Source organism: Bradyrhizobium sp. CCGUVB14 (assembly GCF_024199935.1).
Lineage (GTDB): Bacteria > Pseudomonadota > Alphaproteobacteria > Rhizobiales > Xanthobacteraceae > Bradyrhizobium.
Window position 1 is genome coordinate 9,362,630 of record NZ_JANADS010000001.1, and the last position, 222,894, is coordinate 9,585,523.

215 protein-coding genes, 1 tRNA gene and 1 riboswitch (2 of these 217 only partly in view) are annotated in these 222,894 nt (G+C 64.9%); of the genes, 96 read left to right on the top strand and 120 right to left on the bottom strand.

The features are described from left to right. The 4 genes from NLM32_RS43820 to NLM32_RS43835 all read left to right on the top strand — a co-directional run. A protein-coding gene (locus NLM32_RS43820) for an ABC transporter substrate-binding protein (protein ID WP_254134834.1) crosses the window boundary here: on the top strand, positions 1 to 734 show its end. 817 nt of this gene lie to the left of the window's left edge; 734 of the gene's 1,551 nt are visible here — the last part of the coding sequence; the start codon falls outside the window, past its left edge; it ends in the stop codon at positions 732 to 734. 185 nt (positions 735 to 919) lie between these two features. Next, complete coding sequence (locus NLM32_RS43825; RefSeq protein WP_254134835.1) at positions 920 to 1,891, top strand: ABC transporter permease; 972 nt, start codon at positions 920 to 922, stop codon at positions 1,889 to 1,891. After that, a complete protein-coding gene (locus NLM32_RS43830; RefSeq protein WP_254134836.1) occupies positions 1,888 to 2,727 on the top strand; it encodes an ABC transporter permease in 840 nt (279 codons plus the stop codon). The genes NLM32_RS43825 and NLM32_RS43830 overlap by 4 nt, the downstream gene beginning before the upstream one ends. 2 nt (positions 2,728 to 2,729) lie before the next feature. Next, the gene (locus NLM32_RS43835) at positions 2,730 to 4,349 is read left to right on the top strand and encodes an ABC transporter ATP-binding protein (protein ID WP_254134837.1); all 1,620 of its coding nucleotides are present in this window, start codon (positions 2,730 to 2,732) and stop codon (positions 4,347 to 4,349) included. A 15-nt stretch (positions 4,350 to 4,364) separates the two neighbouring features. Here the strand turns inward: NLM32_RS43835 and NLM32_RS46480 are convergent, their stop codons facing one another. Next, on the bottom strand, positions 4,365 to 4,634 hold the full coding sequence (locus NLM32_RS46480) for a hypothetical protein (protein WP_254134838.1): 270 nt from the start codon (positions 4,632 to 4,634) through the stop codon (positions 4,365 to 4,367). Between the two features lie 336 nt (positions 4,635 to 4,970). Here NLM32_RS46480 and NLM32_RS43845 point away from each other — a divergent pair, with 336 nt between their 5' ends. The 4 genes from NLM32_RS43845 (at position 4,971) to NLM32_RS43860 (ending at position 6,962) form a co-directional block, all read left to right on the top strand. Next, positions 4,971 to 5,135 (top strand): hypothetical protein, encoded by a 165-nt coding sequence (locus tag NLM32_RS43845; protein ID WP_254134839.1) that lies wholly within the window; start codon positions 4,971 to 4,973, stop codon positions 5,133 to 5,135. Beyond that, complete coding sequence (locus tag NLM32_RS43850) at positions 5,132 to 5,341, top strand: hypothetical protein (RefSeq protein ID WP_212327671.1); 210 nt, start codon at positions 5,132 to 5,134, stop codon at positions 5,339 to 5,341. The genes NLM32_RS43845 and NLM32_RS43850 overlap by 4 nt, the downstream gene beginning before the upstream one ends. 104 nt (positions 5,342 to 5,445) lie before the next feature. Then, positions 5,446 to 6,381: an AEC family transporter gene (locus NLM32_RS43855; protein ID WP_254134840.1), complete on the top strand. Its 936-nt coding sequence runs from the start codon at positions 5,446 to 5,448 to the stop codon at positions 6,379 to 6,381. A gap of 74 nt (positions 6,382 to 6,455) precedes the next feature. Beyond that, positions 6,456 to 6,962 carry a PaaI family thioesterase gene (locus NLM32_RS43860; protein ID WP_254134841.1) on the top strand — a complete coding sequence of 169 codons (507 nt, stop codon included), beginning with the start codon at positions 6,456 to 6,458 and terminating at the stop codon, positions 6,960 to 6,962. A gap of 24 nt (positions 6,963 to 6,986) precedes the next feature. Here NLM32_RS43860 and NLM32_RS43865 read toward each other — a convergent pair whose 3' ends face one another. Both NLM32_RS43865 and NLM32_RS43870 read right to left on the bottom strand, forming a co-directional pair. Then, positions 6,987 to 7,274, bottom strand: coding sequence for a hypothetical protein (locus tag NLM32_RS43865; protein ID WP_254134842.1), 288 nt, complete (start codon positions 7,272 to 7,274; stop codon positions 6,987 to 6,989). Between the two features lie 126 nt (positions 7,275 to 7,400). Beyond that, positions 7,401 to 7,742: a hypothetical protein gene (locus tag NLM32_RS43870; RefSeq protein WP_254134843.1), complete on the bottom strand. Its 342-nt coding sequence runs from the start codon at positions 7,740 to 7,742 to the stop codon at positions 7,401 to 7,403. A 121-nt stretch (positions 7,743 to 7,863) separates the two neighbouring features. On the opposite strand from NLM32_RS43870, the gene NLM32_RS43875 reads away from it, so the two are divergent. From NLM32_RS43875 to NLM32_RS43900, 6 genes are all read left to right on the top strand, one after another. Then, the gene (locus tag NLM32_RS43875) at positions 7,864 to 8,184 is read left to right on the top strand and encodes a hypothetical protein (RefSeq protein ID WP_254134844.1); all 321 of its coding nucleotides are present in this window, start codon (positions 7,864 to 7,866) and stop codon (positions 8,182 to 8,184) included. Positions 8,185 to 8,407: 223 nt separating this feature from the next. After that, a complete protein-coding gene (locus NLM32_RS43880) occupies positions 8,408 to 9,130 on the top strand; it encodes an outer membrane protein (RefSeq protein WP_254134845.1) in 723 nt (240 codons plus the stop codon). Between the two features lie 166 nt (positions 9,131 to 9,296). Further along, positions 9,297 to 11,438 (top strand): methyl-accepting chemotaxis protein, encoded by a 2,142-nt coding sequence (locus NLM32_RS43885; protein WP_254134846.1) that lies wholly within the window; start codon positions 9,297 to 9,299, stop codon positions 11,436 to 11,438. Between the two features lie 136 nt (positions 11,439 to 11,574). Further along, positions 11,575 to 12,636, top strand: coding sequence for an MBL fold metallo-hydrolase (locus NLM32_RS43890; protein WP_254134847.1), 1,062 nt, complete (start codon positions 11,575 to 11,577; stop codon positions 12,634 to 12,636). A gap of 215 nt (positions 12,637 to 12,851) precedes the next feature. Continuing rightward, complete coding sequence (gene hemA, locus NLM32_RS43895; RefSeq protein ID WP_254134848.1) at positions 12,852 to 14,081, top strand: 5-aminolevulinate synthase; 1,230 nt, start codon at positions 12,852 to 12,854, stop codon at positions 14,079 to 14,081. 315 nt (positions 14,082 to 14,396) lie between these two features. Next, a complete protein-coding gene (locus NLM32_RS43900) occupies positions 14,397 to 17,906 on the top strand; it encodes a PAS domain-containing hybrid sensor histidine kinase/response regulator (RefSeq protein ID WP_254134849.1) in 3,510 nt (1,169 codons plus the stop codon). A 13-nt stretch (positions 17,907 to 17,919) separates the two neighbouring features. Here the strand turns inward: NLM32_RS43900 and NLM32_RS43905 are convergent, their stop codons facing one another. The 4 genes from NLM32_RS43905 to NLM32_RS43920 all read right to left on the bottom strand — a co-directional run bounded on the left by NLM32_RS43905 (position 17,920) and on the right by NLM32_RS43920 (position 20,860). Next, positions 17,920 to 18,744 carry an SDR family NAD(P)-dependent oxidoreductase gene (locus NLM32_RS43905; protein ID WP_254135556.1) on the bottom strand — a complete coding sequence of 275 codons (825 nt, stop codon included), beginning with the start codon at positions 18,742 to 18,744 and terminating at the stop codon, positions 17,920 to 17,922. A gap of 9 nt (positions 18,745 to 18,753) precedes the next feature. Continuing rightward, positions 18,754 to 19,308, bottom strand: coding sequence for a cytochrome P460 family protein (locus NLM32_RS43910; RefSeq protein ID WP_254134850.1), 555 nt, complete (start codon positions 19,306 to 19,308; stop codon positions 18,754 to 18,756). Positions 19,309 to 19,381: 73 nt separating this feature from the next. After that, the gene (locus NLM32_RS43915) at positions 19,382 to 20,407 is read right to left on the bottom strand and encodes an alpha/beta fold hydrolase (protein WP_254134851.1); all 1,026 of its coding nucleotides are present in this window, start codon (positions 20,405 to 20,407) and stop codon (positions 19,382 to 19,384) included. Positions 20,408 to 20,440: 33 nt separating this feature from the next. Beyond that, complete coding sequence (locus tag NLM32_RS43920) at positions 20,441 to 20,860, bottom strand: organic hydroperoxide resistance protein (protein ID WP_254134852.1); 420 nt, start codon at positions 20,858 to 20,860, stop codon at positions 20,441 to 20,443. Between the two features lie 198 nt (positions 20,861 to 21,058). Here NLM32_RS43920 and NLM32_RS43925 point away from each other — a divergent pair, with 198 nt between their 5' ends. Continuing rightward, positions 21,059 to 23,902 carry a winged helix-turn-helix domain-containing protein gene (locus tag NLM32_RS43925; RefSeq protein WP_254134853.1) on the top strand — a complete coding sequence of 948 codons (2,844 nt, stop codon included), beginning with the start codon at positions 21,059 to 21,061 and terminating at the stop codon, positions 23,900 to 23,902. A gap of 354 nt (positions 23,903 to 24,256) precedes the next feature. Here the strand turns inward: NLM32_RS43925 and NLM32_RS43930 are convergent, their stop codons facing one another. After that, complete coding sequence (locus NLM32_RS43930; RefSeq protein ID WP_254134854.1) at positions 24,257 to 24,928, bottom strand: response regulator transcription factor; 672 nt, start codon at positions 24,926 to 24,928, stop codon at positions 24,257 to 24,259. Positions 24,929 to 25,273: 345 nt separating this feature from the next. Here NLM32_RS43930 and NLM32_RS43935 point away from each other — a divergent pair, with 345 nt between their 5' ends. After that, on the top strand, positions 25,274 to 26,938 hold the full coding sequence (locus tag NLM32_RS43935; protein WP_375143663.1) for an MFS transporter: 1,665 nt from the start codon (positions 25,274 to 25,276) through the stop codon (positions 26,936 to 26,938). Between the two features lie 71 nt (positions 26,939 to 27,009). Here NLM32_RS43935 and NLM32_RS43940 read toward each other — a convergent pair whose 3' ends face one another. Together NLM32_RS43940 and NLM32_RS43945 are read right to left on the bottom strand one after the other, a co-directional pair. After that, complete coding sequence (locus NLM32_RS43940; RefSeq protein WP_254134856.1) at positions 27,010 to 27,483, bottom strand: secondary thiamine-phosphate synthase enzyme YjbQ; 474 nt, start codon at positions 27,481 to 27,483, stop codon at positions 27,010 to 27,012. Between the two features lie 49 nt (positions 27,484 to 27,532). Continuing rightward, positions 27,533 to 28,051 (bottom strand): hypothetical protein, encoded by a 519-nt coding sequence (locus tag NLM32_RS43945; protein ID WP_254134857.1) that lies wholly within the window; start codon positions 28,049 to 28,051, stop codon positions 27,533 to 27,535. Positions 28,052 to 28,434: 383 nt separating this feature from the next. Here NLM32_RS43945 and NLM32_RS43950 point away from each other — a divergent pair, with 383 nt between their 5' ends. From NLM32_RS43950 to NLM32_RS43970, 5 genes are all read left to right on the top strand, one after another. Continuing rightward, a complete protein-coding gene (locus NLM32_RS43950) occupies positions 28,435 to 28,809 on the top strand; it encodes an AtpZ/AtpI family protein (protein WP_254134858.1) in 375 nt (124 codons plus the stop codon). Positions 28,810 to 28,921: 112 nt separating this feature from the next. Then, on the top strand, positions 28,922 to 29,671 hold the full coding sequence (locus tag NLM32_RS43955) for a F0F1 ATP synthase subunit A (RefSeq protein WP_254134859.1): 750 nt from the start codon (positions 28,922 to 28,924) through the stop codon (positions 29,669 to 29,671). A gap of 53 nt (positions 29,672 to 29,724) precedes the next feature. Continuing rightward, positions 29,725 to 29,952, top strand: coding sequence for a F0F1 ATP synthase subunit C (locus NLM32_RS43960; protein WP_018643436.1), 228 nt, complete (start codon positions 29,725 to 29,727; stop codon positions 29,950 to 29,952). 60 nt (positions 29,953 to 30,012) lie between these two features. Beyond that, positions 30,013 to 30,579 carry a F0F1 ATP synthase subunit B gene (locus NLM32_RS43965; RefSeq protein WP_254134860.1) on the top strand — a complete coding sequence of 189 codons (567 nt, stop codon included), beginning with the start codon at positions 30,013 to 30,015 and terminating at the stop codon, positions 30,577 to 30,579. 5 nt (positions 30,580 to 30,584) lie between these two features. Continuing rightward, positions 30,585 to 31,070, top strand: coding sequence for an ATP F0F1 synthase subunit B (locus tag NLM32_RS43970; protein ID WP_254134861.1), 486 nt, complete (start codon positions 30,585 to 30,587; stop codon positions 31,068 to 31,070). 236 nt (positions 31,071 to 31,306) lie between these two features. Here the strand turns inward: NLM32_RS43970 and NLM32_RS43975 are convergent, their stop codons facing one another. The 5 genes from NLM32_RS43975 to NLM32_RS43995 form a co-directional block, all read right to left on the bottom strand. After that, positions 31,307 to 31,954 carry a hypothetical protein gene (locus tag NLM32_RS43975; protein ID WP_254134862.1) on the bottom strand — a complete coding sequence of 216 codons (648 nt, stop codon included), beginning with the start codon at positions 31,952 to 31,954 and terminating at the stop codon, positions 31,307 to 31,309. Positions 31,955 to 32,070: 116 nt separating this feature from the next. Beyond that, positions 32,071 to 32,658 (bottom strand): GNAT family N-acetyltransferase, encoded by a 588-nt coding sequence (locus NLM32_RS43980; protein ID WP_018316343.1) that lies wholly within the window; start codon positions 32,656 to 32,658, stop codon positions 32,071 to 32,073. A 37-nt stretch (positions 32,659 to 32,695) separates the two neighbouring features. Continuing rightward, the gene (locus tag NLM32_RS43985; RefSeq protein WP_234682064.1) at positions 32,696 to 33,985 is read right to left on the bottom strand and encodes a pitrilysin family protein; all 1,290 of its coding nucleotides are present in this window, start codon (positions 33,983 to 33,985) and stop codon (positions 32,696 to 32,698) included. Then, the gene (thrC, locus tag NLM32_RS43990) at positions 33,982 to 35,400 is read right to left on the bottom strand and encodes a threonine synthase (RefSeq protein WP_254134863.1); all 1,419 of its coding nucleotides are present in this window, start codon (positions 35,398 to 35,400) and stop codon (positions 33,982 to 33,984) included. The genes NLM32_RS43985 and thrC overlap by 4 nt, the downstream gene beginning before the upstream one ends. Before the next feature lie 526 nt (positions 35,401 to 35,926). After that, positions 35,927 to 36,571: a response regulator transcription factor gene (locus NLM32_RS43995; RefSeq protein WP_254134864.1), complete on the bottom strand. Its 645-nt coding sequence runs from the start codon at positions 36,569 to 36,571 to the stop codon at positions 35,927 to 35,929. A gap of 86 nt (positions 36,572 to 36,657) precedes the next feature. On the opposite strand from NLM32_RS43995, the gene NLM32_RS44000 reads away from it, so the two are divergent. Then, a complete protein-coding gene (locus tag NLM32_RS44000) occupies positions 36,658 to 37,989 on the top strand; it encodes a histidine kinase (protein WP_254134865.1) in 1,332 nt (443 codons plus the stop codon). On the opposite strand, the gene NLM32_RS44005 is transcribed toward NLM32_RS44000, so the two are convergent. The 9 genes from NLM32_RS44005 to coxB all read right to left on the bottom strand — a co-directional run bounded on the left by NLM32_RS44005 (position 37,986) and on the right by coxB (position 45,076). Continuing rightward, the gene (locus NLM32_RS44005; protein ID WP_254134866.1) at positions 37,986 to 38,351 is read right to left on the bottom strand and encodes a nuclear transport factor 2 family protein; all 366 of its coding nucleotides are present in this window, start codon (positions 38,349 to 38,351) and stop codon (positions 37,986 to 37,988) included. The genes NLM32_RS44000 and NLM32_RS44005 overlap by 4 nt on opposite strands. A 107-nt stretch (positions 38,352 to 38,458) precedes the next feature. Then, on the bottom strand, positions 38,459 to 39,223 hold the full coding sequence (locus tag NLM32_RS44010; protein WP_254134867.1) for an SURF1 family protein: 765 nt from the start codon (positions 39,221 to 39,223) through the stop codon (positions 38,459 to 38,461). Then, positions 39,220 to 39,621 (bottom strand): DUF983 domain-containing protein, encoded by a 402-nt coding sequence (locus tag NLM32_RS44015; protein WP_254134868.1) that lies wholly within the window; start codon positions 39,619 to 39,621, stop codon positions 39,220 to 39,222. The genes NLM32_RS44010 and NLM32_RS44015 overlap by 4 nt, the downstream gene beginning before the upstream one ends. A gap of 96 nt (positions 39,622 to 39,717) precedes the next feature. After that, on the bottom strand, positions 39,718 to 40,614 hold the full coding sequence (locus tag NLM32_RS44020) for a cytochrome c oxidase subunit 3 (RefSeq protein ID WP_254134869.1): 897 nt from the start codon (positions 40,612 to 40,614) through the stop codon (positions 39,718 to 39,720). 63 nt (positions 40,615 to 40,677) lie between these two features. After that, the gene (locus tag NLM32_RS44025; protein ID WP_254134870.1) at positions 40,678 to 41,334 is read right to left on the bottom strand and encodes a cytochrome c oxidase assembly protein; all 657 of its coding nucleotides are present in this window, start codon (positions 41,332 to 41,334) and stop codon (positions 40,678 to 40,680) included. Between the two features lie 5 nt (positions 41,335 to 41,339). Beyond that, positions 41,340 to 41,516 (bottom strand): CoxF protein, encoded by a 177-nt coding sequence (locus tag NLM32_RS44030; RefSeq protein WP_254134871.1) that lies wholly within the window; start codon positions 41,514 to 41,516, stop codon positions 41,340 to 41,342. Then, a complete protein-coding gene (locus tag NLM32_RS44035) occupies positions 41,513 to 42,457 on the bottom strand; it encodes a heme o synthase (RefSeq protein WP_254134872.1) in 945 nt (314 codons plus the stop codon). The genes NLM32_RS44030 and NLM32_RS44035 overlap by 4 nt, the downstream gene beginning before the upstream one ends. Before the next feature lie 60 nt (positions 42,458 to 42,517). Further along, positions 42,518 to 44,134, bottom strand: a complete 1,617-nt coding sequence (ctaD, locus tag NLM32_RS44040; protein ID WP_254134873.1) for a cytochrome c oxidase subunit I — start codon at positions 44,132 to 44,134, stop codon at positions 42,518 to 42,520. 87 nt (positions 44,135 to 44,221) lie between these two features. Then, a complete protein-coding gene (gene coxB, locus NLM32_RS44045; protein ID WP_254134874.1) occupies positions 44,222 to 45,076 on the bottom strand; it encodes a cytochrome c oxidase subunit II in 855 nt (284 codons plus the stop codon). Positions 45,077 to 45,515: 439 nt separating this feature from the next. Between coxB and NLM32_RS44050 the strand changes: the two genes are divergently transcribed. Then, the gene (locus tag NLM32_RS44050; protein ID WP_254134875.1) at positions 45,516 to 46,049 is read left to right on the top strand and encodes an invasion associated locus B family protein; all 534 of its coding nucleotides are present in this window, start codon (positions 45,516 to 45,518) and stop codon (positions 46,047 to 46,049) included. A gap of 7 nt (positions 46,050 to 46,056) precedes the next feature. Here the strand turns inward: NLM32_RS44050 and NLM32_RS44055 are convergent, their stop codons facing one another. Further along, positions 46,057 to 46,344: a hypothetical protein gene (locus tag NLM32_RS44055; RefSeq protein ID WP_254134876.1), complete on the bottom strand. Its 288-nt coding sequence runs from the start codon at positions 46,342 to 46,344 to the stop codon at positions 46,057 to 46,059. Between the two features lie 172 nt (positions 46,345 to 46,516). Between NLM32_RS44055 and tldD the strand changes: the two genes are divergently transcribed. The 4 genes from tldD to NLM32_RS44075 are packed head-to-tail and all read left to right on the top strand — an operon-like array spanning position 46,517 to position 49,649. Then, positions 46,517 to 47,944 (top strand): metalloprotease TldD, encoded by a 1,428-nt coding sequence (gene tldD / locus NLM32_RS44060; RefSeq protein ID WP_254134877.1) that lies wholly within the window; start codon positions 46,517 to 46,519, stop codon positions 47,942 to 47,944. Continuing rightward, positions 47,941 to 48,717, top strand: a complete 777-nt coding sequence (gene lepB, locus NLM32_RS44065) for a signal peptidase I (protein WP_254134878.1) — start codon at positions 47,941 to 47,943, stop codon at positions 48,715 to 48,717. The genes tldD and lepB overlap by 4 nt, the downstream gene beginning before the upstream one ends. 9 nt (positions 48,718 to 48,726) lie before the next feature. Continuing rightward, positions 48,727 to 49,074 carry an MmcQ/YjbR family DNA-binding protein gene (locus tag NLM32_RS44070; RefSeq protein WP_254134879.1) on the top strand — a complete coding sequence of 116 codons (348 nt, stop codon included), beginning with the start codon at positions 48,727 to 48,729 and terminating at the stop codon, positions 49,072 to 49,074. An 8-nt stretch (positions 49,075 to 49,082) separates the two neighbouring features. Beyond that, positions 49,083 to 49,649 carry a nucleotidyltransferase family protein gene (locus NLM32_RS44075; protein WP_254135557.1) on the top strand — a complete coding sequence of 189 codons (567 nt, stop codon included), beginning with the start codon at positions 49,083 to 49,085 and terminating at the stop codon, positions 49,647 to 49,649. 157 nt (positions 49,650 to 49,806) lie between these two features. Here NLM32_RS44075 and NLM32_RS44080 read toward each other — a convergent pair whose 3' ends face one another. The 3 genes from NLM32_RS44080 to NLM32_RS44090 form a co-directional block, all read right to left on the bottom strand. Further along, positions 49,807 to 50,382, bottom strand: a complete 576-nt coding sequence (locus tag NLM32_RS44080) for a PAN domain-containing protein (RefSeq protein WP_254134880.1) — start codon at positions 50,380 to 50,382, stop codon at positions 49,807 to 49,809. A 134-nt stretch (positions 50,383 to 50,516) separates the two neighbouring features. After that, the gene (locus NLM32_RS44085) at positions 50,517 to 51,887 is read right to left on the bottom strand and encodes a glutamate--cysteine ligase (protein ID WP_254134881.1); all 1,371 of its coding nucleotides are present in this window, start codon (positions 51,885 to 51,887) and stop codon (positions 50,517 to 50,519) included. Positions 51,888 to 51,988: 101 nt separating this feature from the next. Beyond that, complete coding sequence (locus NLM32_RS44090; protein WP_188105718.1) at positions 51,989 to 52,486, bottom strand: MarR family winged helix-turn-helix transcriptional regulator; 498 nt, start codon at positions 52,484 to 52,486, stop codon at positions 51,989 to 51,991. A 126-nt stretch (positions 52,487 to 52,612) separates the two neighbouring features. Between NLM32_RS44090 and gstA the strand changes: the two genes are divergently transcribed. Both gstA and NLM32_RS44100 read left to right on the top strand, forming a co-directional pair. Next, on the top strand, positions 52,613 to 53,227 hold the full coding sequence (gene gstA, locus NLM32_RS44095) for a glutathione transferase GstA (RefSeq protein WP_254134882.1): 615 nt from the start codon (positions 52,613 to 52,615) through the stop codon (positions 53,225 to 53,227). 228 nt (positions 53,228 to 53,455) lie between these two features. Beyond that, the gene (locus NLM32_RS44100; RefSeq protein ID WP_254134883.1) at positions 53,456 to 53,764 is read left to right on the top strand and encodes a hypothetical protein; all 309 of its coding nucleotides are present in this window, start codon (positions 53,456 to 53,458) and stop codon (positions 53,762 to 53,764) included. 451 nt (positions 53,765 to 54,215) lie between these two features. Here NLM32_RS44100 and NLM32_RS44105 read toward each other — a convergent pair whose 3' ends face one another. From NLM32_RS44105 to NLM32_RS44120, 4 genes are read right to left on the bottom strand one after another with little or no spacing between them, the layout of a single operon-like run. Next, positions 54,216 to 56,429, bottom strand: a complete 2,214-nt coding sequence (locus NLM32_RS44105; protein ID WP_254134884.1) for an FAD-dependent oxidoreductase — start codon at positions 56,427 to 56,429, stop codon at positions 54,216 to 54,218. A gap of 20 nt (positions 56,430 to 56,449) precedes the next feature. Continuing rightward, on the bottom strand, positions 56,450 to 57,658 hold the full coding sequence (locus tag NLM32_RS44110; protein ID WP_254134885.1) for an acetyl-CoA C-acetyltransferase: 1,209 nt from the start codon (positions 57,656 to 57,658) through the stop codon (positions 56,450 to 56,452). Between the two features lie 48 nt (positions 57,659 to 57,706). Continuing rightward, positions 57,707 to 59,497, bottom strand: a complete 1,791-nt coding sequence (locus NLM32_RS44115; RefSeq protein ID WP_254134886.1) for an acyl-CoA dehydrogenase C-terminal domain-containing protein — start codon at positions 59,495 to 59,497, stop codon at positions 57,707 to 57,709. A 33-nt stretch (positions 59,498 to 59,530) separates the two neighbouring features. After that, positions 59,531 to 59,917, bottom strand: coding sequence for a nuclear transport factor 2 family protein (locus tag NLM32_RS44120; protein WP_254134887.1), 387 nt, complete (start codon positions 59,915 to 59,917; stop codon positions 59,531 to 59,533). A 174-nt stretch (positions 59,918 to 60,091) separates the two neighbouring features. Between NLM32_RS44120 and NLM32_RS44125 the strand changes: the two genes are divergently transcribed. Beyond that, on the top strand, positions 60,092 to 60,694 hold the full coding sequence (locus NLM32_RS44125) for a PadR family transcriptional regulator (RefSeq protein ID WP_254134888.1): 603 nt from the start codon (positions 60,092 to 60,094) through the stop codon (positions 60,692 to 60,694). A 5-nt stretch (positions 60,695 to 60,699) separates the two neighbouring features. On the opposite strand, the gene NLM32_RS44130 is transcribed toward NLM32_RS44125, so the two are convergent. After that, entirely contained in the window at positions 60,700 to 60,876 is a 177-nt protein-coding gene (locus NLM32_RS44130; RefSeq protein ID WP_254134889.1) for a DUF2934 domain-containing protein, read from the bottom strand. 276 nt (positions 60,877 to 61,152) lie between these two features. Here NLM32_RS44130 and NLM32_RS44135 point away from each other — a divergent pair, with 276 nt between their 5' ends. The 3 genes from NLM32_RS44135 (at position 61,153) to NLM32_RS44145 (ending at position 66,676) form a co-directional block, all read left to right on the top strand. Beyond that, positions 61,153 to 64,647: a hypothetical protein gene (locus NLM32_RS44135; protein ID WP_254134890.1), complete on the top strand. Its 3,495-nt coding sequence runs from the start codon at positions 61,153 to 61,155 to the stop codon at positions 64,645 to 64,647. Positions 64,648 to 64,991: 344 nt separating this feature from the next. Beyond that, positions 64,992 to 65,909 (top strand): sulfite exporter TauE/SafE family protein, encoded by a 918-nt coding sequence (locus NLM32_RS44140; protein WP_254134891.1) that lies wholly within the window; start codon positions 64,992 to 64,994, stop codon positions 65,907 to 65,909. Next, positions 65,906 to 66,676, top strand: coding sequence for a TIGR02186 family protein (locus tag NLM32_RS44145; RefSeq protein ID WP_254134892.1), 771 nt, complete (start codon positions 65,906 to 65,908; stop codon positions 66,674 to 66,676). The genes NLM32_RS44140 and NLM32_RS44145 overlap by 4 nt, the downstream gene beginning before the upstream one ends. A gap of 172 nt (positions 66,677 to 66,848) precedes the next feature. Here the strand turns inward: NLM32_RS44145 and NLM32_RS44150 are convergent, their stop codons facing one another. Next, positions 66,849 to 67,622 carry an MBL fold metallo-hydrolase gene (locus NLM32_RS44150; RefSeq protein ID WP_254134893.1) on the bottom strand — a complete coding sequence of 258 codons (774 nt, stop codon included), beginning with the start codon at positions 67,620 to 67,622 and terminating at the stop codon, positions 66,849 to 66,851. 14 nt (positions 67,623 to 67,636) lie between these two features. Further along, on the bottom strand, positions 67,637 to 68,545 hold the full coding sequence (locus NLM32_RS44155) for a DMT family transporter (protein WP_254134894.1): 909 nt from the start codon (positions 68,543 to 68,545) through the stop codon (positions 67,637 to 67,639). 95 nt (positions 68,546 to 68,640) lie between these two features. On the opposite strand from NLM32_RS44155, the gene NLM32_RS44160 reads away from it, so the two are divergent. Then, positions 68,641 to 69,501, top strand: a complete 861-nt coding sequence (locus NLM32_RS44160; protein ID WP_254134895.1) for a LysR family transcriptional regulator — start codon at positions 68,641 to 68,643, stop codon at positions 69,499 to 69,501. 233 nt (positions 69,502 to 69,734) lie between these two features. Here the strand turns inward: NLM32_RS44160 and pdeM are convergent, their stop codons facing one another. The 4 genes from pdeM to NLM32_RS44180 all read right to left on the bottom strand — a co-directional run bounded on the left by pdeM (position 69,735) and on the right by NLM32_RS44180 (position 75,357). After that, on the bottom strand, positions 69,735 to 70,406 hold the full coding sequence (gene pdeM / locus NLM32_RS44165; protein ID WP_254134896.1) for a ligase-associated DNA damage response endonuclease PdeM: 672 nt from the start codon (positions 70,404 to 70,406) through the stop codon (positions 69,735 to 69,737). Positions 70,407 to 70,458: 52 nt separating this feature from the next. Beyond that, a complete protein-coding gene (locus tag NLM32_RS44170; RefSeq protein WP_254134897.1) occupies positions 70,459 to 73,032 on the bottom strand; it encodes a ligase-associated DNA damage response DEXH box helicase in 2,574 nt (857 codons plus the stop codon). A 51-nt stretch (positions 73,033 to 73,083) separates the two neighbouring features. Further along, a complete protein-coding gene (locus NLM32_RS44175) occupies positions 73,084 to 74,313 on the bottom strand; it encodes an ABC transporter substrate-binding protein (protein WP_254134898.1) in 1,230 nt (409 codons plus the stop codon). Positions 74,314 to 74,430: 117 nt separating this feature from the next. Further along, positions 74,431 to 75,357, bottom strand: coding sequence for a class I SAM-dependent methyltransferase (locus NLM32_RS44180; protein ID WP_254134899.1), 927 nt, complete (start codon positions 75,355 to 75,357; stop codon positions 74,431 to 74,433). A gap of 52 nt (positions 75,358 to 75,409) precedes the next feature. Here NLM32_RS44180 and NLM32_RS44185 point away from each other — a divergent pair, with 52 nt between their 5' ends. The 4 genes from NLM32_RS44185 (at position 75,410) to NLM32_RS44200 (ending at position 80,194) form a co-directional block, all read left to right on the top strand. Beyond that, on the top strand, positions 75,410 to 76,447 hold the full coding sequence (locus tag NLM32_RS44185) for a ligase-associated DNA damage response exonuclease (protein WP_254134900.1): 1,038 nt from the start codon (positions 75,410 to 75,412) through the stop codon (positions 76,445 to 76,447). Then, positions 76,444 to 78,312 (top strand): ATP-dependent DNA ligase, encoded by a 1,869-nt coding sequence (locus NLM32_RS44190; protein ID WP_254134901.1) that lies wholly within the window; start codon positions 76,444 to 76,446, stop codon positions 78,310 to 78,312. Before NLM32_RS44185 ends, NLM32_RS44190 begins: the two co-directional genes overlap by 4 nt. Positions 78,313 to 78,480: 168 nt before the next feature. Further along, complete coding sequence (locus tag NLM32_RS44195; RefSeq protein WP_254134902.1) at positions 78,481 to 78,783, top strand: DUF6460 domain-containing protein; 303 nt, start codon at positions 78,481 to 78,483, stop codon at positions 78,781 to 78,783. A gap of 85 nt (positions 78,784 to 78,868) precedes the next feature. Next, positions 78,869 to 80,194 carry an MATE family efflux transporter gene (locus NLM32_RS44200; RefSeq protein WP_254134903.1) on the top strand — a complete coding sequence of 442 codons (1,326 nt, stop codon included), beginning with the start codon at positions 78,869 to 78,871 and terminating at the stop codon, positions 80,192 to 80,194. Between the two features lie 224 nt (positions 80,195 to 80,418). Here NLM32_RS44200 and NLM32_RS44205 read toward each other — a convergent pair whose 3' ends face one another. Continuing rightward, complete coding sequence (locus NLM32_RS44205; RefSeq protein WP_254134904.1) at positions 80,419 to 81,516, bottom strand: quinone-dependent dihydroorotate dehydrogenase; 1,098 nt, start codon at positions 81,514 to 81,516, stop codon at positions 80,419 to 80,421. Then, positions 81,513 to 81,857: a DUF952 domain-containing protein gene (locus tag NLM32_RS44210; protein WP_254134905.1), complete on the bottom strand. Its 345-nt coding sequence runs from the start codon at positions 81,855 to 81,857 to the stop codon at positions 81,513 to 81,515. The genes NLM32_RS44205 and NLM32_RS44210 overlap by 4 nt, the downstream gene beginning before the upstream one ends. A 213-nt stretch (positions 81,858 to 82,070) precedes the next feature. Here NLM32_RS44210 and NLM32_RS44215 point away from each other — a divergent pair, with 213 nt between their 5' ends. After that, entirely contained in the window at positions 82,071 to 82,724 is a 654-nt protein-coding gene (locus NLM32_RS44215) for a helix-turn-helix transcriptional regulator (protein WP_254134906.1), read from the top strand. A gap of 187 nt (positions 82,725 to 82,911) precedes the next feature. On the opposite strand, the gene NLM32_RS44220 is transcribed toward NLM32_RS44215, so the two are convergent. The 5 genes from NLM32_RS44220 to NLM32_RS44240 all read right to left on the bottom strand — a co-directional run bounded on the left by NLM32_RS44220 (position 82,912) and on the right by NLM32_RS44240 (position 87,261). Next, positions 82,912 to 84,555 (bottom strand): lysine--tRNA ligase, encoded by a 1,644-nt coding sequence (locus NLM32_RS44220; RefSeq protein WP_254134907.1) that lies wholly within the window; start codon positions 84,553 to 84,555, stop codon positions 82,912 to 82,914. Positions 84,556 to 84,781: 226 nt separating this feature from the next. Next, complete coding sequence (locus NLM32_RS44225; RefSeq protein ID WP_254135558.1) at positions 84,782 to 85,729, bottom strand: transporter substrate-binding domain-containing protein; 948 nt, start codon at positions 85,727 to 85,729, stop codon at positions 84,782 to 84,784. Positions 85,730 to 85,821: 92 nt separating this feature from the next. Further along, entirely contained in the window at positions 85,822 to 86,412 is a 591-nt protein-coding gene (locus tag NLM32_RS44230) for an SCO family protein (RefSeq protein WP_254134908.1), read from the bottom strand. Between the two features lie 24 nt (positions 86,413 to 86,436). Continuing rightward, complete coding sequence (locus NLM32_RS44235) at positions 86,437 to 86,631, bottom strand: hypothetical protein (protein WP_254134909.1); 195 nt, start codon at positions 86,629 to 86,631, stop codon at positions 86,437 to 86,439. Positions 86,632 to 86,739: 108 nt separating this feature from the next. After that, a complete protein-coding gene (locus NLM32_RS44240) occupies positions 86,740 to 87,261 on the bottom strand; it encodes a hypothetical protein (RefSeq protein WP_254134910.1) in 522 nt (173 codons plus the stop codon). A gap of 251 nt (positions 87,262 to 87,512) precedes the next feature. Here NLM32_RS44240 and NLM32_RS44245 point away from each other — a divergent pair, with 251 nt between their 5' ends. The 4 genes from NLM32_RS44245 to NLM32_RS44260 all read left to right on the top strand — a co-directional run bounded on the left by NLM32_RS44245 (position 87,513) and on the right by NLM32_RS44260 (position 91,093). Further along, complete coding sequence (locus tag NLM32_RS44245) at positions 87,513 to 89,183, top strand: FAD-binding dehydrogenase (protein ID WP_254134911.1); 1,671 nt, start codon at positions 87,513 to 87,515, stop codon at positions 89,181 to 89,183. Positions 89,184 to 89,186: 3 nt separating this feature from the next. Continuing rightward, positions 89,187 to 90,104 carry a PHB depolymerase family esterase gene (locus NLM32_RS44250; RefSeq protein WP_254134912.1) on the top strand — a complete coding sequence of 306 codons (918 nt, stop codon included), beginning with the start codon at positions 89,187 to 89,189 and terminating at the stop codon, positions 90,102 to 90,104. 117 nt (positions 90,105 to 90,221) lie between these two features. After that, complete coding sequence (locus NLM32_RS44255) at positions 90,222 to 90,572, top strand: RidA family protein (protein ID WP_148774597.1); 351 nt, start codon at positions 90,222 to 90,224, stop codon at positions 90,570 to 90,572. Positions 90,573 to 90,727: 155 nt separating this feature from the next. Continuing rightward, positions 90,728 to 91,093, top strand: a complete 366-nt coding sequence (locus NLM32_RS44260; protein WP_254134913.1) for a nuclear transport factor 2 family protein — start codon at positions 90,728 to 90,730, stop codon at positions 91,091 to 91,093. A 194-nt stretch (positions 91,094 to 91,287) separates the two neighbouring features. On the opposite strand, the gene NLM32_RS44265 is transcribed toward NLM32_RS44260, so the two are convergent. The 14 genes from NLM32_RS44265 to NLM32_RS44330 all read right to left on the bottom strand — a co-directional run bounded on the left by NLM32_RS44265 (position 91,288) and on the right by NLM32_RS44330 (position 105,770). Further along, a complete protein-coding gene (locus NLM32_RS44265) occupies positions 91,288 to 92,130 on the bottom strand; it encodes an amidohydrolase (protein ID WP_254134914.1) in 843 nt (280 codons plus the stop codon). Positions 92,131 to 92,133: 3 nt separating this feature from the next. Continuing rightward, entirely contained in the window at positions 92,134 to 93,114 is a 981-nt protein-coding gene (locus NLM32_RS44270; protein ID WP_254134915.1) for an aldo/keto reductase, read from the bottom strand. Positions 93,115 to 93,211: 97 nt separating this feature from the next. Further along, on the bottom strand, positions 93,212 to 94,144 hold the full coding sequence (locus NLM32_RS44275; RefSeq protein ID WP_254134916.1) for a sugar-binding protein: 933 nt from the start codon (positions 94,142 to 94,144) through the stop codon (positions 93,212 to 93,214). A 93-nt stretch (positions 94,145 to 94,237) separates the two neighbouring features. Next, positions 94,238 to 95,308 (bottom strand): ABC transporter permease, encoded by a 1,071-nt coding sequence (locus NLM32_RS44280; protein ID WP_254134917.1) that lies wholly within the window; start codon positions 95,306 to 95,308, stop codon positions 94,238 to 94,240. Then, entirely contained in the window at positions 95,308 to 96,066 is a 759-nt protein-coding gene (locus NLM32_RS44285; RefSeq protein WP_254134918.1) for an ATP-binding cassette domain-containing protein, read from the bottom strand. Before NLM32_RS44285 ends, NLM32_RS44280 begins: the two co-directional genes overlap by 1 nt. Positions 96,067 to 96,074: 8 nt before the next feature. Then, positions 96,075 to 97,397, bottom strand: a complete 1,323-nt coding sequence (gene xylA, locus NLM32_RS44290) for a xylose isomerase (RefSeq protein ID WP_254134919.1) — start codon at positions 97,395 to 97,397, stop codon at positions 96,075 to 96,077. Then, a complete protein-coding gene (xylB, locus tag NLM32_RS44295; protein ID WP_254134920.1) occupies positions 97,398 to 98,852 on the bottom strand; it encodes a xylulokinase in 1,455 nt (484 codons plus the stop codon). Between the two features lie 145 nt (positions 98,853 to 98,997). Beyond that, positions 98,998 to 100,056: a LacI family DNA-binding transcriptional regulator gene (locus NLM32_RS44300; protein ID WP_254134921.1), complete on the bottom strand. Its 1,059-nt coding sequence runs from the start codon at positions 100,054 to 100,056 to the stop codon at positions 98,998 to 99,000. Positions 100,057 to 100,148: 92 nt separating this feature from the next. Beyond that, on the bottom strand, positions 100,149 to 100,610 hold the full coding sequence (locus tag NLM32_RS44305; protein WP_254135559.1) for a GNAT family N-acetyltransferase: 462 nt from the start codon (positions 100,608 to 100,610) through the stop codon (positions 100,149 to 100,151). A 2-nt stretch (positions 100,611 to 100,612) separates the two neighbouring features. Further along, a complete protein-coding gene (locus tag NLM32_RS44310; protein ID WP_254134922.1) occupies positions 100,613 to 101,125 on the bottom strand; it encodes a GNAT family N-acetyltransferase in 513 nt (170 codons plus the stop codon). Further along, positions 101,125 to 101,706, bottom strand: a complete 582-nt coding sequence (locus NLM32_RS44315; protein ID WP_254134923.1) for a helix-turn-helix domain-containing protein — start codon at positions 101,704 to 101,706, stop codon at positions 101,125 to 101,127. The genes NLM32_RS44310 and NLM32_RS44315 overlap by 1 nt, the downstream gene beginning before the upstream one ends. A 155-nt stretch (positions 101,707 to 101,861) precedes the next feature. After that, the gene (locus NLM32_RS44320) at positions 101,862 to 105,047 is read right to left on the bottom strand and encodes a VCBS domain-containing protein (protein WP_254134924.1); all 3,186 of its coding nucleotides are present in this window, start codon (positions 105,045 to 105,047) and stop codon (positions 101,862 to 101,864) included. A gap of 186 nt (positions 105,048 to 105,233) precedes the next feature. Beyond that, positions 105,234 to 105,659: a ribose 5-phosphate isomerase B gene (rpiB, locus tag NLM32_RS44325; RefSeq protein ID WP_254134925.1), complete on the bottom strand. Its 426-nt coding sequence runs from the start codon at positions 105,657 to 105,659 to the stop codon at positions 105,234 to 105,236. Positions 105,660 to 105,696: 37 nt separating this feature from the next. Beyond that, a tRNA-Gly gene (locus NLM32_RS44330) sits at positions 105,697 to 105,770 on the bottom strand. 176 nt (positions 105,771 to 105,946) lie between these two features. On the opposite strand from NLM32_RS44330, the gene NLM32_RS44335 reads away from it, so the two are divergent. From NLM32_RS44335 to NLM32_RS44360, 6 genes are all read left to right on the top strand, one after another. Continuing rightward, on the top strand, positions 105,947 to 106,525 hold the full coding sequence (locus NLM32_RS44335; protein ID WP_254134926.1) for a methylated-DNA--[protein]-cysteine S-methyltransferase: 579 nt from the start codon (positions 105,947 to 105,949) through the stop codon (positions 106,523 to 106,525). Between the two features lie 9 nt (positions 106,526 to 106,534). Then, positions 106,535 to 107,374 (top strand): helix-turn-helix transcriptional regulator, encoded by an 840-nt coding sequence (locus NLM32_RS44340; RefSeq protein WP_254134927.1) that lies wholly within the window; start codon positions 106,535 to 106,537, stop codon positions 107,372 to 107,374. 22 nt (positions 107,375 to 107,396) lie between these two features. After that, positions 107,397 to 107,756 (top strand): hypothetical protein, encoded by a 360-nt coding sequence (locus tag NLM32_RS44345; RefSeq protein WP_254134928.1) that lies wholly within the window; start codon positions 107,397 to 107,399, stop codon positions 107,754 to 107,756. Positions 107,757 to 107,892: 136 nt separating this feature from the next. Next, positions 107,893 to 108,252, top strand: coding sequence for a VOC family protein (locus tag NLM32_RS44350; RefSeq protein WP_254134929.1), 360 nt, complete (start codon positions 107,893 to 107,895; stop codon positions 108,250 to 108,252). Positions 108,253 to 108,409: 157 nt separating this feature from the next. Next, the gene (locus NLM32_RS44355) at positions 108,410 to 108,811 is read left to right on the top strand and encodes an SRPBCC family protein (RefSeq protein WP_254134930.1); all 402 of its coding nucleotides are present in this window, start codon (positions 108,410 to 108,412) and stop codon (positions 108,809 to 108,811) included. A 100-nt stretch (positions 108,812 to 108,911) separates the two neighbouring features. Next, positions 108,912 to 109,418 (top strand): hypothetical protein, encoded by a 507-nt coding sequence (locus tag NLM32_RS44360; protein ID WP_254134931.1) that lies wholly within the window; start codon positions 108,912 to 108,914, stop codon positions 109,416 to 109,418. A gap of 89 nt (positions 109,419 to 109,507) precedes the next feature. On the opposite strand, the gene NLM32_RS44365 is transcribed toward NLM32_RS44360, so the two are convergent. The 3 genes from NLM32_RS44365 to NLM32_RS44375 all read right to left on the bottom strand — a co-directional run bounded on the left by NLM32_RS44365 (position 109,508) and on the right by NLM32_RS44375 (position 113,657). Further along, positions 109,508 to 110,950 carry an MATE family efflux transporter gene (locus tag NLM32_RS44365; RefSeq protein WP_254134932.1) on the bottom strand — a complete coding sequence of 481 codons (1,443 nt, stop codon included), beginning with the start codon at positions 110,948 to 110,950 and terminating at the stop codon, positions 109,508 to 109,510. Between the two features lie 337 nt (positions 110,951 to 111,287). Further along, the gene (locus tag NLM32_RS44370; RefSeq protein WP_254134933.1) at positions 111,288 to 112,337 is read right to left on the bottom strand and encodes a hypothetical protein; all 1,050 of its coding nucleotides are present in this window, start codon (positions 112,335 to 112,337) and stop codon (positions 111,288 to 111,290) included. Positions 112,338 to 112,520: 183 nt separating this feature from the next. Beyond that, positions 112,521 to 113,657: a 2'-deoxycytidine 5'-triphosphate deaminase gene (locus NLM32_RS44375; protein WP_375143619.1), complete on the bottom strand. Its 1,137-nt coding sequence runs from the start codon at positions 113,655 to 113,657 to the stop codon at positions 112,521 to 112,523. 80 nt (positions 113,658 to 113,737) lie between these two features. Next, a riboswitch (SAM riboswitch) is annotated at positions 113,738 to 113,817 on the top strand. A 74-nt stretch (positions 113,818 to 113,891) separates the two neighbouring features. On the opposite strand from NLM32_RS44375, the gene NLM32_RS44380 reads away from it, so the two are divergent. Then, the gene (locus NLM32_RS44380; protein ID WP_254134935.1) at positions 113,892 to 115,079 is read left to right on the top strand and encodes an O-succinylhomoserine sulfhydrylase; all 1,188 of its coding nucleotides are present in this window, start codon (positions 113,892 to 113,894) and stop codon (positions 115,077 to 115,079) included. Positions 115,080 to 115,228: 149 nt separating this feature from the next. On the opposite strand, the gene NLM32_RS44385 is transcribed toward NLM32_RS44380, so the two are convergent. From NLM32_RS44385 to NLM32_RS44395, 3 genes are read right to left on the bottom strand one after another with little or no spacing between them, the layout of a single operon-like run. Then, positions 115,229 to 116,227, bottom strand: coding sequence for an SGNH/GDSL hydrolase family protein (locus tag NLM32_RS44385; RefSeq protein ID WP_254134936.1), 999 nt, complete (start codon positions 116,225 to 116,227; stop codon positions 115,229 to 115,231). A 12-nt stretch (positions 116,228 to 116,239) separates the two neighbouring features. Further along, positions 116,240 to 117,010 (bottom strand): SGNH/GDSL hydrolase family protein, encoded by a 771-nt coding sequence (locus NLM32_RS44390; protein ID WP_254134937.1) that lies wholly within the window; start codon positions 117,008 to 117,010, stop codon positions 116,240 to 116,242. After that, a complete protein-coding gene (locus tag NLM32_RS44395) occupies positions 117,010 to 118,266 on the bottom strand; it encodes an OpgC domain-containing protein (protein ID WP_254134938.1) in 1,257 nt (418 codons plus the stop codon). Before NLM32_RS44395 ends, NLM32_RS44390 begins: the two co-directional genes overlap by 1 nt. A gap of 180 nt (positions 118,267 to 118,446) precedes the next feature. Between NLM32_RS44395 and apaG the strand changes: the two genes are divergently transcribed. Beyond that, positions 118,447 to 118,839 carry a Co2+/Mg2+ efflux protein ApaG gene (apaG, locus tag NLM32_RS44400; RefSeq protein ID WP_212302907.1) on the top strand — a complete coding sequence of 131 codons (393 nt, stop codon included), beginning with the start codon at positions 118,447 to 118,449 and terminating at the stop codon, positions 118,837 to 118,839. Positions 118,840 to 118,954: 115 nt separating this feature from the next. Here apaG and NLM32_RS44405 read toward each other — a convergent pair whose 3' ends face one another. The 3 genes from NLM32_RS44405 to NLM32_RS44415 all read right to left on the bottom strand — a co-directional run bounded on the left by NLM32_RS44405 (position 118,955) and on the right by NLM32_RS44415 (position 122,378). Next, positions 118,955 to 119,962, bottom strand: coding sequence for an Hsp33 family molecular chaperone (locus NLM32_RS44405; protein WP_254134940.1), 1,008 nt, complete (start codon positions 119,960 to 119,962; stop codon positions 118,955 to 118,957). A gap of 290 nt (positions 119,963 to 120,252) precedes the next feature. Then, entirely contained in the window at positions 120,253 to 121,176 is a 924-nt protein-coding gene (gene argF, locus NLM32_RS44410; RefSeq protein ID WP_254134941.1) for an ornithine carbamoyltransferase, read from the bottom strand. Next, positions 121,176 to 122,378 (bottom strand): aspartate aminotransferase family protein, encoded by a 1,203-nt coding sequence (locus tag NLM32_RS44415; RefSeq protein ID WP_254134942.1) that lies wholly within the window; start codon positions 122,376 to 122,378, stop codon positions 121,176 to 121,178. The genes argF and NLM32_RS44415 overlap by 1 nt, the downstream gene beginning before the upstream one ends. A gap of 453 nt (positions 122,379 to 122,831) precedes the next feature. On the opposite strand from NLM32_RS44415, the gene NLM32_RS44420 reads away from it, so the two are divergent. After that, on the top strand, positions 122,832 to 123,344 hold the full coding sequence (locus tag NLM32_RS44420; RefSeq protein ID WP_018644522.1) for a GcrA family cell cycle regulator: 513 nt from the start codon (positions 122,832 to 122,834) through the stop codon (positions 123,342 to 123,344). 102 nt (positions 123,345 to 123,446) lie between these two features. On the opposite strand, the gene phoB is transcribed toward NLM32_RS44420, so the two are convergent. The 12 genes from phoB to NLM32_RS44480 all read right to left on the bottom strand — a co-directional run bounded on the left by phoB (position 123,447) and on the right by NLM32_RS44480 (position 135,169). Further along, entirely contained in the window at positions 123,447 to 124,154 is a 708-nt protein-coding gene (gene phoB / locus NLM32_RS44425; protein ID WP_254134943.1) for a phosphate regulon transcriptional regulator PhoB, read from the bottom strand. A gap of 22 nt (positions 124,155 to 124,176) precedes the next feature. Further along, the gene (gene phoU, locus NLM32_RS44430) at positions 124,177 to 124,893 is read right to left on the bottom strand and encodes a phosphate signaling complex protein PhoU (RefSeq protein ID WP_200296825.1); all 717 of its coding nucleotides are present in this window, start codon (positions 124,891 to 124,893) and stop codon (positions 124,177 to 124,179) included. 11 nt (positions 124,894 to 124,904) lie between these two features. After that, positions 124,905 to 125,726 carry a phosphate ABC transporter ATP-binding protein PstB gene (gene pstB, locus NLM32_RS44435; RefSeq protein ID WP_254134944.1) on the bottom strand — a complete coding sequence of 274 codons (822 nt, stop codon included), beginning with the start codon at positions 125,724 to 125,726 and terminating at the stop codon, positions 124,905 to 124,907. Beyond that, positions 125,723 to 126,568: a phosphate ABC transporter permease PstA gene (gene pstA / locus NLM32_RS44440; RefSeq protein WP_254134945.1), complete on the bottom strand. Its 846-nt coding sequence runs from the start codon at positions 126,566 to 126,568 to the stop codon at positions 125,723 to 125,725. Before pstA ends, pstB begins: the two co-directional genes overlap by 4 nt. Position 126,569: 1 nt before the next feature. Then, positions 126,570 to 127,559, bottom strand: coding sequence for a phosphate ABC transporter permease subunit PstC (gene pstC / locus NLM32_RS44445; protein WP_254135560.1), 990 nt, complete (start codon positions 127,557 to 127,559; stop codon positions 126,570 to 126,572). A 177-nt stretch (positions 127,560 to 127,736) separates the two neighbouring features. Beyond that, complete coding sequence (gene pstS, locus NLM32_RS44450) at positions 127,737 to 128,750, bottom strand: phosphate ABC transporter substrate-binding protein PstS (RefSeq protein ID WP_234682148.1); 1,014 nt, start codon at positions 128,748 to 128,750, stop codon at positions 127,737 to 127,739. Between the two features lie 150 nt (positions 128,751 to 128,900). Next, a complete protein-coding gene (locus tag NLM32_RS44455; RefSeq protein WP_254134946.1) occupies positions 128,901 to 130,193 on the bottom strand; it encodes an ATP-binding protein in 1,293 nt (430 codons plus the stop codon). A 35-nt stretch (positions 130,194 to 130,228) separates the two neighbouring features. Continuing rightward, positions 130,229 to 131,284 carry a lysylphosphatidylglycerol synthase domain-containing protein gene (locus NLM32_RS44460; RefSeq protein WP_254134947.1) on the bottom strand — a complete coding sequence of 352 codons (1,056 nt, stop codon included), beginning with the start codon at positions 131,282 to 131,284 and terminating at the stop codon, positions 130,229 to 130,231. 544 nt (positions 131,285 to 131,828) lie between these two features. Further along, positions 131,829 to 132,761 carry a haloalkane dehalogenase gene (locus tag NLM32_RS44465; RefSeq protein WP_254134948.1) on the bottom strand — a complete coding sequence of 311 codons (933 nt, stop codon included), beginning with the start codon at positions 132,759 to 132,761 and terminating at the stop codon, positions 131,829 to 131,831. Beyond that, positions 132,758 to 133,351 (bottom strand): TetR/AcrR family transcriptional regulator, encoded by a 594-nt coding sequence (locus NLM32_RS44470; RefSeq protein ID WP_254134949.1) that lies wholly within the window; start codon positions 133,349 to 133,351, stop codon positions 132,758 to 132,760. Before NLM32_RS44470 ends, NLM32_RS44465 begins: the two co-directional genes overlap by 4 nt. A 124-nt stretch (positions 133,352 to 133,475) precedes the next feature. Then, positions 133,476 to 133,772, bottom strand: a complete 297-nt coding sequence (locus NLM32_RS44475) for a hypothetical protein (protein WP_254135561.1) — start codon at positions 133,770 to 133,772, stop codon at positions 133,476 to 133,478. Positions 133,773 to 133,774: 2 nt separating this feature from the next. Beyond that, positions 133,775 to 135,169 (bottom strand): OmpA family protein, encoded by a 1,395-nt coding sequence (locus NLM32_RS44480; RefSeq protein ID WP_254134950.1) that lies wholly within the window; start codon positions 135,167 to 135,169, stop codon positions 133,775 to 133,777. Positions 135,170 to 135,335: 166 nt separating this feature from the next. Between NLM32_RS44480 and NLM32_RS44485 the strand changes: the two genes are divergently transcribed. Both NLM32_RS44485 and NLM32_RS44490 read left to right on the top strand, forming a co-directional pair. Next, positions 135,336 to 136,394: a polysaccharide deacetylase family protein gene (locus NLM32_RS44485; RefSeq protein ID WP_254134951.1), complete on the top strand. Its 1,059-nt coding sequence runs from the start codon at positions 135,336 to 135,338 to the stop codon at positions 136,392 to 136,394. A gap of 238 nt (positions 136,395 to 136,632) precedes the next feature. Further along, positions 136,633 to 137,433: an SDR family oxidoreductase gene (locus tag NLM32_RS44490; RefSeq protein ID WP_254134952.1), complete on the top strand. Its 801-nt coding sequence runs from the start codon at positions 136,633 to 136,635 to the stop codon at positions 137,431 to 137,433. A gap of 180 nt (positions 137,434 to 137,613) precedes the next feature. Here NLM32_RS44490 and boxB read toward each other — a convergent pair whose 3' ends face one another. From boxB to NLM32_RS44515, 5 genes are all read right to left on the bottom strand, one after another. Then, complete coding sequence (boxB, locus tag NLM32_RS44495) at positions 137,614 to 139,065, bottom strand: benzoyl-CoA 2,3-epoxidase subunit BoxB (protein ID WP_254134953.1); 1,452 nt, start codon at positions 139,063 to 139,065, stop codon at positions 137,614 to 137,616. Between the two features lie 151 nt (positions 139,066 to 139,216). After that, the gene (gene boxC, locus NLM32_RS44500; RefSeq protein WP_254134954.1) at positions 139,217 to 140,905 is read right to left on the bottom strand and encodes a 2,3-epoxybenzoyl-CoA dihydrolase; all 1,689 of its coding nucleotides are present in this window, start codon (positions 140,903 to 140,905) and stop codon (positions 139,217 to 139,219) included. Positions 140,906 to 141,004: 99 nt separating this feature from the next. Beyond that, the gene (locus NLM32_RS44505) at positions 141,005 to 141,541 is read right to left on the bottom strand and encodes a DUF309 domain-containing protein (protein WP_254134955.1); all 537 of its coding nucleotides are present in this window, start codon (positions 141,539 to 141,541) and stop codon (positions 141,005 to 141,007) included. Between the two features lie 18 nt (positions 141,542 to 141,559). After that, entirely contained in the window at positions 141,560 to 142,378 is an 819-nt protein-coding gene (locus NLM32_RS44510; RefSeq protein ID WP_254134956.1) for an alpha/beta fold hydrolase, read from the bottom strand. A gap of 216 nt (positions 142,379 to 142,594) precedes the next feature. Next, positions 142,595 to 144,136, bottom strand: a complete 1,542-nt coding sequence (locus NLM32_RS44515; RefSeq protein ID WP_254134957.1) for a benzoate-CoA ligase family protein — start codon at positions 144,134 to 144,136, stop codon at positions 142,595 to 142,597. A gap of 122 nt (positions 144,137 to 144,258) precedes the next feature. Between NLM32_RS44515 and NLM32_RS44520 the strand changes: the two genes are divergently transcribed. Both NLM32_RS44520 and NLM32_RS44525 read left to right on the top strand, forming a co-directional pair. Then, positions 144,259 to 145,167 (top strand): helix-turn-helix transcriptional regulator, encoded by a 909-nt coding sequence (locus NLM32_RS44520; protein WP_200471348.1) that lies wholly within the window; start codon positions 144,259 to 144,261, stop codon positions 145,165 to 145,167. A gap of 231 nt (positions 145,168 to 145,398) precedes the next feature. Beyond that, positions 145,399 to 145,794, top strand: coding sequence for a group II truncated hemoglobin (locus NLM32_RS44525; protein WP_254134958.1), 396 nt, complete (start codon positions 145,399 to 145,401; stop codon positions 145,792 to 145,794). Here NLM32_RS44525 and NLM32_RS44530 read toward each other — a convergent pair. Further along, positions 145,791 to 146,570, bottom strand: a complete 780-nt coding sequence (locus NLM32_RS44530) for a B12-binding domain-containing protein (protein ID WP_254134959.1) — start codon at positions 146,568 to 146,570, stop codon at positions 145,791 to 145,793. The two genes, NLM32_RS44525 and NLM32_RS44530, sit on opposite strands and share 4 nt — an antisense overlap. Before the next feature lie 162 nt (positions 146,571 to 146,732). On the opposite strand from NLM32_RS44530, the gene NLM32_RS44535 reads away from it, so the two are divergent. Beyond that, positions 146,733 to 147,413: a transglutaminase family protein gene (locus tag NLM32_RS44535; protein WP_254134960.1), complete on the top strand. Its 681-nt coding sequence runs from the start codon at positions 146,733 to 146,735 to the stop codon at positions 147,411 to 147,413. A 2-nt stretch (positions 147,414 to 147,415) separates the two neighbouring features. Here the strand turns inward: NLM32_RS44535 and NLM32_RS44540 are convergent, their stop codons facing one another. From NLM32_RS44540 to NLM32_RS44555, 4 genes are all read right to left on the bottom strand, one after another. Then, complete coding sequence (locus tag NLM32_RS44540; protein WP_254134961.1) at positions 147,416 to 147,670, bottom strand: hypothetical protein; 255 nt, start codon at positions 147,668 to 147,670, stop codon at positions 147,416 to 147,418. Continuing rightward, the gene (ybaL, locus tag NLM32_RS44545; protein WP_254134962.1) at positions 147,621 to 149,357 is read right to left on the bottom strand and encodes a YbaL family putative K(+) efflux transporter; all 1,737 of its coding nucleotides are present in this window, start codon (positions 149,355 to 149,357) and stop codon (positions 147,621 to 147,623) included. Before ybaL ends, NLM32_RS44540 begins: the two co-directional genes overlap by 50 nt. A gap of 87 nt (positions 149,358 to 149,444) precedes the next feature. Beyond that, the gene (locus tag NLM32_RS44550) at positions 149,445 to 149,777 is read right to left on the bottom strand and encodes a PRC-barrel domain-containing protein (protein WP_254134963.1); all 333 of its coding nucleotides are present in this window, start codon (positions 149,775 to 149,777) and stop codon (positions 149,445 to 149,447) included. 130 nt (positions 149,778 to 149,907) lie between these two features. After that, entirely contained in the window at positions 149,908 to 150,693 is a 786-nt protein-coding gene (locus NLM32_RS44555; protein ID WP_254134964.1) for an IclR family transcriptional regulator C-terminal domain-containing protein, read from the bottom strand. Between the two features lie 116 nt (positions 150,694 to 150,809). Here NLM32_RS44555 and NLM32_RS44560 point away from each other — a divergent pair, with 116 nt between their 5' ends. Further along, positions 150,810 to 152,168, top strand: coding sequence for an aromatic ring-hydroxylating dioxygenase subunit alpha (locus tag NLM32_RS44560; RefSeq protein ID WP_254134965.1), 1,359 nt, complete (start codon positions 150,810 to 150,812; stop codon positions 152,166 to 152,168). 128 nt (positions 152,169 to 152,296) lie between these two features. Continuing rightward, a complete protein-coding gene (locus NLM32_RS44565) occupies positions 152,297 to 153,733 on the top strand; it encodes a glutamine synthetase family protein (protein ID WP_254134966.1) in 1,437 nt (478 codons plus the stop codon). 8 nt (positions 153,734 to 153,741) lie between these two features. On the opposite strand, the gene NLM32_RS44570 is transcribed toward NLM32_RS44565, so the two are convergent. Beyond that, positions 153,742 to 155,187, bottom strand: coding sequence for an MFS transporter (locus tag NLM32_RS44570; RefSeq protein ID WP_254134967.1), 1,446 nt, complete (start codon positions 155,185 to 155,187; stop codon positions 153,742 to 153,744). A gap of 3 nt (positions 155,188 to 155,190) precedes the next feature. Then, the gene (locus NLM32_RS44575) at positions 155,191 to 155,679 is read right to left on the bottom strand and encodes a MarR family winged helix-turn-helix transcriptional regulator (RefSeq protein WP_254134968.1); all 489 of its coding nucleotides are present in this window, start codon (positions 155,677 to 155,679) and stop codon (positions 155,191 to 155,193) included. Between the two features lie 373 nt (positions 155,680 to 156,052). Here NLM32_RS44575 and NLM32_RS44580 point away from each other — a divergent pair, with 373 nt between their 5' ends. Then, a complete protein-coding gene (locus NLM32_RS44580) occupies positions 156,053 to 156,421 on the top strand; it encodes a hypothetical protein (protein WP_254134969.1) in 369 nt (122 codons plus the stop codon). A gap of 64 nt (positions 156,422 to 156,485) precedes the next feature. On the opposite strand, the gene NLM32_RS44585 is transcribed toward NLM32_RS44580, so the two are convergent. The 7 genes from NLM32_RS44585 to NLM32_RS44615 all read right to left on the bottom strand — a co-directional run bounded on the left by NLM32_RS44585 (position 156,486) and on the right by NLM32_RS44615 (position 161,842). After that, positions 156,486 to 157,199 carry an ABC transporter ATP-binding protein gene (locus NLM32_RS44585; protein ID WP_254134970.1) on the bottom strand — a complete coding sequence of 238 codons (714 nt, stop codon included), beginning with the start codon at positions 157,197 to 157,199 and terminating at the stop codon, positions 156,486 to 156,488. Beyond that, positions 157,192 to 157,959: an ABC transporter ATP-binding protein gene (locus tag NLM32_RS44590; protein ID WP_254134971.1), complete on the bottom strand. Its 768-nt coding sequence runs from the start codon at positions 157,957 to 157,959 to the stop codon at positions 157,192 to 157,194. Before NLM32_RS44590 ends, NLM32_RS44585 begins: the two co-directional genes overlap by 8 nt. Beyond that, on the bottom strand, positions 157,952 to 158,896 hold the full coding sequence (locus NLM32_RS44595; protein WP_254134972.1) for a branched-chain amino acid ABC transporter permease: 945 nt from the start codon (positions 158,894 to 158,896) through the stop codon (positions 157,952 to 157,954). The genes NLM32_RS44590 and NLM32_RS44595 overlap by 8 nt, the downstream gene beginning before the upstream one ends. Positions 158,897 to 158,909: 13 nt before the next feature. Further along, positions 158,910 to 159,827 carry a branched-chain amino acid ABC transporter permease gene (locus tag NLM32_RS44600; protein ID WP_254134973.1) on the bottom strand — a complete coding sequence of 306 codons (918 nt, stop codon included), beginning with the start codon at positions 159,825 to 159,827 and terminating at the stop codon, positions 158,910 to 158,912. A 321-nt stretch (positions 159,828 to 160,148) separates the two neighbouring features. Further along, complete coding sequence (locus tag NLM32_RS44605) at positions 160,149 to 160,367, bottom strand: hypothetical protein (protein ID WP_283047035.1); 219 nt, start codon at positions 160,365 to 160,367, stop codon at positions 160,149 to 160,151. Between the two features lies 1 nt (position 160,368). Continuing rightward, positions 160,369 to 161,028 (bottom strand): acyl-homoserine-lactone synthase, encoded by a 660-nt coding sequence (locus NLM32_RS44610; protein ID WP_254134975.1) that lies wholly within the window; start codon positions 161,026 to 161,028, stop codon positions 160,369 to 160,371. A gap of 85 nt (positions 161,029 to 161,113) precedes the next feature. Continuing rightward, positions 161,114 to 161,842 carry a LuxR family transcriptional regulator gene (locus NLM32_RS44615; protein ID WP_254134976.1) on the bottom strand — a complete coding sequence of 243 codons (729 nt, stop codon included), beginning with the start codon at positions 161,840 to 161,842 and terminating at the stop codon, positions 161,114 to 161,116. A 167-nt stretch (positions 161,843 to 162,009) separates the two neighbouring features. Between NLM32_RS44615 and NLM32_RS44620 the strand changes: the two genes are divergently transcribed. The 10 genes from NLM32_RS44620 (at position 162,010) to NLM32_RS44665 (ending at position 172,036) form a co-directional block, all read left to right on the top strand. Next, positions 162,010 to 162,186 carry a hypothetical protein gene (locus NLM32_RS44620; RefSeq protein WP_254134977.1) on the top strand — a complete coding sequence of 59 codons (177 nt, stop codon included), beginning with the start codon at positions 162,010 to 162,012 and terminating at the stop codon, positions 162,184 to 162,186. Positions 162,187 to 162,388: 202 nt separating this feature from the next. After that, the gene (locus tag NLM32_RS44625; protein ID WP_254134978.1) at positions 162,389 to 163,327 is read left to right on the top strand and encodes a LysR family transcriptional regulator; all 939 of its coding nucleotides are present in this window, start codon (positions 162,389 to 162,391) and stop codon (positions 163,325 to 163,327) included. A gap of 144 nt (positions 163,328 to 163,471) precedes the next feature. Continuing rightward, a complete protein-coding gene (locus NLM32_RS44630; RefSeq protein ID WP_254134979.1) occupies positions 163,472 to 164,350 on the top strand; it encodes a shikimate dehydrogenase in 879 nt (292 codons plus the stop codon). A gap of 55 nt (positions 164,351 to 164,405) precedes the next feature. Beyond that, positions 164,406 to 165,536, top strand: coding sequence for an ABC transporter substrate-binding protein (locus NLM32_RS44635; protein ID WP_254134980.1), 1,131 nt, complete (start codon positions 164,406 to 164,408; stop codon positions 165,534 to 165,536). A gap of 216 nt (positions 165,537 to 165,752) precedes the next feature. After that, positions 165,753 to 166,628 (top strand): branched-chain amino acid ABC transporter permease, encoded by an 876-nt coding sequence (locus tag NLM32_RS44640; protein WP_254134981.1) that lies wholly within the window; start codon positions 165,753 to 165,755, stop codon positions 166,626 to 166,628. Continuing rightward, positions 166,625 to 167,623 (top strand): branched-chain amino acid ABC transporter permease, encoded by a 999-nt coding sequence (locus NLM32_RS44645; protein WP_254134982.1) that lies wholly within the window; start codon positions 166,625 to 166,627, stop codon positions 167,621 to 167,623. The genes NLM32_RS44640 and NLM32_RS44645 overlap by 4 nt, the downstream gene beginning before the upstream one ends. Beyond that, entirely contained in the window at positions 167,620 to 168,363 is a 744-nt protein-coding gene (locus NLM32_RS44650; RefSeq protein WP_254134983.1) for an ABC transporter ATP-binding protein, read from the top strand. Before NLM32_RS44645 ends, NLM32_RS44650 begins: the two co-directional genes overlap by 4 nt. Positions 168,364 to 168,375: 12 nt before the next feature. Continuing rightward, the gene (locus NLM32_RS44655; RefSeq protein ID WP_254134984.1) at positions 168,376 to 169,113 is read left to right on the top strand and encodes an ABC transporter ATP-binding protein; all 738 of its coding nucleotides are present in this window, start codon (positions 168,376 to 168,378) and stop codon (positions 169,111 to 169,113) included. Next, positions 169,110 to 170,168, top strand: a complete 1,059-nt coding sequence (locus NLM32_RS44660) for a Gfo/Idh/MocA family protein (RefSeq protein ID WP_254134985.1) — start codon at positions 169,110 to 169,112, stop codon at positions 170,166 to 170,168. Before NLM32_RS44655 ends, NLM32_RS44660 begins: the two co-directional genes overlap by 4 nt. Beyond that, on the top strand, positions 170,165 to 172,036 hold the full coding sequence (locus NLM32_RS44665; RefSeq protein WP_254134986.1) for a bifunctional sugar phosphate isomerase/epimerase/4-hydroxyphenylpyruvate dioxygenase family protein: 1,872 nt from the start codon (positions 170,165 to 170,167) through the stop codon (positions 172,034 to 172,036). The genes NLM32_RS44660 and NLM32_RS44665 overlap by 4 nt, the downstream gene beginning before the upstream one ends. A gap of 42 nt (positions 172,037 to 172,078) precedes the next feature. Here NLM32_RS44665 and NLM32_RS44670 read toward each other — a convergent pair whose 3' ends face one another. Next, positions 172,079 to 173,251: an ABC transporter substrate-binding protein gene (locus NLM32_RS44670; RefSeq protein WP_254134987.1), complete on the bottom strand. Its 1,173-nt coding sequence runs from the start codon at positions 173,249 to 173,251 to the stop codon at positions 172,079 to 172,081. Between the two features lie 297 nt (positions 173,252 to 173,548). Between NLM32_RS44670 and NLM32_RS44675 the strand changes: the two genes are divergently transcribed. Further along, the gene (locus NLM32_RS44675) at positions 173,549 to 174,811 is read left to right on the top strand and encodes an NAD(P)/FAD-dependent oxidoreductase (RefSeq protein WP_254134988.1); all 1,263 of its coding nucleotides are present in this window, start codon (positions 173,549 to 173,551) and stop codon (positions 174,809 to 174,811) included. Between the two features lie 54 nt (positions 174,812 to 174,865). Here NLM32_RS44675 and NLM32_RS44680 read toward each other — a convergent pair whose 3' ends face one another. Next, complete coding sequence (locus NLM32_RS44680; RefSeq protein WP_254134989.1) at positions 174,866 to 176,077, bottom strand: ABC transporter substrate-binding protein; 1,212 nt, start codon at positions 176,075 to 176,077, stop codon at positions 174,866 to 174,868. Positions 176,078 to 176,114: 37 nt separating this feature from the next. After that, on the bottom strand, positions 176,115 to 177,323 hold the full coding sequence (locus tag NLM32_RS44685; protein WP_254134990.1) for a cytochrome P450: 1,209 nt from the start codon (positions 177,321 to 177,323) through the stop codon (positions 176,115 to 176,117). An 83-nt stretch (positions 177,324 to 177,406) separates the two neighbouring features. Between NLM32_RS44685 and NLM32_RS44690 the strand changes: the two genes are divergently transcribed. After that, on the top strand, positions 177,407 to 177,910 hold the full coding sequence (locus NLM32_RS44690; RefSeq protein WP_254134991.1) for a MarR family winged helix-turn-helix transcriptional regulator: 504 nt from the start codon (positions 177,407 to 177,409) through the stop codon (positions 177,908 to 177,910). 385 nt (positions 177,911 to 178,295) lie between these two features. On the opposite strand, the gene NLM32_RS44695 is transcribed toward NLM32_RS44690, so the two are convergent. After that, positions 178,296 to 180,146 carry a feruloyl-CoA synthase gene (locus NLM32_RS44695; protein WP_254134992.1) on the bottom strand — a complete coding sequence of 617 codons (1,851 nt, stop codon included), beginning with the start codon at positions 180,144 to 180,146 and terminating at the stop codon, positions 178,296 to 178,298. A gap of 148 nt (positions 180,147 to 180,294) precedes the next feature. Here NLM32_RS44695 and NLM32_RS44700 point away from each other — a divergent pair, with 148 nt between their 5' ends. Together NLM32_RS44700 and atzF are read left to right on the top strand one after the other, a co-directional pair. After that, on the top strand, positions 180,295 to 180,789 hold the full coding sequence (locus NLM32_RS44700; protein ID WP_254134993.1) for a MarR family winged helix-turn-helix transcriptional regulator: 495 nt from the start codon (positions 180,295 to 180,297) through the stop codon (positions 180,787 to 180,789). Between the two features lie 194 nt (positions 180,790 to 180,983). After that, positions 180,984 to 182,789 (top strand): allophanate hydrolase, encoded by a 1,806-nt coding sequence (atzF, locus tag NLM32_RS44705; RefSeq protein WP_254134994.1) that lies wholly within the window; start codon positions 180,984 to 180,986, stop codon positions 182,787 to 182,789. A gap of 142 nt (positions 182,790 to 182,931) precedes the next feature. On the opposite strand, the gene NLM32_RS44710 is transcribed toward atzF, so the two are convergent. The 9 genes from NLM32_RS44710 to NLM32_RS44750 form a co-directional block, all read right to left on the bottom strand. Beyond that, a complete protein-coding gene (locus NLM32_RS44710) occupies positions 182,932 to 183,654 on the bottom strand; it encodes a GntR family transcriptional regulator (RefSeq protein WP_254134995.1) in 723 nt (240 codons plus the stop codon). Between the two features lie 4 nt (positions 183,655 to 183,658). Further along, complete coding sequence (hpxZ, locus tag NLM32_RS44715) at positions 183,659 to 184,051, bottom strand: oxalurate catabolism protein HpxZ (RefSeq protein WP_254134996.1); 393 nt, start codon at positions 184,049 to 184,051, stop codon at positions 183,659 to 183,661. Between the two features lie 12 nt (positions 184,052 to 184,063). Further along, the gene (locus tag NLM32_RS44720; protein WP_254134997.1) at positions 184,064 to 185,458 is read right to left on the bottom strand and encodes an AtzE family amidohydrolase; all 1,395 of its coding nucleotides are present in this window, start codon (positions 185,456 to 185,458) and stop codon (positions 184,064 to 184,066) included. Between the two features lie 7 nt (positions 185,459 to 185,465). Continuing rightward, a complete protein-coding gene (locus tag NLM32_RS44725) occupies positions 185,466 to 185,645 on the bottom strand; it encodes a DUF4089 domain-containing protein (protein ID WP_018316853.1) in 180 nt (59 codons plus the stop codon). A gap of 30 nt (positions 185,646 to 185,675) precedes the next feature. Beyond that, a complete protein-coding gene (locus NLM32_RS44730; RefSeq protein WP_254134998.1) occupies positions 185,676 to 187,391 on the bottom strand; it encodes an ABC transporter ATP-binding protein in 1,716 nt (571 codons plus the stop codon). Positions 187,392 to 187,488: 97 nt separating this feature from the next. Next, positions 187,489 to 188,388, bottom strand: coding sequence for an ABC transporter permease (locus tag NLM32_RS44735; RefSeq protein WP_254134999.1), 900 nt, complete (start codon positions 188,386 to 188,388; stop codon positions 187,489 to 187,491). A 3-nt stretch (positions 188,389 to 188,391) separates the two neighbouring features. After that, the gene (locus tag NLM32_RS44740) at positions 188,392 to 189,405 is read right to left on the bottom strand and encodes an ABC transporter permease (RefSeq protein ID WP_254135000.1); all 1,014 of its coding nucleotides are present in this window, start codon (positions 189,403 to 189,405) and stop codon (positions 188,392 to 188,394) included. A gap of 231 nt (positions 189,406 to 189,636) precedes the next feature. Beyond that, positions 189,637 to 191,259 carry an ABC transporter substrate-binding protein gene (locus tag NLM32_RS44745; RefSeq protein WP_254135001.1) on the bottom strand — a complete coding sequence of 541 codons (1,623 nt, stop codon included), beginning with the start codon at positions 191,257 to 191,259 and terminating at the stop codon, positions 189,637 to 189,639. 222 nt (positions 191,260 to 191,481) lie between these two features. After that, the gene (locus tag NLM32_RS44750) at positions 191,482 to 192,888 is read right to left on the bottom strand and encodes a caspase family protein (RefSeq protein WP_254135002.1); all 1,407 of its coding nucleotides are present in this window, start codon (positions 192,886 to 192,888) and stop codon (positions 191,482 to 191,484) included. A 347-nt stretch (positions 192,889 to 193,235) separates the two neighbouring features. Between NLM32_RS44750 and NLM32_RS44755 the strand changes: the two genes are divergently transcribed. Beyond that, the gene (locus NLM32_RS44755) at positions 193,236 to 193,784 is read left to right on the top strand and encodes a hypothetical protein (protein ID WP_254135003.1); all 549 of its coding nucleotides are present in this window, start codon (positions 193,236 to 193,238) and stop codon (positions 193,782 to 193,784) included. Between the two features lie 13 nt (positions 193,785 to 193,797). Beyond that, entirely contained in the window at positions 193,798 to 194,259 is a 462-nt protein-coding gene (locus tag NLM32_RS44760) for a hypothetical protein (RefSeq protein ID WP_254135004.1), read from the top strand. A gap of 170 nt (positions 194,260 to 194,429) precedes the next feature. Here NLM32_RS44760 and NLM32_RS44765 read toward each other — a convergent pair whose 3' ends face one another. Continuing rightward, positions 194,430 to 195,371, bottom strand: a complete 942-nt coding sequence (locus NLM32_RS44765; protein ID WP_254135005.1) for a phosphotransferase — start codon at positions 195,369 to 195,371, stop codon at positions 194,430 to 194,432. Between the two features lie 166 nt (positions 195,372 to 195,537). After that, positions 195,538 to 196,863: a sn-glycerol-3-phosphate ABC transporter substrate-binding protein UgpB gene (ugpB, locus tag NLM32_RS44770; protein ID WP_254135006.1), complete on the bottom strand. Its 1,326-nt coding sequence runs from the start codon at positions 196,861 to 196,863 to the stop codon at positions 195,538 to 195,540. A gap of 202 nt (positions 196,864 to 197,065) precedes the next feature. Between ugpB and NLM32_RS44775 the strand changes: the two genes are divergently transcribed. From NLM32_RS44775 to NLM32_RS44820, 10 genes are all read left to right on the top strand, one after another. Next, complete coding sequence (locus tag NLM32_RS44775) at positions 197,066 to 198,061, top strand: TRAP transporter substrate-binding protein (RefSeq protein ID WP_254135007.1); 996 nt, start codon at positions 197,066 to 197,068, stop codon at positions 198,059 to 198,061. A gap of 6 nt (positions 198,062 to 198,067) precedes the next feature. Then, a complete protein-coding gene (locus NLM32_RS44780) occupies positions 198,068 to 200,146 on the top strand; it encodes an ATP-binding protein (RefSeq protein WP_254135008.1) in 2,079 nt (692 codons plus the stop codon). Next, a complete protein-coding gene (locus NLM32_RS44785; protein WP_254135009.1) occupies positions 200,116 to 201,861 on the top strand; it encodes a DUF3369 domain-containing protein in 1,746 nt (581 codons plus the stop codon). The genes NLM32_RS44780 and NLM32_RS44785 overlap by 31 nt, the downstream gene beginning before the upstream one ends. A gap of 25 nt (positions 201,862 to 201,886) precedes the next feature. After that, positions 201,887 to 202,624, top strand: a complete 738-nt coding sequence (locus NLM32_RS44790) for a response regulator (protein ID WP_254135010.1) — start codon at positions 201,887 to 201,889, stop codon at positions 202,622 to 202,624. 326 nt (positions 202,625 to 202,950) lie between these two features. Next, positions 202,951 to 203,562, top strand: a complete 612-nt coding sequence (locus NLM32_RS44795; RefSeq protein WP_254135011.1) for a sigma-70 family RNA polymerase sigma factor — start codon at positions 202,951 to 202,953, stop codon at positions 203,560 to 203,562. Between the two features lie 497 nt (positions 203,563 to 204,059). After that, on the top strand, positions 204,060 to 204,758 hold the full coding sequence (locus tag NLM32_RS44800) for a cytochrome c biogenesis CcdA family protein (RefSeq protein WP_254135012.1): 699 nt from the start codon (positions 204,060 to 204,062) through the stop codon (positions 204,756 to 204,758). 30 nt (positions 204,759 to 204,788) lie between these two features. Continuing rightward, positions 204,789 to 205,355 carry a thioredoxin family protein gene (locus NLM32_RS44805; protein WP_254135013.1) on the top strand — a complete coding sequence of 189 codons (567 nt, stop codon included), beginning with the start codon at positions 204,789 to 204,791 and terminating at the stop codon, positions 205,353 to 205,355. Between the two features lie 80 nt (positions 205,356 to 205,435). Beyond that, positions 205,436 to 206,431, top strand: a complete 996-nt coding sequence (locus tag NLM32_RS44810; RefSeq protein ID WP_254135014.1) for a hypothetical protein — start codon at positions 205,436 to 205,438, stop codon at positions 206,429 to 206,431. Positions 206,432 to 206,608: 177 nt separating this feature from the next. Next, a complete protein-coding gene (locus NLM32_RS44815) occupies positions 206,609 to 207,202 on the top strand; it encodes a L,D-transpeptidase (RefSeq protein ID WP_254135015.1) in 594 nt (197 codons plus the stop codon). 86 nt (positions 207,203 to 207,288) lie between these two features. Then, the gene (locus tag NLM32_RS44820) at positions 207,289 to 208,326 is read left to right on the top strand and encodes an amino acid ABC transporter substrate-binding protein (protein ID WP_254135562.1); all 1,038 of its coding nucleotides are present in this window, start codon (positions 207,289 to 207,291) and stop codon (positions 208,324 to 208,326) included. A gap of 186 nt (positions 208,327 to 208,512) precedes the next feature. Here the strand turns inward: NLM32_RS44820 and NLM32_RS44825 are convergent, their stop codons facing one another. Continuing rightward, on the bottom strand, positions 208,513 to 209,652 hold the full coding sequence (locus tag NLM32_RS44825) for an acyl-CoA dehydrogenase family protein (RefSeq protein WP_254135563.1): 1,140 nt from the start codon (positions 209,650 to 209,652) through the stop codon (positions 208,513 to 208,515). A 147-nt stretch (positions 209,653 to 209,799) separates the two neighbouring features. Next, entirely contained in the window at positions 209,800 to 210,999 is a 1,200-nt protein-coding gene (locus NLM32_RS44830; RefSeq protein WP_254135016.1) for an acyl-CoA dehydrogenase family protein, read from the bottom strand. A gap of 132 nt (positions 211,000 to 211,131) precedes the next feature. Here NLM32_RS44830 and NLM32_RS44835 point away from each other — a divergent pair, with 132 nt between their 5' ends. Continuing rightward, positions 211,132 to 211,677, top strand: coding sequence for a carboxymuconolactone decarboxylase family protein (locus NLM32_RS44835; protein ID WP_254135017.1), 546 nt, complete (start codon positions 211,132 to 211,134; stop codon positions 211,675 to 211,677). A gap of 91 nt (positions 211,678 to 211,768) precedes the next feature. Continuing rightward, on the top strand, positions 211,769 to 212,263 hold the full coding sequence (locus NLM32_RS44840; protein WP_254135018.1) for a VOC family protein: 495 nt from the start codon (positions 211,769 to 211,771) through the stop codon (positions 212,261 to 212,263). Positions 212,264 to 212,355: 92 nt separating this feature from the next. On the opposite strand, the gene NLM32_RS44845 is transcribed toward NLM32_RS44840, so the two are convergent. Beyond that, entirely contained in the window at positions 212,356 to 213,594 is a 1,239-nt protein-coding gene (locus NLM32_RS44845; protein ID WP_254135019.1) for an MFS transporter, read from the bottom strand. Positions 213,595 to 213,777: 183 nt separating this feature from the next. Next, positions 213,778 to 215,025, bottom strand: coding sequence for an MFS transporter (locus NLM32_RS44850; protein ID WP_254135020.1), 1,248 nt, complete (start codon positions 215,023 to 215,025; stop codon positions 213,778 to 213,780). Positions 215,026 to 215,212: 187 nt separating this feature from the next. Between NLM32_RS44850 and NLM32_RS44855 the strand changes: the two genes are divergently transcribed. Next, positions 215,213 to 217,288, top strand: coding sequence for a prolyl oligopeptidase family protein (locus tag NLM32_RS44855; RefSeq protein ID WP_254135021.1), 2,076 nt, complete (start codon positions 215,213 to 215,215; stop codon positions 217,286 to 217,288). Between the two features lie 241 nt (positions 217,289 to 217,529). Here the strand turns inward: NLM32_RS44855 and NLM32_RS44860 are convergent, their stop codons facing one another. Continuing rightward, positions 217,530 to 218,204, bottom strand: coding sequence for a DUF938 domain-containing protein (locus NLM32_RS44860; RefSeq protein WP_254135022.1), 675 nt, complete (start codon positions 218,202 to 218,204; stop codon positions 217,530 to 217,532). 225 nt (positions 218,205 to 218,429) lie between these two features. Between NLM32_RS44860 and soxX the strand changes: the two genes are divergently transcribed. The 7 genes in view from soxX to NLM32_RS44895 are tightly spaced (at most 54 nt apart) and all read left to right on the top strand, a layout consistent with a single transcriptional unit that may run on beyond the window. Continuing rightward, positions 218,430 to 218,786 (top strand): sulfur oxidation c-type cytochrome SoxX, encoded by a 357-nt coding sequence (gene soxX / locus NLM32_RS44865; RefSeq protein ID WP_254135023.1) that lies wholly within the window; start codon positions 218,430 to 218,432, stop codon positions 218,784 to 218,786. Between the two features lie 51 nt (positions 218,787 to 218,837). Beyond that, positions 218,838 to 219,323 carry a thiosulfate oxidation carrier protein SoxY gene (gene soxY / locus NLM32_RS44870; RefSeq protein ID WP_254135024.1) on the top strand — a complete coding sequence of 162 codons (486 nt, stop codon included), beginning with the start codon at positions 218,838 to 218,840 and terminating at the stop codon, positions 219,321 to 219,323. A 19-nt stretch (positions 219,324 to 219,342) separates the two neighbouring features. Then, positions 219,343 to 219,654 carry a thiosulfate oxidation carrier complex protein SoxZ gene (gene soxZ / locus NLM32_RS44875; RefSeq protein ID WP_254135025.1) on the top strand — a complete coding sequence of 104 codons (312 nt, stop codon included), beginning with the start codon at positions 219,343 to 219,345 and terminating at the stop codon, positions 219,652 to 219,654. Continuing rightward, positions 219,654 to 220,517 carry a sulfur oxidation c-type cytochrome SoxA gene (gene soxA, locus NLM32_RS44880; RefSeq protein ID WP_254135026.1) on the top strand — a complete coding sequence of 288 codons (864 nt, stop codon included), beginning with the start codon at positions 219,654 to 219,656 and terminating at the stop codon, positions 220,515 to 220,517. Before soxZ ends, soxA begins: the two co-directional genes overlap by 1 nt. Further along, positions 220,514 to 220,819, top strand: coding sequence for a hypothetical protein (locus NLM32_RS44885; protein WP_254135027.1), 306 nt, complete (start codon positions 220,514 to 220,516; stop codon positions 220,817 to 220,819). Before soxA ends, NLM32_RS44885 begins: the two co-directional genes overlap by 4 nt. 54 nt (positions 220,820 to 220,873) lie before the next feature. Next, positions 220,874 to 222,619, top strand: a complete 1,746-nt coding sequence (gene soxB, locus NLM32_RS44890) for a thiosulfohydrolase SoxB (RefSeq protein ID WP_254135028.1) — start codon at positions 220,874 to 220,876, stop codon at positions 222,617 to 222,619. A 5-nt stretch (positions 222,620 to 222,624) separates the two neighbouring features. Next, a protein-coding gene (locus NLM32_RS44895) for a hypothetical protein (RefSeq protein ID WP_375143620.1) crosses the window boundary here: on the top strand, positions 222,625 to 222,894 show its 5' portion. The gene runs 186 nt beyond the window's last position; the window shows 270 of its 456 coding nt (coding positions 1-270); its start codon is at positions 222,625 to 222,627; its stop codon lies off the right edge, out of view.

Here is a 222,894-nt window from a genome sequence, read left to right on the forward strand (position 1 = left end):
CACTGGCCTGGCTGTGGTTGAACAACCGCCAGGGCCCGCTCGCCGACAAGCGCGTGCGGCAGGCGATCATGTACGCGATCGACCGCGATTTCGCCAAGGACGTGATCTGGAACGGGCTCGGCAAGGTCGCGACCGGCCCGTCCGCCTCGACCATCAAATACTACACCGACGACGTGCCGAAATACGCTTACGACCCGGCCAAGGCCAAGGCACTGCTGAAGGACGCCGGCTACAAGGGCGAGAAGATCCGCATCCTGCCGCTCGCCTATGGCGAGACCTGGCAGCGCTGGGGTGAAGCGGTGAAGCAGAACCTCATGGACGTCGGCATGAACATCGAGACGATCTCGACCGACGTTGCCGGCGGCAACCAGAAGATCGGCGACTGGGATTACGACATCGCCTTCACCTATCTCTACCAGTACGGCGATCCCGCCCTCGGCGTCGGCCGCAACTACGTCTCCAGCGCGATCGCCAAGGGCCAGGTGTTCAACAATGTCGAGGGCTACTCCAATCCCGAGATCGACAAGCTGTTCGCCGATGGCGCGGTGGCAACGCCCGACTCCAAGCGCAAGGAGATCTACGAGAAGGCGCAGAAGATCCTGGTCGAGGACGTGCCGGTGGCCTGGATGCTCGAGCTGCAATTCCCGACCATCATGCGCTGCAAGGTCAAGAACCTGATCACCACCGGGATCGGCGTCAATGACGGCTTCAAGGACGCATGGCTCGACAAGTGAGGGCGGTGCCCACCTCTCCCGGAGGGAGAGGTCGGATCGCATCGTCAGATGCGATCTGGGTGAGGGGTTGCGCTCTCTCATGGGACCTTAGCCCCCTCACCCGCGCCTGCGGCGCGACCTCTCCCCGTTGGGGAGAGGTGTTACCCGCGGCACGACTATTTCAACCAACTAGCTTACGAACCTAGATGCTCTCCTTCGTCGCTCAGCGTGTCGTGAAGGGCGTGATCGTCCTGCTCGCGATCGTCGTCCTCAATTTCTTCCTGATCCGGCTCGCACCCGGCGATCCCGCCGTCGTGATGGCGGGCGAGGCCGGCGCCAGCGACCAGGTCTTCGTCCAGCAGCTTCGGGAAAAGTTCGGCCTCGACAAGCCGCTGCCGGAGCAGCTCCTCATCTACGTCAAGGGCATCGCGACCCTCGACCTCGGCTTCTCCTTCCGCCAGCAGGCGCCGGTGTCGAAGCTGATCCTCGAGCGACTGCCGGCAACGCTGCTATTAACGCTGACCGCGTTTGCGATCTCGCTCGCGCTCGGTGTCCTGTTCGGCACCTTCGCCGCGCGCTTCGCCGGGACCTTCCTCGATACCGCCATCACCATCTTCGCGCTGATCTTCTACGCCATGCCGATCTTCTGGGTGGCGCTGATGGGCATCCTGCTGTTCTCGGTCACGGTGGATTGGCTGCCGAGCTTCGGTTACGAGACGGTCGGCGCCAATTTCACCGGCTTTGCCCATGTGGTCGACGTCGCAAAGCACCTGATCATGCCGGCGATGACGCTCGGCCTGTTCTTCATGGCGACCTACACCCGCATGACGCGCGCCTCGATGCTGGAGGTGAAGCGGCTCGACTTCGTCAAGACCGCACGCGCCAAGGGCCTGTCCGACAGCGTGATCCAGCGCCGCCACGTGCTGCGCAACGCGCTGCTGCCCGTCGTGACGCTCGCCGGCGTCCATGCCGGCACGCTGATCGGCGGCGCCGTCATCACCGAGACCGTGTTCGCCTGGCCCGGCATCGGCCGGCTGATGTACGACGCGCTGCTGCAGCGCGACTACAATCTGCTGCTCGGCGTCTTCGTGACCTGCTCGGTCATGGTGCTGATCTTCAACCTCATCACCGACCTCGTCTATCGCCTGGTCGACCCACGCATCGAATTCGCCGCATGAAACAGTTCTGGAAATCGATGCTGAAGAGCCCGAGCGGCGTCATCGGGCTCGTCATCCTCCTGCTTGCCATCTCGGTTGCGGTGTTCGGGCCGTTGCTGTTCCCGAACTCGCCCTGGCGCATGGTGCAGCGGCCGTTCCTGCCGCCGTTCACGCTCTCGACCGTGCCGCTCGGCACCGACGCACTCGGCCGCGACGTGTTCGCCGGCATGATTTTTGGCGCACGCGTGTCACTATTGGTCGGCCTCGTGTCCACCCTCGTCGCGCTGGTGGTCGGCGTTCCCATTGGCGCCATGGCCGGCTATTTCGGCGGCAAGGTCGACGATGTGCTGATGCGCTTCACCGAGTTCTTCCAGACCATTCCGAGTTTTGCGCTCGCGATCGTGCTGGTCGCGATCCTGCAGCCGTCGATCTATTCGATCGTGGCCTCGATCGCCGTGGTGAGTTGGCCGCCGGTCGCGCGCCTCGTCCGCGGCGAGGTGCTGTCGCTGCGAACGCGCGAATATGTCCAGGCCGCCGTGGTCACCGGACAGAGCAACACCTGGATCATCCTGCGCGAGATCCTGCCGAACGCACTGTCCCCGGTGATCGTGCTGGCCTCGCTGATGGTGGCGACCGCGATCCTGCTGGAATCCTCGTTGTCCTTCCTCGGCCTCGGCGATCCCAATCTGATCTCCTGGGGCTACATGGTCGGCGCCGGCCGCACCGTGATCCGCCAGGCCTGGTGGATCACCGTGTTTCCGGGCGTCGCGATTCTGATCTCGGTGCTCGGGCTGAACCTGATCGGCGAAGGCCTCAACGACGCGCTCAATCCGCGCCTGTCGCGGGAAGGACGCTGACGATGACCGCTCCGCCCGCCGTCTCCATCAAGAACTTGCGGATCGCGCTGCCCAAGGGCGCCGAGCGCCCCTTTGCCGTCGACGGCGTGTCGCTCGACCTTCGGCCCGGCAAGATCGTCTGCGTCGTCGGCGAATCCGGCTCCGGCAAGTCCATGTGCGCGCATGCGCTGATGGGTCTGCTGCCCGACACGGTGTCTGTCGCCTCCGGCGAGATCCAGTTCGAAGGCCGCGACCTGCTCAAGCTCGACGACGATGGATGGCGCGACCTGCGCGGCCGCCGGCTCGCGATGATCTTCCAGGAGCCGATGACGGCGCTCAATCCCCTGATGCGGATCGGCGACCAGATGGCCGAGATGTTCGAGGCCCACGGCCTGCTGACGCCCAGGGAACGGCGCGCAAAGGCGCTGTCGCTGGCGCGCGAGGTCGGCCTGCCCGACCCCGAACGCATCGTGCGCGCCTATCCGCACCAGCTCTCCGGCGGCCAGCGCCAGCGCGCCATGATCGCGATGGCGCTCGCGCTCGAGCCGGCCGTGCTGGTCGCCGACGAGCCGACAACCGCGCTCGACGTCACCACACAGGCGCAGATCCTGAAGCTGATCCGCAACCTCCAGCGCAATCGCAACATGGCGGTGATGTTCATCACCCATGATTTTGGTGTCGTCGCCGACATCGCCGATCAGGTCGTGGTGCTGCGCCACGGCAGGGTCGTGGAGGAAGGCCCTGCCGCGACCGTCTTCAACGAGCCGCAGCACGATTACACCAAGGCGCTGCTCGCCGCCGTGCCGTCGATGCACCCGCCGGCGCGCGCGCCGCTGGACGATCAGGCCAGAGCGGTCGAGGTGATCGGGCTGGACAAGACCTACGTCACATCCGGCGGCTGGTTTCGCGAGGACCGTCGCGTCGATGCCGCGCGCGCGGTCAATTTCAACATCCTCAAAGGCGAGACGCTCGGCCTCGTCGGCGAATCCGGCTCCGGCAAATCGTCGGTGGCGCGCCTCGTCATGCGGCTGATCGAGGCCGATCGCGGCACGGTGCGGATCGGCGATACGGATCTCACGCAGCTCGCGGGCAAGGCGCTGCGCGCCGAGCGCCATCGCATCCAGATGATTTTTCAGGATCCATTCGCCTCGCTCAATCCGCGCCGCAAGATCGGCCACATCATCGCCGACGGCCCGATCGCGGCTGGCACCGAACCAAAAGTGGCATTCGATCGCGCGCGCGATCTCCTCAAGCTGGTCGGATTGGACGCCGGCGCGCTCGAGCGCTATCCGCATGAATTCTCCGGCGGCCAGCGCCAGCGCATCGGCATTGCGCGCGCGCTTGCGCTCGAGCCCGAAATCATTGTCGCTGACGAAGCCGTGTCTGCGCTCGATGTCTCCGTGCAGGCGCAGGTGCTGCGGCTGCTCGAAGATCTCAAGGCGCGGCTCGGCCTTTCGATGCTGTTCATCACCCACGACCTGCGCGTGGCCGCCAAGATCTGCGACCGCATCGCGGTGATGCAGCGCGGCGCCATCGTCGAGCTGAAGCCGACCGCGCAGCTCTTTGCCGCGCCGGAGCATCCCTATACACGCGAGTTGCTCGCGGCCGTGCCGGGACAGAAGGAACGTGCGCCGGCGGCGTGAGGCGACAGATCGGGACTATCGCCTCGCCGGAGGGTTCGTGTTGTTCCAGGTGGGGACCGAGTTCGTCACGCCGACAGACGGCTGGGTCGACGTTCCGATCGATGGCGCGGTGACCGTCCCGACAGTTTGTCCCGAACTTCCATAGGTGCCTTGATTTGCCGGCACGCCCGGGCTCAAGCGCGTGCTGCTTTGTGCCCCCGCCGACGTTTGGGCGCTTGCGGCGAGCGGCACAGCCGCCAATCCGAGGGTAACAAGTGTGGCGATGGCGCGTCTTGTTCTTGCCATGACTGATCCTTTCGAGCGCGGTCACTCAGTCGCGCCAGCCGTTCGTCAGGTCGAACCGCTCGTGCACTGAACGACCTTTACAACTCCACGCGCGCGCAAATGTGCCGCGGCACGTCGGCGCGCGGGACTCATCCTGCATCACGATGCTGCGAAACGGCCTCCCATCAGCTCGACGCGCCGCTGCGGTATTCCCTTCCGCTCGGGAACGGAATTGTCACGGGCTTTTTATCCCTTGTGAACGCCTGCACGGCTGCAACGACGAAGCCGGCACACCATATCGGCATGGAATGATTTCCATCATCTGATGGTGGATCGAGGATCCATTTGGAGGCCGCCATGGGCGAGGTTATTCAGTTTGTCTCGAAATCAGAACGCGAGCGCATTCGCCTGATTCAGGAGGCGCGCGCGATTTACGACAGCATTTTCCCGCCGGCCGATCCAAGCGGCGAGCAGTCGAGCGGAGCCAATGTGCGCCAGAGCGACAGAGGCAACCTCGCATGATCAAGATCATCGCCGTGCTCTGCAGCCTCGCCTCTCCTTCGAATTGCCACGAGCAGCTCGTCACCAGCTCCGACTTTGCACAGGTCTCGGTGCAGTCATGCCTGATGGGCGCGCCGCAGCTCGCCGAATGGATGAACCAGCATCCGGCAGAGCGCCTGGCGGCTTGGCGCTGCGTGATCGGTCAGCAGAACGGCCGCGGAATTTAGCGGCACCAGGCCGCCCGTTCGGGGCGGCGCGGTCCGGTTGAGCCGTGACGAGCAGGCGTCGCCAAGCTAGAGTGGCGATGCTGCTTGGCAAAGGGGGACACCGGATGGAGGTCGCCAGCCTCGTTCTTCCCGTCTTCGCGATCATCGTCACCGGCTGGTTCGCCGGCGAGTTCGGCTATCTGTCCCGTTCACTCGCCGACGCGCTGGTGCATTTCGCCTACAACGTCGCGATGCCGGCGCTGCTGATCGTCACGATCGCGCAGGAGCCGGCTCGCAATCTGCTGGAATGGCGTTTCCTGCTCGCGTTCGGCGGCGGCTCGCTCATCTGCTTCGCATTGGTCTTCCTGGCGGTTCGCGCTGGCGGAAAGCACGATCTCGCCAGCAGCACGATCCACGGCATGGCGGCGGCGATGACCAATACCGGCTTCGTGGCGCTGCCGATCCTGCATGCGATCTACGGCCAGCCCGCCGTCTTGCCGGCTGCCGTCGCGACGGTGTTCGTTGCTGCCGTGATGTTTCCGATCACGGTCATCCTGCTCGAAAGGGATGCGCGCGGACCTGCGCAGTCCGCGGGGCTAGTGAAGCAGATCCTGCTCAATCCGATGGTCCTGTCGACGCTCATTGGTCTCGTCTGGGCGATCACGGGCCTGCCGATTCCCGCAGCCGTCGCGGCCTATCTGAACATCATCGCCGCGGCACTCACGCCTTGCGCGCTGTTTGCCATCGGCCTCGGCCTGTCGGTCGAAGGCCTGAGGTCGAACCTCGGGGCATCTTTTGCGCTCGCGGCCGTGAAGCTGGTGTTGATGCCGCTGCTCGTCTACGGACTTTGCGTGATCATCGGCCTCAATCCGCTCTACACCGTCGCCGCCGTCATCTGCGCGGCCGTGCCGACGGCGAAAACCGTCTACGTGCTGTCGCATGAACACAAGGTCGAAGAAAAACTGGTCGCAGCCACGGTCTCGGTGACGACAATGTTGTCGGTCGCGACCCTGCTGGTTGCGCTGTATCTGCTCTCCGGCCTCGCGACCGTCACGCACTGAACGGGGCTTTTGACTCGTCCAATCCCCTCATCATATGATCTTTGTCATCTCATAGAGCTTTCTGGGGGCTAGTGATGGTCGACGGCAGTTCCAGCAAGCAGGCAACCGAATTCGGCGTCGTGCCCCTTGAGGTGATGGCGTCGATGCCGGGGCTCGATTTCGTCCGCGCGATCTTCGCACGGCAATTGCCGGAGCCGCCGATCATGCAGACGGTCGAGCCGTTCGACTGCACGGCCGAGGCGGGCGTTGTGGTGATCCACAGCGTGCCGGGCCTGCGGCATTACAATCCGATCGGCTCGGTTCATGGCGGCTATGCCGCGATCCTGCTGGATTCCGCGATGGGCCTGGCGGTGCAGAGCACGCTGCCGGCGGGCACCGGCTACACCACGCTGGAATTCAAGATCTCGTTCGTGCGCGGCATGAGCGAAGCGAGCGGCACCGTCCGCACCGAAGGCCGCGTGCTCAACGCCGGCCGCCGCGTCGCCACCGCCGAAGCGCGCATCACCGATGCGAAGGGCCGGCTGGTCGCGCATGCGACGACGACGTGCCTGGTGTTTCCGATCGGCGGCGCGGAAGGCTGACGCGCGCAACGACCGCCTCGCACCTCACTTCGGATTGGTATTGCTCCAGGTCGGAACGGCGTTGGTCACGCCGACCGATGGCCAATTGTAGGTTCCGATCGAGGGCGCCGTCACCGTCCCGACAGACTGACCGGAGGTCCCGTAATACGTCCTCGGCTGCACCGCGGTCGCTCCGGCGCCGCCATAGCTCGGCGCCATCACGCTCGTGGTGGTATGTCGGCTCGACCTGTGCTTCTTCGCTTCCGCCGCGAACGGCGTGGCAAGCAGTCCGGTCGTGACGAGTGCGGCAATGACGAGCCTGGTCGTTGTCATGACTGATCCCTTCATGCGCTGCGGGCTTGTTAAGCCATGTGTTCATTCATTGAAGAATTCCCAGAGGCTTCCGTTCATAACTCCGTGTGCGCGGAGACATGCCGGAGGCGCCATGTCGCCACACGATCAGCGCCGCTTGGGCCGGCACGCCGCCCGGCCGTGGCGCTCCTTCACGGTCGCGACGGAATGCATCAGCTCCTTGAAGGCGATAATCGCCTTGTCTTGTCCAAGCGCATGTCCAGGGTGCGCCTCCAGATGCTCAATGACCGCGAGCAGCGCATCCGCGACCTGGCCGATCTGCTTGCCGTAGCTCGCGACATCGGACAGCACGTCCTTCTCGACCTCGGGCGCCGAGGATTGCCCGACAGTGATGTTGACGAGACCGAACTGGCCGCCGGTAGGGCTGAAGAACGACGGGTAGATGGACTGAACGACATCTCCCGACAGGGGCAGCTTGAACACGGGCATAGGACATCCCTCGTTGACGCTGGACCGGCGCGGAGACACTAGCACAATCACGGCTGCCTTCGGATGGACCCGAATCAGCGCTAGTGCATTGGCTTCAGCCACTCTCCCGAATGCGATCAACATGACCGGCCCCGAACTGAAGCAACTCCGCGCCGACCTCTCCGACGCCATCGAACGCAAGCTCACCGCCGCCGACATGGCGAAACTGTGCGCCTTGCCGGAGAAGGGCGGCGCCGACACGATCCGGCGCTGGGAAGTGAGCGGGCCGACGCCGGCCGCGACCAAGGTGCTCCGCGTGCTCGCGATGGCGAGCGAGCGCTATCCGATCCTGGAGAAGTTCGACATCTTCGATCGCCACGACGTGCGCGTGGAAGATCGGCCGGCGAAGCGCGCGGCCTTCCGCGCGCAGATGCGCGATGAGGTGCTGCGGCGTCTTGGTTAACGAGACGCGCGCGGAGGTTACCGCAACTCGCGCGAATTAAGCCTTCCTTCACCACTTCTTAAGCCGGCATTAATCACGAAAATCATTTAGCGCCCAATAAGTTAGGTTGGGCGCCGCTGTGCCATGCATGTGACAGCATTTTCGTCAAAAGGAAGCTATCTGCAAAACCAACGCGGCGCGGACAGCGCGCCTGCTGGGGACCTGAGTGTTGGAGTTCAAGACGATGAAGAAGATTCTGTTTGCGACCGTTGCGCTGCTCGCATTGAGCGCGGCTGCGCCGGCCCTCGGTGCCGATCTCGGCGCCCGCCCCTATTACAACAAGGCGCCGGCCTATGCTGCGCCGATCTACAACTGGACCGGCTTCTATATCGGCGCGCATCTCGGCGGCGCGTTCTCGAGCGACAACAATTTCAACGGCCTCTCCACCGGCAACAACGGCAACGGCCGTTTCCTCGGTGGTCTGCAGGCTGGCGCAGACTGGCAGTTCAACCCGAACTTCGTGGTCGGTGCTGAAGCCCAGTACTCCTGGCTCTCCGGCAGCGTCGGCGCGGTGTTCCCGGGCGGCGTGGCCTACACCAACGACCAGCGCGGCCTCGGTTCGATCACCGGTCGCGTCGGCTACACCTGGGGCCCCGGCCTGCTCTACGTGAAGGGCGGCTACGCCTATTCCGACAACAACGAGAAGGTGACGGTGGGCGGCGTGCCGACCGGCTTCATCATCTCCGGCGATCACCGCAACGGCTACACCGTCGGCGCCGGCCTCGAATACATGTTCGCGCCGAACTGGTCGGCCAAGGCCGAGTACCAGTACTACAATTTCGGCGACGCGCATTTCACCGCGGGTCCGCTGGTCGGCACCGGCAACTTCACCACCGACGACCACACCTTCAAGGCGGGCGTCAACTATCGCTTCAACTGGGCGAGCCCGATGGTCGCGCGCTACTGATCGCGCCTGACACGATCCTTTCGCATCAAGGGCCGGCAGCACTGCCGGCCCTTTCTTTTTCGCTCTGCGGAACTAGCCAACCAATTGTGCAACTTGCGATTTTTTAACCCGCACCAAGGATACTCCGCGGCGAAAATATAAGAGTAAGGGCGTGGGGGAATTTTCGATGGCGATCCGTCTCAGCGTTGGCCGTTTCAAACCTCGTTTCAAAATGCCGAAATGGGGCCTGCGCGGCAGCCTGTTTGCGGCATTCGCCGTGATCGCGGGCATGGGCCTGCTGATCGCAGCGGGCGCCGGCTTCGTGTTCAACCATCTCGGCTCGACCATGATGGATCTCAGCGGCCGCGACATCCCGCGCCTCTCCGCCAGCCTTCAACTCGCCTCGCAGAGCGCGACACTGGCAGCGCAAGGACCCGGCCTGCTCGCCTCGCCCTCCGACGAGGCGCTGGCCGAGCGCACCAAGAAGGTTCAGGAAATCCAGCAACAGGCCATGGCCAAGGTCGGCGAGATCATCGAGCTCGGCGCCGACAAGCAAGTCGCCAGCGCGCTCGGCGAAACCGTCAAGAGCATCGATGAAGCCACCAAGAGCCTGGTGTCGGCGGCGAAGGAGCGCCTCGACACGATTGCGCTACATGACAAGCAATACGACGCGCTGCGGAAGGCGCAGCTCGCCTTCGTCGGCGCAGCCAACCCCGCAATGCTGGATACCCAGACGCGGCTGAGCGCAATCCTGGCATCGACGAACGTGTCGGCAGACGATGCCATGGAGGCCGTCCGCTCCGTTGGTCAGATCAGCACGGTGCTTGCCAACGGAAATCTGATGGCCGCTGACATGATGGCCGCGTTGTCCGCGAACTCCAGCGACACGCTGGAGACGATCGAGCACGAATTCAAGGCGGTCCGCGACCGCGTCAAGTGGAACCTGGAGGACCTGCCCGACAATCCCGCAACCACTGCGGTGAAGGTCGCAATGCAGAAACTGCAGACGTTCGGCGAAGGCAAGACGGGCGTGTTCAAGCTCCGTCAGAAGGAGCTCGACTCCATCGACTACGGCCAGACCATCCTGGACGAGACCCGCAAGCTCAATGTCGGCCTCGGCATCAGCGTGCAGGCGCTCGTCGACGGCGTGCAGAAGGAGACCAATGCGTCGACCTTCCAGGCGCGCCAGGAGATCTCGCTCGCCACGACCGCAATGCTGGCGCTCGGCGGGCTCACTCTGATCGGCTCGGCGCTGTTCGTCTGGCTCTATGTCGGCCGCAACATCCTGCGCCGCATCCGTGAGCTCCAGCGCGCCATGCAGCTGCTCTCGGCCGGCGACCTCGACACCGAGATCGTCCGTTCCCGGCAGAACGACGAGATCGGCGCGATGAAGGAAGCGCTGACGGTGTTCCGCGACAGCATGATCGAAGCCCGGGCGCTTGCGAGCGATCAGGACAAGGATCGTGTCGTCAAGGCGGAGCGTGCCGCACATATGGAGGCGAAGATCGCGGAGTTCGAGGGCACGGTGCGCAGCGCGCTCGACAATCTCGCGCAATCGGCCAATTCGATGCAGACGACGGCGCAAAGCATGTCGACCACCGCGGATCAGTCCAACGCGCTGGTGAACGCGGTCGCTTCCGCCGCCGAGGAAACCTCGGTCAACGTGCAGACGGTATCGTCGGGCACCGAGCAGCTGTCCTCCTCGATCGAGGAGATCAGCAAGCAGGTCGTCACCTCGGCCGCGATCGCCAAGAAGGCGGTGGATGAGGCCGGCGCCACCGACACCACGGTGCAGAGCCTTGCCGACAGTGCGAGCCGCATCAGCGTCGTGGTCGACCTGATCCAGACGATTGCGTCGCAGACCAATCTGCTCGCGCTCAACGCCACCATCGAGGCGGCGCGCGCGGGCGAGGCCGGCCGCGGCTTTGCGGTGGTTGCCTCCGAGGTGAAGAGCCTCGCCAGCCAGACCGCGAAGGCGACGGAGGAGATCCGCACCCAGATCGCCAGCATGCAGCAGGTCACGACCTCGGCTGTCGGCGCGATCCAGGGCATCGGCCGGATCATCGGCGAGATCAACGACGTCACCACGACCATCGCGGCTGCGGTCGAGGAACAGGGTGCAGCGACCCGCGAGATCGCCCGCAACATCCAGCATGCGGCCGGCGGCACCAGCGAGGTCTCCAGCAATATCGTCGGCGTCTCCACGGCTTCGGCCGAGGCCGGCGCCGCAGCAACCGAGGTGCTGAGCGCATCGGACGCCCTCCGCCGCGAAGCCGATATGCTGCGCGGAGAGATCGACGCGTTCCTCAACAACATGCGGGCGGCGTAAGGACGCCGCCCCGTGGCCCGGATTTCGCTGCGCTCTATCCGGGCTACGGAATACGGCCGGTATGACGGCCATGCGACGGCCGCTGCGCGTTCTTTTTCGGCTGGCGCGGCGCCCCCGGCGGGTTTAAGCCGGTAGCATGAACGCAAAAACCGACATCGTGCAGTCTTCCGCCGAGGCCCTCCGCTATCCCTGGGACCAGCATCCCGGCCCCGAAGAGGTCGTGGAGGTCAGGCCCGGCGTGTTGTGGGCGCGGCTGAAGCTGCCGTTCCGCCTCAACCATGTGAACATCTATCTGCTCGCCGACGGCGACGGCTATGCGATGATCGATGCCGGCTTCGGCAATGAGGAGACGATCGAGGCCTGGACGAAACTGTTCGAAGGCCCGCTGAAGGGCGTCAACATCACGCGCCTCATCGTCACCCACTCGCACCCCGATCATGTCGGCCTTGCCGGGTGGATCGTCGAGCGGTTCAACTGTCCGCTGGTGATGTCGCAGGTCGAATATCTGCAATCGGTCTATCATCAGAACCGCGGCACCGAAGAGCGGCGCGAGGCGCAGCGGCTGTTCTTCCGCCGCCATGGCATGGACGAGTCGCTCACCGAAAAACTGCTCGGCCGCGGCCAGGATTATCTCAAGCGCGTCTCGGTGCTGCCGCCGTCCTACCGCCGCATCTCGCATGGCGACGAGGTCGTGATCGGCACGCGCCGCTTCAAGGTGATCACCGGCGGAGGGCATGCGCTCGACCAGGTGATGCTGTATTGCGCCGACGACAAGCTGTTTCTGTCCGCCGACCAGGTGCTGAGCAAGATCTCGCCGAACGTCAGCGTCTGGGCCGTGGAGCCCGACCAGAACTCGCTCGGCGAATATCTGGCGTCGCTCGCAAGCCTCACCACCACCCTGCCCTATGATTTGCTGGTGCTGCCCGGCCACGGCGTACCGTTCTACGGACTGAAGACCCGCATCAAGCAGCTCGCCGACCACCACGAGGAGCGCTGCCGCCTGATCGCGGAAGCCTGCCGCGAGGTGCCGCAGACCTCGCGCGCCCTGGTGCCTGTGGTCTTCAACAAGCACGTGCTGGACGAGCACCAGATGGGCTTTGCCGCCGGCGAGCTCGTCGCCCACGTCAACTACATGATCGTCGAGGGCCGGCTGACGGCCGAGACCAAGGACGGCGTGCTCCAGTTCCGGACGACGTGACAGCAAGTGCCGGTTAACACCGGCATTTCGGCGAATGGTGCAGAGCAGCATCAAGGCTCGCGCGGACTTGATCGGGATCAAGTTTCAAATCGCACGATAGGGCATTTTGCCCAAATGCCCCTCACGCCCAAATGTGGGATAGCGCATAGACACTAGAGCTGGAAAAGCTCTAAGTAGATGCGCCCTTTTGGTCAGTTCCGTCTCAGGTTGCACCGATGGATTACGCTCAATTCTTCAATTCCGCCCTCGATCGCCTCCATACCGAGCGCCGCTATCGCGTGTTCGCCGACCTGGAACGCACGGCCGGCCGGTTCCCGCATGCGGTCTGGCACTCGCCGAAGGGCAAGCGCGACGTCGTGATCTGGTGTTCCAACGATTACCTCGGCATGGGCCAGCACCCGAAGGTGGTCGGCGCCATGGTCGAGACCGCAACCCGCGTCGGCACCGGGGCAGGCGGCACCCGCAACATCGCCGGCACGCATCATCCGCTGGTGCAACTCGAGGCCGAGCTCGCCGACCTCCACGGCAAGGAAGCGGCGCTTCTGTTCACCTCGGGCTATGTCTCGAACCAGACCGGCATCGCCACCATCGCAAAGCTCATTCCGAACTGCCTGATCCTGTCGGACGAGCTCAACCACAATTCGATGATCGAGGGCATCCGGCAGTCCGGCTGCGAGCGGCAAGTGTTCCGCCACAACGATCTCGCCGATCTCGAAGCGCTGCTGAAGGCTGCCGGTCCGAACCGGCCGAAGCTGATCGCCTGCGAGAGCCTCTACTCCATGGACGGCGATGTCGCCCCGCTCGCCAAGATCTGCGATCTCGCCGAGAAGTATGGCGCGATGACCTATGTCGACGAAGTCCACGCGGTCGGCATGTACGGCCCGCGCGGCGGCGGCATTGCCGAGCGTGACGGCGTCATGCATCGCATCGACATTCTCGAAGGCACGCTGGCCAAGGCGTTCGGCTGCCTCGGCGGCTACATCGCCGGCAACGGCCATATCATCGACGCCGTGCGCTCCTATGCGCCGGGCTTCATCTTCACCACGGCGCTGCCGCCGGCGATCTGCTCGGCCGCGACCGCCGCGATCAAGCACCTGAAGTCGTCGAGCTGGGAGCGCGAGCGCCACCAGGACCGCGCCGCCCGCGTCAAGGCGATCCTCAACGCCGCCGGCCTGCCGGTGATGTCGAACGACACCCACATCGTGCCGCTGTTCGTCGGCAATCCCGAGAAGTGCAAGCAGGCCTCGGACATGCTGCTCGAGGATCACGGCATCTACATCCAGCCGATCAACTATCCGACCGTCGCCAAGGGCACCGAGCGCCTGCGCATCACGCCCTCGCCCTATCACGACGACGGCCTGATCGATCAGCTCGCCGAAGCCCTGCTGCAAGTGTGGGACCGCCTCGGCCTGCCGCTGCGCGAAAAGTCGCTGGCGGCGGAGTAGGCGTTTCTTCCACCCTCCCCTGGAGGGGGAGGGTCGCTATGCATGTAGCGAAGCGGAATGCGTAGCGGGGTGGGGTGACAGTCCCTCCGCATGCCACGCCGCCCATGTTGAGAGATCACCCCACCCCGCTCGCGCTTTCGCGCGATCGACCCTCCCCCTCCAGGGGAGGGTAAGCGACAGCACCGCCCCCTTAACGACAACCCCAGTTCCCGCCCGCCTGGGGCATTTCGCTGTCGCCTCGCCCCGCCCAACGCGCTAGATTTACTGGGAAAATGTGATCTGGCGCTACCGCGCCTTGGGAGAAGCACGCTCGCCATGCTGCACGACTGGGGCGTGATCGCTGCCGCCTTCGGCTACATCGGGTTCCTGTTCCTGGTGGCGAGCCATGGCGACCGCCGCTCGCAGGCCAAGGCCGGCCGCGCGTCCGGGCTGATCTACCCGCTGTCGCTGGCGATCTACTGCACGTCCTGGACCTTCTTCGGCTCGGTCGGCTTCGCCACCCGCACCTCGACCGACTTCCTCGCGATCTATGTCGGCCCGATCCTGATGATCGGCCTCGGCGCCGGCGTGCTCCGCCGCGTGATCCAGCTTGCGAAAGCGCACAACATCACCTCGATTGCCGACTTCATCGGCGCACGCTACGGCAAGAGCCAGGCCGTGGCGGCAACGGTGGCGCTGATCGCGATCATCGGTTCGGTTCCCTACATCGCGCTCCAGCTCAAGGCGGTCGCCTCCTCGCTGGAAGTCATCCTGAGCGAGGACCAGGCGTTCTCCCACATCCCGATCCTCGGCGACATGGCGCTGATGGTGACACTGGCGATGGCGGCCTTCGCGGTGCTGTTCGGCACGCGACAGACCGACGCCACCGAGCATCAGCACGGCCTGATGCTCGCGGTCGCGACCGAATCCATCGTCAAGCTGGTCGCCTTCCTCACCGCCGGCATCTTCGTCACTTTCTGGATGTTCTCGCCGCACGAATTGATCGAGCGCGCGATGAAGACGCCGGAGGCGGTGCGTGCCATCGATTATTCGCCGTCGATCGGTAACTTCCTCACCATGACGCTGCTGTCGCTGTGCGCGGTCATGCTGCTGCCGCGCCAGTTCCATGTCAGCGTGGTGGAGAATTCCTCGGACGCGGAGGTCAGCCGCGCGCGCTGGCTGTTCCCGCTCTATCTCGTCGCCATCAATGTCTTCGTGATCCCGATCGCGCTCGCCGGCCTTGTCAGTTTCCCGTTCGGCGCGGTCGACCCCGACATGTACGTGCTGGCATTGCCGATGGAGGGCGGGGCGGGGCTGCTCAGCGTTGCCGTCTTCGTCGGCGGCCTGTCGGCTGCCACCGCGATGGTGATCGTCGAGTGCGTCGCGCTCTCCATCATGGTCTCCAACGACCTCGTGGTGCCGCTGGTGCTGCAACGACGGCCCGAGGGACGCGCCGGCAGCTCCGATTTCGGCGACTTCCTGCTGCGGTCGCGGCGGCTCGCGATCTTCGCCATCATGGTGATGGCCTATTTCTACTACCGCGCGCTCGGCAACACCCAGCTCGCGGCGATCGGCCTGCTGTCCTTTGCCGCCATCGCGCAGCTCGCGCCCGCCTTCTTCGGCGGCCTGTTGTGGCGGCGCGCCACCGCGCGCGGCGCCATCGGCGGCATGATGGTCGGCTTCGCCGTATGGCTCTACACGCTGTTCATCCCGAGCTTCATGGATTCCTCGACCGCCGGCATCCTGCTGCTCCAGCACGGCCCGTTCGGCATCGAGGCGCTGCGGCCGCAGGCGCTGTTCGGCGCCGATCTGCCACCGCTGATGCATGGCGTGGTCTGGTCGCTCTCGCTCAACGTCCTCACTTACGTGCTGCTGTCGCTGGCACGGCGGCCCTCGTCCATCGAGCTGGTGCAGGCCGATCTGTTCGTGCCCAACACGCTCGCGCCCATCGCCCCGAATTTCCGCCGCTGGCGCACCACCATCACGGTGCAGGACATCCAGACCACGGTCGCGCAATATCTCGGGCCCGATCGTGCCCGGCATTCGTTCGAGGCGTTCTCGGCACGGCGCAATATGCGGCTGGAATCCGGAGCGCCCGCCGATTTCGAGCTGCTGCAGCACGCCGAGCACCTGATCGCCTCGTCGATCGGAGCTGCGTCCTCCCGCCTCGTGATGTCGCTGCTGCTGCGCAAGCGGACCGTGTCCGCAAAGGCCGCGCTGAAGCTGCTCGACGATTCCCATGCGGCGCTGCATTTCAACCGCGAGATCCTCCAGACCGCGCTCAATCATGTGCGCCAGGGCATCGCGGTGTTCGACGCCGATCTGCAGCTGATCTGCTCCAACCGGCAGTTCGGCGATCTGCTCAACGTGCCCCCGCATTTCATCCAGTTCGGCACGCCGCTCCGCGAGATCCTGGAGTTCATGGGCGTCAGCGATCCCGCCGATCAGGCCGACCGCGAGGCGATGATCGAGCAGCGGCTCGTGGCCTACACCACCGACAGCGAGCCCTATCTCGAACGCCTGCCGGAACGGCACATGGTGATCGAGGTGCTCACCAACCGCATGCCCGGCGGCGGCTTCGTCATCACCTTCACCGACGTCACGCCGACCTTCGAAGCGGCGGAAGCGCTGGAGCGCGCCAACGCGACGCTGGAGAAGCGCGTGCGCGACCGTACCGAAGAGCTGACCCGCCTGAACTCCGAGCTGGCGCTCGCCAAGAGCAGCGCTGAGGATGCCAGCATCTCCAAGACGCGCTTCCTCGCGGCCGCCAGCCACGACATTCTCCAGCCCCTGAACGCAGCCCGGCTCTATGTCACGAGCCTGGTCGAGCGCCAGCACAATGGCGAGGAGACCCGGCTGGTCGAGAACATCGACGAATCGCTGCAAGCCATCGAGGAAATCCTCGGCGCGTTGCTCGACATCTCCAGGCTCGATGCCGGCGCGATGACCACCTCGATCTCGAGCTTCAAGATGGCCGATCTGATGCGCTCGCTGGAGATCGAGTTCGCGCCGATCGCGCGCGCCAAGGGCCTCGACCTCGCCTTCGTGCCCTGCTCGCTGCCGGTCGAGTCGGACCGGCTGCTGCTGCGGCGGCTGCTGCAGAACCTGATCTCGAACGCGATCAAATACACCCCGCGCGGGCGCGTGCTGGTCGGCTGCCGCCGCCAAGGCCCCTCGCTCAGGATCTGCGTCTACGACACCGGCGTCGGCATCCCCGCGGTCAAGCGCGGCGAGATCTTCAAGGAGTTCCACCGCCTCGAGCAGGGCGCGCGGATCGCGCGCGGACTGGGGCTGGGACTGTCGATCGTCGAACGGCTGGCGCGCGTGCTCAAGCATGACATCGCCATCGACGCCAATGCCGGCGGAGGCTCGTTGTTCTCCGTGACGGTCCCGACGGCGAAGGCCGTGACCCTCACCGCGGCGGTGACCAGCGCAACACCGCTGGCGCGCACATCGATCTCCGGCGCGCTGATCGTCTGCATCGAGAACGACGCCGCGATCCTCGACGGCATGCGGACGCTGTTGATGGCCTGGGACGCCGAGGTGATCGCTGTCGCCGATCCCGAAGGCGCGATATCCGCGATCGAGGCCGCCGGTCGACGCGTCACCGGCCTGCTGGTCGACTATCACCTCGACCGCGGCAACGGCATTGCCGCGATCCGCGAGATCCGCCGCCGCTTCGGCGACACCATCCCTGCGATCCTGATCACCGCCGATCGCAGCCCCGCCGTGCAGATGGCCGCGCGCGACGAGAACATCGCGGTGCTGAACAAGCCGGTGAAACCGGCCTCGCTGCGCGCCCTGCTCGGGCAATGGCGGACGCAGCAGATGGTCGCGGCGGAATAGCACGCGCAGCCGTTCAGTAATCCGTCGAGACGCTGAGCCCGCGCCATCGTTCCAGCTCGTCGAGGCGTTGCCGATCCGTCGCCGCGATGGCGTTCACGGCGTCGCTGCCGAGCGCGATCCGCAGAGGCGGATGATCCATGCCAGCAAGCTGCAGCACAGCGGCAGCAGCCTTGGCGGGATCGCCGGGTTGGCGGCCATCGTATTCGCGTTGCATCCTGACGGCGGCGCCAACGACGGCGTCGTACTCCGCGCGCCCTTCGTCCGTGTCATGTGCCGTTTGGGCAAAGCCGGTCCGGAAGCCGCCGGGCTCGACGATCGTCACATGCACGCCGATCAGCGCCATCTCGCGCGCCAGCGATTCCGAGAAGCCCTCGATTCCCCATTTCGCAGCCGAATAGGCCGCACGGGCCGGCGCACCGATCCGGCCGCCGACCGAGGAGAATTGCACGATATGTCCGCGGCGCTGCCGGCGCAGCACCGGGATCGCCGCTTTCGTGACGATGATGGTGCCGATCAGATTGGCTTCGATCTGCTGACGGAATGACTCCAGGCTCGTGTCCTCGACCGATCCGAGCTCGCCGTAGCCGGCGTTGTTCACCACCACGTCGATGCCGCCGAAGGCCTCGACGGCAAGCGCGATCGCGGCTTGCGCGGCCGCCTCATCGGTGACGTCGAGCGTTGCGAGCCGCAGCCGTTCACCAAAGCGTCCGCGCAGGGGCTCGAGCGGGCCGATGCCGCGGGCGGTCGCAACCACCTGATCCCCGGCCGTAAGCGCGGCTTCCGCGATCGCACGCCCGATCCCGCGCGAGCTGCCGCTGATGAACCATGTCTTCACGATGAGACCTCCTTAGGGCGCGAGCCGCGTGAAGACGTAGTCATGGCCCTTGGCCCGTGCTTCGTGGCACGCGAAACAGGTGCGATGTTGCGCTTCGTCCACCGGCTTGCCGTTGATGAAGCGGCCAAAGCCCCAGCCGCCGGTCGCGGCATATTTCTTGGAGTCCTTGACCATGACCTGGACCGTGGTGGCGGCGCCCGGAATGGTCGCGGATGCGAAGTCGGGGGACTGCGTGCGCTTCCAGGCACGCTTCACCAGGATGGTGCCATCGGGAAACGGCAGCTTGCCACCCTGATAGGCATCGATCGCGGTCTGGTTGCCGACGACGGCACGCAGCTCATTCAGCGGCGCCGCTTCCTCGGCCGGCGCGATCAGCTCCCACTGCTTGTAGCCCGAAGGAATCGTGACGCCGAAGATCGGCGACGCAGCTTCCGTCGCAGGGCCTTCCGCCAGCGCGATCGAGACCAGATAGGGCACGCAGGTCAGGAGAACGACGAGCAGCAGCACGGCCAGCGTGATGACCATGGCATAGGAGGATTTTTTCGTTTTGGATTCGATGGACGGCATGTCTTTTCTTCAAGCTGGGATCGCGGCATCGCCTCGGTCCGGCGCAGGCCGGACCGAGGTCTTGAACGAGCGCTCAGGCGCCGCCGTCGGCATCGATGACGGCCTTGGCAAAGGCTTGCGGCGCTTCCTGCGGCAGATTGTGGCCGATGCCGCCGGTGATCAGGCGGTAATCGTAGCGGCCGGAGAATCTCTTGGCGTAGGCGCTGGGATCGGGATGCGGTGCGCCGTTGGCGTCGCCCTCCATCGTGATGGTCGGCACATCGATGACCGGTGTTGCCGCGAGCTTCTTTTCGATCTCCTCGTACTTCGCCTCGCCCTTGGCGAGCCCGAGCCGCCAGCGATAATTGTGGATCGTGATCGCGACGTGATCCTTGTTCTCGAACGCCTTCGCGCTGCGATCGAAGGTGGCGTCGTCGAACTTCCACTGCGGCGAGGCCAGCTTCCAGATCAGCTTCGCGAAGTCATGCGTGTACTTCTCGTAGCCGGCGCGGCCGCGCTCGGTGGCGAAATAGAACTGGTACCACCATTGCAGCTCGGCGGCCGGCGGCAGCGGCGCGTTGCCCGCGGCCTGGCTGGAAATCAGGTAGCCGCTGACCGACACCAGCGCGCGGCAGCGCTCCGGCCACAGTGCCGCAATGATATCGGCGGTCCGCGCGCCCCAGTCGAAGCCGGCAACGACCGCCTTCTTGATGTTGAGCGCATCCATCAGCGCGATGATGTCGACGGCCAGCGCGGCCGGCTCGCCATTGCGCAGCGTCTCGCTGGAGAGGAAGTGGGTCGAGCCGTAGCCACGCAGATAGGGGATGATGACGCGATAACCGGCCTGCGCCAGGATCGGCGCGACATCGACGAAGCTGTGAATATCGTAGGGCCAGCCGTGGAGCAGGATCGCCACCGGACCGGTCGCGGGGCCGGCTTCGGCGTAACCGATGTTGAGCACACCGGCATTGATCTGCTTGATCGCGCCGAATGAGGCATTGGAGGATCGCGGCGTCTCGGTCTCGGCGCGCGCGAGGTCGATCACGCCGAGACCGACGGCAACGGTCCCGGCGGCCACACCGAGGAACTGGCGGCGGTGCTGGTCGATAATCTGTGTCATGGTCGTGATCCTTGTTGATGGTCGTCGGAATTGTCAGATCAGATCGACTGTCACGTCGATGTTGCCGCGAACGGCTTTGGAATAGGGACAGGTCTGGTGCGCCTCATCGATCAGATCGCGCGCGACATCGCGATCGAGGCCGGGCAGGCTGACGCCAAGGCGCGCTCTGAGTGCGTAAGCGCCTTCGTCGAGGACGAGATCGATTTCCGCATCGATCGCGCTTTTGCTTGGAAGCACGATTTTCCGCTTGCGCGCTGCGATCTCCATCGCACCCTCGAAGCAAGCAGACCAGCCGGCGGCGAACAATTGCTCGGGGTTGGTGCCGATGCCGGCGCTGCCTGGCGGCGACAGCCGCACATCAAGACGGCCGTCAGAGCTGCGGGACATGCCGTCCTGACGCCCGCCGGCGGTGCGGGTCCGCGCCGTGTAGAGCAGTTTTTCCGTTTGGCTCATGATGAAGCCTCCTCGTCGTTACGCAACTGACTATCAGCGTGTTACGCGGGGCGCCCGTTTGGAGTTGTGAGATGTTGTGAGGCTGGCCGGGAACCCGATGGCGAGGCCTGCAAACGCGGCCTGATGCCGCTGCAAGGGTGGCCTTGCCGGATCGCTGCGCGCTCGTTATCCGGTTCTGCAAATGAGCAAGATTTCGTGATGACCGCGCCGATCGGGCCTGCCGCAACAACATTGTCGTTCGGGCCATTCATCGTGACGCTGCATGAGCGGCTGGTGACGCGCGACGGCGTCGCGCTGCCGATGGGCGCCAAGAGTTTCGATACGCTGATCGCGCTGATGTCGCGGCCGAACGAGGTCGTCAGCAAATGGGACCTGATGGGCCTGGTCTGGCCCGGGATGGCGGTCGAGGAAACCAATCTGCGATTCCATATCGCGGCACTCCGGAAGGCGCTCGGCGACGGCAAGGACGGCGCCCGCTACATCACGACGCTGTCGGGCCGCGGCTACTGCTTCGTGGCGCCGATCTCGCAAATCGGCGCTCGGGCTGAGCCGCGCCTGGCGCCGCGCGCGGAATTGCCGCCCGTAAAACTACCTAACCGATTGCAGCGCATGGTCGGACGCGCCGACGCGGTCGCCGCCGTATCGGACAAGCTGATCACCTCCCGCTTCGTCACGATCGTCGGCCCCGGTGGCGTCGGCAAGACCGCTGTTGCAGTCGCGATCGCGCACGACCTGCTCGCAACATTCGCCGACGCTGCACACTTCGTTGATCTTGCCGCACTCAGCGATCCCGATCTGGTGATCACCTCGCTGCTGCTGATGCTCGGACTGCCGGCCCAGGCCGACGATCCGATGCCGGCCTTGCTCGCGCATCTGCGCGACAAGCGCATGTTGCTGGTGCTGGACAATTGCGAGCATGTGATTGCGGCGGCAGCACCGCTCGCAGCCGAGATCTTTCAAGCCGCGCCGCAGGTCCATGTCCTCGCCACCAGCCGAGAGGCGCTGCGCGTCGAGGGCGAGCAGGTCTACCGGCTGGCGCCGCTTGGCGTGCCGCCCGATGAGTCCGGACTGACGGCCGCGATCGCCAGGACCTACCCCGCGCTCGAACTCTTCCTCGAACGCGCAAAAGCCGGCGGCGCCCAGATCGTGCTCGACGATGCCAATGCCGCCATTGCCGCTCGAATCTGCCGCAAGCTCGACGGCATGGCGCTCGCGATCGAGCTCGCAGCCGGCCGGGTCGAAGCCTATGGCCTGGAGCAGACGGCGACGCTGCTTGACGAGCGCCTCAACCTGCTCTGGCAGGGGCAGCGCACCGCGCCGCCGCGGCAGAAGACGCTGCAGGCCACGCTGGACTGGAGCTACGAACTGCTGTCCGAGCTGGAACGCCTGGTGCTGCGCAGGCTCGCGGTCTTCGCCGGGCATTTCACCATCGACGCCGCGCTCGAGGTCGTGCCTGACGAGCAGGTCGACCGCTCGCGTCTGTTCGACGCCATCGACAGCCTGGTCGCCAAATCGATGGTCGCGCCGCGGCCGATCGGCGCCATGATGCGCTACCGCCTGCTCGACACGACGCGCGCCTATCTGCTTGCGATCGAGAGCGGCGACGGAGCCGCCCTCGCGGCCCGCCACGCCGCCTATTACAGGCGATGGCTGCAACAGGCCGGCACCAAATGGGCGACGGTACCAAGCGCCGATGAGCGCGCCATCCATTTCTCGGCACTTCACAACGTGCGTGCCGCGCTCGACTGGTGCTTTGGCGCCGCCGGCGATGTCGGCATCGGCATTGCGCTCGCCGCGGCTGCAGCGCCCATTTTCCTCGCGATGTCCCTGCTGACCGAATGCCGGCGCTGGTCCGAGCGGGCGCTGGTGGCGATCGATTCCGCCTCGCGCGGCAGCGCAGACGAGATGCATCTGCAGGCCGCGCTCGGATTGACCCTGATGTTCACGCGCGGCGGCAGCGAAGCCGCGCGCAACGCCCTGACCCGGGCCCTTGCCATCGCGGAAACGCTCGGCGATGCGCCAAATCAGCTGCAGTTGCTCGGCCGCATGCACATCTTCCACGAGCGCATCGGTCAGTTCGAGGCTGCGCTCGACTTTGCGCGACAGAGCCTCGTCGTCGCCGAAGCACTGGGCGATCCTGCGTCGCTTGCGCTTGCGCAGTCCCTGCTCGGCGTCTCGCTGCATCTGGACGGCGCGCATCGCGACGCGCTGAAGATGCTGGAGGCGGCCTGGCGCGGGCCCGGCACGGAGCGGATCAGCACGGTCTATGGCTTTGACCATCGCAACCGGGCCGGCATCTCGCTGGCGCGCGAGCTGTGGTTGCAAGGCCACCCCGAGCAGGCACGGCAGCTGGCGCAACAGACCGTTGCCGAGGCCGCACAGATGGATCATCCGATCACGCTCTGCATCGCGCTGATCTGGGCGGTCTCGATCGACCTCTGGACCGGTGACCTCACCGCTGCGGACGAGAACATCGACCGCTTCATCGCTCACGCCTATTCGCGCTCGATGGGACCCTATCTCGCGGCCGGCCGAGGCGTCAAAGGCGAGCTCGCGATCCGGCGCGACGACGCAGAGTGCGGTGTCGCGACGATCGAGCGCTGCCTGCAGGAACTCCACGAGTCCGGCTACGAGCTGCTCACCACGACGTTCAACATCGCGCTGGTGCAGGGGCATCTCGCGCTCGGACAAATCGAGAGAAGCGCGCATCTGGTCGACGATGCGATCCGTCTGGTCGAACGGAGCGGAGATCATCTGTACATGCCCGAGCTGCTGCGCATGAAGGGCAAGGTCCTGCTCTCGCGGCCACAGCCGAACATCGAGGAAGCGGAGGACCTTCTCCAGCAGTCGCTGGAACAGAGCCGCCGCGCTGGCGCGAAAGCCTGGGAGCTGCGCGCGGCGATTGATCTCGCAACGCTCATCGGCGAGCGCGGGCGGCGCGAGGACGCGAAACTGTTGCTTCAATCCGCGCTCGAAGGATACGTCGCGGGCTCCGCGACGGCGGACATCCGAGTAGCCAACGAGATTTTGGAGAGCCTGTAGGTCTCTTGTGTCCCGGACGCGCCGCAGCGTGAAACGCTGCTGCGCAGAGCCGGGACCCAGGAAGCCGCCAACTGAGGCGCCCTTACTTTTTGGGTAGTAGCCCCAAGACGAACCATTGAGCCGGGAAGAGGGGGAAGAATAGCGCTCCGCAGAGGAACCAAACGCGTCTCGACCGGCCTCTCTCTTCCGCGAAATTGGCCGTTACGCGCCCGCACCAAATCATCAAGGCGACAACAACCAAAGCGAACGCTATCGAACCGAGCATCGCGGGCTCCTGCGGATGGGTTCTCCCAGAGGATATAGGATTTACTTCCCCGCCAGCCAGGGACATTCGCGAACTAAAGAGTAAGCGCCCTACCCCGTCGGCGTGCCCTGCCTCCACTGGCCGCCGGCGATCTTGGCGGCGGCGATCACGGCCTGGGTCCGGCTCTCGACGCCGAGCTTCTGCAGGATGGCCGAGACGTGCGCCTTGATGGTCGCCTCGGAGACGCCGAGCTCGTAGGCGATCTGCTTGTTGAGCAGTCCTTCGGACAGCATCATCAGCACCCGCACCTGCTGCGGCGTCAGCGTCACCAGGCGATCGCGCAGCTTTGTCATGTCGGGATCGGAAGCGGCCGACAGGTCGGTGTCGGCGGGAACCCAGACGTCGCCCTCCATGACCTTGAGGATGGCGTCGCGCAGCGTCTCGACGCCGAACCGCTTCGGGATGAAGCCGGAGGCGCCGAAATCGAGCGAGCGCCGGATCGTGGCACTGTCGTCGGAGGCCGAGACGATCACCACCGGGATCGCCGGATATTGTGCGCGCAGATAGATCAGGCCGGAGAAGCCGGAGATGCCCGGCATCGAGAGGTCGAGCAGGACCAGGTCGACGTCGGAGGTCTGTTCCAGCAGTTTGGTCAGATCCTCGAACGACCCGGCCTCGTCGATCTTCGCCGTCGAGAGGACGCCTGCCACCGCCTGCCGCAGCGCATCGCGGAACAGCGGATGGTCATCGGCAATGACGAGATGGGTGGAGGGAGCGCTCATCGATCTCATGCTGTCGTTCACGTCAGCGCCAGTAGTCCGGACCGGCGCAATGGTCAATTCTTCCCCGGCCGGCCGTGGCATGCAAGGGCACATTATTCCTTTGCGGGAAAGGGGTTAATCCGCAGGCGGTCTCTCGCGGCGCGGCACTATATGTCAGCACCGTCAGTTGCGTGTCAGTGCGCAAGGCCGAAAGTCGTATTGGGCCGGGTTTCACGCCGATGTTACCTTGGGGGCAAGACCCAGGTTGATCCGGCATGCCCGGACAGCCGGGACGCGAGGAAACGAATTTCGGGGAGCGCATTCACGATGTCCACACTAGCTGCAACGTCGGCACGGTCGACCGGCATGACGAAGGACGAGAGGTTCGTCATCCTCGCTTCGTCCCTCGGCACCGTCTTCGAGTGGTACGACTTCTATCTCTACGGATCGCTGGCCGGCATCATCGGCACGCAGTTCTTCACCATCGCCGGCGCCGACGGCAAGCCGATGTTCGACCAGGCCACGCGTGACATCTTCGCGCTGCTGGCCTTTGCGGCAGGCTTCCTGGTGCGCCCGTTCGGCGCGATCGTGTTCGGCCGCGTCGGCGACATCGTCGGCCGCAAATACACCTTCCTCGTCACCATCCTGATCATGGGTCTGTCGACCTTCATCGTCGGCCTGCTGCCGGGTGCCGCCCAGATCGGCATCGCGGCTCCGATCATCCTGATCGGCCTGCGCCTGCTGCAGGGCCTCGCCCTCGGCGGTGAATATGGCGGTGCGGCAACCTACGTCGCCGAGCACGCCCCGCAGGGCAAGCGCGGCTACTACACCTCCTTCATCCAGACCACCGCGACGCTCGGCCTGTTCCTGTCGCTGCTGGTGATCCTGTTCACCCGCTCGGCGACCGGCGAAGCTGCCTTTGCCGGTGCGCCCGGCGCCTATTGGGGCGGCTGGCGCATTCCGTTCCTGGTGTCGGTTGCGTTGCTCGGCATCTCGGTCTGGATCCGTCTGCGCCTGAACGAATCGCCGGTGTTCCAGCGCATGAAGGACGAGGGCAAGGGCTCCAAGGCGCCGCTGACCGAGGCCTTCGCCACCTGGAGCAACGCCAAGATCGTGATCCTGGCACTGTTCGGTCTGACCATGGGCCAGGCGGTGATCTGGTACACGGGCCAGTTCTACGCGCTGTTCTTCCTGCAATCGATCCTGAAGGTCGACGGTTACACCGCCAACCTGCTGATCGCCTGGTCGCTGCTGCTCGGCACCGGCTTCTTCCTGGTGTTCGGCGCGCTGTCCGACCGGATCGGCCGCAAGCCGATCATCCTGGCAGGCTGCCTGATCGGCGCACTGACTTTGTTCCCGATCTTCAAGATGATCTCCTCCAACGCCAACCCGGCGCTGGAAAAGGCCTATGAAACGGTCAAGGTGCAGGTGGTGGCGGATCCCGCAAGCTGCGGCGATCTGTTCAACCCGGTCGGCACCCGCGTCTTCACGGCGCCTTGCGACACGGCACGCGCCTTCCTCGCCCAGTCGTCGGTGAAGTACTCCACCGTTCCGGGACCGGCCGGCGCGGTGAAGATCACGGTCAACGACAAGGAAGTGCCCTACACCGATGCCAAGACGTCGAACCCCGCGATCACCGCGGCGGTACAGGCGGCGGGCTATCCGAAGGTAGGGGACGCGGGCATCATCAAGATGGCGCACCCCTTCGACATCTTCCGTCCGCAGGTATCGGCCGTCATCGGGCTGCTGTTCATCCTCGTGATCTACGTCACCATGGTGTACGGCCCGATCGCGGCCATGCTGGTCGAACTGTTCCCGACCCGCATCCGCTACACCTCGATGTCGCTGCCCTACCATATCGGCAACGGCTGGTTCGGCGGCCTGCTGCCGGCGACCGCCTTCGCGATCACCGCCTCGACCGGCGATATCTACTCCGGCCTGTGGTACCCGGTCGGCTTCGCGTTGATCACGGCCGTGGTCGGCTTCCTCTTCGTCCCCGAAACGAAGGACGTCGACATCACCAAGATGTAAGTCGCTACGCAGACACTGACAAAACAACCGGCCGCGGAGCGATCCGCGGCCGGTTTGCTTTTCCGGCAGCGCTACTTGTTGCTGCCGATGAACTGCAGCACGATTTCGCGCCGGTGCGGACGTGCGCGATGCTCGACCAGATAGATTCCCTGCCAGGTGCCGAGCGCGAGCCTGCCGCCCAGCACCGGCACGTGCAGCGATGTCTGCGTCAGCATCGTCTTAATGTGTGCGGGCATGTCGTCGGGCCCTTCGGTATCATGTGTCCACGGCACGTTTTCCGGCGCCAGCCGTGACAGCGCGGTGGTGAGATCGACGAGCACGGAAGGGTCGGCGTTCTCCTGAATCGTCAGCGACGCCGAGGTGTGCCGGATGAACAGCGTCAACGCGCCCTCGCCTGCGCGGGCCTCGTTGATGAACTTCGCCACCTCGCTGGTGAAATCTGTGAAGCCGCGACCGGGCGTCTGCACGGTGAGCAGCGAGGATACGATCGTGGTGGCCTGCACGGTCGATGGCGCCGAGCGTGTGACGGATTTGGCGGATGTCATCAAACGTCTCTCAACTCGAAAGCTGTCGTAGGGTGGGCATGTGGATAGATCAAATCTTCCCCGACACGTCCCTCTGCACGCGGTTGGCCATGTCGATCAGCCGGCGCCACGCCTTTTCCAGGAACGACATCGCCCGATCGAGATCCTGGTCGCTGGGCAGCGGGATCTCGAGCTTGCGATCCCCCTCCGCGACCTTGGGCTCGCCTTTCTTCAAGGAATCCGATTTCGGCAAGGCCTCGTCGATCTTGCCGGAGACGGTCGGACCGGCGGCGACCTGCGCCTTCAGCTTCTCCACCTCGGCCTGGAGGCGGCCGATCTCGGCATCGAGCGCGGAGCGCTCGTCAGGCACGGCGTAGCAGGCCCAGCCGGCGCCATTCTTGGTGCAGGTCGAGACCGTGCCGGTGCGGGTGTCGAGCCGCAAGACGCCCTCGGGAATCGGGGTCATGCTGTAGCGGCCGTTTTCCCCGTCGGGTGCCGATTGCGCGGCAACCAGGCCGCCACTGACCGTCATCACGGCAACGATCGCCGCAGCACACCATGATGTTGTGGATGATTTCGCCGGTCTCATCGCGCTCTCCGCCACGCCGCGCAGGTGGCACATCCCGAAATTCTACACCCCGGCGGGCGACGGCGCACCGCCCGCGCGTTCGAATCCGCCGCCAAAACCGCATCCGCGGAATCAACGATGGTGGCGCCTCCTTTGATCCCGAAGCCACGGCGAAATGTCGGTCCCGTCGGCAGATCGTGCGGAGAGCTGCTGCGGTGCGGCGTCACGCTGTGTGCAGCGCTGGCGCAAAAGCCAATATCATCAATCAAATCAGATACATAAACGAACACGACGCGATCGTGACTTGGCTTGACTTGATTATGAGCGGTCAGTATGGTCCGCGCGGCTTTTGAGGGTGGCGGGCGTAATTTCCATTCAACCGCGGCGTTTCTGGTCTTCGTGGCATGGCTCAAGACACGGGACACGGCGAGAATGGAGATCGCGATAGATCGCCCGAGGAAGCTGCGCTTTCCGAACGGCTCGGAAGTCTTGATAAGCGGTTGTCGGAATTTCGCGACCGCAAGATCAAGACCGAGCAACCCGCAGGTGACGGTGGAGACGGAGCGGCCAGAGCCTCGGCGATGGCGCTTGGTTTTCGGTTATCCTCCGAGTTGGTCGCCGGTGTCGCTGTCGGAGCGGGGATTGGCTGGGGGTTCGACCGCTTGCTGTCGACGTCGCCTTTCGGATTTATCGTGTTCCTGCTGCTGGGCTTCGTGGCCGGCGTGGTGAATGTGGTGAGATCGGCGGGCGCGGGTCAGAACAGGCGCGGTGGTTCTTAGGGCCGATCCGAACAGGAGAGGAATTTTCGCACCGGCTCCGCCGGTGCGGGCCGGCCCGGCCGGCAGACCGAGACACGCCGGCTAGCCCGGCAGACCAAGAGATGCCGCGCCGATGAAAATCGATCCGATCCACCAGTTCAACATCGAGCCTCTCTTCACGATCGGCCATATCGGCAATCATACGATCGCCTTCACCAATTCATCGCTCTACATGCTGGTGGCCGTCGCCATCATCTCGATCCTGATGCTTGCCAGCGGCACGCAGCTGGTTCCCGGGCGCCTCCAGTCGGTCGCCGAGATTTCCTACGAATTCGTCGCCTCGACCATCCGTTCGACGGCCGGCGCGGAAGGCATGAAGTTCTTCCCGCTGATCTTCTCGCTGTTCATGTTCATCTGCGTCTCGAACCTGGTCGGCGTCATCCCCTACACCTTCACGATCTCAAGCCACCTGATCGTTACCGTAGGACTCGCGCTGCTGGTCTTCTTCACCGTTCTGATCTACGGCGTCGCCAAGAACGGCCTGAAATTCTTCTCGATTTTCGTTCCGCATGGCGTCCCCGGCTACATCCTGCCGCTGGTCATGTTCATCGAAGTCCTGTCGTTCTTCCTGCGCCCGGTCTCGCACAGCATTCGTCTGTTCGCCAACATGCTGGCCGGCCACATCGCGCTGAAGGTGTTCGCGGGCTTCGTCGCCATGCTGGGCTTCTCCCTCGGCGCCCTCGGCTGGGTCGGCGGCGTGCTGCCGCTGGCGCTCACGATCGCGCTTTACGCCCTCGAGATCCTGGTCGCGTTCCTGCAAGCCTATGTGTTTGCGATCCTGACCTGCATCTATCTCAACGACGCCATTCATCCGGGACACTGAGCGGTCCGGGGAATTTCCACCCACAACCCAATCTTTCTTCCAAGGAGTCTAAAATGGATCCGGCAGCAGCAAAACTTATCGGCGCGGGCATCGCGTGCATCGGCATGGGCGGTGCGGGCGTCGGCGTGGGCGTGATCTTCGGCAACTACCTCGCCGCAGCCGTTCGCAACCCGTCGGCCGCTCAGGGCCAGTTCGGCAACCTGATCTTCGGCTTCGCCGTGACCGAAGCGCTCGGCATCTTCTCGCTGCTGATCGCGCTGCTTCTGCTGTTCGTTTTCTAAGAACGACTTCTTTCGCGCCGCTTCATCCGAAGCGGCGCGTGACAGCAACAGGAGTACTCCATGGCCGAGAGTCATGGCGGGGCAAAAGAACCGGCGGCGGGCGCCCACACCGAAGCCGATGGCGGTCATCACGGCGGCGGCTTTCCGCCGTTCGAGAGCAGCACTTTTGCTTCACAGCTGGTGTCGCTCGCGATCTTCTTCGTCCTGCTTTACGTGATCGTGTCCAAGCTCGCTCTGCCGAAGGTCGGCGGCGCGATCGAAGCGCGTCAGAACAAGATCGAGGGTGACCTCGCCGAAGCGCAGAAGCTGAAGGATCAGTCCGAGGCGGCGCTGAAGGCCTATGAAGGCGAGCTCGCTTCGGCGCGTTCGCGGGCACAGGCGATCGGCAACGAATCCCGCGACAAGGCGAATGCGCAGGCGGACGCCGAGCGCAAGGCCCTGGAAGAGCAGCTGGCGGCCAAGCTCGCCGAGGCGGAGAAGACCATCGCCTCGACCCGCGCGACCGCCATGAGCAACGTCCGCGGCATCGCGGCCGATGCGGCAGGCACCATCGTCCAGCAGCTCACCGGCGTTGTTCCGGATGCGGCCTCGGTCAGTGCTGCCGTTGACGCGTCCTTGAAGGGTTAGTCGAGATGTTCTTCGATCCTGAAACCTGGGTCGCCGTCGCCTTCGTGATCCTGATGGTCGTGTTCGGCTATCTCGGGGTCTTCAAGTCGGCGATGACCGCGCTCGACCACCGCGCCGAGCGCATCAAGGCCGAGCTCGACGACGCGACGCGCCTCAAGCAGGAAGCCGCCAAGGTGCTCGCCGACTACAAGGCGCGCAGTGCCTCGGCCGAGCGCGAGGCCGCCGACATCATCGCCAACGCCAAGTCCGAAGCCGAGCGCATCGCGACCGAGGCCAAGGCGAAGATGGAAGACTTCGTCGCCCGCCGCACCAAGACCGCGGAGAGCAAGATTGCGCTCGCCGAGGCGCAGGCGCTGGCCGATGTTCGCGCCGCAGCCGCGGAAGCCGCCGTCCAGGCCGCCTCCACGATCCTGTCGCAGTCGGTCAAGGGCCAGGTCGCCGACGATCTGCTCGCCAAGGGCATCACCGAGGTTCGCCAGAAGCTGAACTGAGGGCAGACGCCTCACCCATCAAAAAGCCGGCGCGATGAGCGCCGGCTTTTTTGTTGGTGCGAGACCTCGACCACAACACAGGTGTCATGCCCCGCGAAGGCGGGGCATCCAGTACGCCGCGGCCTCCCGGTGAACGACTGACGTCTCTGGAATACTGGATCACTCGCCCCAGTGCGCAATTGCGCACAAGGCGGGTGATGACAGCGGAAATTGCGGCGACAGCTGAGCGTGTGGCCCTACTTCTTCTTCCGCGCCTTCGGCTCGGGCGTCAGCGCCTGCGGGTCGAAGCCGACATAGAAGATGTAGTTGTCGGCGACTGCGGCTGACGGCACCGGGTAGGACAGGTCCTCGGCAATGAACGTAAACGGCACGCTGCCGCCTTCCGACATCGCGACCGTGGTCCGGTAGGCTTTCGAGGCGATCACCTTCTCGCCGACGCCGCCCAGCACCACGGCGACGCGCAGCGGAACCTCGACCGTGTTCGGCGCGCCGGCTGGGCCGGCGATGACGCGGCCCTGGATGCCGATGCGCGCGGTGATCTCGCCGCCGTTGCGGACGCATTCGCGCGCCATCTTGGTGATCGAGGCCTGGAAGCGCACGTCGTTGCCGACGGCCGGCTTGCCTGTCGCCCCGACCCCATAGGTGGAGGCTCCGGCGCGCACCGTGACCTGCGGGCAATCGATGTCGTCATCGGCCGCCGGCTGGCCCGGCGCCGGCGCCGGCTTGGCCGCATCGTCGGATTGGCCACCGAACAGATTCTTGAAGCGGTCGGTCAGAGACTGTGCCGCGACCGGCGAGACGGATGCGAACGACACCGACAGCGCCAGTGCGATCACCGGACCCCGCCGCAGCGCATTCCGCAATGAGCGAAGCTCGTTCATCAACGCCTGTACTCCATGACAACATTCCGGCCGATCGCCGGTGTGATGCGGTTTATATCGCCAAAATCGGCGATCCCAAGGCAGGAAAAAAGGCAGGAAAAGCTGACTTTGGCGCGCGTTCAGCCGCGAAAATCCTCGTGCAGCAGGCCGAACAGCAGATGGTCCTGCCAGACCCCGTTGATGCAGAGATAGCGGCGCGCAAGGCCCTCGCGGGAGAAGCCGCACTTCTCCAGCACCCGGATCGACGGCGCATTGGTGGGGATGCAGGCGGCCTCGACCCGATGCAGATTGAGCTCGCCGAACAGCGTCGGCAGCAGCACCCGCAGCGCCGCGGTCATGTAGCCGCGATGGGCGTGGGGCTGGCCGACCCAATAGCCGATGGTGCCGGCCTGGACGATGCCGCGCCGCACATTGGCGAGCGTGATGCCGCCGACCATGGCGCCGTCGAGCTCGCGGAAGATCAGGAAGGGGTAGGAGCGGTCCGCGGCGATATCCTCGGAATAGCGGCGCAGGCGGCGGCGAAAGCCGGACCGGGTCAAATCGTCCGACGGCCAGATCGGCTCCCACGGGGTCAGGTAATCGCGGCTGGTCTCGCGCAGATGCGCCCACTGCAGGAAATCCGACATCTGCGGCGCGCGCAGCAACAATCCGTTGCCGCGGGGGGCGAGAGCAGCAGGTCCACTGGATGGCAGGCGAAACAGGGCCATGGTGATGCTTCCCGGGACGGCGCGGTTCGCGCGGCTCCTAATGCAGCCGCGCCTTGGCCCGCGCCTTCGTCAATCCTTCCGCAAAAGACACCGCCGTGTCCAGACCCCTGCCGCTGCCCAATGCAACCACCGCAGGGCGGCTGCGCGAAAGCAGTGCACGCGCCGCATCGCGGGTCGATTCGACGCTGACCGCGTCGATCCGGGCCACCAGCTCCTGCACCGTCTGCGGCCGGCCATAGGCCAGCACGTGCCGGGCCAGCTGCTCGGCGCGCGAAGAGCAGCTCTCCAGCGCCATCAGCAGGCCCGCTTTCATCTGAGCCTTGGCCCGCGCAATCTCGGCTTCGGTCAGGGTCTCGACCGAATCGTTCATGATGTCGACCACGACCTCCATCATCTCCGGCGCGTCGGCGGGATCGGTGCCGGTGTAGAGGCCGAAGAAGCCAGTGTCGGTATAGGGCGCGTGAAACGAGTAGATCGAATAGCAGAGGCCGCGCTTCTCGCGGACTTCCTGGAACAGCCGCGACGACATTCCGCCGCCGAGGATGTTAGTGAAGACCTGGAGCGAGAACAGCGACAAATCGGTCTGCGGCACGCCTTCCAGCGCCAGCGTCAGGTGCGCCTGCTCCAGCTCGCGATGCACGACCTTGGCGCCGCCCTTGCCGAACTGAGCCGCCTGCGGCTTCGGCCCGGGCGTCGCGTCAAAACTCGCAAAGCGCTTCTCGACCTCGGCGACGACCTGCTTGTGATCGACCGCACCTGCCGCCGCGACCACCATGTCGGGCCCGCGGTAATGCGTCGAGAGATAATCGCGCAGCGAGTCGCGGTTGAAGGCGCGCAGGGTCTTGGCGGTGCCGAGCAGCGAGCGGCCCATCGGCTGGTCGGGATAGCAGAGCTCGTTGAGATGCTCGAACACGACGTCGTCGGGCGTGTCCTGGGCCGCGCCGATCTCCTGCACGATAACGTTCTTCTCGCGCTCGAGCTCGTCGGGCTCGAAGGCGGGATTGGCCAGGATGTCGGCGAGCACGTCGAGCGCCAGCGGCACGTCGGCCTTCATCACCCGGGCATAATAGGACGTCGTCTCGGTCGAGGTGCCGGCATTGAGGTCGCCGCCGACCGCCTCAATCTCCTCGACGATCTCGCGCGAGGAGCGCCCCGTGGTGCCCTTGAACGCCATGTGCTCGAGCAGGTGCGAGATGCCATGCTCGTTCGGCTTCTCGTCGCGGCCGCCGACGCCGGCCCAGACGCCGAGCGCGGCGGTCTCGAGATGCGGCATGTTGTCGGTGACGACGGTCAGGCCGGACGCAAGCTTGGAGATCTCGACGCTCATCCGGCAACTCCCTGTTTTGCGGCACGGCTGACCGACAGCACGAACCGCTCGACCTCGGCCTGATCGTTCTTCATCACCTTCATATGTTCGGATTTGGTCATGAGACCGTCGAGCCAGGCCGGCAGTTGCGGCCGCTGGCCGCAGGCCGCATCCACGGCATCAGGGAATTTGGCGGGATGGGCGGTCGAGAGCACGATGTTGGGCACGGTCGTATCGGTGGTGTCGCGATCGGCGACGGCGAGCGCCACGGCCGTATGGGGATCGACGAGCTCGCCGGCCTCGCGCCAGGCGGCACGGATCGCAGCCGCCGTTTCGGTCTCGTCGGCACGGCCGGCGTCGAATTCCTCGCGGATCGCGGCCAGCGTCGCATCCGGCAGCACGAAGCGGCCCGACTGTTTCAGCGAGTCCATCAGCCGGCGCACGCTCGCCGCGTCGCGCTTGCTCGCTTCGAACAGCAGGCGCTCGAAATTCGAGGAGATCTGGATGTCCATCGAGGGCGAGGCGGTCGCGTGCACCTCGCGCACCTCGTAGATGCCGGTCTTGAGCGTGCGGGCGAGGATGTCGTTGACGTTGGCTGCGATGCGCAGGGTGCGCACGGGAAGGCCCATGCGCTTGGCAACGTAGCCTGCAAAAATATCGCCAAAATTTCCGGTCGGCACGATGAAGTCCACCGCGCGCGCCGGTGCGCCGGCGGCGACCGCGGAGGTGAAATAATAGACCACCTGCGCGACGATGCGGGCCCAGTTGATGGAATTGACACCGGACAGCGAGGTCGCATCGCGGAAGCGATGGTTGTTGAACATCCCCTTCACGAGTGCCTGGCAATCGTCGAAATTGCCCTCGATGGCGAGCGCGTGGACGTTGGCCGCGCCGGTCGTCGTCATCATCCGCTGCTGCACCTCGGAGATGCGCTTGTGCGGGAACAGCACGATGAGGTCGACATTCTCGAGCCCCGCGAAGGCCTCGACCGCGGCACCTCCGGTATCGCCGGAGGTCGCGACCACGATGGTGGTGCGCTGGCCACGCTTGGCAAGCACATGGTCCATCAGCCGCGAGATCAGCTGCATCGCCACGTCCTTGAAGGCGAGCGTCGGACCGTGGAACAGCTCCAGCACGAATTGATGCGGCGACATCTGGCGCAGCGGCACCACGGCCGGATGACGGAAGGTGGCGTAGGCCTCGTTCGCCATGCGGCCGAGCTCGGCATCCGAAATCTCGCCGCCGACGAAGGGACGGATAACGTCGACCGCGACCTCCCAATAGGGGCGGCCAAAGAAGCCGGCGATGGTCTCGACGGAGAGCTGCGGCCAGGTCACCGGCACATACAGGCCGCCGTCGCGGGCGAGCCCGGTCAGCATCACGTCGCAGAAGCCAAGCTCAGGGGCCTCGCCCCGGGTCGAGATATAACGAGTCAAACTGCCCTCCAAAGGCCGGCCCGACCTGAATTCGGGCCTTAAGCCTTTGATTTCACGATGTTCCTAGTTCACAGCCAGAGGCTTTGCGGCACCATAGAGTGTTTTCCGGGGCCGCACCATGCCCAACGAAAAAGGGCTGCGGCAATGCCGCAGCCCTTCTCTTGGAAGGTCTGTCGTTGTGTGTGCAGACCCGGTTTCCGTGCCGGGGCGTCGGCCCCAAAAATCGTTCCCGCGAGCTTTCGTCGCCTGTCACGAAATCGTCAAGCACAAAAACGGCGCGCAACGCCAAAAGTTCCTGTTTTTCCCGATGCGCCGCGTCGAGACCGACGACCAGACGGCCCGGCGCCCGACCCGACTGCCATTTCTTCCCGATAGAGGTTTCAGATAAGGAACGAACGCCTCACCGGCCCATTGTGTCGGCGGATGGTATCCACCGTCGTCCACGCATTGCCCGGATGCGCGGCGGTGCCGATCCGTCGACTGAGCCGGCTGCATCCTGGAGCAGCCGGCCCAGTCCCTGACGGCGTCAGGTCATCCCGATTTCGACCGCGATCCGGATCAGGTCGGAGTGGTTCTTGGCCCCCAGCTTCTGCTTGAGCAGGGACGTGGTGTTGGCAACGGTCTTGTACGAGATGCCGAGCGCCTCGGCGACCTCGACGATCTTGTTGCCGCGCCCGAGCAGGCGGAGAATTTCGAGCTCCCGCGGCGTCATCTGCGAGGCCGGATTGGCCTTGATCGCAGCGCCCGAGAAGGTCACGGCCTCCGCGAGCTGCGGCGAAATGTAGTTATCGCCCGCAACCACCTTGCGTACGGCCTTGAGCAGGATTCTGGGATCGTCGCCCTTGGAGACATAGCCCTGCGCCCCGAGCTCCACAGCACGCACCACGAAGGCCGGATCATCGTTCATGCTGAACATGATGATCTTGGCGTCCGGATCGTCCTTGCGGATCCGGCGCATCAGCTCGAAGCCCGAGACGTCAGGCAGGCTGATGTCGATCACGGTCACGTCGGGCCGCTTGCTGACATAGGCGCGATGGCCCGATTTCGCGTCGGTCGCCTCGTCGATCCGGATCGAATGGTCGGATGCGAAAAGGGTGCGGCAACCGGACAGCACCACGGGATGGTCGTCGACGATCAGGACCCTGGTCGCCAGCTTGGCGGTATCTTGCATCGCACGCTCTCTTGTTATCTCACTCATAAACCGGCGGGAACAAATGGAAAGAGAAAATCCCGCCGATGCGCGTTAGAATTGACCTAATGTGGCAACGACTCTCGTTCAGGACCCAGCTGTTTCTTCCGCTCGGCGTGATGTTCATCGCGGCTCTGCTGATGGGCGGCATTCTCCTGCACGTTTTCACAACCGGCCAGCTCGCCGAAGAGAACGAACCGGCACAGCGATCAACCCGGGCGGTCGCCGAGGCCCTGAACAGCGCCCTGCGGTCGTCCGAGAACCCGCGCAGGACCCTCGACGATTTTGTCGGGAGGCTCGACGCGTCGTCTGACATCCAATTCCATTCCGCGGAGGCTGGTTCTCCCCCGTTTGCGCCGAGGCCCCTGCAGGGCCCGCATAGCCCGCCGGGATGGTTCGTCGATCTCCTCGCCGTCCCCGACCTGCATATCGCATTTCCCGTTACCATCGGCAGCCAGCGCGTCGGCGACATCGTGTTCTCGCCCGATCTGTCGGCCGCGCTGTTTGAGACATGGGCCGGCTTTCTCGCACTCGCCGGCGTCCTCGTCGTACTGGCCGGACTGACCGCAGTCATCGCCTACGTGCTCGCAGGCTCGGCACTGCGTCCGCTGCAAGATCTCGGTGCGGGCCTCACCCGCATCCGGCGCGGTGATTATGCGACGCCGATCCCGGTGGTCGGACCGCCTGAAATCCGGCAGAGCTGCAAGGAAGCCAACGCGCTGGCAGCGACACTCGCGCAATTGAGCCAGGACAATCGCGAGCTGCTCCACCGGATGGTGTCGCTGCAGGACGATGAGCGCCGCGATCTCGCGCGCGAGCTGCACGACGAGCTTGGCCCGCTGCTGTTCAGCATCCGTGCCGGCACGATCGCGCTGAGCGAGGCGTCGCCGCAGACGGGAAATCTCGGCAACTCCATGCAGGAGGTGATGCGATCCGTCGAGGCGCTGCAGCACACCAACCGCCGCATCCTGGACCGGCTGCGGCCGCTCTACATCGAGGAATTGGGACTCGAGGCCAGCGTGCAGACGCTGCTCAACAATTTCCGCAGACAGGCGCCCCATATCGGCCTGACGGCTGCGCTCGATCCTGGTCTGAACGGGATTGACGGGCCGCTGGCCCAGACCGTCTATCGCCTGATCCAGGAGGCGTTGACCAACGTGCTGCGCCATGCCGCTGCACGCAATGCCCATGTGCAGGCGAGTATCGCCGGCGAGGCGCTCGCCATCGATATCTCTGACGACGGCGCCGGCTTTCCCGCCGATAATGTCTTCGGCCGAGGTCTCACCGGCATGCATGAGCGCGTGCGCGCGCTCAGCGGATCGCTGTCACTGCTGCGCGCGGACGATCGAACCTATGTGCGCTGCCGCCTTCCGCTCGCGGGCGTCCCGATTTCCGCCTAGCACGCACCGCAATGATGCGGACCCTGCTGCGCCGGTTCGCACAGCGTGCTGTGGATCTTGCCTTCCGCACTGAAGCGAAACGAGGCGCGGATGCGCAGCGCGCCCGCGACGGAGTATTCGAGATCGACGCCGTTCTGCGCGGGATGGATCTCTTCGAGGCCGAAGCCCGCCGACGAGAACGCGTTGAGCTTCGGACCCCAATAGGTCTCGAGCTCGCGCCGGCCGCGGTAAAGCTGCATGCCGTTGCACGTGCATTCGACCTCACCATCGTCGGCATAGAGGTCGAGCAGCGTCGCGAGGTCGCCCTTGCGGCAGGCATCTACCCAATCGACAACAAGTCCCATCTGATCGAAATCGCGCACGCCAGCAATCCTGTTTGCCGCGGAATATCCAGAGGCGGCTTAAGGTCACCCTCGTGAATATGCGCTGAATAATAAAGTCCGGGCGATACCGGGTTCCCTCCGGGAACCTACGGATTCGCTGCGCTCTTTCGTCGTCCCCGCACCCACGCCGCGAATGCGATCAGCACCGCGCCCGCAAGCGCGAACCAGGTGATCGCGTATTGCAGATGGTCGTCTTTCAGATTCACGTCGAGTGGCCCCGGGCGTGGAATGTTGTTCTCGGGCGCAGGCTGCTCGAGGTCGACGTAGAACGGCGCGGTCGTCCCCCAGCCGAGCGCGCTTGCGATCGCCAGATGATCGCGCACGAACCACAGCCGCTTCTCGCGGTTTTCCGCCGGCGTGAGCCATCCCGGCGCTTCGGGAAATCGCAGATAGCCGGTGAGCACGACCGGCGTGCCGGTGACGAGCTTCTTCACCGCGCGATCCTCGACACTGCGCTCCTGCATCGTGTTCTCAACGAAGCCCGCATCGATCACGACGATCTCGCCGCTCGGCAGCCGCGCCGGCAGGAAGGCCCAGGTGCCGGGGCCGGAGGCATCCTTGCGCACGGCGGAGCCGGACGAATAGACCATCGCATCCGGCGCGGCCGCATAGGTTGCGGTGAAAGTGACACGACGGAATTCATCGCGCGCGGGATTCAGCGCGGCCCATTGTGCCGGCGGCGGCAGCGCGATCGGTGCTGCCGCGAGGCGCTCGGTGAGTGCGGCGATCAGTTCGTGCTTGGCGGTACGGCGCTGCAATTGCCAGACACCGAGCGCGACAAAGGCCGCGGTGAGCAGAAGCGTGAACAGCATGAAGCCGGCCACGCCCGGCTTGCGCGCAAGCTCGCTCATTTCGCGCGGTCGATCAGCCGGCCAGGTGCTGCCTTGTGGTGGAATTGCAGCGCGATCAACAGCGATTTCATGGAGCGCAATGGCAGCAGCGTGGTTGCGAGGATCAGCGGAAACCACAACACCGCGTGCAGCCAGAACGGCGGCTGATATTTGACCTCGACGACGAGCGCACAGCCGACCACGATCGCGCCGGCCAGCATGATGATGAAGATCGCCGGTCCGTCGCCGGCGTCGATGAAGGCGTAGTCGAGGCCGCAACGGTTGCAGGACGGCGCGAGCGTCAGGAAGCCCGCATAGAGCTTGCCCTCACCGCAACGCGGGCATTTGCACGCGAGCCCGCGCAGTGCGCTTTGCAGGACGGTGGGCTGGGACTCGGGAGTGCCGGCAGGTTCGCTCATGACGCGCAAGCCTATCACAGTTTCAGTTTGGCCTCGGCCACTGGAAAGCAAAAGGGCGGCCCTGCGGCCGCCCTTTCCGGATCGATTCGCGGCGGCTTAGTGCGCGCCGTGGGCCATGGCCTCGGCGCCGTGTCCCCAGACATAGATGCACAGGAACAGGAACAGCCACACCACGTCGACGAAGTGCCAGTACCAGGCGGCGAACTCGAAGCCGAGATGCTGCGTCGGCGTGAAATGGCCGGCATAGGCGCGGAGCAGGCAGACCAGCAGGAAGATGGTGCCGACCAGCACGTGGAAACCGTGGAAGCCGGTCGCCATGAAGAAGGTCGCGCCGTAGACGTTGCCGCCGAACGAGAACGCGGCGTGGCTGTACTCATAGGCCTGCACGCAGGTGAAGGCCGCGCCCAGGAGGACGGTGAGGATCAGGCCGTACTTCAGGCCCTGGCGATCGTTCTCGAGCAGCGCGTGGTGCGCCCAGGTGACCGTGGTGCCGGAGGTGAGCAGGATCAGCGTGTTCAGCAGCGGCAGATGCCAGGGATCGAAGGTCTCGATGCCATGCGGCGGCCAGGTGCCGGGCACGGTGCACGCACCAGCCGCAGTGCCGAGGCCGCAGCCGAACACGGCGTCGCGGGTGGCGTGGACGGCGTCGGCCGGGAACAGCGCGGCGTTGAAATAGGCCCAGAACCAGGCAACGAAGAACATCACCTCGGAGGCGATGAACAGGATCATTCCGTAGCGATGGCTGATCTGGACAACCCGGGTGTGGTCGCCCTTGTACTGGGCTTCCTTGATCACGTCGCCCCACCAGCTCGCCATGGTGTAGAGCACGCCGACGGTGCCGATACCGAAGATGATCGGCGCGGCCGAGACCATGTGGTGCATCCAGGTGATCGCGCCGACCGCCATGATGAAGGCCGAGATCGAGCCGACCGCCGGCCACGGAGAGGGATCGACCAGATGGTAGTCGTGATGCTTGCCTTGCGCGGTAGCCATTGCGGTCTGTCTCCTCAATCCCGTGCCTGTCCGGCACTTATCCCCTTATTCCAACCCTGAGCGTCAACCCGGCGGCTGGAGATTTCCCTTGCGTTTGTCGTCGTCACCGGATGCAAGCGGCTTCACCACCGGATCCTTCACCGGATAGAACGTGTAGGACAGCGTGATGGTGCCGAGCCCGTCATTGTCGTGGTCGTCGACGATCGACGGATCGACGTAGAACACCACGGGCATCTCCCGCTTCTCGCCGGGCGCCATGGTCTGCTCGGTGAAACAGAAGCAGTTGATCTTCTGGAAATAGGACCCGACCGTCAGCGGTGCGACGTTGTAGGCGGCTTGCCCGGAGGTGGTGCGCGCGGCCTGGTTGGTCACGGTGTAGTAGATCGTGGTGACCTGGCCGATGTTGACTTCGACCTCGGTCTGCTCAGGCTCGAACTTCCAGGGCAGGCCCGGCGCGACGTTGGAATCGAAGCGCACCGCGATCTTGCGTGCGATCGGGCCGGTGGCCGGCGCCGAGGTCGCGACCTGGGTCGTGCCATTGAAGCCGGTGGCGCGGCAGAACCAGTTGTAGAACGGCACCGCCGCATAGGACGCGCCGACCATCAGCGCGACCACGCCGCCGCAGATCGAAGCGACCAGCGCATCGCGACCCAAGCCCCCTGAACGACCCTTCCTGGCCGTTCGGCTCTGATCCTGCGATATGGTCTGCTTCTGATCCATCTCTGTCACATCGGGCGAACTAGAACGCCGGGTCCCTTGACCATGGTAACGGCGAAGAAAAGGATGACGAGCACACCGAGCGCCAAAGCAATCGCAATGGAGCGCTGACGACGGCTCTTCTTCTGCGCCTCGGTGAGGACGATTCCATCTGGCTCGGGTTTGTTAGCCATCGCCGTGATCATGCGCCCCCAACCATCGGAGCAAGCGCCCGGAAGACGACCTCGGCCAGCAAGGTCGCAAACAGCGCGAACAGATAGAGGATCGAGAAGGCAAACAGCTTTCGCGTCGCGCGCAGCGACTGGCTGCGTTCGCGGCGGACATAGACGTTGACCGCGAGCACCAGCATGCCGGCGCCGAGCACCAGCGAGGTCACGCCATAGATGGCGTCAAAATAGCCGAGCGCCCAGGGCGCCGCGGCCACTGCGATCAGCACGATGGTGTAGAGCAGGATCTGCAGACGGGTCGCGTCGGGACCGGCGACGTTGGGCAGCATCGGAATGCCGGCGCGGGCATAGTCGTCGGAGCGGAACAGCGCCAGCGCCCAGAAGTGCGGCGGGGTCCAGAAGAAGATGATCGCGAACAGCAGCAGCGGCTCGACGTCGACCTTGCCGGTCACGGCGGCCCAGGCCACCACCGGCGGCAGCGCACCGGCGGCGCCGCCGATCACGATGTTCTGCGCGGTCCAGCGCTTCAGGCCCATCGTGTAGATCACGACGTAGAAGAAGATGGTGAAGGCGAGCAGCGCGCCCGCGATCCAGTTGACGAGGATGCCGAGCGTCATCACCGAGAAAAAGGCGAGCGTCATGCCGAACGCCATCGCCTCGGGCCGGGTGATGCGGCCGCGCGGGATCGGGCGGTTCGCGGTGCGCGACATCTTCGCGTCGATGTCGCCTTCGAGCGCCATGTTGAGCGCACCGGAGGCGCCGGCGCCGACGGCGATGCAGAGCAGCGAGGTGATCGCGAGCACCCAGTGGAAGTGTCCCGGCGCCATCGCCATTCCCACCAGCGCGGTGAAAATCACGAGCGACATCACCCGCGGCTTCAGCAGCGCGAGGTAGTCGCCGACCTCCGCCTCGGAGATGCGGGGATTGATGTCGATGGCGTTCTGGTCGAGGACGGACACTAGTTTAACTCGCTTCGTTATAGAGCCGCGGCGCCCGTCTCGGGCGCCGCGGAAGTTGGCTTACTGCACGCGGGGCAGCACTTCGAACTGGTGGAAGGGCGGCGGCGAGGACAGCGTCCACTCCAGCGTGGTGGCACCTGCACCCCACGGATTGTCGCCCGCCGGGACCTTCTTCATGAAGGCGTCGAGCACGCAGTAGAGGAAGATCAGCACGCCGAAGCCGGAGATGTAGGAGCCGATCGACGAGATCAGGTTCCAGCCGGCGAACGCATCCGGATAGTCAACGTAGCGGCGCGGCATGCCCGACAGGCCGAGGAAGTGCTGCGGGAAGAACACCAAATTGACGCCGACGAAGGTGAACCAGAAGTGCGCCTTGGCCAGCGTCTCGTTGTACATGTAGCCCGACATCTTCGGGAACCAGTAGTACCAGCCGGCGAAGATCGCGAACACCGCACCGAGCGACAGCACGTAGTGGAAGTGCGCGACGACGTAGTAGGTCTCCTGCAGCACGCGGTCGACACCGGCGTTCGCCAGCACGACGCCGGTGACGCCACCGACCGTGAACAGGAAGATGAAGCCCACCGCCCAGATCATCGGGGCGCGGAATTCGATCGAGCCGCCCCACATCGTGGCGATCCAGGAGAAGATCTTCACGCCGGTCGGAACCGCGATGACCATCGTGGCAGCGACGAAATAGGCCTGCGTCGCCGACGACATGCCGACCGTGTACATGTGGTGCGCCCACACCACGAAGCCGATGCCGCCGATCGCCACCATGGCGTAGGCCATGCCGAGATAGCCGAACACGGGCTTGCGCGAGAAGGTCGAGACGATCTGGCTGATCATGCCGAAGCCGGGCAGGATCAGGATGTACACCTCGGGGTGACCGAAGAACCAGAACAGGTGCTGGAACAGCACGGGGTCGCCGCCGCCGTCGGGCGCGAAGAACGTCGTGCCGAAATTGCGGTCGGTGAGCAGCATGGTGATCGCACCGGCGAGAACCGGCAGCGACAGCAACAGCAGGAACACCGTCACCAGGATCGACCACACGAACAGCGGCATCTTGTGCAGGGTCATGCCCGGCGCGCGCATGTTGAAGATCGTGGTGATGAAGTTGATGGCGCCGAGGATCGACGAGGCGCCCGCCAGATGCAGCGACAGGATCGCGAAGTCGACGGCCGGGCCGGGATGGCCGGAGGCCGACAGCGGCACATACATGGTCCAGCCGGCGCCGACGCCGTTGGCGCCGGGCTCACCCTCGACGAAGGTCGACATCAGCAGCAGACCGAAGGAGGCCGGCAGCAGCCAGAACGAGATGTTGTTCATGCGCGGGAACGCCATGTCGGGCGCGCCGATCATCAGCGGCACGAACCAGTTGCCGAAGCCGCCGATCATCGCGGGCATAACCATGAAGAAGATCATGATCAGGCCGTGCGAGGTCACGAACACGTTATAAGTGTGCGTTTCGTGGAATATCTGCACGCCCGGATACATCAACTCGGCGCGGATCGCGATCGACATCGCGGCACCGATGATGCCCGCGATGACCGCGAAGATCAGGTACATCGTGCCGATGTCCTTGTGATTGGTCGAATAGACGTAGCGCCGCCATCCGGTCGGATGGGCGTGCTCGTGGTCATGCGCGTGATCGCCGTGTGCCGCTGCGCTGGTTGCCATTTTCAAATCCTGCCTTGCGTCCCATTCGGACCGTGTGCGGTCCCGCCCTTTATGTCGCTTTCAGTCCCTCAAGCCGTCGCCCGGCGCTTACTGCGTCGGGCCGGCCGCGGAGGCGAAAGTGCTGGTGCCGCCGCTCGCATATTTCTTCTTCGCCGATTCAACCCAGGAGGCGAACTCCTGGTCGTTCACCACGCGAATGGCGATCGGCATGAAGGCGTGGTCCTTGCCGCAGAGCTCCGAGCACTGCCCGTAGAACATGCCGGTCTTGGTGGCCTTGAACCAGGTCTCGTTCAGCCGCCCCGGAATGGCGTCGATCTTGACGCCGAAAGCGGGCAGCGCGAATGCGTGGATGACGTCGGCGCCGGTGACCTGAACGCGAATCACCTTGTTGACCGGCACCACCATCTCGTTGTCGACGCCGAGCAGGCGGGGCTGCTTGTCCTGGGCCATCAGCGAGTCGAACTCGAACTTGCCGTTGTCCGGATAGGCATAGGACCAGTACCACTGCTTGCCGGTGGCCTTGATGGTCAGATCCGCCTTCGGCACGTCGAGCTCGAGGAACAGCAGGCGGAACGACGGCACCGCGATGCCGACCAGGATCAGCACCGGCACCAGGGTCCACACCACCTCGATCAGCGTGTTGTGGGTGGTCCGCGACGGCACCGGATTGGCCTTCGAATTGAACTTCACCACCACGACCACGAGCAGCGCCAGCACGAACAGCGTGATGACGATGATCAGGACGGACAGGAAGTCATGGAACCAGACGATGTTGTCCATCACCGGGGACCCGGAGGCCTGGAGATGCCATTCCCACGGCTCGGGCTGCCCGAGCTCGGCAAATGCCGCACCGCCCGTCGCCAACATGATGCCAGCCGACACCAAGGCGATGGTGGCCAATCCCAGCAAATGCCGGCCCACCCGACTCTTCGACATCCTCATGCCGCTCGCGCTCCCCTTACGAAATCACCCCAAGTGCATTGCCCTATTTCCGGGAAATGCTTATTCGACCCGCCCGTCCGACAAACCGCCGCGCAAGAATACCTCTAAGAGGAATTGGGGCCAGATCGCTCAAACGCCGAAATCAAGCCTCTCAAACCATAATTCTTGATCTATCGCAATGCAGTCTTGAGCCCCCTCTGTCTGCCATCACCCGCAAGATATTTCCCAGCAACATCAGACAAAAATACCGTTTCCCGGGATGCCGTGGCTTGACAGCCGCATTGCCCGCGGTAGGCACTGGCGGACAGTTGCGCAGGAACCTGATTCGTGCCGGCGGTGGCGGGCCAAGGCGGCGCGGGATTTGCTTGGGAATTGCCTTCAAGACGCCGTCATTGCCGTATCAGTCCACCAGCGCGAGCGAGCAGAGGGACCGACCCCGATGGGGCTTTCGAGATGGATGGCAAGGCCGGCTGATGGCCTCAAGGCGCTGATCGGCCTGCTGGCCGCCGCCCTTTTCCTTGCCCTGCCGAGCCCCGCCCATGCGCAGGGCGCGGTGCGCTCCGTCCATGGCGACTGGCAGATCCGCTGCGATACCCCGCCTGGCGCCCAGGCCGAGCAATGCGCCCTGATCCAGAGCGTGGTGGCGGAAGACCGCTCCAATGCCGGCCTCACCGTGATCGTGCTCAAGACCGCCGACCAGAAGAGCCGCCTGATGCGCGTGGTCGCGCCCTTGGGCGTCCTGCTGCCCTCCGGCCTCGGGCTGAAGCTCGACAACCAGGACGTCGGCCGCGCCGGCTTCGTCCGCTGCCTGCCCAATGGCTGCGTCGCCGAGGTCGTCATGGACGACAAGCTGCTCGGCCAGCTCCGCAGCGCCAAGACCGCGACCTTCATCATCTTCGAGACGCCGGAAGAAGGCATCGGCTTCCCGCTCAGCCTGAACGGGCTCGGCGAAGGCTACGACAAGCTGCCGTAGGGCCCCCTCACACGCTATCCACGCGATAGAGTTCCGCGTCACACCAGGTGCAGCGATAAAGGCGCCCCACAGGGGGCACCGCCATGCTCGCCGCCTTCTGGCGGCATTTCGCGCAAACGATGCCGTCTGCCGTGTCGCAGCCCGGATGGGCCGCGAGATAGGCCGCGCGCGTCGGATAGGATGTCCAGTTACGGCGATAGATGAGCAGATTTGCGAGCAGAACCAGCGCGAGAACGGCGAAGCCGATGATCAGGCCTTGATACTGATCAAGCAATGCCAGCAGGTAATTCCACATGCCGAGGCTCTCGCGACGTCAGTCCGGATGAGCCATCCTGATAGACTGAAATTTTGAAAGCCGGCTTAAGGGGAAGGCGTATCTATCGTTTCCGTAATGTGACGGCCCGCCCCTCGCGGAACTGCCGGGAAACCATTATCTTGCCTCACATCCCCCGATAATGGACGGACGCATGACCAACCCTGCCACAACCTCCCTGCTCGACCGCGCCAATCTCGACCGCGACCAGGTTCGCCACGAGGTCGCGCGCGGCCTTGCCGGTGCCGACGACGGCGAATTGTTCCTGGAATACAGCCAGACCGAAGCGCTGATGTTCGACAACGGGCGGCTGAAGCAGGCGACCTACGACACCTCGCAAGGGTTTGGACTGCGCGCCGTAAAGGACGATGCGGTCGGCTATGCGCATTCCTCCGACGTGTCGCTGCCGGCGCTGATTCGCGCCGCCGACGCGGTGGCCGCCGTCCGCGGCGGGTATTCCGGCAGCTTCGCGGCCCCGCCGGCCCATACCAACGTCCGGCTTTATAGTGACGACAATCCGCTGGACGCGCCGGGCTTCGAGACCAAGGTCAAGCTGCTCGCCGAAATCGACGCTTACCTGCGCGACAAGGATCCGCGGGTGCGGCAGGTCAGCGTCAGCCTGGGTGCGACCTGGCAGGTCGTCGAGATCCTGCGGCCCGACGGCGAGAGCTATCGCGATATCCGCCCGCTGGTGCGCGTCAACGTCTCCGTCGTCGCCGGCCAGGGCGACCGCCAGGAGAGCGGCAGCAAGGGCTATGGCGGCCGCGCCGGCTATGCCGAATTCATCGAGAGCAAGAACTGGCGCGACGCCGCCGACGGCGCGCTGCGCGAGGCGCTGGTCAATCTGGAATCGATCCCCGCCCCTGCCGGCGAAATGGACGTCGTGCTCGGCGCCGGCTGGCCCGGCGTGATGCTGCACGAAGCGGTCGGTCATGGCCTCGAGGGTGACTTCAACCGCAAGAAGACGTCTGCGTTCGCCGGCCTGATGGGCCAGCAGGTCGCGGCCAAGGGCGTCACCGTGGTCGACGACGGCACCATTGCCTCGCGCCGCGGCTCGCTGTCGATCGACGACGAGGGCACGCCGACCAATCGCACCGTGCTGATCGAGGACGGCATCCTGGTCGGCTACATGCAGGACCGCCAGAACGCGCGGCTGATGAACATGAAGCCGACCGGCAACGGCCGCCGCCAGGGCTATGCCCATGTGCCGATGCCGCGCATGACCAACACCTACATGCTCGCGGGCGACCGCGACCCGGCCGAGATTCTCGCGTCGGTGAAGAACGGCGTGTTCGCCGCCAATTTCGGCGGCGGCCAGGTCGACATCACCTCGGGCAAATATGTCTTCCAGTGCACCGAGGCCTACAAGATCGAGAACGGCAAGATCGGCGCGCCGCTGAAGGGCGCCATGCTGATCGGCAACGGGCCGACCGACCTGCATCGCATCCGCATGATCGGCAACGATCTCGCGCTCGATACCGGCATCGGCACCTGCGGCAAGAACGGTCAGGGCGTGCCGGTCGGCGTCGGCCAGCCGTCGCTGCTGATGGAACGCATTACGGTGGGTGGAACGGGCGCATGAGCGTTGAGAAAGTAACTGTCAGCACCAAGCGGAAGAGCAGCGGTTGGGGCGGTCAGCTGGTGCAGCTCGCCGGCATCGTCGCGGCCGTCTTCATCGCCAAGGGCGCGCTGGCCGAGCCGTTCTACGTGCCGTCGGGCTCGATGGAGCCGACGCTGCTGATCGGCGACGCCCTGCTCGCCTCGAAATTCCCCTACGGCTACGGCACCTCGTCGCTGCCGATCCAGATCAATTTGCCGGAAACCGGCCGCGTTTTCGCGGAAACGCCGAAGGCGGGCGACGTCGTCGTGTTCCGCTGGCCCGGCGACCGCTCGCAGGCCTGGGTCAAGCGCGTCGTGGGCCTCCCCGGTGACCGTATTCAGATGCGGCAGGGGCAGCTCTTCATCAACGATCGCCCCGCCGAGCTCAAGCCGGATGGCGTTGGCGCCGCCGAGGACGACAATGGCGGCAGCGAGCCTGCCTACCGCTACATCGAGACGCTGCCGAATGGCGTCAAGCACCTGATCTTCAAGATGCGCGACAACGGTCCGCTCGACAACACGCAGGAAGTGACGGTGCCGGCCGGCCATCTGTTCGTGCTCGGCGATAACCGCGACAACTCCGCCGACAGCCGCGTGCCGCTGCGCTCCGGCGGCGTCGGCCTGCTGCCGGTCGACAATCTCGTCGGCCGTGCCGACGCCGTGCTCGGCTCCTGGGATCTCGGCATGCGCGGCCAACCGGTGTGGACCTGGCTCTCCGGCTTCCGCCTCGCGCGGTTCTTCACCGCCGTGCACTGAGCCGATCTCATGAACTTCGACGACGTCAGAAAATTTGCGCTGACGTGGCCGGAGGTCGAGGACGGCACCTCCTACGGCACGCCTGCGCTAAAGGTGCGCAAGAAGATGCTGGCGCGCCTGAAAGAGGACGGTGACAGTCTGGTGATGCCGGATGTCCCGATCGACGAGCGTGCGATGCTGGTCGAGAGCCAGCCGAAGATCTTCTATTTCACCGATCACTACGCTGATTATCCGATCGTGCTGATCCGCCTGTCCAAGGCGAAGCGCGCGATCGTCGAACCATTCCTGCGGCGGCGCTGGCGCACGCTGGCCTCGAAGGCGGCGCGAGCGGATTATGATGCGCGCGCGAACGCGTGACGCACATGATGGATAAAGCCCGCTTCCTCGCGCTGGCGCTGAAGAACCCGGTCAACGTCGCGATCCTCGACGAACTTCATCGGATCGCGCTGCCGGATGCGTGGCTGGTGTCGGGATGTCTCGTGCAAACGGTGTGGAATGTTCTCACCGGCCGCGCCATCGATCACGGCATTGCCGACTATGACATCTTCTACTTCGACCCCGATACCTCCTGGGACGCGGAGGACTCCGTAATCCGCACACTGCAAGCCCGGCTCGGGCATCTCGACGCCAAGATCGAGATCCGCAACCAGGCGCGCGTGCATCTGTGGTACCCGGCCAAGCACGGCCTGCCCTATCCGCCATTGTCGTGCTCGACTGACGGTATCGACCGCTTCCTCACGCAGAACACACAAGTCGGCGTGAGGCGCGCTGGTGACGGGTTCGCGGTCTATGCGCCGCACGGCTTCGATGACGTCGCAGGCCTGATTGCACGCCCCAATCCCGGCCCGAACTTCTCCGCAGCGAATTACATGACGAAAGTCGCGAGGTGGAGAGCGCTGTGGCCAGAGCTCACGGTGATTGCGGCGGAGTGAGCTCTCGTAGGGTGGGCAAAGCGACTTGTCCGCCGTAGCTCGAAGAGCGAAGGCGGAAGCGTGCCCACGACCTCTCGCAATCATTGAATGATGGTGGGCACGGCGCTTTGCGCCTTTGCCCACCCTACAGGACCGATGCCTTGCTACGGCACCGTGTCTACCGCACCACGCCCGACGTGAACCCGGCCTTCCGCCGCGGCGGCTTGATGTCTTTTTTCAGGAAACAGCGCGCTTCGCGGCCGGTATAGCCGGGACGGGCATAGGTGAAGGCGCGGCATTTGTTGTCGGCGGTGCAGGCGGCCTTGCAGGCGTCCTCGCCTTCGCCTTCCTTGAGTTCGAAATTGCGCAGGTCTCCGCCGGGGCGGTCGATCGAGGTCTCCACGCCCTCGACGCGCGGCTCGATCACGCCGGCGCCGCGGACCCCGGAGATACAGCAATTGGCGGGTTGTCGCGGCGGCACGGTATTCTTGAGCCAGCACACCGCCGCGGCGCCGTCGATATCGGGATAGCTGAAGCTCCAGGAGCGGCACTTGCGATCGCGCTCGCAGAGCAGCGCGCAATCCTCGGGATCGCCCGAGGTGACCGGCGTGCTGAAATAATCGCCGCCGGGCCGGTCGAACGCGGTCTGGGCGCGCACAGGCGCGCTCGCAAGGGCGAGCGACAGCAGCGTGACGCAAGCCACGACGCTGGCCAAGACCTTGGCCATGACGGCAGGCAGGCGGCCCTTCCCCATCGGAACAGCTTTCGAGTTATTGACGGCGCTCAGGTTTTTCGGCCGGTCATTTGATCGCCGCAAACCTGTATGGGCGATGAACGGCCTAAATCCTGGTCGTTGGCCTATTTGCCTAGAGCGGGAGGGAGATGGCTCTAGAACGCGTATTCCGCGTAGGCCGGTTCCACCGAGCCCTTCCAGGCGCCGTTGAATTTCTCGAGCATCTCCTCGGCCGGGGTCCGGCCGGAATCGATGATACGGTCGAGCGGCTCCAGATGCCGGGTCTCGTCGCGACCGATCGCGTCGATGCGGCCGCGGCGACGCAGGCCCGCATGGGCCAGAACAAGGCACTCCTTGGCGATCTCGAACAGATAGCGGTCCTTGATCCGTGACTTGAAGCCGAACCGCGGCACGTCGTCGCGCAGGGCCTGACGCTCGGGCGCGGTCCAGTGCTTCACCAGGTCCCAGGCGGCGTCGAGCGATACGTCATCATAGAGCAGCCCGGCCCAGAACGCGGACAGCGCCGGCAGGCGGCCCCACGGGCCGCCGTCGGAGCCGCGCATCTCGAGATAGCGCTTGAGCCGCACTTCCGGGAAAATCGTCGACAGATGGTTGGCCCAGTCCGACAGGGTGGGACGCTCGCCGGGCAGATTGTTGTTGCGGCCGTCGAAGAAGGCGCGGAACGAGGAGCCCGACACGTCGATATAATCGTCGCCGCGCTTGACGAAATACATGGGCACGTCGAGCGCGTAGTCGACATAGCGCTCGAAGCCCATACCGTCCTCGAACGCCCACGGCATCATGCCGGAGCGCGCATTGTCGGTGTCGCGCCAGATCTCGGAGCGGAACGACAGAAAGCCGTTCGGCTTGCCTTCGGTGAAGGGCGAGTTGGCGAACAAAGCGGTTGCGACCGGCTGCAGCGCCAGCGAGACGCGCAGCTTCTTGACCATGTCGGCTTCGGACGAGAAGTCGAGATTGGTCTGCACCGTGCAGGTCCGGTACATCATGTCGAGGCCGTACTGGCCGACCTTCGGCATGTAGTTGGTCATGATCTTGTAGCGGCCCTTGGGCATCACCGGGATGTCGGCGCGCGACCAGGACGGCGTCATGCCGAGCCCGAGAAAACCGATACCGAGCGGGGTCGCGATCTCGCGCACCTGCGCCAGATGCGCCATCAGCTCGCTCTGGGTCTGGTGCACGTTCTCGACCGGTGCGCCCGAGAGTTCGAATTGTCCGCCGGGCTCCAGCGAAATCGCGCCGCCACCGGTGACATCATAGAGGCCGATGATGTTGCCCTTCTCCATGATCGGCTCCCAGCCGAGCAGGAGCTTCATGCCTTCGAGCAGTGCGCCGATGCCGCGCGCGCCCTCATAGGGCACCGGGCGGTGGCCCTCGAGCGTGAACGGCGTCTTCTCGTGCTCGGTGCCCATCCGCCATTCGGACGGCGGCTTGCAGCCGGCCTCGAACCACGCGACGAGTTCGTCGCGCGATTGCAGCGGCGTCATATCGATCTGGTCTCGCGCCATATCAAACTCTAATCAAAAGGGCGCTTCGATCGAAGGCGCGCGGGTGACGGGGACGGTCCGCGAACCCATCGGGTCCACGGACGAGCTGGTGTGCCGCGCGGTCATCGCGACGGCGAAGTTTCGTTGACGTTGACGACGGGCGGCAGCTTCATCTCGCCGCACGAGCAACCCAGGCGGTCGAGCAGACCGCTGAGCTTGACGGCATCGGCATCGGACAGTTTCGAGCCGACATATTTCTCGATTGCGGCCGAATAGGCACCCCACATCCGCTTCTGCAGCTCGCGGCCGGCCTCCGTGATCTCGACGAATTGGCCGCGCTTGTCGATCTTGCATTCGCGCCTGCAGGCGAGCCCCTCATCGACCAGCCGGTCGATCAGGCGCGAGGTCGAGTATTGCGGGATCAGCATCTGCCGCTCGAGTTCCACCGGGCGCAGCTCACCGCTCGGTGCGCGCGACAATTCGAGCAACGCGTCATACCATGCCAAAGGCGGGAACCCGGCCTTCTTCAGGTCCTGCTCGACGCAGTCGAGCACACGGCTCTGCACCCGCATCAGGCGGATCCAGGCACTGGTTGCCTCGGTCGATGGTTTGCGTTTCATGGTCCCGCTCAAGCTCGTCGTCCGCTTCTTACCCCACTCGATGCACCTGCATCAATCTTGACTATTGCATGCAGGTGCATGTAGGCGTTCTTTCGCCCCAACCAAGCGTCAAGAGGAGGAAATTCCATGAAACTGTATTACTCGCCCGGCGCCTGCTCGCTGTCCCCCCATATCGCGCTTCTCGAAGCCGACCTTCCCTACGAGCTGGTCAAGGTCGATATCCGGGCCAAGAAGCTCGAGAACGGTGAAGACTATCTGAAGGTCAATCCGAAGGGTCAGGTCCCCGCGCTGGGCCTCGACAGTGGTGAGATCGTGACCGAAGGCCCGGTCATTGTCCAGATGATCGCGGACAAGGCTCCGGCGAAGGCGCTGGCGCCCGCACGCGACAGTTCCGAGCGCTACAAGCTGCTCGAATGGCTGAACTTCCTCACCTCCGAGGTGCACAAGAGCTTTGGCCCGCTGTTCGCACCGGCCCTGAACGACGACGCCAAGGCGTTCTTCAAGGACCGCGTCATGGGCAAGCTGAAGCACATCGACAGCGAGCTCGCCGGCCGCGACTACCTGATGGGCAAGCAGTTCTCGGTCGCCGACGGCTATCTCTTCACGATGCTGACCTGGGGCGACCGGATGAAGTTCGACCTCTCGGCGATGCCAAACCTCACCGCCTACAAGGCCCGCGTCGCCGCACGGCCGAAGGTGCAGGAGGCCTTGAAGAAGGAAGGGCTGGCGCAGGCCGCCTGACCGCTCGCAACATGCAGCAAGCCAAAAGGCCGGATCGACGATCCGGCCTTTCTCGTTGGTCGTCAAGCGACAGCGGCGCAGAACCAGTTCGCCGGACTATCGTACCTCTTATTAGACTTATGAACTACTGTTCGCAGAATGTAAGTGGTGCTGTCTTGTCACTACCCGCAAAGCGGGCGAGCTTGGCGTGATTGATTGAATAATTTTTGACTCGTATCGGGGTTGAACTTGACGATTGCCTTCGTCCTGATCGTTGCGAGCGTATTGGTAGGAATAGCGACAGGTTTTTTTTTCAGGATCTGGGCGCTGGTCGTGCTTTCGCCCATTGTTGCGATTTTCGCGGCGATCATTCTTCGCGCTTACGGATTCGGAATGATGGCGGGCGTGGCCGTCGTTGCCATCTGTCTTGCCGTCTCGCAGCTCGCCTACTTCGCGACGACCTATCTGCGCTACGCGCGCGACATCTCACCGCATGACGAAATCGACGGCGAGCCAGGCGAGATAGGCGAGAAGAAAATCCGCCCCGAGCACAAGTAACGCAAACGCCGCCCAAAGCATGGGCCCCCTGCGTCGCAGACGGGCCGGCTTTCGCGCCGGCAGAACGCGGCCGAGCGCAGGCGTAACAACATATTTCGCGGCGAGATCGCGATCGAACGCGGTCTTCCGCAGCACCAAAGAGTTCATCAAGGACACTTTCTTATTTCGTCTTCAACTTGCCGGTGGTGCGGCAAGTGTCCCAACAAGGTTTCGTTCCTCGACTGGTCAGCAAGAGTAGTGCCAACCCAAGCAAAAGAACGGCGCCGCTTTGACGCGCATATGACAATTACGCGACGGGGCGCACCGAAGGATTCTCGCACGGTTCCTACCCGGATTTTGTGACCGGTTCCACAACCTGGGGATTAATCTGACGTAACCGTGATGAAGGGCCCTGACATGCGAAAGGCCGGATCAATGATCCGGCCTCCGCCTTTGAGCGATTTTCAAGCGATCAGGCAGCAGCCGCCTTCTTCGGCGCAAAGCGGCCGTAGAACGTTTCACCCTTCGCAGCCATCTCCTCGAGCAGCTTCGGCGGCGTGAAGCGCGAGCCGTACTTGGCCTCGAGCTTGTGGCAGAGCTCGACGAACTTCTTCGTGCCCATGAAGTCGATGTAGGACAGCGTGCCGCCGGTGAACGGCGCGAAGCCGAAGCCGAGGATCGAGCCGACATCCGCCTCGCGCGGATCGGTGATGACGTGATCCTCGACCGTGCGCGCGGCCTCCACCGCCTGCACCACCAGGAAGCGCTGCTTCAGCTCCTCGACGTCGAGCGTGTCGGGGGCGAGCTGCTTCGGCTGCAGCGCTGAGAGGCCCGGCCACAGGCTCTTCTGGCCCTTGCCCTCGGGATAGTCATAGAAGCCCTTCTTGTTCTTGCGGCCCAAACGGCCCTGCTTCTCGACCATCTCGACCATCAGCTTCTTCTGATCGGGGTTGATGGCGTTGGGGCCGAGATCGGCCTCGGTCGCCTTCATGATCTTCAGACCGAGGTCGAGCGCGACTTCGTCCGAGAGCGAGAGCGGGCCGACCGGCATGCCGGCCATCTTGGCGCAGTTCTCGATCATCGCCGGCGGCACGCCTTCGAGGAACATCTCGTTGCCCTCGGCGACGTAGCGGCCGACGCAGCGGTTGGCGAAGAAGCCTCTGGAGTCGTTAACGACGATCGGCGTCTTGCCGATCTGCCGGACGTAATCGAGCGCGGTCGCGAGTGCGACATCGCCGGTGTTCTTGCCCTTGATGATCTCGACCAGCATCATCTTCTCGACCGGCGAGAAGAAGTGGATGCCGACGAACTTGCCCTGGTCCCTGAAGCTCTCGGCCAGCGAGGTGATCGGCAGCGTCGAGGTGTTCGACGCGAAGATCACGTCCGGCTTGAGATATTCCTGCGCCTTCGCGAACGTGTCCGCCTTGACCTTGCGGTCCTCGAACACGGCCTCGATGACGAGGTCGACATCCCTGAGCGCCGCATAATCCGCGGTCGGCGTGATGCGCGCGAGCAACGCCTCAGCGTCAGTCGGCTTGGCGCGGCCCTTCTTGATCTGGTCTTCGATCACCTTCTGCGCATGCGCCTTGCCCTTGTCGGCGCTCTCCTGGTCGCGATCGATCAGGACGACGTCGAGGCCGGCGCGGGCCGAGACGTAGCCGACGCTCGCGCCCATGAAGCCGGCGCCGATCACGGCGATCTTCTTCACCTTGGTCGCGGGCACGTCCTTCGGACGGCGCGCGCCCTTGTTCAGCTCCTGCATCGACAGGAACAGGCTGCGGATCATCGCGGCCGCTTCCTTCGAGCGCAGCACGGAGGTGAAGTAGCGCGACTCCACGCGCAGGGCCGCGTCGATCGGCAACTGCAGGCCTTCATAAACGCAGCTCATGATCGCGCGCGCGGCCGGATAATTGTCGTAGGTCTCGCGGCGATAAATCGCGTTGCCGGCCGGGAACATCATCATGCCGGCCTTGGAGAACACCGGACCACCGGGCAGCTTGAAACCCTTTTCGTCCCAGGGCGCGACGGCCTTGCCGCCGCCCTTGATCCAGTCCTTGGCGGCCTTGATGAGGTCAGCGGCCGGCACGATGGCGTGAATCAGATTGAGCGCCTTGGCCTTGTCGAGCGTCACCGGATCGCCCTTGAGCAGGATCGTCATCGCGTCCTGCGGCGGCACCAGGCGCGGCACGCGCTGCGTGCCGCCGGCGCCGGGGAACAGGCCGACCTTGACCTCGGGCAGGCCGAGGCGCGTCTTGGGATTCTCGGCGGCCACGCGATAGTGGCAGCACAGCGTGATCTCGAAACCGCCGCCGAGCGCGAGGCCGTTGATCGCGGCCGCCCACGGCTTGCCCGACGTCTCGATCGAGCGCAGCACCTGCGAGAAGCGGCGGCTCTGGTCGAACAGCATCTGGTTCGCGGCGGTCTCGCCCTGCTCCTTGAGGACCTTGGCGTAGGCCTGGTTCATGCCTTCAAGCATGGAGAGGTCTGCACCGGCGCAGAACGCTTCCTTGGCCGAGGTGATGACGACACCCTTCACCGTGGCATCAGCGGTCGTCTCCTTGACGATCGCGTCGAGCTCGCTGGTCGAGGTCTCGTCGAGCACGTTCATCGAGCGGCCGGGGATGTCCCAGGTGACGAGCGCGATGCCGTCGGAATCGGTTTCAACCTTGAAGTTCTTGTAAGCCATGTTGGTTGCTCCCCTACCCCTTAGACGCGCTCGATGATGGTCGCGGTGCCCATGCCGCCGCCGATGCACAGCGTCACCAGGGCGGTGGACTTGTTGGTGCGCTCGAGCTCGTCGAGCACGGTGCCGAGGATCATCGCTCCGGTCGCACCGAGCGGATGACCGAGCGCGATGGCGCCGCCATTGACGTTGATCTTGGCGTTGTCGATGTCGAAGGCCTGGATGTAGCGCAGCACGACCGAAGCGAAGGCCTCGTTGAGCTCGAACAGGTCGATATCCGACTTCTTCATGCCGGAACGCGCGAACAGCTTTTCGGTGACGTCGACCGGACCGGTCAGCATCATCGCGGGCTCGGAGCCGACGTTCGCGAAGGCGCGGATCTTTGCGCGGGGCTTCAAACCGTACTTCGCGCCCGCGTCCTTGCTGCCGAGCAGAACGGCGCCGGCGCCGTCAACGATGCCCGACGAGTTGCCGGCGTGATGCACGTAGTTGACGCGCTCGATCTCCGGGTGCGACTGCACCGCGACGCCGTCGAAGCCGCCCATCTGCGCCATCATCGTGAACGACGGCTGCAGCTGCGCCAGCGACTGCATCGTCGTCGAGGGACGCATGTGCTCGTCCTTGGCGAGGATGGTGAGGCCGTTGATGTCCTTCACCGGCACGATCGACCTGTCGAAGCGGCCTTCCTCCCAGGATTTTGCTGCACGCTGCTGGCTCTGCACGGCATAGGCATCGACGTCGTCGCGCGAGAAGCCGTATTTGGTGGCGATCAGGTCGGCCGAAACGCCCTGCGGCATGAAGTAAGCGGGCACCGCCATCGACGGGTCCATCGGCCAGGCGCCGCCGGAGGCGCCGATGCCGACGCGGCTCATCGACTCCGCACCGCCGCCGATCACGAGCTCATGCTGGCCGCTCATCACCTGCGCGGCTGCAAAATTCACGGCATCGAGGCCGGAGGCGCAGAAGCGGCTAATCTGCACGCCGGGGACGGCTTCACCGAGACCGGCCTTGAGTGCGGCAAAGCGCGCAATGTCGGAGCCGGCTTCGCCGACGGGATCGACGACGCCGAGCACGACGTCATCGACGGAATCTTCCGGCAGGTTGTTGCGGTCCTTGAGCGCCTTCAGCGGCACGGTGGCGAGCGCCAGCGCGGTGACTTCGTGCAGCGCGCCGTCCGCCTTGCCGCGGCCGCGGGGGGTGCGAACGTGATCGTAGATGAATGCCTCAGGCATGACGCCCTCCTGATCTGGTGTTCGAATTCTGTTAGCGCGGAAGCAGGCTCAGAACGCTTCCGCCGGCAGTTCCATGATGGTGGCGCAGCCGGACTGGATGCGCGCGAGATTGGCCGCGGTTTCCGGCAGCATGCGCTCCATGAAGAAGCGGCCGGTGACGAGCTTGGTCGAGAGATAGGGCGTCGCTCCGCTGGCGGCAATCTTGGCTTGCGTCACCTTCGCCATCTTCGCCCACATGTAGCCGAGCGCGACGAAGCCGAAGAGATGCAGATAGTCGGTCGCCGCGGCGCCGGCATTGTCCGGCTTCGCCATTGCGTTCTGCATCAGCCACGTGGTGGCCTGCTGGAGATGGCCAAGCGAAGCCGAGAGCGGGGCGATGAAGGGCTTGAGCGCCTCGTCGCCGCCGTTCTCCTTGGCGAAGGCCATGACCTCGCCGAAGAACGCCATGATAGCGCGGCCGCCGTCGCGCGGCAGCTTGCGGCCGACGAGGTCGAGCGCCTGAATGCCGTTGGCGCCTTCATAGATCATGGCGATGCGGGCATCGCGCACGAACTGCTCCATGCCCTGCTCGGCGATGTAGCCGTGGCCGCCATACATCTGCTGCGCCTGCACCGCGTTGGCGAAGCCGTAGTCGGTGAGGAAGCCTTTCAGCACCGGCGTCATCAGGCCCATGTGATCATCCGCGGCCTGACGGTCCTTCGGGTCCTCGGAGCGGTGGGCAACGTCGCTCTTCAGCGCGGTCCACATCACGAAGGCGCGCGCGGCCTCGTTGAAGGCGCGGATCGACAGCAGCGTGCGGCGCACGTCGGGATGCACGATGATCGGGTCGGCCGGCTTGTCCGGCGCCTTCACGCCGGTGAGCGAACGGCCCTGGATGCGCTCGCGGGCATAGGCGACTGCGTTCTGATAGGCGACCTCGGATTGCGCGAGGCCCTGAACCGCAACGCCGAGGCGGGCCTCGTTCATCATCACGAACATGCCCTGCATGCCCTTGTTCTCTTCGCCGATCAGCCAGCCGGTGGCACCGTCGTAATTCATCACGCAGGTCGAATTGCCGTGGATGCCCATCTTGTGCTCGATCGAGCCGCAGACCACGCCGTTGCGTGCGCCGACCGAGCCATCCGGATTCACAAGGAACTTGGGCACCACGAACAGCGACACGCCCTTGATGCCGGCGGGCGCGCCCTCGATGCGGGCGAGCACGAGGTGGATGATGTTGGGGGCGAGGTCATGCTCGCCGGCCGAGATGAAGATCTTGGTGCCCGTGATCTTGAAGCTGCCGTCGGCCTGGCGCACCGCCTTGGTGCGGAGCATGCCGAGATCGGTGCCGCAATGCGGCTCGGTCAGGTTCATGGTGCCGGTCCACTCGCCGGCGACCATCTTCGGCACGTAGGTCTGCTTCTGCTCAGGGCTTCCGTGAACGATCAGCGCGGCGGTCGCGCCCATGGTGAGGCCGCCATACATCGAGAACGCCATGTTGGCCGAGATCTGGAATTCGTTGACCGCTTGCGAGAGCGTCACCGGCAGGCCCTGGCCGCCGAACTCGGTCGGCGCCGACAGGCCAAGCCAGCCGCCTTCGGCGACCTGCTTGAAGGCGTCCTTGAAACCCTTCGGCGTGGTGACGCTGCCGTCATCGGCGCGCTTGCAGCCTTCGAGATCGCCGACGCGGTTGAGCGGCTGCAGCACCTCTTCGGCGAGCTTGGCGGCTTCGCCGAGGATCGCCTCGCGCACGTCGCTCGATGCATCCGAGAAGCCGGCGAGATTGTCGTAGCGGTCGATCTGGAAGACGTCGTTCATCAGGAAGTTCACGTCTTCGACGGGGGCTTTATAGATCGGCATTGCGGTCTCCCGGCATAGGCTCTGACTATTGGTTTATGATTGAGCGGCGGCGAGCTGCTCCGCCATCAGGCGGTGCAGCATGTTGATGGCCTTGAGCGGGCGCACCATCACCTTGAAATTCGTGATTCGTCCCTCGGCATCGAAAGTGATGATGTCGACGCCGTTGATCTCGATGCCGTCGATGATGGTCTTGAATTCGAGCACGGCACCGTTGGCGTTTCGCCATTCGCCGACATAGGTGAAGCCCGGGCCGCCGAGCACCTTCTCGGCGCTGGCGAGATATTTGAAGGTGATGTCGCGGCCGCGCTGCGGCGAGTGCACGACAGGGCTTTCGAACACGGCGTCGGGATGGAGCAGCTCCCACAATGGCTTGGGATCGTGGGACTTCATGAAGGCGTACCAGGAGTCGAGGCCGGTCATTGTCAGGTGCCTCCCAAAGGGCTTTGGCAAAAACGCGAAAACAACCCCATGCACAGTAGCGTCAAGGGTGCTCTTACGGGGGTCTGAAGCCCCACCTCATATGCACATTGACGCATATGCGTCGATACGCATAAAGTCAAGCTGCTTGGTTAAGGTCACAGGGAGGCAGGTCACATGGCGCTGGGCGACGCGATCCTCGCATGCCTGACGGAACGTCCGATGACGGGCTATGAGCTCGCCAAGACATTCGATTCCTCGATCGGCTTCTTCTGGAAGGCCGACCACCAGCAGATCTATCGCGAGCTCTCCAAGCTGCGCGACCGCGGCTACATCCAGGGCCGTGAGGTCGTACAGTCCGGCAAGCCCAATAAGCTCATTTATACGCTCACTCCGGAAGGACGAACAGCGCTGCGGCACTGGGCCGCGCGGCCGAGCACCCCTCCGTCCATCAAGGACGACCTGCTGGTCCGGCTGCATGCGCTCGACAGCATCGACATCGAGCCCATCCGCACCGATTTGATGGACCGCCTGGAGCATCACCGCGACCGGCACGAGAACTACGAGCGGATCCTGAAGAAGCGTTTTCCCGAAGGGACGGCTTCTGATGTGCTCGACCTCGGCAATCTGCTGCTGCTCCGCCTCGGCGCGCGGCACGAGCAGATGGTGGCCGACTTCTGCGAGGAAGCACTCGACGCGCTGTCGGCGATGAGCGGCAAGGATAAGGGGTCCGGCACGGTGGTGCCGCTGGACGACGGCAAGCGCGAGGGGAAGGGCTGAGGGCGCTAGATCGGCAAATTGTCAGTCATCCGGGGCGGCACCTCGCCCTGTTTTGACCGCTCGGCCAGAAGCTGCTTTTCGGCCTCATACCAGAAGGTGTCCATTTTCCCGCTGGGCTCGCCTGCGCCTTTCCAAATCTCGTAGGCGCGCTTGCGGACATCCTCTTCGGTCAGACCTGCCATTTTGAGCCATCCTTCGTTGCTGAAGTTCCAAGCTGCCAACACGTAGAGAGTTCCTGCCAGGGCAGGATTCCGACCGTACCCACGGGCGAGGCAGGCCGAGGCCGCCCAACTTTAAGACACCGGCGACGCGTTCCTTAACCCGTTATTTACCGTAACAGGAAAAAGTCGGTTTTCGAGGCAGACGACCCGCGTCAAATCCGATTGTCTTAACAACCGGCACGCGTGGGGAGACTGGAGGCGCCGGGTGGGGCGCCGGAGTCGGAACCGGACAGAGTCATGAATTCGCGCGTATCGTGGAGTGTTGACGGTATCGATCCATCCGTCAGGGAGCGGGCCGAAGCTGCTGCGCGCAGAGCCGGCATGTCACTCAACGATTGGCTGAACTCCACGCTCGGCGAGACTGCCCCGCAAAACTTTCGCGGGCCTTACGATCCGCGTCAGGATCAACGTCCCGATCCGCGCGCGCAGCAGATGCAGAGTCAGGAAAGCCGTGACGTCGCCGACATCCATCAGCGCCTCGACGCGATCACCCAGCAGATCGAACGGATTTCGAAGCCCGCAGCGCCGCGCCAGGATTCGTCGCGAGAGAGAGACGTGTCGCGCGAGCAGGGCGTTGCCCGCCAGCTCAACGACGCGATCTCGCGGCTCGATGCCCGGCTGTCGCAGATCTCGCGGCCCCAGCCGCCGCAGCCTCAAGCACAACAGCCCCAAGCGCCACAGCCTCAACCACCGCGACCCGCACCGGTCGAGACGCGCCAGCGCCAGGCCGATGCGGTCGAGCGTGCCGCCGCGCAAGTCTATCGCAGCTCGCCGCCCCTGAGCCCCGCCTCGTTCGACGTCGCGGTCGCCGAGATCACCGCACGGCAGAGCGAGCTCGACGGGTTCGCACCGCGCCAGCTGCCGCCGCGCGCCGCGCCGTCGATCGCGCCTTCGGCTGCTCCCTATGCTCCGCCGATGGCGCCGCCCGCGCCTGCCTATGCTCCGCCGCCGCCGCAAGCAGGGCCGGATTTCTCCTCGCTCGAACGCCATCTGCTCAAGATCACGAGCCAGATCGAGTCGCTGCAGCGCCCCGACAACACCGAGCAGGCGATCAACGGCTTCCGCGCCGAGCTCGCCGAGATCCGCAACGCCATCACCGAGGCGATGCCGCGCCGCGCGATCGAATCGATCGAGAACGAGATCCGCTCGCTGCATCGTCGCATCGACGAGACCCGCTCCAACGGCACCGACGGCCAGGTGCTCTCGGGCATCGAGCGCGCGCTCGCCGACATCAAGCAGGTGCTGCGCACGCTGACGCCGGCCGAGCAGCTCACCGGCTACGACGAAGCGATCCGCAATCTCGGCGCCAAGCTCGATCTGATCCTGCGCGCCAATGACGACCCCTCGACCGTGCGCCAGCTCGAAGGCGCGATCTCGGCATTGCGCGGCATCGTCTCGAACGTCGCCTCCAACGAAGCGCTGGCACGGCTCTCCGAGGACGTGCAGCTGCTGTCGTCCAAGGTCGAACAGGTCAATCGCTCCTCGGACCGCGGCGACAGCTTTGCCGTGCTGGAGCAGCGCATTGCCGCGCTCACCGCCGCGCTGGAAACGCGCGAGCGGCCGCAACCTGTCGAGAGCACCGAACATCTGGAAGCCGCGATCCGCGCGCTGTCCGACCGCTTTGATCGCATGCCGGTCGGCAACGACTCGGCATCGGCCTTCGCGCATCTCGAGCAGCGGGTCTCCTATCTGCTGGAGCGGATCGAGGCCAACTCCGATTCGCGTGGCGGCAATCTGAGCCGTGTCGAGGACGGGCTGCACGACATCCTGCGCCACCTCGAGCGGCAGCAGGCCACGTATTCCGCGCTCGCCGAGAGCCGCAGCTCGGCGCCATCGCCCGATTCCGGAATGGTCGATCTCGTCAAGCGCGAGCTGTCCGACATCCGCTACAGCCAGGCCGAAACCAACCGCAGCACGCAGGATTCGCTGGAGGCCGTCCACAACACGCTCGGCCATGTCGTCGACCGCCTTTCGATGATCGAGGGCGATCTGCGTGCGGTGCGTACCGCGCCGCCGGCGCCTGCGCCGATGCCAATGGCTGCGCGCATGCCGATGGCCGCGCCGATGCAGATGGCCGCACCGGCTGAGCCGGCGCCGATGGCACGCGAGCAGCAGCCGCCGAAATACGATCCGAAGCCCGAGCTGCAAAATCCCGCCGCCGCGCAACATGCGCACTCCACCTTCGTGGCCGCGCCGCGCGAATTCCATGCTGCCGTGCCGGCTGCGCCTCCGCCGCTGCCGATGACGCCGGTTCCGCCGCGCGCGATCAGCGAAATCCTCGAGCCGCACACGGCACCTGCCCGCGCCGCGATCGCGCCCGAACTGCCGCCGGATCATCCGCTCGAGCCCGGCACGCGCCCGAACGGCCGCCCCGCAACGCCGTCCGAGCGCATTGCCGCGTCCGAAAGCGCGATCAGCGAAATCCCCGCCGCTCCAAAGGAGCCGGTGTCGTCGTCGAGCTTCATCGCGGCCGCGCGCCGCGCGGCGCAAGCTGCCGCCGCGCAGCCGCCGGAGAAGCCCGCCCGCGGCGTCAAGGCCGCCATCGCGGCCCGCGTCAAGGACAAGGGCCAAGGTCAGGCACAGGCGCAAGCACAGCAAGGCGCCTCGACCATCACCTCGAAGATCCGCTCGCTGCTGGTCGGCGCGAGCGTCGTCGTGATCGTGCTCGGCACCTTCAAGATGGCGATGAACCTGCTCGAAGGCGGCAGCACGCAGCCGGCCCCGCAGGCGATGGAGAACACGAGCCAGCCCGCGCCGCAGGCGCCGCCGCCGGTCGAGAACAAGCCCGCCGTGCCCGAGCAGGTCACGCCGTCGATGACCTCGCCGACGCCGATCGGCAAGCAGTCCTTGAACAATGCCGCACCGGCGCCCGCGCCTGTGACGAACTCGGGCAACACGGCGTCGGTCGAAATTCCGCCCGCGCCTGCCGCAGCCCCGCCCCCTCCCTCCAGCGACGTGACCGGCGCGCTGTCGGGCACGAGCCGCGCACGGCTTGGCACGATCCAGGTGCCGCCGAGCGAGAAGCTGCCTGACGGCATCGCTGGTCCCGCCCTGCGCACCGCCGTCATGAAGGGCGACGCGACCGCGGCCTACGAGATCGGCGTACGCTTTGCCGAGGGCAAGGGCGTGGCCGCGAATTACGACGAAGCGGCGAAGTGGTACGACCGCGCGGCGCAGGCCGGCGTGGTGCCCGCGACCTTCCGTCTCGGCACGCTCTACGAAAAGGGCCTCGGCGTGAAGAAGGACGCCGACATCGCCCGCCGCTACTACACGCAGGCCGCCGAGCGCGGCAACGCCAAGGCGATGCACAATCTCGCGGTGCTCGACGCCGACGGCGGCGGACGCGGCGCCAACTACAAGAGCGCGGCGCAGTGGTTCCGGAAAGCCGCCGACCGCGGTGTCGCCGACAGCCAGTTCAACCTCGGCATCCTCTATGCCCGCGGCATCGGCGTCGAACAGAACCTCGCCGAGTCCTACAAATGGTTCACCCTCGCCGCTGGGCAGGGCGACGCGGACGCAGCGACCAAGCGCGACGACGTCGCCAAGCGTCTCGACCCGCAATCGCTCGCCGCTGCCAAGCTCGCAATCCAGACCTTCAGCGCCGAGCCGCAGCCCGACGACGCCGTCAACGTCCAGGCGCCGGCCGGCGGCTGGGACAGCGCTCCGCAGGCGGCCACCAAGCCCGCGCCGAAGCCGGTGGCGACCAAGAAGTCGGCCTCGGCCGCGCATTAAGCTCGATGAGATTGAGCCCGGTGCCCACCTCTCCCCAGCGGGGAGAGGTCGGATCGCTTTGGCACGCAATTGCGCGCCTGAGCGATCCGGGTGAGGGGCCGTGGCACTCACCGAGATTGTAACCCCTCACCCGGATCGCATCTTCGATGCGTTCCGACCGCTCCCTTCGGGAGAGGTGATCCGCGTCCCTGGCTTGCATCAGTTCAGACAAGCTGGTCCCGATCATTCACCACGCGCCAATTTCCCGGTCCCGCCCTGCGCCGAATTCCGCTATTGAAGGACGCGGCATGCCCTTCGAGCGAGCGCTCCGCGAAATCGATCCGTCTCGCCGGAGCGTGGGTCCGATGCAGCTCTACCTTCCGATCGCCGATCTTCCGGTCAACGTGTTCCTGGTGCTGGCGATGGGCGCGGCCGTCGGCTTCGTCTCCGGCATGTTCGGGATCGGCGGCGGCTTCCTGATGACGCCGTTGTTGATCTTCATCGGCATCACGCCCGCGGTCGCGGTCGCCTCGGTGGCGAGCCATATCGCGGCCTCGTCGTTTTCCGGGGCGCTGACCTATTGGCGACGTCGCGCGATCGATCCGGCGCTGGCGAGCGTGTTGTTGTGCGGCGGCGTGACCGGCACGGCGCTGGGCGTCTGGACCTTCACGCAGCTCCGCGCGCTCGGCCAGCTCGATCTGATGATCGCGCTCTCCTACGTGGTGCTGCTCACCACGGTCGGCAGCCTGATGTTCTCCGAAGGCCTGCGCGCATTGATGCGGACCCGGCGCGGCGCCGTGCCGCCGCGCCGCACGCACAGCTGGATCCACGGCCTGCCGCTGAAAATGCGGTTCAAGCGCTCCAAGATCTATCTGTCGGTGATCCCGGTCGTCGTCATCGGCGTCGTGATCGGCTTCATCGGCGCGATCATGGGGATCGGCGGCGGCTTCATCCTGGTGCCGATCATGATCTATATCCTGCGCGTGCCGACCTCGACGGTGATCGGAACCTCGATGATCCTGACATTGGTCACCATGCTGTTCGCGACCATGCTGCATGCGGTGACCAATCATCTCGTCGACGCCGTGCTGGCGCTGATCCTGATGGTCGGCGGCGTGACCGGTGCGCAATTCGGCGCCCGCGCCGGCCAGAAGATCCGCGGCGAGCAGCTGCGGCTGCTGCTGGGCCTGCTGATCCTTTCGGTCGGCGTCCGCTTCGCGGTCGAGCTGGTGATCCGCCCCGAAGACCTCTTCACCATCCGCGAGCTGGGAGTGAGCGGATGACGCGCGTTGTTCTCGCAGCGCTTCTGGTCCTGTGGCTCGGCGCGTCCGCGCGGGCCGAGCGGCTGATCGTGTCGGTGTCCAACCACCGCGTCACGGTGACGCCAAACTATTCCGGCGAGGAGCTGGTGCTGTTCGGTTCGGTGGAGAAGGACGCTTCCACGCCGGCCGACCGCACGGCCTACGATCTCGTGGTCACCGTGATGGGCCCGCGCGCCGACATGGTGACGCGGCGTAAGGAGCGCACCTTCGGTATCTGGATCAACACCGACTACCGGCAGTTCCTGCAGGTGCCAAGCTATCTGGCGCTGTTCGCCAATCGGCCGTTCGACAGCATCACCTCGCCCGAGATCGCGCGGCGGCAGCAGATCGGGCTGAACAACGTGCTGCTGACCCAGCGCGTCAGCGGCGATTACGCCGACGTGGTGCCGAACGACGCTTTTCGGTCCGCGTTCATTCGCCTGCGCACCCAGCGCGGGCTCTATCGCGAGGATGCGAGCGCGGTGACGTTCCTGACGCCGACATTGTTCCGCACCGGCATCCCGCTGCCGGCGGAGGTGCCGATCGGGACCTATGAGGTGGACATAAAACTGTTCGCGAACGGCGCGTTCATCAGCAAGACCGAGACCGCGTTCGAGATCGTCAAGGTCGGCTTCGAGCAGTTCGTGGCGACGACGGCCCGGCAGAACGGGCTGGTCTATGGCCTCGTCACCGCGGCCATGGCGCTGATGACGGGATGGATGGCGTCGATCGTGTTTCGGAAGGATTAGCCTCCGCCATCACTGCGAGTGAAGGCACGCGGTAATCTCTCCGAGTCGTCCTGGCGAAAGCCAGGACCCATAACCACAGGCAGTCGTGATTGCGGAGACTCGGAGTTACCATCACAAGCCAAACTTCGCCCTGGGGTAATGGGTCCTGGCTTTCGCCAGGACGACAGCGAGGCTACGGCGCCTCAACCACCGTCGGCACGCCGGGCTCCAGCAACCGCAACCGCGTCCCGAAACCCAGCACATCGAACGTCTTGCGCAGATCCTCGCTGTTCTGGCGGAAATGCGCCCAGCCTTCGGTATGCACGGGCACGATCATCGCGTCGGGAAAGGCGCGCGCGGTCTCGATGGTGTCGTTGGTGTCCATGGTGAGGTGGAACGGCCCGCGCGTTTGCGCAGCACCCGCAAAGGGCAGCACCACGCCGCATTTGAAGCGGCGCGCGACTTCGGCGACGCCGTCGAACCAGGTGGTGTCGCCGCTGATATAGACCGCGCTCGTGTCCTTGCGGCTCGACTGCACCACGAAGCCGATGACATCGCCCGACAGCGGCTCGATGCCGGCCGGGCCGTGACGCGCCGGCGTGGCGGTGATGGTCAGCGTGTTGCCGTCGGCGTCCTTCAGATGCGCCGTCGCCCAGGGCGCGAGGCCCTCGACATGGCCGCCGAGACGTTTTGCGCCGGCCTCGGTCGTCAGCGCGCGCGGCGCCTTGAGCAGATAGTCGCGGCCGGACTTGTCGAGATTGTCGGAGTGCTGGTCGTGGCTGAGCAGCACGGCATCGATCGGGCCGATCGCGTCGGCCTTCACCGCGGGACCGATGGTCTTCTCGAGCTTCACATGCGGCAGCTGATAGGCGCCGGGCGCATCGAAGGTCGGATCGGTGAGCAGGCGAAAGCCGTCGATCTCGATCAGCGCGGTGGGGCCGCCGATCAGGGTGATGGACACAGGCATGAGGGGAACTCCTCTTACACGATCGCCTTTGCGGGGCGCGTCACCAGGTAAATGCCGAGCGCCACCGGAATGATCCCCAGCAGGTCGCGCATCTCGACATGCTCGCCGAGCACGAGGAAGGCGAACAGCATGCCGAGCGGCGGCATCAGGAAATGATAGGCACTGGCAGCCGTCGCGCCACACACTTTCAGGAGATGAAACCAGAGCCAATAGGCCAGGATCGAGCCGCCGAGCACGAGGAAGGCGAAGGCGCCGATCAGGCTTGGGGTGACATCGATCGCATGAACGTCGGCGAAGGTGAGCGCGACCGGCGTCAGCACGATGCCCGCCGCGAGATTCTGCACGCCGTTGCCGATCCACAAGGACCCCTTCGGCGCGAACAGCTTGAACAGGATGGTGCCGGCGACGATGGAGGCGAGCGAGGCCAGCGTGAACAGGATGCCGTGCAGAGAGTCCGTGCCGACCGCGAGGCGATGCCAGACGATCAGGGTGACGCCGATGATTCCAAGCGAGAGGCCGCTCGCCTTGCGCCAGGTCATGCCCTCGCCGAGCAGAAGCGCCGCGAGCGCGGCCGTGAACACCGGGTTGGCCGAGACGATCAGGCCGCCGAGGCCAGCGGAGACCGATTGCAGACCGGTGTAGCCGAGGCCGAGATAGAGCGCGTTGTTGGCGATGCCGAGCACGGCAAAAATCAGGGCATCGCGCCACGACAACGACCAGTCACCGCGGATAGCGGTTGCGCCGAGGATCAGGATGCCGGCGAGCGAGAAGCGCGCGGCCAGCAGGATCAGCGGCGGGCAATGGGTGACGCCGATCTTGCCGGCGACGAAAGCATAGCTCCAGAGCAGGCAGAACACGCCGATGGCGAGCGGCAACGTGTTGAAGCGGCTGCGGGGGACCGAAATTGAGGGGGCGAGGGACATGACATTCTCCTGGGCCCTCGATCTAGGGACGCTGCTTGCTATTTGGAAATTAAATGATTAACTCGTCATCAGTGGATTTTCGAATGGAGGCGCCCATGCTCGATCTGGAGCTCCTGCGCAGCTTCGTCTCAGTGGTCGAGGCCGGCGGCTTCACCCGCGCGAGCGAACGCGTCCACCGCACGCAGTCGACCGTCAGCCAGCAGATCAAGCGGCTGGAGGAGGACGTCGGTCAGGTGCTGCTGCACCGTGACGGCAAGGACGTGCGCCCCACCGAGGCCGGCGAACGGCTGCTGTCCTATGCACGGCGGCTGCTGTCGCTGGCGGAAGAGGCGCGCGACGTGCTGCGCGAGCCCGACGGGGGCGCGGTCCGGCTCGGCATCCCCGAGGATTTTGCGGCGTATCGGCTGGCAAAGCTGCTCGGCGCGTTCTCGCGCTCTCATCCGAACCTGCGGCTCGACGTGCGCGCCGACCAGAGCAAGAACCTCGCCCGCGATCTCGAACGCGGCGAACTCGATCTCGCGCTCTACAAGCGTGAGGCCGGCGGCAAGGAAGCCATCGCGATCTGGCCGGAGGAGGTGCACTGGGTCACCAGCAAGAGCCATCCGGTCGATATCAACGTGCCGTCGGTGCCGCTGATCGGCTTTCCGCTCGGCTGCCTCTACCGCGCCGGCGCCATCCATGCGCTGGAAACCGCCGGCCGCGCCTGGCACATGTCATACTCGTCATCGAGCCTCGCCGGCATCCAGGCCGCCGTCGCCGCCGGCATGGGCCTGAGCATTCTGTCGGAAATGTCGATCCTGCCTGACCATCGCGTGCTGACGGCCAAGGACGGCTTTGCGCCGATCAACCGCACCGAGGTGGCGCTGATGGCCGCCCCGAACGCCAGCTCCGCGACGCTGCGGCTGGCGGATCGACTCGCTGAGTTTTGCGAGGACGTGCAGGCGAAGGCGGCTTAGTTGCCGTAGGAGAAATCTGCCGCCGCGATTCCAGTGCGTTCCCTCCCCCCTTGCGGGGGAGGGCTAGGGAGAGGGGTACCACACGGGGACTCTCTCGGTGAGCGCGTACGGCACGAACGAAGCTAGATAGACCTCTTCCTGGGCCCCCTCTCCCCCACCCTCCCCCGCAAGGGGGGAGGGAGCGCAGTTGTGCGCGTAGAGAGAGCGTTCGATCCGAATTGAGACGGCGCCAATCAATAGCAGCGCGACGCCGCAATCGCGTGCACGCGACGGTCGCCGAGCAGATGCGCGACAAAGCTGGTCTTCGGAAAGATCTTTGCAAACGCCGCATCGCGGATGCTGAGGCCGCCGGCATAGGCGCCGAAGGCCGGCATCACGGCGCGTAGGCCGTCGCTGGCGAAGCAACGGCGCTCCATCGAACGGCCGCGCGCGGAAACGCGCGCCTTGGGATGCAGATGGCCGGCGATCTCGCCATGCGCGCCGGTCGGCTCGTGGCGGAACGTGATCGGGCCGATCGCGACTTCATCGGCGACAGTGCCGCCGAGATCGCGCGGCAGCATGGGATCGTGATTGCCGGAGATCCAGATCCAGTCGCGGCCACTTTGGAGCGCGGCGACGGCGTCGCGGTCATCCGCGGAGAGGCGCTCGTGCGCGGCGCGATCGTGAAAGCTGTCGCCGAGCGCGATGACGATCTTTGGATCATGGCGGGAGATGACAGCAGCGAGCCGGCTCAGCGTCGCCAGCGTATCATAGGGCGGCAGCAGCACGCCGCGGGTGGCGAAGCTGGAACCTTTTTCAAGATGCAGGTCGGAGACGACGAGCAGGCGCTGCTCTTCCCAGAACAGCGCGCCGGAGAGATCGGCCGCAAAAGTCACATCGCTGATGCTGACCCTGGAAACGCGCATGTCCTCGACATCCTCTGAAACCAGCGCGCCCAACGTCACGTCAAAACCTGCTCTATCCCATCGCCTCTTTGACCAGCTCGTCGGCGGCTTCCGCCAACAGCTCGTCGCCAGCCTCGCCATAAACTGACTCGCGGCCGATTTCCAGCATCACGGGGACGGCGAGCGGGGAGACGTGGTCGAGTTCCCGGTGGGTGATGCGGCCCTGGATGCGGGCGAGCATGTCGCCGAGACGGCGCAGGTCGAGCAGGCCGGTGGCCGCGTCCGCGCGCGCGGCGCGCAGGAGTACGTGATCGGCCTGGTGCTTGCGCAGCACGTCGTAGACGAGATCGGTCGAGAACAGCACCTGGCGGCGGCTCTTCTCCTCGCCGGTGTGGCGGCGCGCGATCAGGCCGGAGATGATCGCGCAATTTCGGAACGTGCGCTTCATCAGAGCGGATTCGGCGAGCCAGGCCTCGAGGTCGTCGCCGAGCATATCGGGATCGAATAGCGCGTTGAGATCGAGCCTGCCGTTGCGGATCATGAAGGACATGTCGCCGAGCGCCCAGATCGCCACCGCATATTCGTTGGCGACGAAGCCGAGCGGCCGCGCCCGCGCGCGTTCCAGCCGGCGCGTCAGCAGCATGCCCAGCGTCTGGTGCGCGAGACGGCCTTCGAAGGGATAGCAGACGATGTAATGCTTGTTGGCGCGCGGAAAGCTCTCGACCAGCAACTCGCGCACCGCGGGCACGCGCGACACGTCCTTCTGCAATGACAACCAGTCACGCACCTGCTCCGGCAACGCTTTCCACGCGCGCACGTCATCGAGCAGCCGGCGGACGCGTTCGGCGAGATAGGTCGAGAGCGGAAACTTGCCGCCCATATAGGACGGCACCTTGGGATCCTTGTCATGCGCGCGCGAGACATAGACCTGGTCCTCGACCAGGGTTTCGTAGCGCACGACCTCGCCGCTGAACACAAAAGTGTCGCCGGGGCTCAGGCCCTCGATGAAGGCCTCCTCGATCTCGCCGAGCAATCGGCCGCCGCGCGCGATCACGCCGGTCGCGCCACCTGCTTTTCCTTGCCCGCCGCCGCGCGAGCGCACCAGCCGCACCTTCAGCATGTCGTCCTCGACAATTGTGCCGACATTCATCCGGTAGCTCTGCCGCACTTTTGGATTGGCCACGCGCCAGCGGCCCTCCTTGTCCTGCTTGATGCGGGCGAAGCGCTCATAAGTTTTTAGCGCGTAACCGCCGGAGGCGACGAAGTCGACGACGTCGTCGAAATCCTGTCGCGTCAGATCGGCGTAAGGCGCCGCAGTGCGCACCTCGTCGTAAAGCGCCTCGGAGAAAAACGGCTCGCCGCAGGCGCAGCCGAGCACGTGCTGGGCCAGCACGTCGAGCGCACCGATGCGCAGCGGCGGCGTGTCCTGTGCGTTCTCGGCGATGGCGTCGATGGCGACGCGGCATTCCAGCACCTCGAAGCGATTGGCCGGCACCAGCACCGCGCGCGAGGCCTCGTCGAGGCGATGGTTGGCGCGACCGATGCGCTGCATCAGGCGCGACGCCCCCTTGGGCGCGCCGATATTGACGACGAGATCGACGTCGCCCCAGTCGACGCCGAGGTCGAGCGAGGAGGTGCAGACCACGCCGCGCAATTTGCCCGCCGACATGGCATCCTCGACCTTGCGGCGCTGCGCGACGTCGAGCGAGCCATGATGCAGCGCGATCGCCAGATTGTCGTCGTTCATGCTCCAGAGATTCTGGAACAGCATCTCGGCCTGGCTGCGGGTGTTGACGAAAACCAGCGTGGTCTTGTTCGCCTTGATCAGCTCGTAGATTTCAGGAAGCGCGTGGCGCGCGCTGTGACCGGCCCAGGGCAGCCGTTCGCGCGTATCGAGCATCTCGACCTGCGGCGGCGCCGCGCCGCCGGCGATGACGATGTCGGCGGAGCAGGCCTCTTTCGGTTGCGGCACCAGGAAGCGGGCCAGCGATTCCGGCTCGGCGACCGTTGCAGACAGGCCGATCGCGCGCATCTGCGGCGCCAGCCGCCACAGCCGCGCCAGGCCCAGCGAGAGCAGATCGCCGCGCTTGGAGGTCACCAGCGCGTGCAGCTCGTCCAGCACGATGCGTTTGAGCGAGGAAAATAAAAACGGCGCGTCGTCGGAGGAGAGCAGCAATGCGAGCTGCTCCGGTGTCGTCAGCAGGATGTCCGGCGGATAGCGCCGCTGCCGCTGGCGCCGCGACACCGGCGTGTCGCCGGTGCGGGTCTCGATCTTGATCGGCAGGCCCATCTCGGCGACCGGCCGCTCCAGATTGCGCGCGATGTCGACCGCGAGCGCTTTCAGCGGCGAGATGTAGAGCGTGTGCAGGCCGCTGCCGCGTTGCACGGCGCGGCCGGTGGAGACGACGGATTTCGCGGGAGAGGTCGGCGCGGCACTTAGTTCCACCAGCGTCGGCAAGAATCCCGCCAGCGTCTTGCCGGCGCCGGTCGGCGCGATCAGAAGCGCGCTAGCGTCCTCGCGCGCCTTCTCCAGCAGTGCGAGCTGATGCTCGCGCGGCGCCCAGCCACGGGCCGCAAACCACGCCTGGAAGCGCTCGGGCAGCAATGCGGCCGGCTCGGCCGGTATTTTGAGGATGCGGGGCGGCACGGCGTAAGAGGTAAGCCGTGCCGGCGGGTTCGTCGAGGGGTGGGGAGGTCCCTACTCCGACATCGGCTTGTCCGAGATATCCCAATCCTTGCCGCTGAAGATCGAGATGAACAGCGTCTTCATCGGCGTGTAGTCGTCGGGCGTATAGTCGTAGGTGACGCCGTCGAGGAAATAGGGCGAGTGGAAGCCCTTCAGCGTGGAGGCCTGCTTCAGCACGTTGGCGCGGGTGAGCTCGTCGCCGCAGCGGCGCAGGATCTCGCCCATGGTCACGGCCTGGCCGTAGCCGGCAAAGGCGATGGTGTTGTCCTGATCGATCGCCGGCGTGTACTGCTTGCGCAGTGCCTCGAACGCCATCACGTCGGGGTCCTTCTCCCATTTCGGCAGACCGACCTCCTTGTTGTAGCGGATGGCGACGATGCCCGCGGCGTTCTCGAGGCCCGCGGCGTTGAGGATCGAGCGGCCGGTCGAGCCCGCCGACAGCAGCTGCAGCGGCTTCCAGCCGAGCTCGGCGACTTTACGGATCGACTGCGACGTCGCCTTACCGGTGGTGATGTTGTAGAAAACGTCCGCGCCCGATTTCGAGAGATTGATGAGCTGGGAATCGACCGTGGGATCGGTGAGATCGTAGGTCTGCTCCATAATGACCTGCGCGGTGCCGCCGGCATCGGCCAGCACCTTCTTGAAGGGGCCGAGGAAGTCGCGGCCGAAATCATCGTTCTGGTAGAGGATGCCGATCTTGGCGTTCGGCTTCGTCGCGACGACGTGCCGCGCGAGGATGCGCGCCTCGGTCGGATACAGCGGCAGGCCCGCCATCGTCCATTTGAACTCTTTCGGGTTATTCCACTTCGAGGCGCCGGTGTTGAGCAGCAGTTGCGGCACGCCCTTGGAGTTCAGGTATTTGTGCACGGCGGTCTGCGGCGCGGTGCCGAGCGAGCCGTAGAGCGCGAGCACCTCCTCCTGCTCGACGAGGCGGCGCGTCGCCTCGACGCATTTCGGCGCGCTGTAGGCGTCGTCCATGGTCAGGAACTTGATCTTGCGTCCGTTGATGCCGCCCTTCTCGTTCAGCATCTGGAAATAGGCTTCGCCAATGCGCCCGAGCACGCCGTAGAGCGAGCCGGGACCGGAATGCGGCACGGTCTGCCCGATCTTGATCTCGGTGTCGCTGGCGCCCGCATCGTATTTCTTCTCGGCGGCCCAGACATACGGCGCGGGCAGAACGGATGCGGCAATGGTGGCGAGCGCGGCGGCGCTGACATCGCGCCGCGATGGATTCTTGGTCATTGTTGTTTCTCTCCCTAATGCGCGCATTGTGCTGGCTTCGCCGCACCGCTCGCAAGTAGGAAGATCGTCGCTGAGCGACGCATGACGCTTAATTTGCAGCGTGTTTAGCGCCTAGACTCAAGTTTTCTCGGCAACGACGACGAGACCGCGCACCGGCTCGTTGTTCTCGATGCGCGGCGACGCCGGCTCGAGCGTCAGCAGCTTCAGTCCGGCCTTCGCAATCGCGCCGCGGACATATTCCGCCGAATGGGCATAGCGCAGGCCTTCGCCGAGCACGATGCCATCGCCGTCATGCGTCTCCAGCGTGAAGGCAAGCACGCCGCCGATCGCGAGTACGCGCCTTGCTTCCGTGAGCACCGGCGCGAGATCGGAGAGATAGACGAAGGCGTCAGCGGCGACGACGAGGTTCGCGTATCCGTCCGCCTTGCTGCGCAGGCCTTCGATCATGTCGGCGACCTCGAGCTCGGCGTAGAGCTCGGTGGCGCGCGCTTCCTTGATCATGCCGGGCGACAGATCGATGCCGATAAAATAATCGACCTGTTTTGCGAACGCCGCCGCCGCAAGCCCGGTGCCGCAGCCGAGATCGATGGTGCGCTTGAAGTAGGCCGGCTTCTTCGCCGCGACGCGCGCGGCCAGCACCGCCTTGAAGATCAGCGACGGCGCGCGATAGCCGAGATCGTTGATCAGCGCGTGCTCGAAGCGCGGCGCGTATTGGTCGAACAGCGCCTGCACGTAAGCCTTGGGCATCTCCGCCATCTCGGTATCGCCAAGCCGCATCAGATGCAGGCCGGCGCCGTGCTGGTCCTCCGGATCGGACTCGCGCGCTTTGCGAAATGCCGCGATCGCCTTGTCGCGCTCGCCGAGTTGCTGGCGGATTTCGCCGAGCGTGAACCAGGCCGACGTGAAATTGGGCGCCAGCTCGATCGCCTGCTCGATCAGATCGGCGGCGGCGGGCAGATCGCCCTTGAGCTGGAGGTCGCGTGCGAACTCGAAACGGCGGTCGGCCATGAGATCGCCGGAGGTCAGAAACAGGCGGAGCGGCATTGGGAACCAGGTGATGACTCGAAGATGCGGTGGAGCGACCTATATACCAATCATGCGCCCACAAGACATCCTGCTGCCAACTGCTGACGGCCTGTGCTGCAAGCCCGGCGGCTTCCACATCGACCCCGTCCGCCCGGTCGAGCGCGCCGTGATCACCCACGGCCATTCCGACCATGCCCGCGCCGGCCATGGCGCGGTGCTCGCGACGCAGGAAACCCTGGACATGATGCGGCTGCGCTACGGCGAGAATTTTGCCGGCGCGACGCAAGTCATCAGCTATGGCGAGGAAATCCGGCTCGGCGACGTCAAGGTCAAGTTTCACCCCGCCGGCCATGTGCTGGGCTCGGCGCAGATTGCCGTCACCTGCAAGGACACCTGCATCGTCGCCTCCGGCGATTACAAGGACGCGCCCGACCCGACCTGCGTACCGTTCGAGCTGGTGCCCTGCGATGTCTTCATCACCGAGGCCACGTTCGGCCTGCCGGTGTTTCGCCACGGCGATGCGGCCCTCGAGGTGAAGAAGCTGCTCGCCTCCGTCGCGCTGTTTCCGGAGCGCGCGCATCTCGTCGGCGCCTACTCGCTCGGCAAGGCCCAGCGCGTGATCGCGCTGCTGCGCCTCGCCGGCTATGACGCGCCGATCTACCTGCACGGCGCGATGGAGAAGATCACCGAATACTATCAGAGCCGCGGCATCGGGCTCGGCGAGCTCAGGCCGGCGATGGGTGTGAAGAAGGCAGCACTCGCCGGCACCATCACGCTGGCGCCGCCATCTGCGACGTCGGATATCTGGGCGCGACGCTTCCCCGATCCCGTCACCGCCTTCGCCTCGGGCTGGATGCGCGTGCGCGCCCGCGCGCGACAGGGTGGCGTCGAATTGCCGCTGGTGATCTCCGACCACGCCGATTGGGACGGCCTCACCGCCACCATCGCCGCAACCGGCGCCGGCGAGATCTGGGTCACCCACGGCCAGGAAGACGCGCTGGTGCATTGGTGCAAGACGAAAGGCCTGCGGGCGCAACCGCTCGATCTCGTCGGTTATGGCGAGGAAGAGGAGAGCGAGCCGCCGGCTCACGGCGAGGCCGAGGCATGAACCGCTTCGCCGAACTGCTCGACCGCCTCGCCTACGAGCCCGGCCGCAACAACAAGCTGCGGCTGCTTACCGGCTATTTTCGCGAGGTCGGCGATCCCGACCGCGGCTACGCGCTGGCCGCGCTCACCGGCGCGCTCAGCTTCAAGCATGCCAAGCCGGCGTTGATCCGCGACTTGATTGCGTCGCGCACGGACGAGGTGCTGTTCGGGTTGAGTTACGATTATGTCGGTGATCTCTCGGAGACGGTGGCGCTGATGTGGCCGAAGCGGGTGCCCGGTAACAGCGAGTCTTTTCCGAGCCACCCCTCTCCCCTACCCTCCCCCGCAAGGGGGGAGGGAGCGCAGCGGAGCGCGTCGCTGTCAGCGAGCACAATAGCCACTAGCGATTCGCAGAGTGAGGGACGCAGAAGCCTCTCCGTTCCCTCCCCCCTTGCGGGGGAGGGTCAGGGAGAGGGGTATCACACGGGCGGTATCACTGTTGACTCACGCCACAACAACCCGCCTCCCCCGACCCTCACCGAAGTCGTCACCACGCTGCGCACGCTCGGCAAGAGCGAACTGCCGAAGCAACTCGAACGATGGCTCGATGAACTCGACGAGACCGGCCGTTGGGCGCTACTGAAACTCGTCACTGGCGCGCTTCGCATCGGCATCTCCGCGCGGCTGGCGAAGACGGCTGCCGCGGCGCTTGGCGACAAGGATCCGCATGAGGTCGAGCTGATCTGGCCGGGCCTCACGCCGCCCTATCTCGACCTGTTCGCCTGGCTGGAAGGCCGCGCCGAGAAGCCGGTCAATCGCGATCCCGCGCCGTTCCGCCCCGTCATGCTGGCGCATGCGATCGAGGACAGCGATTTCCAAAACCTCGATCCAGCCGACTACGTCGCCGAATGGAAGTGGGACGGCATCCGCGTGCAGGCGGTCGCCGGCCGCGACGACCGCGGGCAAATCACGGCGCGGCTCTATTCGCGCACCGGCGAGGATATCACCGGAAGTTTTCCGGACCTCGTTCCATCACTGCGCCTGCCGGGCGCGATCGACGGCGAGCTGCTGATCCTGCGCGAAGGCCGCGTGCAGAGTTTCAACGTCCTGCAGCAGCGGCTCAACCGCAAGGCCGTCTCGCCGAAGCTGATCAAGGAATTTCCGATCCATCTGCGCGCCTATGATCTGCTCGGCGACGACGGGAACGATTTGCGCGAACTGCCGTTCGCCGAGCGACGCGAGCGGCTCGAAACCTTCATCGCAAAGCTCGGCGATCCCCGCATCGACCTCTCGCCCACCGTCCCCTTTGCGAGTTGGGACGCACTCACCGCCGCGCGCGCCGATCCCGCGAGTGCCGGCGCGGGCGAGGATGCTGACGCCGTCGAAGGCGTGATGCTGAAGCGGCGCGATGCGCCCTATCTGCCGGGCCGGCCGAAGGGGCAGTGGTGGAAGTGGAAGCGGGACCCGCACATCATCGATGCCGTGCTGATGTATGCGCAGCGTGGCCACGGCAAGCGCTCGTCCTATTATTCCGACTACACGTTTGGCGTCTGGACCGAGACCGAGAGCGGCGAGGAGCTGGTGCCGGTCGGCAAAGCCTATTTCGGCTTCACTGACGAGGAGCTGTTGCAGATCGACCGCTTCGTCCGTCGCAACACCACCGAAAAGTTCGGCCCCGTCCGCCACGTCGTGCACGAGGGCGACAAGGGGCTGGTGCTGGAGGTGGCGTTCGAGGGGCTGCAACGCTCGCCGCGGCACAAATCCGGCGTCGCGATGCGCTTTCCCCGCATCAGCCGCCTGCGCTGGGACAAGCCACCGCGGGAGGCGGACCGGCTGGAAACGCTGGAAAAAATGCTGAAAGCGGAAGCGGCGGAGGTTGAGGCGTGAGGCATGGCAAGTGCGCCCCCTCTCCCGCTTGCGGGAGAGGTTGCAGCCAGCCCGCGGCACGCGCTTGCCCAAATTAATATCCTGTAAGCCGATTGACGCACCCTTACGGGTTCCCCATGTCCCCCGCCGTGACCTATAATCCGGGCGAATCCGCCCAAGGAGTTTGAGATGGCCCACGACGTCAGAGATTTGCCGGCCGGCCACAGCGATGGCCTGCACCGCTTTCTCGGCGGCTCGCCGCTGGCGGTCGCGTTTCGCCTGGTGCTGCTCTCGATCCTGGTCGGCGTCGTGCTGGCCGCGATCGGCTTCGATCCCTGGAACATCCTCATCAGCATTCGCCTGCTGTTCCAGCGTATCTGGGATCTCGGCTTCGATGCGGTGAACTGGCTGTGGCGCTACTTCCTGCTCGGCGCGGTCATCGTGATCCCGATCTGGCTGTTGTCACGCATCTTCGGCTCGCCGCGCCGCTAAGGTCCTTTGAAATGCGCGGCCGGCGCAAGCACGCCATGCCGGCCGCGATGGTGCAATTGGGCGGTTGGTCGGGTAGACGCAGCTGATGCACGCCCCCGTTCACCCCAAGGTCGGCAGCCGCCAGGTCTTCGCCATCGCCGGTCCGGCGATGGTCGCGAACCTGACGACGCCGCTGATCGGCGTGGTCTCGACCACCGCGATCGGCCGGCTCGACGATGCCGCGCTGCTCGGCGGCGTCGCGATGGCCTCCGTCATCTTCGACTGCCTGTTCTGGCTGTTCGGCTTCCTGCGCATGAGCACGCTCGCCTTCACCGCGCAGGCGCTCGGCGCGGGCGAGACGCGCGAGCAGACCGTGATCCTGGTGCGCGGCTTCATCGTCGCCGGCCTGATCGGCGGCGCACTGATCGCGCTGCAATTGCCGCTTGCCGGTGCGCTGTTCGATTTGATGGGCGGCAGCGCGGGCGTGACGCACGCGGCGAAGACCTATTTCATGATCCGGATCTGGTCGTCGCCGTTCGCGTTCGCCAACTACGTCATTCTCGGCTGGCTGGTCGGACAGGCCCGCGCCAATCCGGCGCTGCTGCTGCAGGTCGTCATCAACCTCATCAACATGGCCGCGACGATCCTGCTGGTGCTGGTCTACGACACCGGCATTGCCGGTGCGGCAATCGCCGCGCTGCTGTCGGAGGGCATCGGCTTCGTGCTCGGCGTCATCGTCTGCCGGCGCCATGCCGATGGGGGCTTTGCCGTTCCCACCGCAACGCTGTTCGATCGTGCCAAGCTGATGCGGCTGCTGGCCGTCAATTCCGACATCATGATCCGCACCGCGGCGCTGATCACCGTGTTCCTGTTCTTCACAGCCAAGGGCGCCCGCGCCGGCGACGTCACGCTGGCGGCGAACTCCGTGCTCAACAATTTCCTGCTGGTCAGCGCCTTCTTCCTCGACGGCCTCGCCAACGCCGCCCAGCAGCTCTGCGGCCGCACCTTTGGCGCCCGCGATGCCAAGGGATTTGCGGATTCGACCCGGCTGGTGCTGCTGTGGGGTCTCGGCTTCGCGATCGTCGTCGCGGTGCTGTTCGCGCTGTTCGGGCCGAACCTGATCAACTTCATGACGGCAAGCGAGGATGTTCGCCGCGCCGCGCGCGAGTTCCTCCCGTTCATCGTGCTGGCGCCGATCCCCGGCGTGTTCGCCTTCGGTTTCGACGGCATCTTTGTCGGCGCCACCTGGGCGCGCGAGATGCGCAACCTGATGCTGGCCTCGCTCGCGATCTTCTTCGCCATCTGGCTGGCGCTGCAGTCGTTCGGAAACACCGGGCTGTGGTGTGCGCTGATTGCGTTTTACGTGGCACGCGGCGGATTGCAGGGGGCGCGGTATCCGGCGCTGTATCGGGCGACATTTCCGAAGGCGTAGCCCGGATTGAGCCTGTTCTTCTCCCTCGCCCCGCTTGCGGGGAGAGGCATAGGCGGCCCTTGGCCGCCGTTCTCTGAGAAAGAACGCCGATGCGTAGCATCGGCTATGGTGAGGGGGAGTCTCCGCAAGGGCGGTGAGAGTTGGATTCGCGGAGAGTCCCCCTCACCCGGAATTTGCTCTCGCAAATTCCGGCCTCTCCCCGCACGCGGGGAGAGGCGAAGAACTTACATCCCCGGCCAGTCTTCCGCTGTCAGCGTCGCCGCATCGGCACCGACGATCTCGGACAGCGAATCGCGCCCCGTGCGCAACAGGGTCGAGGTGAGATCGCGCTTGATCTCGTCGACGAGGCCGAGGCCCTTGTAGACCAGCGACGAATAGAGCTGGATCAGGCTCGCGCCGGCGCGGATCTTCGTCAGCGCCGCGCCGCCGGAATCGACGCCGCCGACGCCGATCAGCGGGAAGGCGCCCTCGACGCGGACATAGGTCTCCGCGACCATGCGCGTCGACAGGCGGAACAGCGGCCGGCCCGACAGGCCGCCCTGCTCCTTCGACCGCATTTCCTCGCGCAGCGTGCTCGGCCGCGCAATCGTCGTGTTCGACACGATCATGCCGTCGACCTTGCGCGAGCGCGCAACCTGCACGACGTCGTCGAGCTGGGCGAGACTGAGATCAGGCGCGATCTTCAGCAGCACCGGCGTATCGCCCGCCTTCTGCCTGACCCGCTCGCGCGCTTCGATCACGCGTCCGAGTAGATCGTCGAGCAGCGTACCTTCCTGCAGATTGCGCAGGCCCGGCGTGTTCGGCGAGGAAACGTTCACAGTGAAGTAGCTCGCGACCGGCGCAAAGGTCTCGATCAGCTTGACGTAGTCGGCGACGCGATCCGGCGAATCCTTGTTGGCACCGACATTGACGCCGACGATGCCGCCGTTCGCCGCGCGCGCAGCGAGCCGGCGCAGCGCGACCTCCGCGCCGTCATTGTTGAAACCCATGCGGTTGATGACGGCTTCGTCACGCTCCAGCCGAAACAGCCGCGGCCGCGGATTGCCTCCTTGCGGCTTCGGCGTCACCGAGCCGATCTCGACGAAGCCGAAGCCGAGCCGCAGCAATGCATCCGGCACTTCCGCGCTCTTGTCGAAGCCTGCGGCCATGCCGATCGGGTTGGGAAAGTTGAGCCCGAACGCGCGCACCGCGAGTTTTGGATCGTCGCTGCGCGGCTTCACCGGCGGCAGAAAGCGCAGGCCCTGGATCGCCAGGCGGTGCGCATCTTCCGGATCGAGCCAGCGCAACACCGGCAGCGAGAAAGCATCGAAAGCGCGGATCACGGGGCGAGCTCCGGGGTATCGTGGCCGCCATCGGAGCGCATGTTGAGATTGATCACCGAGAGCACCGCGCCGAGATCGAGTTCCCCATAAAGATGCGGAAACAGCTCGTCGTTGCGCGAACGCTCCCAGCGCAATTCGACGCCGAGCGCGTCGCCGTCGACCTCGACCAGGAACAGCGCGCGCTGGCCGAAATAATGCTTGCGCAAGGTCTCCGGAACCTGGGCGGCGGTCGAGAAGTGGATGAATCCATCGCGCGAGTCATCCGCGCTGCCGCTGTACACGCCGTGCCGTTCTGCCTCGCGCCAGGCCGAGGCCGGACAGATTTTGTAGATCTTGACCACCGCTACCGGAGCCCTGTTTGCCGCTGAGCCGCTTGTCGAGTCAGCCCATTGAGTCTTTTGGGTTTTTTCGTCTCTTGCGGGTGTTAAAACCCGGCGCGACCGTAAAGGCCGCCTTCCCTGAACTCAAGAGTTTGCCGCCACCCCTTGCGCGAAAAACGGAAAACCGGTTGATTTGAGGACAGTTTTCCTGAGTTGCGACGGGCTGGACCTTCCATGGTCAAACAGGCCAAAGCGCAGAGGATGCTGACCCACGACCAGATCTGGGGCGCGCTGGATCGCCTGGCCGCGCGCGCCGGGCTGTCGTCGTCCGGCCTTGCCAAGCGGGCCGGGCTCGACCCCACCACCTTCAACAAGTCCAAGCGCGTCACCTCCGACGGCCGCGAGCGCTGGCCCTCGACCGAATCGATCGCGAAGGCACTGGCGGCCGCGGAGTCCACGATCGACATTTTCGCCAGGCTGATCGGCGACGATTCCGGCGACGGCCGCACCGTGCCGCTGCTTGGCATCACGCAGGCCGGCGCGAACGGCGCGTTCGACGAATCCGGCTTTCCATCCGGCAAGGGCTGGAGCGAGATCGCATTGCCGGCCGCCGAGGACAGCCACGCCTTCGCACTGGAGATTTCCGGCGATGCGCTCACGCCCGCCTATCGCGACGGCGACGTCATCCTGGTCTCGCCCGGCGCTCCGATCCGCAAGGGCGATCGCGTGGTGGTGAAGACGAAGACGGGCGAATTGATGCTCGCGACGCTGAAGCGCCGCACGGCGAAGGGGCTGGACTTGCAGCCACTCGATGCAACGCAAGACGAGCACGCGATGGCGGCGGGTGATGTTGCCTGGATCGCGAGGATTGTTTGGGCGAGCCAGTGAGGGGGATGCAGTGGCCCCGCATTCAGTGTCGTCCCGGCGAAGGCCGGGACCCATAACCACAGGGAGTAGTTTTGCGGAGGGGTCGAAGTTGCACTTCGGTACGACGACCGCCGGCCATCGATAGATCACGCGGTATGGGTCCCGGCCTTCGCCAGGACGACAGCGGAGTGTGACGCAACACCGCCCCTCACGCACTCCTTGCCAGCGCGCCGTCGATCATGTTGACCGCGTTCTGCACGCCGTACACCGCCACGAACGAGCCGAAGCGCGGGCCCTTCTCCTGGCCGAGCAGCACCTGATAGAGCATGTTGAACCAGTCGAGCGTCACGCCCGGACGGCCGTCCTTGCCCTTCTTGACCTGGTCGAGGAACGGCTCGCGGCGGCCGATCTCGTAGACGACGTTCTGGATGTCTTCGGCCGACGCGTCCGCCGGAAGCTGCGACAGCGCTTCGCGCAAATCCTGCAGCGCGGCGCGCTCCGTATCTGTCGGCACGCGGAACTGCTTCGTCGGCGCGACGAAATCGCGATAATAATTGATGGCGTAGCCGACCATCGCATCCAGCTTCGGATGCGTCTGCGGGCTCACGCCGGGACGATAGCGGCCGATGAAACCCCACAGCGTCTCGGCGTTTTCCGCGTTCGACGACGACACCAGCGTCAGCAGAAGCTGGAACGTGACGGGCATATCGCCCTGCGGCGGACGGCCCGCATGGATGTGCCAAACGGGATTGCCGAGTTGCTGCTTGCCATCCTGCTTCGCGAAGCCATCAGTGAATTGCTGATAGTCGTCGACCTGGCGCGGGATGACGTCGAAAAACAGCCGCTTCGCCGCCTTCGGCTCGCGATACATGAACAGCGACAGCGATTCCGGCGAGGCGTAGCGCAGCCATTCGTCGATGGTCAGGCCGTTGCCCTTCGACTTCGAGATCTTCTGGCCCTTCTCGTCGAGGAAGAGCTCATAGTTGAAGCCTTCGGGCGGCGTGCCGCCGAGCGCCCTGGCGATGGCGCCGGAGAGCTTCACGGAATCGATCAGGTCCTTGCCCGCCATTTCGTAGTCGACGCCGAGCGCGACCCAGCGCATCGCCCAGTCGGCCTTCCACTGACACTTGACGTTGCCGCCGGTGACGGGCGTCTCAACCTCTTCGTTGGTATCGGGATCGACATAGGTCACCGTGCCGGCGGGGACGTCGCGGCGGATCATCGGCACCTGCAGCACGACACCCGTGGTCTTGCTGATCGGGAGGAACGGCGAATAGGTGGCGCGGCGATCCGGGCCGAGCGTCGGCAGGATGATCTCCATCACCTTGTCGTAGGCCGCGAGCATCTTGAGCAGCGTCGCATCGAAGCGGCCGGACTTGTAATAGACGGTCGAGCTCGCGAACTCGTAGTCGAAGCCGAAATGATCCAGGAACGCGCGCAGGCGCGCGTTGTTGGCGTCACCGAACGAGGGATGCTCGTTCGAGAACGGGTCGGGCACCGCGGTGAGCGGCCGCCCCAGATATTGCGCCAGCAGATCCTTGTTCGGCACGTTGTCCGGCACCTTGCGGAAGCCGTCCATGTCGTCGGAGAAGGCGAGCAGGCGCGTCTTGATCTTGTCCTCGGTCAGCACCCGAAAAGCATGGCGCACCATCGAGGTGCGCGCGACCTCGCCGAACGTGCCGATATGCGGCAGGCCTGAGGGACCGTAGCCGGTCTCGAACAGCACCTCGTCCTTCGGGCTTTTCTTCAGCCGCGCGACAATGGCCTTCGCCTGCTCGAACGGCCAGGCGTTGGATTGTTCGGCGAGCGCACGAAGATCGCTCGGGGTCATGTTCGGGTCGATAACGGACATCAAAGGGCCTCCGGGCCGCGGAAAATAGCGATTTTTGCGCGGAATGCAAAAGTTGGTACGGCTATCGCCGCTCTTACTCCCTCGCCCCGTTCTTACGGGGAGAGGGTTGGGGTGAGGGGCTGCTTCCGCGATCACGGTGAGAGCTGGACTCGCGGAGAGTCCCCCTCACCCGGATTGCATCTTCGATGCAATCCGGCCTCTCCCCGCACGCGGGGAGAGGCGAAGATCAAAACGGGCTCACCGAGAAATACCGCAGCCACAGATCCGTGTAGCGGCCTTTTTCCCAGACGCGGAACAGGGCCCAGTTCAGGGCCTGACGCAGCACGTCGTTGCCCTTGCGCACGGCGATGCCGATGCCTTCGCCGAAGAAGCGGCTCTCGACGAAGGGGCCACCGGAGAAGGCACAGCAATCGCCGGAATCGGTGCCGTTGATCCAGAACGCCAGCGAGATGGCGTCGCCGAAGATGAAATCGACCTCGCCCTTGCGGAGCGCATTGCGCAAGCTGTCGTCGTTGGGATAGCCGTGCAGCTCGGCGTCGGTGAACATCGCCTTCAGGTAGGCCTCATGCGCGGAGCCCGCGATGACGCCGACCTTCTTGCCCTCGAGATATTCGGGCCGGATCTCCGGCATCACCGCATCCTTGCGCGAGGCGAAGCGCGCCGGCACGCGGTAATAGGGGTCGGTGAAATCGACGCGCGCGCGAAGCTGCGGGCTCACCGCTATGGACGCAATGATCGCATCGCCCCGGTTCGAGGTGAGCGCATCGACCAGCGTCTCGAAGCGGCGCATCTGCACCGTGCAGGTGACCTTGATCTCCTCGCACAGGCTGCGCGCGAGATCGACGTTGAAGCCGGCCGGATTGCCGTCGGCACCGGTGTAGTTGAACGGCGGATAGTCGGTCTCGGTCAGGAAGCGGATCACGGTCAGGCGCGACAGATCGGGCCGCTCCGGGCGCCGCCGCGGGTCCCAGAAGCCGGGCACGGCCTGGGGGGCGGCTTGAGGCGCAGCTTGAGGCGTAGCTTGGGTCGTGGCTTGCGGCGCAGCCGGCGGCTGCTTCGCCGGCGCCTGGGCGTTCGCGTTGGGCAGGCCTGTGAGCAGGCACGCGGCGAGGCCCAGCCCGGCCAGCAAGCCGCGGGCAGATTTGGACGATTTCGCCTGTTGCGATGGAGCCATCGGCCGGAAATGAATGAATTTCATTGGGATCGGAAGGCCTTATAGACCATCCGGCCGGGAACGCGAGCGCGGAATGTGATTAACCAGAGGCCTCAGAGATATCGCTTCAGCTCGGTCGCGGCCTCTTCGGGGCTGCGCTTCAGGTTGAACGGCGAGACGAAACGGCCGTCGCGGTCCATCAGGTAGATCAGCGCGGTGTGGTCCATGGTGTAGTCGCCGTCCTTGGTCGGGACCTTCTTGGCATAGACCCGGTAGGAGGTGATCACCTTGGCGGTCTCGGCGGGATCGCCGGACAGGCCCTCGAGATGCGGATCGAAGCTGGCGAGATAGTCCTTCATAATCGCTGGCGTGTCGCGCTCGGGATCGACCGAGATGAAGACGGCGTTGACCTTGTCGGCATCCTTGCCCATCGCGCGCAGCACTTCCGAGATCTCGAACAGCGAGGTCGGGCAGACGTCGGGGCAATGGGTGTAGCCGAAGAAGATCAGGGTCGGCTTGCCCTTGAGGTCCTTGTCGGTGAAGGCCTTGCCGGCCTGGTCGGTGAGCTGGAACGGGCCGCCGATCGCGGCTGGCTGCGCCACCTTGCTGACCCCGCCCATGGCCCAGAACAGCACCAGCAGACCGACGACGAGGCTCGAGGCGAAGGCGGTCGCAATCACCAGCGGACGGGCAGTGGAGCTCATGAGCGGAAAACTTCCTGTCGCGGGTCAGAAGCAGGCGGCAAAGCCGGTCCTGATCATTTCGAAGAACACCTGGGAGCCGTAATGGAACCAGAGCGCGAGCGCGCCGATGACCATCAGCCCACCGAGCCCTGCACCGGCCAATAGCAGCACGGAGGCCGCGCGGCCGGCATTGGGCGAATTGTCCTCTAGCGGATGGGCCGTGTGCTTTGGTTGAGCCATCACAATTATCGGAGCGAAGGCCCCGGTTCCCAGGCTCTCAGATAAGCTTTGGCCCGCCTGCGGGCAAGGCGCCGCGGCGGGCCAGAACGATCCCTCAGGTCGGGAATGTCAGTGCAGGAGCTGGCCCCGGGCGGATTCGAGCTGGTCCGCTTGGGGGAGGGGCCCGCGCGACGGCTTGTTGGTCGAGGCCTGCGCGTCCAGATAGCAGGGCTTGTACATGGCCTGGAGCTGCCTGCCCTTCAGGAACAGCATGTGCGGCGTGAGGCCGCCGCGCTGCGTGATCCAGCGCTTCACCTGAGAGGGATACATCGCATAGAGCATCTGGGTCGCTTCGGCATTGGTCACGGCGCGACCGTTGGTGCCGAAATCCCAGGCGGCGTGGAAGCCGAGCGTCGCGTGCGAGGTGACGCAGATGCGGTCGTGCGGGATGGCGCCGAGGACGATGGTGCAGGCGGAGGCGCAGAGGCCGTCGATGATGACGGTATCACCGGACTGGCGCAGATCCTGGTACTTGTCGACGTAGGTTCCGATCCGGCCGCCGCGGTCATCCGCGATTCGAACCACTGCGTGAGACGCCCCCATGCAAGCGATCAGGCAAACCGTCGCAAGCAACCCCGTCAGAAACTTCATTATCCCCCGCCCCGGTCGTTTTCGAATCTGCGTGTCAGGTGGTGATGCGCGCCTAGCGTCGGTCGACTCCGTGGTTTTGTCTAGGCAGGCCGGCTCGCTCAAAACAAATTCAAATCCAGTGTTGCGTCCGCGCTGCACTCGGCCGGCCTTCATCCCAAAGTGGAACAAGTTAACGGTGTCTTACGCGCCACGCCCTTGATCTCAGTTACCGCAACTGGCTTCAATTCCGGGCAACTACAGGGGGGGAACTCATGGCCGGGCATTCGACCGAGCAGGCTGACGTGATTGTCGTCGGCGGAGGACTATCGGGATTGGTGGCGGCGACCGAGATTGCGGATGCCGGCAAGCGCGTGATCGTCGTCGACCAGGAGGGCGAGCAGTCGCTCGGCGGCCAGGCGTTCTGGTCGTTCGGCGGATTGTTTCTGGTTGATTCGCCGGAGCAGCGCCGGCTCGGCATCAAGGACTCCTTCGAGTTGGCGATGCAGGACTGGCTCGGCACCGCCGGCTTCGACCGCGACGAGGATTATTGGCCGCGCAAATGGGCCGAGGCCTATGTGGCGTTCGCGGCCGGCGAGAAGCGCGACTGGCTGCGCGCGATGGGGCATCGCATCTTCCCCGTGGTCGGCTGGGCCGAGCGCGGCGGCTACGACGCGATGGGCCACGGCAATTCGGTGCCGCGCTTTCACGTCACCTGGGGCACCGGCCCCGGTATCGTCGAGCCGTTCGAGCGCCGCGCACGCGAAGCCGCCGGGAGCGGCCGGCTGATCTTCAAATTCCGCCATCGCGTCGATGCGCTCTCGATCACCAACGGCACGGTGGACGGCGTCAGCGGCGCGATCCTCGCGCCTGATAACGTCGCGCGCGGCAAGAGCTCGTCGCGCGATGTCGTCGGCGAGTTTGCGCTGAAGGCACAGGCCGTGATCGTGGCGTCCGGCGGCATCGGCGGCAATCATGATCTGGTGCGGGCGAACTGGCCGGAGCGGCTCGGCGCGCCGCCGAAATTCATGATCTCGGGCGTCCCCGAGCATGTCGACGGCCGCATGATCGGCATCACCGAAAAGACGGGCGCGCGGCTGATCAACCGCGACCGCATGTGGCATTATGTCGAGGGCATCCAGAACTGGTCACCGATCTGGCCACGCCACGGCATCCGTATCCTGCCGGGCCCCTCCTCGATGTGGTTCGACGCCACCGGCACGCGGCTGCCGGCGCCGCTGTTTCCGGGCTCCGACACGCTCGGCCAGCTCAAATATATCATGTCGACCGGCTATGATTATTCCTGGTTCATCCTGACGCAGGCCATCATCAAGAAGGAGTTTGCGCTGTCGGGCTCGGAGCAGAACCCCGATCTCACGGGCAAGAGCTGGCGCATGACCTTGCGCCGCGCCACCAACAAGGGCGCGCCGGCGCCGGTAGAGGCGTTCAAAAGCCATGGTGTCGACTTCATCGTGCGCGACAAGATCGAGGACCTCGTCGCCGCCATGAACAAGCTCGCCGGTAATGATTTGCTCAAGCTCGACGAGATCAGGATGCAGATCGAGGCGCGCGACCGCGAGATCGCCAATCCCTACGTCAAGGACGCGCAGGTGATGAACATCCACAATGCGCGGCGTTACATCGGCGACAAGCTGATCCGCACGGCGTCGCCGCATCGCATTCTCGATCCGGAGAAGGGACCGCTGATCGCGGTCAAGCTCAACATCCTCACCCGCAAGACACTGGGCGGATTCGAGACCGATCTCGACTCGCGCGTGTTCGGCGCCGAGGGCAGCGTCATCCCCGGCCTCTATGCGGTCGGCGAAGCCGCCGGCTTCGGCGGCGGCGGCGTGCACGGCTATCGCTCGCTCGAGGGCACCTTCCTCGGCGGTTGCCTGTTCTCGGGCCGCAACGCCGGCCGCGCCGCGGCAAAAGCGGTGGGGTAAATCATGAAGTGGTGGATGCGCGTCGGGGCATTTGTTGCGGCGCTCACCGCAGCGCCGGCGGCCTCCGCCGAGACGATCGACGTCAACGGCACGATGCGCTCCTACACCGTACAGCTGCCGGCGAAGAAACCGGCGCCGCTCGTGATCGTGCTGCATGGCAAGACCCAGCGCGGCGCCGACATGGTCACGCGGACGGCGTGGCCGCAGGTCGCCAAACGCGAGGCGCTGGCTGTGGTGTTTCCCGACGGCCTCAACCATGCCTGGGCCGATGCGCGGACGAAAGCGGGGCCTGAACTGCGTGGTCCACCGCCGGGCACCGATGACATCGCTTTCATCACAAAGCTCGTCGAGAAACTGGTGGCCGACGGCACGGCCGATGCCAAACGCGTCTATGTCACCGGCGTTTCCAATGGCGGCGCCATGGTGATGACGCTGGTCTGCGCGCGCGCCGATCTGTTTGTGGCCGGCGCCAGCGTGATCATGAACCTCACCGATGAGACCGCCGTCACCTGCCATCCGTCGCGGCCGCTGCCGATGCTGATCATGAACGGCACGGCCGATCCGCTGATCCCCTATGAGGGTGGACGCGGGTCGAGCTATTTTGCCGCAGACGGTTTCTGGTCCACCGAGAAGACCGTGGCATTCTGGCGCGAGCTCAATGGCTGCGAGAGCGACGACGCCAGCGTGACTGATCTTCCCGGTAAGGCGCCCGACGATCAATCCAGCGTCACGCGGATCACATCACGCTGCCCTGCAGGGCACGACGTCCTGCTTTATCGCATCAACAATGGCGGACATCGCATGCCCGGATTTGCGCCGGATGCCCGCTTCCCGAAGGTTGCAACCGGCCTGCTCGGGCCGCAGAATGCCGACATCGACGGCGCCGAGACGATTTGGGCTTTCTTCAGCCGGTTTCGTTGAACGAGCGCATGCGTTACTCGTGGCGCATGCATTGGCGGCAACGCATGCGTGCCCGGGGTGGCACAGCGCGAGGTGCTGCGCTAGACAGGGCCGCCATTCCCAACAGGAGATCCCGTTATGAGCATTCAGCGTTTTGAAACCGGCCCGCGCATGAGCCAGGTCGTCGTGCACGGCAACACCGTTTATCTCGCCGGTGTCGTCGCCAACAACGCGGCCGGCGAAAGCGTGACCAAGCAGACCCAGGACATCCTGAAGACCATCGACGGCCACCTCGCCAAGGCCGGCACCGACAAGTCGAAGCTGCTGTCGGCCACGATCTACATCACCGACATGAAGACGTTCCAGGAAATGAACGCCGTGTGGGACGGCTGGGTGTCGCCCGGCAACACCCCGGCCCGCGCCACCGTCGAAGCCAAGCTGGCGGCGCCGCAATACACCGTTGAGATCATGGTGACCGCTGCGAAGTAAATTCGCGCGGAACCGACATGCGACAAGAGCGCGATGAGACCATCATCGCGCTCTTTTTTTTTGCGAACCATGATCTCCGAGGTAATCGATCCTCGCACGCGAACCTTCGATAGTCCGGCCAGCCGAACCACACGGCGCCATCGAAGGAGAGTCTCATGACCGACCACGTCACCATCGCCCGCCGCTACATCGATCTCTGGAACGAGCGCGCACTAGATCGCCGCCGCGAACTGCTCAGCGAGAACTGGACGGCGGATGCGAGCTATGTCGATCCGCTGATGAAGGGGGACGGCCGGGACGGTATCGATGCGCTGATATCAGGCGTGCAACAGCGCTTTCCGGACTTCAAGTTCAGTCTGCTCGGCGAGCCCAACGGCTACGGCGACCATGTCCGCTTCTCGTGGGGCCTTGGACCTGAAGGTGTCGACAGCCCGATCAAGGGGACCGATTTCGCCGTGCTGAAGGACGGGCGGATCAAGAGCATCACGGGCTTTCTGGATCAGGTGCCCGCGGGGGCGTGAGGGCGATAAGCGCCGCCTCAAACACCGGTGTCGTCCCGGCGAAGACCGGGACCCATACCGCGTGATCTCTCGGATTGCGAGCGGTAGGCGTACCGAACGACTGATCTTCGCCAAACTCCTCCCTGGGGTTATGGGTCCCGGCGTTCGCCGGGACGACGGCTGTGATTGGGCGCGCGTTTGCGCCGATCACATCATCACGCCAGCCGATACGCCCGCTTCGCATTCACCCCGAACGCCTTCTCGCGCACTTGCGGCCCCAGCTTCGCCAGGCACGTCTCCAGCGCGCCCTTGATCTCGCCGTAGCTGCCCGCGAGCAGGCACACCGGCCAGTCCGAGCCGAAGATCAGGCGGTCCTCGCCAAAGCAGTTCGCGACGTGCTGGACGTACGGAAACAGCCGCTCCGCGTCCCAATCATCCCACTTGGCTTCCGTCGCGAGGCCCGAGACTTTGCACCAGACGTTGTCGCAGGCCGCAAGCGCCGCGATGCGGTCGGACCATTCGGCGCTGCCGCCATCGGCGATCGGCGGTTTCGCGGCGTGGTCGAGCACGAAGCGGCCCTGCGGAAAGGCTTTTGCAGTCGCGATCGCGGCGGGGAGCTCGCGGGTGCGGACCAGAAGATCGTAAGTGAGATCGTGGGCGAATACGGCCGCCAGTCCGCGCTGGACATCGGCGCGCAGCAGCCAGTCGGGATCGGCCTCGTCGTGGACCTGGTGACGGATGCCGACCAGCTTTGCGCCACCCGGCAGGCCGTGTAGCCGATCAAGCGTGTCGCCGAGCGCGGCATCGGTCAGATCGGCCCAGCCGACGACACCGATGACGGAGGGCGTCGCATGTGCGACGGCCAGGAATTCCTCGGTCTCCGCGAGCGACGAGCGGCATTGCACCCCGATGCTTGCGTCGATGCCGTTCGCCTTCAAGAGCGGTGCGAGATCGGCGGGCCCGAAGGCACGGCGGATCGGCGTGAGCTCAGGCGCCTCCATCCAGGGATAGTCGGCGCGCGCGGGATCCCAGAAATGCTGGTGGGCGTCGATCGCCATGTCTCACGCTCCGCCAGGCAGCGGCGACCGTGCGTCGACGAGGTTTTTCGCGCGCAGCTCCTGCCAGAAGGCTTGCGGCACCGTGCGCTCCGACATCGCGATGTTGTCGGCGACTTCCGCGGCGTTGCGCGCGCCCATCACGGCGACCGCCACGGCCGGATGGGCCATGCAGAACTGGAGCGCAGCGGCCTTCAGTTCGGTGTCGTGCTTGCGGCAGAGCTGGTCGAGCTCGAGCGCACGCGCAACGAGCGCCGCATCAGCGTCCTCATAGTTGAACTTCGCGCCCGCATGCGGATTGGCGAGGATACCGCTATTGTAGATGCCACCGAGCAGGATGCCGATGTTCTTCGCAACGCAAACCGGAAACAGCGCGTTCAGCGCGCCCTGGTCGAGCAGCGTATAGCGGCCGGCGAGCAGGAAGCAGTCGACCGGCACCGCTTCGGCGAAACGCGTCAGCATCTCGGACTGGTTCATGCCGGAACCGATCGCCTTCACGGTGCCATCATCGCGCAGACGCACAAGCGCGCGGAAGGCGCCGCTGACGGCATCGTCATAGTGATCGTCGGGATCATGCACGAGCAGGACGTCGACGCGATCGAGCCCGAGCCGGACCAGGCTCTCCTCGACCGAACGCATCACGCCGTCATAGCTGAAATCGAACTGCGGCCGCAGTGCAGGCGCGTCCTTGTAGTGATCGTCCTCGATCGTCGCGCTACCGGGCGCGCGCAGCAGGCGGCCGACCTTGGTCGAGATCGCATAGGACTCGCGCGGCTGCTGCCGCAGGAAAGCACCCAGTCGTTGTTCCGCCAGGCCAAAGCCGTAGAGCGGCGCGGTATCGTAAAAGCGGACGCCGAGCGACCAGGCCTTCGCGACGGTGGCCTCCGCGTCGGCATCGCTGACCGCCGAAAACAGGCCGCCGAGCGGCGCCGAGCCGAGACCGATCGAAGTGACATCAAGACCATCAGCAAGCTGGGTACGCTTCATTGCAATTTCCTTCCAAAGCAGCACTCCCTCCCCCGCGGCGGGAGAGGGAGTGTAACGCAGGAACGTCGGGGCTGGGAGACGTTCCTGCTTGACGTCTCTACTTCAAGAGTTGAGCGACGTTATCCTTCGTCACCAGGTCGAGGCCGGTGTAGATCGTTTCCGGAACCTTCTGACCCTTCTTGATAGCCAACAGCGTATCCATCGACTTCTCGCCCATTTCGAACGGACGCTGGCCGGTGAGCGCGTTGGAGTAGCCGTCGCGCAGCAACTCGAGCTGCATCTTCAGCGTATCGGCAACGACGAGCGTCAGCTTGCCGCTGTCGATGTCCTTCTTGTTCTTGTTGACGAAGGCCTTGAAGCCTTCCGGCGCGAACATCGGCCAGCCGCCAACGGGAACGATCGCGGCGAGATCCGGCGTCGCGGTGCGCAGGTCGGACATCTGCTGGACCGCGAGCGTGGAATCGTCGTTGCAGAAGGTCGGCGACCCCTGGACCTCGACCCACTTCGAGCCCTTGAGTGCTTCGCGAACGCCATCGACGCGTTCGGCAAGGTTCTTCGCACCCGGACCACCGGAGACCATGGCGTACTTGCCGCCCTCGGGCCGGAGCTGCAGCAATTGCTTGCCAAGCGCGACGCCGAAGTCCTTGTTGTTGGTGCCAATATAGGATTGCCGCTTGGAACCCGGCGCGTCCGCGTCAAACGTGATGACGGGGATGCCTGCTGCAGCCGCCGCGTCGATCGACTTGGTCATCGCCGCGACGTCGGCAACCGAGATCGCGAGCCCATCCACCTTCTGGGTGATGAAGTCCTGGATGATCTGCGCCTGCGTCGCCGGCTCGTGCTCGATCGGTCCCTTGTAGATGCACTCGACGTTACCGAGCTCCTTGGCGCGCTTCATGCAGCCGTCGCGCGCCACGTCGAAGAACGGGTTGTTCATCGCCTTGGGCACGACGGCGAACTTGTAGGTCTGGGCAAATGCCGGGGTCGCCATCATCGCGATGGTCACGCCGGCCAACAGAAGCTTCTTCATTTCTTCCCTCCACACTTTGTTGCCTATCCATTTGTGATGTGATGCCCCGGCAGGCGGATAGACGATGTTTCGTTGTCCTTCCGGAGTAACTGGTTAGGTCATGCGCGAGCGGATGCGGTCGACCAGCACGGCCAGGATGATGATCACGCCGACCAGCGTCTGCTGCCAGTAGGAGTTGACCTGCGCAAGCACGAGGCCGTTGCGGATCACCTCCAGCAGCACGCAGCCGACGATGGCGCCCAGGGGGCCGCCGAGGCCGCCGGCAAGGTTGGCGCCGCCGATCACCGCGGCGGCGATGACGTTGAGCTCGTAGGACGTCGCCATATTCGCGGGCGCGGATCCCAGCCAGCCCGAGATGATGATGCCTTGCAGGCCAGCGGCGAGCGCGCAGATCACGTAGACCTCGATCTTCACGCGCACAACCGGGATGCCGGTCAATTCGGCAGCCTTCTCGTTGCCGCCGAGCGCAAAGACATGGCGGCCGAAGCTGGTGTGATGCAGCACGACCGCCATCACAACGGCCAGGATCACCAGATAGATGAAGGGCGCGGGCACACCGAGCACATCACCCGAGGTCAATCCGTAGAACAGGTCGGCGTCGGGCCCACCCGGAAAGCTGCCACGGCCGTTCGAGACGACATAGGCGAGCCCGCGCACGATCGAGAGCATGCCGAGCGTGGTGACGAACGGCGACAGCCCGAGCACCGCAATGCAGAAGCCGTTGACGATTCCGACGATGAACGCGACGAACAGACCTGCTAGCACCGAGATCAGGAGGATCAAGCCGGGCACATTGGCGACGACGGTCTTGCCGTCGGCGGCCAGATGGACGAACGCCGATCCCGGCGCCGACAGCTCCACCATGACCATGGAGGTGATCATCGCGGAAAAACACATCATCGAGCCGACGGAGAGATCAATGCCGCCGGTGATGATGACGAACGTGATCCCGAGCGTGGCGATGGCGATGAAGGAGAAGTTCTTCGCCACGTTCTGCATGTTCCCTTCGGTGAAGAAATAGGGACTGGCAAACCGCATCACGATCATCAGCACGATGAGCGCCAGCAGGACGTAACCGGTCTGCGAGGCAAAGATGCCGCGGTGCCACCATTTGCTGCGACCGACATTGGTGAAGGAGATCGGGTTTTCCATGGGTACGGACATCACGCCGCCTCCTTCGCGCCGGTGATGAGGGCTGTGACTTCCTCGGGGGACGTCTCGTGGATCGGCTTGTCGGCCCGCTTCTCGCCGCGGCGCATGACGATCACGCGGTCACACACCGCGAACACGTCGGGCATGCGGTGGGAGATCAGCATCACGGCGACGCCCTGCTCTTTCAGACGATGGATCAGGCCGAGGACCTGCTCCACCTGACGTACCGAGATCGCGGCCGTCGGCTCGTCCATCATCACGAGTCTTGCGTTTGAGAGCCGCGTCCGCGCGATCGCGACCGCCTGGCGTTGGCCGCCGGACATCTGCTTGACGAGATCGTGGGGGCGCGTCTCCGAGCGCAGCTCGCCGAACAGCTCCAGCGCGCGCGAAGCCATGGCCTTGTGGTCGAGCAAGGCGATGGGCCCGAATTTGCGTTTGAGCTCGCGGCCGAGGAATACGTTGGCGGCGGCCGTCAGATTGTCGGCCAGCGCGAGGTCCTGATAGACGACCTCGATCCCGACCGCGCGGGCGTCGATGGGCCGGTTGAAATGGACCGCACTGCCACCGAAGCGGATTTCGCCATGGCTGGGGCGGAAATTGCCGGCGATGATCTTGACCAGCGTCGACTTGCCGGCGCCGTTGTCGCCCATCAGGCCAACCACTTCGCCAGGCTGCACATGCATATCGACGTCATGCAGCGCGCGGATGGCGCCGAACTCCTTGCCAATGCCGGAGAGTTCGAGGACCGGTGTTGTGTCAGCACTTGCCATCAGCCACCTCAGACGTAGCGGTTAACGAGGGATTCCAGATATTCCTGCCGTCCCGAGCGCGGCTGCGGGTCGAAGCCCGACCCCAGCGCGCGATCGGCGAGATCGGCGAGCGAGCGCTGGCCGCCGAGAATGGCCCGTCCCTCGGCGCCGGCCCATCCATTGTAGCGGTCGGCGAGCGGCGCCGTGAGGGCGCCGGCATCGAGCATGTCGGCGGCAGCGAGGAACGCGCGCGCGCAGGCATCCATCGAGCCGACATGGGCATGGATGAGATCATCGGGGTCGATCGACTGGCGGCGGATCTTGGCGTCGAAATTGAGCCCGCCCGAGGTGAAGCCGCCGCGGTTCAGGATCTCGTGGAACACCAGCGCCAGCTCGCCCACATTCATCGCGAACTGGTCGGTGTCCCAGCCGAGCAGATCGTCGCCGCGGTTGATATCGAGAGAGCCGAACACGCCGAGCGCCTCGGCGAGCGCGACCTCGTGATGGAAGGAGTGCCCGGCGAGGATGGCGTGGTTCTGCTCGATGTTGAGCTTGACGTCCTTGAGCAGATCGTAGCGCGCGAGGAAGCCGTAACAGGTGGCGACGTCGAAATCATATTGATGCTTGGTCGGTTCCTTCGGCTTCGGCTCGATCAGGATCGGGCCCTTGAAGCCGATCTTGTGCTTGTGCTCGACGACGAGCGAGACGAAGCGGCCGAGCTGATCGAGCTCGCGCTTGAGATCGGTGTTGAGCAGCGTCTCGTAGCCCTCGCGGCCGCCCCACAGCACATAGTTCTGGCCGCCGAGCCGGTGCGTCACCTCCAGCGCGGCGCGGACCTGGCCGGCGGCATAGGTGAAGATCTCGGGGTCCGGATTGGTCGCGGCGCCTGCCATGTAGCGGCGATGCGTGAACAGGTTTGCAGTGCCCCAGAGCAGGCGGACTTTTGCCGTGGCCATCTTCGCTTCGAACAGGTCCGCGATCACGTTGAGATTGGCCACGGATTCAGCGAGCGAGGCGCCTTCGGGCGCCGCATCGACGTCGTGGAAGGTGAAGAAGGGCACATCGAGCAGGCGGAACAGCTCGAAGGCGGCATCGGCCTTGGCGCGCGCCATCGCCATCGGATCGGAGCCGTGATGCCACGGCCGCAAGAAGGTCTCGCCGCCGAAGGGATCTGCGCCTGGCCAGCAGAACGAATGCCAATAGCACACGGCAAAGCGCAGGTGATCCTCCAGCCTGCGGCCATGAACCATGCGATCCTTGTCGTACCAGCGGAAGGCGGGTGCATTTCCCGCATCCTTGCCGGCAAAGGCAACGGGTGCGCTGACATCGAAGAATTTGGCTGACGCGTTCACTTAAAGACTCTCCTTCAAGGCGGGATAAAGCGCGCGCCAGCGGCGATAGGCCTCGTCGTAGGCGGACGCTGCGGAGGCGCGGGGCACGAAACTGGCGAGCCGTCGGGGACGGGTGCAGATTTGGGCGGGATCGTCGCCGGTGGCGGCAAGCCGGCCGAGCCGCGCTGCGCCGAGCGCCGCGCCGACCTCGCCCTCCTCGACGCGGTGCACGGCGATGCCGAGCACGTCGGCGCAAATCTGCGCCCAGAGCGGCGAGCGCGAGCCGCCGCCGACGAGATCGACGTCCGTGATCGCTCCGCCTGCCGCGCTCAGCGCCGCCAGATTGTCGCGCGCGGCGAAGGCGACGCCTTCGAGCACGGCCTGGACGATCTGGCTGCGGCCGGTCGCCGCGCGCAAGCCGACGAAGGCGCCGCTCGCGGTGGCGTCGTTGTGCGGGGTACGCTCCCCGTCGAGATAGGGCAGGAATTTGACCGGGCTCGGCCCGTCGACGCGCTCGCCGAGCGGCGCGAGGAGCGCGGCCGCAGGCGTCTCCATCACACCTGCGAGCCAGGCGAGTGAGGCGGCCGCCGACAGCATCACGCCCATCTGGTGCCAGAGACCCGGCAGCGCGTGGCAGAACGCATGCACCGCCGCTTCCGGCGCCGGTGCAAAGCGATCGGTGACACGGAACACGACGCCGGACGTGCCGAGCGACAGGAAGGCATCGCCGGGGGCGATCGCACCGAGCCCGATCGCGCTCGCGGCATTGTCACCGGCGCCGCCGGCGACGACGACGTCGTTCGCCATGCCCCAGCGTTGCGCGAATTCGCCCGCAAGCACTGCGCTGACCGCGCTGCCCTCGACCAGGCGCGGCATGTGTTGCAGGTCGAGCCCGGTGGCGTGCAGCAGCTCCGCCGACCAGTCGCGCCGGCCGACGTCGAGCCACAGCGTCCCCGCGGCGTCCGACATGTCTTCGGCCATCTCGCCGGTGAGGCGATAGCGGACATAGGCTTTCGGCAGCAACACCTTGGCGACGCGTTCGAAAACATCGGGCTCGTGCCGCGCCACCCAGAGCAGCTTTGGCGCGGTGAAGCCGGGCATGGCCAGATTGCCGGCGATGGCGTGCAACGAAGGGCAGCGTCGCTCGAGCTCGACGCATTCGGCGTGCGAGCGGCCATCGTTCCAGAGGATCGCGGGCCGCAGCGGGCGTCCGTCCGCGCCGAGCAGCGTCGCGCCATGCATCTGGCCTGACAGCCCGATGCCGCGCACCTGCGCGACGTCGCGCGGGTGCAGGCGCGCGAGATCATCGACCGCGCCGATCGCCGCATCGACCCAGGAATCGGGATCCTGCTCGGACCACAGCGGCGCAGGGTGCGACAGCGCAAGCTCGCGCGACGCCGTCGCGACGACCGCGCCGGCTTCGTTCACGAGCACCGCCTTCACACCGGACGTGCCGATGTCCAATCCGAGATACAAACTCGTCCCTCCCTCATCGTTTGAGCGTGACCTGGTCGGAAAACCGCTGCCCGCTTTTCCGGATCACGCTGCCGCGGTGCACGAACTGACGTCGCGCTTTCCGCAATCACTCACTTCAAAACACAAGGCACCGCGCGCCTTGCGGCTACGGCAGATTGTCCCGCATCAGGATGTCGATGCGGATATTCTCCTGTTCGCTCAAGATCGGCTCGTTACGCGCTAGCGACAGCAGCACGCGCACGGCAGCGCGCGCCTCGTGCCCCGGATTTTGCGAGATCGCGACATCCAGCGTGCCCTGCAGCAGCAGCCTTCGCGTCATCGCGGTGAGATCGTGGGCGATGAACATGATCTGCTTCTCGCGGCCGGCCTCGGTCAGCGCCTTGGCCACGCCTTGCGTGCCGGCGCCGACATTGTAGAGGCCGATGATGTCGGGATGCTTGCCGAGCAGCCGCGATATCAGCTGCTCGGAGCGGTCGTCATCGTCGCGCCCCTCGAGCAGGGGCAGGATCTCGAGGTCCGAAAATTCCGACGCCATCACCTGGTTGAAACCAAAAATGCGCTCGGCATGGTCACGCAGGCCCTGCGATCCCGCGATGATGGCGATCTTGCCCGGCTTGTGGCCGACCAGCCGCCCAACCAGGGCGCCGGCGGTGCGGCCGGCGGCGATGTTGTCGATGCCGACATAATGGTGGCGGCGCGACGACGGCACGTCCGAAACCAGCGTCACCACCTTGGTGCCGGCATCGACGAGATCGTTGATCGCGGCGCGAACGCCGGGATGATCCAGCGCGACCACGGCAACGCCGTCGTAATCGCCCGCCAGCGCTTCGAGCGACGTCGCGAGCACGGACGGGTCGAACACATCGGTATTGATCAACTCGACGCTGAGACGGCGGGCCGAGAGCCAGGCCGACATCTCGCCGAGATAGGCCTCGATCTGCTGCATGAACGGGTTCGCCCCGGTCGGCATGACGAAGGCAAACCGGCGGGCACGGCCGCGGGCGAGCTCGGCGGCCGCCACATGCGGCTGGAAGGCATTGCGCGCGATCGTCTCCTGGACGCGCCGGACCGTGTCCGGCCGCACGCCGGGGCGGTTATGCAGGACGCGATCGACCGTCGCCAAGCTGACACCGGCCTCGCGGGCGATGTCCTTCAACGTCAGCACGGCGGAGACGGTCAGACTTTCGGAAGTCTCTTGGGCCATGCCTGAAGGCTAGCAGAGGCGTTTTGAGGTGCGCAACTCATTTTGAGGGACAGGACGATATTTTCGAGTCCCGGTTGCGCCGGGGTTTGGCGCTAGGTCCCGAGGTCGAGGGTCAGGAAGAGACTGTTGCGGTCCTCGACATAGCTCTCGAACGGCGCGCATGGCACGAAGCCGTGGGCCTGATAGAGCGCGTGCGCCGGCTTGAAATAGTCCCACGAGCCCGTCTCGAGGCTCAGCCGCCGGATGCCGCGCCGGCGCGCCTCCGCGATGATGTGGCGGAGCATCAGGCCACCAAAGCCGCGGCGGCGCGTGGTCTGCAGCGTGTGCATCGACTTCACCTCGCCGTGGTCGGCGGTGAGCGTCTTCAGCGCGCCGGTCGCGACCAGCGTCTCGTCGTCCCAGCCGGTCCAGAACGCGACGTCATGAGCGCGAAGCCCTGCGAGATCGAGCGCATGCGCGCTGCCCGGCGCGGTCTGCGCCCGCGCGGCGGTGACGTGATGGTCGAGCAGCGCGACAACGCGCGGATCGAAGGTGTCGCCGGTGCGGATCTGCATGGTCATGGCCTTACGTCGCTCGCAAGCTGCTTCTGCATGAAGACGAGATCGAGCCAGCGGCCGAACTTGCAGCCGACCTCCGGCATGCGGGCGACCTCGATGAAGCCGAGCGAAGCGTGCAGGCCGATCGAGCCGGCATTGGCAGCGTCGATCCCCGCGATCATGGCATGCTTGTTGAGCGCCGTGGCGCGCTCGATCAACGCGGCGACCAGGCTGCGGCCGATGCCTGCGCGATGATGCCGCTCGTCGACATAGACCGAATTCTCCACGGTGTGGCGATAGCCCGGAAAGGGACGGAAATCGCCGAACGAGGCGAAGCCGACGACGTCCCTGCCCTTCATCGCGACCAGCACGGGATAGCCGGCCTGCTGCCGCGCGCGGATCCAGTCGCGCCGTGAATCGAGATCGGCCGGGCCGTCGGTCCAGACCGCCGTGGTGTTGATCGCGGCGAAATTGTAGATGGCGAGGATATCCCCGGCATCTTCCAGCGTAGCGTCCCGGACGATCAGCGACATCACATCTTCCCGTATGAGGTGCCGCGCCGCGTGATGATGACGTAGCGCGCATCCTGTTTGGTTTCGTTCTCGAAGGTGACCGCGCGCATGACGTCGAAGTCGAGACAATCGCCGTCACGCAGCCGCACCGCCTTGGCGTCGATGTGGACGCAGACCGCGCCTTCCAGCATCAGCAGCTGCTGGGTGAAGGCGCTGCGGCCCCAGGGGCTGTAGGCCACACGCGCGCCGGCCGGGAGGTCGACGACGATGATCTCGATGCCGCTCGCCGCATCGGCCGGCGAGGCATGACGTCGCCGGTAGCCGCTGTCGGGATCGCGCCATTGCGGCTGATCGGCCAGCCGCGTCAGCCGCTCCGGCGGTTTCTCCGAGAGCGCGACGACGTCGCTGAGCGAGACATCGAGCGCCGCACAGAGCTTGTTGAGCAACGCCGCCGTGGCACTGCTCTGCGCCCGCTCGACCCGCCCGATCATGGCCCGGCTGACACCGGAGCGGCTCGCGAGTTCGTTCAAGGTCATGCCGGCCTGCGTCCTCAGAATCTTCAATCGGCGACCGATCGCCCTGTCGAGTTTTTGCTGGTCCATGGTCTTCCGATCCGAACATCGCCCGGCGCATGGACCGCATCCGCCGGACCTTGGGAGCTTAGGCCGGAGGCGCGGTGCGTGCCGGGACCGAGGGGCTAATATATTGGAATCTTTGCGCGCCGCCGCACTCTTCGCACCAAGTTCCACGGAAACACCTAGACGAGAAAGTCCGACGCCGCGCCGTGGACCTGCGGGATTAGGGACCCAGGCGCGAGGTGAAGCGTCATCGCATGATGATCCGCATCGGTCAGCGTCAGAATATTGGTCTGGGTGTCAAAGACCACGTTGACCTGGGCGTCGAAACCATCCAGCACCAGCGTTGTAGCTGGCGAATAGTTCGTGATGACACCAGACGTTTGCTTGGCACCGGGTCCGAAGACAAACGAATCCGTGCCGGTCAGAACGACGTTGTTGCTCAGATTGCCCGCGACCGCCAACGTCCCGTTATTGACGTAGACAGTTCCAGTCCCGCTCAAATTATCGACTTTGAGCACGGCACTGTCCAGGACCGTGCCGTTGTTGACAAGGTTGCCCGAGACGTCCACCTCGCTGCCGGCGCGTACATCGACGAGACCGCCCCCATTTGTCAGGCCATTCCTGAAGTCGATCGTGCCGCCCTGATCGGCAGCGATCGTTGCAAATCCGTTGACAACGGCATCGTCGAAATTGAGCGATGCGTGCGTGGCTTCGATCAGGCCGTTATTGGCGACAGAATTGCCGGTGTTCACCTCAAGCGGTTGAGACCCGCTCGCTTCAAGCGTGCCGGCGAAGCCGATAATCAAAGTGAGGCTGTGGTCTCCGTTGCCGATCGTGCCGGCGCCGTCGATCGTGCCGCCTTCAAGGTCGAGCGTATGATGCGCACCGCCGTTCAGGATCAGGGAGCCCGGATCGAGCTTGATCTCGCCGTTGCCGATGACGACGACGTCGCCGGTCAAGACGGTTTTGGTGGCATCGGAGAGCTCGATCTTGCCGTCGTTGTTCAGCAAGCCGCTGACATTCAGAACGCTTCCGGCATTGTCGTCGAACACGGTGCCGGCCTTGAGTGTCACGTTGTTGAAGCTGTTGGTGCTGCCTGCAACGGATTCGATGAGTCCCCCGGATGTCGCGCTCAGCGAGATCCCGTCGAGATGCGTATTGTCGAAGGTGATGGCACCGCCATTGGCGACGATCACGCCGAGGGAGCCGCCGAAGATGATATCGTTCGCGAAGGCGAGCGTCGCCTGGGTTTCGTTCAGCGAGCCGAGATCGCTGATCAGGCTGTTGCTGATGACACCGGTGCTGCCGGTCTCATGCAAATTCCCGGTCACGCCGATACTGATCGTTGCCCCATCGATCGATGTGAAGCCCGTCGATCCCGTGACAATCAGAACACCGCCGGAGGCGGTGTCACTCACGTCAGTGACCGTGATCGCGACGTTCTTTGTGGTGATTTTCTCGCCGTCGCTGACCGCTACAATGACATCATAGACGTTGTCGTGGTTTGCGTCTTTCGGCGCTTCGAAGTCGGGCGCAGACTTGAACGTCACATCGCCCGTCGCCGACACGTTGAACAGAGCCGCGTCGGTGCCGGACAGCGAATAGGTCAGCGTCGGGCTGTCCACGTCGGTCGCCGCGATGTGGCAGGCGACGCCGGTGCCATTCTCCGCGAAGCTTGCCGTCGGGCCCGAGCCGATCACGGGCGCATCATCGATACCCGTCAGCGTCACGGTGATGGTCTGCGTCGCGGAACCGCCGTGGCCGTCGTCGAGGGTCAAGGTGAAGGTGTCGGTATGGGTCTGTCCGGCCGCGAGCGGAGCGATGTTGGCGTGAGAGACATCATAGCTCCACGTCACCTTGCCGTCGGCATCGTTGACGATAGCCGTGAGTATGCCGAGATTGCCGTTTTGCGATGCCACCGAGACCGTCTGGATGTCGCTCTTGTCGGCGTCCGAAAAGAACACCGCCCCCGATGTCGAAACATGGGCAGCGCCATTGTCCGTCAGCTTCGCTCCGGTGACGGACGGCGTTGCAATATCTTTCACAAAGATGTCGGACGTGCCGTTGGTATCGCCCGGCACCAGGTTGCTGCCTGAAGACTCGAATACCAGCTTGGTGCCGTCAGCCGAGAAGCCGGGAAGCTGGCTGTAGCCATTTGCCTGCGCCCCACTCGCGTTGGTCGAGATAACGGTGACGGCCCCGGTGATCAGGTCCTTCACATAGACCTCGTCGCCATAATAGCCGACACCCGGCACGAGATTTTGGGCCGCAGAATAAAATGCAATCTTGGTGCCATCAGGCGAGAATACGGGCTTCTGCGCTTCGCCGTTGTTCTGAGGGGCTCCGCCGGCATCGGCCGATACCAGCGTGACCACGCCCGTGGTCAAATCCTTAACGACAATATTGCCGATTCCGATGTTGGAGCTACCCGGCACAAGATTATCGGCAAAGGTATAGAACGCCACCTTGGTGCCATCGGGCGAGAACACCGGGTCGTAGCTACCGCCATTCCCACGAACGCCGCTGGCGCTGTCCGACACCAGTGTGGTGGCCCCGGTCGCAAGATCCTTGATGTAGATATCGTTGCCCTGGCCGAATCCCGTGGTGGACCCGAACACGATTTTGGTGCCGTCGGGCGAGAACGAGGGGGCGTATGTATAGCCATTCTGATCCCCACCATTGGTGCCGTCTCCCCCGTTGTACGGGCTGGGCCCCACAAGCGTTGTCGCGCCAGTGGTCAGGTCCTTCACGAAGATGTCGCGCATGTGGTCGGTATCGCCCGGCACGAGATTGTCGGCGTCGGAATAGAACGCAACCTTGGTGCCGTCAGGCGAGAATACCGGGTTGGTGCTCTGGAAGCCGTCCGCCTGTGCCCCGACGGCACTGGTCGACACACGCGTAATGGCGCCGGTGGTCAGGTCCTTCACGAAGACGTCCCAAGCCTGATTGGTATCGCCCGGGGCCAAATTGTCGGAAGCAGATGAGAACGCCAGCTTGGTACCATCGGGGGAAAAAACCGGCTGATAGCTCCAGCTATCCCCCTGCACCCCGCTCGCATTGATCGACACGAGCGTGATCGCACCGGTCGTCAGGTCCTTCACGAAGATGTCGGGCACGCCGTTGGTATCGCCGGGCAGCAGATTGTCGGCATAGGATTCGAATACCACTTTCGTGCCGTCGGGCGACAACGCGGGCTGGTGACTTTGGTCATCAGCCTGTGCCCCGGTTGCGCCGGTCGATACTCGCGTGACGGAACCGTCGCTACCACTGTCAGCGGTGAAAACAGGTGCTGAGTTTGTCATCCATGCCTCCGTTTGCCCGGCAACAGGCCGGACCCGAATGTCTTGTGAGATGATCAGAGGCAAAAACGCGGCGCCAATGAGTCCCTGCTGACCAAGGCAAGTTTAGTGCCCCTGGATGACGAGCGCTTGATGCCGCTCGGTGCGCTATGGCGCCCGGGCTGCGGACACTGGACGCAACAGGAGCGGCCGGCCGAGGTGAACGCGGCGCTCTTGGAGTTCTTGCGGAGCCTGCCGAACTGAGGACGGCCGCTACCCCAGCTTGTCGATACGCTTCTGGTGGCGGCCGCCTTCGAATGCCGTGTTGAGGAACGCTTCGACGCATTCCTTTGCGACCACATCGCCGGTCGTGCGTCCGCCCAGCGCCAGAACGTTCGCATCATTATGCTGGCGGCACAGCCGGGCACCCGTGACATCGTGCACCAGCGCGCAACGGATGTGCGCATGGCGGTTGGCGGCGATCGAAATGCCGATCCCCGATCCGCAGATGAGAATGCCGCGCGCGGCCTTGCCGTCCCTGATGGCGTCGGCCAGCTTGTTGCCGAAATCCGGATAGTCGACGGACTCAGCACTGTTCGTGCCGAGATCGAGCCAGTTCAGATCGGGCAAAGCGACTTTCAGCGCTTCCTTGAGAGCAAAGCCCCCGTGATCACAGGCAATGGCGACGGTATCGAGCATGTCCATGCCCTCCGGGTGCTTTGTGCGATAAAGGGGTTGGAGCGGGCGAAGGGAATCGAACCCTCGTATGCAGCTTGGGAAGCTGCCGTTCTACCATTGAACTACGCCCGCTTATGCGCGTGTGCTGCGCCCGTCCTGATTAGCCGAGACGGTGTCCGGCGCCAAGCGCTTTGGCGAGTCAGGCCGGACAGTTGTTAACGTCCCGGTAAGATTCCAGGTGCGCCGAATTGTGGCAGTGTTATGATCGCTGCAGGGGTTGAGACACGTGCGATCAGTGGGGCGTGCGCATGGTGGGGCGTGCTTACACGACATTCGACACGGCCATAGGCCGTTGCGGCATCGTCTGGAGCCATTCCGGCGTGGTGGCCGTTCAATTGCCGGAGGCGCGGGAGATCGACACCCGCCGCCGGATTTTTCAGGTCCATCCCGAGGCGCGCGAGCAGGCGGTCCCGCTCAACACCGAGCTGGCGATCGAGGGCATCGTGACCTTGCTGCAAGGCAGCGATCCTGATTTTTCCGACGTCAGCCTGGACGCCGGCGGCGTTCCCGCCTTCAACCGGCGGGTCTACGAATATGCCTGCACCATCCCGCGCGGCGAGACACGCAGCTATCACGAGATCGCCAAGGCGCTGGGCGCGTCCGGCGCCGCGCATTCGGTGGCGCAGGCGATCTCCAGAAATCCCTACATGATCATCGTGCCGTGCCACCGGGTGCTGGAGGCCGGCGGCTATGCCGACCGGATCTCGCCTTACGGCGGGGTGATCTCCAAGCGACGGCTGCTGGCGCTCGAGGGCGCTCATCCGATCGCCAGCAAGACGCTGTTCGAGGTGCTGCTGCCCGTTGCCCCGCCGCGTTCACCCACCTAGATAGGTGGAATGGATGCGACCAGGCTGCTGACGTCACAATCGATGACGGTCTCCGAGTTTCGCTGCGACGCGGGACCGGACGACAAGCCGTTTGCCGAGTGCCGCACCGGTCATTCCATCGCCTATGTCCGCTCGGGCAGCTTTGGCTGCCATTGCCGCGCCGGCTTCTTCGAGCTTGTCGCAGGCTCACTGCTGGTCGGCGCGCCCGGCGACGAATACACCTGCACGCATGAGCACGTCTGCGGCGACGTCTGCCTGTCTTTCTTCTTCAGCGAGGATCTGGTCGAGGCGCTCGGCGGGCGGCGCGAGACGTGGCAGGTCGGCGCGACGCCGCCGCTGCCCGAACTGATGGTGCTGGGCGAGCTCGCCCAGACGGCGGCAGATGGCAACAGCGACCTTGGCCTCGACGAGGTCGGCCAGATTTTTGCGAGCCGCTTTGTCGATGTGGTCTCGGGCAAGCCGCGCAAGCCGGCCTCACCGACGGCGCGCGACCGACGGCGTGCGGTGGAGGCCGCGTTGTGGATCGACGACAATTCGCATGCCGAGATCGACCTCGAGCAAGCCGCGCGCCTGGCGGATCTGAGCCCGTTCCACTTCCTGCGGCTGTTTTCCAACGTGCTCGGCGTCACCCCGCATCAATATCTGGTGCGCTCGCGGCTGCGTCACGCCGCGCGCCTGCTCACTGACGACGACATCGCGGTGACTGACATCGCCTATGACGTCGGCTTCGGCGACCTCTCCAATTTCGTCCGCACCTTCCACCGCGCCGCCGGCATGTCGCCGACCAAGTTCCGGCAGGCCGCGCGGGGAGAACGCGAGATTTTTGGGGAACGTCCGGCCCTCAACTGAGGCAGGCCTTGCTAAGGCTTCGTTGACCAGACGAGCTGAATGGATCTCCGAGCGCCGCGCACTGCGCTATCGTCCGGCCGAAGCGCGCGCGACGAGGCTCAAATTGGCTTGGATCTTCATTATCGGACAATTCGCGTTCTTCTACTGGCTCACGCGGCGAGCTCGCGAACATGCCGCTGAGTATGCCGCAACCGGCATGCTGCGCTCGCCCCTATACTGGTCGGCTGCGGCACTGACCATGACGCTGCTCGGCGTCGCCCTGTACATGGCTCATGTTCAGCAGGAGGGGCCGATTCCATGGCCATTCTGGCCGCTCGTCGCCGTCCTGATCGTTGTCATCCTGCTGCTGCGACGCGCCTTGAAATGGCGGTATCCGGTCTAGCCCCACGACGATCATCCCGCGAAAAAAAATTCCTGCGGGCCAAGCGCAAGATTCTCCAAGAGCAGCTTGTCCTCAACTGACTAGGGTCCTCTCCGGCGCGCGCCATCACGCGGCGCGCTTTGCAATGGAGATGACCATGTACGACCATATCGGACTGCGCGTTGCCGACCTCGACGCCGCCACGCGTTTCTACACCGCGGTGCTGGCGCCGCTCGGTTACGTGCTGTGCTCGAGCGGCGACGGCTATGCCGGCTTCGGGCCGAAGGGCGAGCCGGCGCTCTGGCTGCATCTGAACAAGGGCCGCAAGGCCGACGGCGCGCATATCGCGTTTCGCGCCAAGGACCATGACGCGGTGAAGGCGTTTCACAGCCAGGGCCTGAAGAGCGGCGGCCACGACAATGGCGGCGCCGGGCCGCGCAAGGATTACAGTCCGACCTACTACGCGGCGTTCCTGATCGATCCCGACGGCAACAATGTCGAGGCGGTTTGTAGCTGAGTATTTGCCACTTGCTCCGTCATTGCGAGGAGCCCTTGCGACGAAGCAATCCAGACTCTTTCCGGAGAGGCATCTGTGGATTGCTTCGCTGCGCTCGCAATGACGGCGTTTGTGGCGACAGTTTGCGAAATCAAAGACAGCATTCAAGGACACCTTCATGGCCTCCATCCACAACGACATCCCACTCCCCGCGCCGGCCAACGACGTCTGGGACGCGGTGCGCGATTTCGGCGCGCTGCATCAGCGGCTGGTGCCGGGCTTCGTCACTGCTTGCCAGCTCGACGGCGATGCGCGCATCGTTACGTTCGCGAACGGCTCGGTGGCGCGCGAGGTGCTGGTCGATTGCGACGATGCGCGGCAGCGGCTGGTCTACGCGATCGACAACGAGCGGCTGAAGCACTACAGCGCCTCGGTGCAGGTGATCGCCGCGGGCGAGGCAAGGTGCCGGCTGGTCTGGATCATCGACATGCTGCCGAACGAGCTTGCTGCCTATGTGCAGGAGCAGACGAAGGCGGCCGTGACCGCGATGCACACGGCCTTTCCGGGTATGGCTGCGTGATCTTTCTCACAGAACGCCACCCTGCGCCGCCGTAACCATGGCCGCGTGCGTCCGGTTGGCCTCGCTCTCCCGGCGACGCCACGCACGCGAGGAGCATGCCATGAGAGGTGCGGACAAGGTGATCTGCCAGGCAGCCGCCGTGCTGCTGCTGTTTTCGGTCGCGAGCTCGCCGGCGAAGGCGCAGTTCCTGGGCGGCGGCGGAGGTGCCGGCGGCGAGGACATGATGACCCAGATGGCGCCGATGCTGGAGATGATGAAGGCGAAGATGGGCAAGCGCCGCTTCGCCATGCTGATGCAGACCATGGGCCCGATGATGAGCCGCATGATGGAGAATGGCGGCGGCGGACTCGGCGGCATGATGGGCGGTGGCGGCATGGGAGGCCTCGCCGGCGGCAATTTCGGCGGCGGCTACGGCGCGCCCAATTACGGCGGCTACACGCCGATGGGCGGCGGCACCATGCCGATGGGAATTGGCGGCATGGGCGGCGGCGATATCATGGGCATGCTCGGCGGCGCCGGCGGCGGCGACATGATGGCGATGATCCCGCAATTGATGCGGCTCGCCAATGTCGGCGGCGGAGGCCATCGCCGCCACAGGCATCGCTAGCTCGCGCCGGCATATCGCCGCCGCGCTTCAGCTTCTTGTTTGCGGATGATCTTGTCGGAAAACCGGTTCCCACTTTTCCGGATCATCCGCTAGTCGACAACCGACAGCACAGGCCGCACGGCCGGCTTCGTCTCGCGCGGTCCCCAGCGGGTCAGCACCACGCTCGAGCTTGAGAGCAGGCCCAGCACGACCATCGAGCTCGCGGCGAGCCAGAAGAAGCTTTGCGCCGTCGCATCATGCGTCGACAGCCACCAGCCGCAGGTCGCGATGTAGATGAGACGGGCGGTCTGCGCCAGCACCGGGCCGATCACCTTGGCCGCGCCTTGCGACGAGAAGTACATCGTCGAGGCAAGGCCGATGAAGGCGTAGAACGGCGCCACCGTCGACAGATATTGATGGCTGGTCGCGCGCACCGTCGCGCTGTCCGTGAAGATGTTGACCCAGAGGTCGGGGAACAGTGCAACGAGACAGGCCGGCGCGCCGACGGCAACGAAGGCACTGGCGCCCGCGATCCAGGCGATGCGCCGCGCGCGCCCGATGCGGCCGGCACCCACGGCCATGCCGATCATCGGCACCGAGGCGATGCCGAAAGAGAACGCGATCGAGGTCAGCAAAAATTCGAGCCGCGCGCCGATGCCGTAGCCGGCGAGGATCGCGGTGCCGAATTTGGCCAGCATATGGGTGAAGATCGAGATCGTCAGCACCGATTGCAGCGGCGAGAAGCAGGCGATCGCGCCGACCTTCAGGATGTCGAAGAACATCGCCCATTGGATGCGCAAGCCCCGCAGTTTTGGAACGACGCGTGCGCGACCCGAGAACAGATACCAGCCCATCACGCAGATGTTCATGGAGTAGGCGATCAGCGCGCCGGCCGCGACGCCGCGCATGCCGAGTTGCGGGAAGGGTCCGAGCCCGAGGCCCAGCGTGCCACCCAGCACGATCTGCCAGACCGCGGAGTTGAGGATCAGAAGCGATGGCAGCTTCATGTTGCCGGTGCCGCGCAGCACACCGGCCATGGTGTTGAGCAGCCAGGGCAGCACGGCACCGCCGAAAAACACCTGCGTGTAGGCGATCGCATGCGTCAGCACGGTGCCACGGCCGCCGAGCATCGTGAGCACCTGAGGCCCGAAGATCAGCATGCCCAGCATGAAGACGAGGCCGAAGCTGATGCCGATCAGCAGCGCATGCGCGGCCAGTGTCCCGGCGCGTTCGCGATCGCCAGCGCCGAGCGCACGTGCGATGGCCGAGGCGACGGCACCGCCCATGGCACCGCCCGACATCGTCATGGTCAGGATCACTGTCGGAAATACCAGCGCCATCGCGGCCAGCGCCTCGACGCCGAGACGCCCGATATAGGAGGTCTCCGCGATCACCACGCAGGTACCAGCGGACAGCGCGACCACGTTCGGCCAGGCGAGCCCCAGCAGCGTGCGCAGGATCGGCCCGTCGGTCAGCGCGCTCCGTGCAGGGCGCGGTGGCGGCGGCAGCGGACGTTCCTGCTCATCGACCGGGATCTCGGCGATGTCCGTCATTTCCTCTCCCGGGCATAAGCGCCATTTGCGGCGCGGCAATGCTTAGGTGTGCAAATTCATTTCCTCGCGCGGAAAGCGCGGTGGGCATTTGTTAGCACGGCGGCTGCCGATTCCTCCTGCGTCAGGTGCAGGCGTGCCCTGCGGGAGCGCATTTCAGCCCGTGGAATTGTGGTTCTTCCTCTCCCCGTTCTTGCGGGGAGAGGGTTGGGGTGAGGGGCCTTTCTCCGCACGTGAGACTGCCGACGGACCTGTGCCCCCTCACCCGCATCCCATCTGCGATGGGATGCGACCTCTCCCCGCAAGCGGGGCGAGGTGAAGCCGCCGCAGCACCGTTCACCTATTCAATCGTCCAGACCAGCGGCGGCCGGCCGGCTGCCGTCGGTCGCAAATGCACGCCGATATGCCGGCCGCATCCCGCAGCAAGCCCCTCGAACAGCCCTTCCAGCACTTTTGCGCAGGCACTGTGATAATCGGCGACATCGTCCATCAGCTTCCAGCTCTGCTGCCGGATTTCGAAGCTGCCTTCGGACTGTATCGTCTCGGCCGTATCGTCCTGCGCGGCGAACAGCGCGTTGAGGAAGGATACAAACTCGCTCGCGCCGCCGCGGCGCATGGCCAGCGGCTCTGCGATCTCGTCGAAGAACTGCATGCCGATCAGCTTGCCGGTGATGTGCAGGAGATAGCCGGCATCTTCGGGCCCGAACAGTTGCACCATCACCGGAGCAGCCGTGCGGACATATTCCATCGCGTAGTTGCGATAGGCCTTTTCCAGCCGCGGCTTCGGCCAGCTTGCGACAGGCAGAGCCGGTGCCGTCTTCGCGTCGAACAGCGGCGCTTCGAGGTGCCGCGCAAAGACCAGGCGCTGGTCGAGCTCGAGCGGATGATCGTATTGATGGTAGTAGCCTTCGAGCCCGTCCTGGCCATCAACGCTCTGCTTGGTGCAGACGAAGCCCAGGCGGAGATCACCGAGCGCGACACCGTTGTTGGCGTGCCAGCCGCGCAGCATTGCGCGCGAGACTTCGCCCGGCACGCCGCAGATCGCCGGGCCCTTCCAGATCCAGCGCGGCGGCGGATAGCGGATCCAGGCCTTGGTGTCGCTCTCATACATGTATTCGACGTGGACACCGCCGATCCAGTTGGAGAGATAATGATACTGAGCCGCCGCCACCGCCGGCGGCAGATGATCGACCCCGAGCTTCTTGAGACCGGGCAGGAAGCGCTCCTGCTGCTGGCGGCGGAAGACGCGGAAGACGAATTCAGCGGCGTCCGCCGTGCCGCGGCGCGTGACCACGGTGAGGATGAGGCCGGTGAAGTAAGCGTGATAGAGGTCGGCGACCGCGCGCCAGCGTTTCCATTGGGCTTGTTGCGCGGCGTCAGCTGCGGTCATCGATTGCTCCCGGCTTGTTGTTTTGCGGGAGTGTGTCATCGCGGATCGGGTGACGCAATCTCCGCTGTCATCGCCCGGCGAAGACCGGGCGATCCAGTATTCCAGAGGCGATTGTGATGGAGCCGATAGGCCGCGGCGTACTGGATGCCCCGGTCAAGCCGGGGCATGACAGCGTGTGTGCAGCTACACCCGGAAATGCTTGCTGAGCTTCAGGCCCTGCGCCTGGTAGTTTGAGCCGATGCGCTGGCCGTACATGGCGTCGGGGCGCGCGAGCATCTTCTCGTAGACGAGGCGGCCGACGATCTGGCCGTGCTCGAGGATGAACGGCACTTCGCGCGAGCGCACTTCCAGCACGGCGCGCGATCCCAGCCCGCCCGCGCCGGCATAGCCGAAGCCGGGATCGAAGAAGCCGGCATAGTGCACGCGGAATTCGCCGACCAGCGGATCGAACGGCACCATCTCCGCGGCGTAATCGGGCGGCACCTGCACGGCTTCCTTGGAAGCGAGGATATAGAACTCGCCGGGGTCGAGGATCAGGCTGCCATCGGGACGGGCCGAGATCGGCTCCCAGAAATCTTCCACCGCGTAGCCGGAGCGGCGATCGACATCGACCACGCCGGTGTGCCGCTTGGCGCGATAGCCGACGAAGCCCGTGCTTTTCTCGCCGGAGAGATCGACGGAGACGGCAACGCCACCGGTGAGATCCGCATCGTCGATATCGACGAGACGCTCGGTGGCATGCAGCGCATCGAGCGCGTCGGCATTGAGGATGGCGTCACCGGTGCGAAAGCGCACCTGCGACAGGCGCGAGCCCTCGCGCACCAGCACCGGAAATGTCTTCGGGCTGATCTCGGCATAGAGCGGACCGTGATAGCCGGCGCCGATCATGTCGAAACGACGGGTGCCGTCGGCGATCACGCGGGTGAAGACGTCGAGCCGCCCGGTCGAGCTTTTGGGGTTGGCGGCCGCGACGATCTCCGGCGGCAGCGCAAGGCTCTCGAGCAGCGGCACGATGTAGACGCAGTTGGTCTCCAGCACCGCACCGTCGGCGAGGCTGAACTCGTGCAGCTTCAACTGATCGATGCGCTCGGCGACGGTGGCACCGGGGCCGGGCAGGAAGCTCGCGCGCACGCGATAGGCGATGTCACCGAGGCGCAGATCGAGGCTCGCCGGCTGGATCTGGCTTTCGACGAAATCGTACGCAGGCAGGATGAGGCCCTCTTCCGCCATCGCCGCGATCATGCGGTCGGGCAGGATACCATTGGCGTCGGCGGCAACCGTGAACGTCAACCGGGGGTCCTCATCGGGGGTCAAATACATCCGGACATGCGGGAAATACTAGCCTTTTACGGCTATCCGATGGACGCCTTGACGAAAAGGGCATTGCGGAATATGAGCATCACTTATCCCGTGGTGATTTGAGCCGGCCGGCTTGCAGCCACGTTAAATAAGTCGCTAAACAGGCCGGGGACCTCTGTGATCCCGGCCCGTGGAGATTTCCAGGCCGGTTTTTTTGTGACCGTTTTTGCGTCAACGGTCATGTCGGAGGGTCCTATGTCGAAGTCGCCTGCCAACTACCGTCCCGAAACCCGCCTGGTCCATTCCGGTACCCTGCGTTCGCAATATGGCGAGACGTCGGAGGCGCTGTTCCTGACCCAGGGCTATGTCTACAACAGCGCCGAGGAGTGCGAGGCGCGGTTCAAGGGCGAGGACCCCGGCTTCATCTACTCGCGCTACTCGAACCCGACGATCGCGATGTTCGAGCGCCGCATGATCGAGCTCGAAGGCGCAGAGGCCGCGCGCTCGGCGGCAACAGGCATGGCCGCGGTGACGACGGCGATCCTGGCGCCGCTGAAAGCCGGCGACCATGTCGTCGCGTCTCGCGCGCTGTTCGGCTCGTGCCTCTACGTCATTCAGGATCTGCTGCCCCGCTACGGCATCGAGACCACGCTGGTCGACGGCGCCAATCTCGACGAATGGCAGCGCGCGCTGAAGCCGAACACCAAGACGTTCTTCCTGGAGAGCCCGACCAATCCAACGCTCGACGTGCTCGACATTCCCGGCATCGCCGAGATCGCACATAGCGGCGGCGCGCGGCTCGTCGTCGACAACGTGTTCGCCACGCCGATCTGGCAGAGCCCGCTCGCACTCGGCGCCGACGTCGTCGTCTACTCCGCGACCAAGCACATCGACGGCCAGGGCCGCTGTCTCGGCGGCATCATCCTGTCCTCGGAGGCCTTCATCGCCGAGCACATTCATAATTTCATGCGCCAGACCGGGCCGTCGATCTCGCCGTTCAACGCCTGGGTCCTGCTCAAGGGCCTGGAGACGCTCGGCGTGCGCGTGCGCGCGCAGACCGACACCGCGGCGCGCATCGCCGACGTGCTGGCGAGCCATCCCAAGATCGCGCGACTGGTCTATCCCGGCCGCGCCGATCATCCGCAGGCGGCGCTGGTGAAGAAGCAGATGCGCGGCGGCTCGACGCTGGTCGGCTTCGAGGTCAAGGGCGGCAAGGCGGCGGCGTTCCGCGTGCTCAACGAGCTGAAGCTTGCAAAGATCTCGAACAATCTCGGCGACGCCAAGAGCCTCGTCACGCATCCGGCGACGACGACGCACCAGCGCCTCAAGCCCGAGGATCGCGCCGCGCTCGGCATCAGCGAGGGATTCATTCGCTTCTCGGCCGGGCTCGAGCATGCCGATGATCTGATCGAGGATCTGACCGCGGCGCTCGAGAAGGCGTGAGAGCTTCCTGTCGTCCCGGCGAAAGCCGGGACCCATAACCATAGGATTAGGTTTGGCGAAGACTGGTAGTTGAGCGGTCTCCGGTACTAGAGCCGAAATCCACCGATAGATCACGCGGTATGGGTCCCGGCGTTCGCCGGGACGACAAATCACATCGGCCGATACGTCCGCACGTCCGCGGGCACGTTCACGCCGAGCTTGATCTGGCCGACCGAGCGGATGATGTCGTCGCCGAGCAGCTGGGCGAAGCAGGCATAGCCCCAATCGTTCATGTGCAGGCCGTCGGCGATGACAAAGCTCTCGACCGGGAGCGCCTGCTTTTCATGCCATTCGCGCATCACTTCGAAGCGCGGGAAGATACCGACGTGACGCAGCTCGGCGACCTTGCCGAGCAGCTTCACCATCCTGCTTGCCCTTTCGGGACGCTCGGTGACGCGCGGCGAATATTGCGGATCGACCAGCACGACGTCGGCATCGCCTGCGGCCTGGATGCGGGTGACGCCGTCCTCGACCATCTTGGCGGTGTCGCCGGGATCGAGATCGCGCAGCACGGCGTTGGTGCCGACCTGCCAGATCACGAGATCCGGATGCACGTCGATGACCTCCTTCTGGAGGCGCTTCATCATCTCGGGCGCGTCCTCGCCGCCGATTCCGGCATTGATGACGGTGATGTCAGCGGTGGGATATTGCCGGCGCAGCTGCGCAGCGAGACGGTTCGGATAGTTGAAGTCGGGCGAGCTCGCGCCGTAGCCCGCCGTCGACGACGAGCCGAACGCGACGATCACGACGGGCTTGCCGGCGACGAGCTTGCTCGCGACATGCGGCAGCGAGCCCATCGTGTTCGCACCGCCCTTCGGCGACAGACACGGCACGCGGCTGAAAATGTCGCCGGCGGATTTCGCGACCTGCTTCACCTTGTCGATGGCGCGCGAGGTGAGGCCGCGCTGCTCGGCGGACGACGTCGCAGCAATCGTGGTCTGGGACGGTGATGCCGGTGCGGGATTAGCGCCCTGCTGCGGCGCCGGCGTCGCCTGGGCGGCCTGAGCGCGCGCCGGGGCCCGCAACACCACGGGCGTCAGCATCAGCAGCGCCGCCGCTGCGGGCGCGGCCAGCCATGTCGTCAGGCCAAAAGGGCGGAGAGAACTCATTAACGCTAGACCTCAATTTTGCTGCTGGGCCGGCCCCAGATGGGCGGCGTCGATCACAAACTGTGCCAACGCCCGGCCGATGCAATCATGGACCTGCTTCGCCAGCTCAGGGCCGCGGGAGGGGCTGAACAGGTCGAACTGACCCTGATCATTCCACTGCCGCATCATCGCGAAGCGGTCGAACAGCGGGACATCATGCTCCTGCGCCACCACCCGCATATTATCGAGATAAGGCGGCGCCGAGATCATGGTTTCGGTACGCGGGCTGTACTGCAAATTCATCAAGACGACGTCAGCCCCTGCATTTTGCAACGCAGCGACCCCTTCGGTCACGGCGCCGCGGAAATCATCGGGATCGATGGAGCGGATAGCATCCACGGTCCCGGTCTGCCAGATGACCAAAGTAGGTGTTTTTGCTTCCATCAGCTTAACGAAGGTACTGGCGGCTTCCTCCGCTGTCTTCTTGCTCTGTATTTCTACGGATACGTGCACGGTCTCCGCAGGCGGCAGCTTGTCCTTCAGCATGGCCTGCATCCGCGCCGGATAGGAGCTGTCCTCCGAGGATGGAATGGTGGTGGAGCGGCTGCCGATCACCAGGATCTCCAGCGGCTTGCCGGCCTTGACGGTGTCGGCGACCTTGTGGAGCTGGCTGTCGGTGGCGAGCAAATAAGGCGGTAATTCGCAGGCTGCGGGCGCGGCAGGCACGGCTTCGCCGGCGCGCGCCGAAGGCGCGACGAGACCAGCGCACAGCAGGATCAGGCTCAGGAGAACCTTCGCCTTCATCAGCCCCCTCCCGCCAGATCGGCGTTGCCGGCGGCGGCTTTGGTTTTCGTACCGCTCTTGTCGGCCACCTGCTTGTACCACGAAATCACCCAGGCAACGCCCCACATGATCAGGATTCCGGAGAGACTAATCAGCGCATGCATGCCCGGTCCACCGGAGACCTCGGCCAGGATGAAATGGCCGGCGAAGGCGAGGAAGACGCCGAGGCAGAAGATCTCGAGGGAATGGGAGCCGCACAGGATCAGCGGCCGCAGCCAGGGCGATTTCAGGCCCGGCCAGTCGCGCGGCAGGAAGCGCACGGTGAGCGCGGCCAGCGCCAGGAAATGCGTGAAGCGCAGCACGTCGAGGTCGGTCTTGTCGATCGGATACATCCACTGCTCGAGCCGCTTCGGCATGAGATGGCCGAGCTGCGGTACGTACCAGGTCAGCGTCACGTAGAACGCCGCAACGAGATAAGCGATCGAGATCCACATCGTGACCCGTGACGCCAGAATGCGCGACATGCGTCGCGCACCTCCGAGCGCACACCATGCCCCGAACACGAACAGCAACTGCCAGGCCAGCGGATTGAACGCCCAGAAGCCGTTCGGATAGGCCGAGAAGTAGAGGTCGAATTCCCAGGTCACCGCATAGAGGGCGGCCGACAGCGCAAGCGTCACGTCGGGCCGCCACTTCATCGACCACAGGATCAGCGGCAACGCCAGCATCAAGACGATGTACAGCGGCAGCACGTCCATGTTGACGGGACGGAAGCGCAACAGCAGCGCCTGCACGATGGTGACATCGGGCTGCTTGAGGAAATCCATGATCCCCATCTCTTCGGTGTAGAGCGGGTTCTCGAAGCTGGTCGCGACGTAGGAGATCTCGGCGAGGAAGATCGTGAACAGGAAGACGTGGGCGACATAGATCTGCCAGACCCGACGCAGGATGCGCGCGGTGGCGATGACGAAGCCGCTCTCCAGCATGGCGCGGCCATAGACGAAGGCGGCGGTGTAGCCGGAGATGAAGATGAAGATTTCGGTGGCGTCGCTGAAGCCGTAATTGCGGATCGTGAACCAGGTCAGCAAATTCGGCGGCAGATGGTCGATGAAGATCAGCCACAGCGCCAGGCCCCGGAACAGGTCGAGCCTGAGTTCGCGCTCACCGATCGCCGGCAGCGTGATCGCCGGCGCACGCGCCACGGGTTTGGCCTCCGCGGGCTTGGCACCCGCGGTTCCCGCGATCGTCGATCCCGTCACTTGATCGGCAATGGTCATCGGGGCCCAAAAACCCTTCCGCAAATCGCGACGTATGAGGATTGTACCGGTCCCGTCGCCGCCTCGCAAAGCGGCCGGATCACATACGGGTGTACTTCCCTGTCAATTCTGGCGGGACGATGTCGCGAAAGCCGCCTGCGGCGTTTGGTTCCCGGCAGGGTTTTCGTTATGATGGCAGTCATGTACCGCGCCGTGACCCGCCAGATCGAAGTGACCGTCGAGCCGAACTTTGTTCCGGAACAGTCGTCGGCCGACCGCTCGCGCTATTTCTGGTCCTACACCATCGTCATCACCAATTCCGGCGACGAGACCGTGCAGCTCAAGACGCGGCACTGGATCATCACCGACGCCTCCGGCCGGCAGCAGGAGGTCAAGGGCGAAGGCGTGGTCGGCGAGCAGCCGACCTTGGCCCCCGGCGAGCGCTTCGAATACACCTCCGGCGTGCCGCTCTCGACCGCCTCCGGCTTCATGACCGGCCGCTACCAGATGGTCAGCGAAAGCGGCGAACGTTTCGAGATCGACGTGCCGACGTTTTCGCTGGACAGCCCGGACAACAAGCGGGTGTTGAATTAGCGGCGGATGACGGTGCCGTAGGGCGGGCAAAGGCGCAACGCGCCGTGCCCACCATTTCCGTCGAAATGCACGAGATCGTGGGCACGCTTCGCTTTGCCCACCCTACGATACCGCGCTACGCGTCCTCGACGCCTGCCTCATCCGGCGTGAACTCGTACACCGATGAGCAGAACTCGCAGGTCACGACGACCTTGTCGTCCTTGACCATCGCCGAGCGATCGTCCGGCGAGAAGCTCTTCAGCATGGAGGCAACCGCATCGCGCGAGCAGGAGCATTGCGCTTTCAGGACAAGCGGATTGAACACGCGCACGCCGCGTTCGTGGAAGAGGCGATAGAGCAACCGCTCGCCGGAGAGATCGGGATCGATCAGCTCGACGTCCTCGACGGTTTCGATCAGCGAGCGCGCCTCGACCCAGGCATCGTCCTCGGCAACGCTGTGCACCTCGGCGCCATCGGGCGCATCGCCGGGATGCAGATCGGCCTGCCGCGCGCGCTCCGGCGCCTTCGGCAAGAACTGCATCAGCATGCCGCCGGCGCGCCAGCGATGCTTGCCACCGTCGCTCGAGCGCCACTCCTCGCCGACCGCAAGGCGGACGCGCGTCGGGATCTGCTCGGAGCGCAGGAAATATTCGTGAGCGGCATCTTCCAGGCTGCCGCCGTCGAGCGCCACCAGGCCCTGGTAGCGGCTCATATCGGGCCCCTGGTCGATCGTCATGGCGAGGTGGCCGCGGCCGAGCAGCGTGCCGGAATCCTTGGTGTCACCGAGGCGTTCGGCGTCGAAGCGCGCATAGGCGCGCAGGCGATCCGGCGCCTGATAGTCCACCACCAGAAACGACACCGGCCCGTCGGTCTGTGCCTGCAGGATGAAGCGGCCTTCAAATTTCAGCGCCGAGCCGAGCAGCGTGGTCAGCACGATGGCCTCGCCGAGCAGCTTGCCGACCGGCGCGGGATAATCGTGCTTGGTCAGGATCTCGTCGAGCGCGGGGCCAAGCCGAACCAGGCGCCCACGCACATCGAGCGCATCGACCTCGTAGGGCAACACGGCATCATCGATGGGAACCGCGGATGGTGCGCGAACCGGGCCTTCAGACCCGGTTTTCATGTCAGGGGATTGGGAAACCATGGCGCTTTATCTGGGGTCGGAGGACGGGAAATGGAAGGGGGCGCGAGGTGGTGCGTTCCGGATGCAGGTGTCGTTGTACGAAGCAGCCTCAAACTGGATGTCGTCCCGGAGCGCGCGAAGCGCGAACCCGGGATCCATAACCACAGGATGACGTCATCGTGCGAGATGACAACTCCGAGTCCTCGCAAAACCACTGCCTGTGGTTATGGGTCCCGGATCTGCGCTTACGCTTGTCCGGGACGACAGCGGAGGATGGAGCCGCCAGCGCGGCCACACACTCGCACGTATCTCTACTTCACCGCGTCAAAGCACCAGGCCAAAATGCCCTTCTGCGCATGCAGGCGGTTTTCGGCCTCGTCGAACACGACCGATTGCGGGCCGTCGATCACCTCGTCGGTGACCTCCTCGCCGCGATGGGCGGGCAGACAGTGCATGAACAGCGCGTCGGGCTTGGCCAGCGACATCAGCTTCGAATTGACCTGGTAGGGCTTGAGCACGTTGTGACGGTGCTCACCTTCCTTGTCGCCCATAGACACCCAGGTGTCGGTGACGACGCAATCGGCGCCCTTCACCGCGGCCTCGGGATCGGTGCCGAGCACGATCGGCGCGTTGGTGGCCTTGATGAAGTCGCGCATCACCTTCTTCGGAGCGAGCTCCGGCGGGGTCGCGACATTGAGGTTGAACTTGAAACGTTCGGCGGCATGAGCCCAGGACGCCAGCACGTTGTTGTCGTCGCCGGTCCAGGCCACGGTGCGACCTTCGATCGGGCCGCGATGCTCCTCGTAGGTCATGAGATCGGCCATCACCTGGCACGGGTGCGAGCGCCGCGTCAGGCCGTTGATCACGGGCACGGTCGCATTCGCAGCGAGCTCCAGCAGCGCCTCGTGATTGAGGATGCGGATCATGATGGCGTCGACATAGCGCGACAGCACGCGCGCGGTGTCGGCAATGGTCTCGCCGCGGCCGAGCTGCATCTCGGCACCCGTGAGCATGATCGGCTCGCCGCCGAGCTGGCGCATGGCGACGTCGAACGACACCCGCGTGCGGGTCGACGGGCGTTCGAAGATCATCGCCAGCGTCTTGCCCTCGAGCGGCCTGACCGGCTGATGTGCCTTCTGCTTCGCCTTCATGGCGGAGGAGGCCGCGAGCATGCTCTTGAGCTCCGACAGCGGCAGCTCGTTGATGTCCAGGAAGTGCTTCGGCGTCTTGCTCATCAGCTTGCCGCCCGCTTGTTGCCGGTCAGCGCAGTGCAGGCGCGTTCGAGCCGCCCGACGCTGTCCTCGATCTCGGCTTCGGTGACGATCAAGGGCGGCAGGAAGCGCACGACATTGTCGCCGGCCCCGACGGTGAGCAGTTTTTCGTTGCGAAGCGCTGCGACCAGATCGCCGGAGGGCACCACGGCCTTGATGCCGATCAGGAGCCCCTCGCCGCGAACTTCGCTGACGACATCGGGATGACGGTCGATCACGGAGGCAAGCTTCTGCTTCAGCAGCAGCGACATCTTCTGCACATGGTCGAAGAAGCCGGGCTTGAGCATGACGTCGAGCACTGCGTTCGCGGCCGAGATCGCCAGCGGATTGCCGCCGAAGGTCGAGCCGTGCGAGCCGGGCCCCATGCCGGAGGCCGCTTCCGCGGTCGCCAGCACCGCGCCGATCGGGAAGCCGCCGCCGAGCGCCTTCGCCAGCGACATCACGTCAGGCGTGACGCCGGTGCGCCGATGGGCGAAGAGATCGCCGGTGCGGCCCATGCCGGTCTGCACTTCATCGAAGGCGAGCAGCAGGCCCTTCTCGTCGCAGAGCTGACGCAGCGCCTTGAGGAAGCCGGGAGGCGCCGAACGCACGCCACCCTCGCCCTGGATCGGCTCGATCAGGATACCGGCGGTCTGCGGACCGATCGCCTTCTTCACGGCCTCGATGTCACCGTGCGGGATCTGGTCGAAACCGTCCATCGGCGGGCCAAAGCCTTCGAGATATTTTGCAGAGCCGGTCGCAGCCAGCGTCGCCAGCGTGCGGCCGTGGAAGGCGCCCTCGAAGGTGATGATGCGGTAGCGCTCCGGATGCCCCTTGGAGAAGTGATGGTGGCGGACGAGCTTGATCACGCCCTCCAGCGCTTCGGCGCCGGAATTACAGAAGAACACGAAGTCGGCAAAACTCTCGTTGCAGAGACGCGCCGCGAGCTTCTCACCATCCGGGCTCTGGAACAGGTTCGACATGTGCCAGAGTTTTGTCGCCTGCTCCTGCAGAGCCTTGACCAGCGCAGGATGGGCATGGCCGAGCGCATTCACTGCCACGCCCGAGGTGAAATCGAGATAGCGATCGCCATTGGTCGCGATCAACCAGACGCCTTCACCGCGCTCAAAACCGATGTCGGCCCTGGCGAAAACGGGGAGCAAATGCGGTGCTGCGCTGTTGGTCATGATGGTCTCTTTGGATGTTTCGGACGGCCTGAGCGTGCGTTGCGCAGCGCATCATTGGTCCGGAAAACGAAACGTGCCGCCTTTTAAGGGCGGCACGCATCGCCATCTTATGCCTGGCACCAATGGTGTCAATGCCGCCCGGAAAGCCCCGCGAAACGCTGATTCCGTAGTCTTGCGGTGCCGGATTTGCGGGTTTTTGGCCACGGAACATGTGGAAGCGAGTCGTCGGACTCTTGCGCGTGAGTCACGCCATATTGTAGCGTTTGCCTTGTCAGATACGACATCTCGTGCAGCGGTTCTGATCCCAAAAGTCCTCATGTACCGGCGTAAACGTTCGGGCGGCTCATTGCGCCCGGCGAACCTTAAGGGATTCTGGCGGCACGGGTTTTTCGAAGCTTAGGCATTCGTCGTGCCGCCCCAGGATGGCAGGCGCGCGGCGAAGGAAAGGTTACAATGACGGTTTTGACCTGGTCCGACGATCGCGTCGAGCAGTTGAAAAAGCTCTGGGAGGCCGGACTTTCGGCCAGCCAGATCGCCGCTGAGCTTGGGAATGTCACCCGCAACGCCGTGATCGGCAAGGTGCACAGGCTCGGCCTGTCGGGCCGCGCCAAGAGCCCGTCCTCGGCAGCTCCGCGGCCGCGCAAGGCGCGTCCGGCGCAGCACATGATGCGGGTGAGCAGGCCCATCGCGCGTGGCAATACCGCGCTGGCGCAGGCCTTCGAGGTCGAAGTCGAGGCTGAACCGGTCACCTACGACAACGTGGTGCCGATGAGCCAGCGGCTGTCGCTGCTCGAATTGAACGAGGCGACCTGCCACTGGCCGGTCGGCGATCCCTCGAGCCCGGATTTCTTCTTCTGCGGCGGCAAGGCGCTCTCCGGCCTGCCCTACTGCGCCCAGCACTCGCGGGTGGCGTATCAGCCGGCAGCGGATCGGCGGCGCGCGCCGGCGAAGCCGGGCACGCGGTAAGCGCATCCAGTTAACCTCGTCCCGGCACAAGGCCGGGACGACCGGGGAAATAAAAAAGCGCGCCATCCAGCGCGCTTTTTATTTTGTCTGCTTGCAAGAGCCTTAGGCCTGCTCGGCCTTCGCAAACCGGTCATCGAGCGCATAGCCCGCACCGCGCACCGTGCGGATCGGATCCTGCTCGCGACCAAGATTGAGCAGCTTGCGCAGGCGACCGATATGCACGTCGACGGTGCGCTCGTCGATATAGATATCGCGGCCCCAGACGCTGTCGAGCAGCTGCTCGCGCGAGAACACACGACCGGGGTGCTCCAGGAAAAACTCCAGCAGGCGATATTCGGTGGGGCCGAGATCAATCGGCCGGCCCGAGCGCGCCACGCGGCGCTTTTCGCGATCGAGCTCGATGTCACCGAAAGCGAGCACGGTTGCGAGCCGCTCGGGACTTGCGCGCCGCAGCAGACCCTTCACCCGGGCCAGCAGCTCGGGCACCGAGAACGGCTTGACGATGTAGTCGTCGGCGCCGGTCGCAAGGCCCCGCACCCGCTCGCTCTCCTCGCCGCGCGCGGTGAGCATGATGATCGGCAGCTGCTTGGTGTCGGACCGCGTCCGCAGCCGGCGGCACAGCTCGATGCCGGAAAGCCCCGGCAGCATCCAGTCGAGCACGATCAGATCGGGGATGTGCTCCTTGAGGCGGGTGTCGGCGTCGTCGCCGCGCATCACCGTCTCGACGTCATAGCCGTCGCCCTCGAGGTTGTAGCGGAGGAGCTCGGTGAGAGCTTCCTCGTCTTCAACCACCATAATGCGTGCGCCCATTGGGTCGTCGCTCCTTAAGGATTCAAGTATTGGGGACCGTGGTGGCGAAGGTCGTCATGTCGCCCTTCGGTCGCTTGTCGGTGATGGCCTGGCCTTCGATCATGTAGAACACGGTCTCGGCAATGTTGGTGGCGTGGTCGCCGATCCGCTCGATGTTCTTGGCGCAGAACATCAGATGGATGCAGAACGAGATGTTGCGCGGGTCCTCCATCATATAGGTGAGGAGCTCGCGGAACAGCGAGGTGCAGATGGCGTCGACTTCCTCGTCGCCCTTCCACACCGCCATCGCCGCCGGCAGATCGTGCGCGGCATAGGCGTCCAGCACCGACTTGACCTGCTGCTGCACGAGGTCGGTCATGTGCTCGAGGCCGCGGAACAGCTTGAGCGGATGGAAATCCGTCTCCAGCGCCGCGACGCGCTTGCCCATGTTCTTGGCGAGGTCGCCGATGCGTTCGAGATCGGTCGCGACGCGCATGGCGCCGACGATTTCGCGCAGATCCACCGCCATCGGCTGGCGGCGCGCGATCGTGAGCACGGCGCGTTCCTCGATCTTCTTCTGCAGCGCGTCGAGCTCGGCGTCGATGGTGACGACGCGCTGGCCGAGCGCGATATCACGGCGGATCAGCGCGTCGACGGAATCGACGATCATGCGCTCGGCGATGCCGCCCATCTCGGCAACCAGGCGCGTGAGCTCCTGGAGGTCGGTGTCGAAGGCCTTTGCGGTATGTTCAGAACCCATGTCCTGTCTCCTCAGCCGAACCGGCCGGTAATGTAATCCTGCGTGCGCCGGTCGGACGGCGACGTGAAGATCTTGCTGGTGTCGTCGAACTCGATCAACTCGCCGAGATACATGAAGGCGGTCTTGTCGGAGACGCGGGCCGCCTGCTGCATGTTGTGGGTCACGATCGCGATCGTGTAATTCTCGGACAGCTCCTGGATCAGCTCCTCGACCTTCGCGGTCGAGATCGGATCGAGCGCCGAGCAGGGCTCGTCGAACAGGATCACCTCGGGCCGCACCGCGACGGTGCGGGCAATGCAGAGGCGCTGCTGCTGGCCGCCGGAGAGCGACAGGCCGGAGGCGTTCAGCTTGTCCTTGACCTCGTTCCACAGCGCGCCGCCGCGCAGCGCCTTCTCGACGCGGTCGTCCATCTCCGACTTCGAGATCTTCTCGTAGAGACGGATGCCGAAGGCGATGTTCTCGTAGATCGTCATCGGGAACGGCGTCGGCTTCTGGAACACCATGCCGACGCGGGCGCGCAGCAGATTGAGGTCGAGCTTGGGATCGAGGATGTTGGTCTGGTCGAGCATCAGCTGACCGGAGACGCGCTGGCCCGGATAGAGGTCGTACATCCGGTTGAAGATGCGCAGCAGGGTCGACTTGCCGCAGCCCGACGGTCCGATGAACGCCGTGACGCGGTTGGTGCCGAGCGCCAGATTGATGTTCTTCAGCGCGTGGTGCTCGCCGTAATAGAAGTTGAGGTTGCGCACCGTTACCTTGGCCGGGGCTTCAGGCAGAGGCTGCGAGCCGGGATGAACGGCGGGCGTACTGACGGAAACAGACATTTCGCTCATTTTGCGGTCCTCTCGGCGCTCAAGATGCGCGCGCCAATGTTCAGGGCAAGCACGGTCAACGTGATCAGCAGGGCGCCGCTCCAGGCCAACTGCTTCCAGTAGGCATACGGGCTCTGCACGAAGTTGTTGATGGTGACCGGCAGGTTGGCCATCGTCTTGTTCAGGCCCAGGCTGAAGAACTGGTTCGACAGTGCGGTGAACAGCAGCGGCGCAGTCTCGCCGGCGACGCGGGCGGTGGCCAGCATCACGCCGGTGATGAGGCCCGAGCGCGCCGCACGATAGGCGATGCGCTTGATCACCAGCGAGCGCGGCAGGCCGAGCGCAGAGGCAGCCTCGCGCAGCGCGTTCGGCACCAGCAGCAGCATGTCCTCGGTCGTGCGCAGCACCACCGGGATCACGATCACGGCGAGCGCGAGCGAGCCTGCGATTGCCGAGAAGCCGCGCATCGGCACCACCACCGCGCCGTAGATGAACAGGCCGATGATGATCGAGGGCGCCGAGAGCAGGATGTCGTTGATGAAGCGGATCACCGAGGTCAGCTTGTCGTTACGGCCGTACTCGGCGAGATAGGTGCCGGCGAACAGGCCGAGCGGCGCGCCGATGCCGACGCCGATCACGGTCATGATCAGTGAGCCGACGATGGCGTTGCGCAGACCACCTTCGGTCGAGCCCGGAGGCGGCGTGTCCGCGACGAACAGTTCGAGGTTCAACCCGGCGAGGCCGTTATAGAGCAGCGTGATCAGGATCAGCGCGAGCCAGGTGACGCCGAAGGCGGCGGCACCGAAGCAGAGCCCGCGGATCACGATGTCCTTGCGGCGGCGGCGTGAATAAATCGGGTTCATGTTATTTCCCCGCCTTCTTTTCCAGCCGCATCAGCATCAGCCGGGCGCCGGCGAGCACGAAGAACGTCAGCACGAACAGCAGCAGGCCGAGCAGGATCAGGCCGGACTGGTGCAGGCCGTCGCTCTCGGCGAATTCGGAGGCGATCGCCGCCGAGATCGTGGTGCCCGGCGCGAAGATCGATGACGAGATGCGGAACGAGTTGCCGATGATGAAGGTCACCGCCATGGTCTCGCCGAGCGCGCGGCCCAGTGCCAGCATGACGCCACCGATGATGCCGACGCGGGTGTAGGGGATCACCACGCTGCGCACGACTTCCCAGGTGGTGCAGCCGACGCCGTAGGCAGCTTCCTTCAGCACGGGCGGCACCGTCTTGAACACGTCGACCGAGATCGAGGTGATGAAGGGCAGCACCATGATGGCGAGGATCAGCGCGGCGTTGAACAGGCTGAGATAGGACGGGGGGCCGGCGAAGATCGCGCCCAGCACGGGGACGCCATCGAAGATCTTGATCATGAAAGGCTGGAAGGTGTTGGCCAGGAACGGCCCCAGCACGAAGAAGCCCCACATGCCGTAGATGATCGAGGGAATGCCGGCGAGCAATTCAATCGCCATGCCGATCGGGCGGCGCAGCCATTGCGGACAGAGCTCGGTGAGGAAGATCGCGATGCCGAGACCGACCGGAATGGCGATCAGCATCGCGATGAACGAGGTGACGAGCGTGCCGTACATCGGTCCGAGCGCGCCGAGCACGGGCGGATCGGCCGACGGCGCCCAGCGCTGCGTCCACAGGAACGCGAAGCCGTATTCCTTCATCGCCGGGAAGGCACCGACGATCAGCGACAGGATGATGCCGCCGAGGATGAGAAGCACCGAGATCGCACTGAGCCGCGTGATCCAGTAGAAGGTGACATCGCCGAGCTTGAACGCGCTCAACGCCTTGGCGCGATCATATGGTCCGGCGTCGTCGACGATATCGCTCTGAACGGCCATTTCTGCCACGCCGATCCCCTATGCCAAGAATATACGCTTTTTATTGGTCTCGTGCCCCGGATGCGGCGCTAGCTGCGAAGCGTTGCGACGTTGATCCGGGGCCTCGTTCTTGTGGGTCCCGGCTCAGCGCAGCAGCGTTTCACGCTGCCGCGCATCCGGGACACGAGAGGAGAGCGCTTAGCTCTTGATCTCGGCAGCCCAGGTCTTCTCGATCAGCTGGACGACGCTGTCCGGCATCGGGATGTAGTCGAGCTCTTCAGCCGCCTTGCCGCCGTTCTTGAAGGCCCAGCGGAAGAACTTGATGGCTTCCTGCGAGGCCGCCTTGTCGGTGGCGTCCTTGTGCATGAGGATGAAGGTCGCCGCCGTGATCGGCCAGGACTTGTCGCCGGGCTGGTCGGTCAGGATGACGTAGTAGCCGGGAGCCTTGGCCCAGTCGGCGTTGGAAGCGGCCGCCTGGAAGGCTTCGACGGTCGGCTGCACCGGCTTGCCGGCCTTGTTGACGAGGCCGGTGTAGGTCAGCTTGTTCTGCTTGGCATAGGCGTACTCGACGTAACCGATCGAGTTCTTGGTCTGGCTGATGTTGCCCGACACGCCTTCGTTGCCCTTGGCGCCAACGCCAACCGGCCACTCGACGGCGGTGCCCTCACCGACCTTGCTCTTCCAGTCGGCGCTGGCCTTGGAGAGGTAGTTGGTGAAGTTGAAGGTGGTGCCCGAACCGTCCGAACGACGGACCACGGTGATCGCGTCCGACGGCAGCTTCACGTTCGGATTGAGCTTCTTGATCGCGGCGTCGTCCCACTTGGTGATCTTGCCGAGATAGATGTTGGCGAGGGTCTCGCCGTCGAACACCAGCTCGCCGGCCTTGACGCCTTCGAGGTTGACGACGGGAACGATGGCGCCCATCACCATCGGCCACTGGGCAAGGCCGTCCTTCTCGAGCTGTTCGGCCTTGAGCGGCGCGTCGCTGGCGCCGAAGGTCACGGTCTTGGCCTGGATCTGCTTGATGCCGCCGCCGGAGCCGATCGACTGATAGTTCAGGCCGTTGCCGGTCTCCTTCTTGTAGGCGTCAGCCCACTTCGAATAGATCGGGAATGGGAAGGTCGCGCCTGCACCCGTGATGTCGGCAGCAAAGGCCGCCGTCGTCGTTGCGGCGACCAAGCCGGCAGCGACGATCGTTTTGATGAAATTCATGCTGGTCTCCATACAGGGGAGCGAAGCGCCATCAGCGCCCGATCGCGCTCCCCGCGCCGCCCCTTTAGGAGCGGTCGGCTGTGCTTTTACGAAGGTTTCGTGACAGTCGGATGACACCTTCAAGCGATTGAAATCGCTTGATTTTCGTCTCTAGACTAAAGTCTTGGCCTGGGGAAAACAGGCTGTGAAAGTGGCCCCCTGTTTAGGGACACTTTCGATCAAAAGACGGCCGCGGTGACGGTTAAGAATATGTTTCACCAGCGATAATCCCAGACCGGTTCCACCCTGGGAGCGGCTGTCGCCGACGTCCACCCGGTAGAACCGTTCGGTCAGGCGCGGCAGGTGCTCGGGCGCGATGCCGGGTCCGAAATCCCGCACCATGACCCGGATTTCCTGAGGTCCGTCAGTTGCCGGGGTCGCGGTCAGCGACACGATGACGCGCCCGCCGGAGGCACCGTATTTGAGCGCGTTCTCGATCAGATTTTCGAACAGGCGCAGCAGCTCCTCGCGGTCGCCCGCGATCATGACCGGTGCTTCCGGCAGATGGGTCTCGACCTCGACCTGGCGTTCCCGGGCCAGCGGCTCGAGCCCGTCGGCGACCTGGAAGATGATCGGCAGCAGGTCGACCAGCGTGTCCGGCCGCACATGGGCCGACAGCTCCACCCGCGACAGCGACAGCAGATCGTCGATCAGGCGCGCCATGCGGGTGGCCTGGTTGTGCATGATGCCGAGGAAGCGCTCGCGCGCCTTGGGATCGTCCTTGGCCTGGCCCTGCAGCGTGTCGATGAAGCCGGAGAGCGCGGCCAGCGGCGTGCGCAATTCATGGCTGGCGTTGGCGACGAAGTCGGCGCGCATTTCCTCGACCCGGCGCAGCGGCGTCTGGTCGTGGAAGGTCATCAGCATGCATTTGTCGGCGCCGCCGAACGTGGTCGGCACCGGCACCGGGGTGATGATCAGCTCCATCCAGCGATCGACCGGCACATGGTCGAGATAAGTCGCGCGCCGCGGCTCGGTGGTCGCGATGGACTCGCGCAGCGCCGTGATGATCTCCGGCGAGCGCAGCGCGAACTGGGCGAGCTCGTTCTTGCGCAGCGCCGGCGCGAGCTGGGCGGCGGCGGCATTGAGATGGATGACGCGGCCGGCGCGGTCGAGCAGCACGGCCGGATCCGGCATGCCGGCGACGACCGCAGCCACCGCCGCGCTCTCGACCGGATTGACGCGGCGGGTGTCCTCGCGGGAGGCAGCGGTATCATGCAGCCGCCAAGGGATCAGCGCCGCGGCTGCGATGCAGAGGAACACCGTCACCGCCCGCACCACCGACAATTCGCCGAGCGAGACCACGACCGACAGCGCCAGCGCGGCGGCGATCAGGATGATGGTCGAGTGCCGCAGCCGGTCGGACCAGGGCTGCACCGTGGGAGACGAGGGAGCGTCGATCGCCATCGGGGCGGGCTTCTCCTTGTTGCGTTTTGCGCCGGTCAGGCGCCGCTGTCGCTGCGCTTTCTCACATAAGCGGCTTCAGGCGGCGGGCCTGGATCGAGCTTGAGCGCCGCCTGTTGCAGCCGCTTCGATCGGGCACCGATGATAACCTCGCGAAACGTCAGCAAGATTACAGAGATGACGAAGGGCGACAGATAATAGAGGACCCGGAACAGCAGCATGCCGCCGAGCAGTTCCTCGCGGTCCATCTGCCAGAGGCCGACCAGCATGGCGGCGTCGAACACCCCGAGCCCGCCGGGCGAATGGCTGGCGAAGCCGAGCAGCGTCGCCGAGACGAAGATGACCGCGACCACGACGAAGCCGAGATTGGGCTCGTCGGGGACCAGCACATACATCGCGAGCGCGCAGAAGCCGAGATCGATGATGCCGATCGCGATCTGCAACAGCGTCAGCGGACCGCCCGGCAGCACCACGGTCCAGGGGCCGCGCCCGACCACCCGCGGCTGGGTCCAGACCCAGACCACATATCCGACCAGCGCGACGAGGATCATCATCGCGGCCGTCCGGTTCAGCCAGGCCGGCAACTGGTCGATCGAGGCGGCCGCCTCCGGATGATAGGAGATGCCGAGGCCGAGCACGGCGGCATTGCCGAGCCAGAAGGTGAGGCCGGCGAGGAAGCAGATTTTTGCGACGTCGATCGCGTTCAACCCATAGGCCGAATAGATCCGGTAGCGCACCGCACCGCCGGTAAAGACGCTGGCGCCGACATTGTGGCCGATCGAATAGCTGGTGAAGGCCGCGAGCGCGTTGATGCGATAGGGCACGTGGGAATGGCCGATCGCGCGTACGGCGAACAGATCGTAGAACGTCAGCGTGAAATAGCCCGCGGCGACGAACAGCGCCGCCATCGCAATCTGGCGCGGCTCGGTGCTCTTGATGGCCTCGACCACCTCGTTCATGTCGATGCCGCGCAACATGTGGTAGAGCACATAGCAAGCGATGCCGATGACCGCGACGCTGATCACAACTCCAAGCTTATGCAGGATTTGCTTCTGGCGCAGAAACGTCATCGCCCTGCGTATGGCTTCCAGCATCTAGACCTCGAACAACGCTGCAACGGCCAGGGTGGCCGGCGAACAGGCGGACGACGCACAGGCACTCAACGAACGAGCACTCAACGAACCTTTGCCGCCTGCTCCGGCCTCGCGCATGCCCCCCGCCCTTCCACTAGCGCGTTTTGAGGCGGAGTGGAATTCGCCAATGTGAACAAAATCACGTGCCTTCAATATTTTAGGCAGGTTTGCGGGCTGAAGGTGCACGGTTTGGCGCTTTCGGCGGCAGGGCTGACGCGAATCTCCATGGCAATCCTGCGCAGGGGCCATGAAGTTTTGATGATTTCGACCGGTCAATGTTCCGTCACGCCTTAAGTCGAAATCAATCTATGGGCGCCGCCGGCCTGTTGAAAGAGGGGTGAGCCACGACAGTCGGCGGCGGCACAAATGGCCGCGCGGCAATCGCGCGGCTGAGGCCAGGTCCCTGATATTCGGTTGCACCGCGGCATCACGGAGGGAGGCGCGGTCGCGGCGTCCGCCGGCGCGGGGCCGGCGGGGAGCTTGCCGTTCGGAGGGAGCGGCCTGCTCAGGCCGCAAGTTGCGGACGCACCGCCTCGATGCCGGCAATCCAGCCGGCGACGGAGCGGCCGATCGCCTCGGGGTGATCCTCCTGAAGGAAGTGCAGCCCGGCGCCGAGCCGAACATGCGCGCAATGCTTCAGCGACGCCGCAAACGTCTCGGCGAACTCCGGCGCGACCAGCGCACCGGGCTCGCCCGAGAACAGCAGCTTTGGATAGGATGATGCGGCCAGCGCCGCATGCGCGGATTGGAGTGCTGCATAGACATCGGCGGGCTCGCCGGCGATCGGCAGCTCGCGCGGAAGCGCAAGAACCGGGCGACGGCTCTCCGGCGTCGGGAACGGCGTGCGATAAGGCGCCATCTCGTCGTCGCCGAGCTTGCGAACGATGCCGCCGGGCAGCACGCGCTCGACGAACGCATTCGCCTCGAGGATCATGGCTTCGCCCTCGCCCGGCGTCCTGAACTTGCGAAACGCCGCCCTCGCCGCCTCGGCGTGATCCTGCTCGTCGGCGCGGTCGGTGTGGTGAAAGTCCTGCCAGGTCGGCATCGGGCGGATGAACTCCATGAAGGCAAGGCCGCGCACGAGATCCGGCCGGCGCGCGGCGAGATGAAAGGCGAGCGCCGTGCCCCAATCCTGCGCGACGAGATAGGCCGATTTGATGCCGCGCTGTTCGATGAAGGCATCGAGATAGCGGACGTGATCGAAGAAGCGGTAGGCGATGCCGGGCTTGCCGGACTGGCCGAAGCCGATGAGGTCGGGCGCGATGCATCGCGCGACCGGCGACACCAGCGGCAAAATGTTGCGCCAGATGTGCGACGAGGTCGGATTGCCGTGCAGGAACAGCGCGACCGGTGCGTCCTCCGCACCTGTCTCGCGATAGGCGATTGTGCTGCCCAGCACCGGCGCCAGGCGAATCTCGATCTCGGTCGGCTTGCTCATGTCGTCGTCTCCCTGAACACGGTTTGGAATGCGATGGTCTTGAAGCGCTCGAGTGCCTTCGGATTGCGGTCGACCTTCATGCGCAGGATCGCGCCCTGCCAGGACGCGAGCAGGAAGTCGGCGAGCTCGTCAGGCTCGAAATCGGATGCGATCTCGCCGCTGGTCTGGGCATCCCTGATGCAGGCGGCGAATGGCGCGCGCCATTCGGCGAAGATCGCCGCGAGACGCGCACGCAGCAGCTCGCTGCTGCCTGATGCCTCCAGGCTGAGATCGCCGATCAGGCAGCCGCGGCCGTATCCGTCGGCCTCGAGCCGGCCGGTGATGATGTCGAGATAGCGCCGCAGCCGCGCTCGCGGCGTCAGGGAGGTGTCGTCGAGCGCCTCGGCGACCAGCCCCCTGGTGACGTCGAAATAGCGGTCGAGCACCTCGGAGGCGAATGCCTCCTTGGAGCGGAAATGGTTGGTGAAGGACCCCTGCGGCGCGCCCGCCGCGGCGGTGACGTCGCGCACGCTGGTGCCGTGATAGCCGGTCCGGAACATGACCTTCAGACCGGCATCGAGGATGGCGTCTTTAAGCGATGGCTTTGGCATGAGCAAAATAATACGTACGTACGTATTATTGTCAAGCGCTGACTTGTTCCTTCGGCGATCTGCTTACCGATCCGTCAGTTATCGGAATTTGAGACGCTCGTTCGCTCCGGCGGCGGACCGCGGTTCAGGCCGCGGGCTGGCTCCGCGAGACCACCCAATAGCGCAGCCATGCGCCGATGGTGCAGCCGACGAGGTAGCAGGCGAACAGGACCAGGCCGAGGTCGAGCCAATAGCCGAAGCGGCCCGGGACCACATGCGCGAACGAGGCTGCGACCAAGGCCGCGACGAACACCGCGAGCCAGCGCGCAGTCACCTTCGAGGTGCCGTTGCCGCGCTGGACCACCGAGATCCAGCCCATGCAGAAGCCCAGCAGTGCCGAGCCGATCAGCCAGCCCATATGGAACGAGACGAGATAGGGCATCATCACCTCACCAGAAATTCGATGCGGCGGTTTTGCGCCTTGCCGTCGTCGGTGTCGTTGCCGGCGACCGGCTGCGTGCTGCCGTAACCGACCGCGGTGAAGCGGTCAGCGGGAAGCCCGGCCTTGACCAGATAATCGATCACCGCCTGCGCGCGCTTCTCGGACAGCGCCTGGTTGAACGAATCCTCGCCGTCGGCATCGGTGTGGCCCGCGACCTCGATATTGGTGGTGGGGCACCGCAGCGCCGTCTCGATCAGATGATCGAGAATGCCGGCGGAGTCGGGATCGATGTCGGCGCGCTTGGTGGCGAAGCGGATCTTGCCCTTGGCGAGCAGCTCCGAGAACAATTGCTGGCAGACGGTGCCGTCGACCGGCCCGGCCGCGGGCTTCACGGTGATTTCGGGCTTGTACAGCCAGTTTTTCGGAAAGTCCTTGCCGAGTCCTGCGCGGATGTCGTTGGCCGCACCTTCGTACAGCGCATCGCCCGACAGCTTCACCTCGCGATCCGACACCACCAACGTGCCGGTCGACAGCCGCGACAGCGCGCCGAGCGCTGCGACCACCGCGGTGTTGAAGGAGCCGGGCGCGCCGATGCTGGCCTTGAGATTGTCGACGACCTTCTCGGTGAAGAATTTTCGCGACGCGCTGGTCGCGATCGCGGCATGCACGCTGTTGTCGGGCACGTAGCCGGTCAGCGTCACGGTGGCGGCGACCGGATCCTTGTAGGCCTGGAAGATGTAGGGCGGCGCCTTGATGTCGTTGGCGGCGATCGTAAAGCCCTCGGGCAGGTTCTTCAGTGCAGCCGCAATCGCTTCGCGGCCGCCGAGATCGCGCGCCATGCCTGACAGATTGACCTTGGTGTCCGTGATCGTGATCTTGCCGTCCTTCAGCTTGCCGATCTGGTCGAGCAGCAGCATTGCGGCCGCTTCGAACCGCGCCGGCGCGCCGCGGGCCAGGCCCATCTGATCGGCGACCTCGGTCCCGTTGACCTCTTTTCGCGCGGCTTCTGTGAGGCGCGCCTTCATCGACGGCAGCGGCGCGGAGCCCGACAGCGTTACCCGCACCACGTCGCGCTCGGCGCTCCAGACGAAGGGCTTTGCCTCGGGAACCAGGCGGGTCTGGTCATCGACCAGCCGCACCCCGGGAACCATCTCGACCGTGGTCACGGCGTCGCGGCGGCCCTCCTCGGAGAAGGCGTCGGCGGCCAGGCTGACGTCGCGGCCGTCCACGGCGATCCGGGTCTTGTCCAGGACGGTGTCCTTGAGCGCGGCCGAGCTGCGGGCCGACAGGTCGGCCTCAACCGGCAAAGTGTTATTCCAGGCCGCAAATCCCCACATGACGGCCAGGGGAATCAACCCCGGCCACCATTTGCTGGCCCACCTGAAAAGCATCTGCATTCGACGACCCGAACTCTGGAACCGGAGACAAAACAAACCCTTGGCAGGCTGTCAAACCGGAAATGGGGCGCTTTCGGGGACCCCGCGTGGACAATTGGAATAACTTTTTCTTCAAGGGTCACACCCTAAGTTGAGGGCGGAATGCCCAGGGGTCGGCCAGCCGATCATGAAACAACTCCGTAACAACGTCATTCGCGCCGGGCTGGGAGCACTCTATTTCAGCGGGGCGCACCATCTGCTGCGCCCGCTGCTGTCGGGCGTCGGCGCCATTTTCATGCTGCACCATGTGCGGCCGGCCCGTGCGGGCGCGTTCCAGCCGAACCGGCATCTCGAGGTCACCCCCGACTTCCTGCGCGCGACGCTGTGCCATCTGCGGTCACGCGAGATCGACATCGTCAGCATGGACGAGCTGCACGAACGGCTGCTGCAAGGCCGCTTCGACCGCCGCTTCGCCGCCTTCACCTTCGACGACGGCTACCGCGACAACCACGACCACGCGTTGCCGGTGCTGCGCGAATTTGACGCGCCCGCGACCATCTACGTGACCAGCGACTTCGCCGAGGGCACCGGGCGGCTGTGGTGGGCCGCGCTCGAGGCCGTCATCGCCAGGGCCGAGCAGGTCGACGTGCAGATCGGCCATTCCGCGCTGCGGCTCGATGCAAGCACGCCGGCAGCGAAGCAGGCGGCGTTCGACCGCCTGCACGACTGGCTCCGCGCCCTTCCTGGCGAGCACGATCTGAAGCGCGAGATCGAAGCACTCTGCGCGACGCATGGTGTCGACATGGAAGCGCTGTGCCGCAGCCTCTGCCTGTCCTGGGACGAGGTGAAGCGGCTCGCGGCCGACCCGCTGGTCACGATCGGCGCCCACACCATCAGCCATTGCAATCTCGCCAAGCAGAGCGAGGCGATCGCCGCACAGGAGATGGCCGTCAGCCGGGTGCGGATCGAGACCGCACTGGACCGCGAGGTGCTGCATCTCGCCTATCCCTATGGCGATCGCGAAGCCGCGGGCGAGCGCGAATTCACGCTGGCCGCATCCGCCGGCTTCAAGACCGCAGTGACGACACGGCCCGGCATGCTGTTCGCAGAGAACGCCGGCCACATGACCGCGCTGCCGCGCGTCTCGCTCAACGGCAACTACCAGGACGCGCGCATTCTGCCGGTGCTGACCTCGGGCGCCGCGACCGCGATGTGGAACGGCCTTCGCCGGTTTGCCGCGGCATAGGCCTCCGCTGTCGTCCCGGCGAAGGCCGGGGCCCATACCGCGGAATTTATCGATTGATGTCGGTAGGCGTACCGAACAACGAGTCTTCGCCAAACCACTCCCTGTGGTTATGGGTCCCCGCCTTCGCGGGGACGACACCGAGTTTTTTTGAACCGCCGCGCGCCACACTCCGATCTCAGCGCATTCCTTGACTCCCCTCCCCGCGGCGCTCAAAACGGCGCCAACCAAGGGAGGCACCATGTCCAACGATCTGTTTTCGCTCAAAGGCCGTATCGCACTCGTGACCGGCGGCTCGCGCGGCATCGGCAAGATGATCGCGGCCGGATATCTCGGCGCAGGCGCTGCGAAGGTCTACATCACCGCGCGCAAGGCCGGCCCGTGCGAAGCCACGGCGAAAGAGCTCTCGGCGCAATATGACGGCGAATGCATTGCCCTGCCGATCGACATCTCGACCGTCGAAGGCTGCAACAAGCTCGCGTCCGAAATCATCAGGCTCGAGCCGAACCTCGACATCCTCGTCAACAATGCCGGTGCGGCCTGGGGCGCGGAGTTCGACGAATTCCCCGAAAGCGGCTGGGACAAGGTGATGGACCTCAATGTCAAATCGCTGTTCTTCCTGACCAAGGCGCTGGCCAAGCCGCTGCGCGCGGCGGCCTCGCACGAGCGGCCCGCCAAGGTCATCAACATCGCCTCCGTCGACGGCATCTTCGTCAATCCGGGCGAGACCTATTCCTACGCCGCGAGCAAGGCCGCGGTGATCCATCTGACCCGGCGCATGGCGACGAAGCTGATCAAGGACAACATCAACGTCACCGCGATCGCACCGGGCGCGTTCAAGTCCGACATGAACCGCGCCGCGCGCGACCATTCGGACGAAGTGGCGAAACGCATTCCGTCGCGGCGCATCGGCACCGACGAGGACATGGCGGGCGTCGCGATCTACCTCGCCTCGCGCGCGGGAGATTATGTGGTCGGCAACACCATCGCGGTCGACGGCGGCGTGGTGTACGCGAATGCGGGATTGGAGATCGCGGGGTAAGGGCTGCGTCACACGCGGCGTCGTCCCGGCGAAAGCCGGGACCCATACCGCGGAATCCATCGATTGCGATCGGTATGAGTACCGAACGACGAACCTTCGCCAATTAACTCCCTGTGGTTATGGGTCCCGGCTTTCGCCGGGACGACAGCGGAATTTTTGGCTCGAGCGTCGACCTGACGCTTACGACTCGATCTTCACGTATTCGAAATCGCCCGGCTTGTTGTCGATACCCACCTTCGGCGGCGAGATCCACGACGCGAACTTGCCGGTCTCCGTGACGGGCTGCATCAGCGACGTGATGAAGTCGCCGTCGGCGGTCGAGGGCAGCCAGTCGTCCTTGCGCTTGGCCCAGGTGGCATCGTCGATCAAAATGCCGTCGGGCGTCGCGTGCACGTCCTTGAACTCGCCGATATGGCGGTGGAAGGCGACGTTCGGCAGCGTCAGCTTGAAGTCGTAGCCGGCGGTCGAGATCACCTTGTTCCAGCGCAGCATGCCCTTGACGCAATCCTGGCTGTAGTCGTCGCGCAGGCGCATGTTGAGCGCGGTCAGCGCCGGCTCGTCGACCAGCTTGATCTCGCCGTTGATGAACTTGAGCACCGGATAGGTGGCGTTCTTGAGCTGGTGATCGTCGTCGATCTGGGTCTCGTGATAGCGCCCCTTGATGCCGGTGTTGAAGGCGTTGGCGGCGTTGGTCGAAACTTCCGAGCCGAACAGATCGAGCGACAGCGTGTAGTGCAGGTTGAGCTTCTTCTGGATGGTCGGCAGATCGATCACGCCAAGCGCACGGACCTTGGCGATGTCGGTCGGGTCCGTGATGCCGGCTTCGCGCATCGCATCGCAAGTGCGCTGCACGACGCGGGTGATGCCGGTCTCGCCGACGAACATGTGGTGCGCTTCTTCCGTGAGCATGAAGCGGCAGGTGCGCGACAGCGGATCGAAGCCCGACTGCGCCAGCGAATGCAGCTGCATCTTGCCGTCGCGATCGGTGAAGTAGGTGAACATGAAGAAGGACAGCCAGTCCGGCGTCGCCTCGTTGAAGGCGCCCAGCATGCGCGGCGCGTCGGCATCGCCAGAGCGACGGCGCAGCAAATCGTCGGCTTCCTCGCGGCCGTCGCGGCCGAAATATTTCTGCAGCAGGTAGACCATCGCCCAGAGGTGACGGCCTTCCTCGACATTGACCTGGAACAGATTGCGCATGTCGTAGAGCGAGGGCGCGGTCTTGCCGAGGTGGCGCTGCTGCTCGACCGACGCCGGCTCGGTGTCGCCCTGGATCACGATCAGGCGGCGCAGCATGGCGCGATATTCGCCCGGGACTTCCTGCCAGGCCGGCTCACCAAAGTGCTCGCCGAACGGGACGACGCGGTTCTCTTCCTGCGGCGCAAGCAGAATGCCCCAGCGATAATCGGGCATGCGGACATAGTCGAACTTGGCCCAGCCGCGCGGATCGACCGAATACGCGGTGCGCAAGTACACCAGCGATTCCTGGAAACCTTCCGGCCCCATGTCGCTCCACCAATCCATGTAGCCGGGATGCCAGCCCTCGAGCGCCTTCAGCACCTGACGGTCTTCGGCGAGATTCACGTTGTTCGGAATCTTGGTCGAGTAGTCGACGTTCATGATGTTCATGTTCATGGCCGTGCTCCTTGCTCCGTCTCGTGTCCCGGACGCAGTGCGGCGCGAAGTGCTGCACTGCTGAGCCGGGACCTATTGTTCGGTCCACTATGGGTCCCGGTTCTGCGCAGCGTCACTTCGTGCCGCAGCGCGCCCGGGACACGAATGGGGGTTACACCCGCGTCATATCGAATTTCGGCTTCTGGCCGCTGCCGTAGCGGCGCAGTGCGCCTTCCTCGCCGACGGCGTTGGGGCGCTGGAAGATCCAGTTCTGCCAGGCGGTCAGGCGCGCGAAGATTTTTGATTCCATCGTCTCGGGGCCGACGAAGCGCAGGCTCGCTTCCATGCCGGTGAGACTGTCGGGCGAGAAGCTGGCGCGTTCCTCGAGGAACACGCGGACCTCGTCGTCCCAGTCGATATCGTCGAGCGCGAAGGTGACGAGACCGAGCTCTTCCGCCTGCTCGGCGTCGAGCGTGGTGCCAAGCGTGGCTTCCGCGCGTTCCACATCCGCCGGGTCGGCCTGGAAGCGCGACTCCAACCGCGTCAGGCCGTGGCTCATCGGATACGGGCCGAAGTTCATCGCCGACAATTCGATCGACGGCGGCGGCTGGTTGTCGCCCTGGCGCGCGCCGATCAGCATGTAGGAGCGGTCGGCCGCGAACACGAGCTCGGCGAGCGTACCGGCGAAGCACGAGCCGGGCTCGACCAGCGTCACCAGCGTGCGCGAGGTGACGTCGATGCGCTTAAGCACGCGCTTCCAATAGTGCCGGATCTCGTTGACCAGCCAGTGCGCCTTGTTGGCTTCGAGGAAGGCGTCGCTGGCGAGCACATGGGCGCGGTCGCCATGGCTCTTGAACACCAGCATCGCGATCTCGAGTTCGTTGATGCGCAAATGCAGGATGGCATCGTCGAGCTCGCGCGCCACCTGCAGCGGCCAGAACGACGCGCCCTGCGCCAACATGCCGTCGATGTCGGCGGGGGCTGCCGCCTCCGGCGCCTTGATCGAAATGGTGGCTATGCGCGCGGCGCGGTCGATATCGACGGTGACGAAGCCGTAGCGGATGCTGGTCTCGTCGATCGTGCGCCTGAGCGGGGAAAGCGCGATGCCCTTGCCGCTGCCGGCACGCTTCGACTTGCCTGCGAATTCCTTGGCGCGCTCGACGATCTTGGCCTCGAGCTTGGAGTTCGGCGCGATCTCGTCGACGAGGCGCCACTGTACCGCGCGCTTGCCCTTCACGCCTTCCTCGATGGTGCAGAAGAAATCGGCGTGATCGCGGCGCACCTTGCGCTTGTCGACGACACGCGTCAGCCCGCCGGTGCCCGGCAGCACCGCGAGCAGCGGCACTTCGGGCAGCGCAACAGCAGACGCACCGTCGTCGGCGAGGATGATGTGATCGGTGGCGAGCGCGAGCTCATAGCCGCCGCCGGCCGCCGAGCCGTTCACGACCGTGATGAAACGCTGGCCGGAATTCTCGGACGAGTCTTCCATGCCGTTGCGGGTCTCGTTGGTGAACTTGCAGAAGTTCACCTTGTGGGCGTGGGTCGAGCCCGCGAGCATGCGGATATTGGCGCCGGCGCAGAACACGCGGTTCTTGGCCGAGCGCATCACCACGACCTTCACCTCGGGGTGCTCGAAGCGCAGCCGCTGCACCACGTCGGCAAGCTCGATGTCGACGCCGAGGTCGTAGGAATTGAGCTTGAGCAGATAGCCCTCGAACAGGCCGCCGTTCTCGTCGACGTCCATGGTCAGCGTCGCGACGTCACCATCGACCGCCAGCTTCCAGTGCTTGTAGCGGGACGGTTCGGTCTGGAAATCGATGAATGTCGCGCCGCCTGCGAGGCGCCGATCTTCCCCGGCCATGGGCCACCCTTGAGCTCGTCTTGGTTTTACCGTTAGATGCACAATAGTGCATGTTACCGAGCGCGTCTAGTCCTTAATCGCCCATACATGCACTTTGTTTCATGAAGGCGCCTGGGACCGCACGATGGCGCCGAGCCCGATCCAATCGGCTTTGGTGAGCTGGGCGCGGCCGAGCTTGGCCTGGAGCGAGGCTGCCAGCGCCGGCACTGGAAAGCTCTCGACGAAGCCGTCGCCGGCCGGGGCCGCCTTGCGGGAGGTCAGCGCACGCAGTTCGGTGAGCGCATCCCCAAACAGGCGCGCGGCCGAATGCGCCTTCTGCATGCGCAGCCGCAGATTGGCGTTGGCGACATGGATGCAGGCCCGCAGCAGAATGCGCTCGCGGCCGCCTTGCGGGGCTCCCGCCCACAGCGCCTCCAGCACCTCCTGCGACTCCCAGAAATAGCCGCGGTCGTTCAGCGCGAGGCCGTAACGGAGCGCCGGATGGCGTGCCGGCACGTAACCGCGGAACGCCGGGGGCACCAGCGCCTTGGCCATGTCGAGGGTCTGGTAATCCGCGTCGACTTGGCCGGTCTCGCCAGGCACATAGGCCCAGCGCGGCCACGGCAATTGGCCGTCCGCATGTGAAGGCACATTCATGGATGTGCCTCCGCATGATCATGCGGCGCGGACCCCGAGTCCCTGATCGTCGCGCAGGGCCGCTTTTGCAAATTGCTCAATTGCGTCAAGCGTCGCTCCGGGCGCTTCACGATGCGGGGAATGGCCCGCGTCTGAAATAATTTTCAAATCTACCGGACAGTAGCACTCTTCCTGTGCAATTTCGACCTGCCGCAGTGTCCCATATTGGTCGTCCTTTCCTTGCACGACCAGGACAGGAACGCGGATGTAGGCCAGATATTCCGAGATATCCCAGTCGCGGAATTTCGGGTCGAGCCAGGCGCCGTTCCAGCCGTAGAAGGCGTTGTCGACGTCCTTGTGCCAGCGCGCGAGCTTCGCCTTGAGATCGGTGGTCTCATAGGTGGCCTTGATCGCGGCGATCGACTTCACCGAGATGTCCTCGACGACAAAATGCGGCGCGATCAGCGCGATGCCTTGCAGGCGATTGTCCTGATGTGAACCGGCATAGATCGCCGCAATCGAGCCGCCGTCGGAATGGCCGAGCAGCAGGCCGCGCTTGAAAGGAATGGCGTCCAGCACTTTCGGCAGCACGTCGAGCGCCTCGCGCTGCATGTAGTCGAGCGGCCGCGGCAGCGTCACTGGGCTCGACTGGCCGTAGCCCGCACGCGAATAGGCGAAGATGCCGGCACCGGTGGCCTGCTGAAGCTTTTCCGGAAAGTCGGCCCACAAGCCGACGGAGCCGAGGCCTTCATGCAGCATGACGATGGTGGGTGCGTCGGCCGAGTGCGGCGCCAGCCATTTGTACTCGAAGCTGGCGGTGCCGATGCTGAGGAAGCCGGTGGGGGTGAGGTTGGTCATTTGCAATCTTCTTTCAGCGGATCGGACAAGATGCTTCGACGGACTCAGTCGTTCCCTCCCCCCTTGCGGGGGAGGGCTAGGGAGAGGGGTGTCACACGGGGACTCCCAGTGTGACGAAGAAAACGCGCGCGACAATGAAGACCGTTTGCTGGGCTACCCCTCTCCCCCGCCCTCCCCCGCAAGGGGGGAGGGAGCGCAGCGGAGTTTGCCGCATTATCAGTTCGCGCCCTCGCGCAATTTGAATCGCTGGATCTTCCCCGTCGCCGTCTTCGGGAGCGAGTCCACCACGTCGATCCAGCGCGGATATTTCCACGGGCCGATCTTCTGCTTGACGTGCTCCTTCAGCATCTCCTGCAGGTCGCTCGTCTTCGCACCGGGGCGCAACACGACGAAGGCCTTCGGCTTCAACAGGCCTTCCGGATCGGCCTCGGGTACCACAGCGGCCTCGAGCACCGCGGGATGCGTGATCAGCGCGCTCTCGACCTCGAACGGCGAGACCCAGATGCCGGAGACCTTGAACATGTCATCGGCGCGGCCGCAGAAGGTGTAGCGGCCATCGGTGTCGCGGACATACTTGTCACCGGTGCGGGTCCATGGACCCTCAAACGTGCGCCGGCTCTTGTGGCGCTGGTTCCAATAGCCCTCGCCGGCCGAGGGCGCATCGACCAGGAGCTCGCCGACCTCGCCGTCGGCCACGTCCTGGCCAGCCTCGTTGACGAGCCGCACCGCGTAGCCCGGCACCGGCTTGCCGGAGGAGCCGTATTTGATGTCACCGGGCGCATTCGAGAGGAAGATGTGCAACAGCTCGGTCGAGCCGACGCCATCGAGAATGTCGACGCCGAAGCGCGATTTCCAGCTGTTGCCGACGGACTCGGGCAGCGCCTCGCCGGCCGAGGTGCAGATGCGCAAGGACTTGCCGCCGCGCTCGCTCTTCATGGTCTCGTCGTTCAGCATCGCCGCGAACAGCGTCGGCACGCCGTAGAAGATCGAAGGGTTGTAGCGGTTCATCAGGTCGAACATCCGTGCCGGCGTCGGCCGCTCGCTGTTCAGAATGGTCGTGGCGCCGACCGACATCGGGAACGTCAGCGCATTGCCGAGGCCATAGGCGAAGAACAGCTTTGCGGCGGAGAGGCCGACATCGTTCTCGCGGATGCCGAGCACCTGCTTGGCATAGGTGTCGGCGGTCGCCTGCATGTTCGAGTGGATGTGGCGCACGCCCTTGGGCATGCCGGTCGAGCCCGACGAATAGAGCCAGAATGCCGGCTCGTCGGGATGCGTCACGGCCGTGGTGAACTGATCGCTCTCGCCCGAGATCTCTTCCGCGAGCTGCTTGTGCCCGTTCTGCTTGGCGCCGGAGACCACGACATGCTCGAGATCGGGCATGCGGCCGACGACATCCTTGATGACGGGATAGAGCGCCTCGGACACGAACAGCACGCGCGCGCGGCAATCGGCGAGGATGTAGGCGTATTGGTCCGCGGTCAGCAGCGTGTTGAGCGGCACCGGCACGATGCCGGCGCGGATCGCGCCCAGGAACACGATCGGGAAATCGATCGTATCCAGCATGATCATCGCAACGCGCTCTTCGCGGCGGACGCCGAGCCGGCGCAGCATGTTGGCGGCGCGGCGGGTCTCGCGCTGGAGCTCGCCATAGGTCAGCCGCGAGACGGTGTCGTCGAAGACGAGCTTGTCGCCCCGGCCCTCCTCGACGTTACGGTCGAGCAGCCAGGTCACCGCGTTGTAGGATCCCTCGCTCACGGTCGTCTCCCCCGAATTTAGAATTATAATTCATAGAAAGACACTGTGACAGCTTGCTGTCAATGCCAGCAGGCATTATGTTTCATTAAAACGCGCCGCAGGACCTCCTGTAAAGAAGGCTCATGACCGACAGTCCCGACGCCGAATCCCGCTTTCTCGAACAGCTCGGCCAGCGCGTGCGCACCATGCGCGCGCTGCGCGGCATGTCGCGCAAGGTGCTCGCCAAGGTATCAGGAATTTCGGAGCGCTACATCGCGCAGCTCGAAAGCGGCAAGGGCAATGTCTCCATCGTCCTGCTGCGCCGTGTCTCCGACGCGATGGGTGCGCATCTCGAGGACCTGCTTCCCTCCGCCGATCCGACGCCGGACTGGCAGATGTTTCGCGATCTCTTGCGCAAGGCGACACCGGCGCAGATCGCCCAGGCCAAGGATCTGCTCGCCGGCGGCAGCGCCTCCGCGCCGCGGCGCGCACCGTTCTGCGGCATCGCATTGATCGGCCTGCGCGGCGCCGGCAAATCGACGCTGGGAAGAATGCTGGCGAAGAAGATCGGCTGGAGCTTTGTCGAGCTCAACAAGGAGGTCGAGCAGCAGAACGGCCTCTCGGTCGCCGAGATCATCGCACTCTACGGCCAGGAAGGCTTCCGCCGCATGGAGCAAGCCGCGCTGCAGCAGCTGCTCGCACGCAACGAGCTGATGGTGCTGGCGACCGGCGGCGGCATCGTGTCGGAGCCGTTGACCTTCGACCAGATCCTGTCGTCGTTCTACACGATCTGGCTGAAGGCCGAGCCGGAAGAGCACATGGCCCGCGTCCGGCGCCAGGGCGACCTGCGTCCGATGGCGGATGATCGCTCCGCGATGGCCGAGTTGCGCAACATCCTGCTCAGCCGCGAGCCGCTCTACGCGCGCGCGACGGCGGTGGTGGATACGGCGGGGCTATCGGTCGATGCAGCAGCCGCAAGGCTGATCGATGCGGTGCGGCCGGTGCTGCAGAACGAAGCGCGGAGTTTTGGATTGCGGAGCGTGGCGCTGTAGGGCGATCCAGCGCCACACACACCACTGTCGTCCCTGCGAACGCAGGGACCCATACCGCGTGATCCACCGATTGTGTATACGGCCAATCCCGAACGACCAATCTTCGTCAAACCGCGCCCTGTGGTTATGGGTCCCGGATCTGCGCTTCGCTTGTCCGGGACGACAGCGGAGTTTGTGGGCACGCCGCAATGTCACTATATGCGAACCCAATAGCAACCATCCGGACCCACAATGACCTCCAGCGACGTCACCACCTCCATGTTCGAACGGATCGGCGGCCGTGCCACGATCGACCTGTTGGTCGACCGCTTCTACGACCGCATGGATACGCTGCCGGAAGCAACAATCATCCGCGCGATGCATGCGGACGATCTTGGCCTGATCAGGGACGTGCTGAAGCGCTATCTCGCGGAATGGACGGGCGGTCCAAAACTCTACACGCCGGAGAAGGGCCATCCGCGGCTACGGCAGCGGCATATCAGCTTTGCCATCGGCGATGCCGAGCGCGATGCGTGGCTGCTCTGCATGCGCGGTGCGATGGAGGAGACCGTCCCTGACTTCGATGCGCGACGGGACCTCGATAAAGCCATATCAGGCCTTGCCGACTGGATGCGCAATCGCGGCTAGTCGAGACCGAGCGCGTTGATGTCGGGGGCAAGCTTCACACCCGGGGTCCGCGGCACCAACCCCGTCTTGACCGCGTAGCCGCCGAGCACAATGTCCGGACGGCTCGGCGCCGGCAACGCCTGAACGCGTTCAACGAGGGCGGCGACGGCATCGTACTGGTCGGGAAGCGCGATCGAGACAAGCAGCGTCTTCGGCTCACCCTCCATCGCCGGCTCGGACAGCGCATCGAGCACCGTACGGTCGTCGACGTGCCGCGTTCGCCACCCCTGGTTCTGGAGCCAGAGGCCGAGAATGCGAATGCCCACCACATGGATGTTGCCCGGCGCATTCATCAGAAAAAAGCAACCGTCACCGCCGGCGCGCGCCGGCCTTGACCAGGCCAACCGCATCCTCGCTTCGACCAGATCGATCACGCGCTCGGCGTAAGCGGTGAATTCGTGCTCGCCTTCGACGGTGAGGGTGCCGTTCTCCCAGGCGTTGCCGATCTCGTAGAGCATTGGCGCGATCATGCCGATGAGAATGTCGACCGGCCGGCAATGGGCAGCGATGGCGTTGTCGATCAGCGGCCCCGCCGCAGCGAAATCGTTCCTGCGTCCGGCCGAGAACAGCGACTGAAAGATGTCCCGCAGCGCGACCGCATGGGCATATTCATCGCCGCTGAGCAGATCCGGCTGTTCGCCCGCGCACTTCCGGCACAGCCCATGTGTGATGCCGAGATCCGCGTGCGGCGGCATCTCGCCCATGAATTGCTGGCAATGGGCACACCATCTCAGCATGCTGCCACTCCCCCTCGCCGGTTCCCTCAACCTAGCGCAGCATCGCCGTCTGCAAAAGCGATAGCGGCTCGACGCAAGCGGTGACGGCGCAGTGCAGCGAGCATGGGCGGCCTGCAACCAACGAAATTGAGCTAGATCAAAGCCGGCTGCTAAACTCGCGCCATGACCGACATCCTTCCCGATACCCTCCGCCGCCTCTACACCGATCCAGGCGAGTACATCGACAGCGATCATCCCGCCGTGCAGCAATTCGCCGAAACGGCGGTACGCGGGGACGCCAGTGCCCGCGAGAAGGCGAGCGTGCTGTACAAGGCGGTGCGCGACGGCATCCGCTATAACCCTTACGTCAGCATGCGCGTCGCCGAGACGTTTCGCGCGTCGAGCGTGCTTGCCGCGGGTCAGGGCTATTGCGTCGGCAAGGCCTCGCTCTATGCCGCCGCCTGCCGTGTCCACGGCATTCCTGCTCGTGTCGGCTTTGCAGACGTGAAGAACCATCTCACCACGGAAAAGCTGCGGGCGAGCATGGGCACGGATATCTTCACCTGGCACGGTTTTACGGAAGTGCATGTCGACGGCGCCTGGCGCAAGGCGACGCCGACTTTCAACGACACGCTCTGCGCCAAGGTCGGCGTGGCGCCGCTCGATTTCGACGGTCTCACCGATGCGCTGCTGCATCCCTTCGACGGCGAAGGCCGCGCCTACATGCAATATGTCAACGACCGCGGCACCTATCACGACGTGCCGGCAAAATTCCTCATGCGCGAGATGACGCGCGACTACGCCAACATGCAGGGCGAGGATCTTTCGGGCCGCGACATGGAGCGCGAGGCGGAAGGACGATAGGGCTAACCAACCCTGCGCCCGCCATCATTGCACGCATCGAACCCCGAGCGATCCAGCGCCTCGGCCGCAAAGCCCGCGACATAGATCAACGCCAGGATCGCCGCGGAGATCGCGACCGTCTCCGCATGCGCGAGCGCCCATCGCAACAACTGCTGTAACAGGGACGGCGGCGGGAATCGGTAGATCCGGCCCGCCGGCGTGATCAGGTCATACGACCGAACCGACCGCGAATGCGCGGGGATCTTGCTGGGCAGCATCCGGAACTCTCCTCTCCAGCTCCTCGATCATGCCGCGCGCGATTTCCCGCTCGCCCATGATGACGACGTCAGCCCCCAATCCCCTGAGGTGATCGACCTCGGCATCCGCATGCGCACGCGCGATGATGCGGAGATCCGGATTGGCCGCGCGCGCCTGCTGCACGATCTGCCCCGCCTCGAACGCTTCGGGGATCGCGATGACCAGATGCCGTGCCCGCGCCGGATTTGTGGCGCCGAGGATCTCGGGCTGCGCGGCATTGCCAATGATGGTCTCGATGCCGCCCCGCTTGAGCTTCTCGAGCGCGCTCTCACCGACCTCGGCGACCAGGAACGGCAATTGCCGCTGCTTCAAGGCATCGCCGACCAGGGCGCCGACGCGGCCATAGCCGATCACGATCGCATGGTCGGCAAGATCGGTGGCGCGGATCGGCTCAGGCACGGCGGCCGCGACTTGCAGCGTATCCCGCCTCGGTTCAAGCAGCGGCGCGAGCCAGGTGGCGGCCGCGAACATCAGCGGGTTGAGCATGATGGAGAGGATCGCGCCGGCCATGATCAGGTCGCGGCCGTCGCTCGGCAGGATCTGCGAGGCGACGCCGAGCTCGGCCAGGATGAAGGAGAACTCTCCGATCTGCGACAGGCTTGCGGAGATCGTCAGGGCGGTCGCGACCGGATGCCGGAACAGCACCACAATCAGGAACGCGGCAAGCGATTTGCCGAGCATGATGATCGCAAGCGTCGCCAGCAGCGGCCAGGGCTCGCGGACCACGCTCATCGGATCGAACATCATGCCGACCGAGACAAAGAACAGCACGGCGAAAGCATCGCGCAGCGGCAGCGATTCCTGCGCGGCGCGCGCGCTGAGCGGCGATTCCCGCAGCATCATGCCGGCGAAGAACGCCCCGAGCGCCAGCGAGACGTCGAACAGCTTCGTCGCGCCGAAGGCGATGCACAGCGCGATGGCCAGCACGGCAAGGCGGAACAGCTCGCGCGAGCCGGTATGGGCGATGTAGTGCAGAATCCAGGGAATCACCCGGCGGCCCACCACCAGCATCAGGCCGATGAACGCGACGATCTTGACGATCGTCAGCATCACCACGCCGGCAAGCCCGAGACCGAGCTGCGCGGCCAGCGGCTCGAACGTCGGCTTGCCGCCATGGCCGCCCTGAAGGCTCGCGATCGCCGGAAACAGCACCAGCACGAGCACCATCGCGAGGTCCTCGACGATCAGCCAGCCGACGGCGATGCGGCCGCGATCGGTCTCCATCAGGCGCCGCTCCTGCAGCGCGCGCAGCAGCACCACGGTGCTCGCCACCGACAGAGCGAGGCCGAACACGAGGCCGGCGCTGGCGCTCCAGCCCATCAGCAGGGCAAGGCCGAGCCCCATCAAGGTCGCGACCGCGATCTGCACGACGGCGCCGGGCACGGCGATGTTGCGGACGCTGAGCAGATCCTGCAGCGAGAAATGCAGACCGACACCGAACATCAGCAGGATAATTCCGAGCTCCGACAACTCGGTGGCAAGCGCCTGGTCGGCGACGAAGCCCGGCGTGAACGGACCGACCGCAACACCGGCGAGCAGATATCCGACCAGCGGCGGAATGCGGAACCGCTGCGCGATTGTTCCAAGTACGAAGGCTAGTCCAAGTCCGACGACGATGGTGGCGATGAGAGGTGTGTCATGCGGCATTTTTGCCTTTTGACACAGCAGGCGCGCTCGCGCACCGCGACCAAGTGAGGCGGTCGCGATGTCGCATGGGCACCGGAATTCGCGGCCTCAGATCGACCAGTAGTTCGGATGCTGATACGGCGGCGAGCGGTCGCCCCAGTCGAATTCATCGCCATCAAACTCGCAGGGGCCGCTGCTCAATTGCTCCGGCGTCAGTTCGACCTGGAAGGCCTGACGTCCCGGATCATATTTCAGCGCGCTCCATTGCACGGGATAGTGATGATGCGTCCCGAGCAACCTGCCGGTCTTGATGATGGCGTAGGCGACCGTTCCGCTTACCTTGTCGAGCATCAATCGTTCGATCGTGCCGAGCTTCGAGCCATCGCACCCATAAACGGCGACGTGCTCGACGCGATCACTGGGAACCATGGTGTGTTGCATGGCGTGCTCCCTGATCTGGTGTGTGGAGCAGATTATAGGCCCGCAGCCCGGATCAGCGAAGCGACATCCGGGGGTCCTGCAATACATTCCCGGGTAGCGCGGCGCTCCCCCCGGGCGACCGGTTACGGCACTACAGCAATTGCGAACGCACGGAGTCCGCGCCTTCGCGCAACAGTGGTAAGAAACGCCCGATCAACTCCTGCGCCGGGACGCGATCGACATGGGCGCCCATGTTGATGGCGGCGACGATCACGTCGTCGTAGCGGCGCACCGGAACCGAGATCGAGCGGAAATGCGGTTCGGCCTCGCGGTCGACCAGCGAATAGCCTTGCGCGCGGTCATTGGCGATCCGCGCGAGCAATGCCTTGGGATCGGTCTCCGTCTGCGGCGTCAGTGCCTCGCGCTTCATGGTCTTGAGGCGGGCGGCGAGATCGGCATCGTCGAGCTGGCCGAGCATGGCGCGGCCGACCGAGGTGCAGAAGGCCGGCAGACGGTAGCCGATTTCGAGGCCGCCCGAAAACATCCGCGCCGGGCTGCTGCGTGCGATGAAGACGACATCATCCCCGTCGAGCACCGCGAGCGAGGAGATTTCGTTCGCCGCGGTCGCAACGCGATCGAGCACCGGCTGCAACACCGTGATGAGCTGGTTGGAGCGCAGATAGGATGCCGCCAGCGTCAGCACATGCGGCGTCAGCGAGAACAGTTTTCCGTCGCCACTGACAAAACCGCCGCGCTGGAGCGTGAACAGCATGCGCCGCGCAGTCGCACGCGGCAGCTCGGCAGCGCGAGCGAGATCGCTCAGGGTCATCGGGCCGGAGTTGGTGCCGAAGCATTGCAACAGGCGCAGGCCACGATCGAGGGCTTCGACGAAATCCGTCGCGCGCTCGTCAGTCTCGCTCCGCTTCAGCTTGGGCATGATCCCTGGGACAATCCTGCAAAATAGTGCTTGCTGCCGATCCAAGGCATGTCATAATTCGCCCATTCGTTCAATAGGCGAACAGAACGCCCCTCACGAAAAAGGACGCGACCGCCATGATGAGCCAGGAGCAGAACGACCTGATCACCCGCACCGGCCCGAAAGACCCGTGCGGCAAGCTGATGCGGAGTTACTGGCAGCCGGCGGCGCTGATCGACGAGCTCGAGGGCGAGCGGCCGATCCGTCCCGTCAAACTGCTCGGCGAAAACCTGGTGCTGTTTCGCGACGAGAGCGGTCGCTACGGCTTGATCGATCGTCATTGCGCCCATCGCGGCGCCGACCTCGCCTTCGGGCGGCTCGAACATGGCGGCCTGCGCTGCGCCTTCCATGGCTGGCTGTTCGACGCGACCGGCCAGTGCATCGAGACGCCGGCCGAGCCGAAGGATTCAAAACTCTGCCAGAACATCCGCCAGCGCTCCTATCCCGTGGTGGAGAAGAGCGGCATCCTCTGGGCTTATCTCGGCGAGGGTGAACCGCCGGCTTTCCCGGAGATCGACTGCTTCGTCGCACCGGGCACACATACGTTCGCGTTCAAGGGCCACATGGCCTGCAACTGGCTGCAGGCGCTGGAGGTCGGCATCGATCCCGCGCACGCCTCCTATCTGCACCGCTTCTTCGAGGACGAGGACACGTCGACCGCCTACGGCAAACAGTTCCGCGGCGCCTCGGCCGGCAGCGACCTGCCGATGACAAAAATCCTGCGCGAATACGACCGCCCGATCATCAATGTCGAGCACACCGAATACGGCCTGCGGCTGATCGCGCTGCGCGAGATCGACGAAGAGCGCACCCATGTGCGCGTCACCAACCAGCTCTTTCCACACGGCTTCGTCATTCCCATGAGCACGGAGATGACGATCACCCAGTGGCACGTGCCGGTCGATGACGAGAACTGCTACTGGTACGCAATCTTCACCAGCTATTCGAACCCGGTCGACAAGAAGAAGATGCGCGAGCAGCGGCTCGAGCTCTACGAGCTGCCGGACTACAAGTCGCGCAAGAACCGCAGCAACGATTACGGCTTCGATCCGCACGAGCAGCAGACCGCGACCTATACCGGCATGGGCAACGACATCAACGTCCACGACCAATGGGCGGTGGAATCGATGGGCGCGATCCAGGACCGCACCAAGGAGCACCTCGGTTCGAGCGACAAGGCGATCGTGCAATATCGCCGCCTGCTCCGGCAGGAGATCGAGAAGGTCGGCGGCGGCGAGAAGCCAATGCTGTTCCTGGATGAGGCCAACGCGCGCAGCATCCAGGGTCCGGCGACGATGGACGGCATCGGGCCGACCCGCGGCTGGGAGACCTACTGGATGGAAGTTGATGTCAAGCGCCGCCGCGGCGCGTCCTGGACCGCGCCGGTGCCGAAGGAGATCGCCGACAACGTGCACCGGCTGACGGCGGCGGAGTGACGTTCGTGCACCGCTGCCGTAGGGTGGGCAAAGGCGCAACGCGCCGTGCCCACCATTTCTCCGTGATGGATATAGATCGTGGGCACGCTTCGCTTTGCCCACCCTACGGCAGTTGAGGGAGTGGCCAAGTGACTTTCGTCGCGCGTCATGCGCTGTGGTCGGATGAGCAGACAGACGCCGCGGCGCGCATGCGCCGCATCGTCGAGGACAAGAACCTCGAGGTCATCCGCCTCGCCTTCCCCGACCAGCACGGCATTCTGCGCGGCAAGACCATCATCGCCGCCGAGGCGATCGCGGCGCTGGAGAGCGGCTGCTCCATCACCACCACCATGCTCGCCAAGGACACTTCGCACCGCACGGTGTTTCCGGTGTTCACCGCGGGCGGCGGCTTCGGCATGAAGGAGATGGAGGGCGCGGCCGACGTGCTGATGGTCGCCGATCCCACCACGTTTCGCGTGCTGCCCTGGGCGCCGGCGACGGGCTGGGTGCTCTGCGACCTCTACTTCAATGACGGCCGACCGGTGCCATTCGCGACGCGCGGGCTGTATCGCAAGGCGCTCGACGAGCTCGGCCGCCGCGGCCACGATTTCGTCGCGGGCCTCGAGGTCGAATTCCACATCTTCAAGCTCGACGACCCGCATATGCGCGTCGAAGACGCGGGACAGCCGGGCACGCCGCCGTCGGTGAGCCTGCTCTCTCACGGCTACCAATATCTGACCGAGCAGCGCTTCGACCAGATGGAGCCCGTGCTGGAGATCCTGCGCCGCGACATCGTCGCGCTCGGGCTGCCGTTGCGCTCGGTCGAGGTCGAGTTTGGGCCGAGCCAGTGCGAATTCACCTTTGCGCCGAAGAAGGGCCTGGAGCCCGCCGACAACATGGTGCTGTTTCGTAGCGCCGTGAAGCAGATCGCGCGCCGGCACGGCTATCACGCCACCTTCATGTGCCGGCCGAAACTGCCGAACCTGTTTGCAAGCGGCTGGCATCTGCACCAGTCGATCGTCTCGCGCGCGAGCGGCGAAAACCTGTTCATGGCCAAAGACGGCGGCGAGCCGCTCAGCGCATTCGGCCGCTCATACCTCGCCGGCCTGCTCGACCACGCCCGCGCGGCCACCGTGTTCACCACGCCGACCATCAACGGCTACAAGCGCTACCGCTCCTATTCGCTGGCGCCGGACCGCGCGATCTGGGGCCGCGACAATCGCGGCGTGATGATCCGCGTGCTCGGCGGTGCCGGCGATGCCGCCACGCGCCTGGAAAACCGGGTGGGCGAGCCCGCCGCCAATCCCTATCTCTACATGGCCGCCCAGATCCTCGCAGGTCTCGACGGCGTCGACCGCAAGCTCGATCCCGGCCCCTCCGCCGACACGCCCTACGAGACCAAGGCGCCGCTGCTACCGAAGTCCTTGCGCGATGCGGTCTCCGCGCTGAAGGATGATCCGTTCTTCCGCGAAGAATTCGGCGCGGAGTTCGTCGATTATTACACCCACATCAAGAACGCCGAGATCGATCGTTTCCTGTCGGAGGTGACGGATTGGGAGCATCGCGAATATTTCGAGATGTTCTGACCGCTCCGTTATGGCGCCTTCGGCTTCTGCCTGAGGTAGAGATAGGTCGGCAGCAGGCCAAGCGCGACGATCGCGACCATCACCCACCATCCGCGCTGGAATGCGACGAGGCGCTCCGGCAGGGATGACGGCGAGCCGATCATGGCGACGAAGATCGCAACGCCCACCGCGAGCGAAGCCTGGCGGATCATGTTGATGACGCCGGAGCCGGTCGCGAAGGACGACGGCGGCAGGCCCGCGGCGCTGACGCCCATCAACGTCGGAAACGTCAAGCCGACGCCAATGCCGGTCGGAATCATGCCCAGGATCACGAAGGCCGGATGCGGCTCGGCTCCAATCAGGGTTGCCCAGGCGACCAGACCGGCCGCGAAGATGACGATGCCGGCGGTCACGACGGGCGCGGCGCCGAAACGCGCGATCAATCGCCCGGCAAACAGCAGCGAGGTGATCGGCACCATCAGTGGACCCGGCGCGATCGCAAGCCCGGTCTGCAACGCCGACCATCCCCACGCTGTCTGCTCCCACAGCGCAACCGACAGCAGCATGGCGCCAAAGGCTGCCGAGTAGGGCGCCATCACCAAGGCGGCCCCGGTGAAGGGACGGATGCGAAACAACGCCGGATCGACGAAGGGATTTTCGAGGCGAAGACAGCGCCAGACGAACAGTGCAAGCAGAATGGCAGCAACCGCAAAGCTGTAGCCGATGGCGGGTGTGCGAAAGCCCCAATCGCTGACCTTGACGATGGCGAAGACGAGCGCGCCGATACCGCCGGTCACCAGCACTGCATCGACAAATTTGGGCCGGGGCGCGTCATGGCCTTCGATCTCCGGCAGCTTCCACCAGCCGATCACCATGGCGACGAGACCGATCGGGACATTGACGAAGAAGATCCAGCGCCAGTTGACCGCAACGAGCACGCCGCCGACGACTGGTCCGAGTGCCGCGGCGAGGCCGCCGATCGCCGTCCAGGTCCGCACCGCGCCGCCGCGCTTTTCCGGCGCGAACACCGCCAGCAGCAGACCGAGCGAGGTCGGCGTCATCAATGCAGCGCCCGCGGCCTGCACGATGCGAAACGCGGTCAGCACCCCGACGCTGCTGGCGGCCGCGCAGGCGGCCGACGCCGCCGTGAAGAGGCCGACGCCGAGCAGGAAGCTGAGATTTCTGCGGTGACGCTCGGCCAGCCGGCCGAAGAAGACCAGTAGCGCCGCGTAGGCGATGGCGTAGCCGTTGAGCACCCACGACATGTCGTCGAGCGAGGCGTCCTTGAAGTCCTGCCCGATGCTGGGCAGCGCGACGTTGACGATGAAGAGGTCGAGATTGGCAAGGCAAATGCCGACACAGACGATCGCCAGCACCAGGTTTGGCGACGTCGACGGGCGGGGAGGTTTTGGCCGCAGCGAGAGATCGTCGAGCGGCACCGCACGGGCAAAGGTGGCGCGTTCAATACTGTTCATCGCTTATGCCTTTTGGTGATGCGATTCAGCCCGTTCGGGGACCAGCGACGGATCCCCGGCGATCTCCGCCAACAGGTTTCGCAGCTCGGCGGCGGCACGCTTGCCGAAACCGTTTTCAAACTTCTCCTGCGCCGCGAGCCAGAGCGGTCGTGCATCAGCAAGGCGCGAGCGTCCCGCGCGCGTCAGCTTGATCTGGCGGCTTCGGCGATCGGCTTCATCGCGCTCCAGAGTGACGAGACCGTCGCGCTGGAGCGGGCGCAGGTTCTGGCCGATGGTGGACTGGTCCATCACCAGCGCCTCGGCGAGATCGCCGATGGAAGGCGCGGCGTCGCCGCGGCGGTGAATTTCAGTCAACATCGCGAATTGCGTCGAGCGGAGGCCCGATGGCTCCAGCGCCGCATCGTAGAACAGCGTCATGTGGCGCGACGCCTTGCGCAGCGCCGCGCAGTTGCAGCGGTTCCGCTCCATGATGGGAAGCTCTTGCTCGGCCATTTCGCCTCCAATATCGGGATATCCCGGTATATGGGATGCAGGGATATCCCGATATTATTCCGACGTCAACCTCGGGGATTGCCCGCGGCGATGGGCTCACACCTCCGTGAGGCGATGTCGTCAAAGCAGTTCCGAAGACATCACGCAGGCCCCGGACGAAGCCATTTTCATCAAGCCGCGAAAACGGCCGGAAAGACACGAGGGCTATTCTTGGCCCCCATGATCAACGATGGAGTTCGATCATGTTGGGTCAATTGTTCAGTCTGATCTACCGCTGGTCCTGCCGGACAACCTTGGTCGAGATCGGTACTCATCACCTCGCCCGCTGACGCCGAGCAAGGTCAGAGGGATTGACCAAACAAAGGGGGTTGCCATGCGCAAGCTGATCCTGATCGCAACGATGTCACTGTTGGCCGGCCAAGCCTATGCCGGCGGTGCGCGCAGCCTGAGCCTGTCCGCGACCAACGCCAGCCAGACGACAGAGCAGCCGGCAACGACGGCTCCCTCGCAGGCGACACAGGCTCCGACGGCAACGCCCCCGGCGACCGTGCAGACGGCGACCACGACACCTGCTTCAACACCACCGGCTTCAACGCCACCGGCACCACCGGCGCAAACCGCGGCAGCGCCGGCCGCAGCGCCCGCGCAGCCGACTGCAGAAACGGCCAGGCCGAAGCACCGCCAGCCGTCCACCGAGGCACGCGTGATCCGCGAGCTGCATCGGCACGGGATCTATTGGTGAGCGCCCCGCTGTCGTCAGGACGACAGCGGGTTTGCGGGCACTGCCTTCCGCCTCGCGCGACGCCTCAAATTCCCAAATATTTATGCTGCAGATCCGGCTCGGCCATCAGCTCGTCCGACGTACCGCTCCACACGGTCTTGCCGCGCTCGATGATGAAGTGACGGTCGCAGATGCGGGCGAGGTGGTCGACGTTCTTGTCGACGACCAGGATCGACTGGCCACGGCTCTTGAGGAGCGACAGGCAGTTCCAGATCTCTTCGCGGATCAGCGGTGCGAGGCCCTCGGTCGCTTCGTCCAGGATGAGGAGTTTTGGATTGGTCATCAGCGCACGGCCGATGGCGAGCATCTGCTGCTCGCCGCCGGAGAGCTGGTTGCCCATGTTGGCGGCGCGCTCGGCGAGGCGCGGGAACAGCACGTAGATCGCGGCTAGCGTCCAGGCATTGGCGCTGTTGAAGCGATCGGCGGCGGCCGCGACCAGATTTTCGCGCACGGTGAGGTTCGGGAAGATCTGGCGTCCCTCCGGCACCAGCCCGATGCCGAGCTTGGCGATCCGGTACGACGGAAGTTGCCGGACTTCGGCATCGGCAAAACGGATGCTGCCGGCGCGCGCCGGCGTCAGCCCCATGATCGAGCGGATCGTCGTGGTCTTGCCCATGCCGTTGCGGCCCATCAACGAGACCATCTCGCCGGGCTTGATCGACAGCGACAGACCGAACAGCACCTGGCTGAGGCCGTAGCAGGTCTCGATGCCGTCGACGTCGAGCAGTGTATCAGCCATGGTGCGTCACCACGTGCTGGTCGCCGAGATAGGCGCGCTTGACGTCTTCGTTGGCGCGGATCGCGGCCGGATCGCCGGAGGCGATGACGCGGCCATAGACCAGCACCGAGATGCGGTCGGCGAGCGCGAACACCGCAGGCATGTCGTGCTCGACCAGCACGATCGAGACTTCCTTGCGCAGCTCCTGCAACAGCTTCACCATGCGCTGGGATTCGGTGACGCCGAGGCCCGCCATCGGCTCGTCGAGCAGCAGAAGTTTCGGCTTGCTCGCGAGCGCGACGGCAAGCTCGAGCTCGCGCCGTTCGCCATGGCTGAGCCTGTTCACCACGATGTCGGCGCGATGCAACAGGCCGACGCGGTCGAGCGCCGCATGGGCGGAATCGCGCAAGCCCCTCTCCTTGCGGGCATTGGCAAAGAAGCTGAACGAGGTGCCGGCATGCGCCTGCGCCGCCAGCGCGACATTGTCGGCTGCGGTGAAGTCCAGCAGCAGCGAGGTGATCTGGAACGAACGTGCGAGGCCCAGCGCGCAGCGGCGATAGGCCGGCAGATAGGTGATGTCTCGGCCGCCCAACGAGACGCTGCCGGAATGCGGCTCGAGATGCCCGGTGAGCTGGCTGATCAGCGTGGTCTTGCCGGCGCCGTTCGGACCAATGATGGCGTGCAGCTCGCCGCTGGCAACGTCGAGCGAGACGTTATCCGTCGCGGTGATGCCGCCGAAGCGGCGCACCAGCTTTTCGACGCGGAGCAGCGGTTCAGCCACGATTGAGCCTCCCCAGCAAGCCCATGATGCCGCCGCGGCCGAACAGCACGATCAGCAGCAACAGCGGCCCCATGATCAGCGCCCAGTACTCGGTGATCTGCGACAGGAATTCTTCCAGCAGCAGATACACCACCGCGCCGATGACCGGGCCGAACAGCGTGCCCATCCCGCCCAGGATCACCATCACCATGAGATCGCCGGAGCGGGTCCAGTACATCACGGCCGGGCTGACGAAATCGGTGTTGTTGGCGAGCAGCGCGCCGGCGAGCCCGCACATGGTGCCGGAGATGACGAAGCAGACCAGCTGGTAGCGCTTGGCCGGGAAGCCGATCGCCTGCATGCGCTGCTCGTTGGAGCGCAGGCCCTGCACCACGAGGCCGAAGCGCGAATTGACGATGCGCCAGATCAGGAAGATGACGCCAAACAGGCAGGCCAGGCAGAGATAATAGAACTGCGTGCGGTTCGAGAGGTTGATCAGCCCGGAGAAGTCGCTGCGCTTGTAGACGGTGAGGCCGTCATCGCCGCCGTAACGCGCCAAGCCCGAGGCGACGTAATAGGCCATCTGCGCGAACGCGAGCGTGATCATGATGAAGTAGACGCCGCGCGTGCGCAGAGAGAGCGCGCCGATCACAAGCGCATAGATCGCAGATGCCGCCAACGCGACGGGAAACTGGATGAATCCGCTTCCGACGCCTTCCTGCGCCAGCATGCCGACCGCGTAGCCGCCGATGCCGAGATAGGCGGCGTGACCAAAGCTCATCATGCCTCCGAACCCCATGATGAGGTTGAGGCTTGCCGCCGCCAGCGCCAGGATGACGATGCGGGTGAACAGCGTCAGGATGAAGACGTTGCCGGACAGATACGAATAGAGCGGCAGCAGCACGAGGCCTGCCAGCATCAGGGCCGTAACGGCCTTGCTCACCGAGAAAGCCTTCATCGACGCAAGCTCTTCATCTGCGATGGGCCGGAAACAGCCCCTCCGGCCGCACCACCAGCACGATCGCCATCAGCAGGTAGATCAGCATGGACGACAGCGCGGGCGCGGCGGTGGAGGCAGCGGCGCCACTCAGCACCTGCCGCAGCAGATTGGGCAGGAAGGCGCGGCCGAGCGTGTCGATCATGCCGACGAAGATCGCGGCGAGGAACGCGCCGCGGATCGAGCCAATGCCGCCGATCACGATGATGACGAAGGCCAGGATGAGGATGTTCTCGCCCATGCCGATCTGCACCGTGAGGATCGGCGCCTGCATCATGCCGGCGAGCCCTGCGAGCGCCGCGCCCAGCCCGAACACCAGCGTGTAGAGCAGCTTGATGTTGATGCCGAGCGCGCCGATCATCTCGCGGTTGGAGGCGCCGGCGCGGATCAGCATGCCGACGCGGGTGCGCATCACGCCGAGATAGAGCAGCAGCGCCACCAGCAGCGCGACGACGATGATCGCGAGCCGGTACGCCGGATAATGAATGCCAGGCAGGATCGGCACCGGCACCGTGAGCCAGGCCGGCAGCGGCAGTGCGAGGCCCGCCGGGCCCCAGATCAGCCGCACGGCTTCATTGAAGAACAGGATCAGGCCGAAGGTTGCGAGCACGTGGTCGAGATGGTCGCGGCCATAGAGATGCCGCAGCGCACTCATCTCGAGCACGATGCCGAGCACGAGAGTCGCACCTAGCGCCAGCAACGCGCCGAGCAGGAAGCTGCCGGTCCACGCCGCGAAGGTCGCGGCGAAATAGGCGCCCATCATGTAGAGCGAGCCGTGCGCGAGGTTGACGAGATCCATGATCCCGAACACCAGCGTCAGGCCGGCGGCGAGCAGGAACAGCAGCAGGCCGAACTGCAATCCGTTCAAGAACTGTTCGACGACGAGCAGCATCAAAACTCTTTCAGGCGCATGCGGACGCGCGCCGATGTTCGAACACAGTCGCCATCAGTGAAAGAGCTCCCCCTGCCTCTTCAAGGCGGAAAAATGGGTAATGGCAGTATCGTTCCGAGGCAAGAGTGATTCCGCGTCAGACATGCACTTTGTTGCATGCCGGTGCATGCGATCAAAAACAGGCCTCGCAAATCCCGCCTTGCACAAAACCGCCTTGCAAGAAGACTGCCGCGCAGGGTGGGGCAGCCTGACGCACCCAAACGATCACCCTCCCCCCGTTGCCGGGGAGAGGGTGCGCAGCTTGTCGGAACGAAGATACGTCTAGTGCGACGTGACCCGTCGAGGGAAATCATCCGGCTCGTTGAGCTCGCTGTTGGCCGTCGAGGCCTCCAGCGCCGCCATCCGGAACAGGTAGGCGAGCGTCGCCAACCCGGTGTCCTCGGCCATCTGCGCCAGCTCGAGCGCCATGTCGGACATGTAGCCGAGATTCTCGTCCTTGGTTTGCGCCATGATTTGGCTGTCTCGCATCATGTTCGACATCTCAGGCGCTCTTTCGTTGCGCGGCGGTACGGCCGCAAAGGTTGGCACGGGCGATACAATCGAGACGCGGCCCGTCCTGGTGGACGAGGTTCTTCATCCCGATCCGTTCGCGCACGATGTTGAGTGATTCCTGGCGGATCTCGATGGTCGCGGCCATGGTCCAGGAGTCCTCGACCAGCGCCGGCAATCCCAGCGGCGTGACGACGAAGCCGATGTCGTGGAAGCGCGGCAGCCACCATGTCTCCATGACGAGGCAAAGCCGCTCAATGCCCTGATCGAGGCAGAACTCCTGCGCCGCCGCCATGAGCTGCAGATTGAGCGCACCATCGCGGCGCTCGCGCGTCACGAAGAAGCGCGACCATTCCCAGACCTGCGGATCGACCGGGCAGCCGCGCACCGCAGCGAGATGGGGGAAGACCTCGCTCATCATGGTCGACTTGGTGGTCGGATACAGGCGGGAACCGCCGAGCACGCGGCGATTCTCGAGAGCCAGCAGATAGACCGCGTCCTCGTTGTCGTAGTCGTCGATCTCGCGGCTGTCGGGCTTGCGCAGCGCCTCCCATTTCCGCTCTTCGACGAAAATCTCGTGGCGCACACGGAAATGCTGTTCGAGCACATCCTCGTAGAGGTGCCGGTTGACGGCAGAAATCACATGAATCATGAACTCCCCCATGGCTTGAAATGGGGGCAGCCTCAGCGAAAAAGCCAAAACCGACTATTGGGAAATTTCCCAGTAGGCGAAGATTTCAGGGATTGATGATTCTTTGGCGGATCGCGATCGCGACCGCATGCGTCCGGTTGACGGCGCCGAGCTTGCGCGCAGCGGTTGCAAGATGCTCTTCGGCGGTGCGCTGCGTGATGTTGAGGATCTCGCCGATCTCCCAGGCGGACTTGCCCTGCGATGCCCAGGCGATCACCTCGCGCTCGCGCGGGGTCAGGCGCGCCGACGGATGCGGCGACGGCGCGAGCAGACGGCGAATGTGGTCGAAGCCGTACATCGCAATCAAATGCAGTGCCGGCTTGCTGCGGGCATTGAGATCGAGATGAACGCCGCCGAGCGAGACGCCGGCCTCATAACCGGTCAAGCCGTGGATCGGCACGACGAAACCGCGCGACATGCGGAAATCGGCTGCACGCCGCATCACCTCGACCGCGCCCGGCTCGAGATCCGCGTCATAAGGCGCTTCCGACCATTCGAACGGATTGACCGTGTGGCGGCACTTCCTGATCACGGGATCGACGCGGTCGTAGCTCTTTTCGGTGTAGAGGCTGAACCATTCCGCAGGCCATCTCTTGGCCAGCACCATCTGCGAAAAGCGCTGATCGGGATTCGGCAATCCGGTTACGATGATGTGCTCGAAGCCGTAGCGGCCGAAGGTGATCGCAAGCGCATCCATTGCGTCCGGGACCCTGTCATAGGCTCCCAGCCCTTCGATGAAGTCCAGCGCTTCCCGGCCATAATCAACGGCAGACATCGGTGCGTTTCCTGACCCTCGCCGTTCCGTATAGCACGTCTTTGGGGGCGGCCTCAATTCACCGCTTCCGTAATTTCCCGGTGTGGCTTTCGCACCGAAGATTTAATCTACTTGTGGAGGAAGTGACGCCAAGTTACACCTGAGGTGTCTAGAGCGGGAAAGCCACGATGGAAGACGAGAACATCGCCCTCAACAGCGTGCTCGGCCTGGAATTGAACCGCGTGTTTTTCGCCGTGCGCGATACGGCCAACAAGCAGAAGATCATCGAGTTCGCGCGCGAGGTGCTGCAAAGCGAGCGCCCCAAGCTCGTCGACAGCGCTTCACCGGAAAATCCTGCGAGATAGCACGCAGGTGCAGCAGACGACGCCGATGCAACCGATCGCGTGGCGATGTCTTTCGATGTGAGCGCGCTGCTTTTGGTCGAAACACCCTGACCGCGACGTTACCCGTCCTCCTCCCCTCCACCAAAGTCCCACTTGCCGCTGGCTGACGTCACAGCTTCCGTGAGATGATCGCCGCCACGATCGTCTTTCGGATGCCAAGACCATGATGACTCTGCGCCAGGTTGAAGTGATCCGTGCCGTGATGGTGACGGGCACCATCGGCGGCGCGGCGAAGCTGTTGAACGTGTCGGCGCCGGGGATCAGCCGGCTGGTCAAATACACCGAGCGCTCGCTCGGCATCCGCTTCTTCCAGCGCCAGAACGGCCGCTACTTCCCGACGCCGGAAGCCGAGAACATTTTCGAGCAGATCAACGGCGTCTACAAGAAGGTCGACGACCTCTCCGAGATCATCTCCAAGATCGGCCGCGGCGGATTGTCGGAGCTGCGCATCGGCTCGGTGCCGAGCATCTCGCAGGTGATGGTGCCGCGCGCGATCGAGCGCGTCCGGCGCCGCTATCCCGACCTCGGCATCGACATCAACATCCTCAAGCTCGAGGAAGCGATCGACTATCTCATGCTCGGCCGCGGCGAGTGCGTGGCGATGAGCTACCGGCTGGAGCATTCCGGCCTCGATTTCATGCCGCTTGCCTCGGGCGAGCTCTATTGCATCGTGCCGCCCGGCCACGAGCTTGCCGGCCGCAAGCAGGTCTCCGCCGCCGAGATCACCCGCTATCCGCTGATCGGGATCGATCCGAACGACCCTTACGGCCGCATCATGGCCGAGATCTTTGCGCGCAACCGGCTGGAGTACAACATCACCATCCGCGCGCGGTTCGGCACCACGGTCTGCGCGCTGGTGAAGGCCGGGCTCGGCATTGCCATCATCGACCAGTTCACCGTGGCCCATGGCGGCTATCCGGGCATCGAGCTCCTGAAGATCACCGAGCCGACCCGGTTCGACACCTACATTGCGGTGAAGCGCGGCGCCCCGCTGTCGCTCCATGTCGAATATTTCATCGAGTCCCTGCGCGCCGAGATGCGCGCGGTCGAGCCGTCCCGCGGCAACGGCAGGGCCGCCTCGGGGCGCGGGCGCAAGAAATAACATTATGTTAGGTTTGCTGGCTAAATGGGTAATTGTGTTAGGCAGGGGAAAGACTATCGTCCCTCTTGGAATGGTGCGGATTTCCCCGCTAATGGCCGGACCTCAACGCGCCCCCAACAGACGATCAAGAGACGATAGTGGATCATGTCTAGCCGCGGACCCATCGCCCCCAAGAAACTCCTGACCGGCCTGATCGGCGCGCCGATCGCCCATTCCGCCTCCCCCGCCATGCACGAGCGCGCCGCCGAAGCGCTTGGCCTGCGCGGCCATTATCAGCTCATCGAGGTCGCCGGTGCGGACGCAACCGGCCTCAGCATGATGCTCGAGGGCGTGCGCCGGCTCGGCTTTGCCGGCGTCAACGTCACCTTTCCCTACAAGGAAGCAGTGGTGCCGCTGCTCGACGAGCTGGCTACGACGGCGGCGACCATGGCCGCGGTCAACACCGTCGTCGTCAAGGACGGCCGCCTGATCGGCCACAACACCGACACCACCGGCTTTGCGCGCGCCGTCAAGCCGTTGCTGGCTCCTGCCGGAAACGCGGTCGCCGTGATCGGCACCGGCGGCGTCGGCAAGGCGATCGCCTTTGCGCTGGCGAGCCTGAAGGTGGCCGACCTCCGCATCTTCGACAGCGAGCCGGCGCGAGCCGAAAAACTCGCCGCGCTGCTGGCCAAGCATGGCGGCGCGCGGGTCGCCAGGAGCGTCGAGGACGCGCTCGACGGCGCAACCGGCCTCGTCAACGGCACGCCGGTCGGGATGCTGCCGAACCGCGACACCCCGGTCCCGCCCACGCTGCTGCGCGAAAGCCTGTGGGTCGCCGACGCCGTCTATTCGCCGCTGATCACGCCGCTCCTTGCCGCAGCGCAGGAGAAGGGCGCGCGGATCATGACCGGGCGCGAGCTTGCGATCTACCAGGCTGCCGACGCCTTCGAACTGTTCACAGGCCTTGCCCCGTCGACCGAAGTCATGGGAGAGGCTTTTGACGCCGTGATGGCCGCGCGCAGCGCCGCCTATCAGGCAGCTTGAAGCGAAGCGGCCGGACACAAGGCCGCTTGCAAAATTGAAACGGGAGGAGAGGACGATGAAATCAACGCTACTGGTGGGCGCGCTGCTCACAGCAATCACGACATCGGGCGCCTATGCGCAGGCGATCAAGCTCGCCGACGTCGCCGAACTCTCCGGCGGCGGCGCCACCGTCGGCACCAACTGGAAGAACGGCATCGACCTCGCCATTGAGGAGATCAACGCCAAGGGCGGCGTGCTCGGCCGCAAGCTCGAGGTCACCCATGCCGACTCGCAGTCGAACCCCGGCGTCGCCCGCGCGCAGGTGCAGAAGGCGCTCGATGCCGAACCCTATGTGCTGCTCGGCCCCGGCTATTCCGGCTCGGTGAAGGTCACCGCCCCACTCGCCGCCGAAGCCGGCATCGCCCAGATCATGGGTGGCGAAGCCGCCGAACTGACCCAGGCCGGCAACAAATTCCTATTCCGCACCTCGTTCGGCCAGCAGTCCTCGATGCCGAAGGTCGCAAAATACATCCACGACGACATGAAGGCGAAGTCGGTCGCGGTGGTCTGGGTCAACAATGACTTCGGCCGCGGCGGACGCGACGTCGTCGTCAAGGAGCTGGAGCGGCTCGGCTCCAAGGTCGTCGCGGATCTCTCCACCGAGGCGGGTCAGGCCGATTTCGCCGCCGACGTCGGCAAGATCAAGGCTGCCAATCCCGACGCCGTGTTCGTCTATCTGAACGAGGAAGAGAGCGCGCGTATTCTCAAGGAGCTGAAGCGCCAGGGCGTCACCGCGCCGCTGATGGGCGAGACCACGCTGATCGGTCAGAAGGTGATCGAGCTCGCCGGCGACGCCGCCAACGGCGCGCGCGGCCATGTCGGCCTCACCACGGATGCGCCGGTCGACCTGATCAAGGGTTTCCGCGACCGCTTCTCGAAGAAGTACAATTACGTGCCCGACCATAACGGCCTGAAGGGCTACCTCGCCGTCTACATGGTGAAGGCCACCACCGAGAAGATGGGCAAGGTCGATTCCAAGGCCTTCGCCGATACGCTGCACGGCCTGACCATCAAGGCCGCGGACGAGCCGGGCATTTTGATGGACGTCACCTTCGATGCAAACGGCGACATCGACCGGCAGAGTTTTCTGGTCGAGGTGGTCGAAGGCAAGCAGGTCGTGAAGCAGGTGCTGCCGAAGGTGAAGTGAGGCGTTCTTTGCCCTTCTCCCTCGCCCCGCTCTTCGCGGGGAGAGATCTCTCTTCCCCTTCTCCCCGTTCTTACGAGGAGAGGGTTGGGGTGAGGGGCCGCTTCCGCAAAAATGGTGAGAGTTAGGCTCGCGGAGAGAGCCCCTCACCCCACCCTCTCCCCGCAAGCGCGGGGCGAGGGAGACGATAGAGCCGGACGTGGGACACAAGAGGGGAAAATGTCCAATCTGTTCGATCTTCTGGTCGCGGGACTGGCCACCGGCGCGATCTATGCGCTGGTCGCGGTCGGCTTCACGCTGCTGTGGCAGACCTCGCAGACCATCAACTTCGCGCAAGGCGAGTTCGTGATGCTGCCAGCATTTTTGATGCTGGCGGCGATGCATGTCGGCGCGCCGTTCTGGCTCGCGATCATTCTCGGCATCCTCTTGTCGATGATCCTGCTTGGGCTGGCCTTCAAGATGCTGCTGGTCGATCCGATGATGCGCCATGGCGTGCTGCCGCTCGCGATTGCGACCATGGCGCTGGCGATCGGGATCAAGGAAGCCGTCAAGCAGTTCTTCAGCGCGGAGGCGTCGCCCTTTCCGTCGATCGTGCCGACCGGCGACATCTCCATCCTCGGCCACGCCGTCTCGCTGCAGAGCATCGGCGTCCTGGTCGTCGCCATCCTCGCCGTGTTCGGCCTGACGACGCTGCTCAACCGCACCTCGCTCGGCCACCAGATGCAGGCGGCAGCCCAAAACCCGACGGTGGCGCGCATCATCGGCGTGCCCGTCGAGCGCATGATCCTGCTGACCTTCCTGATCAACGCCTTCCTGGTCGCGCTGGCCTCGCTGCTGATCACGCCGATCTATCTGGCGAAGTTTTCCTCCGGTGAAGTGCTCGGCCAGGCCGCCTTCATCGCCGCGATCGTCGGTGGCTTCAACCAGGTGCGGGGCGCCATCGCCGGCGGCCTGTTGATCGGCGTGCTCGACAATCTCGCGGCAGCCTATGTCTCGACGCAGTACCGCGCCGCCGTGCCGATGATGTTCCTGATCGCCGTCATCCTGTTCCGGCCGCAAGGATTGCTCGGCCGCGCCGAGGAGCGCACGGTATGAGCGGCTTTGCCAAACCCCTGAAGATCGCGCTCGGACTCATCGTCATTGCCGGCCTGATCGTCGTCCCCATGAACTTCAACCGCTACGGCCTGTTCATCCTGAGCCAGTGGGCGGTGATGACCATCGCGGCGATGGGTCTTAATCTCACGCTTGGCTATGCTGGCCAGGTCTCGCTGGCGCAGGGCGCCTTCGTCGGCATCGGCGCTTATGCATCGGCGATCATGACGACGCATGGCTGGCCGCTGCCCGCGGCGATCCTGGTCGCAATCGTGCTTGCCTTCGCGATCGGCTGGGTGCTCGGCTATCCGGCGTTGCGGGTGCAGCATCACTACCTCGCCTTCGTCACGCTCGCCTTCTCGACCCTTGCCTTCCTGGTGTTCCGCAACGAGAGCTGGCTCACCGGCGGCATCTACGGCATCTCCAACATTCCGCGGCCGGACTTCTTCGGCATCGCGACCAACAAGCCGCTGCCGTTCTACTATGTCTGCCTCGGCTCGCTCGCGATCGTGTCCGTCGCGGTCTGGTGGCTGATTCGCTCGCCCTGGGGCCGCGCCTTCATGGCGCTGCGCGAGAATCCGCTGCGCGCGCAATCGCTCGGCATCGATACCCGCCGCTACACGCTGATGGCATTTGCGATCGGCTCGGCGCTCGGCGGCATCGCCGGCGCGCTCTATGCGCCGCTGACGCAATATATCGACCCTGTGCCGTTCAACCTGTCGCTCTCGCTCGATCTCCTGATGATGGTGATCGTCGGCGGCGCCGGCTTCTACTTTGGTCCCTTCCTGGGGGCCATGATCGCGGTACTGCTGCCGGAATGGCTCCGCTTCACGGAGGGGTATTATCTGATGCTCTACGCGATCGCAGTGATGGGACTGCTGATCTGGTCGCCGACAGGCATTCTGGGAATCCTCGATCGCTACATGGCCGCACGCCGCACCAAGGCGGCCTCCGCATTGCGCGCCGTCGCAAAATCCCGGCTGGAGACGGCGCAATGAGTGCGGTCCTCGAGGTTACCAATATCAAGAAGAGCTTTGGCGGCATTACCGCGGTCGACGGCGTCTCCTTCGATGTTCGCGAGGGCGAGATCCTCGGCCTGATCGGCCCGAACGGCTGCGGCAAGTCGACGTTGTTCAACTGCATCCTCGGCCAGCTCACGCCATCAGGCGGCGAGGTCAAGCTCGACGGCAAGCTCGTCACCGGCCTGCGCCCCTCCGAGCTCAACAAGCTCGGCGTCAGCCGCACCTTCCAGCTCCTGCAGGTGTTTCCAAAACTCTCGGTGCGCGAAAATCTGATCCTCGCCGGACAGGAGCATCAGGGCAACATGGCCTCGCGCCTCGTCGGCCGTTCCGACGCCGGGCTGACGGACGCCGCCAACCAGATGATCGGTTTCTTCAAGCTCGATCATCTCGCCGCGGAACCTGCCGGTGGTCTCTCCTACGGCCAGCAAAAGCTGCTCGATGCGGCCATGGCCTTCATGGGCGGGCCGCGCCTGGTGCTGCTCGACGAGCCCGCGGGCGGCGTCAATCCGACCATGCTGTCGGATCTGAAGGAGCGCCTCGTCGCGATCAACCGCGAGAAGAACGCGACCTTCGTCGTGATCGAGCACAACATGGAGTTCGTGATGTCGTTGTGCTCGCGCGTGATGGTGATGGCGGAAGGCAAGGTGCTGGCGATGGGGCGGCCGGACGAGGTCCGGAAAAACCCCGCCGTGATCGAAGCCTATCTCGGACATTAGGGACAACGAGCCATGAGCGATCCGATCCTCTCGGTTCACAACCTCGTCGGTGGCTACGGCAAGATGACGATCCTGAACGGCACCACATTCTCGGTGCCGCCGGCGACCATCACCACCATCATCGGCCCCAACGGCGCCGGCAAGTCGACCGTGTTCAAGGCGATCTTCGGCCTGCTGAAGCTGCGCGACGGCAAGATCAGCTTTGCAGGCCGCGACGTCACGAATTTGAGCCAGCGCGCGCTGCTCAATGCCGGCATCTGCTACGTGCCGCAGGGCCGCAACATCTTTCCCGAGCTCTCGGTCCGCAGCAACATCGAGCTCGGTGGCGTCTCTGCGGGGAAAGGCATCGACCTGCCGACGCGGATCGAGGCCGCCCTCGATCTGTTCCCGGCGCTGCGGCGAAAGTCGACGCAACAGGCCTCGACGCTCTCCGGCGGCGAGCAGAAGCAGCTCGAGATCGCCCGCTCGCTGCTGCTCGAACCAAAGCTTGTGCTGATCGACGAGCCCTCGATCGGCCTGTCGCCGCTGATGGTGCAACAGACCTTCGATATTCTGAAGAGCCTGCGTGACCGCGGCGTCACCATCCTGATGATCGAGCAGAACGCACGCTCGGCGCTGGAGATCTCGGACATCGGCATCGTGCTCGAGCTCGGCCAGACCCGCATGGTCGACAAGGCCGAGCGCATCCTGAACGATCCGCGCATCGGGCAGCTCTTCCTCGGTGGCGCCATGGAGGAGAGTGCAGCATGAATGCAAAATTGCGCATCGGCGTTGCCGGCGCCGGCCTGATCGGCCGCCGTCATATCGAATTGATCGAGGCGTCCGGGGACTGCGTCCTGGCAGGGATCGCCGATCCCTCGCCCGCAGCAAAGGATTACGCGCTGGCGCACAACGTGCCCTGCCATCCGGACCATCGCGCGCTGCTGGCGCAGGAGAAGCCCGACGGCCTCGTCATCGCCTCTCCCAACACGCTGCACCTGCCGATGGCGCTCGACTGCGTCGAAGCCGGCGTGCCCGCGCTGATCGAGAAGCCGGTGACCGAGACGGTCGCCGCCGCGCAGCGCCTGTGCGCGGCGGTAAAGTGCACCGGCGTGCCGATGCTGGTCGGCCATCACCGCCGGCACAATCCGATCATCAAGTCGGCCCGCGAGATGGTGACGAGCGGCAAGCTCGGCCAGCTCACCGCCGTGGTGGGGCTGTGGCTCCTGAAGAAGCCCGACGATTATTTCGAGGTCACCTGGCGACGCGAGCAGGGCGGCGGGCCGCTGCTGATCAACCTGATCCATGACATCGACAATCTCCGTTTCGTCTGCGGCGAGATCACCGAGGTGCAGGCGCTGACGTCGAACATGGTGCGCGGTTTCGCGGTCGAGGACACCGCGGCCCTGTTGCTGCGCTTCGCCAATGGCGCGCTGGGAACGGTGACGGTCTCCGATGCGACGCCGGCGCCGTGGAGCTGGGAGCTGACCGCGGGCGAGAACGCGGTCTATCCCAGGCAGGATCAGCCCTGTTACGTCTTCGCCGGAACGAACGGCTCGCTTTCGGTGCCGACCATGGAGCTGTGGTCCTATCCGCAAAATCCGGGCTGGCATGCGCCGCTATCGCGCAATCCCGTCGCACTCGCAGGATATGATCCCCTCGCCGAGCAGCTGCGGCACTTCCTCGCCGTGATCGCCGGCCACGAACAACCGCTGATCTCCGTCGAAGACGCGATGGGCACGCTTGCGGTTGTCGAGGCCGTCAGCGAAGCAGCACGTACGGGCCAAAAAATATCGCCGGGCCACATCATGGAGCAGGCAGCATGAACAAGCGCTCGATCGCAACCGTTTCCCTCTCAGGGGCGCTGGACGAAAAACTTCGCGCCATCGCATCCGCGGGCTTCGAGGCGGTCGAGATCTTCGAGAACGATTTGCTGTCGTTCGGCTCTGGCCCGCGCGACATCGCAAAGCTCTGCAAGGACCTCAATCTCGAGATCTGCGCGTTCCAGCCGTTCCGCGACTTCGAAGGCATGCCCGAGCCGCAACGCGCGCGCAACTTTGCCCGCGCCGAGCGCAAGTTCGACCTGATGCAGGAACTCGGCACCGATCTGCTGCTGATCTGCTCCAACGTGTCCCCGAGCTCGCTCGGCGGCATCGACCGCGCGGCTGACGATTTCCGCGAGCTCGGCGACCGCGCCGCCAAGCGCGGTTTGCGCGTCGGCTACGAGGCGCTGGCCTGGGGGCGGCATGTCAACGACTATCGCGATGCCTGGGAGATCGTCCGCCGCGCCGATCATCCCGCGATCGGCGTCATCCTCGACAGCTTTCACGCGCTGGCGCCCGGCTTCCCGGTGCGCGCGATGGCCTCGATCCCTGGCGACAAGATCTTTCTGGTGCAGCTCGCCGATGCTCCCAAGCTCGAGCTCGACATCCTCTCCTGGAGCCGCCACTTCCGCTCCTTCCCCGGCCAGGGCGATCTGCCGGTCGGCGAGTTCATGCAGGCGATCGCGGCAACCGGCTATTCCGGTCCGTGGTCTCTGGAAATCTTCAACGATCAGTTCCGCGCCGGCTCGGCGGCACAGACCGCGGTCGACGGCCTGCGCTCGCTGATCCTGTTGCAGGACCAGCTCGCGCCGGATTGGCCGAAGCTCGTAGGCGAGCCCTTGGCGCCGAAGGCCAAGAGCAGCGGCACGGGCTTCATCGAGTTCGCCGTCAACGAGACCAAGGCCGGCGAGCTCGCGCATCTGTTTTCGCAGCTCGGCTTCCGCAAAAGCGGCAAGCATCGCAGCAAGGCCGTCGAGCGCTGGTCGCAGGGCAAGGTCGAGCTCGTGATCAATTCCGAGACCGACGGCTTTGCGCATTCCCACTACGTCACCCACGGTCCGGGTGTCTGCGCCATCGCGCTGGATGTCGACAATGCCGGCCTTGCGATGCAGCGGGCGGAGACGCTGAAGGCGCGCACCTTCTACCAGCCGGTCGGACCGGGCGAGCTGGAGATCCCCGCGATCCACGGCGTCGGCGGCAGTCTCCTGTATTTCCTCGACCAGGCCGGCAAGAACTGGGACACGGATTTTGCGCCAGTCGCGAGCGATGCAAGCGCCGATGCGCTGCTCGCCATCGACCACATCGCGCAATCGATGCCTTACGACGAGATGCTGTCCTGGCTGCTGTTCTACACCGGCATCCTCGACCTCAAGCGACTGCCGCAGATGGAGATCGCCGACCCCAGGGGTCTCGTGCAGAGTCAGGCCCTCATCAATGGCGACCAGAGCCTGCGCTTTGTCGTCAACGGCTCCTCCGCCAACCGCACGCTGCCGGCGCGCTTCATCTCGGAGTTTTTCGGCTCAGGCGTGCAGCATGTCGCGTTCGCGTGCGAGGACATCTTTGCCACCGTTGCCGCGATGCGCGCCCGCGGCGCGGATTTCCTGGATATCCCTGACAATTACTACGACGACATCGAGGCCAAATACGACCTCGCGCCCGATGTCATGGCAAAACTCCGCGCCAACCACATCCTCTACGACCGCGAGGGCGATGGTGAATTCTTCCAGGTCTACACGCACATCTTTGATGAGCGCTTCTTCTTCGAGATCGTGGAGCGGCGGAGCTATCAGGGCTTTGGTGCGGCGAATGCCGGGATCAGGCTCGCGGCGCAGGCCCGCGAGGTGCGGCCATCGAGCGTGCCGCGGGTGTAGTTTCCCTCCCCCCGCTTGCGGGGAGAGGGAGAGGCTAAGACCTCACTTCATCGTGCACTTGTCGTGGAAACGATCCTGGTCGTTCTCCACGATCGTCGCCACGGTCTTCAGCGAGAGCTGGCCTTCGCCGTCCTTGACCACGTCCTGCAGATAGAAGCTCTGCACCGGGATGTGGTTCTTGCCGTATTTGAATGGGCCGCGCAGCGACTTGATGTTGGCCTTCTCCATCTCGGCCTTCATCGCGTCCTTCTTGCTGGTGTCGCCCTTCACGGCGACGACCGCGCTGTTGATCAGCTGGGCCGCGTCATAGGCCTGGGCGCCGTAATAGGTCGGACGCAAGCCGGTATACTTCTTGCGGTAGTCGGCGACGAAGCGCTTGTTCTGCTCGTTGGGGAGGTCGTTGACCCATTCCTGCGCGCCGGGAACGCCGAGCGCGTTCTCCTTCTGCAGTGGCAATGACAACTCGTCGACGGTAAACGCCGTGTAGAGCGGCATCGTGCTCTTCAGGCCGGCCTGCGCATATTGGTTGAGGAACTGCACGCCGGCAGCCCCCGGATAGAACACGAAGATCGACTCCGCGCCCGAGGCGCGCGCCTTGGAGAGCTCGGCGGAGAAGTCGAGCTGGCTCGGCCACACCGTGTATTCCTCGCCCTTGACCTCGCCCTTGAACGTGCTCTTCACGCCCGCAAGCATGTCCTTGCCGGCCGCGTAGTTCGGCCCGATCAGGAACACGCTCTTGACGCCCTTCTGGTTCATGTAGAGGCCCATGGCGGCCGGCGTCTGGTCGTTCTGCCAGGAGGTCGAGAACACGTAAGGCGAACACAGCTCGCCCGCGAGCTGCGACGGGCCGGCATTGGCCGAGATCAGGAAGGTCTGCGAATCCACCGCGGTCTTGAGCGAGGCGAGCAGCACGTTCGACCAGATATAGCCGACGATGAAATCGACCTTGTCGGACTGCACCAGTTTTTCGGTCTTCTGCTTGCCGACATCGGGCTTCTGGCCGTCGTCCTCGTAGATCACCTCGACCGGCTTGCCGTCCATCTTGCGGCCCATGTGATCCAGCGCGAGCTCGAAAGAGTTGCGCATGTCATTGCCGATCACGGCGGTGGGGCCGCTGAAGGTCGAGACGAAACCGATCTTGATGGTGTCGCCGGCGAATGCCGGGCTCGCCAGCGCGAGCGCAGCCGCACCCGCCAGCCAGAATGCTGTCTTCATAACCACTCCCCTCCTTATTATTGATCCCGGAAACGGGGTGATCGCCGCCCCGGGTCTGTCTCTATTGAACGCAAAATCTGTCGCGCCGCCAATGGCTCAGCGCCCGCCCCTGCACCATATTTCGCCCCAAATGGGGATGGCAAGAAATATAATTCTACTCACTTCGGCCGAGGCTGCGGCGCTTTTTCGCGGCCAATCGATACATCGGGCCTATTCCCCGATTGACGACGGCTATTGGACCGCGGCGCCCAATTCGCACTTAAATGAGGAAAGTGAGCAGCGAGATTCGAGGGCATCATGACCACGACACCGCATCGCGTCGTTATCGTCGGCGCAGGCTTCGGCGGATTGGAGACGACCTACCGGCTGGCGGGCGCGCCGGTCGAGATCACGCTGATCGACCGCCGCAACCATCATCTATTTCAGCCGCTGCTGTACCAGGTCGCGACCGCCTCGCTCGCGACCAGCGAGATCGCCTGGCCGGTGCGTCATTTGATGCGCGACCGGCGCGAAGTGACGACGCTGTTTGCGACCGTCAGCGGCGTCGATGCCGACAGGCGCTGCGTGCTGATCGACGATGGCAGCGAGGTGCCCTACGACACGCTGGTGCTCGCCACCGGCGCGCGCCACGCCTATTTCGGCCACGACGAGTGGGAGGCTTGGGCGCCCGGCCTGAAGACGCTGGAAGACGCGACCACGCTGCGCCGTCACATCCTGGTGGCGTTCGAGCGCGCCGAGCGCGAGACCGATCCGGCCAGGCGCGCGGCGCGGCTGACTTTCGTCATCGTCGGCGCCGGCCCGACCGGCGTCGAGCTTGCCGGCACCATCGCCGAGATGGCGCACCACACGCTGCCCGAAGACTTCCGCAACATCGACACCCATAAGGCCCGGGTGGTCCTGATCGAGGCCGGCCCGCGCGTGCTCGCAGGCTTTCCCGACAATCTCTCGGCCTATGCGCAAGCCTCGCTGGAAAAGATCGGCGTCGAGGTCGTGCTCGGACAGGCCGTCACCGAGATCAATCGTGAGGGCGTCGTGTTCGGCGGCAAGCTGCTCGAGGCCAAGACACGAATTTGGGCCGCCGGCGTGCGCGCCTCGCCCGCCGCCGAATGGCTCGGCGCACCGGCTGATCGCGCCGGGCGCGTGCAGGTCGCAGACGATCTCACCATCCCGGGCCATCCCGAAATCTTCGCGATCGGCGACACCATCAATATCAATGCCTGGGAGGGCAAGCCGGTGCCCGGCATCGCGCCGGCCGCGAAGCAGCAGGGCCGCCACGTCGCCGAAACCATCAAGGCGCGGCTGCGGGGCGAGAGCAAGGGCGCATTCCGCTACAAGCACTCCGGCAGCCTCGCACAGATCGGCAAGCGGCTCGCGGTGATCGATTTCGGCAAGGTGCAGCTGCGCGGCACCATCGCGTGGTGGATCTGGGGCATCGCCCACATCTACTTCCTGATCGGCCTGCGCCACCGCCTCAGCGTGGCGCTGAGCTGGCTCTGGATCTACGCGCGGGACCAGCGGGCGGCGAGGCTGATCACGCAAGGGAGCAGCAAGGTGGCGTGAGAGAGGCTTCGCTTACCCTCCCCTGGAGGGTGAAGAAGCACTTGCAGCTACGCCCTACTTCACCAACTCGCACCCACCCTCTGCCATCGGGCGAAATGCTTGCTCCGCGGGAATCGTCGAGACCAGCTTGTAATAATCGTACGGATATTTCGACTCCTCCGGCTTCTTCACCTCGAACAGATACATCGGATGCACGACGCGGCCGTCCTGGCGGATTGCGGTGTCGCCGAACAGCTTGTCCTTGCCTTTGAACTTCTTCATTTCAGGGACGACGTCCCTGGCATTGTCGCTGCCGGTCGCGGCAACCGCGTTGAGATAAGCGAGCGTGGACGCATAGACACCGGCCTGGTTGCCGCTCGGCATCTTGCCGTTCATGCCGGGCCGCGCGGCAAACCGTTTTGCAAACGCACGGGTGTCGTCGTTCATGTCCCAGTAAAAGGCTTCCATGAGCTGCAGGCCCTGTGCGACCTTGATGCCCATGCCGTGGACGTCGTTGATGAAGAGCAGGAAGGCGACGAGTTTCTGGCCGCCCTGCTGGATGCCGAACTCGGCCGCCTGCTTCACGGCGTTGATGGTGTCGCCACCGGCATTGGCAAGGCCGATCACCTGCGCTTTCGAGCCCTGCGCCTGCAACAGGAACGAGGCGAAGTCCGACGTCCCGAGCGGATGCTTTGAGGAGCCGAGCACCTTGCCGCCGTGGCCTTCGATATATTTTTGCGCTTCCGCCTCGATGCCCTTGCCGAGCGCATAGTCGACCGTCAGGAAATACCAGTCCTTGCCGCCGCGCGACATCATTGCCGCGGCCGTGGTGTTGCCGGTCGCCCAGGTGTCGTTGACCCATTGGATGGTGTTCGGCGAGCAGGCTTTGCCGGTGAGATCGGCGCTCGCGGTCGACGACGCCAGGAACGTCATGCGGCTGTCGCGCAACAACGTGTTGATGGAAAGGCCAACCGCCGAATTCGGCACGTCGACGATGGCGTCAACGCCCTCGACGTCGAGCCATTTGCGCGCGATGGCGTTGCCGACATCGGCCTTGTTCTGGTGGTCGGCATAGACGATCTCGACCTTGATGCCCTTGCCGCCGCCGTTGAAATCCTCGGCCGCCATGCGCGCGGCCTCGACCGAGCCCATGCCGTTGGTGTCCTGGAAAATACCGGAGATATCGTTGAGCACGCCGACGCGAACGACGTTGTCGGATATCTCGGCGCTCGCCGCGCCGCCGATCAGGCTCGCGGCGAGCGCGAGCGTCCATTTCAAGTTCTTCATGGGTCCCTCCCCTTTATTGTTTTCGCCGCCGGCGGTGTCAGGCCGGCGTGATCGTCACCGGCAGGCTGTCGAGCCCACGCAGCGTGTTGTTGAAGCGGCGTTTTGGCTCGCCGGTAATCTCGATGCTGGCAACGCGGCGGGCCAAGGCCGAGAGCATCGTCTCGCCTTCGAGCCGCGCCACGAGCTGGCCGACACACATGTGGATGCCCGAGCCGTAGCCGACATGGCCGGAGGTGCGGCGCGTGATGTCGTAGCTGTCAGGCTTGTCCCAGCGCCGCGGATCGCGGTTGGCGGCAGCGAGGAACATCAGCACTTTCTCGCCTTCGCCGATGGTCGCACCTGACAGCTCGACATCGCGCGTGGTGGTGCGGAAGAAGGTCTGCACCGGGCTCTCGAACCGCACAGCCTCCTCGAACGCGTTGCGCGCGAGCGTGAGATCACTGCGCAGGCGCTGCCACTGATCGGGGAAGCGAGCCAGGCAATAGACGGCGGCACCGATCCCGTTGACCGTTGTGTCGAGGCCGGCCGACAACAGCGAGCGCACCAGCAGCGGTGCTTCCGTCGCCGTGATGGCACCCTCGTCGACATGGGCGTGAATGCAGGCGCCGATGCCGCCCGGCGTCAGGTTCTCGCGTTGGCACTGCGCGGTGACATAGGCCTGGTGCGGCGCCGAGCGCTCGATCGCGTCCTGGCGCAGCTGGTTTGGCGGGCCGAAGGCATTGAACACAAGGCTCGCATAAGGAATGAGATTCTCGCGGCCTTCCGGTTTCAACCCAAGCGCATCCGGGAAGATCGAGAGCGGATACGCCTCCGCAAGATCCGCAATCGCATCGAAGCTGCGCTTTTCCAGCAGAGTATCGACGCGCGCCTCGGCCGCCGCGGCAAAGCGGTCGCGGAGCCCCTTCATCACGGTGGGCGACAGCACGCTTGCGAGCACCGCGCGGGTGCGGGTGTGCTCGGGCGGATCGGCTTCGAGGATCAGGCTCTGCGGCCGCCACGGCGTCTCCTTCTTGAAGTCGGACAGGCCGACGCCACGGCTGGAGCAGAACGTCGCGGGATCGTTCAGGACCGCATGAACCTCGGCATAGCGCGCCACGCCATAGAGCTTCCATTTGTCGAGATAGACGACCGGACCCGTCTCGCGCAGCAGCTCGTGCGTCGGATAAGGGTCGGCGAAAAAGTTCATGTCGAAGGGATCGACGTCGAGATGCGGGACGCCTGACATGGCGGAGCCGGGTGCGCTCATAAAAGTCCTCCCTCATTTTGATCTTGTGAAAGGGCGGCGCTTGCCCTTAGGTCTTCGGGCACGCCGCGAGACAGATTCCCGATATGCCGCCTTCGACCAGATCCCGCCAAAAGCCTGCGCCCGCTGAAACCGGGCCGACGCTCGATCTCGATCGTTACGTCCCGGCGTTCATCACCTTTATCGCCAACAAGCTCTCGAACAGCGCGACCGCGTTCTATCAGCGGCAGTTCGGCGTCAACGTCACGGAGTGGCGGATCATGTCGCTGCTGGCGATCGAGCCCGGCATTCCCGCCTCGCGCATCTGCCACGTCATCGGCTTCGACAAGGGCCCGGTGAGCCGGACGCTCGCCGGCCTTGAGAAGCGCGGGCATGTGTCGATCCGCACCGACCCCAACGATGGCCGCACCCATTCGATCTCGCTGACCGCGAAGGGCCGCACCACCCATGACAAGGTGATCGTCGCGGCGTTCGAACGGGAGCGGCGCTTGCTGTCCTGCCTGAACAAGGACGAGCGCGAGGTGCTGATCGACCTGCTGCGCCGATTGCACGAGAATCTTGGCGCGGTGACGGGCGGCACCGAGGCCTGACAGGACACGCGCCGGGCGCGATCCCGCGTCACTCACGGGCATACGCTGTCGTTTGCCCGCGGCACCCATTCTGCCGAGCATAGTTTCCTCCAGGAACAGGCGCAGCGGTTCGACCCGCCGTCATCCTTGTCTGGAACGGTTCGCATAAATTAGTTGCTTAGGCAACAAAAGAATCATGCAGGATAATGCGGCAGAATGGCTGGCGTATTTGGAGAAAGCCGCTTCCGCTTCTCCCTCTCCCCGTTCTTACGGGGAGAGGGTTGAGGTGAGGGGCCTCTCTCCGCGCACGCGAGTGTCACTGGACCTATACCCCCTCACCCGGATCGCAAGAGCGATCCGACCTCTCCCCGCAAGCGGGGAGAGGTTAAGAGCAGCGCGGGCTCAGCTACAGCCCAATCCACTCACCCGACGCCTCATCATTTAGCCGCGCCACGGCATCGGCACGGCGCGTCAAAACCGCGCGCTGGTTGATGTAGCCCTTGTCGGTGATCTCGCCGCCATCGACCGACGGCGGCTCGGCGAGCAGCAGCGCGCGCGTGGCGTGGCCGGAGGAATTGGCGCCCTGCTGTTTCAGTTTTGAGAGCCCTTGCTTGATGGCCGTCCTGACCTTGTCATGCGCCAGCACGTCATTCGCGCCGGCCGTCTCCGGCAAACCGGCATGCGCGCGACAGGCGACCATGTTCGGGAACACCAGAAACCGCACCTCGTCGCCGCCATGACCGGTCACGACGATATCCTGCGCGAGCGGCGCAAGCGCGGCGATGCCGGCGACGCGCAGTGTGCCGACGCTGACCCAGGTGCCCGAGTTGAGCTTGAAGTCTTCCGCAACACGGCCATCGAAGAACAGGCCGCGCTCCGGCCGATCGGCATCGGCGAGCTTCACGGCGTCGCCGATGAGATAGAAGCCGTCTTCATCAAAGGCCTGCCTGGTCAACTCCGGTGCCTTCCAATAGCCCGGCGTGACGTTGGGGCCGCGTACCCGCACCTCCAGCTTGTCGCCGGAGGTAACGAGCTTCAGCTCGGTGCCGGGAATCGGCACGCCGATATTGCCGGAACGCTCGGCAAGGAAATGGCAATCGGTCGCCAGCGGCGAGGTTTCGGTCGAGCCCCAGGCCGAGACCATCGGCATGGCACGACCAACCGTCTTGATCGAAAGCTCCTCCAGCGCGTCCCACAGATTCTGCGGCAATGCCGCGCCGGCATAGAAGGCGAACTTCACCTCGCCGAAGAAGCGGCGGCGCAGTTCCTCATCGCCGCGCAGCGCCGTAATCAGCATGTCAAAGCCGCGCGGCACGTTGAAATAGACCGTCGGCATCACGCTTTTCAGGTTCGCAAGCGACGTCGCAAACAATCCGGGCGCAGGCTTGCCGCCGTCGATATAGAGCGAGCCGCCGTTGCGCAGCACCAGATTGAAATTGTGGTTGGCCCCAAAAGTGTGGCTCCAGGGCAGCCAGTCGAGAATGACGAGGTCGCTTCCACCTTGCTCGAGGAACGTCCAGGTCTGCGCCTTGGCTTGTTGGCTGGAGGTCAGCATGCGCTGGGTGTTGACGACAGCCTTTGGCGTGCCGGTCGAACCCGAGGTGAACAGGAATTTCGCGATCGTGTCGGGCGTCACGGCGGCGAAGGCCTTTGTGACGCCGGGAATTTCCGGCGTTGCCGCGATAGCGCGGAAGGCAAGCGCATCGGCGTCGCCGGCATTGCCACTGATGATCTGTGCCGTATGCAGCGGTTTGATCGCGGCGAGCGCGGCAGCAAACGGCTTGGTGGCGGAAACGTAGATCGCACCGGGCTCGAGCAGCGCGATCATGCTCTTCAGTTTGTCAAAATCCCTGGATATCAGCGAATAGGCCGGCGAGATCGCGGCCGAGGGCACACCGACATGCTGGGCCGCGAGTGCAAGCAGCGCATGATCGATGCTGTTGTCCGAGAGAATGACGACGGGGCGCTCCGCACTGAGCCCCTGCGCCAAAATCCACGACGCCGCGGCGCGGACGCGGCGCAAAGCACCCGCGTAGGTCACGGTGGCCCAGGGCGCATCGGCGCCGTCACGCTCGGCAAGGAAGATCGTATCCGGCGTCTGCCGCGCAAAATGCTCCAGCCAGTCGCCGACGCAGCGCGCGCAATCGCGCAAGGGTTCGCCCGAGCGCAGCACGATGCTGCCGTCGGCACGATGCTCGGCGACGGTCTTTGGTGCTGCGAACAGGCTCGAAGCGTCACCGTGTGCGGCTGAAATCATGGTTTCCTCCTCGCCCGTATCAGGGATCGGCCGCAGCCTCGTTCCGGGCCGCTTTGACGATAATGTTGGGCGGGACAATTGTTGTCGTCAACAACAATCTTCCGCTGGAGCCATCGAGGCGCTAAGGTCGTGCGGCAGGAGATGCAATGTGACAGCCAGCGCAGCCCAGACTTCCCCCCGCAAACGCACCGGCAATGGCGCGGCGCGGCGGATCGACGCGGACGAGATCGGACTGGACGCACTGGTTGGCCACGCCGGCTACGCGGTGCGGCGCTTCCAGATCTGGATCTTTCAGGATTTCATCAAGACGCTCGGCGATGTCGACATCCGGCCGACGCAATATTCGGTGCTGACGGTGATCGGCGCCAACCCAGGCCTGTCGCAGATGGCGGTGGCAAAGCGTCTCGGCATCGAGCGCGCCCGGCTGGTGCACCTGCTCGACAGCCTTGAGCAGCGCAAGCTGGTGAAGCGGATCAAGTCGAAAGAGGACCGGCGCTCGCACGCGCTGCATCTCACCGGCCAGGGCGAGACGGCGCTGGCCAAATTCAAGCGGCTCGCCGCCGAACACGAGCGGCATGTCGAGGAGAAGCTCGGCAAGGCGAACCGGGAGCGGCTGCTCCGGATCCTGGCTGACTTCACCTGATCCCGGACTGCACACGATTTGAGCAAATGCCCGGAACAGGGCGTAACGACCGCAGCCTGCTCACTAGCCAACGGATCTCTCAAGTCTATGATCTCACGATATTATCCGGGGCGACCGCGCTGCCCGGATAATGTACACAATGGCACATCGCTTGCTTCAATCCGGGTAAGACCTGTTGCCGGAGTTTTGTCACCATGGGGGCTGAGCAGCCTGAAACGATCGCCGAAATCGTGGCCGCGCATCGCGCGGGCACGATGACGCCGGCGCAGACAGTCGCGCGGACCTATCAGCGCATTCGCGACCACAACGATCCCGCGATCTTCATCAGCCTGCGCGACGAGAAGGACGCGCTCGCGGAAGCCGAAAAGCTTGCCGCGAAGGACGCCGCCAGCCTGCCGCTCTATGGCGTGCCGGTCGCCGTGAAGGACAATATCGACGCGCTGGGCTTTCCGACCACGGCAGCCTGCCCGGCTTTCTCCTTTACGCCGGCCCATGACTCGACCGCGGTGGAGCGCCTGCGCGCGGCCGGCGCCATCATCATCGGCAAGACCAATCTCGACCAGTTCGCGACCGGCCTCGTCGGCGTGCGTTCGCCCTATGGCATTCCCAAAAATGCGATCCGTGAGGATCTCATTCCGGGCGGATCGAGCTCCGGCTCCGCCGTGGCGGTCGGCGCTTGCCTCGTGCCGCTGTCACTCGGCACCGACACGGCCGGCAGCGGCCGCGTGCCGGCGATGCTCAACAACATCGTCGGGCTGAAGCCGAGCCTCGGCATGATCTCGACCGCGGGTCTCGTGCCGGCGTGCCGCACGCTCGACTGCATCTCGGTATTTGCTTTGACGGTCGACGACGCCGCCCTCGCCCTTTCCGTGATGACGGGTCCCGATCAGGCCGATCCGTTCTCGCGCGACCGGCCGCTGGGCGCGCTCACGCCGCTCCCGGGGAATCTGCGCCTGGGCGTGCCGCGTAACGGGCAACTGATCTTCTTCGGCGACAAGAAGTCGGAGGCGGCCTACGCCGATGCGCTGAAGCGCTGGACCGCGCTCGGTGCTACGCTGGTCGAGTTCGACCTCGAGCCGTTCTACGAGACGGCGCGGCTGCTTTATGAGGGGCCCTGGGTCGCCGAGCGTTATCTCGTGATCAAGAACCTCCTGGCGTCCGCGCCCGATTCGATTCATCCGGTCACGCGCGAGATCACTGCAGCCGGCGCGCGGCTCACAGCGGCGGAGACCTTCTCCGCGCTCTACCGCCTGCAGGGCCTGCGCAAGATCGCCGAGCGGACATTTGCGAATATCGACGCGCTGGTGCTGCCGACGGCGCCGACAGCGTACACGACCGCGCAGGTGCTGGCCAATCCGATCGAGCTCAACAGCCGGCTCGGCACCTACACCAATTTCGTCAACCTGCTCGACCTCTGCGGTCTTGCCATCCCGGCATCGATGCGCGCGGACGGCATTCCGTTCGGCATCACGCTGCTGGCGCCCGCCGGTCGCGACGCGATGCTTGCGAGCATCGGCCGCATCTTCCATGCCGATACGAAGTTGACAATTGGTGCGAAGAGCGTGGCGCAGGCACCGCTTGCGGCGCTTCCCGCAAACAGCGGTGACGAGATTCCGATCGCGGTGGTCGGCGCACATCTCTCGGGCATGGCGCTGAACGGCGAATTGAAGGCGCTGAATGCAAGGCTGATCGAAGCGACCAAGACCGCGCCGGACTACAGGCTCTATGCGCTGAAGACCACGCCGCCGAAGCCGGGCCTGCTGCGCGTCGAAGCCGGCAAGGGTGCGTCCATTGAACTGGAGATCTGGTCGCTGTCGTCGTCCGACTTCGGCAAGTTCGTCAACGCGATTCCTGCGCCGATGGCGATCGGGACGATCCGGCTCGCCGATGGCCGCAGCCTGAAGGGCTTTCTCGTCGAGCCGGAAGTCTTGGGCGAGGCGCGGGATATCACGGCATATGGCGGCTGGCGCGCGTATATGAAGGAAGCCGCGACAACATAAGTCTCGTAGGGTGGGCAAAGCGGCTTGTCCGCCGTAGCTCGAAGAGCGAAGGCGGAAGCGTGCCCACGATCTCCATCCATCACGCAAGAATCGTGGGCACGGCGCGTTGCGCCTTTGCCCACCCTACGAGATCACGGCAAGATCACACCGACACCGCGTAAATCTCGTACTCCCCGCGCACCAGCTCGATATGTGCGCGCATCGCAGCCGCGGCACCCTGCTTGTCGCCGCGCATGATGGCGACGACGACGCGGTCGTGCTCGGCTTGCGACTTGGCGAGACGGCCGAGATTGCGGAACTGGGCGCGGCGGAATGGTTGCACGCGCACCCGCGTCGCCAGCGTGATCTCGGCGATGTAACCGTTCTGCGATCCGGCATAGATCGCGTTATGAAAACGCTCGTTGACCTCGTGGAAGCGATCGGGATTGCCGGCGTAGCTGAGGACGCGGAGCTCCTCGTGGATGGCTTCGAGTCCATGACGCTCGGCGGCCGACATCCGCTCCGCGGCGAGGCCGGCGCACAGCGCCTCCAGCTCCGCCATCGCCTCGAACATGCTGGTCAGACGCTCGATCGACGGCTGCGCGACCACTGCGCCGCGATGCGGCCGCGCCTCGACCAGGCCGCTCGCGACCAGCTGCCGCAGCGCTTCGCGCACCGGCGTGCGCGAGACGCTGAAGCGCCGCGCGATGTCGGTCTCGTCCAGCGGAGCGCCGGGCGCGAGAGTTCCCCGCACGATCTCGTCGGCCAACTGAAGACGCAGTTCCTCGGCGCGCGTGACCTTCTGCACCGATGGCGAGGCACGGTCGACGCGCGGCACGACCGGCTCGGCCGGCAGTGTTCCGGGCGGAAAATCGTCAAGCGTCATACGGTCAGGTCTCTTTCGACTCGTCGATGATGCTGACATGGGCGGCGACGACGCGCCAGCCCTCCGGGAAGCGAATCCAGGTCTGCATCTGCCGGCCGACCTTGCCGGGAGCCGTGTCGCGATAGAACAGGGTGGAGGCGACAGCCGTATCGCGGCCGTAGCTGGAGATCACCGTCCTCGCGGTGCGGCGATTGAGGCCGACCGGCGAGCGGCCGGCGCGGAAGCCGGAGATCGCCTCATAGCCATAGAGGTTCTCGCCGATGCCGTAGCGCAGCGTGCGGGGATCGTTGCGGAACAACTCGCCGAGCACGGCAACGTCGTTGGTGACGAGGGCCTGCTCATAGCGTTCGAACGCGGCTTTGACTTCCGCGATCACATCGGGGAGATCGATCTCCATCTCAAATTCCTCTCAAAGTCCCCTTGGCGACGGCGCGGCGACCACGCCCATCTTCTCCAATGCGTGCGCAACGCGCAACGCGATGTCCTCGCGCCAGGGCGCAGCAATGATCTGCACGCCGATCGGCAGCGGTTCGAGCGGCACAGGGACCGCGACCACCGGCAGGCCGATGAACGAGATCGGCTGGGTGTGGATGCCGATATTGGCGCGCACCGGCAGCTCGACGCCGTCGAGGGTAAAGTTCACCTGACCGAGCTTTGGCGCCGTGCAGGGCGTTGCCGGCGCGATCAGCACGTCGACGGTCTTGAAGATCTCGGCGAATTGCGCGCGATACCAGCGGCGGAACTTTTGCGCGCGGTCGACCAGCGACGCAGGCACCATGGCACCGGCGATCAGCCGGTCGCGCACGGCCGGATCGAAATCATTCGGGCGCTTGCGCAGGCGATCGAGATGCAGCGAGGCGCCTTCGGTGGTGGTGATGACGTAGGCCGCGGCGCGGGCGCGGGAGGCTTCAGGCACATCCACGACCTTGCTCGCACCGAGCGCCTTGGCGACGCGGCTGACGGCTTCGACGGCTTCCGGAAACACGTTCTTCTGGAAGTGGCCGCCGGCAATCGCGATACGCAAATCCGAGACCGGATTGGCGAGCAACGGCAGTGTCGGCTCCAGCCCACGCGTCGTGCAGGCGCCGTCGTCGGCATCCGGGCCCTGCATCGCGTCATAGGCGAGCGCGAGATCGGTGACGGAACGTGCGAACGGGCCGAGATGATCGAGGCTCGCGACGAACGGGAAGGAGCGCGCACGCGACAGCCGGCCATAGGTCGGCTTCAGGCCGAAGATGCCGCAGAACGAGGACGGCACGCGGATCGAGCCATTGGTGTCCGAGCCGAGCGCGATCGGCACCAGCGCGCCGCCGACGGCGCTGCCGGAGCCACCCGACGAGCCGCCGGTCATCCGCGTGGTGTCGTGCGGATTGCGCGAGGGACCGTCATGGACGTTCTCGCCCGTAAAATCGTAGGCGTATTCGCCCATGTTGAGCGCGCCGACCAGCACGGCACCGGCAGCTTCCATGCGCTCGATCAGCGCGGCATCGCGCTTGGATGGCGCGAGGTCGCGATTGATCTTCGAGCCGGCGCGCGTAGGCAGGCCCGCGACGTCAAAGAGGTTCTTCACCGCAAAGGGCACGCCGGCGAGCGGACCGACGGTCTTGCCGGCCGCGATATCGGCATCGATCGCGCGCGATTTCGCACGGGCGCGATCGGCGGTGACGTCGGTGAAGGAGTTGAGGATCGTGTCGTGCTGCTTGATGCGCGCGAGGGCGGCTTCGGTGGCATCGAGCGCGGACATCTTGCGGCCTGCGACCGCGCTTGCGATCTCGGCAGCCGTCATCTCTGGCTTGGTGGTCATGGCAGCATCAGGCCGTGAAGATCGGCGCCGGCTCGGTCTCGTCCGGCAGCGCGAATTCGTCGACCAGGCGGGCGAGCCGCAGCGACACTTCGAGATTGGCGCGCACCGCGGGCCTCCAGGCCTCCTCGACCGGCAGCGCCAGCGCTTTCGATACGGCGTCAATATAATCGTCCAGCGGCTCGGCCATCACGCTCCCAAACAGTCTCTCAGTGCACTCTCAGTGAACCGGCAGCGGCGGATGCGGGATCGCCGTCAGCAGCTCCTTGGTGTAGTCGTCCTGCGGATCGCTGAGGACCTTCTCGGAAGAGCCTTCCTCGACGATCCGCCCCGTCCGCATCACAATGACACGATCGCACAACAAGCGCACTACATTCAAATCATGCGAGACGAACAGATAGCTCATACCTAGCCGTGCCTTGAGGTCCTGAAGCAGGTTCAGGACGACGGCCTGCACGGACACGTCCAGCGCCGCGGTCGGCTCGTCCAGGATGACGAGCTTGGGGTGCAGCGCGATGGCCCGCGCAATGCCGACGCGGGCCTTCTGGCCGCCGGAGAGCTGGTGCGGGAAACGATCCAGCAGATTGTGCGGCAGGCCGACCATGGTGGCCAGCTCCTCGCAGCGGGCGCGAAGCGCATCGCGTCCCCTGATGTCGCCGAGCTGCATGATCGGATCGGCGATGGCGCGCACCGCGGTGAAGCGCGGGTTGAGGCTGTCGGTCGGATCCTGGAACACCATCTGGATGCGGCTGCGCTGCGGCAGGCGGGCAAAGGAGGCGGGCTGAATGCCGCCGATGTCTTCGCCGTCGAACTGGATCAGGCCGGAGGTCTGGTCGAGGAGCCGCATCACCATCATCGACGTGGTCGATTTGCCGCAGCCGGATTCGCCGACCAGGCCGACGCTTTCGCCATGGCCGATCGAGAAGCTGATGCCATCGACCGCGCGGAACACATCGGGCTCCACGGGCGGCTTGCGGCCGAACAGCTTTCCAAGCGTGGCGGTGGCGCCCTGGCGGGGATATTCCTTGACGAGCTTTTCGATGAGCAGGAGGGGCTTTTGCCCCTTTGCGATGCCGGGGGCGGATTCAGCAGGCGCGGCGGGTGCGCCCTCCTCCTCGGGCAACAGATCCCGCAGCGACACACCGAGCCGCGGCGTCGCGCGCATCAGCTTCTTCGTATAGGGGTGCTGCGGGTTCGCAAAAATGTCGGCGGCCTTGGCGGTCTCGACGACGCGGCCCTTCTCCATCACCACGACACGGTCGCAATAGGCGGCGGCGAGGCCGAGGTCGTGGGTGATCAGGATGGTCGACATCGCCTTGCGTTTTGTGAGTTCGACGATCAGGTCCATCACCGCCTTCTGCGTGGTGACGTCAAGACCGGTGGTCGGCTCGTCGGCGATCAACAGCTGCGGATTGCAGGCGAGCGCGAGCGCGATGACGACGCGCTGGCACATGCCGCCGGACAATTCGAACGGATAGGCGTGGTAGCGCTCGCGCGGGCGGGCGATCTTGACCTGCTCCAGCGCCTCGATCGCCTTTTCTCCGTGGTCCGAAACCATCGCTTGCTGCACATGGGTGCGCAGCACGTCCTCGATCTGGTCGCCGACTTTACGGATCGGGTTCAGCGCCGCGCGCGGGTTCTGAAAGATCATCGAGACTTCGCGGCCGCGCAGATCGCGCATCTGGGCCTCAGACGCGGCCTTGACGTCGATGCCGGAAAACATCACCGAGCCCTCGGCGATCTTGCCGGCGCGATCGAGGATGCGCATCACCGCGTAGGACGTCACCGACTTGCCGGAGCCGGACTCGCCGACGATGGCGAGCGTCTCGCCCTTGGCGACGGAGATGTTGACGTGCTGCACGGCTTTGACGATGCCGCGGCGGGTGGTGAATTCGACGGTGAGATCCTGGACGTCGAGCAGCGGTTGGGCGGTCATGCGGGTCCCCCGCGGCTCAAAGAGCTCGAAAACAACCCCATGCACAGTAGAGCGGCATTGGAATCGTTGGAGAATTTTTGCCGAAAAGCTGCAGCCATCACGTCCTCCGCTGGGGGTCGACGATGTCGCGCAGGCCGTCGCCGAGGAGGTTGAAGCAGAACACGGCGATCATCAGGGCGAGGCCGGGGAAGAGCGCGATCCACCATTCGCCCGAGACCATGAAGCCCGCGCCCTCGGCGACCATGATGCCCCATTCGGCGGTGGGCGGCCGGACGCCGAGGCCGATGAAGGAGAGACCGGCGGCGTTGAGGATCGCGTAGCCCATGGTCAGCGACATCTGCACGATCATGATCGGCATGATGTTCGGCAGGATGTGCACCAGCAGGATGCGGAATTCGCCGTTGCCGGAGAGGCGCGCCGCCTGCACGAAGCCGGCATTGCGGCGCACGTTGGCTTCCGCGCGCGCGACGCGGGCATAGAGCGGGAAGTTCACGATGGCCGTGGCCAGGATGATGTTCTGCACGGTGTTGCCGAGCGCAGCGACAATGCCCATCGCCAGCACGAACAGCGGGAACGCCATGATGGTGTCGGCGATGCGGCCGACGATGCGGTCGGTCCAGCCGCCGAAATAGCCGGCGGCAATGCCGGCGAGGCCACCCATCAGGAACACCAGCACGACGGAGGCGACCGCGATGAACGTATCGAGCCGCGTTGCCACCACGACGCGGCTGAAGATGTCGCGGCCCAATTGGTCGGTGCCGAACCAATGCGCCGCCGACGGCGGTTTCAGAGCCGCGGCGGTGTCGGACGCCAGCGGGTCATACGGCACCACATAGGGACCGAAGATCGCCGCGATCAGGATCACGACCAACAAGGCGAAGGCAAAGCCCGTGACCTTGTTTTCGCTGAGGACGTAACGGGTCTGTTCGAGGATCGCGGTGAGTCCCGATGTGCGGGCGGGGCCGACGGGTTCAATGGCAGGCGCAACGGAGCTCATCGTTCAGCCCTCCAACCGCACGCGTGGATCGATCACGCCGTACAAAATGTCGATCACGAGATTGAGCAGCACGTACATCACCGCCATGGTGAGGACAAAACCCTGCACCGGCGCGAAGTCGGACGAGATCAGCGCTTCCACCGCGTAGGAGCCGATGCCGGGCCAGGCGAATACTTTTTCGACCAGCACGTTGGCCCCGAGCAGGAAGGAGAACACCATGCTGAGCGTGGTGATGACGGGCAGCATCGCATTGCGAAACGCGTAAGTGACGATGACGGTGGTCGGCGACAGGCCGCTGGCGCGCGCGGTGCGGACGAATTCGGATGCGAGCACCGCAAGCATCGAGGCGCGCGTCATGCGCGCGATCGGCGCCAGCGAGAAGATCGCGAGCGTCGTCGCGGGCAGGATCAGCTGGCTCAATGCCGAGCGGAATGCTTCGAAGTCACGCGCGATCAGCGTGTCGATCAGATAGAAGCCGGTCACCGTCGGCGGCGCGCTGTAGAACACGTCGAGCCGGCCGAGCGGCGCGGGCGACCAGCCGAGCCGGAAATAGAAGACATAGACCAGCACGAGGCCGGTGAAGAATACGGGCAGCGACACGCCCGCGGTCGTCGTGATGCGACAGAGATGGTCGATCCATGACCCAGGTCGCGTTGCTGCGAGCACGCCAAGCGGGATGGCGATGACGATGGAGACGATGAGACCGAGCAGCGTCAGCTCGGCGGAAGCCGGCAGGCGGCTGCGGATTTCGGCGGCGACCGGCTGGCCAGTCGTCAGCGAATTGCCGAAATCGCCATGGGCGAGATCGTTGGTGTAGCGGAAGAACTGCTCGATCAGCGGCTTGTCGAGGCCGAGTTTTTTACGGATCTGCTCGACCGCTTCCTTGGTGGCGGCGGGGCCGGCGAAGTACGCGGCCGGATCACCCGGCAGCGCGCGCGTCAGCAGGAAGGTGACGATGACGACGCCGATCAGCGAGGGAATCGCGAACATCAGGCGCTTGCCGATCATGGTCAGCATGGGGTGCTCCTGATGTTGAAATGAGCTGGCGCCGCGCACACCGCTGGGTCCCCTCCCCCCTTGCGGGGGAGGGTTAGGGAGAGGGGTGGCCGCGGGAGAGATCGGAGTTTGTGGCTACCCCTCTCCCCGCCCCTCCCCCGCAAGGGGGGAGGGAGTGAGAGAGCGGTGGCTGCCTCACTCGAATCAAGAAACCCAACACATGCCGATGCGTCGCCGACGATCAGCATCCCCTCACCCCTTCGCCATCGCGCGGTAGTCGAGGCGGCGGTGGAACCAGTATTGATAGCCCGAGATGTTCTTCTGCATCGCGACGTTGACGAAGGGCTGGTACAGCGGGATGCGCGGGATGTCGGTGTAGGCGAGATCGACGAAGCCTTTCACGTCGGCATCGTAGGTCGCGGTGTCGCCGGTGGCGGCTGCGGTGCGCGCGCCGTCGATCAGCTTGTCCATCTCCGCCGACTTGTAGCTCATGGTGTTGAAGACGGAATTGTTGCCGTGATAGCACCAGTAGAAGAAGTATTCGGGGTAATCGAGCCAGCCCGAGAACACGTTGGTGAAGAGCGGCATCTCTTTCTTGTTCAACTCGGTGCGCCAGTTAGCGCCGGGCACCTTGTTGATGGTGGTCTTGATGCCGATCTGGGCGAGGCTCTCCTGCACCAGCACGCAGAGCGGCTCGTTGACGCCGGCAAAATTCAGGTCGAACGAGATCGTGGTCTCGAAGCCGCCGGCGAGGCCGGCTTCCGCCATCAGCGCCTTCGCCTTCTCGATGTCGGTGTTGAATTTATGCGGCTGCGGCCAGGCGACTTCGGTCGGCTTGTCCGCAGGTGCGCCGAACATCGGGTTCGCGAGCCCGAACATCACGGCGTCCATGATCTTCTGATAGGGCAGCGCGTAGGCGACGGCCTGGCGGACCTTCGGATTGTCGAACGGCGGCTTGGTGACATTCATGCCGATATACTGGATGCCGTTGGAGAACGGCAGCGACACCACGTTGAGCTTGCCGTTGGCCTTCATCTCCTGGAAATCCTTGTTCGGGAGTTCGTAGGAGATGTCGGCGTCGCCGCGCTCCAGCAGCGCGCGGCGGTTGCCGGCCTGCGGCACCATGCGCCAGATCACGCGCTTGATCTTCGGCAGCGGACCGCAGACCCAATCCTCGTTGCGCTCCATGACGACTTCGGTGCCGGCGGTCCACTTCGTCACCTTGTAGGCGCCTGAGCCCGCGGTCTGCTGCTTGGTGAACTCGAGGCCCCAGGGATCCTTCTCACTCGCGTTCTTCTTCACCAGCTCGGAGTTGACGATGCAGGGCACGATGACGGCGAGATCGGGGACCGTCAGCCGGTCCTTCTTCAGGAAGTCGACGCGCACGGTGGTGTCGTCGATGACGACGAACTGCTCCGGCTTGGTGAGCGAGCCCGCACTCATCTGGAAGGTCGGGAAGCCGCCGACGCTGACGGCGCGGTCGAGCGACCATTTCACGTCCTTGGCGGTGACGGGCGTGCCGTCATGGAATTTGGCGTTCTTGCGCAGCTTGAAGGTGACCGACATGTCGTCGATCTTGAACTCCTCGGCGAGCTCGCCCTTGAACTTGTCGCGGTCGTAATACGGCACGCCGCCAGGACCGGTCTTCATCTCGTGGCTGATCAGCCGGTCGTAGCAATTCCAGGACACTTCATAGCCGGGCACGTTGGTGCCGACGCCGTGGATGTCGAGATTGTTCGGCCCGCCTTCCGAGACGATCAGCAGCGTCTCCGAGCGGGCGTCGGCATAGGCCGCGGAAATGACCTGCGGCGCGATGGGGAGCGCCGCGCCGGCGGCCAATCCGGACACGGACTTGAGGAAATCGCGGCGCTTCATGAGGATGCTCCAACTCAAAAGTTTCTGGTTGGAACTGGATTCGCAAGGTTCGTGCCAGACCTTAACGAAGCCTTACTCGCGGCTTAAGTATCAGATATCATGACGGAAACTCTAACGAAGGCACGATAACGCCTTTGCTCAGAGCTCGGACATTGCATACAAAGATGCGTCTTTGCACATAAAATAATCCGAACGGAGCGACGGCCCAATTCATGGGCGACGCTACTGGCAAAAGTCCTCGTTGTTGACCCGCAGGCAGCGCGGCGCCGCGACGGTCCTCTGCCGCGCGCAGCCGTCGCGGCTGTCGACCTTCTTCAGGGCCCGCAGCGCGGCCATGGTCGGACGGTGCCAGAGATAATGCTCGTCGGAGAGCAGCGAGGCCCGGCGCAGGCCCTGAATGGTGGCAGCATCGAACGCGCCGCCCTGCTCGCCGACAAAGCAATCGAGCCGCGTCAGCTCGGCCTGGATGAGCTGCACCAGCTCGCGGCCCTCATAGGTCGGCCCGGCACTGTCGAGCACCGTAATCTCGCGCAGGCGCGAGGCGGCGGCGCGCGCCTCGTCCGCCTCGGGCGTATCCGGAAACAGCGCGGCGACGAGATCGTAGGCCTCCGGCGTTCTGGTCTGCCGCGCACGATCGAGCACCAGGGACGCCGCGGACGCAGCCGCGGGCCCGCTCGCGGCCGCGCTCTTTCTCAATTCAGCCGCGGCGGTGCGGGCCACACCGGCTTCCGGGCTCGTCGGGAAACGATCGACCAGGAGATCGTAGAGCGCGACATTGCCTGTCTCCCTGGCCGCCGCGAGCAATTGCGCGGCTTGGCTCGGCGGCGGCGGTGGCGGCACGAAGAAGAAGTCGAGCTCGAGCGAGGTGGATTCCCAGGGGATCTGCTGCTCGCCGGTGGACAGCCGCACCTGGCGGCGCACGCTCTTGAACACGTCCTCCAGCCGCTCGCCGGGCACGATCATCGCGTCCGCCAGCGCCCTGGTGTAGGGGCTGTGGCCGTCGTCACCATCATAGGCCGTCTTGCCCGAGCCCGTCGCCGAGGCGATGAACACGCCATAGACGGCGCCCATCGGCACCAGTCCGGGCGCACTTGCCGCCACGCCCGGCGGAAACGGATTATCGCGGCAGGCATCGACGATGAGGATGTTGAGCGCATTGCCTGAAGACGACAGGCGATCGGCGACGCGCTTGACGCTCAGCGATTGCGGCACGATGTCGGCGCGGCGCTTGATGTCGGCATTGACAGGCACGAGGTAGTTGGCGCCGTCGCTCTCGACGCCATGGCCGGCATAATAGAGCACGGCGACGGTCGCAGGGCCCCGCGCCTTGATCTTCTGCGCGAACGCCTCGACGTCCTCCGACAGGCTTTTCAGGTCGCGGTCGGCGACCGCCGTCACCTCGAAACCGGTCTGCCGCAGCCGATCCGCGATCAATTGCGCATCGTGTCCGGGATTGGCGAGCGTGCCGAGTTTTGCGTAATTGGCGTTGCCGATCACCAGCGCCAGCCGCGGCGCGGAATCTGCGACCGATTTTCGCGTGTCTGGTGCGGCGCGCGAGGCGCCGGCGGCGAGCGCCATGAGCGCTGCTGCCAACAACACGGCAAGACGACTTCTTAGCAACTGCATCATCACACTGCCCCCACAGGACGTTACGCAAACGATGTTGCGCTGTCATGTTGGGTGACACCATCGTGAGGGACGTACACTCTTTCATTCCCTCCCCCCTTGCGGGGGAGGGGCAGGGAGAGGGGTGGCCACGAACTCTGACGTCGCCCGGAGCCACCCCTCTCCCCCGCCCTCCCCCGCAAGGGGGGAGGGAGCGCAGCTGAGCACATCGCCACACCTTTGTTTACGACGAAGCTCCCTCGACGCGCGACCGGCTTCTATCTAGAATTGAGCTTTTCAAGACTCCTTTTCCGCCCCTCATGCCTGATCAAAATCCCCGCTCGATATCCGGCTCCGTCCTGCGCGTCGCAATGGCGATCGCGCTGATAGCCTTTCGCGCAGCGCCCGTTTCGGCCGGCGTCCTGAGCGGCCGTGAATTCCAGAACCTGATTGCCGGCGGGCCCGAAGGCACGACCATCGTGTTTCAGGGCGGCACCGACAAGATCTTCTACTCGCCGAGCCTGAAGAACCGGCTGCGCCAGAGCGCCGAGCTCGGGCCCGACTTCCTCAAGCAGAAGATTCTCCAGAACACCGTGACCGAGGGCACCTTCATCGGCGCCACCATCGAGGGCGGCAAATGGCGCACCATTTCGGGGATCGCGGGCGTCGCCGCCGACGTCGATAGCGGTCACGGCGTGCTGACGCTGCTGCAGACCTTTCCTGAAGACACCAGCATCAAGGCATTCCAGAAACGCGACCGGCTTTATGCCGTCGTCATCGTCGAGGACGCACCGAGCGGCGTCGTGTGCCGCAGATCACAGTGGGAGCGGCTATTCGCGCTTAAGGGTGAACCGAGGCTGACGACGGTGCCGTGCGAATTCACGGTGGGCAATGCGGTGACACCAACGGCACCGCGATAAGAGGGGGAAAGACATGACGACACTGATTCTCGGGGCCTCCAGGGGCCTCCGTGCGACGGGCCTGCGGGTGATCATGGCCTTGCTGCTGTTCGCAGCGATGCCACTGGGTGCAGGCCCAGCGCAAGCGGGCGGCGGATCCGGCGCGGCCGCCGCGGTTGGCAATGCTGGTCTCGACGCGTGCAGCAACAACGCCGGCAAGGCGCTCTACAACTGCGTCGCAGACGTGCTCGACCGGATGAACGGCACCCTGACGCGGAACGCGAAGCCGGAAGCACGAAGCGCCCTGCAGACCGCGGCTTCGCAATTGAGAGCAGCCGGCACCAAGGCCCAGGCCCTCTCCGCCATTACGCAGTGCCGCGCGGTATTCTCCGGCATCGTGTCGGCGATCAAGAGGGACGGGGCAGAACCGACCGGATATGCCGCCGTCATCAGCGTCCTCAGCAAGGCAGCCGCGCTGATCCAGCGGAAGGGATAGGCTCCCGTCGTCCCGGCGAACGCCGGGACCCATACCGCGTGATCCATCCGGTCAGCGCAGGCGATTTTACCAAGCGGAGAACTGGTAAGTGCTGGTCTCCGTCAAACTACTCCCTGAGGTTATGGGTCCCGGCGTTCGCCGGGACGACGGCGGATCTTGAGGCCGCGCCATCACTCCGCCCAGATCAATTCCTGAAGCTCGACCAGATCGTTCACCTTGTCCTGCCAGCCTTCGATACAGATGTGGCTGTTGAGGTCGCTGGCCTGGTGCAGCAGCATCAGCGCCATCAGGCGGCGCTTGAGCGCGAAGTCTGGCTTCTCGTAGCCAAAACCCTCGAGCAGGCTGCGCACCCTCCCCGGCCGGCCCGCCGACATGAAGGCGCTCGGGCCGAGCAGATCATAATCGCGCCAGCCCGCCCTGACGTCGCCGAAATCGAACAGGCCGGCGAGCGACCAGTCGCCGTTACGGGACGTGAGCAGGAAGTTCTCCGGAATGTATTCGCCGATCAGGATCACCGGCGGCGCATCCATCGGAATCAGCGTCGCGGCATCACGCAGGAGATCGTCGAGGCCGGCCAGGAATTTCGGCGCAAGGCCGAGACGGGTGTGCCGCGCGCGGCAGCCCAGCATCTGCGTGCGCATGAAGTCGCTCCAGCGCGGCTCGATTTGCGCGAGCGGGCCGAGCGGCGCGCGCTGCACGGCAGCGATGGTCTCGCCGATCTGGCGCAGCACGCGCTCCTTCTGCGCTTCGGGCAATGAGGGCCAGATCTCCGAGCCGAGTGTGCCGGAAAGGCGCGTGATGATCAGATGGGGCCAGCCGTCGCGCATCCCCTCCGCGACGATCTCGGGGATCGGCAGATGAAGCCGGCCTTTGAGCTGCATCAGCGAACCGCGCTCGGAAACGAATTGCGCATGCAGCAGCGGCGGGAAGATTTTCAGGATCAGCTTCTCACCGAGCCCGACCACGAGGTTGGTGCCGGTCGAAAACACGTGCGGCGCGCCGGTGTCGACACCGTGGCCGCGCGCGATGTCGAGTGCGATCGGCAGCCATTGCTGTGGCTGGGAGCGCCAGGCGCGAAAGGTCTGCGCGTCGGCGAAGTGAGGCAGTGTCATCGAAGGCAATGTCCCTGCGGCCATCCTTCGAGACGCCCGCTTTCGCGGGCTCCTCAGGATGAGGGCGGAGTTTGTGGTCTCGGGGGCCGCCGTCGGTGCTTAGCCTCATCCTGAGGAGACCGCAAAGCGGTCGTCTCGAAGGGCGAGGCGCGCGCTCCGGCCGCGACTACCTATCGGGGCTGGCGCGCTCGAACTGGCGCAGCAGCTTGTTGCCGCGCTCGACCGCGGTATCGAGCGCGGCTTGCGCGCTCTTCTGGCCGCCAAAGGCCTGCTCCAGCTCCTCCTCGATCGTGCCGCGGATCAGGTTGAAGGAGCCGAGCCTGATGCCCTTGGAATTCTCGGTCGGCTGATGCAGCGTGATCTCCTCGAACGAGATCGCCGAGCCGGGATTGCGCTCGTAAAATCCTTGCGCGCGCGTCAGCTCGAAGGCGGCGCGGGTGATCGGCAGATAGCCGGTGTTCTGGTGCCAGGCGGCCTGCACGCCGGGCTGGGACAGATAGGCGAAGAACCGCGCCACGCCCTTGTATTCCTCGCGCGGCCGGTCGCGCAGCACCCACAGCGTGGCGCCGCCGATGATGGAATTCTGCGGCGCGCCCTTCACGTCGGGCCAATACGGCATCATGCCGTAGCCGATCTCGAATTTCGAGTTCGCCCTGATGTCGGCGCGCGTCGCCGAGGAGCCGATGAAGATGCCGCATTCGCCGTTCTGGAAGCGCGGCTCGGCCGATTGCCCGCGACCGCTATAGTCGAACAGTTTTGTCTTCTGCCATTCTGCGAGCTGGGCGATGTGCTTCACGACGACCGGATTGTTGATGGTCAATTCCGCATCGAGGCCGGCAAAGCCGTTCGCACGCGTGGCCAGCGGCAGATTGTGAAACGCCGACAGATTCTCGACATGGATCCAGGACGGCCAGGACGTGGTGAAGCCGCAGACGGCGCCGCGGTCGCGCAGCCGTTTTGCAGCGGCGCCGAGCTCGGGCCACGTCTTCGGCGGCGTCTCCGGATCGAGCCCGGCGTCGCGGAACATGGTCTTGTTGTAATAGAGGATCGGCGTCGACGAGTTGAACGGGAATGACAGCAGATTGCCGCTCGCATCGGTGTAATAACCGGAGACGGCCGGAAGATAGTCGTTGAGCGAGAACGGCTCGCCCATGTCGCGCATCATGCTGTAGACCGGATAGATCGCGCCCTTGGCTGCGGTCATGGTCGCGGTGGCGACCTCGTTGACCTGCACGATCGCGGGCTGGCTGCGCGAGCGGAAGGCGAAGATCGCGGCCGTCACCGTCTCGGTGTAATTGCCCTTGTAGGTCGGCACGACGCGGTAATCGGATTGCGAGGCGTTGAAATCGGTGGCGAGCTTTTCAAGCTGCTTGCCGAGCTCGCCCGACATGGCGTGCCACCATGCGATGTCGGTGGCGGCGCGCGCCTCGCAGCTCAAGGCGAAGGCCAGAGTGGCGGCGGCGACCTGCAAAAAGCGCAATGATGAAGTCACGATGGCTCTTCCCGGATCAGGCGGCAAAAGGCGACTATACCCTGCTTAAGGCGCGGTCCCCGGCGTTTCAACCGGGAATGAAGCCGGACCGCGCCGCACAATCGCCCGAGGGCGCGGCCCGGGATGGCCTTCCCTTTACCATCTGCTAGATTGCATTGAACCTTTTGGTCCCGCCATAGACTCCATCTCTGAGGGGTTGAGTGTGCCAGTGCTAAACCGTGCCGAACTCTCTCGGGCCGGGGTGATCTTCGTCGCGCTTCTGTTCGCGATCTGCGCGACGGGGGCTGCAGCGCGTGAATTCCGCGCCGCCGACACCCAGACCGAGGATTATCCGACCGTCCAGGCGCTGCGCTACATGGGCGCGCTGATCGCCGAGCGCACCGGCGGGCGGCACGAGGTCAAGGTGTTTCACTCCCGCCAGCTCGGCGAGGAGAAGGAGACGATCGAGCAGACCCGCGCGGGCGCGATCGACCTCAACCGGACCAATGTGGCCCTGATCGGCAACTTCGTTCCGGCGATGAACGTGCTCGCCATGCCGTTCCTGTTCCGGTCCATCGAGCACATGCAGAGGGTGCTGGACGGGCCGATCGGCAACGAGATTCTGGGCAGCTTCGAGCCCTACGGCTTCGTCGGGCTCGCCTTCTACGATTCCGGCGCGCGCTCGATCTACAATGCCGTCCGCCCGGTGAAGACCATCGCCGATCTCAAGGGCCTGCGGATCCGGGTGCAGCAGTCGGAGTTGATGAGCCAGATGATCCGCTCGCTCGGCGCCGAGCCGGTCGAATTGCCCTACGGGCAGGTGCTCACGGGGCTCGCGACCCATCTGATCGACGGCGCCGAAAACAACTGGCCATCGTTCGTGACGACAGACCATTACAAATATGCCGGCTACTACACCCTGACCGAGCACACGATGAGCCCGGAGGTGCTGGTGATCTCGCTCAAGGCGTGGCGCAGCCTGTCGGCCGACGACCAACGGATCTTCCGCGAGGCCGCGCTGCGCTCCAGCCAGTTCATGCGCGAGAAGTGGCGCGACCTCGAGGAGCAGTCGCAGCACAAGGCGGAGGCCGCCGGCATCACCGTCGTCAAGGACATCGACCGCAAGCCGTTCGAGGACGCGATGGCGCCGGTGTACGTCAAGGCCGCGAAGGATCCCGCCGCGGCCGCGCTGATCGAACGCATTCGCAAGGTGGAGTGAGCCGGATTGGCTGCACTTGGACACAGCGAGCACGTCGACAAGCCGCCCGGCCCGATCGGGCGGGTGCGCGCGCGGCTGGTCGGCCTGCTGCGGGCGGTGCCGATCCGCTGGCGCATCCTGTCGATCGCGGCGCTGAACTCCGCCGTGGTGATCGTGCTGGTCGCGATGATCTGGAACGGCGCGCAGGTGCTGGGCTCGGCCTGGGACGACGTCCGCCAGGTGCGCGAATCCGACCGCATCCTGGCGCTGCTCGAAAGCGAGACCGGGCGGCTGCAGAACCTGATCCACCGCTACATCAACCAGCCGAGCCCGGACCTGTTCGCGGAGATCCTGCTGCTGCGCGAAGCCGTGCTGGGCACGCTGACCGACCGCGCCGCCAAGGACCCGATGCTGGCAGGCTCGGTCGAGGAGCTGGAGCGCACCACCGACCGCTTCCTCAACGGCTTCGGCGAGCTGCGCAGCGTGCAGGCGACCATCGCCAAAACCTATGAAGAGCAGGTGCAGGGTCCGGCCAAGGACATGGCGGGCCTGTACTCCATCATCGAGGGCGCCACCGGCCATCGCGACGCGCTGATCTGGCCCTCGCTCGGCAAGTCGCGCGAGGCCTTCACGGCGATGCTGGTCGCGGCCAATTCCTACTATCTGTCGCTGTCGCCGGGCGCCGCCGACGATGCGCGCCGCAACACCGAGACGATCGAGAAGACCATTCCGGTGATGATCGATCTCGCCGACAATGATTTGCAGCGCATGGCGCTGCAAAAGCTCGGCGCCCGCACCACGGCGCTGCGCGAGGGCTTTGCAAAGCTGTCCGAGCAGCTGACCAGCCGCACCGAACTCTTGCGCAACACCATCGACGCCAGCCAGGCCGAGGCGATCGGCGCCATCGACGACCTCTCGACCAAGATGCGCCAGCGCGAGCAGAAGGCGCAGGAGACGTTCGATCGCACGCTGGCGGACATCTCCCGTCGCGTTCTCTCTATTGCGGTGATCTTCCTCGGCATCATCCTCTCCGCAGGCGTGTTGATCGCGCTGTCGATCCGGCTGCCGCTGCAGCAGATCATGGCCGCGATGCGCGCGATCACGCTCGGCGATCTCGGCCGCGAGGTGCAGGGCACCAAGGCCCGCGACGAGGTCGGCGCCATGGCGCGCGCGGTGGAGGTGTTCCGCGAGAATGCCATCGCCAAGCGCGAGACCGAGGACGAGCTGCGCGCATCCAAGGAAAGGGCCGAGAGCGCGCTGCTCGAGCTCAACACCGCACAGCAGAATCTGATCGATGCCGAGCGGCTCGCAGCCCTCGGCGGCCTCGTCGCCGGCGTCGCGCACGAGGTCAACAACCCCATCGGCATCAGCCTGACGGTGGCCTCGAGCTTTGCCCGCCGCAGCGAGATCTTCGAGGCCCAGCTCCGGGGCGACGGCGGCTTGCGCCGCTCGCAGCTGGAAGAGTTCGTGCAGTCCTCGCGCGACGCCTCGCAGCAGCTCGTCGCCAACCTCACCCGCGCCGGCGAGCTGATCCAGTCGTTCAAGCAGGTCGCGGTCGACCGTTCGCACGCCGAGCGGCGGCAGTTCTCATTGAGCGAAGCAACCGACCAGATCATCGCGAGCCTGCGCCCGGTGCTGAAGCGCTCGCCGATCACCCTCCAGGTCGACGTGCCCGAGGGGCTGTTGCTCGACGGCTATCCCGGCTCCTACGGCCAGATCCTGACCAACCTGTTCCTCAACGCCGCCAACCATGCCTTCGCCGACGGGCGCGCCGGCACCATCACGATCTCGGCGCGGCCGCGCGGCGCCGACGACATCGAGATCATCTTCGCCGATGACGGGGCCGGCATGACCCCCGACGTGCAGCGCCAGGCCTTTGACCCATTCTTTACCACCCGGCGCAATGAAGGTGGCACGGGACTCGGGCTTCATATCGTCTATAACCTCGTCACCCAGCAGCTGGGCGGGCGGATGATGCTGGAATCCAAGCTGGGACAAGGTACTACTTTTCGGATTATCATGCCGCGGATCGCCAAGGGCGGCGCGCAAAGCACAGAAAGTGACGGGACTTCGCAATGGCCGAACAGGACGATGTCCTCCACCTGATCGACGACACCGGTACCGCGTCGGAGGATATGGACGCCCGGAAATGGAAAATCGCCGTCATCGACGACGATCCGGCCGTGCATGATGGCACCCGCTTCGCGCTGTCCGACTACACCCTCAACGGCCAGGGCCTGGAGATCCTCTCCGCGCATTCCGCGGCGGAAGGTCGCAAGCTGATGGCGGCGCACAACGACATCGCCGCGGTGCTGCTCGACGTCATCATGGAGACCGACGTCGCCGGCCTCGAGCTGGTCGAATACATCCGCAACGTGCTCAAGAACGAGACCGTGCGTATCATCCTGCGCACGGGCCAGCCGGGCCAGGCGCCGGAGCGGCGCGTGATCGTGCAGTACGACATCAACGACTACAAGGCCAAGACCGAGCTCACCGCCGACAAGCTGTTCACCTCGCTGACCGCGGCGCTGCGCTCCTACCAGCAGCTCGAGCGCATGGTGCAGACAAGGCGCGGGCTCGAGATCATCATCGATGCCGCCTCCACGCTGTACGACTTCAAGTCGATGCAGCGGCTCGCCGAGGGCGTGCTGACCCAGCTCGCCTCGCTGCTCAATGTCGACTGCGCCGGTATACTGGTCCTGCGCGACAATGGCGGCGTCGATCCCGAGCTCTCGGTGCTCGCGGGCAGCGGCTGCTACAGCCGCTTCATCGGCACGACCTCGTCGAAGGCGCTCGACCCCGATCTGCGCGAGATGGTCGAGGCCGCCTTCCAGCGCCGCAAGAACGAATTCGCCGACCATCGCAGCGTGATCTACCTGCGCACCGGAAGTGGCCGCGAGGTCGTGGTGCTGCTGCAGTCCGAGCGCGATCTGTCCGAGACCGACCGCTCGCTGGTCGAGATCTTCTCCTCCAGGCTCTCGATCGCGTTCGACAACGTCATCCTCTACCAGCAGCTCCAGGACGCCAACACCCAGCTGGAAGACCGCGTCGCCCAGCGCACCCGCGCGCTGATGCAGGCCAACCGGCGGCTCTCGGCGCAATGGCTGCGGCTGCAGCGCGCCAACGGCTTCAAGAACGAGATTCTCGGCACCGTCGCGCATGACCTGAAGAACCCGCTCGGCGTCATCCTCGGTCGCACCGAGATGCTGAAGGAGCTGATCTCGACCGGCGCCTCGTCGAACGGCGTGGTCGCCCAGGTCGATCACATCCGCGACGCCACCAAGCGCCTGACCACGATGGTCGACCATCTGATCTCGGACGCCATGGCGGATGCCTTCGACATCACCATCCGTCGCGAGCCGGTCGACGTCGCGGCGCTGGTGAAGGAGGTCGCCGAGGCCAACCAGCCGCTCGCGGTCAACAAGCAGCAGGCCATCCATGTCACCGCGCCGGCCAATATCGTCACCATGTGCGACACCGACCGCATCCGCGAGGCGATCGACAACCTCATCAGCAACGCCATCAAATACTCGCCAATCGCCGGCAAGATCACCGTGGCGGTCACCCATGAGGGCAACGACACCATCATCCGCGTCAGCGACGAGGGCGCCGGCCTGTCGCCGGAGGATCTCGGCCGCCTGTTCGGCCGGTTCCAGCGGCTATCCGCAAAACCGACGGCAGGTGAGAGCTCGACGGGGCTTGGGTTGTCCATCGTCAAGCGTATTATCGACATGCATGGCGGCGACGTAACCGCCGACAGCGACGGCCCGGGCAAGGGCTCCACTTTCACCATCACCCTGCCCGCGACCGAACTATCGTAACCTTGAGTGCCGAGATCTCTGTGACATGACACAAAGCCAGCACATCATGATCGTCGACGACGAGGCCCCGGCCCGGGAGATGGTCGGCGATTACCTCAAGATGCACGGCTTCACCGTGACGCTGTGCGACGGCGGCAAGTCCTTGCGCACCGCGATCGACGGCAGCATGCCCGACCTCGTCGTGCTCGACCTCAACATGCCCGAGGAAGACGGCCTCTCGATCATCCGCGACCTCAAGAGCCGCATCAACGTGCCGGTCATCATGCTCACGGCGACCGCGAGCCCGATCGACCGCGTGGTCGGCCTCGAGCTCGGCGCCGACGATTACGTCGCAAAACCCTGCGAGCTGCGCGAGCTGATGGCGCGCATCCGCTCGGTGCTGCGGCGGAGCACGCCGGTGAAAGCCGCTGCGGCTGACGCTACGCCCGCGAAATCGGACAAGGATCAGCTTGTACGGTTCGGGACGAAGTGGCTCGACCTCGAAGCCCAGGCGCTGCGCGACGACGAAGGCAACGAACATCCTTTGACCGCGTCCGAATTCGGACTGCTGAAAGTGTTTGCGGCCAATCCGAAGCGCGTGCTGTCGCGCGAGCGGCTGCTCGAACTGGCCAATGCGCGCGACGCCGAAGCCTTCGACCGCGCGGTCGATCTCCGCATCATGCGCATCCGCCGCAAGATCGAGCCCGACCCGACCAAGCCCGCCGTGATTCGCACCATCCGCGGTGGCGGCTACCTGTTCTCGCCCGCAGGCGAGAAGGCGTAAGGGCGGCGCCGCCTGCGGGACCGCCGTCCCGGCGATCCGCACGCCCGGGGACGACGCCATTGTGCGTGGTGCGCCGCGAACGCAAGGCCCCCAAATACGTTCCCACCCGTTCGGCCTAGTCCGAATCCACACTCCCGTATTTTCCGTACATTGAAATTCCACGCTTTTTTGGTCCGAATGTTTCGTCGCGCCTTGTCCGACGAAACAATTTGGCGGCGCACGAAACCATTTTCCCCTTTTCGTGCAGACGTCCCGAAACGTTGGCTCATTAACACTTTGATCCAAGGAAACGCCGCTCGGTTGCGGCGCACCGGGGAGCTAAGTCAATGCCGAACGTCATCGCCATCAACGCCCAAGCCAGCCAGAGCATCATTGCCGCTCAGGCGACCTCGGACGATATGCTCCTTGAGAGCATTGCCGACGGCAACCGGACCTCCATGCACATCCTTTATTGCCGTCATAACGTGCGGGTTTACCGTTTCATCCTGCGAATCGTGCGGGACGCGACCACGGCGGAAGACCTGGTCAGCCAGGTGTTCCTGGACGTGTGGCGGACCGCCGGACAGTTCCAGGGCCGCTCGCAGGTCTCGACCTGGCTGCTCTCGATCGCACGCTTCAAGGCGCTGACCGCGATGCGCCAGCGCCGGTTCGAGGATATCGATCAGGAGGACGTGCGGCAGATCCCGGACGGTAATGACACGCCCGAGACCTCGCTCGACCGCAGCGACACCAGCGCCATCCTTCGCGCCTGCGTGCAGAAACTGTCACCCGCGCATCGCGAGATCATCACCCTCGTCTACTACCATGAGAAGTCGGTGGAGGAGGTCGGGCAGATCATCGGCATCCCCCAGAGCACGGTGAAGACCCGGATGTTCTACGCCCGCAAGCAGCTCGCCGATCTGCTTAAGAATTGCGGCGTCGACCGGTTCGCCGCCTAAGGCAAAGGATTTCAATGGGATAGGACCGGGTTGCCGGCCCTGTCCCGGGACACGAAAGCGTTACCGCCGACGAAACAAATGAAACAAACCACAACATCCGGCGGAAAAACTTCGTCCCTATAAGGATCACATACGGTTTCGTTAAACCTCCCAAGACCTCCAACGACCCGGACGGGATGCCCCCCTTCCGGGTCGTTTTTATTTGGGTTTTCCTGAGTGGGGGCGGCCCCCGCTCTCTCATTCCCTCCCCCTTGCGGGGTCCGAGGCGAGCGAAGCTCGCTCTCGAGGGCAGGGAGAGGAGTAGCCACGAACTCCGATCTCTCCCGGGGCCACCCCTCTCCCCCGCCCTCCCCCGCAAGGGGGGAGGGAGCGCAGTGCCGCTGTGGCCCGCACGGTTTGTTCCGCAGAACAACCACGCCGTCACGAGCGCGTGACGCCGCGTAACGATCCCCGTCTCCATCCCGAACTGCCCTCGTGACCTCAATCACGAGTGCCCCATGCTCGAACTCCTCTTCGCTGTCCTCGCCGGCATCCTCACCATTGCGGCGCCCTGCACGCTGCCGATGTTGCCGATCCTGCTCGGCGCCTCGATCGGGCGCACGTCGCAATTGCGGCCCGCGATGATCGCGCTCGGCTTCGTCGTGTCCTTCTCCGCGGTGGCGCTGCTGCTCGGCGCGCTGACGCGGCTGTTCGATTTCGATCCGAATGTGCTGCGCGAGGCGGCGTCGATTCTGCTGCTCGGCTTCGGACTGTTGATGCTGTGGCCGGCGCCGTTCGAATGGCTGTCGATCCGGCTCAATGGCTGGCTCAGTCTCGGCAATGCGGGCGGCATGCAGCGCGAAAGCGCGCTCGGCGGTCTCCTGCTCGGGACCACGCTGGGCCTGGTCTGGACACCCTGCGCCGGCCCCGTGCTCGGCTCGATCTTGACGCTGGTCGCGACCTCCAGGAACCTCGCCTGGGCCGGCACGCTGCTGGTCGCCTACGCGATTGGTGCTGCGATCCCGATGCTCGCGATCGCCTATGGCGGACAGGCCGCGACCACGCGTGTGCGCAGCCTCGCGCGCATCTCGCCGCGCCTGCAGCAGGGCTTTGGCGTCGTCGTGATCGCCTTCGCGCTCGCCGCCTACTTCCAATACGACACGCTGATCGTGGCGTGGCTCACCGGCTTCTACCCCACTGGCCAGATCGGCCTGTGATCGCTTCACCCCTCAACGGAGAACACATCCATGACCTTCAAACTGCTCGCCGTCTCCGCCGCGCTGATCGGCTTCGCCGTCACCGGCGCCGTCATCCCCGGCATCTGCGACGAGGTTTCGCCCGCAGCGCCGGTGAAGGTCGCGGCCGCGCGCCAGGCGGTGACCGCGCCCGACTTCGCCGGCATCAGCAACTGGTTCAACTCGAAGCCGCTCAACATCGCCGACCTCCGCGGCAAGGTCGTGCTGGTCGACTTCTGGACCTATGGCTGCGTCAACTGCGTCAACACGCTGCCGCACGTCACCGACCTCTATGCAAAATACAAGGACAAGGGCCTCGTCGTGGTCGGCGTGCACACGCCGGAATTCCCGTTCGAGCGTTCGGCTTCGAACGTGCAGGCCGCACTGAAGCGTCATGGCATCACCTATCCGGTGGCGCAGGATAATGATTCCAAGACCTGGAACGCCTACAGCAACCAGTATTGGCCGGCGCAATACATCATCGACCAGAACGGCAAGATCGTGTTCCAGCACGAAGGCGAAGGCCGCTATGACGAGATCGACCGCACCGTGGCCAGGCTGCTGAACGCCGAGAGTTGATCCCGCAGGCGGCGGTGTGCTGCTTGACTCCACGGACCCGTCCGTGGAGTTTCGCGCGCCAACGCAAATCAGCCGCCGCAATGAACGACGCGACCACCAGCAACGACATCCGCCTTCGCGAAGGCTCCTCGATCGCGCAGCGGCTGGTCGTGGCCGGGTCTGCGGCGGCCGTTGCGCTGTGTTTCACGCCGGGACTGTTCACGCACGACGTCCTCGAAATCATCATTTCCGTAGTCGCGCTGCTGGCGGGCGCCGCGTTCGTCTGCGTCGTCATGCTGGCACCGGCGGTGGTGTGGATCATCACGCCGGCTGAAATCCTGATCGGGAAGCAGCGTCCATTCGGGAAGCTCCAGACACGGATCGTCGCGAAAGACGACATCACGGGACTTCAGGTTCCCGGCAGCAAAACTGCGAAAGCCCGATTCCAGCTCGCCTTCACGCTTGCTTCGGGCGAGCGCCTGACCTCCCCGCCCCTCTCCGACGTCACGCATGTGCGTGACACCGTGGCGCGGATCGCCGCGCAATTCGATGTTCCCGACGTCGAGGCCCCCGTCAATCCGCTCGACGCCAGCAATCCCGAGATGCGTCTTGGCGACCCCGTCGAGCCGTTTTCCCAAAGAGACATCCGGATCGCGGCCTTGATCGCCGTCGCCCTGAGCGTCGCACCCTATGCCTACAGGCTCTGGCGTGGCCTGCAGCCCCAATGGATCGACTACACGCTGCTGCCGCTTGGCGTCCTCGCCGCATTCGGCGTCTACCGATTCGCCAATCTCGTCACCGGCGCCTTCTGGGTGATCCGCGAAGGCGACATCCGCGTCGAACGGCTCTGGGGCAACGGCCAGCCGCGCGAGGACACTATCGAAGGGCCCAACGTCAAGGCGATCACGGTCGACCGTCGCGGCCGGTCCGAGGATGAGCATTGCATCCTGACGATCCGGCTGCGCTCGGGGCGACGGTTTCGCAGCCCCCGCATCGGCTCGCGCAACGAGGCCCGCGCCGTGGGCATGGAGATCGTCCGGCGGCTCGGGATCGAGGCGGCGGCCAATCAAATCCAGGACGCCTCAACCCGTGGGTGAGACAGCAGACGCGGCTTTTCGCGCCAATCCACCCTGTTCCTGGGTGTTGATTCACGTCAAAAAACCAAAGCATTCTCGTGACATATCAGTCAGGCGCGCCTTTAACTTGCCACGAAGCTGCCCCTGAGTTCAGATGGTTCCTAACGATTTGCGCTGTGGCAGCGGGGAGAGCTTGAAATGACGGATGTTCGTCGCCTGACCGGGGCGCTTGTGGCTGCGATCGGCCTGATCCTGTCCGCACCGCACGCCTTCGCCCAGCAGCCGGACCGCGGCGACGAGCCCGGACTGATTGCCGACGACAGCTATCAGCTCGATCCGGAATGGCAGAAGCAGGTCGTGTACTACCGCACCACCGAGCCGCCCGGCACCATCATCATCTCGACCACCGAGCGCCACCTTTATCTGGTGCAGCCCGGCGGGCGCGCGATCCGCTACGGCATCGGCGTCGGCCGCGACGGTTTTCAGTGGCAGGGGCTGGTGAACATCACCAACAAGAAGGAATGGCCGGACTGGACGCCGCCGCCGGAAATGATCCAGCGCCAGCCCTATCTGCCGCGCTTCATGGCCGGCGGCCCCGGCAACCCGCTCGGCGCCCGCGCCATGTATCTCGGCACCACGGTCTACCGCATCCACGGCACCAACCGTCCCGATACGATCGGCACCAAGGTGTCCTCGGGCTGCTTCCGCCTCGTCAACAATGACGTCGCCGATCTCTACGATCGCGTCCCTGTTGGCACCAAGGTGGTCATCCGGCAGAAGCCCGAGCTCTAAGTCCATCGTTCGAGCACGATCCCTCCGGATCGTCTTCCCGCCTTCGCCAAAATTCCATTTCCCGATTTTTTCGAGAGAGCAACATGATGCGCACATTTCGAGGCGGCCTGCTGATCGGGCTCGCGGTCGCCGTGCTGGTCGGCGCCTTGGCCGTCGTCTACGAATTCTACGACACCCGCACGCTGAAGCGCACGGTGCGCCGCGGCGAAGTGCTGTGCGGCGTCAACAAGGGCCTGCCGGGCTTCTCGATCCCCGACGACAAGGGCAACTGGACCGGCTTTGACGTCGATTTCTGCCGCGCGGTCGCCGCGGCGATCTTCGACGACCCGAGCAAGGCCAAGTTCGTGCCGCTCGACGCCAGCGAGCGCTTCAAGGAACTGCAGAGCCGCAAGGTCGACATTCTCTCGCGCAACTCGACCTGGAGCATGTCGCGTGAGCTCGACTACGATCTCTATTTCCCGGCGGTGGCCTATTACGACGGCGAAGGCTTCATGGTGCCGCGCTCTCGCAACAAGGAGACCTCGCTCGATCTTGCCGACAGCAAGGTCTGCGTGCAGGCCGGTACCACCACGCTGCTCAACCTCGCCGACTACTTCAAAGCCAACAACATGAAGTACGAGCTGGTGAAGTTCGACAAGCTGGAAGACGTGGTGAAGGCCTACGACACCGGCAAGTGCGACACGCTCACCGCCGACGTCTCGCAGCTCTATGCGCTGCGGCTGAACATGTCGAAGCCCGGCGATCACATGATCCTGCCCGACATGATCTCCAAGGAGCCGCTCGCCCCCGTCGTGCGCCAGCGCGACGACGACTGGATGATGATCGTGAAGTGGACGCTCTACGCGATGATCAACGCCGAAGAGCTCGGCATCACCTCGGAGAACATCGACGACGCGCTGAAGTCGAAGAAGCCGGAAGTGATGCGGCTGGTCGGCACCGAAGGCAATTACGGCGAGCAGCTCGGCCTGACCAAGGACTGGGCCGTGCGCATCATCCGTCGCGTCGGCAATTACGGCGAGATGTACGAGCGCAATATCGGCGAGAAATCGCAGCTGAAGATCCCGCGCGGCATGAACCAGCTGTGGAACGCCGGTGGCGTGCAGTACGCGCCGCCGATGAGGTAGGACGGTCTGGTGTCGTCCCGGCGAAGGCCGGGACCCATACCGCGTGATCTATCGATAAGCGCAGGTGACGGTACCACGGGGAGGCTGCTTAACTCCGAGCCTTCGCCAAACTACTCCCTGGGGTTATGGGTCCCGGCGTTCGCCGGGACGACACCTGTATTTGGGCGCCGCAGTGCCCCTTCCCCCTCAATACCCCCGCGCGCGCGCCAGCTGCTCGGTGTGGTAGTTCGCATCGCCGAACAATTCCTCGCACACGCGTGCGCGCTTCATGAAGAAGCCGATGTCGAACTGGTCGGTCATGCCCATGCCGCCATGCATCTGCACGCCTTCCTGCACCGCACGGGTGGCGGTGGTGCCGGCGCGGGCCTTTGCGACGGCAACGGCTGAGGCGGCCTTGGCGACATCTGCATCCAGCGCCTGCAGCGCCTTCATGGTGGCGGCGCGGGTGATCTCGATGTCGACATAGAGCTCGGCGGCGCGGTGCTGCAGCGCCTGGAATTCGCCGATCAGCTTGCCGAATTGCTTGCGGTTCTTCAGGTACTCGACGGTGCGATTGAAGACTTCCTCGCTCAAGCCCACCATTTCGGCGGCGACCGCGCCGCGGCCGATGTCGAGCACACCGTCGAGCAGGGCTGCCCCCTGATCGACCTCGCCGAGCACGCTGTCGGCGTTGACCTCGACATTGGCCAACTCAATCCGCGCCGCGTTGTGCGCGTCGACCATGATGGTGCGCTCGATCGCAACGCCCTTGGCTTTGGGATTGACCAGGAAAAGCGTCAGGCCGTCGCGCTCACCGGCCGCGCCGGCGGTACGTGCAGCAACGATGAAGAGATCCGCGACATGACCATCAACCACCAGCGCCTTGGTGCCGGACAATTTAAAACCGTTGCCGGCGCGCACGGCCTGCAAATTCGTCTGCAGCGGGCGATGCTTCGCGCCCTCGTCGATCGCAAGCGTCGCGAGCAGCGAGCCGTTGGAGATCTTCGGCAGATACTCCGACTTCTGCGCGGCATTGCCGCCGCGGTTCAGCGCCGAGGCCGCGACCACGCTGGTGGCGAGGAACGGCGACGGCATCAGAGTGCGGCCGATCTCCTCCATCACGATGCCGGCTTCCATGACACCGAGGCCGCTGCCGCCGAACTCTTCCGGCACCAGCAGGCCGGCAAAGCCCATCTCGGCGAAGGAATGCCACAGCTCCTTGGAGAAGCCGGTGGGATCCTTGCTATCGCGCAAGCCGCGCAGGTGCGACACCGGCGCCTTATCGCTGATCAGCCCGCGCGCGCTGTCGCGGAGCATTGATTGTTCTTCGGTGAGGACGAGGGCCATGACGGGCTCCAACAGAATTATTGTTCGTTTGAATTCAATGGTGACCCTCATGGTGAGGAGGCGCGCTAGCGCCGTCTCGAACCATGAAGGCCGTGGCCATCCTTCGAGACGCGGCCTTGCGGCCGCTCCTCAGGATGAGGACCTTCCCTAGGCCCCCGGCAAATCCAGGATGCGCTTGGCGACGATGCCGAGCATGACCTCGGACGTGCCGCCCTCGATCGAGTTGGCCTTGGTACGCAGCCAGGCGCGCGGACGGGCGCCCTGCCGCGAGCGCTCGCTCTCCCATTCCAGCGCATCGACGCCGCCGGCCGACATCAGGATCTCGTAGCGGCGCTTGTTGAGCTCGGTGCCGTAATATTTCATCGCCGACGAGAACGCCGGATGCGCCTGGCCGGCCTTGGCGAGATCGACCGCGCGCTCGGCGCAGGCCGCAAGCGCGGCCTCATCGACGTCGAACGTCGCGATCCGGCCGCGCAGCATGGAATCATCGAGCTTGCCTTGCGCATCGGAGCCGACGGAATCCGCGGCGATCTGGCCGAGCGGACGGCCGACGCCGCGCTCGCCCATGCCGGAGATCATCGCGCGCTCGTGCTGGAGCAGATATTTTGCGACGTCCCAGCCGCGGTTGACGGTGCCGACCACGTGCGACTTCGGCACACGGACGCCGTCGAAGAAGGTTTCGCAGAACGGCGAATAGCCGGAGATCAGGAGGATCGGCTTGGTCGTCACGCCCTTCGAGGTCATGTCGAACAGGATGAAGCTGATGCCATCGTGTTTCTTCGCAGCCGAATCGGTGCGCACCAGGCAGAAGATCCAGTCGGCGTAGTTGGCGTAGGACGTCCAGATCTTCGATCCGGTGATGACGAAATCATCGCCATCGCTCTCGGCGCGGGTCTGCAGCGAGGCAAGATCGGAGCCGGCGTTCGGCTCGGAATAGCCCTGGCACCAGCGGATCAGGCCCGCCGCGATCTTCGGCAGGTGCTCTTTCTTCTGCGCCTCGTTGCCATACTTGAGCAGCGCAGGCCCGAGCATCCAGATGCCGAAGCTCGACAGCGGCGGGCGCGCGCCGATTCTTCCCATCTCGGAACGGAGCACCTTGTGCTCGGCAGCACTGAGGCCGCCACCGCCATACTCCTTCGGCCAATCCGGCACGGTCCAGCCCTTGTCGCGCATGCGCTCGAACCAGATGCGCTGCGGCTCGGACGAGAACTTTGCGTTGCGTCCGCCCCAGAACACGTCGGTGTCCGCCGTCGCGGGCTTGCGCATCTCCGGCGGGCAGTTTGCTTCCAGCCAGGCGCGCGTCTCGCTGCGGAATTGTTCGAGATCAGCCGTCTCAGATTCGCTCATGGTCGTTTCCATCAATCACAACTTGTTGGCGGCGACTCTGGGCCATCGCACTGCGGAATTCAACCACTTCCGTTGAGCGCATCGGCTATAGTCGCAACCGCGACGGTGCTTGAAAACAAAGAGGAAACGCGAATGCGCCTGAAACTTCTTTCGCCTGGCGAAATGAGCGAGAGCCAGCGGCAGACCTATGACGAGTCGATTGCCGGCAAACGCGGCAAGCCGCCGGCGCCGATGATGGCCTGGCTCAACAGCCCCGACATGGCCCGTCACGCCACGCGGCTCGGCGAAGTCCTGCGCTACGACACGATCTTCCCGGCAAAGCTTTCGGAGATCGCGATCCTGGTGACGGCGCGGCACTGGACCGCGCATTACGAATGGTATGCGCACAAGCGCCTCGCGCTCGCCGGCGGTATGAATCCCAAGATCATCGACGCGATCCGTGACCGCCGCACCCCCGAGTTCGACGACCCCAAGGGCAAGATGATCTACGATCTCGCGAAATCGCTGCATGAGGGCCACGGCGTCGAGAAGGGGCTCTATGACGAGGCCGTTGCGCTGCTGAGCGAACGCGGCGTCGTCGAGGTGATCGGTCTCTGCGGCTACTACACGATGGTGTCGATGACGCTGAACACGTTCGAGTTCGAGTTGCCGGAGGGCGAGGTGCCCGAGCTGTCCTAGGTTTCACGTATGGAAACGCTGCGTTTCGGGATCGGCCAGTAGCGCTGTCCCGAAGCCCGGCATAAGTGGGGTTCAGTCACGGAGCAGCCACATGTCGCAATCATCACCCGTCGCCGCCGGCACCAGGATCGGCCACGTCCATCTCAAGGTCGCCGATCTCGATCGCGCGCTCGGCTTCTACTGCGGCGTGCTCGGCTTCGAGCTGATGCAGCGCATGGGCTCGGGCGCAGCCTTCATCTCGGCCGGCGGCTACCATCACCACATCGGGCTCAACACCTGGGAGAGCAAGGGCGGCTCACCGCCGCCGCCGGGCACGACCGGGCTGTTTCACACTGCGATCCTCTATCCGACGCGGCCGGCGCTGGCAGACGCGCTGCACCGGGTGCTGACGGCCGGCATTGCGCTGGACGGCGCCAGCGACCACGGCGTGAGCGAGGCGCTGTATCTGCGCGACCCCGACGAGAACGGCGTGGAACTGTATTGGGACAAGCCGCGAGAGCAATGGCCGTTCGGGCCGGATGGGAAGCTCGCGATGTTTACCAAGCGGCTCGACGTTGAGGGATTGCTGAAGCAGCGAGAGGCGTAGGTCTCGTAGGGTGGGCAAAGCGAAGCGTGCCCACGGACTCTTGCTGACTCATCGAGAAATCGTGGGCACGGCGCGGTGCGCCTTTGCCCACCCTACGAGAGTTTTGATCTTGGCTTGCCCCGCACCATGATCAACGCGGCCGCGGCCACCTCCAGCGCGATACAGAGATAGAACGGCAGCGCGTAGCCGCCGGACCAATCGCGCAGAAAGCCGACCACGCCAGGACCGAACGCGTACGTCACCTGGTTGATCGCGGTGTTGAGGCTGATCAGCACGCCGAACGAGGCGCCGTCGAACTCCTGCTGCACGATCAGCGACGGCAGCGTGATGAGATTGCCGACGGAGAAGCCGAACACCGCGCAGGCCGCGATCAGCACGTAATCATTGTGCAGATTGATCACGACGCACAGTGCGGCGGCCTGGCTGAGGAACGACAGTGCCGAGGCGAGGCGCTGGTTGAGGCGGTCGATCACCATCGAGAACAGCACGCGGCCGATCACCGCCATCGCGGTGAGAACCGCAACGGCTACGGCGGCCCGCTCGCGCCCGATCACGGGATCGAGGAACGAGATCAGGTGCACGATGAAGCCGACCTGCGCGAACAGCACCAGCGCGAACGCAATCGTCACGGTGAGGAAGCCGACATCGCGCAGCGCGCGCGAGCGGATCTCCGCCGAGGATTGCGGTTTTGCTGTCGCCGCCCCATGCCAGCCATGGAGATCGGGCGGCCGGCCGACGACCAGCAGGATCACCGGCACGAGCAGCACCAGCATGGCGCCGGAGGTGGCAAACATCGCGCTGGCGAAGCCGATATGGCTGATCATCATCACCAGCAGCGGCACGCCGACGATACCGCCGAAACTGGCGCCGTTCAGGGCCAGGCTGATCGCCATGCCGCGCTTCTGGTCGAACCAGAGACTGATGGTGTTGGTGATCATGGCGAGGCTGGTGCCGGCCCAGCCGAAGGCGAGCACGGCATCCGCGAGATAAAGCTGCCAGGGCTCGCGCACCGCGCCGATCGCGACGCCGGCCGCCGCCATCGCCAGCGTTCCGGCGATGAGACTGATGCGCGGGCCATATTTCCGGACGGCTTCGCCGACGAAGACGACCAGCAGCGCGCCAAAAAGATAGAAGAACGTCGTGCCCGAAGAGATCAGCGAAGCCGGCCAACCCCGCGCGCGCTGCAGCTCGGCGACATAGACGCTCTGGCCGTAGAAGCCGAGCCCCCAGCCGAAGGTCGCAAGCAGGAAGCAGACGGCGACGATGCGCCAGCCTTCGTAGCGGAGGGAGGATTCGTCGATCGGCGTGGCGTGGTGGGGATTGTCGAGCATTTGCGCTTCTCCTTCGTATCCCCCGCGTTGTGATTTTCTGTCCATGACGACCATCATGTATCGATGCGCGAGCAGAAAATCACTTCGATCGGGATCGAAGTATCAACGTTGCTGACAGCCTCCTGCCACTCTGTTGCGCATGATCTTGTCGGAAAACCGCTGCACACTTTTCCGGATCATGCGTCAGATCGCGTCCGGGAACTCGCCCATGGCCGCATCCAGCTGCGCTTTGCGGCGGCGGGCCCACGACGCCAGCGAGAGCACGGCGAGACCGAGTACGACCGGCGGGAACACCACCATGTTCACGGCGGACCAGCCGTAATTCGCAAGCAGCTGCCCGGAGGAGAACGAGCCGATCGCCATCATCCCGAACACCAGGAAGTCGTTGAAGGCCTGCACCTTGTTGCGCTCCTGCGGACGGTGCGTCTCCAGCACCAAAGCGGAGGCGCCGATGAAGGAGAAATTCCAGCCCACGCCGAGCACGATCAAGGTCGCCCAGAAGTGCATCGCGGTGATGCCGGAGAGACCGATGCCGGCGGCGCCGGCTTCCAGCAGCAGGCCGCAAGCGACGATCTTCGGCGCGCCGAAGCGGGCGATCAGCGCGCCGGTGAAGAAGCTCGGCCCGTACATCGCAACGATGTGCCATTGAATGCCGAAATTGGAATCGGAGAGACTTAAGCCGCACATCTTCATGGCGAGCGGCGCCGAGGTCATCACCAGGTTCATCATGGGATAGGAGATGACGCCGCACAAAGCGGCCGCGATGAAGCGCGGCTGGGTCACGATGGTGAGCAGCGGACGTCCGCCATGCAGATCGGCCGGTGCCGGCTTCGGCATGTCGACGCCGGCGACGATGCCCATCGCAACAAGCGCGACCGCCGCCTGCACCAGGAAGCTGAACGCGAACAGATACGGCGACCAGATGTCCATGGTCCATTGCACGAGCTGCGGACCGAGCACGCCGGCGAATACGCCGCCCGCCATCACCCACGACACGGCTTTCGGTCGATAGGCCGCGCTGGCGCCGTCGGCTGCGGCGAAGCGATAGGATTGCGCCACCGAGCCGTAGAGACCGCCGAGAAAGGTCGCGAGGCAAAACAGCGCGAACGAGGCGTGCAGGATCGCGAACGAACCGATCAGACCGGTGAGCGTGCCGAGACCGGTGCCGATCACAAAAGCCCAGCGGCGGCCGAAGCGGCGCGAGATCGCGCCGGTCGGCAGCGTGCCGGCCGCAAGGCCCACGACGTACATCGAGAGCGGCACGGTCGCGAGCGACATGTCGGGGGCGAGCGTGGCGCCGACGATCGAGCCGGTGGCGAAGATCACGGCCGAATTGGCGCCGGTCAGCGCCTGGGCTGCGGCGAGGCGCACCACGTTGCCACGCACGCGCGCGTCGTCGGCGATCTCATTGGCTGCAGTCACGTCAATCATCGGCATTTCCGCCCAAAAGGCTTGGTGATTCCCGGCACTATGGAGGGGCCGAAAGAGCCGGGCAACCGGCGCAAACGGGCGCAGGCCATGCCTCTGACGCAATCGGCCCGATGATACCCGGCCCACGCTCTTGACGGCTTGCGCTCGATCAAATCCTATCCGCCGCCGATCTCAGGGAGTTTCGTTCATGTCCGTCGACGACAGGCCTACACTCAGCGCTCCCGACGACGATCCCTGGCTCTGGCTGGAGGAGGTCGAGGGCAGCCGCGCGCTCGATTTCGTCGAGCGGCAGAACCGCCTGACGCTGGACCAGTTTGGCGGCGCGGCGTTCGAGCGTGACCGCGATATCCTGGCCGCAATCTATGACCGATCCGACAACATCCCCTATGTCGGCCGCAGCGACGGCCTGCTCTACAACCTCTGGAAAGACGCAACGAACCCGCGCGGCCTGTGGCGGCGAACCACCATGGCGGAGTTTCGCAAGCCCGAGACGTCCTGGGAGACGCTACTCGATATCGACAAACTCGCAGCAGGCGAAGGCGAAGACTGGCTGCTGAACTGGTCGAGCTCGTTGCCCGGCGATGCGCCGCAGACGATCCTGAGCCTGTCGCGCGGCGGCAGCGATGCCGTCACCATGCGCGAGTTCGACCTCAACACGAAGAGCTTCGTTGCCGGTGGCTTCACGCTGCCGGAAGCCAAGGGCAGCGTCGACTGGGTCGATGCCGACACGGTGCTGTTGTCGAGCGCGTATGGCGGCGCGGACATGGCGACGACCTCCGGCTATGCGCGGACGGTGCGGTTGTGGCGGCGCGGCGAGCCGGTCGAAAATGCGCGAGTGGTGTTCGAGACCACGCCGGATCGCATGAGCACCTCCTGCGACGTCGACCGGACCGGTGAGACGCCGCGGTTCTGGTTCATCGACCGGCTCGACTTCTTCAATTTCGACCTCTGGCTCGGCACCGAGACCGGCGCGACCGTCAAGCTCGACCTTCCCTCCGACATCTGGCTGCAGGCTCACCGTGACTGGTTCGCCATCAAGTTGCGCTCGGCCTGGAGCGTCGGCGGCACCACCTACGCTCCAGACAGCGTGCTCGGCATCTCGCTCTCGGCCTTTCTCGCCGGCGATCGCAATTTCGCTATCCTGTTCGAGCCAGGCGCACGCCGCGCGCTGCAGGGATTTTCCTGGGCCGACGGCAAGCTGCTGCTCTCCATTCTCGACGAATTGCGGCCGGTGTTCGAGATCTGCACGCCGTCCGCCTCAGCCTGGAGCCGCGAGATGCTGCGCGGCCTCCCCGACATCGGTGTCGTCGATGTCTGGCGCTTCGATCATCATGAGTCCGAGAGCAATGGCGACCTCCTGGCCAATGTGCAGGACCCGCTGACGCCGCCGTCGCTGATGCTGATCAAGCGCGGCGTCGAAAGCCCGACGGTCCTGAGGCAAGCGCCGAAGACGTTCAACGCCGACGGCCTCGTGGTGACGCAGCACGAGGCCATCTCGGTCGACGGCGAGCGCATTCCCTATGTGCAGACCGGCCCGGCGGGCGAGACCGGCGATGCGCCGGTCTACATGACGGCCTATGGCGGTTTCGGCGTCACGATTCGCCCGGAATACAATTCGTCGCTCGGCAAGCTGTGGCTGGAGCGTGGCGGCACCACGGTGCAGGCCAATCTGCGCGGCGGCGGCGAGTTCGGCACGCGCTGGCACGATGCGGGGCGATACGCTGGCAAGAAGCTGTCGCATGATGATTTCGCGGCCGTTGCCGCCGATCTCGTGCGACGCGGCGTGACGCAGCCGAAACGAATCGCCGCGCAAGGCGGATCGAACGGCGGCATCCTCATCACCAACATGCTGGTGCGATACCCCGAGCGTTTCGGCGCGCTGTTCTGCACCATCCCGCTGATCGACATGCGCCGCTACACAAAGCTGCTCGCGGGCGCGAGCTGGATCGCGGAATATGGCGACCCCGACAAGCCGGAAGAATGGGAGTGGCTGAAGACCTACTCGGCCTATCACAATGCAAAGCCCGGTCAGTCCTATCCGCCGATCCTGATCGCGACGACGCGACGCGACGACCGCGTTCATCCGGGCCATGCGCGCAAGATGGCGGCCAAGCTGCAGGCGATGGGCTATGAGGCCTGGTTCTACGAGCCGGCCGCCGGCGGCCACGGCTACGGCAAGGACAACAAGGAGCGCGCCGGCTTCCAGGTACTCGGCTTTCAGTTTCTGAAGGAGAAGATCGGGTGGCGGGACGGACAGGTGTGAGGGCCGAGCACTCTCGTCGTATCGCGACGTGAGGGACGCACCGCTCTCTCATTCCCTCCCCCCTTGCGGGGGAGGGGCAGGGAGAGGGGTTTACACGGGGACTCTCTCGAAGAGTGCACGCTGTACGATCACAGATGGATAGACCGTTTGCTGGGCTACCCCTCTCCCCCGCCCTCCCCCGCAAGGGGGGAGGGAGCGCACCGCCGTCTTGGCGCAAACCAAGACCTAAGCTGGCAGCGCTTTACGAACGCGCAAACACCAGCGTCAGATTGTTCGCGGGCATCTCGATCGTGTCGATGAGACGAAGCCCAGCAGCCTTCGCCAGCGTCTCGACATCGCCGACGTCGCGCACGCCCCATTCGGGGTTGCCTTCGCGCAAGGAGGTGTCGAACACGGCGTTGCTGAGTGCGGTGTGCTTGCCGTCGCGCTTGAACGGGCCGTAGAGGAACAGCCGGCCATCGGACCGCAAGTAACGGCCGGCGCCGGCGAACAGGCCCTCGGCCACGGTCCAGGGCGCGATGTGGATGACATTGGCGCAGAACACGGCGGCGAGATTGTTCGGCCCCTGCCCGCTCTTCAACTCCGGGCACCAGTCGGGATCGACAAGATCGATCCGCAACGGCGAGCGGACGTTCGACAGGCCCGAATGCACGCGCCAGGCCTCGATACTCTTCACATGGCGCTGATTGAGGTCGCTGGGCCACCAGACGAGCTCAGGCGTATGGCGGGCAAAATGGACCACATGCTGGCCGGTTCCACTGCCGACCTCGACCACGTCGCCCGATCGTCCGGCGAGATGCTTTTCGAGCGCCGCCCAGAGCGGCTCGTGATTGCGATGGAAGGCCGGCGCATCGAGACGGCCGTCGGATTCGACCCTCCCGCCGTCCCTGCCAAATTCAACGACATATTCAGCCAATTGATGTCCCCGGAAAATGAGAAAGCACACGAAAACGCAACAAGGGCCAAACGCCCCCAGCCAGGCGCCGGTTAATGCCGGCTTGATGAACGATTTATCTCTTCAGTTGCAATGCGGAAGATATTAACGGCATTTTGCGCCCTGCATAGTCTTGATTGTCACGGCATGCCCTTTGTGCTTTTGAAACACTATCTTTTGCAGACATATAAGCCTCGGAACGACGCCGTGACCGCCTTTCCTCGCAAGCCCGCCCTGCTCCTCGCGCTGGTCGTCCTCACGGGCCTCGCCGCGCGCCCGGCGTGGGCACAGTCGGCCATCGCCGAGGGCCAAAAACTCGCCTTCGACCGCGGCAAGGGCAATTGCCTGACCTGCCACGTCGTCAAGGGCGGCGATCTGCCGGGCACGATCGGGCCGGAGCTGAAGGACATCAAGTCAAAATACCCCGACCGCAACGAGCTGGTCGCGATCCTGTTCGACGAGACCAAGCGCAATCCGCAGACCATGATGCCGCCGTTCGGCCGCAACCGGCTTTTGACCGATCAGGAGATCAGCGCGATCGTTGATTTCCTGCAGACGCTGTGACGGCGGGCCCAGAAAACCCAGATGAGATTTGAGATGACCAAGAGATTTGAGATGAACACGAACACTGATCCTCATCCGACGCGGCGCCTGATCCTTCAGGGCGCGGCTTGCGTCGCTCTGATCGGCCTCGGCAATCTGCCGTTCGCGCCCGCGCGCGCCGCGGCCAACGACAAATATCCGGAAGAGGCATTCAAGCTGAAGAACGAGGCCGACGCGATCAAGGCGCTCTATGGCAGGACCGCCGAGCCCTCCGACAAGGTCAAGCTCGATGCGCCCGAGATCGCCGAGAATGGCGGCGTGGTGCCGATCTCGGTGACGACGACGCTCGACAAGGTCACGTCGATCGCGTTCTTCGTCGCCGAAAACCCGAATGCACTGGCCGCGTCCTACAAATTTCCCGACGGCACGATCCCCGCCGTCGCCAATCGCCTGAAGATGGCCAAGACCAGCAACGTGACCGCGATCGTGGAAGCCGACGGCAAGCTCTACAGCGCGACCAAGGAAGTGAAGGTCACCGTCGGCGGCTGCGGCGGCTGAGGCGCGAGGGAGAACAATCATGGCATCCAGCATTCGCGTACGCGCAACATCCAACGGCGACATCACCGAGGTGCAGACGCTGATCCAGCACCCGATGGATACCGGCCTGGTGAAGGACGCCAAGGGCGAGTTGATCCCTGCGCATTACATCCAGGAACTGAAGTTCACATGTAACGGCAAGGACGTCTTCGTCGCCGATTGGGGCACCGCGATTTCCAAGGACCCCTACGTCAAGTTCAGCTTCAAGGGCGCCAAGAAGGGCGATGACCTGAAGATCTCCTGGACCGACAACAAGGGTGGGTCCGACCAGACCACCGCGAAGATCGCGTAATGAAGGCCCGCACCGCCCTCCTGCTTGGCTCGTTGAACGCCGCGCTGGTCGCGTTCGCACTCGCCTCTCCGCGCGTGGTTGCCGCCGACAAGGTCGATCCCGTCGCTGACGCCAAGGCGTTCCAGAACTTCTTCTTCCAGAAGTTTCCGAACGTGAAGCACGAGGATTTCGTCAACGGTCCTTATTCCATGAACGAGGACATGAAGCGGCAGTGGCAGGAGAAGGAAGAGTTTCCGCCCTACGAGTTCGCGCTCGACGCCGGCAGGGAGATGTTTGCGACGCCGTTCAAGAACGGCAAGACCTACGGCGACTGCTTCCCGAACCGCGGCATCGGCATTCGCCAGAACTATCCTTATTTCGACACCAAGGAAGGCAAGGTCGTCACGCTGGAGCTCGCGCTCAACCGCTGCCGCGAGGCCAATGGCGAGGCACCCTACTCCTACGTCAAGGACGAGATGGCCTCGCTGACCGCTTATATGGCGGTCACGTCGCGTGGCCAGCTGATGGACATCAAGATCCCAGATGATCCGCGCGCACTGGAAGCGTTCGAGAACGGCAAGCGCTATTTCTACACCCGCCGCGGCCAGATGAACTTCTCCTGCGCGAGCTGCCATGTGCAAAGCCCGGGCGAGCGCATCCGCGCCGAGATCCTGGCGCCGGCGCTGGGCATCCTGAACGCAATGCCGATCTACCGCTCCGAATGGAGCGGCATGGGCACCACCAGCCGACGCTTCATCACCTGCAACAGCCAGACCCGCGCGGTTCCGCTGGAGCCGCAGGCCGATGAATATCGCGACGTCGAATATTTCCTCTCCTACGTCGCGAACGGCCTGCCGATTTCGGGACCGGGAGCGCGGCCATGAAGCGGTCACTTCCCCTCGCCATGTTGCTGGCCCTGAGCTTCGCGCCGATGGCGCGCGCGGCAGACGAGGCAGACTACAAGGCGGCCTATGCTGCCGCGGAGGCTGCGTCCAAGGAGGCAGCCGGCATGCGCAACCAGTGGACCACGACCGTCTCGACGCTGGCGGCCGCCAAGAAGGCGGGCGACGGCGGCGATTTCGACCGCGCCGTGGCCGCAGCAAAAGAGGCTGAAGCGCTGGCGAAAGCATCCGTCTTCCAGGCGACCTCTGAAAAAGAGGCCTGGAAGGCGATGGAAATCCGCTAGACTTGATGACACCGGAACCGTCGAACTGCCGAGAATAGGTGCGGAGAATTGGTGATGGCGATCCGCCGCCGCGATTTCCTGAAGAGCTCAGCCATTGCTGCCGCATCGCTTGCGTTGCCGCGGTTTGCGCGCGGCACCGAAGCCGCGAGCATTTACGACATCGAGCGGTTCGGCAACGCGCGGATCCTCCACCTCACCGACACGCATGCGCAGCTCAACCCGGTCTATTTCCGCGAGCCCAGCGTCAATATCGGCATCGGCGAGATGGCGGGACGGCCGCCGCATCTGGTCGGCCGCGCGTTTCTGGAGCACTTCGGCATCCGGCCCGACAGCGCCGACGCCTATGCTTTCAGCTGTGTCGAGTTCGAGAAGTCCGCCGGACGCTTCGGCAAGCTCGGCGGTTTCGCCCATCTGAAGACGTTGATCGACCGCCTGCGCGGCGATGTCGGCGACAAGCACGCGATGCTGGTCGACGGCGGCGATCTCTGGCAGGGCACCGGCCTTGCCAACGTCATGCAGGGCCGCGACATGGTCGAGGTCGCCAATCTGCTCGGCATCGAGGCGATGACCGGACATTGGGAATTCACCTATGGCGAGCAGGCGTTGCGGGAGAATCTCGAGCACTTCAAGGGCGAGTTTCTGGCACAGAACGTCTTCCTGACCGAGGAAGCGGCGTTCAACGACGCACCTGCCTTCGACAAGGCGACGGGGCGCGCGTTCAAGCCATCGACCATCAAGGAGCTCGGTGGCCATCGCGTGGCGATCATCGGCCAGGCTTTTCCTTACGTGCCGATCGCGCATCCCAAGCGCTTCACGCCGGACTGGACCTTTGGCATCCGCGAGGAAGAGCTGCAGAAGCAGGTCGACAGCTTACGCGGTGCCGACAAGGTCGATGCGGTGATCCTGCTGTCGCATAACGGCATGGACGTCGACCTCAAGCTCGCCAGCCGCGTCACCGGCATCGACGTCATCCTCGGCGGCCACACCCATGATGCCGTGCCGCAGCCGATCGCCGTGAAGAACGCCAGCGGTACGACGCTCGTCACCAATGCCGGCTCCAACGGGAAATTTCTGGGCGTGCTCGATCTCGCGCTCGACAAGGGCAAGGTCAGCGATATCAGGTATCATCTGCTGCCGGTCTATTCCGAGCTGCTGAAGCCCGACCCTGCGATGGCGGAGCTGATCGGAAAGCTGCGCGCGCCGCATGTGACCGACTGGTCGGAGAAGATCGCAACGCCGGATCGCCTGCTCTATCGCCGCGATAATTTCGCTGGTCCCGTCGACGAGCTGATCTGCACCGCGTTGCGCACCGAGCTCGACGCCGAGATCGCGCTGTCGCCGGGCTTCCGCTGGGGCGTCACCGCCTTGTCGGGCCAGCCGATCACCATGGAGGATGTGCTCGCGGAAACCGCGATCACCTATCCCGAGACCTATGTGCAGGAGATGACCGGCGCGCAGATCAAGGACGTGCTGGAGGACATCTGCGACAATCTGTTCAACACCGATCCCTATTACCAGCAAGGCGGCGATATGGTGCGCGCCGGCGGGCTGAGCTACGCCTGCAGCCCCACCAACGCGATCGGCAGCCGCATCTCCGAGCTCAAGCTCACCAATGGCAAGGCGCTCGGTGCCGACCGGCACTACAAGGTCGCCGGCTGGGCTTCGGTCAACGGCCAGCAGGGCGCCCCGGTGTGGGACGTCGTTGGAAAATATCTGCGCTCGGGCCGAATGTTTCAGGAGCGCCTCGGCACCGGCGTCACGCTCAGGGGCGTCGACGGCAATCCAGGCATTGCAGGATAGGCGTGATGCGGCTGCAAATCTTTCGCACAATGCTGCTGGCGCTGCTTGTCCTGGCCGCGCCGACATTGGCTTCAGCGCAACAAGTGCCGCTTCAGGACAAGCCGTTCGCCGAGCACAAGATCGTGCTGCAGCTCTCCGACGGCGACGCGAAGAAGCAGGCGCTGGTGCTGAGCGTCGCCAACAATCTGCTCAGGGCTTACGACCCCGACAAGATCGCGGTGGAGGTCGTCGCCTTCGGTCCCGGCATCGACCTTCTGCTATCCGGCAGCGAGCGC

What these genes read in the sequence shown, in the direction of transcription:
- NLM32_RS44855 (WP_254135021.1), top strand. Translation starts at nt 215,213, where the DNA reads ATGTCCGTCGACGACAGGCCTACACTCAGCGCTCCCGACGACGATCCC.
- NLM32_RS44185 (WP_254134900.1), top strand. Translation starts at nt 75,410, where the DNA reads ATGCGCCCACAAGACATCCTGCTGCCAACTGCTGACGGCCTGTGCTGC.
- NLM32_RS44850 (WP_254135020.1), bottom strand. Translation starts at nt 215,025, where the DNA reads ATGATTGACGTGACTGCAGCCAATGAGATCGCCGACGACGCGCGCGTG.
- NLM32_RS43950 (WP_254134858.1), top strand. Translation starts at nt 28,435, where the DNA reads ATGGCTCAAGACACGGGACACGGCGAGAATGGAGATCGCGATAGATCG.
- NLM32_RS44485 (WP_254134951.1), top strand. Translation starts at nt 135,336, where the DNA reads ATGAAACAACTCCGTAACAACGTCATTCGCGCCGGGCTGGGAGCACTC.
- NLM32_RS44380 (WP_254134935.1), top strand. Translation starts at nt 113,892, where the DNA reads ATGTCGAAGTCGCCTGCCAACTACCGTCCCGAAACCCGCCTGGTCCAT.
- NLM32_RS44665 (WP_254134986.1), top strand. Translation starts at nt 170,165, where the DNA reads ATGAACAAGCGCTCGATCGCAACCGTTTCCCTCTCAGGGGCGCTGGAC.
- NLM32_RS43825 (WP_254134835.1), top strand. Translation starts at nt 920, where the DNA reads ATGCTCTCCTTCGTCGCTCAGCGTGTCGTGAAGGGCGTGATCGTCCTG.
- pstB (WP_254134944.1), bottom strand. Translation starts at nt 125,726, where the DNA reads ATGAGCGAAATGTCTGTTTCCGTCAGTACGCCCGCCGTTCATCCCGGC.
- pstS (WP_234682148.1), bottom strand. Translation starts at nt 128,750, where the DNA reads ATGAATTTCATCAAAACGATCGTCGCTGCCGGCTTGGTCGCCGCAACG.
- NLM32_RS44140 (WP_254134891.1), top strand. Translation starts at nt 64,992, where the DNA reads ATGCAGCTCTACCTTCCGATCGCCGATCTTCCGGTCAACGTGTTCCTG.
- NLM32_RS44365 (WP_254134932.1), bottom strand. Translation starts at nt 110,950, where the DNA reads ATGACGGACATCGCCGAGATCCCGGTCGATGAGCAGGAACGTCCGCTG.
- NLM32_RS44660 (WP_254134985.1), top strand. Translation starts at nt 169,110, where the DNA reads ATGAATGCAAAATTGCGCATCGGCGTTGCCGGCGCCGGCCTGATCGGC.
- NLM32_RS44135 (WP_254134890.1), top strand. Translation starts at nt 61,153, where the DNA reads ATGAATTCGCGCGTATCGTGGAGTGTTGACGGTATCGATCCATCCGTC.
- boxB (WP_254134953.1), bottom strand. Translation starts at nt 139,065, where the DNA reads ATGAACATGAACATCATGAACGTCGACTACTCGACCAAGATTCCGAAC.
- NLM32_RS44655 (WP_254134984.1), top strand. Translation starts at nt 168,376, where the DNA reads ATGAGCGATCCGATCCTCTCGGTTCACAACCTCGTCGGTGGCTACGGC.
- NLM32_RS44740 (WP_254135000.1), bottom strand. Translation starts at nt 189,405, where the DNA reads ATGCTGACCATGATCGGCAAGCGCCTGATGTTCGCGATTCCCTCGCTG.
- NLM32_RS43865 (WP_254134842.1), bottom strand. Translation starts at nt 7,274, where the DNA reads ATGACAACGACCAGGCTCGTCATTGCCGCACTCGTCACGACCGGACTG.
- NLM32_RS44055 (WP_254134876.1), bottom strand. Translation starts at nt 46,344, where the DNA reads ATGTGGAATTACCTGCTGGCATTGCTTGATCAGTATCAAGGCCTGATC.
- NLM32_RS44600 (WP_254134973.1), bottom strand. Translation starts at nt 159,827, where the DNA reads ATGCTGCTCGTCGTCGAACAGTTCTTGAACGGATTGCAGTTCGGCCTG.
- NLM32_RS43920 (WP_254134852.1), bottom strand. Translation starts at nt 20,860, where the DNA reads ATGAGCCAAACGGAAAAACTGCTCTACACGGCGCGGACCCGCACCGCC.
- NLM32_RS44285 (WP_254134918.1), bottom strand. Translation starts at nt 96,066, where the DNA reads ATGGCAAGTGCTGACACAACACCGGTCCTCGAACTCTCCGGCATTGGC.
- NLM32_RS43835 (WP_254134837.1), top strand. Translation starts at nt 2,730, where the DNA reads ATGACCGCTCCGCCCGCCGTCTCCATCAAGAACTTGCGGATCGCGCTG.
- NLM32_RS44835 (WP_254135017.1), top strand. Translation starts at nt 211,132, where the DNA reads ATGCGCCTGAAACTTCTTTCGCCTGGCGAAATGAGCGAGAGCCAGCGG.
- NLM32_RS44265 (WP_254134914.1), bottom strand. Translation starts at nt 92,130, where the DNA reads ATGGCGATCGACGCCCACCAGCATTTCTGGGATCCCGCGCGCGCCGAC.
- NLM32_RS44070 (WP_254134879.1), top strand. Translation starts at nt 48,727, where the DNA reads ATGAACTTCGACGACGTCAGAAAATTTGCGCTGACGTGGCCGGAGGTC.
- pstC (WP_254135560.1), bottom strand. Translation starts at nt 127,559, where the DNA reads ATGGCCGTTCAGAGCGATATCGTCGACGACGCCGGACCATATGATCGC.
- NLM32_RS44300 (WP_254134921.1), bottom strand. Translation starts at nt 100,056, where the DNA reads ATGGCCCAAGAGACTTCCGAAAGTCTGACCGTCTCCGCCGTGCTGACG.
- hpxZ (WP_254134996.1), bottom strand. Translation starts at nt 184,051, where the DNA reads ATGGAGATCGATCTCCCCGATGTGATCGCGGAAGTCAAAGCCGCGTTC.
- NLM32_RS44020 (WP_254134869.1), bottom strand. Translation starts at nt 40,614, where the DNA reads ATGGCTACCGCGCAAGGCAAGCATCACGACTACCATCTGGTCGATCCC.
- pdeM (WP_254134896.1), bottom strand. Translation starts at nt 70,406, where the DNA reads ATGCGCGTTTCCAGGGTCAGCATCAGCGATGTGACTTTTGCGGCCGAT.
- NLM32_RS44830 (WP_254135016.1), bottom strand. Translation starts at nt 210,999, where the DNA reads ATGAGCGAATCTGAGACGGCTGATCTCGAACAATTCCGCAGCGAGACG.
- NLM32_RS44620 (WP_254134977.1), top strand. Translation starts at nt 162,010, where the DNA reads ATGGAAGACGAGAACATCGCCCTCAACAGCGTGCTCGGCCTGGAATTG.
- NLM32_RS44645 (WP_254134982.1), top strand. Translation starts at nt 166,625, where the DNA reads ATGAGCGGCTTTGCCAAACCCCTGAAGATCGCGCTCGGACTCATCGTC.
- NLM32_RS44615 (WP_254134976.1), bottom strand. Translation starts at nt 161,842, where the DNA reads ATGTCTGCCGTTGATTATGGCCGGGAAGCGCTGGACTTCATCGAAGGG.
- NLM32_RS44085 (WP_254134881.1), bottom strand. Translation starts at nt 51,887, where the DNA reads ATGGCGCGAGACCAGATCGATATGACGCCGCTGCAATCGCGCGACGAA.
- NLM32_RS44550 (WP_254134963.1), bottom strand. Translation starts at nt 149,777, where the DNA reads ATGCAACACACCATGGTTCCCAGTGATCGCGTCGAGCACGTCGCCGTT.
- soxZ (WP_254135025.1), top strand. Translation starts at nt 219,343, where the DNA reads ATGGCATCCAGCATTCGCGTACGCGCAACATCCAACGGCGACATCACC.
- NLM32_RS44305 (WP_254135559.1), bottom strand. Translation starts at nt 100,610, where the DNA reads ATGCAGATCCGCACCGGCGACACCTTCGATCCGCGCGTTGTCGCGCTG.
- NLM32_RS44725 (WP_018316853.1), bottom strand. Translation starts at nt 185,645, where the DNA reads ATGGCCGAGCCGCTGGACGATTATATTGACGCCGTATCGAAAGCGCTG.
- ybaL (WP_254134962.1), bottom strand. Translation starts at nt 149,357, where the DNA reads ATGCCGCATGACACACCTCTCATCGCCACCATCGTCGTCGGACTTGGA.
- NLM32_RS44640 (WP_254134981.1), top strand. Translation starts at nt 165,753, where the DNA reads ATGTCCAATCTGTTCGATCTTCTGGTCGCGGGACTGGCCACCGGCGCG.
- NLM32_RS44180 (WP_254134899.1), bottom strand. Translation starts at nt 75,357, where the DNA reads ATGCCGCTCCGCCTGTTTCTGACCTCCGGCGATCTCATGGCCGACCGC.
- NLM32_RS44825 (WP_254135563.1), bottom strand. Translation starts at nt 209,652, where the DNA reads ATGGCCCTCGTCCTCACCGAAGAACAATCAATGCTCCGCGACAGCGCG.
- NLM32_RS44480 (WP_254134950.1), bottom strand. Translation starts at nt 135,169, where the DNA reads ATGCAGATGCTTTTCAGGTGGGCCAGCAAATGGTGGCCGGGGTTGATT.
- NLM32_RS44190 (WP_254134901.1), top strand. Translation starts at nt 76,444, where the DNA reads ATGAACCGCTTCGCCGAACTGCTCGACCGCCTCGCCTACGAGCCCGGC.
- NLM32_RS44160 (WP_254134895.1), top strand. Translation starts at nt 68,641, where the DNA reads ATGCTCGATCTGGAGCTCCTGCGCAGCTTCGTCTCAGTGGTCGAGGCC.
- NLM32_RS44555 (WP_254134964.1), bottom strand. Translation starts at nt 150,693, where the DNA reads ATGCCCAAGCTGAAGCGGAGCGAGACTGACGAGCGCGCGACGGATTTC.
- NLM32_RS44680 (WP_254134989.1), bottom strand. Translation starts at nt 176,077, where the DNA reads ATGAAGAACTTGAAATGGACGCTCGCGCTCGCCGCGAGCCTGATCGGC.
- NLM32_RS44000 (WP_254134865.1), top strand. Translation starts at nt 36,658, where the DNA reads ATGTGGCAACGACTCTCGTTCAGGACCCAGCTGTTTCTTCCGCTCGGC.
- hemA (WP_254134848.1), top strand. Translation starts at nt 12,852, where the DNA reads ATGGATTACGCTCAATTCTTCAATTCCGCCCTCGATCGCCTCCATACC.
- NLM32_RS44405 (WP_254134940.1), bottom strand. Translation starts at nt 119,962, where the DNA reads ATGGTTTCCCAATCCCCTGACATGAAAACCGGGTCTGAAGGCCCGGTT.
- NLM32_RS44390 (WP_254134937.1), bottom strand. Translation starts at nt 117,010, where the DNA reads ATGAAGGCGAAGGTTCTCCTGAGCCTGATCCTGCTGTGCGCTGGTCTC.
- NLM32_RS43855 (WP_254134840.1), top strand. Translation starts at nt 5,446, where the DNA reads ATGGAGGTCGCCAGCCTCGTTCTTCCCGTCTTCGCGATCATCGTCACC.
- NLM32_RS44790 (WP_254135010.1), top strand. Translation starts at nt 201,887, where the DNA reads ATGACACAAAGCCAGCACATCATGATCGTCGACGACGAGGCCCCGGCC.
- NLM32_RS44520 (WP_200471348.1), top strand. Translation starts at nt 144,259, where the DNA reads ATGACCGACAGTCCCGACGCCGAATCCCGCTTTCTCGAACAGCTCGGC.
- phoB (WP_254134943.1), bottom strand. Translation starts at nt 124,154, where the DNA reads ATGGGCGCACGCATTATGGTGGTTGAAGACGAGGAAGCTCTCACCGAG.
- NLM32_RS44350 (WP_254134929.1), top strand. Translation starts at nt 107,893, where the DNA reads ATGTACGACCATATCGGACTGCGCGTTGCCGACCTCGACGCCGCCACG.
- NLM32_RS44560 (WP_254134965.1), top strand. Translation starts at nt 150,810, where the DNA reads ATGATGAGCCAGGAGCAGAACGACCTGATCACCCGCACCGGCCCGAAA.
- NLM32_RS44120 (WP_254134887.1), bottom strand. Translation starts at nt 59,917, where the DNA reads ATGACCGGCCTCGACTCCTGGTACGCCTTCATGAAGTCCCACGATCCC.
- NLM32_RS44815 (WP_254135015.1), top strand. Translation starts at nt 206,609, where the DNA reads ATGACGGATGTTCGTCGCCTGACCGGGGCGCTTGTGGCTGCGATCGGC.
- NLM32_RS43935 (WP_375143663.1), top strand. Translation starts at nt 25,274, where the DNA reads ATGACGAAGGACGAGAGGTTCGTCATCCTCGCTTCGTCCCTCGGCACC.
- NLM32_RS43925 (WP_254134853.1), top strand. Translation starts at nt 21,059, where the DNA reads ATGACCGCGCCGATCGGGCCTGCCGCAACAACATTGTCGTTCGGGCCA.
- NLM32_RS44595 (WP_254134972.1), bottom strand. Translation starts at nt 158,896, where the DNA reads ATGAAGGCTTTCTCGGTGAGCAAGGCCGTTACGGCCCTGATGCTGGCA.
- NLM32_RS44025 (WP_254134870.1), bottom strand. Translation starts at nt 41,334, where the DNA reads ATGGATCAGAAGCAGACCATATCGCAGGATCAGAGCCGAACGGCCAGG.
- NLM32_RS44820 (WP_254135562.1), top strand. Translation starts at nt 207,289, where the DNA reads ATGCGCACATTTCGAGGCGGCCTGCTGATCGGGCTCGCGGTCGCCGTG.
- pstA (WP_254134945.1), bottom strand. Translation starts at nt 126,568, where the DNA reads ATGAACCCGATTTATTCACGCCGCCGCCGCAAGGACATCGTGATCCGC.
- coxB (WP_254134874.1), bottom strand. Translation starts at nt 45,076, where the DNA reads ATGAGGATGTCGAAGAGTCGGGTGGGCCGGCATTTGCTGGGATTGGCC.
- NLM32_RS44355 (WP_254134930.1), top strand. Translation starts at nt 108,410, where the DNA reads ATGGCCTCCATCCACAACGACATCCCACTCCCCGCGCCGGCCAACGAC.
- NLM32_RS44200 (WP_254134903.1), top strand. Translation starts at nt 78,869, where the DNA reads ATGCACGCCCCCGTTCACCCCAAGGTCGGCAGCCGCCAGGTCTTCGCC.
- NLM32_RS43845 (WP_254134839.1), top strand. Translation starts at nt 4,971, where the DNA reads ATGGGCGAGGTTATTCAGTTTGTCTCGAAATCAGAACGCGAGCGCATT.
- rpiB (WP_254134925.1), bottom strand. Translation starts at nt 105,659, where the DNA reads ATGCTCGATACCGTCGCCATTGCCTGTGATCACGGGGGCTTTGCTCTC.
- tldD (WP_254134877.1), top strand. Translation starts at nt 46,517, where the DNA reads ATGACCAACCCTGCCACAACCTCCCTGCTCGACCGCGCCAATCTCGAC.
- NLM32_RS43885 (WP_254134846.1), top strand. Translation starts at nt 9,297, where the DNA reads ATGGCGATCCGTCTCAGCGTTGGCCGTTTCAAACCTCGTTTCAAAATG.
- NLM32_RS44175 (WP_254134898.1), bottom strand. Translation starts at nt 74,313, where the DNA reads ATGACCAAGAATCCATCGCGGCGCGATGTCAGCGCCGCCGCGCTCGCC.
- NLM32_RS44310 (WP_254134922.1), bottom strand. Translation starts at nt 101,125, where the DNA reads ATGTCGCTGATCGTCCGGGACGCTACGCTGGAAGATGCCGGGGATATC.
- NLM32_RS44675 (WP_254134988.1), top strand. Translation starts at nt 173,549, where the DNA reads ATGACCACGACACCGCATCGCGTCGTTATCGTCGGCGCAGGCTTCGGC.
- NLM32_RS44670 (WP_254134987.1), bottom strand. Translation starts at nt 173,251, where the DNA reads ATGAAGACAGCATTCTGGCTGGCGGGTGCGGCTGCGCTCGCGCTGGCG.
- NLM32_RS44150 (WP_254134893.1), bottom strand. Translation starts at nt 67,622, where the DNA reads ATGCCTGTGTCCATCACCCTGATCGGCGGCCCCACCGCGCTGATCGAG.
- NLM32_RS43985 (WP_234682064.1), bottom strand. Translation starts at nt 33,985, where the DNA reads ATGAGCGTCGAGATCTCCAAGCTTGCGTCCGGCCTGACCGTCGTCACC.
- NLM32_RS44245 (WP_254134911.1), top strand. Translation starts at nt 87,513, where the DNA reads ATGGCCGGGCATTCGACCGAGCAGGCTGACGTGATTGTCGTCGGCGGA.
- NLM32_RS44625 (WP_254134978.1), top strand. Translation starts at nt 162,389, where the DNA reads ATGATGACTCTGCGCCAGGTTGAAGTGATCCGTGCCGTGATGGTGACG.
- NLM32_RS44395 (WP_254134938.1), bottom strand. Translation starts at nt 118,266, where the DNA reads ATGACCATTGCCGATCAAGTGACGGGATCGACGATCGCGGGAACCGCG.
- NLM32_RS43930 (WP_254134854.1), bottom strand. Translation starts at nt 24,928, where the DNA reads ATGAGCGCTCCCTCCACCCATCTCGTCATTGCCGATGACCATCCGCTG.
- NLM32_RS44575 (WP_254134968.1), bottom strand. Translation starts at nt 155,679, where the DNA reads ATGGCCGAGCAAGAGCTTCCCATCATGGAGCGGAACCGCTGCAACTGC.
- NLM32_RS44810 (WP_254135014.1), top strand. Translation starts at nt 205,436, where the DNA reads ATGAACGACGCGACCACCAGCAACGACATCCGCCTTCGCGAAGGCTCC.
- NLM32_RS43910 (WP_254134850.1), bottom strand. Translation starts at nt 19,308, where the DNA reads ATGCCGTCCATCGAATCCAAAACGAAAAAATCCTCCTATGCCATGGTC.
- NLM32_RS44570 (WP_254134967.1), bottom strand. Translation starts at nt 155,187, where the DNA reads ATGAACAGTATTGAACGCGCCACCTTTGCCCGTGCGGTGCCGCTCGAC.
- NLM32_RS44385 (WP_254134936.1), bottom strand. Translation starts at nt 116,227, where the DNA reads ATGAGTTCTCTCCGCCCTTTTGGCCTGACGACATGGCTGGCCGCGCCC.
- NLM32_RS44720 (WP_254134997.1), bottom strand. Translation starts at nt 185,458, where the DNA reads ATGACCACCAAGCCAGAGATGACGGCTGCCGAGATCGCAAGCGCGGTC.
- NLM32_RS44465 (WP_254134948.1), bottom strand. Translation starts at nt 132,761, where the DNA reads ATGAGCAAGCCGACCGAGATCGAGATTCGCCTGGCGCCGGTGCTGGGC.
- NLM32_RS43860 (WP_254134841.1), top strand. Translation starts at nt 6,456, where the DNA reads ATGGTCGACGGCAGTTCCAGCAAGCAGGCAACCGAATTCGGCGTCGTG.
- NLM32_RS44420 (WP_018644522.1), top strand. Translation starts at nt 122,832, where the DNA reads ATGACGGTTTTGACCTGGTCCGACGATCGCGTCGAGCAGTTGAAAAAG.
- NLM32_RS43915 (WP_254134851.1), bottom strand. Translation starts at nt 20,407, where the DNA reads ATGACACAGATTATCGACCAGCACCGCCGCCAGTTCCTCGGTGTGGCC.
- atzF (WP_254134994.1), top strand. Translation starts at nt 180,984, where the DNA reads ATGGGGGCTGAGCAGCCTGAAACGATCGCCGAAATCGTGGCCGCGCAT.
- NLM32_RS43945 (WP_254134857.1), bottom strand. Translation starts at nt 28,051, where the DNA reads ATGAGACCGGCGAAATCATCCACAACATCATGGTGTGCTGCGGCGATC.
- NLM32_RS44155 (WP_254134894.1), bottom strand. Translation starts at nt 68,545, where the DNA reads ATGTCCCTCGCCCCCTCAATTTCGGTCCCCCGCAGCCGCTTCAACACG.
- NLM32_RS44240 (WP_254134910.1), bottom strand. Translation starts at nt 87,261, where the DNA reads ATGAAGTTTCTGACGGGGTTGCTTGCGACGGTTTGCCTGATCGCTTGC.
- NLM32_RS44235 (WP_254134909.1), bottom strand. Translation starts at nt 86,631, where the DNA reads ATGGCTCAACCAAAGCACACGGCCCATCCGCTAGAGGACAATTCGCCC.
- NLM32_RS44540 (WP_254134961.1), bottom strand. Translation starts at nt 147,670, where the DNA reads ATGCTGCCCAGCAAGATCCCCGCGCATTCGCGGTCGGTTCGGTCGTAT.
- boxC (WP_254134954.1), bottom strand. Translation starts at nt 140,905, where the DNA reads ATGGCCGGGGAAGATCGGCGCCTCGCAGGCGGCGCGACATTCATCGAT.
- NLM32_RS44360 (WP_254134931.1), top strand. Translation starts at nt 108,912, where the DNA reads ATGAGAGGTGCGGACAAGGTGATCTGCCAGGCAGCCGCCGTGCTGCTG.
- NLM32_RS44105 (WP_254134884.1), bottom strand. Translation starts at nt 56,429, where the DNA reads ATGGCTTACAAGAACTTCAAGGTTGAAACCGATTCCGACGGCATCGCG.
- NLM32_RS44525 (WP_254134958.1), top strand. Translation starts at nt 145,399, where the DNA reads ATGACCTCCAGCGACGTCACCACCTCCATGTTCGAACGGATCGGCGGC.
- NLM32_RS44605 (WP_283047035.1), bottom strand. Translation starts at nt 160,367, where the DNA reads ATGTCGAACATGATGCGAGACAGCCAAATCATGGCGCAAACCAAGGAC.
- NLM32_RS44415 (WP_254134942.1), bottom strand. Translation starts at nt 122,378, where the DNA reads ATGACCAACAGCGCAGCACCGCATTTGCTCCCCGTTTTCGCCAGGGCC.
- NLM32_RS44475 (WP_254135561.1), bottom strand. Translation starts at nt 133,772, where the DNA reads ATGCCCTATCTCGTCTCGTTCCATATGGGCTGGCTGATCGGCTCGGCA.
- NLM32_RS44260 (WP_254134913.1), top strand. Translation starts at nt 90,728, where the DNA reads ATGACCGACCACGTCACCATCGCCCGCCGCTACATCGATCTCTGGAAC.
- NLM32_RS44730 (WP_254134998.1), bottom strand. Translation starts at nt 187,391, where the DNA reads ATGACCGCCCAACCGCTGCTCGACGTCCAGGATCTCACCGTCGAATTC.
- NLM32_RS43880 (WP_254134845.1), top strand. Translation starts at nt 8,408, where the DNA reads ATGAAGAAGATTCTGTTTGCGACCGTTGCGCTGCTCGCATTGAGCGCG.
- NLM32_RS44760 (WP_254135004.1), top strand. Translation starts at nt 193,798, where the DNA reads ATGACGACACTGATTCTCGGGGCCTCCAGGGGCCTCCGTGCGACGGGC.
- phoU (WP_200296825.1), bottom strand. Translation starts at nt 124,893, where the DNA reads ATGGGTTCTGAACATACCGCAAAGGCCTTCGACACCGACCTCCAGGAG.
- NLM32_RS44690 (WP_254134991.1), top strand. Translation starts at nt 177,407, where the DNA reads ATGCCGCCTTCGACCAGATCCCGCCAAAAGCCTGCGCCCGCTGAAACC.
- argF (WP_254134941.1), bottom strand. Translation starts at nt 121,176, where the DNA reads ATGAGCAAGACGCCGAAGCACTTCCTGGACATCAACGAGCTGCCGCTG.
- NLM32_RS43850 (WP_212327671.1), top strand. Translation starts at nt 5,132, where the DNA reads ATGATCAAGATCATCGCCGTGCTCTGCAGCCTCGCCTCTCCTTCGAAT.
- NLM32_RS44080 (WP_254134880.1), bottom strand. Translation starts at nt 50,382, where the DNA reads ATGGGGAAGGGCCGCCTGCCTGCCGTCATGGCCAAGGTCTTGGCCAGC.
- NLM32_RS44510 (WP_254134956.1), bottom strand. Translation starts at nt 142,378, where the DNA reads ATGACCAACCTCACCCCCACCGGCTTCCTCAGCATCGGCACCGCCAGC.
- NLM32_RS44115 (WP_254134886.1), bottom strand. Translation starts at nt 59,497, where the DNA reads ATGCCGATCTATAAAGCCCCCGTCGAAGACGTGAACTTCCTGATGAAC.
- NLM32_RS44630 (WP_254134979.1), top strand. Translation starts at nt 163,472, where the DNA reads ATGTCTAGCCGCGGACCCATCGCCCCCAAGAAACTCCTGACCGGCCTG.
- NLM32_RS44785 (WP_254135009.1), top strand. Translation starts at nt 200,116, where the DNA reads ATGGCCGAACAGGACGATGTCCTCCACCTGATCGACGACACCGGTACC.
- NLM32_RS44750 (WP_254135002.1), bottom strand. Translation starts at nt 192,888, where the DNA reads ATGATGCAGTTGCTAAGAAGTCGTCTTGCCGTGTTGTTGGCAGCAGCG.
- ctaD (WP_254134873.1), bottom strand. Translation starts at nt 44,134, where the DNA reads ATGGCAACCAGCGCAGCGGCACACGGCGATCACGCGCATGACCACGAG.
- NLM32_RS46480 (WP_254134838.1), bottom strand. Translation starts at nt 4,634, where the DNA reads ATGGCAAGAACAAGACGCGCCATCGCCACACTTGTTACCCTCGGATTG.
- NLM32_RS44250 (WP_254134912.1), top strand. Translation starts at nt 89,187, where the DNA reads ATGAAGTGGTGGATGCGCGTCGGGGCATTTGTTGCGGCGCTCACCGCA.
- NLM32_RS43970 (WP_254134861.1), top strand. Translation starts at nt 30,585, where the DNA reads ATGTTCTTCGATCCTGAAACCTGGGTCGCCGTCGCCTTCGTGATCCTG.
- NLM32_RS44710 (WP_254134995.1), bottom strand. Translation starts at nt 183,654, where the DNA reads ATGACGCTTGACGATTTTCCGCCCGGAACACTGCCGGCCGAGCCGGTC.
- NLM32_RS43940 (WP_254134856.1), bottom strand. Translation starts at nt 27,483, where the DNA reads ATGACATCCGCCAAATCCGTCACACGCTCGGCGCCATCGACCGTGCAG.
- NLM32_RS44845 (WP_254135019.1), bottom strand. Translation starts at nt 213,594, where the DNA reads ATGCTCGACAATCCCCACCACGCCACGCCGATCGACGAATCCTCCCTC.
- NLM32_RS43890 (WP_254134847.1), top strand. Translation starts at nt 11,575, where the DNA reads ATGAACGCAAAAACCGACATCGTGCAGTCTTCCGCCGAGGCCCTCCGC.
- NLM32_RS44340 (WP_254134927.1), top strand. Translation starts at nt 106,535, where the DNA reads ATGGATGCGACCAGGCTGCTGACGTCACAATCGATGACGGTCTCCGAG.
- NLM32_RS44530 (WP_254134959.1), bottom strand. Translation starts at nt 146,570, where the DNA reads ATGCTGAGATGGTGTGCCCATTGCCAGCAATTCATGGGCGAGATGCCG.
- NLM32_RS44505 (WP_254134955.1), bottom strand. Translation starts at nt 141,541, where the DNA reads ATGAATGTGCCTTCACATGCGGACGGCCAATTGCCGTGGCCGCGCTGG.
- NLM32_RS44535 (WP_254134960.1), top strand. Translation starts at nt 146,733, where the DNA reads ATGACCGACATCCTTCCCGATACCCTCCGCCGCCTCTACACCGATCCA.
- NLM32_RS44050 (WP_254134875.1), top strand. Translation starts at nt 45,516, where the DNA reads ATGGGGCTTTCGAGATGGATGGCAAGGCCGGCTGATGGCCTCAAGGCG.
- NLM32_RS44460 (WP_254134947.1), bottom strand. Translation starts at nt 131,284, where the DNA reads ATGCTGGAAGCCATACGCAGGGCGATGACGTTTCTGCGCCAGAAGCAA.
- NLM32_RS43875 (WP_254134844.1), top strand. Translation starts at nt 7,864, where the DNA reads ATGACCGGCCCCGAACTGAAGCAACTCCGCGCCGACCTCTCCGACGCC.
- NLM32_RS44225 (WP_254135558.1), bottom strand. Translation starts at nt 85,729, where the DNA reads ATGGCTCCATCGCAACAGGCGAAATCGTCCAAATCTGCCCGCGGCTTG.
- NLM32_RS43955 (WP_254134859.1), top strand. Translation starts at nt 28,922, where the DNA reads ATGAAAATCGATCCGATCCACCAGTTCAACATCGAGCCTCTCTTCACG.
- NLM32_RS44230 (WP_254134908.1), bottom strand. Translation starts at nt 86,412, where the DNA reads ATGAGCTCCACTGCCCGTCCGCTGGTGATTGCGACCGCCTTCGCCTCG.
- NLM32_RS43830 (WP_254134836.1), top strand. Translation starts at nt 1,888, where the DNA reads ATGAAACAGTTCTGGAAATCGATGCTGAAGAGCCCGAGCGGCGTCATC.
- NLM32_RS44635 (WP_254134980.1), top strand. Translation starts at nt 164,406, where the DNA reads ATGAAATCAACGCTACTGGTGGGCGCGCTGCTCACAGCAATCACGACA.
- NLM32_RS44075 (WP_254135557.1), top strand. Translation starts at nt 49,083, where the DNA reads ATGGATAAAGCCCGCTTCCTCGCGCTGGCGCTGAAGAACCCGGTCAAC.
- NLM32_RS44195 (WP_254134902.1), top strand. Translation starts at nt 78,481, where the DNA reads ATGGCCCACGACGTCAGAGATTTGCCGGCCGGCCACAGCGATGGCCTG.
- gstA (WP_254134882.1), top strand. Translation starts at nt 52,613, where the DNA reads ATGAAACTGTATTACTCGCCCGGCGCCTGCTCGCTGTCCCCCCATATC.
- NLM32_RS43965 (WP_254134860.1), top strand. Translation starts at nt 30,013, where the DNA reads ATGGCCGAGAGTCATGGCGGGGCAAAAGAACCGGCGGCGGGCGCCCAC.
- NLM32_RS44015 (WP_254134868.1), bottom strand. Translation starts at nt 39,621, where the DNA reads ATGAGCGAACCTGCCGGCACTCCCGAGTCCCAGCCCACCGTCCTGCAA.
- NLM32_RS44650 (WP_254134983.1), top strand. Translation starts at nt 167,620, where the DNA reads ATGAGTGCGGTCCTCGAGGTTACCAATATCAAGAAGAGCTTTGGCGGC.
- NLM32_RS44455 (WP_254134946.1), bottom strand. Translation starts at nt 130,193, where the DNA reads ATGGCGATCGACGCTCCCTCGTCTCCCACGGTGCAGCCCTGGTCCGAC.
- NLM32_RS44125 (WP_254134888.1), top strand. Translation starts at nt 60,092, where the DNA reads ATGGCGCTGGGCGACGCGATCCTCGCATGCCTGACGGAACGTCCGATG.
- NLM32_RS44885 (WP_254135027.1), top strand. Translation starts at nt 220,514, where the DNA reads ATGAAGCGGTCACTTCCCCTCGCCATGTTGCTGGCCCTGAGCTTCGCG.
- NLM32_RS44110 (WP_254134885.1), bottom strand. Translation starts at nt 57,658, where the DNA reads ATGCCTGAGGCATTCATCTACGATCACGTTCGCACCCCCCGCGGCCGC.
- soxA (WP_254135026.1), top strand. Translation starts at nt 219,654, where the DNA reads ATGAAGGCCCGCACCGCCCTCCTGCTTGGCTCGTTGAACGCCGCGCTG.
- NLM32_RS44795 (WP_254135011.1), top strand. Translation starts at nt 202,951, where the DNA reads ATGCCGAACGTCATCGCCATCAACGCCCAAGCCAGCCAGAGCATCATT.
- NLM32_RS44255 (WP_148774597.1), top strand. Translation starts at nt 90,222, where the DNA reads ATGAGCATTCAGCGTTTTGAAACCGGCCCGCGCATGAGCCAGGTCGTC.
- NLM32_RS44280 (WP_254134917.1), bottom strand. Translation starts at nt 95,308, where the DNA reads ATGTCCGTACCCATGGAAAACCCGATCTCCTTCACCAATGTCGGTCGC.
- NLM32_RS43995 (WP_254134864.1), bottom strand. Translation starts at nt 36,571, where the DNA reads ATGCAAGATACCGCCAAGCTGGCGACCAGGGTCCTGATCGTCGACGAC.
- NLM32_RS44030 (WP_254134871.1), bottom strand. Translation starts at nt 41,516, where the DNA reads ATGATCACGGCGATGGCTAACAAACCCGAGCCAGATGGAATCGTCCTC.
- NLM32_RS44765 (WP_254135005.1), bottom strand. Translation starts at nt 195,371, where the DNA reads ATGACACTGCCTCACTTCGCCGACGCGCAGACCTTTCGCGCCTGGCGC.
- NLM32_RS44270 (WP_254134915.1), bottom strand. Translation starts at nt 93,114, where the DNA reads ATGAAGCGTACCCAGCTTGCTGATGGTCTTGATGTCACTTCGATCGGT.
- NLM32_RS44800 (WP_254135012.1), top strand. Translation starts at nt 204,060, where the DNA reads ATGCTCGAACTCCTCTTCGCTGTCCTCGCCGGCATCCTCACCATTGCG.
- NLM32_RS44215 (WP_254134906.1), top strand. Translation starts at nt 82,071, where the DNA reads ATGGTCAAACAGGCCAAAGCGCAGAGGATGCTGACCCACGACCAGATC.
- NLM32_RS44010 (WP_254134867.1), bottom strand. Translation starts at nt 39,223, where the DNA reads ATGAGCGAGCTTGCGCGCAAGCCGGGCGTGGCCGGCTTCATGCTGTTC.
- soxB (WP_254135028.1), top strand. Translation starts at nt 220,874, where the DNA reads ATGGCGATCCGCCGCCGCGATTTCCTGAAGAGCTCAGCCATTGCTGCC.
- apaG (WP_212302907.1), top strand. Translation starts at nt 118,447, where the DNA reads ATGTACCGCGCCGTGACCCGCCAGATCGAAGTGACCGTCGAGCCGAAC.
- NLM32_RS44130 (WP_254134889.1), bottom strand. Translation starts at nt 60,876, where the DNA reads ATGGCAGGTCTGACCGAAGAGGATGTCCGCAAGCGCGCCTACGAGATT.
- NLM32_RS44745 (WP_254135001.1), bottom strand. Translation starts at nt 191,259, where the DNA reads ATGAAGCGCCGCGATTTCCTCAAGTCCGTGTCCGGATTGGCCGCCGGC.
- NLM32_RS44375 (WP_375143619.1), bottom strand. Translation starts at nt 113,657, where the DNA reads ATGTATTTGACCCCCGATGAGGACCCCCGGTTGACGTTCACGGTTGCC.
- NLM32_RS44090 (WP_188105718.1), bottom strand. Translation starts at nt 52,486, where the DNA reads ATGAAACGCAAACCATCGACCGAGGCAACCAGTGCCTGGATCCGCCTG.
- soxY (WP_254135024.1), top strand. Translation starts at nt 218,838, where the DNA reads ATGAACACGAACACTGATCCTCATCCGACGCGGCGCCTGATCCTTCAG.
- NLM32_RS44370 (WP_254134933.1), bottom strand. Translation starts at nt 112,337, where the DNA reads ATGACCGCAGCTGACGCCGCGCAACAAGCCCAATGGAAACGCTGGCGC.
- NLM32_RS44585 (WP_254134970.1), bottom strand. Translation starts at nt 157,199, where the DNA reads ATGGCTGATACACTGCTCGACGTCGACGGCATCGAGACCTGCTACGGC.
- NLM32_RS44490 (WP_254134952.1), top strand. Translation starts at nt 136,633, where the DNA reads ATGTCCAACGATCTGTTTTCGCTCAAAGGCCGTATCGCACTCGTGACC.
- NLM32_RS44580 (WP_254134969.1), top strand. Translation starts at nt 156,053, where the DNA reads ATGCGCAAGCTGATCCTGATCGCAACGATGTCACTGTTGGCCGGCCAA.
- NLM32_RS44470 (WP_254134949.1), bottom strand. Translation starts at nt 133,351, where the DNA reads ATGCCAAAGCCATCGCTTAAAGACGCCATCCTCGATGCCGGTCTGAAG.
- NLM32_RS44275 (WP_254134916.1), bottom strand. Translation starts at nt 94,144, where the DNA reads ATGAAGAAGCTTCTGTTGGCCGGCGTGACCATCGCGATGATGGCGACC.
- NLM32_RS44335 (WP_254134926.1), top strand. Translation starts at nt 105,947, where the DNA reads ATGGTGGGGCGTGCTTACACGACATTCGACACGGCCATAGGCCGTTGC.
- NLM32_RS44695 (WP_254134992.1), bottom strand. Translation starts at nt 180,146, where the DNA reads ATGATTTCAGCCGCACACGGTGACGCTTCGAGCCTGTTCGCAGCACCA.
- NLM32_RS43980 (WP_018316343.1), bottom strand. Translation starts at nt 32,658, where the DNA reads ATGGCCCTGTTTCGCCTGCCATCCAGTGGACCTGCTGCTCTCGCCCCC.
- NLM32_RS44755 (WP_254135003.1), top strand. Translation starts at nt 193,236, where the DNA reads ATGGCGATCGCGCTGATAGCCTTTCGCGCAGCGCCCGTTTCGGCCGGC.
- NLM32_RS44805 (WP_254135013.1), top strand. Translation starts at nt 204,789, where the DNA reads ATGACCTTCAAACTGCTCGCCGTCTCCGCCGCGCTGATCGGCTTCGCC.
- NLM32_RS44315 (WP_254134923.1), bottom strand. Translation starts at nt 101,706, where the DNA reads ATGGACCAGCAAAAACTCGACAGGGCGATCGGTCGCCGATTGAAGATT.
- NLM32_RS44735 (WP_254134999.1), bottom strand. Translation starts at nt 188,388, where the DNA reads ATGAGCTCCGTTGCGCCTGCCATTGAACCCGTCGGCCCCGCCCGCACA.
- NLM32_RS44685 (WP_254134990.1), bottom strand. Translation starts at nt 177,323, where the DNA reads ATGAGCGCACCCGGCTCCGCCATGTCAGGCGTCCCGCATCTCGACGTC.
- NLM32_RS43900 (WP_254134849.1), top strand. Translation starts at nt 14,397, where the DNA reads ATGCTGCACGACTGGGGCGTGATCGCTGCCGCCTTCGGCTACATCGGG.
- lepB (WP_254134878.1), top strand. Translation starts at nt 47,941, where the DNA reads ATGAGCGTTGAGAAAGTAACTGTCAGCACCAAGCGGAAGAGCAGCGGT.
- NLM32_RS44145 (WP_254134892.1), top strand. Translation starts at nt 65,906, where the DNA reads ATGACGCGCGTTGTTCTCGCAGCGCTTCTGGTCCTGTGGCTCGGCGCG.
- NLM32_RS44220 (WP_254134907.1), bottom strand. Translation starts at nt 84,555, where the DNA reads ATGTCCGTTATCGACCCGAACATGACCCCGAGCGATCTTCGTGCGCTC.
- NLM32_RS44840 (WP_254135018.1), top strand. Translation starts at nt 211,769, where the DNA reads ATGTCGCAATCATCACCCGTCGCCGCCGGCACCAGGATCGGCCACGTC.
- NLM32_RS44610 (WP_254134975.1), bottom strand. Translation starts at nt 161,028, where the DNA reads ATGATTCATGTGATTTCTGCCGTCAACCGGCACCTCTACGAGGATGTG.
- NLM32_RS43960 (WP_018643436.1), top strand. Translation starts at nt 29,725, where the DNA reads ATGGATCCGGCAGCAGCAAAACTTATCGGCGCGGGCATCGCGTGCATC.
- NLM32_RS43870 (WP_254134843.1), bottom strand. Translation starts at nt 7,742, where the DNA reads ATGCCCGTGTTCAAGCTGCCCCTGTCGGGAGATGTCGTTCAGTCCATC.